The sequence below is a fragment of the Roseateles sp. P5_E4 genome, from assembly GCF_054049255.1.
Window position 1 is genome coordinate 1 of the sequence record NZ_JBFUMS010000011.1, and the last position, 230,686, is coordinate 230,686.

The 230,686-nt window shown below is 67.3% G+C and carries 180 protein-coding genes, 3 tRNA genes and 1 pseudogene (1 of these 184 cut by a window edge); 87 read left to right on the plus strand and 97 right to left on the minus strand.

Annotation, left to right across the window (positions count from 1 at the left end; genetic code table 11):
- The 3 genes from ACXJLH_RS20690 to ACXJLH_RS20700 all read right to left on the minus strand — a co-directional run.
- The coding region (locus ACXJLH_RS20690; RefSeq protein WP_457446182.1) for a helix-turn-helix domain-containing protein at positions 1-126 on the minus strand (126 nt) is incomplete at its 3' end.
- A 174-nt stretch (positions 127-300) separates the two neighbouring features.
- Positions 301-501: a YbdD/YjiX family protein gene (locus ACXJLH_RS20695; protein WP_056201602.1), complete on the minus strand. Its 201-nt coding sequence runs from the start codon at positions 499-501 to the stop codon at positions 301-303.
- Positions 494-2,557, minus strand: a complete 2,064-nt coding sequence (locus ACXJLH_RS20700; protein ID WP_457445950.1) for a carbon starvation CstA family protein — start codon at positions 2,555-2,557, stop codon at positions 494-496. The genes ACXJLH_RS20695 and ACXJLH_RS20700 overlap by 8 nt, the downstream gene beginning before the upstream one ends.
- 238 nt (positions 2,558-2,795) lie before the next feature.
- Between ACXJLH_RS20700 and ACXJLH_RS20705 the strand changes: the two genes are divergently transcribed.
- Positions 2,796-3,191, plus strand: coding sequence for a hypothetical protein (locus ACXJLH_RS20705; protein WP_056201597.1), 396 nt, complete (start codon positions 2,796-2,798; stop codon positions 3,189-3,191).
- Between the two features lie 11 nt (positions 3,192-3,202).
- Here ACXJLH_RS20705 and ACXJLH_RS20710 read toward each other — a convergent pair whose 3' ends face one another.
- The 6 genes from ACXJLH_RS20710 to ACXJLH_RS20735 form a co-directional block, all read right to left on the minus strand.
- The gene (locus tag ACXJLH_RS20710; RefSeq protein WP_457445951.1) at positions 3,203-5,647 is read right to left on the minus strand and encodes a response regulator; all 2,445 of its coding nucleotides are present in this window, start codon (positions 5,645-5,647) and stop codon (positions 3,203-3,205) included.
- Between the two features lie 5 nt (positions 5,648-5,652).
- Entirely contained in the window at positions 5,653-12,807 is a 7,155-nt protein-coding gene (locus tag ACXJLH_RS20715) for a HAMP domain-containing protein (protein WP_457445952.1), read from the minus strand.
- A gap of 152 nt (positions 12,808-12,959) precedes the next feature.
- On the minus strand, positions 12,960-13,595 hold the full coding sequence (locus tag ACXJLH_RS20720; protein ID WP_457445953.1) for a response regulator: 636 nt from the start codon (positions 13,593-13,595) through the stop codon (positions 12,960-12,962).
- Positions 13,592-15,013 carry a cache domain-containing protein gene (locus ACXJLH_RS20725; protein ID WP_457445954.1) on the minus strand — a complete coding sequence of 474 codons (1,422 nt, stop codon included), beginning with the start codon at positions 15,011-15,013 and terminating at the stop codon, positions 13,592-13,594. Before ACXJLH_RS20725 ends, ACXJLH_RS20720 begins: the two co-directional genes overlap by 4 nt.
- On the minus strand, positions 14,959-18,330 hold the full coding sequence (locus ACXJLH_RS20730) for a S41 family peptidase (RefSeq protein ID WP_457445955.1): 3,372 nt from the start codon (positions 18,328-18,330) through the stop codon (positions 14,959-14,961). The genes ACXJLH_RS20725 and ACXJLH_RS20730 overlap by 55 nt, the downstream gene beginning before the upstream one ends.
- Positions 18,331-18,421: 91 nt before the next feature.
- Entirely contained in the window at positions 18,422-19,069 is a 648-nt protein-coding gene (locus ACXJLH_RS20735) for a DedA family protein (RefSeq protein ID WP_457390484.1), read from the minus strand.
- Between the two features lie 57 nt (positions 19,070-19,126).
- Between ACXJLH_RS20735 and mutL the strand changes: the two genes are divergently transcribed.
- From mutL to ACXJLH_RS20780, 9 genes and pseudogenes are all read left to right on the plus strand, one after another.
- On the plus strand, positions 19,127-20,968 hold the full coding sequence (gene mutL / locus ACXJLH_RS20740; RefSeq protein WP_457390483.1) for a DNA mismatch repair endonuclease MutL: 1,842 nt from the start codon (positions 19,127-19,129) through the stop codon (positions 20,966-20,968).
- 9 nt (positions 20,969-20,977) lie between these two features.
- On the plus strand, positions 20,978-22,264 hold the full coding sequence (locus ACXJLH_RS20745) for a pseudouridine synthase (protein WP_457445956.1): 1,287 nt from the start codon (positions 20,978-20,980) through the stop codon (positions 22,262-22,264).
- Positions 22,265-22,375: 111 nt separating this feature from the next.
- Positions 22,376-23,302: a tRNA (adenosine(37)-N6)-dimethylallyltransferase MiaA gene (gene miaA / locus ACXJLH_RS20750; RefSeq protein WP_457445957.1), complete on the plus strand. Its 927-nt coding sequence runs from the start codon at positions 22,376-22,378 to the stop codon at positions 23,300-23,302.
- Positions 23,303-23,348: 46 nt separating this feature from the next.
- A complete protein-coding gene (locus tag ACXJLH_RS20755) occupies positions 23,349-24,002 on the plus strand; it encodes an ABC transporter ATP-binding protein (RefSeq protein WP_056201577.1) in 654 nt (217 codons plus the stop codon).
- Positions 23,999-26,539 (plus strand): FtsX-like permease family protein, encoded by a 2,541-nt coding sequence (locus tag ACXJLH_RS20760; protein WP_457445958.1) that lies wholly within the window; start codon positions 23,999-24,001, stop codon positions 26,537-26,539. The genes ACXJLH_RS20755 and ACXJLH_RS20760 overlap by 4 nt, the downstream gene beginning before the upstream one ends.
- Positions 26,536-27,570 (plus strand): lipocalin-like domain-containing protein, encoded by a 1,035-nt coding sequence (locus ACXJLH_RS20765; protein WP_457445959.1) that lies wholly within the window; start codon positions 26,536-26,538, stop codon positions 27,568-27,570. Before ACXJLH_RS20760 ends, ACXJLH_RS20765 begins: the two co-directional genes overlap by 4 nt.
- 160 nt (positions 27,571-27,730) lie before the next feature.
- Positions 27,731-29,536 carry an ABC transporter transmembrane domain-containing protein gene (locus ACXJLH_RS20770; RefSeq protein ID WP_457445960.1) on the plus strand — a complete coding sequence of 602 codons (1,806 nt, stop codon included), beginning with the start codon at positions 27,731-27,733 and terminating at the stop codon, positions 29,534-29,536.
- A 76-nt stretch (positions 29,537-29,612) separates the two neighbouring features.
- Positions 29,613-30,740, plus strand: a complete 1,128-nt coding sequence (locus tag ACXJLH_RS20775; protein ID WP_457445961.1) for a lactonase family protein — start codon at positions 29,613-29,615, stop codon at positions 30,738-30,740.
- Between the two features lie 21 nt (positions 30,741-30,761).
- Positions 30,762-30,869: pseudogene (locus ACXJLH_RS20780) on the plus strand (ATP-binding cassette domain-containing protein); the annotation flags it as partial.
- A gap of 98 nt (positions 30,870-30,967) precedes the next feature.
- Here ACXJLH_RS20780 and ACXJLH_RS20785 read toward each other — a convergent pair.
- Complete coding sequence (locus tag ACXJLH_RS20785) at positions 30,968-31,732, minus strand: helix-turn-helix domain-containing protein (protein ID WP_457445962.1); 765 nt, start codon at positions 31,730-31,732, stop codon at positions 30,968-30,970.
- A 117-nt stretch (positions 31,733-31,849) separates the two neighbouring features.
- Between ACXJLH_RS20785 and ACXJLH_RS20790 the strand changes: the two genes are divergently transcribed.
- Genes ACXJLH_RS20790 through ACXJLH_RS20810 form a run of 5 tightly spaced genes read left to right on the plus strand, consistent with a single transcriptional unit; the run spans position 31,850 to position 35,649 of the window.
- Positions 31,850-32,749: an NAD-dependent epimerase/dehydratase family protein gene (locus ACXJLH_RS20790; RefSeq protein ID WP_457445963.1), complete on the plus strand. Its 900-nt coding sequence runs from the start codon at positions 31,850-31,852 to the stop codon at positions 32,747-32,749.
- Positions 32,750-32,777: 28 nt separating this feature from the next.
- Entirely contained in the window at positions 32,778-33,593 is an 816-nt protein-coding gene (locus ACXJLH_RS20795; protein WP_457445964.1) for a thymidylate synthase, read from the plus strand.
- Positions 33,590-34,084: a dihydrofolate reductase gene (locus ACXJLH_RS20800; RefSeq protein WP_457445965.1), complete on the plus strand. Its 495-nt coding sequence runs from the start codon at positions 33,590-33,592 to the stop codon at positions 34,082-34,084. The genes ACXJLH_RS20795 and ACXJLH_RS20800 overlap by 4 nt, the downstream gene beginning before the upstream one ends.
- Positions 34,085-34,088: 4 nt before the next feature.
- Positions 34,089-34,667 carry a DUF4337 domain-containing protein gene (locus ACXJLH_RS20805; protein ID WP_457390471.1) on the plus strand — a complete coding sequence of 193 codons (579 nt, stop codon included), beginning with the start codon at positions 34,089-34,091 and terminating at the stop codon, positions 34,665-34,667.
- Between the two features lie 28 nt (positions 34,668-34,695).
- Positions 34,696-35,649: a LysR family transcriptional regulator gene (locus ACXJLH_RS20810; RefSeq protein WP_457445966.1), complete on the plus strand. Its 954-nt coding sequence runs from the start codon at positions 34,696-34,698 to the stop codon at positions 35,647-35,649.
- Between the two features lie 44 nt (positions 35,650-35,693).
- Here ACXJLH_RS20810 and ACXJLH_RS20815 read toward each other — a convergent pair whose 3' ends face one another.
- The gene (locus ACXJLH_RS20815) at positions 35,694-36,878 is read right to left on the minus strand and encodes a hypothetical protein (protein WP_457445967.1); all 1,185 of its coding nucleotides are present in this window, start codon (positions 36,876-36,878) and stop codon (positions 35,694-35,696) included.
- Positions 36,879-37,063: 185 nt separating this feature from the next.
- Here ACXJLH_RS20815 and ACXJLH_RS20820 point away from each other — a divergent pair, with 185 nt between their 5' ends.
- The 15 genes from ACXJLH_RS20820 to ACXJLH_RS20890 all read left to right on the plus strand — a co-directional run bounded on the left by ACXJLH_RS20820 (position 37,064) and on the right by ACXJLH_RS20890 (position 55,294).
- Positions 37,064-38,755 (plus strand): hypothetical protein, encoded by a 1,692-nt coding sequence (locus tag ACXJLH_RS20820; protein ID WP_457445968.1) that lies wholly within the window; start codon positions 37,064-37,066, stop codon positions 38,753-38,755.
- Between the two features lie 37 nt (positions 38,756-38,792).
- Entirely contained in the window at positions 38,793-40,496 is a 1,704-nt protein-coding gene (locus tag ACXJLH_RS20825; RefSeq protein WP_457445969.1) for a hypothetical protein, read from the plus strand.
- Positions 40,497-40,638: 142 nt separating this feature from the next.
- Positions 40,639-41,658, plus strand: a complete 1,020-nt coding sequence (gene dctP / locus ACXJLH_RS20830; protein WP_457445970.1) for a TRAP transporter substrate-binding protein DctP — start codon at positions 40,639-40,641, stop codon at positions 41,656-41,658.
- Positions 41,659-41,665: 7 nt separating this feature from the next.
- Positions 41,666-42,241, plus strand: a complete 576-nt coding sequence (locus tag ACXJLH_RS20835) for a TRAP transporter small permease (RefSeq protein WP_056201533.1) — start codon at positions 41,666-41,668, stop codon at positions 42,239-42,241.
- A complete protein-coding gene (locus tag ACXJLH_RS20840; RefSeq protein WP_056201531.1) occupies positions 42,238-43,599 on the plus strand; it encodes a TRAP transporter large permease in 1,362 nt (453 codons plus the stop codon). Before ACXJLH_RS20835 ends, ACXJLH_RS20840 begins: the two co-directional genes overlap by 4 nt.
- Positions 43,600-43,609: 10 nt before the next feature.
- Positions 43,610-45,274, plus strand: a complete 1,665-nt coding sequence (mdcA, locus tag ACXJLH_RS20845) for a malonate decarboxylase subunit alpha (protein ID WP_457445971.1) — start codon at positions 43,610-43,612, stop codon at positions 45,272-45,274.
- A gap of 7 nt (positions 45,275-45,281) precedes the next feature.
- Positions 45,282-45,599, plus strand: a complete 318-nt coding sequence (gene mdcC, locus ACXJLH_RS20850; protein ID WP_457445972.1) for a malonate decarboxylase acyl carrier protein — start codon at positions 45,282-45,284, stop codon at positions 45,597-45,599.
- Positions 45,599-46,459, plus strand: a complete 861-nt coding sequence (locus tag ACXJLH_RS20855) for a biotin-independent malonate decarboxylase subunit beta (RefSeq protein ID WP_457446184.1) — start codon at positions 45,599-45,601, stop codon at positions 46,457-46,459. The genes mdcC and ACXJLH_RS20855 overlap by 1 nt, the downstream gene beginning before the upstream one ends.
- Entirely contained in the window at positions 46,459-47,160 is a 702-nt protein-coding gene (locus tag ACXJLH_RS20860; RefSeq protein ID WP_457445973.1) for a biotin-independent malonate decarboxylase subunit gamma, read from the plus strand. The genes ACXJLH_RS20855 and ACXJLH_RS20860 overlap by 1 nt, the downstream gene beginning before the upstream one ends.
- A gap of 3 nt (positions 47,161-47,163) precedes the next feature.
- Entirely contained in the window at positions 47,164-47,796 is a 633-nt protein-coding gene (mdcG, locus tag ACXJLH_RS20865; RefSeq protein WP_457445974.1) for a malonate decarboxylase holo-[acyl-carrier-protein] synthase, read from the plus strand.
- Positions 47,793-48,623, plus strand: coding sequence for a triphosphoribosyl-dephospho-CoA synthase (locus ACXJLH_RS20870; protein WP_457445975.1), 831 nt, complete (start codon positions 47,793-47,795; stop codon positions 48,621-48,623). The genes mdcG and ACXJLH_RS20870 overlap by 4 nt, the downstream gene beginning before the upstream one ends.
- A complete protein-coding gene (locus ACXJLH_RS20875; protein ID WP_457445976.1) occupies positions 48,624-49,538 on the plus strand; it encodes an ACP S-malonyltransferase in 915 nt (304 codons plus the stop codon). It abuts the gene before it with no gap.
- A gap of 62 nt (positions 49,539-49,600) precedes the next feature.
- Positions 49,601-50,434: a PEP-CTERM sorting domain-containing protein gene (locus tag ACXJLH_RS20880; RefSeq protein WP_457445977.1), complete on the plus strand. Its 834-nt coding sequence runs from the start codon at positions 49,601-49,603 to the stop codon at positions 50,432-50,434.
- Between the two features lie 206 nt (positions 50,435-50,640).
- The gene (gene galA, locus ACXJLH_RS20885; RefSeq protein WP_457445978.1) at positions 50,641-53,436 is read left to right on the plus strand and encodes a beta-galactosidase GalA; all 2,796 of its coding nucleotides are present in this window, start codon (positions 50,641-50,643) and stop codon (positions 53,434-53,436) included.
- 91 nt (positions 53,437-53,527) lie between these two features.
- A complete protein-coding gene (locus tag ACXJLH_RS20890) occupies positions 53,528-55,294 on the plus strand; it encodes a glycoside hydrolase family 9 protein (protein WP_457445979.1) in 1,767 nt (588 codons plus the stop codon).
- Between the two features lie 63 nt (positions 55,295-55,357).
- Here ACXJLH_RS20890 and ACXJLH_RS20895 read toward each other — a convergent pair.
- The 6 genes from ACXJLH_RS20895 to ACXJLH_RS20920 form a co-directional block, all read right to left on the minus strand.
- A tRNA-Val gene (locus tag ACXJLH_RS20895) sits at positions 55,358-55,432 on the minus strand.
- A gap of 38 nt (positions 55,433-55,470) precedes the next feature.
- A tRNA-Val gene (locus ACXJLH_RS20900) sits at positions 55,471-55,545 on the minus strand.
- Between the two features lie 34 nt (positions 55,546-55,579).
- On the minus strand, positions 55,580-56,308 hold the full coding sequence (gene dnaQ, locus ACXJLH_RS20905) for a DNA polymerase III subunit epsilon (protein ID WP_457353146.1): 729 nt from the start codon (positions 56,306-56,308) through the stop codon (positions 55,580-55,582).
- Between the two features lies 1 nt (position 56,309).
- Positions 56,310-57,125: a prolipoprotein diacylglyceryl transferase gene (gene lgt / locus ACXJLH_RS20910; RefSeq protein ID WP_457390458.1), complete on the minus strand. Its 816-nt coding sequence runs from the start codon at positions 57,123-57,125 to the stop codon at positions 56,310-56,312.
- 56 nt (positions 57,126-57,181) lie between these two features.
- Positions 57,182-58,153, minus strand: coding sequence for a tetratricopeptide repeat protein (locus ACXJLH_RS20915; RefSeq protein ID WP_457445980.1), 972 nt, complete (start codon positions 58,151-58,153; stop codon positions 57,182-57,184).
- A gap of 74 nt (positions 58,154-58,227) precedes the next feature.
- Positions 58,228-59,094, minus strand: a complete 867-nt coding sequence (locus ACXJLH_RS20920) for a LysR family transcriptional regulator (protein WP_457445981.1) — start codon at positions 59,092-59,094, stop codon at positions 58,228-58,230.
- A 91-nt stretch (positions 59,095-59,185) separates the two neighbouring features.
- On the opposite strand from ACXJLH_RS20920, the gene ilvD reads away from it, so the two are divergent.
- Positions 59,186-60,865, plus strand: coding sequence for a dihydroxy-acid dehydratase (ilvD, locus tag ACXJLH_RS20925; protein ID WP_457445982.1), 1,680 nt, complete (start codon positions 59,186-59,188; stop codon positions 60,863-60,865).
- A 229-nt stretch (positions 60,866-61,094) separates the two neighbouring features.
- Here the strand turns inward: ilvD and ACXJLH_RS20930 are convergent, their stop codons facing one another.
- Positions 61,095-61,355 carry a TIGR04438 family Trp-rich protein gene (locus tag ACXJLH_RS20930; RefSeq protein WP_457445983.1) on the minus strand — a complete coding sequence of 87 codons (261 nt, stop codon included), beginning with the start codon at positions 61,353-61,355 and terminating at the stop codon, positions 61,095-61,097.
- A gap of 59 nt (positions 61,356-61,414) precedes the next feature.
- Between ACXJLH_RS20930 and ACXJLH_RS20935 the strand changes: the two genes are divergently transcribed.
- The 4 genes from ACXJLH_RS20935 to ACXJLH_RS20950 all read left to right on the plus strand — a co-directional run bounded on the left by ACXJLH_RS20935 (position 61,415) and on the right by ACXJLH_RS20950 (position 66,660).
- A complete protein-coding gene (locus tag ACXJLH_RS20935; protein ID WP_457445984.1) occupies positions 61,415-61,717 on the plus strand; it encodes a c-type cytochrome in 303 nt (100 codons plus the stop codon).
- A 144-nt stretch (positions 61,718-61,861) separates the two neighbouring features.
- Positions 61,862-63,232: an esterase-like activity of phytase family protein gene (locus tag ACXJLH_RS20940; RefSeq protein WP_457445985.1), complete on the plus strand. Its 1,371-nt coding sequence runs from the start codon at positions 61,862-61,864 to the stop codon at positions 63,230-63,232.
- A 69-nt stretch (positions 63,233-63,301) separates the two neighbouring features.
- A complete protein-coding gene (locus ACXJLH_RS20945) occupies positions 63,302-63,892 on the plus strand; it encodes an ECF-type sigma factor (RefSeq protein ID WP_457326558.1) in 591 nt (196 codons plus the stop codon).
- Positions 63,889-66,660: a protein kinase domain-containing protein gene (locus ACXJLH_RS20950; protein WP_457445986.1), complete on the plus strand. Its 2,772-nt coding sequence runs from the start codon at positions 63,889-63,891 to the stop codon at positions 66,658-66,660. The genes ACXJLH_RS20945 and ACXJLH_RS20950 overlap by 4 nt, the downstream gene beginning before the upstream one ends.
- Before the next feature lie 17 nt (positions 66,661-66,677).
- Here the strand turns inward: ACXJLH_RS20950 and ACXJLH_RS20955 are convergent, their stop codons facing one another.
- The 6 genes from ACXJLH_RS20955 to ACXJLH_RS20980 all read right to left on the minus strand — a co-directional run bounded on the left by ACXJLH_RS20955 (position 66,678) and on the right by ACXJLH_RS20980 (position 74,212).
- Positions 66,678-67,628 (minus strand): PEP-CTERM sorting domain-containing protein, encoded by a 951-nt coding sequence (locus ACXJLH_RS20955; RefSeq protein ID WP_162247838.1) that lies wholly within the window; start codon positions 67,626-67,628, stop codon positions 66,678-66,680.
- 291 nt (positions 67,629-67,919) lie between these two features.
- Positions 67,920-69,881: an acetate--CoA ligase gene (acs, locus tag ACXJLH_RS20960; protein ID WP_457445987.1), complete on the minus strand. Its 1,962-nt coding sequence runs from the start codon at positions 69,879-69,881 to the stop codon at positions 67,920-67,922.
- 93 nt (positions 69,882-69,974) lie between these two features.
- Positions 69,975-70,601: a PEP-CTERM sorting domain-containing protein gene (locus ACXJLH_RS20965; protein WP_162247837.1), complete on the minus strand. Its 627-nt coding sequence runs from the start codon at positions 70,599-70,601 to the stop codon at positions 69,975-69,977.
- A gap of 101 nt (positions 70,602-70,702) precedes the next feature.
- On the minus strand, positions 70,703-72,724 hold the full coding sequence (locus tag ACXJLH_RS20970) for an amidohydrolase family protein (RefSeq protein ID WP_457445988.1): 2,022 nt from the start codon (positions 72,722-72,724) through the stop codon (positions 70,703-70,705).
- Positions 72,721-73,530, minus strand: a complete 810-nt coding sequence (locus ACXJLH_RS20975) for a hypothetical protein (RefSeq protein WP_457445989.1) — start codon at positions 73,528-73,530, stop codon at positions 72,721-72,723. Before ACXJLH_RS20975 ends, ACXJLH_RS20970 begins: the two co-directional genes overlap by 4 nt.
- 91 nt (positions 73,531-73,621) lie before the next feature.
- The gene (locus ACXJLH_RS20980; RefSeq protein ID WP_162247835.1) at positions 73,622-74,212 is read right to left on the minus strand and encodes an ECF-type sigma factor; all 591 of its coding nucleotides are present in this window, start codon (positions 74,210-74,212) and stop codon (positions 73,622-73,624) included.
- A gap of 85 nt (positions 74,213-74,297) precedes the next feature.
- Between ACXJLH_RS20980 and ACXJLH_RS20985 the strand changes: the two genes are divergently transcribed.
- Both ACXJLH_RS20985 and ACXJLH_RS20990 read left to right on the plus strand, forming a co-directional pair.
- Complete coding sequence (locus ACXJLH_RS20985) at positions 74,298-77,183, plus strand: protein kinase domain-containing protein (protein ID WP_457445990.1); 2,886 nt, start codon at positions 74,298-74,300, stop codon at positions 77,181-77,183.
- A gap of 49 nt (positions 77,184-77,232) precedes the next feature.
- Positions 77,233-77,817 carry a TIGR00645 family protein gene (locus tag ACXJLH_RS20990; RefSeq protein WP_457325536.1) on the plus strand — a complete coding sequence of 195 codons (585 nt, stop codon included), beginning with the start codon at positions 77,233-77,235 and terminating at the stop codon, positions 77,815-77,817.
- A 164-nt stretch (positions 77,818-77,981) separates the two neighbouring features.
- Here the strand turns inward: ACXJLH_RS20990 and fumC are convergent, their stop codons facing one another.
- From fumC to ACXJLH_RS21010, 4 genes are all read right to left on the minus strand, one after another.
- Positions 77,982-79,370 (minus strand): class II fumarate hydratase, encoded by a 1,389-nt coding sequence (gene fumC / locus ACXJLH_RS20995; RefSeq protein ID WP_457445992.1) that lies wholly within the window; start codon positions 79,368-79,370, stop codon positions 77,982-77,984.
- Positions 79,371-79,770: 400 nt separating this feature from the next.
- Complete coding sequence (locus tag ACXJLH_RS21000; RefSeq protein WP_457445993.1) at positions 79,771-80,187, minus strand: hypothetical protein; 417 nt, start codon at positions 80,185-80,187, stop codon at positions 79,771-79,773.
- A gap of 381 nt (positions 80,188-80,568) precedes the next feature.
- Positions 80,569-81,246 carry a DUF4145 domain-containing protein gene (locus tag ACXJLH_RS21005; RefSeq protein ID WP_457445995.1) on the minus strand — a complete coding sequence of 226 codons (678 nt, stop codon included), beginning with the start codon at positions 81,244-81,246 and terminating at the stop codon, positions 80,569-80,571.
- Positions 81,247-81,268: 22 nt separating this feature from the next.
- Positions 81,269-82,663 (minus strand): FRG domain-containing protein, encoded by a 1,395-nt coding sequence (locus ACXJLH_RS21010; protein ID WP_457445997.1) that lies wholly within the window; start codon positions 82,661-82,663, stop codon positions 81,269-81,271.
- A 526-nt stretch (positions 82,664-83,189) separates the two neighbouring features.
- Here ACXJLH_RS21010 and ACXJLH_RS21015 point away from each other — a divergent pair.
- The 4 genes from ACXJLH_RS21015 to ahr are packed head-to-tail and all read left to right on the plus strand — an operon-like array spanning position 83,190 to position 87,124.
- The gene (locus tag ACXJLH_RS21015; RefSeq protein ID WP_457445999.1) at positions 83,190-84,728 is read left to right on the plus strand and encodes a fumarate hydratase; all 1,539 of its coding nucleotides are present in this window, start codon (positions 83,190-83,192) and stop codon (positions 84,726-84,728) included.
- Between the two features lie 38 nt (positions 84,729-84,766).
- Entirely contained in the window at positions 84,767-85,225 is a 459-nt protein-coding gene (locus ACXJLH_RS21020; protein ID WP_457446001.1) for an N-acetyltransferase family protein, read from the plus strand.
- A gap of 16 nt (positions 85,226-85,241) precedes the next feature.
- Positions 85,242-86,087, plus strand: coding sequence for an alpha/beta hydrolase family esterase (locus ACXJLH_RS21025; protein WP_056201393.1), 846 nt, complete (start codon positions 85,242-85,244; stop codon positions 86,085-86,087).
- 23 nt (positions 86,088-86,110) lie between these two features.
- On the plus strand, positions 86,111-87,124 hold the full coding sequence (gene ahr, locus ACXJLH_RS21030) for an NADPH-dependent aldehyde reductase Ahr (RefSeq protein ID WP_457390445.1): 1,014 nt from the start codon (positions 86,111-86,113) through the stop codon (positions 87,122-87,124).
- Here the strand turns inward: ahr and ACXJLH_RS21035 are convergent.
- Both ACXJLH_RS21035 and ACXJLH_RS21040 read right to left on the minus strand, forming a co-directional pair.
- Positions 87,121-88,431 carry a mechanosensitive ion channel family protein gene (locus ACXJLH_RS21035; RefSeq protein WP_056201386.1) on the minus strand — a complete coding sequence of 437 codons (1,311 nt, stop codon included), beginning with the start codon at positions 88,429-88,431 and terminating at the stop codon, positions 87,121-87,123. The genes ahr and ACXJLH_RS21035 overlap by 4 nt on opposite strands.
- 121 nt (positions 88,432-88,552) lie before the next feature.
- The gene (locus tag ACXJLH_RS21040) at positions 88,553-89,488 is read right to left on the minus strand and encodes a histone deacetylase family protein (RefSeq protein ID WP_457324667.1); all 936 of its coding nucleotides are present in this window, start codon (positions 89,486-89,488) and stop codon (positions 88,553-88,555) included.
- A gap of 23 nt (positions 89,489-89,511) precedes the next feature.
- Between ACXJLH_RS21040 and ACXJLH_RS21045 the strand changes: the two genes are divergently transcribed.
- The 4 genes from ACXJLH_RS21045 (at position 89,512) to rsgA (ending at position 94,365) form a co-directional block, all read left to right on the plus strand.
- Positions 89,512-90,450, plus strand: a complete 939-nt coding sequence (locus ACXJLH_RS21045; protein WP_457390442.1) for an AAA family ATPase — start codon at positions 89,512-89,514, stop codon at positions 90,448-90,450.
- Positions 90,451-90,555: 105 nt separating this feature from the next.
- A complete protein-coding gene (locus ACXJLH_RS21050) occupies positions 90,556-92,220 on the plus strand; it encodes an ExeA family protein (protein WP_457446003.1) in 1,665 nt (554 codons plus the stop codon).
- 26 nt (positions 92,221-92,246) lie between these two features.
- Complete coding sequence (locus tag ACXJLH_RS21055; protein WP_457446005.1) at positions 92,247-92,972, plus strand: general secretion pathway protein GspB; 726 nt, start codon at positions 92,247-92,249, stop codon at positions 92,970-92,972.
- A gap of 322 nt (positions 92,973-93,294) precedes the next feature.
- Complete coding sequence (rsgA, locus tag ACXJLH_RS21060) at positions 93,295-94,365, plus strand: ribosome small subunit-dependent GTPase A (protein WP_457446007.1); 1,071 nt, start codon at positions 93,295-93,297, stop codon at positions 94,363-94,365.
- Positions 94,366-94,595: 230 nt separating this feature from the next.
- Here the strand turns inward: rsgA and ACXJLH_RS21065 are convergent, their stop codons facing one another.
- The 5 genes from ACXJLH_RS21065 to ACXJLH_RS21085 all read right to left on the minus strand — a co-directional run bounded on the left by ACXJLH_RS21065 (position 94,596) and on the right by ACXJLH_RS21085 (position 98,009).
- Complete coding sequence (locus tag ACXJLH_RS21065) at positions 94,596-95,927, minus strand: MBL fold metallo-hydrolase (RefSeq protein WP_457446009.1); 1,332 nt, start codon at positions 95,925-95,927, stop codon at positions 94,596-94,598.
- A 189-nt stretch (positions 95,928-96,116) separates the two neighbouring features.
- Positions 96,117-96,272 (minus strand): DUF3096 domain-containing protein, encoded by a 156-nt coding sequence (locus tag ACXJLH_RS21070; RefSeq protein WP_082532451.1) that lies wholly within the window; start codon positions 96,270-96,272, stop codon positions 96,117-96,119.
- Between the two features lie 155 nt (positions 96,273-96,427).
- Positions 96,428-96,736, minus strand: a complete 309-nt coding sequence (locus ACXJLH_RS21075) for a luciferase domain-containing protein (RefSeq protein WP_235531859.1) — start codon at positions 96,734-96,736, stop codon at positions 96,428-96,430.
- Between the two features lie 290 nt (positions 96,737-97,026).
- Positions 97,027-97,476: a DUF5990 family protein gene (locus tag ACXJLH_RS21080; protein WP_235531855.1), complete on the minus strand. Its 450-nt coding sequence runs from the start codon at positions 97,474-97,476 to the stop codon at positions 97,027-97,029.
- The gene (locus tag ACXJLH_RS21085) at positions 97,473-98,009 is read right to left on the minus strand and encodes a CbrC family protein (RefSeq protein WP_457446011.1); all 537 of its coding nucleotides are present in this window, start codon (positions 98,007-98,009) and stop codon (positions 97,473-97,475) included. Before ACXJLH_RS21085 ends, ACXJLH_RS21080 begins: the two co-directional genes overlap by 4 nt.
- Before the next feature lie 99 nt (positions 98,010-98,108).
- Between ACXJLH_RS21085 and ACXJLH_RS21090 the strand changes: the two genes are divergently transcribed.
- From ACXJLH_RS21090 to mltB, 4 genes are read left to right on the plus strand one after another with little or no spacing between them, the layout of a single operon-like run.
- On the plus strand, positions 98,109-98,936 hold the full coding sequence (locus tag ACXJLH_RS21090) for a ParB N-terminal domain-containing protein (RefSeq protein WP_056193458.1): 828 nt from the start codon (positions 98,109-98,111) through the stop codon (positions 98,934-98,936).
- Positions 98,937-98,986: 50 nt separating this feature from the next.
- Complete coding sequence (locus ACXJLH_RS21095) at positions 98,987-99,970, plus strand: DUF58 domain-containing protein (protein ID WP_457324349.1); 984 nt, start codon at positions 98,987-98,989, stop codon at positions 99,968-99,970.
- Complete coding sequence (locus tag ACXJLH_RS21100; RefSeq protein WP_457446014.1) at positions 99,967-101,988, plus strand: transglutaminase family protein; 2,022 nt, start codon at positions 99,967-99,969, stop codon at positions 101,986-101,988. The genes ACXJLH_RS21095 and ACXJLH_RS21100 overlap by 4 nt, the downstream gene beginning before the upstream one ends.
- Positions 101,985-103,049: a lytic murein transglycosylase B gene (gene mltB / locus ACXJLH_RS21105; protein WP_235531851.1), complete on the plus strand. Its 1,065-nt coding sequence runs from the start codon at positions 101,985-101,987 to the stop codon at positions 103,047-103,049. The genes ACXJLH_RS21100 and mltB overlap by 4 nt, the downstream gene beginning before the upstream one ends.
- On the opposite strand, the gene ACXJLH_RS21110 is transcribed toward mltB, so the two are convergent.
- Together ACXJLH_RS21110 and ACXJLH_RS21115 are read right to left on the minus strand one after the other, a co-directional pair.
- Positions 103,043-104,110 carry a cyanophycinase gene (locus ACXJLH_RS21110; protein WP_457446016.1) on the minus strand — a complete coding sequence of 356 codons (1,068 nt, stop codon included), beginning with the start codon at positions 104,108-104,110 and terminating at the stop codon, positions 103,043-103,045. The genes mltB and ACXJLH_RS21110 overlap by 7 nt on opposite strands.
- Positions 104,111-104,155: 45 nt before the next feature.
- Positions 104,156-106,639 carry a DNA internalization-related competence protein ComEC/Rec2 gene (locus ACXJLH_RS21115; protein ID WP_457446018.1) on the minus strand — a complete coding sequence of 828 codons (2,484 nt, stop codon included), beginning with the start codon at positions 106,637-106,639 and terminating at the stop codon, positions 104,156-104,158.
- Positions 106,640-106,720: 81 nt separating this feature from the next.
- Between ACXJLH_RS21115 and ACXJLH_RS21120 the strand changes: the two genes are divergently transcribed.
- Both ACXJLH_RS21120 and ACXJLH_RS21125 read left to right on the plus strand, forming a co-directional pair.
- Entirely contained in the window at positions 106,721-107,188 is a 468-nt protein-coding gene (locus tag ACXJLH_RS21120; protein WP_457446020.1) for a RidA family protein, read from the plus strand.
- On the plus strand, positions 107,188-107,682 hold the full coding sequence (locus ACXJLH_RS21125) for a disulfide bond formation protein B (protein ID WP_457446022.1): 495 nt from the start codon (positions 107,188-107,190) through the stop codon (positions 107,680-107,682). The genes ACXJLH_RS21120 and ACXJLH_RS21125 overlap by 1 nt, the downstream gene beginning before the upstream one ends.
- Here ACXJLH_RS21125 and paoC read toward each other — a convergent pair.
- From paoC to ACXJLH_RS21165, 8 genes are all read right to left on the minus strand, one after another.
- Positions 107,679-109,871: an aldehyde oxidoreductase molybdenum-binding subunit PaoC gene (gene paoC, locus ACXJLH_RS21130; protein ID WP_457446024.1), complete on the minus strand. Its 2,193-nt coding sequence runs from the start codon at positions 109,869-109,871 to the stop codon at positions 107,679-107,681. The two genes, ACXJLH_RS21125 and paoC, sit on opposite strands and share 4 nt — an antisense overlap.
- Positions 109,871-110,824: an FAD binding domain-containing protein gene (locus tag ACXJLH_RS21135; protein ID WP_457446026.1), complete on the minus strand. Its 954-nt coding sequence runs from the start codon at positions 110,822-110,824 to the stop codon at positions 109,871-109,873. The genes paoC and ACXJLH_RS21135 overlap by 1 nt, the downstream gene beginning before the upstream one ends.
- A complete protein-coding gene (gene paoA / locus ACXJLH_RS21140) occupies positions 110,821-111,450 on the minus strand; it encodes an aldehyde dehydrogenase iron-sulfur subunit PaoA (RefSeq protein WP_056193435.1) in 630 nt (209 codons plus the stop codon). The genes ACXJLH_RS21135 and paoA overlap by 4 nt, the downstream gene beginning before the upstream one ends.
- Positions 111,451-111,540: 90 nt before the next feature.
- The gene (locus ACXJLH_RS21145; protein WP_457446029.1) at positions 111,541-113,301 is read right to left on the minus strand and encodes a gamma-glutamyltransferase family protein; all 1,761 of its coding nucleotides are present in this window, start codon (positions 113,299-113,301) and stop codon (positions 111,541-111,543) included.
- Positions 113,302-113,328: 27 nt separating this feature from the next.
- Complete coding sequence (locus ACXJLH_RS21150; protein WP_457446031.1) at positions 113,329-114,705, minus strand: DUF1501 domain-containing protein; 1,377 nt, start codon at positions 114,703-114,705, stop codon at positions 113,329-113,331.
- Positions 114,706-114,715: 10 nt separating this feature from the next.
- On the minus strand, positions 114,716-116,440 hold the full coding sequence (locus ACXJLH_RS21155; RefSeq protein ID WP_457446033.1) for a DUF1800 domain-containing protein: 1,725 nt from the start codon (positions 116,438-116,440) through the stop codon (positions 114,716-114,718).
- Between the two features lie 104 nt (positions 116,441-116,544).
- The gene (locus tag ACXJLH_RS21160; RefSeq protein WP_457446035.1) at positions 116,545-117,183 is read right to left on the minus strand and encodes a 3-oxoacid CoA-transferase subunit B; all 639 of its coding nucleotides are present in this window, start codon (positions 117,181-117,183) and stop codon (positions 116,545-116,547) included.
- A 1-nt stretch (position 117,184) separates the two neighbouring features.
- The gene (locus ACXJLH_RS21165) at positions 117,185-117,892 is read right to left on the minus strand and encodes a CoA transferase subunit A (RefSeq protein WP_457446037.1); all 708 of its coding nucleotides are present in this window, start codon (positions 117,890-117,892) and stop codon (positions 117,185-117,187) included.
- A 78-nt stretch (positions 117,893-117,970) separates the two neighbouring features.
- Here ACXJLH_RS21165 and ACXJLH_RS21170 point away from each other — a divergent pair, with 78 nt between their 5' ends.
- Together ACXJLH_RS21170 and ACXJLH_RS21175 are read left to right on the plus strand one after the other, a co-directional pair.
- The gene (locus ACXJLH_RS21170; RefSeq protein ID WP_457446039.1) at positions 117,971-118,525 is read left to right on the plus strand and encodes a LuxR C-terminal-related transcriptional regulator; all 555 of its coding nucleotides are present in this window, start codon (positions 117,971-117,973) and stop codon (positions 118,523-118,525) included.
- On the plus strand, positions 118,522-119,511 hold the full coding sequence (locus ACXJLH_RS21175) for a DUF3667 domain-containing protein (protein WP_457446041.1): 990 nt from the start codon (positions 118,522-118,524) through the stop codon (positions 119,509-119,511). The genes ACXJLH_RS21170 and ACXJLH_RS21175 overlap by 4 nt, the downstream gene beginning before the upstream one ends.
- Here ACXJLH_RS21175 and ACXJLH_RS21180 read toward each other — a convergent pair.
- From ACXJLH_RS21180 to ACXJLH_RS21200, 5 genes are read right to left on the minus strand one after another with little or no spacing between them, the layout of a single operon-like run.
- Positions 119,493-120,335 carry a 2OG-Fe(II) oxygenase gene (locus ACXJLH_RS21180; protein ID WP_457446043.1) on the minus strand — a complete coding sequence of 281 codons (843 nt, stop codon included), beginning with the start codon at positions 120,333-120,335 and terminating at the stop codon, positions 119,493-119,495. The genes ACXJLH_RS21175 and ACXJLH_RS21180 overlap by 19 nt on opposite strands.
- Positions 120,332-121,111, minus strand: coding sequence for a peroxide stress protein YaaA (gene yaaA / locus ACXJLH_RS21185; RefSeq protein WP_457446045.1), 780 nt, complete (start codon positions 121,109-121,111; stop codon positions 120,332-120,334). Before yaaA ends, ACXJLH_RS21180 begins: the two co-directional genes overlap by 4 nt.
- A 16-nt stretch (positions 121,112-121,127) precedes the next feature.
- On the minus strand, positions 121,128-121,526 hold the full coding sequence (locus tag ACXJLH_RS21190) for a DUF6691 family protein (RefSeq protein ID WP_327082870.1): 399 nt from the start codon (positions 121,524-121,526) through the stop codon (positions 121,128-121,130).
- Complete coding sequence (locus ACXJLH_RS21195; RefSeq protein WP_457325350.1) at positions 121,523-121,951, minus strand: YeeE/YedE family protein; 429 nt, start codon at positions 121,949-121,951, stop codon at positions 121,523-121,525. Before ACXJLH_RS21195 ends, ACXJLH_RS21190 begins: the two co-directional genes overlap by 4 nt.
- Positions 121,948-122,271, minus strand: coding sequence for a metalloregulator ArsR/SmtB family transcription factor (locus ACXJLH_RS21200; protein ID WP_457446047.1), 324 nt, complete (start codon positions 122,269-122,271; stop codon positions 121,948-121,950). Before ACXJLH_RS21200 ends, ACXJLH_RS21195 begins: the two co-directional genes overlap by 4 nt.
- Before the next feature lie 56 nt (positions 122,272-122,327).
- On the opposite strand from ACXJLH_RS21200, the gene ACXJLH_RS21205 reads away from it, so the two are divergent.
- Positions 122,328-123,116, plus strand: coding sequence for an MBL fold metallo-hydrolase (locus ACXJLH_RS21205; RefSeq protein WP_457446049.1), 789 nt, complete (start codon positions 122,328-122,330; stop codon positions 123,114-123,116).
- Here ACXJLH_RS21205 and yedA read toward each other — a convergent pair.
- Positions 123,113-124,012: a drug/metabolite exporter YedA gene (gene yedA, locus ACXJLH_RS21210; RefSeq protein WP_056193491.1), complete on the minus strand. Its 900-nt coding sequence runs from the start codon at positions 124,010-124,012 to the stop codon at positions 123,113-123,115. The two genes, ACXJLH_RS21205 and yedA, sit on opposite strands and share 4 nt — an antisense overlap.
- 108 nt (positions 124,013-124,120) lie before the next feature.
- Between yedA and ACXJLH_RS21215 the strand changes: the two genes are divergently transcribed.
- Entirely contained in the window at positions 124,121-124,630 is a 510-nt protein-coding gene (locus tag ACXJLH_RS21215) for an Lrp/AsnC family transcriptional regulator (RefSeq protein ID WP_056193403.1), read from the plus strand.
- Between the two features lie 19 nt (positions 124,631-124,649).
- On the opposite strand, the gene ACXJLH_RS21220 is transcribed toward ACXJLH_RS21215, so the two are convergent.
- From ACXJLH_RS21220 to ACXJLH_RS21230, 3 genes are all read right to left on the minus strand, one after another.
- A complete protein-coding gene (locus tag ACXJLH_RS21220; RefSeq protein ID WP_056193398.1) occupies positions 124,650-125,996 on the minus strand; it encodes a TolC family outer membrane protein in 1,347 nt (448 codons plus the stop codon).
- A 142-nt stretch (positions 125,997-126,138) separates the two neighbouring features.
- Positions 126,139-126,792 carry a protein-L-isoaspartate O-methyltransferase family protein gene (locus tag ACXJLH_RS21225; protein WP_457446051.1) on the minus strand — a complete coding sequence of 218 codons (654 nt, stop codon included), beginning with the start codon at positions 126,790-126,792 and terminating at the stop codon, positions 126,139-126,141.
- A 47-nt stretch (positions 126,793-126,839) separates the two neighbouring features.
- The gene (locus tag ACXJLH_RS21230) at positions 126,840-127,475 is read right to left on the minus strand and encodes a TetR/AcrR family transcriptional regulator (RefSeq protein WP_235531847.1); all 636 of its coding nucleotides are present in this window, start codon (positions 127,473-127,475) and stop codon (positions 126,840-126,842) included.
- A gap of 128 nt (positions 127,476-127,603) precedes the next feature.
- On the opposite strand from ACXJLH_RS21230, the gene ACXJLH_RS21235 reads away from it, so the two are divergent.
- The 6 genes from ACXJLH_RS21235 to ACXJLH_RS21260 are packed head-to-tail and all read left to right on the plus strand — an operon-like array spanning position 127,604 to position 133,157.
- Positions 127,604-128,428, plus strand: coding sequence for an undecaprenyl-diphosphate phosphatase (locus tag ACXJLH_RS21235; protein ID WP_056193396.1), 825 nt, complete (start codon positions 127,604-127,606; stop codon positions 128,426-128,428).
- A 12-nt stretch (positions 128,429-128,440) separates the two neighbouring features.
- The gene (gene map / locus ACXJLH_RS21240) at positions 128,441-129,262 is read left to right on the plus strand and encodes a type I methionyl aminopeptidase (protein ID WP_056193392.1); all 822 of its coding nucleotides are present in this window, start codon (positions 128,441-128,443) and stop codon (positions 129,260-129,262) included.
- A gap of 3 nt (positions 129,263-129,265) precedes the next feature.
- Positions 129,266-131,854 (plus strand): [protein-PII] uridylyltransferase, encoded by a 2,589-nt coding sequence (locus tag ACXJLH_RS21245; protein WP_457446053.1) that lies wholly within the window; start codon positions 129,266-129,268, stop codon positions 131,852-131,854.
- A 50-nt stretch (positions 131,855-131,904) separates the two neighbouring features.
- Positions 131,905-132,747 (plus strand): DUF2189 domain-containing protein, encoded by an 843-nt coding sequence (locus ACXJLH_RS21250; protein ID WP_457446055.1) that lies wholly within the window; start codon positions 131,905-131,907, stop codon positions 132,745-132,747.
- 3 nt (positions 132,748-132,750) lie between these two features.
- Positions 132,751-132,969, plus strand: a complete 219-nt coding sequence (locus ACXJLH_RS21255; protein WP_056193383.1) for a DUF2788 domain-containing protein — start codon at positions 132,751-132,753, stop codon at positions 132,967-132,969.
- Entirely contained in the window at positions 132,966-133,157 is a 192-nt protein-coding gene (locus ACXJLH_RS21260; RefSeq protein ID WP_457446057.1) for a hypothetical protein, read from the plus strand. Before ACXJLH_RS21255 ends, ACXJLH_RS21260 begins: the two co-directional genes overlap by 4 nt.
- A 3-nt stretch (positions 133,158-133,160) precedes the next feature.
- Here ACXJLH_RS21260 and ACXJLH_RS21265 read toward each other — a convergent pair whose 3' ends face one another.
- The 4 genes from ACXJLH_RS21265 to ACXJLH_RS21280 all read right to left on the minus strand — a co-directional run bounded on the left by ACXJLH_RS21265 (position 133,161) and on the right by ACXJLH_RS21280 (position 136,530).
- Complete coding sequence (locus tag ACXJLH_RS21265) at positions 133,161-133,736, minus strand: DUF3501 family protein (protein ID WP_457446059.1); 576 nt, start codon at positions 133,734-133,736, stop codon at positions 133,161-133,163.
- Positions 133,733-135,082 carry a (Fe-S)-binding protein gene (locus tag ACXJLH_RS21270; RefSeq protein WP_457446061.1) on the minus strand — a complete coding sequence of 450 codons (1,350 nt, stop codon included), beginning with the start codon at positions 135,080-135,082 and terminating at the stop codon, positions 133,733-133,735. The genes ACXJLH_RS21265 and ACXJLH_RS21270 overlap by 4 nt, the downstream gene beginning before the upstream one ends.
- A 59-nt stretch (positions 135,083-135,141) precedes the next feature.
- Positions 135,142-135,561, minus strand: a complete 420-nt coding sequence (locus ACXJLH_RS21275; protein WP_457446063.1) for a rubrerythrin family protein — start codon at positions 135,559-135,561, stop codon at positions 135,142-135,144.
- A gap of 78 nt (positions 135,562-135,639) precedes the next feature.
- Entirely contained in the window at positions 135,640-136,530 is an 891-nt protein-coding gene (locus ACXJLH_RS21280; protein WP_457446065.1) for an alpha/beta hydrolase, read from the minus strand.
- Positions 136,531-136,592: 62 nt separating this feature from the next.
- Between ACXJLH_RS21280 and ACXJLH_RS21285 the strand changes: the two genes are divergently transcribed.
- A tRNA-Ala gene (locus ACXJLH_RS21285) sits at positions 136,593-136,668 on the plus strand.
- 177 nt (positions 136,669-136,845) lie between these two features.
- Here ACXJLH_RS21285 and ACXJLH_RS21290 read toward each other — a convergent pair.
- The 3 genes from ACXJLH_RS21290 to ACXJLH_RS21300 form a co-directional block, all read right to left on the minus strand.
- Complete coding sequence (locus tag ACXJLH_RS21290) at positions 136,846-138,036, minus strand: aminotransferase-like domain-containing protein (RefSeq protein WP_457446067.1); 1,191 nt, start codon at positions 138,034-138,036, stop codon at positions 136,846-136,848.
- Positions 138,037-138,231: 195 nt separating this feature from the next.
- Positions 138,232-139,218 (minus strand): agmatinase, encoded by a 987-nt coding sequence (gene speB, locus ACXJLH_RS21295; RefSeq protein WP_457446069.1) that lies wholly within the window; start codon positions 139,216-139,218, stop codon positions 138,232-138,234.
- A gap of 393 nt (positions 139,219-139,611) precedes the next feature.
- Positions 139,612-140,490: a LysR family transcriptional regulator gene (locus tag ACXJLH_RS21300; RefSeq protein ID WP_457446071.1), complete on the minus strand. Its 879-nt coding sequence runs from the start codon at positions 140,488-140,490 to the stop codon at positions 139,612-139,614.
- Positions 140,491-140,612: 122 nt separating this feature from the next.
- On the opposite strand from ACXJLH_RS21300, the gene hglS reads away from it, so the two are divergent.
- Both hglS and ACXJLH_RS21310 read left to right on the plus strand, forming a co-directional pair.
- Positions 140,613-141,947 (plus strand): 2-oxoadipate dioxygenase/decarboxylase HglS, encoded by a 1,335-nt coding sequence (gene hglS / locus ACXJLH_RS21305; RefSeq protein ID WP_457446073.1) that lies wholly within the window; start codon positions 140,613-140,615, stop codon positions 141,945-141,947.
- Complete coding sequence (locus ACXJLH_RS21310) at positions 141,944-143,440, plus strand: FAD-binding oxidoreductase (RefSeq protein WP_457446075.1); 1,497 nt, start codon at positions 141,944-141,946, stop codon at positions 143,438-143,440. The genes hglS and ACXJLH_RS21310 overlap by 4 nt, the downstream gene beginning before the upstream one ends.
- Here the strand turns inward: ACXJLH_RS21310 and ACXJLH_RS21315 are convergent.
- Both ACXJLH_RS21315 and ilvB read right to left on the minus strand, forming a co-directional pair.
- Positions 143,401-144,066, minus strand: a complete 666-nt coding sequence (locus tag ACXJLH_RS21315; protein WP_457324749.1) for a glutathione S-transferase family protein — start codon at positions 144,064-144,066, stop codon at positions 143,401-143,403. The two genes, ACXJLH_RS21310 and ACXJLH_RS21315, sit on opposite strands and share 40 nt — an antisense overlap.
- Before the next feature lie 155 nt (positions 144,067-144,221).
- Positions 144,222-146,006, minus strand: a complete 1,785-nt coding sequence (gene ilvB / locus ACXJLH_RS21320; RefSeq protein ID WP_457446077.1) for a biosynthetic-type acetolactate synthase large subunit — start codon at positions 146,004-146,006, stop codon at positions 144,222-144,224.
- 167 nt (positions 146,007-146,173) lie between these two features.
- Between ilvB and ACXJLH_RS21325 the strand changes: the two genes are divergently transcribed.
- The gene (locus tag ACXJLH_RS21325; protein WP_457324747.1) at positions 146,174-146,656 is read left to right on the plus strand and encodes an Lrp/AsnC family transcriptional regulator; all 483 of its coding nucleotides are present in this window, start codon (positions 146,174-146,176) and stop codon (positions 146,654-146,656) included.
- A 14-nt stretch (positions 146,657-146,670) separates the two neighbouring features.
- Here the strand turns inward: ACXJLH_RS21325 and ACXJLH_RS21330 are convergent, their stop codons facing one another.
- From ACXJLH_RS21330 to ACXJLH_RS21350, 5 genes are all read right to left on the minus strand, one after another.
- Positions 146,671-150,183 (minus strand): indolepyruvate ferredoxin oxidoreductase family protein, encoded by a 3,513-nt coding sequence (locus tag ACXJLH_RS21330; RefSeq protein ID WP_457446079.1) that lies wholly within the window; start codon positions 150,181-150,183, stop codon positions 146,671-146,673.
- A 106-nt stretch (positions 150,184-150,289) separates the two neighbouring features.
- On the minus strand, positions 150,290-151,339 hold the full coding sequence (locus ACXJLH_RS21335) for an alpha/beta fold hydrolase (protein ID WP_457446081.1): 1,050 nt from the start codon (positions 151,337-151,339) through the stop codon (positions 150,290-150,292).
- Positions 151,336-152,667 carry an MFS transporter gene (locus ACXJLH_RS21340; RefSeq protein ID WP_457446083.1) on the minus strand — a complete coding sequence of 444 codons (1,332 nt, stop codon included), beginning with the start codon at positions 152,665-152,667 and terminating at the stop codon, positions 151,336-151,338. The genes ACXJLH_RS21335 and ACXJLH_RS21340 overlap by 4 nt, the downstream gene beginning before the upstream one ends.
- A 12-nt stretch (positions 152,668-152,679) precedes the next feature.
- The gene (locus ACXJLH_RS21345; protein ID WP_457446085.1) at positions 152,680-154,977 is read right to left on the minus strand and encodes a TonB-dependent receptor; all 2,298 of its coding nucleotides are present in this window, start codon (positions 154,975-154,977) and stop codon (positions 152,680-152,682) included.
- Between the two features lie 91 nt (positions 154,978-155,068).
- Complete coding sequence (locus tag ACXJLH_RS21350) at positions 155,069-156,781, minus strand: M14 family metallopeptidase (protein WP_457446087.1); 1,713 nt, start codon at positions 156,779-156,781, stop codon at positions 155,069-155,071.
- Between the two features lie 270 nt (positions 156,782-157,051).
- Between ACXJLH_RS21350 and ACXJLH_RS21355 the strand changes: the two genes are divergently transcribed.
- From ACXJLH_RS21355 to ACXJLH_RS21370, 4 genes are all read left to right on the plus strand, one after another.
- On the plus strand, positions 157,052-158,035 hold the full coding sequence (locus ACXJLH_RS21355; RefSeq protein ID WP_457446089.1) for a LysR family transcriptional regulator: 984 nt from the start codon (positions 157,052-157,054) through the stop codon (positions 158,033-158,035).
- A 720-nt stretch (positions 158,036-158,755) separates the two neighbouring features.
- Positions 158,756-159,391 carry a sigma-70 family RNA polymerase sigma factor gene (locus tag ACXJLH_RS21360; protein ID WP_457326022.1) on the plus strand — a complete coding sequence of 212 codons (636 nt, stop codon included), beginning with the start codon at positions 158,756-158,758 and terminating at the stop codon, positions 159,389-159,391.
- A gap of 43 nt (positions 159,392-159,434) precedes the next feature.
- Entirely contained in the window at positions 159,435-161,942 is a 2,508-nt protein-coding gene (locus tag ACXJLH_RS21365; RefSeq protein ID WP_056193362.1) for a serine/threonine protein kinase, read from the plus strand.
- A 103-nt stretch (positions 161,943-162,045) separates the two neighbouring features.
- A complete protein-coding gene (locus tag ACXJLH_RS21370) occupies positions 162,046-162,921 on the plus strand; it encodes a helix-turn-helix transcriptional regulator (protein WP_162247741.1) in 876 nt (291 codons plus the stop codon).
- Between the two features lie 85 nt (positions 162,922-163,006).
- Here ACXJLH_RS21370 and ACXJLH_RS21375 read toward each other — a convergent pair whose 3' ends face one another.
- The 14 genes from ACXJLH_RS21375 to sctV all read right to left on the minus strand — a co-directional run bounded on the left by ACXJLH_RS21375 (position 163,007) and on the right by sctV (position 180,067).
- Positions 163,007-167,968 (minus strand): cell envelope integrity protein TolA, encoded by a 4,962-nt coding sequence (locus ACXJLH_RS21375; RefSeq protein WP_457446092.1) that lies wholly within the window; start codon positions 167,966-167,968, stop codon positions 163,007-163,009.
- A gap of 271 nt (positions 167,969-168,239) precedes the next feature.
- Positions 168,240-169,271: an EscU/YscU/HrcU family type III secretion system export apparatus switch protein gene (locus ACXJLH_RS21380; protein ID WP_457446093.1), complete on the minus strand. Its 1,032-nt coding sequence runs from the start codon at positions 169,269-169,271 to the stop codon at positions 168,240-168,242.
- The gene (sctT, locus tag ACXJLH_RS21385; protein ID WP_457446095.1) at positions 169,264-170,058 is read right to left on the minus strand and encodes a type III secretion system export apparatus subunit SctT; all 795 of its coding nucleotides are present in this window, start codon (positions 170,056-170,058) and stop codon (positions 169,264-169,266) included. Before sctT ends, ACXJLH_RS21380 begins: the two co-directional genes overlap by 8 nt.
- Positions 170,058-170,543 carry a serine kinase gene (locus ACXJLH_RS21390; RefSeq protein WP_457446097.1) on the minus strand — a complete coding sequence of 162 codons (486 nt, stop codon included), beginning with the start codon at positions 170,541-170,543 and terminating at the stop codon, positions 170,058-170,060. Before ACXJLH_RS21390 ends, sctT begins: the two co-directional genes overlap by 1 nt.
- Position 170,544: 1 nt before the next feature.
- Complete coding sequence (gene sctN / locus ACXJLH_RS21395; RefSeq protein ID WP_457446098.1) at positions 170,545-171,873, minus strand: type III secretion system ATPase SctN; 1,329 nt, start codon at positions 171,871-171,873, stop codon at positions 170,545-170,547.
- Complete coding sequence (gene sctL, locus ACXJLH_RS21400; protein ID WP_457446100.1) at positions 171,873-172,508, minus strand: type III secretion system stator protein SctL; 636 nt, start codon at positions 172,506-172,508, stop codon at positions 171,873-171,875. Before sctL ends, sctN begins: the two co-directional genes overlap by 1 nt.
- Positions 172,490-173,194, minus strand: a complete 705-nt coding sequence (locus tag ACXJLH_RS21405; RefSeq protein WP_457446102.1) for a SctK family type III secretion system sorting platform protein — start codon at positions 173,192-173,194, stop codon at positions 172,490-172,492. The genes sctL and ACXJLH_RS21405 overlap by 19 nt, the downstream gene beginning before the upstream one ends.
- The gene (gene sctJ, locus ACXJLH_RS21410) at positions 173,194-173,967 is read right to left on the minus strand and encodes a type III secretion system inner membrane ring lipoprotein SctJ (RefSeq protein WP_457446104.1); all 774 of its coding nucleotides are present in this window, start codon (positions 173,965-173,967) and stop codon (positions 173,194-173,196) included. The genes ACXJLH_RS21405 and sctJ overlap by 1 nt, the downstream gene beginning before the upstream one ends.
- Entirely contained in the window at positions 173,960-174,349 is a 390-nt protein-coding gene (locus ACXJLH_RS21415) for a hypothetical protein (protein ID WP_457321805.1), read from the minus strand. The genes sctJ and ACXJLH_RS21415 overlap by 8 nt, the downstream gene beginning before the upstream one ends.
- Positions 174,350-174,452: 103 nt before the next feature.
- Positions 174,453-174,647, minus strand: a complete 195-nt coding sequence (locus tag ACXJLH_RS21420) for a hypothetical protein (protein WP_056193332.1) — start codon at positions 174,645-174,647, stop codon at positions 174,453-174,455.
- Positions 174,648-174,758: 111 nt separating this feature from the next.
- A complete protein-coding gene (locus tag ACXJLH_RS21425) occupies positions 174,759-175,892 on the minus strand; it encodes an FHA domain-containing protein (RefSeq protein WP_457446106.1) in 1,134 nt (377 codons plus the stop codon).
- Positions 175,889-177,613, minus strand: a complete 1,725-nt coding sequence (gene sctC / locus ACXJLH_RS21430; protein ID WP_457446108.1) for a type III secretion system outer membrane ring subunit SctC — start codon at positions 177,611-177,613, stop codon at positions 175,889-175,891. Before sctC ends, ACXJLH_RS21425 begins: the two co-directional genes overlap by 4 nt.
- Positions 177,613-177,879, minus strand: coding sequence for a type III secretion system export apparatus subunit SctS (gene sctS, locus ACXJLH_RS21435; RefSeq protein ID WP_457355492.1), 267 nt, complete (start codon positions 177,877-177,879; stop codon positions 177,613-177,615). Before sctS ends, sctC begins: the two co-directional genes overlap by 1 nt.
- A gap of 73 nt (positions 177,880-177,952) precedes the next feature.
- Entirely contained in the window at positions 177,953-180,067 is a 2,115-nt protein-coding gene (sctV, locus tag ACXJLH_RS21440; protein WP_457446110.1) for a type III secretion system export apparatus subunit SctV, read from the minus strand.
- 131 nt (positions 180,068-180,198) lie between these two features.
- Here sctV and sctQ point away from each other — a divergent pair, with 131 nt between their 5' ends.
- The gene (gene sctQ, locus ACXJLH_RS21445; protein ID WP_457446186.1) at positions 180,199-181,278 is read left to right on the plus strand and encodes a type III secretion system cytoplasmic ring protein SctQ; all 1,080 of its coding nucleotides are present in this window, start codon (positions 180,199-180,201) and stop codon (positions 181,276-181,278) included.
- 2 nt (positions 181,279-181,280) lie between these two features.
- Positions 181,281-181,943, plus strand: a complete 663-nt coding sequence (gene sctR / locus ACXJLH_RS21450; protein ID WP_457446112.1) for a type III secretion system export apparatus subunit SctR — start codon at positions 181,281-181,283, stop codon at positions 181,941-181,943.
- Here the strand turns inward: sctR and ACXJLH_RS21455 are convergent.
- The 13 genes from ACXJLH_RS21455 to ACXJLH_RS21515 form a co-directional block, all read right to left on the minus strand.
- Positions 181,934-182,899: an ABC transporter permease gene (locus ACXJLH_RS21455; RefSeq protein ID WP_457446113.1), complete on the minus strand. Its 966-nt coding sequence runs from the start codon at positions 182,897-182,899 to the stop codon at positions 181,934-181,936. The two genes, sctR and ACXJLH_RS21455, sit on opposite strands and share 10 nt — an antisense overlap.
- Positions 182,896-183,858, minus strand: coding sequence for an ABC transporter permease (locus ACXJLH_RS21460; protein ID WP_457446115.1), 963 nt, complete (start codon positions 183,856-183,858; stop codon positions 182,896-182,898). Before ACXJLH_RS21460 ends, ACXJLH_RS21455 begins: the two co-directional genes overlap by 4 nt.
- Positions 183,855-185,321: a sugar ABC transporter ATP-binding protein gene (locus tag ACXJLH_RS21465; RefSeq protein WP_457446117.1), complete on the minus strand. Its 1,467-nt coding sequence runs from the start codon at positions 185,319-185,321 to the stop codon at positions 183,855-183,857. The genes ACXJLH_RS21460 and ACXJLH_RS21465 overlap by 4 nt, the downstream gene beginning before the upstream one ends.
- A 67-nt stretch (positions 185,322-185,388) precedes the next feature.
- Complete coding sequence (gene rhaS, locus ACXJLH_RS21470) at positions 185,389-186,390, minus strand: rhamnose ABC transporter substrate-binding protein (protein WP_457446119.1); 1,002 nt, start codon at positions 186,388-186,390, stop codon at positions 185,389-185,391.
- A 121-nt stretch (positions 186,391-186,511) separates the two neighbouring features.
- Positions 186,512-189,739: a glycoside hydrolase family 2 TIM barrel-domain containing protein gene (locus ACXJLH_RS21475; protein ID WP_457446121.1), complete on the minus strand. Its 3,228-nt coding sequence runs from the start codon at positions 189,737-189,739 to the stop codon at positions 186,512-186,514.
- A 14-nt stretch (positions 189,740-189,753) separates the two neighbouring features.
- Positions 189,754-191,097 (minus strand): MFS transporter, encoded by a 1,344-nt coding sequence (locus ACXJLH_RS21480; RefSeq protein ID WP_457355507.1) that lies wholly within the window; start codon positions 191,095-191,097, stop codon positions 189,754-189,756.
- 14 nt (positions 191,098-191,111) lie between these two features.
- Positions 191,112-193,472, minus strand: a complete 2,361-nt coding sequence (locus ACXJLH_RS21485; RefSeq protein WP_457446123.1) for a beta-galactosidase — start codon at positions 193,470-193,472, stop codon at positions 191,112-191,114.
- Positions 193,473-193,581: 109 nt separating this feature from the next.
- On the minus strand, positions 193,582-196,263 hold the full coding sequence (locus tag ACXJLH_RS21490) for a TonB-dependent receptor (RefSeq protein WP_457446125.1): 2,682 nt from the start codon (positions 196,261-196,263) through the stop codon (positions 193,582-193,584).
- A 313-nt stretch (positions 196,264-196,576) separates the two neighbouring features.
- Positions 196,577-197,887: a BNR repeat-containing protein gene (locus tag ACXJLH_RS21495; protein WP_457446127.1), complete on the minus strand. Its 1,311-nt coding sequence runs from the start codon at positions 197,885-197,887 to the stop codon at positions 196,577-196,579.
- Positions 197,888-198,051: 164 nt separating this feature from the next.
- A complete protein-coding gene (locus tag ACXJLH_RS21500; protein WP_457446129.1) occupies positions 198,052-200,928 on the minus strand; it encodes a TonB-dependent receptor in 2,877 nt (958 codons plus the stop codon).
- 462 nt (positions 200,929-201,390) lie between these two features.
- The gene (locus ACXJLH_RS21505) at positions 201,391-202,593 is read right to left on the minus strand and encodes a DUF4861 family protein (RefSeq protein WP_457446131.1); all 1,203 of its coding nucleotides are present in this window, start codon (positions 202,591-202,593) and stop codon (positions 201,391-201,393) included.
- Positions 202,593-203,864, minus strand: coding sequence for a DUF2264 domain-containing protein (locus tag ACXJLH_RS21510; protein ID WP_457446133.1), 1,272 nt, complete (start codon positions 203,862-203,864; stop codon positions 202,593-202,595). Before ACXJLH_RS21510 ends, ACXJLH_RS21505 begins: the two co-directional genes overlap by 1 nt.
- A 20-nt stretch (positions 203,865-203,884) precedes the next feature.
- On the minus strand, positions 203,885-205,024 hold the full coding sequence (locus ACXJLH_RS21515) for a glycoside hydrolase family 88/105 protein (RefSeq protein ID WP_457446135.1): 1,140 nt from the start codon (positions 205,022-205,024) through the stop codon (positions 203,885-203,887).
- 213 nt (positions 205,025-205,237) lie between these two features.
- Between ACXJLH_RS21515 and ACXJLH_RS21520 the strand changes: the two genes are divergently transcribed.
- The 5 genes from ACXJLH_RS21520 to gstA all read left to right on the plus strand — a co-directional run bounded on the left by ACXJLH_RS21520 (position 205,238) and on the right by gstA (position 213,295).
- Entirely contained in the window at positions 205,238-206,257 is a 1,020-nt protein-coding gene (locus tag ACXJLH_RS21520; RefSeq protein ID WP_457355523.1) for a LacI family DNA-binding transcriptional regulator, read from the plus strand.
- A gap of 124 nt (positions 206,258-206,381) precedes the next feature.
- Positions 206,382-207,587 (plus strand): MFS transporter, encoded by a 1,206-nt coding sequence (locus tag ACXJLH_RS21525; RefSeq protein ID WP_457446136.1) that lies wholly within the window; start codon positions 206,382-206,384, stop codon positions 207,585-207,587.
- A 237-nt stretch (positions 207,588-207,824) separates the two neighbouring features.
- Positions 207,825-210,758 (plus strand): sensor histidine kinase, encoded by a 2,934-nt coding sequence (locus ACXJLH_RS21530; RefSeq protein WP_457446138.1) that lies wholly within the window; start codon positions 207,825-207,827, stop codon positions 210,756-210,758.
- Positions 210,755-212,563, plus strand: a complete 1,809-nt coding sequence (locus ACXJLH_RS21535) for a response regulator (RefSeq protein ID WP_457446140.1) — start codon at positions 210,755-210,757, stop codon at positions 212,561-212,563. Before ACXJLH_RS21530 ends, ACXJLH_RS21535 begins: the two co-directional genes overlap by 4 nt.
- Positions 212,564-212,689: 126 nt before the next feature.
- On the plus strand, positions 212,690-213,295 hold the full coding sequence (gene gstA / locus ACXJLH_RS21540; protein WP_457446142.1) for a glutathione transferase GstA: 606 nt from the start codon (positions 212,690-212,692) through the stop codon (positions 213,293-213,295).
- A gap of 116 nt (positions 213,296-213,411) precedes the next feature.
- Here gstA and ACXJLH_RS21545 read toward each other — a convergent pair whose 3' ends face one another.
- Both ACXJLH_RS21545 and ACXJLH_RS21550 read right to left on the minus strand, forming a co-directional pair.
- Complete coding sequence (locus tag ACXJLH_RS21545; protein ID WP_457446144.1) at positions 213,412-214,173, minus strand: MauE/DoxX family redox-associated membrane protein; 762 nt, start codon at positions 214,171-214,173, stop codon at positions 213,412-213,414.
- A 14-nt stretch (positions 214,174-214,187) separates the two neighbouring features.
- The gene (locus ACXJLH_RS21550; RefSeq protein ID WP_457446146.1) at positions 214,188-214,943 is read right to left on the minus strand and encodes an alpha/beta fold hydrolase; all 756 of its coding nucleotides are present in this window, start codon (positions 214,941-214,943) and stop codon (positions 214,188-214,190) included.
- A gap of 281 nt (positions 214,944-215,224) precedes the next feature.
- On the opposite strand from ACXJLH_RS21550, the gene ACXJLH_RS21555 reads away from it, so the two are divergent.
- The 11 genes from ACXJLH_RS21555 to ACXJLH_RS21605 form a co-directional block, all read left to right on the plus strand.
- Positions 215,225-217,243, plus strand: coding sequence for a PAS domain-containing hybrid sensor histidine kinase/response regulator (locus ACXJLH_RS21555; protein ID WP_457446148.1), 2,019 nt, complete (start codon positions 215,225-215,227; stop codon positions 217,241-217,243).
- A gap of 311 nt (positions 217,244-217,554) precedes the next feature.
- Positions 217,555-219,396 (plus strand): TonB-dependent receptor plug domain-containing protein, encoded by a 1,842-nt coding sequence (locus ACXJLH_RS21560; RefSeq protein WP_457446150.1) that lies wholly within the window; start codon positions 217,555-217,557, stop codon positions 219,394-219,396.
- A complete protein-coding gene (locus ACXJLH_RS21565) occupies positions 219,396-220,004 on the plus strand; it encodes a YfiR family protein (RefSeq protein WP_457446152.1) in 609 nt (202 codons plus the stop codon). Before ACXJLH_RS21560 ends, ACXJLH_RS21565 begins: the two co-directional genes overlap by 1 nt.
- Positions 220,001-223,006, plus strand: coding sequence for a response regulator (locus ACXJLH_RS21570; RefSeq protein WP_457446154.1), 3,006 nt, complete (start codon positions 220,001-220,003; stop codon positions 223,004-223,006). The genes ACXJLH_RS21565 and ACXJLH_RS21570 overlap by 4 nt, the downstream gene beginning before the upstream one ends.
- Positions 223,007-223,008: 2 nt before the next feature.
- Positions 223,009-225,336 carry a GGDEF/EAL domain-containing response regulator gene (locus tag ACXJLH_RS21575; protein WP_457355559.1) on the plus strand — a complete coding sequence of 776 codons (2,328 nt, stop codon included), beginning with the start codon at positions 223,009-223,011 and terminating at the stop codon, positions 225,334-225,336.
- A 324-nt stretch (positions 225,337-225,660) separates the two neighbouring features.
- A complete protein-coding gene (locus ACXJLH_RS21580) occupies positions 225,661-226,449 on the plus strand; it encodes a GntR family transcriptional regulator (protein WP_457446156.1) in 789 nt (262 codons plus the stop codon).
- A gap of 13 nt (positions 226,450-226,462) precedes the next feature.
- A complete protein-coding gene (locus ACXJLH_RS21585; protein ID WP_457446158.1) occupies positions 226,463-228,190 on the plus strand; it encodes a fumarate reductase/succinate dehydrogenase flavoprotein subunit in 1,728 nt (575 codons plus the stop codon).
- Between the two features lie 277 nt (positions 228,191-228,467).
- Positions 228,468-228,701 (plus strand): 4Fe-4S dicluster domain-containing protein, encoded by a 234-nt coding sequence (locus tag ACXJLH_RS21590; protein WP_056193195.1) that lies wholly within the window; start codon positions 228,468-228,470, stop codon positions 228,699-228,701.
- A gap of 2 nt (positions 228,702-228,703) precedes the next feature.
- Positions 228,704-229,657, plus strand: a complete 954-nt coding sequence (locus tag ACXJLH_RS21595) for a HEAT repeat domain-containing protein (protein ID WP_457446160.1) — start codon at positions 228,704-228,706, stop codon at positions 229,655-229,657.
- A gap of 79 nt (positions 229,658-229,736) precedes the next feature.
- Positions 229,737-230,075 (plus strand): ferredoxin FdxA, encoded by a 339-nt coding sequence (gene fdxA / locus ACXJLH_RS21600; protein ID WP_457446162.1) that lies wholly within the window; start codon positions 229,737-229,739, stop codon positions 230,073-230,075.
- Positions 230,076-230,146: 71 nt separating this feature from the next.
- A protein-coding gene (locus ACXJLH_RS21605) for an ABC transporter substrate-binding protein (protein WP_457446164.1) crosses the window boundary here: on the plus strand, positions 230,147-230,686 show its 5' end (the start). It continues 924 nt past the right edge of the window; the window shows 540 of its 1,464 coding nt (coding positions 1-540); the start codon lies at positions 230,147-230,149; its stop codon lies beyond the right edge, outside the window.

A 230,686-nucleotide genomic window follows, 5' to 3' on the forward strand; every position in this document is an offset into this window, starting at 1 on the left:
CTTGTAGCCGGTCTTGGGGCTGATGCCGAACTGGCGACACAACGCGCGCACGTTGGCGCCGTCCTGGCGGGCCAGGTGCACGAACTCTTGACGCAGGGACACGGTGCTCTTCTCCATCCAGACCATGGGCTTCTTCCGGGGCTTCGAAACCCCGAAAGCGTTACCCATGTCCTGGCACACCCGTTACCCATGTCTCCGGTCCAAACAACGCATCAGAGAAAAGCTACCCGCCATCGCGGGGCGGATTCCCGCGGCACTGCACGCGAGCCATGAGGACCTTCGCAAAACCAACCGATGCCTTCAGCAGCACTTGCCTACACGCGCCGAGTACCTCGCCGCCTGCCTCTCCCTGAAGAACTCCTCATAGCTCATCGCAGCCCGATCCGGATGCGTGGCCTGGTGGTGGGCGAGATAGCTGCCGTAGTCCGGCACGCCCACCATCAGGCGCAGGCTCTGCGTCAGATACCGGCCCGCCTGGGCCAGTTCACGAAGCTCAAGCACGTTGCCCCGCCGGCAGCAGCACGAAAGCCGTCTCCTGCGCCGTCGCCCGACCACTGCGGCGCGCAGCCAGCACAGCCTTGACGCTGTAGACCAGCACGCTAATCACGACGCCCATGAACAGCGCACACAGCGCCGCATCCAGACGATCGTTGAAAACCACCCGCGACATCGCGTCCAGTGTCTTGGCCGGCGCCAACACCTTGCCCTCGGCAATCGCCGCTGCGTATTTGTCGGCGTGGGCCAGGAAGCCGAGCTTGGGGTCGGCCGCGAAGATCTTCAGCCAGCCGGCCGTCATCGTGCACACCAGCAGCCAGGCGGCCGGGACCGCCGTGACCCAGGCGTAGCGGTCCTTCTTCATCTTGAAGATGACGACCGTGCCCAGCAGCAGCGCGACGGCGGCCAGCATCTGGTTGGCGATGCCGAACAGCGGCCACAGCGTGTTGATGCCGCCCAGCGGATCGACGACACCCTGGTAGAGGAAGTAGCCCCAGGCCGCCACGCACAGGCCGGTGGCGACGAAATTGGCCACCCAGCTCTCGGTGCGCTTGAGCGACGGCACAAAGCTGCCCAGCAGATCCTGCAGCATGAAACGCCCGGCGCGGGTGCCGGCGTCCACGGCGGTCAGGATGAAGAGAGCCTCGAACAGGATGGCGAAGTGATACCAGAAGGCCATCAGCGCCTTGCCGCCCACCACCTGGTGCAGGATCTCGGCCATGCCCACGGCCAGCGTCGGCGCGCCGCCGGCACGGGCCAGGATGGTCTTCTCGCCGACATCGGCCGCGGCCTGGGTCAGCATCTCGGGCGTGACGACGAAGCCCCAGGTCGACAACGTCTGCGCGACCGTGGCGGCGTCCTTGCCGACGACCGCGGCCGGGCTGTTCATCGCGAAGTAGACGCCCGGCTCGATGCAGGAGGCCGCGACCAGCGCCATCACGGCGACGAAGCTCTCAGCCAGCATGCCGCCGTAGCCGATGTAGCGGGCGTGGGTCTCGTTCTCCAGCAGCTTTGGGCTGGTGCCCGACGAGATCAGCGCATGGAAGCCCGACACGGCGCCGCAGGCGATGGTGATGAACAGGAAGGGGAACAGGCTGCCAGCCCAGACCGGCCCGCCACCCGACGCGAACTGCGTCAGCGCCGGCATCTTCAGCGGCGGCGCGACGATGACGATGCCGATGGCCAGCGCGATGATGGTGCCGATCTTCAGGAAGGTGCTGAGGTAGTCGCGCGGCGCGAGCAGCAGCCACACCGGGATGCAGGCGGCGACAAAGCCATAGCCGATCAGCAGGCCGACGAGTGTGGTCGGGGCCAGCGTGAAGATGGGCGCCAGCGTGGCGCTCTCGCTGACCGCCTGGCCGCCGAAGATGGCGCCCATCAGCAGCACGAAGCCGATGACCGACACCTCGCCGATGCGGCCCGGGCGGATGAAGCGCAGGTAGACGCCCATGAACAGCGCCACCGGAATCGTCGCCGCCACCGTGAACAGGCCCCAGGGCGAATCCGCCAGGGCCTTGACGACGATCAGCGCCAGCACCGCCAGGATGATGATCATGATCATGAAGGCGCCGAACAACGCGATCAAGCCCGGCACCGTGCCCATCTCCTGCTTGACGAGGTCGCCGAGCGACCGGCCATCACGGCGCGTGGAAATGAAAAGAACGATGAAGTCCTGCACTGCGCCGGCGAAGACGACGCCGGCCAGGATCCACAAGAGGCCCGGCAGATAGCCCATCTGCGCCGCCAGCACGGGGCCGACCAGCGGGCCGGCGCCGGCAATCGCCGCGAAGTGGTGGCCGTAGAGCACGTGCTTGTTGGTGGGCACGTAGTCCAGCCCATCGTTGTACTTCCAGGCCGGCGTCTGCCGCTTGGGGTCCAGCTCCAGCACCTTGTTCGCGATGAACAGGCTGTAGTAGCGGTAGGCGATGAGGTAGGTGCACAGGGCGGCAGCCACGACCCACAGTGCGCTGATCGTCTCGCCGCGGCTCAGGGCCACGGTGGCGAGGGATGCGGCACCCAGGATCGCAACGCCCGCCCACGCAAGGTGGCGGCGCAGATTCATGAGGTTTGTCTCCGTTGCGGTGCTGACCTCGAAGCGGGGCGCGACCGTGATGGAAGTCTCGGCAAACAGGCGCTCCGCGGCATCGGTCAAGCCACGCAGGCCTGGCGCGCGGCAATACCTAAGGGTCAACCCCGAAACACCCTCTTACGCACCGGCGCAGGACGGCGTCAACGTCGGGCGGGGCCTGGCGTTGTTCGAGCACGGCCAGCATCTTGTTCGGCCCTGTAGGAGTTCCGCCATGCTTCGTCCCCTCATCGCCGTTTTTGCCGCCACCGCCGCCCTGCTGGGCGCCGCTTCTGCCCAGGCGGGCACACACTGGTCCATCGGCGTCAGCCTGCCGGCCGCGGGTGTCGTCGTGTCGAACGGCGGCTACTACGCACCTGCACCCGCTCCGGTCTATTACGAGCCTGCACCGGTCTACTACGAGCCGGCACCCGTCGTGCGCTATGCGCCGGCGCGCCGCTATGTCGAGCGCGATGTCTACTACGCGCCGGCGCCGCGGGTGGTTTATGCGCCGTCCTACCGCGAGCGTCGCTGGGAAGGTCGCGACGACCGTTGGGACCATGGTCGCCACGAGCGCAACGACCGCTGGAGCCACGACCGGGACGACTCCGGCCCGCGCCGCGGGCACTGAGCCCGCGCCCGTCAGCGCCGCGCCATCTCGCCGCGGATCTCGGTCTGCAGCAGTTGCAGGTCGGGCAGGTCGAAGGGCTTGAGCAGCGCCCGCACATGGGGGCCGAAGTCCGACAGGTCCGAGCCCATCTCATAGCCCGACGAGAACACCACCCACGTGTCCGGCGCGTGGCGCAGGATGGCCCGGGCGAGGTCGATGCCTGACATCCCCGGCAGGCTGACGTCGGTCATGACGAGGTCGAACTTGTCGGGCGCATAGGCCGCCAGCGCTTCCTCTGCTGTCGCGCAGCTTTCGGGCTGCATCCCCACCTCCTCCAGCAAATAGGCGATCTGTTCACGCAGATCGGCGTTGTCCTCCACGAACAGCACCCGCAAGGCCGGCGCCTGCGTGGGCCGGGCAGCACTGAGCTCGGCCACGGCGCGGGCCAGCAGATGCGGGGACACTGCCTTGGGCACGCAGCGCTGGAAGCCTGCCTCGAGCGCGGCCTCGCGGTCGGTCGCGCGCACATAGGCCGTGACGGCCGCTGCGGGCAGCACGTCCGGGCCCAGTTCCATGGCCTGGCGCACGTGTCGGATCAGGTCATAGCCCCCCATGCCGGGCATGCCGAGATCGCTCAGCAGCACATCGAAGCGCTGCTGCTGCAGCAAGGCGATGGCGGCCTCGGCCGACTCGGCCGTGACGACATCGGCGCCGCGTTCGGACAGCAGGCGGGCATGGGCCTCGAGCACGTCGGGGTGGTCATCGACGAGCAGCACCCGCACGCCAGAGATCAAGGGCTCGACACCGCCCGCCTCGGTTTCAACACCCGCCACGTTCGACTGGCCGGCGCGCGGCAGGCGCAGGCTGAACACCGAGCCCTGGCCGCGGCCCGCACTGTGGGCTGCCACCTCGCCGCCGTGCAGCTCGACGAGGTTCTTGACGATGGACAAGCCCAACCCCAGGCCGCCATGCACGCTGGAGGCGGTGCCGTCGGCCTGGGTGAAGCGGTCGAAGAGCTGCGGCAGGAATTCAGGGTCGATGCCCTGGCCGGTGTCGCTGACCGCGACCTCGACGATGGGGCCGTTCAGCTTCGTCGACAGCGTGATGCTGCCGCCCGTGGGGGTGAACTTCATCGCGTTGGTGATCAGGTTCATGACGATCTGCGTGAGCCGGCGCGCGTCGCCAAAGACCTCGGCGGCCTCGGGCGCCAGCTGCAGCACGATCTCGAGCTGGCGGGACTGGGCTGTCGGGCGGGCCGTGTCGGCCGCGCCCGCAACGATGCCGTTCAGGTCCACCCGCTCGACATTCATCAGCTGCTTGCCGGCGACGATGCGGCTCATCTCCAGCAGGTCGTCGACCAGGACGGCCTGGGCCTGGGCATTGCGCGCGATGGCCTGGATGCCCCGTTGCAGCATGCCGGGCTGCACGCCGGGGTGGGTGAGCACGTTGACCCAGCCGAGGATGGCCGCCAGCGGCGTGCGCAGCTCGTGGCTGATCGCGGCGACGAATTCTTCCTTGGCGCGCGCGGCCTGGTCGGCGGCGCCGCGCGCGGCCTGCTCGGCGGACAGCAACTGATCGCGGCGCAGCTGCAGCTCGCGGCGGTCGGTGATGTCGTGGAAGTAGACGGACAGACCGTCGTGCGAGGGATAGCAATGGCATTCCAGCCAGCGCTCCGGGGCACCTGGCGCCATGGCCTCGAAAGACACGGCCTGACCGCCCTTGGACCGGGCCTTGTCGAAGCCGGCCTCGAACTCGCCGGCGCCAAAGACCTCGCCACTGCGCCGCCCGGTCAGCTCGTCGGCCCCACGGCCGAGCAGCCGGGCGCCCTGCTCGTTGACGTAGCCGATGCGCCCGTCATGCTCGATGAGCAGCAGGCCATCGGTGATGCTGCTCATCATGGCCCGCAAGCGGCGGTCGGCCACATGGAAGGCCTCGGTCCGCTCGGTGACGCGCCGCTCCAGCGTCTCGTTGAGATCGCGCAAGCGCTCCTCGGCGCGGCGCCTCTCCTCCACCTCGGCCTGCAGGGCCAGGTTGGCGCGCTGCAGCTGGCGGGTCTTGCGGTCCAGTTCGGCAAAGACGGCCACCTTGGAACGCAGCACCGCCGGGTTCACGGGCTTGTGCAGATAGTCGACGGCGCCTGAGCCATAGCCCTGCAGGCGGTACTGGTCCTGATCGAAATAGGCGGTCAGGAAGATGATGGGCAGGTGGGCATTGCGCTTGCGCTCCTTGATCATCTGCGCCAGCTCGATGCCGTTCATGTCCGGCAGCTGGATGTCCAGCACCATGACGGCGAACTCCTGGCCCATCAGCGCGAGCAGGGCCTGGTCGGCCGACAGCGCCCGCACGATGCGGTAGCCCGGGTCCGCCAGCACGCTCTCCAGCACCAGCAGGTTGGCCGGTTCGTCATCGACGATCAGGATGTTGGTCAGCTCTTCAGCGCCCGCCACCTGCTCCACGACGTCGATCGTTGTCGGCATCGTCATCACCGGTACAGCCACACGCGCATCAGCGACAGCAGCTGGGCCGTGTTGACGGGTTTGGAGATGTAGTCGCTGGCGCCCGCCTCCAGGCATTTCTCGCGGTCACCCTTCATGGCCTTGGCGGTCAGGGCCAGGATGGGCAGGTTGCGGAACTCGGCGTGGGAGCGGATCTCGCGCATGGTCTCGTAGCCATCCATGTCCGGCATCATGATGTCCATCAGCACCAGGTCGAGATCGGGCGTGTGCTGGATGATCTCGACGGCGGCCCGGCCGCTGGTGGCGGTCAGTACCTGCATCTCCTGATTCTCCAGCAGCGTCGTCAGCGCAAAGATGTTGCGGGCGTCGTCGTCCACCACCAGCACGCGTCGGCCGTGCAGCATCTCGGCGGCGCCGTGCAGCTTGTGCAGAATCTCCTGCTTGCCCTGCGGCAGCTCGGTGACGACGCGGTGCAGGAAGAGGGCCGTCTCGTCGAGCAGGCGTTCGGGGCTCTGCACATCCTTGAGCACCACGCTCTTGGCCAGCGCACGCAGCTGCTTCTGCTCGGCGCTCGTCAGATCCTTGCCGGTGAAGACGACGACCGGCACGGCCGCCAGGGAAGGGTCGGCATGCAGTTGCTCCAGCAGGCCGAAACCGCTGACGTCGGGCAAGCGCAGATCCAGCACGATGCAGTCGAAGGTCTGCTCACGCAGCATCTGCAACGCCGCCGCGCCGGTACCGACGGCCTGCAGCTCGATGTCGTCATGGCCGAGCAGCTCGATGATGGCCTGGCGCTCGATGTCGTTGTCCTCGATGACGAGCAGCCGCTTGGTGCGCGGCACCGTGAAGTCGCGAATGCGGTCCAGCGCCGCCTCCATCTCCTCGCTGGTGGATGACTTCACCACATAGGAGAAGGCGCCGTGCGCCAGGCCGTGGTTGCGGTCCTCCTCGGCGACGCTGAAGATCTGCACCGGGATGTGGCGGGTCAGCGGGTCGAGCTTGAGCTGGTTGAGCACCGTCCAGCCCAGCATGTCGGGCAGGAAGATGTCCAGCGACACGGCGGTCGGCTTGAAGCGCCGCGCCAGCTCCAGGCCCAGGCTGCCCTTGAGCGCCACCAGGCCCTTGAAGCCGCGGTCCCGCGCCAGGCCCAGCACGATGCGGGCGAAGTGGGGGTCGTCCTCGATGATGAGCAGGACCGAGTCGCCCTCCTCGATGTTCTCGCGGTCATCAGGTACCTGGGTTTCTCGCACCAGCGGCAGGTTGTTGCGCGCCGGGGCCATCGGGCGGCTGTGCGCGGGCAGGGGCACCATGCTGGCACTGTCCGCGCCGGCGAAGTGCAAGGGCAGGAAGAGCGTGAACGTGCTGCCATGGCCATGCACGCTGGTCAGGCGGATTTCGCCGCCGAGCAGGGCCGCCAGCTCACGGCTGATGGCCAGGCCCAGGCCGGTGCCGCCGTATTTGCGCGACGTGCCGGCGTCGGCCTGCTGGAAGGCCTCGAAGATCAGGCGCTGCTTCTCGGGCGCCACGCCAATGCCGGTGTCCTCGACGGCAAAGGCCAGCACATGCTGGGCCTTGCTCAGCACGGGATGCTCCGTGCTCCAGCCCTCGTTGGCCAGGCTGACGCGCAGCTCCACATGGCCGTGCGCCGTGAACTTCACCGCGTTGGACAGCAGGTTCTTCAGGATCTGCTGCAGCCGCTTGGCATCGCTTTCCATGCTGCGCGGCAGGTCGTCGGCGAACGTCAGGCGCAGCGGCAGGCTCTTGGCTTCGGCCACATGGCGAAAGTTGCGGTCGATGCTGTCGCGCAGCGACACAAACGAGATGTCCTCGATCTCCACCGTGACGGTGCCCGACTCGATCTTGGACAGGTCCAGGATGTCGTTGATGAGGTGCAGCAGGTCGGAGCCGGACGAGTTGATGTTGCGCGAGAACTCGACCTGCTTGCCTGAAAGGTTGCCGTCGTTGTTGCTGGCCAGCTGCTGGCTCAGGATCAGGATGGAGTTCAGCGGCGTACGCAGCTCGTGCGACATATTGGCCAGGAACTCGGACTTGTACTTGGACGTCAGCGCCAGCTCGGCCGCCTTGTCTTCCAGCGCGTGGCGGGCCTGCTCGACCTCGGCGTTCTTGCGCTCCACTTCCTCGTTCTGCTCGGCCAGCAGGCGGGCCTTGGTACCGAGCTGCTCGTTGGTCTCCTGCAGCTCGCTCTGGCGCGACTGCAGTTCCACCGTCAGCTGCTGCGACTGCGACAGCAGCGACTCGGTGCGCATCGTCGCCTCGATGGTGTTGAACACCGCGCCGATGCTCTGCGTCAGCAGCTCCAGGAAGGCCAGCGAAGCGCTGCTGAAGGGCTGCAACGTGGCCAGCTCGATGACGGCCTTGGTCTGGCCCTCGAACAGCACCGGCAGCACGATGACGCTGACACGCGGCGCGTAGCCGAGGCTGGACGAGATGGCGACGAAGTCAGAAGCGATGTCGGCCAGCAGGGTGCTGCGCTTCTCCAGCGCGCACTGGCCGACCAGGCCTTCGCCCATCTCGATGGTGGGCGCCAGCCGCACGGCGCCGGATTGGGCGTAGCTCGCCAGCAGGCGCAGCTGCTGGCGGTTGTCGGCCTCGGCGCCGGCCACGTGATAGATGGTGCCCTGGTGTGCCTGCACCAGCGGTGCCAGCTCGGTCAGCAGCATCTGGCTGACGGTCTGCAGCTCGCGCTGGCCCTGCAGCATGCCGGTGAACTTGGCCAGGTTGGTCTTCAGCCAGTCCTGCTCGCGGTTGCGCTCGGTGGTCTCGCGCAGGTTGGAAATCATCGTGTTGATGTTGTCCTTGAGCTCGGACACCTCGCCCTTGGCCTCGACCTGGATGGCGCGCGTCAAGTCGCCCTTGGTGACGGCCGTCGCCACCTCGGCAATCGCGCGCACCTGCGTCGTCAGGTTGGCGGCCAGCAGGTTGACGTTGCCGGTCAGGTCCTTCCAGGTGCCCGAGGCGCCCGGCACATGGGCCTGGCCGCCCAGCCGCCCGTCCACGCCCACCTCGCGGGCGACGTTGGTCACCTGCTCGGCAAAAGTGGCCAGCGTGTCGGTCATGTTGTTGATGGTGTCGGCCAGCGCCGCCACCTCGCCCTTGGCCTGCACGGTCAGGCGCTGGGTCAGGTTGCCGTTGGCCACGGCCGTCACGACCTTGACGATGCCGCGCACCTGCTCGGTCAGGTTGGAGGCCATGAAGTTGACGTTGTCGGTCAGGTCCTTCCAGGTGCCGCCCACGCCGGCCACCTTGGCCTGGCCGCCGAGCTTGCCTTCGGTGCCCACCTCGCGCGCCACCCGGGTCACTTCACCGGCGAAGGCGTTGAGCTGGTCGACCATGGTGTTGATGGTGTTCTTCAACTCCAGGATTTCGCCGCTGACGTCCACCGTGATCTTGCGGTTCAGGTCGCCGCGCGCCACGGCCGTCGTCACCTCGGCGATGTTGCGCACCTGAGCCGTCAGGTTGGCGCCCATGGTGTTGACCGAGTCGGTCAGGTCCTTCCAGGTGCCGGCCACGCCGGGCACGACGGCCTGCACGCCCAGCCGCCCTTCGGTGCCCACTTCGCGGGCCACCCGCGTCACTTCCGACGCGAAGGAGCGCAGCTGTTCCACCATCGTGTTGATGGTTTCCTTCAGCTGCAGGATCTCGCCGCGCACGTCCACGGTGATCTTCTTGGACAGGTCGCCGTTGGCCACCGCAATTGTCACGTCGGCGATGTTGCGCACCTGGCCGGTCAGGTTGGACGCCATCGAGTTGACGTTGTCCGTCAAGTCCTTCCACGTGCCGGCCACGCCGGGCACCTGCGCCTGGCCGCCGAGCTTGCCTTCGGTGCCCACCTCGCGCGCCACGCGGCTCACTTCCGACGCGAAGGCGCCGAGCTGTTCGACCATGGTGTTCATGGTCTCCTTGAGCTGCAGGATCTCGCCCTTCACGTCCACCGTGATCTTGCGGTTCAGGTCGCCGCGCGCGATGGCGGTGGCCACGTCGGCGATGTTGCGCACCTGGCCCGTCAGGTTGGACGCCATCGAGTTGACGTTGTCGGTCAGGTCCTTCCAGACCCCCGCCACGCCAGGCACCGCAGCCTGGCCACCGAGCTTGCCCTCGGTACCCACTTCGCGCGCCACACGCGTCACTTCGGACGCAAAGGCGCGCAGCTGGTCCACCATGGTGTTGATGGTTTCCTTCAGCTGCAGGATCTCGCCGCGCACGTCGACGGTGATCTTCTTGGACAGGTCACCATTGGCCACCGCGATGGTCACGTCGGCGATGTTGCGCACCTGGCCCGTCAGGTTGGAGGCCATCGAGTTGACGTTGTCGGTCAGGTCCTTCCAGGTGCCGGCCACGCCGGGCACCTGGGCCTGGCCACCAAGCTTGCCCTCGGTACCCACCTCGCGCGCCACGCGGGTCACTTCACCGGCGAAGGCGTTGAGCTGGTCGACCATGGTGTTGATGGTGTCCTTGAGCTCAAGAATTTCGCCGCGCACGTCCACCGTGATCTTCTTGGACAGGTCGCCGTTGGCCACGGCGGTGGTCACCTCGGCGATGTTGCGCACCTGGCCCGTCAGGTTGGAAGCCATGAAGTTGACGTTGTCGGTCAGGTCCTTCCACGTGCCGGCAACACCCGGCACCTGCGCCTGGCCGCCGAGCTTGCCGTCGGTGCCCACCTCGCGGGCCACGCGGCTCACTTCCGAAGCGAAACCATTGAGCTGGTCCACCATGGTGTTCAGCGTGTTCTTCAGCGCCAGGATCTCGCCCTTGACCTCCACGGTGATCTTCTTGGAGAGGTCACCGCTGGCCACGGCCGTCGCCACGTCGGCGATGTTGCGCACCTGGCCCGTCAGGTTGGAGGCCATGAAGTTGACGTTGTCGGTCAGGTCCTTCCAGGTACCTGCCACGCCGGGCACCTGGGCCTGGCCGCCGAGCTTGCCGTCCGTGCCCACCTCGCGCGCCACACGGCTCACTTCCGAGGCGAAGCCGTTGAGCTGGTCCACCATCGTGTTGAGCGTGTTCTTCAGCTCCAGGATCTCGCCCTTCACGTCGACCGTGATCTTCTTGGACAGGTCGCCGCCGGCCACAGCCGTCGCCACGTCGGCGATGTTGCGCACCTGGCCCGTCAGGTTGGACGCCATCGAGTTGACGTTGTCGGTCAAGTCCTTCCACGTACCCGCCACGCCGGGTACCTGGGCCTGGCCACCGAGCTTGCCGTCCGTGCCCACCTCGCGCGCCACGCGGCTGACCTCGCCAGCAAAGCCGTTGAGCTGATCGACCATGGTGTTGATGGTGTTCTTCAGCTCCAGGATTTCGCCGCGCACGTCCACGGTGATCTTCTTGGACAGGTCGCCGTTGGCCACGGCCGTCGTCACGTCGGCGATGTTACGCACCTGGGCTGTCAGGTTGGTCGCCATCGCGTTGACGGAGTCGGTCAGGTCCTTCCAGATACCGGCCACGCCGCGGCCTTGCGCCTGGCCGCCGAGCTTGCCGTCGGTACCCACCTCACGCGCCACGCGAGTCACTTCGGAGGCAAAGCCGCCGAGCTGGTCGACCATGGTGTTGATGGTGTTCTTCAACTCCAGGATCTCGCCGCGCACGTCGACCGTGATCTTCTTGGACAGGTCGCCATTGGCGACGGCCGTCGTCACCTCGGCGATGTTGCGCACCTGGCCGGTCAGGTTGGAGGCCATGAAGTTGACGTTGTCGGTCAGGTCCTTCCAGGTGCCGGCCACGCCGGGCACCTGGGCCTGGCCGCCGAGCTTGCCGTCCGTGCCCACCTCGCGCGCCACGCGGCTGACCTCACCGGCAAAACCGTTGAGCTGGTCGACCATGGTGTTCATGGTGTTCTTCAGGGCAAGAATCTCTCCCTTCACCTCCACGGTGATCTTTTTCGACAAGTCGCCGCTGGCCACGGCGGTGGCCACGTCCGCGATATTGCGCACCTGGTTGGTCAGGTTGGACGCCATCGAGTTGACGTTGTCGGTCAGGTCCTTCCAGGTCCCGGCCACGCCGGGCACCGCGGCCTGGCCGCCGAGCTTGCCCTCGGTGCCCACCTCGCGGGCCACGCGGGTCACTTCGGAGGAGAAGCCGTTGAGCTGGTCGACCATCGTGTTGATGGTTTCCTTCAGCTCCAGGATCTCGCCCTTCACGTCCACCGTGATCTTGCGGCTCAGGTCGCCGCGCGCCACGGCCGTCGTCACGTTGGCGATATTGCGCACCTGCGCCGTCAGGTTGGTCGCCATCGCGTTGACCGAGTCGGTCAGGTCCTTCCAGGTGCCCGCCACGCCGGGCACGACGGCCTGGCCGCCCAGGCGCCCGTCGGTGCCCACCTCGCGGGCCACCCGGGTCACTTCGGACGCAAACGAACGCAGCTGATCCACCATGGTGTTGGTGGCTTCCTTCAACTGCAGGATCTCGCCGCGCACGTCGACGGTGATCTTCTTGGACAGGTCGCCGTTGGCCACGCCGATGGTCACCTCGGCGATGTTGCGCACCTGGGCTGTCAGGTTGCCGGCCATCTGGTTGACGGAATCGGTCAGGTCCTTCCAGACGCCCGACACACCCTTCACCTGCGCCTGGCCGCCGAGCTTGCCCTCGGTGCCCACCTCGCGCGCCACGCGAGTCACTTCACTCGTGAACACCGACAGCTGGTCGATCATGGTGTTGACCAGGCGCGCGGAGCGCAGGAACTCGCCCTTGAGCTCGCGGCCGTCCACCTCCAGCTCCATGGACTGGCTCAGGTCGCCCTTGGCCACCGCGCCGATGGTGCGCGCGATCTCGGCGGTCGGTCGCACCAGATCGTCCATCAGCGTGTTGATCGAGTCCACCTTGGTGGCCCAGCCGCCCAGCGATCCCGGCATCGACATGCGGTGCTTGAGCCGGCCTTCCTTGCCGACCGTGGCGGAGAGCCGCGACACCTCGGAGGCGATGCGCGCCTCCTGGGCGGTGATCTGGTTGAAGGCGGCGGCGATCTGGCCGTCGATGCCGTCCCAGCTGTTGGGCAGGCGGATCGTGAAGTCGCCGTCGCGCAGTGCGGACAACGCCGCCAGGATCTGGCGCGAGCGTGGAGCGCTCAGCTCGGCGCCGCCATTCAACACATCGGCCGTAGCGGCCGGAATGGTCGCCTTGGGGTTGGCGCGCTTTCTGCGAGGTTGCTGCGCGATGTCGACACTCATGGTCCCGCCCGATTCAGAAATTAGGAGTGAGTTTCGCCCGGCGCCGGGTCATTTCAAACCGCTGTGCCAGGTACGAAAAGTGCCCGCTTCTAGCATGGCAATCTAGGGGGATCAAGTCCCTTTTCCGGGCCGCTCTTGCGCGAACACGCGAGTCATTTCAATCCAGCTTCTCTCGCATGTTCGACCGCATACCGGATCAGCTCCGCCTGCCCGTCCAGCTCCAGCTTGCGCTTGATGCTCTGGCGGTGGGCTTCGACGGTGCGCACCGACAGATCCAGGTCGCGGGCGATCTGCTTGCTCGACGCGCCCTGCCCCAGCAGGCTGAGGATCTCGCTTTCGCGCGGCGTCAGCACCGGCTTGGGGGCCTGGCCGCGGAATAGCCGGCCTGAGACTGCAGCGCTCAGGAAGGTGCCGCCCGCGGCCACCGCATCGATCGCCGACACGATCTCGGTCGCCGGCGCATCCTTGAGCACGTAGCCGCGGGCACCGGCGATCAGCGCACGTTGCACGTATTCGGGGTTGTCATACATGCTGAACATCAGCAGCCTGATGGACGGCTGGGCGGCCAGCATCTCGGCGCCCAGCGTGATGCCGTTGCCGTCCTTCAAGCCCACATCCATCAGCACGACGTCGGGCGCCGTGCGCGCCAATTGCTCCAGGGCCTCGGCCCGCCCGCCGGCCTCACCAACGATCTCGAAGCGCGGCACGGCCGCCAGGCGCGCAACCAGGCCCTCCCGCACCATCGGGTGGTCATCGACGAGCAGGATGCGGATGGGTGTCGGGGTCATGCAGCAGCGCGAGCCAGGTCGGAAGCCGCTAGTTTGACCGTGAGGCGACTGCCCATGCCGGGCGAAGCGAAGAGACTCAGGCGGGCACCGAGGGCGGCCGCCCGTTCGCGCATGCTGCGCAGGCCCAGTCCCCGGTCGGCTGCGGCCTGGGCGGCGTCGGCGTCGAAGCCCTGGCCGTCATCGTTGATTTCCAGCGCCAGGCCACCGTCGCGCTCGAAACGCAGCAGCACGCTCACCGTCGTCGCGTGGGCATGCCGGGCCGCGTTGTTCAGCGCTTCCTGGGCAATGCGGAACAGGGCCGTGTTCACGGCCTCGGGCAAGCCCACCTCCTCACCCTCAACCGCCGCCGAGAAATGCGTGCCACCGGCAGCGTCGAACTCGCCCGCCAGATGCTGCAGTGCCGCAGGCAGGCCGAGGGTGTCCAGCAGCGCCGGCCGCAGCGCGTGGGACAGGTGGCGCACCTCGGCCAGCGTGCTGTTCAGGCGCTTCAAGGCCAGCTCCTGTAGCCGCGCAGCACCCTCGGGTTCGTGCTGGGCCGACTCGATCAGCAGCTTGGTGGCCACCAGCGCCTGGCTGACGCCGTCATGCAGCTCGCGCGCCAGCCGTGCGCGCTCATCCTCCTGGCTCTGCACGACCTGGCGGGCCAGGGCACGCAGCTTGGCCTCGGCGCTGCGGTGCTCGCTCAGGTTCAGGGCCAGCGCACCGGCGCTGATCAGCGCGACGCCGAAGACGGCGACAGCGCCCACCCACAGCATGGTGGCCGTGATGTTCTGGCGCGCGCCGCGCTCCAGTTCGGCCATCGTGGCCTCAATGCCGTCCAGATACAGGCCCGTGCCCAGCATCCAGTTCCACTGCGGCACGGTGACGACATAGCCCAGCTTGGGCGCCAGCAGGCTGCTGGACGGCTTGCGCCACAGGTATTCGACATAGCCGCCGCCGGCCTTGGCCTGATTGATGAGCTGCTGGATGGTGGGCCGGCCCTTGGGGTCGCGCATCTCCCAGAGGTTTTGCCCGATCAGCTCGGGCTGGCGCGAATGCATCAGCACGTGGCCGTCCAGCGAATAGACGAAGAAATAGCCGTCGCGGCCGTAGTCCAGCGAGGACAGGATGGCCAGCGCCCTCTCGGGCCCGCCCGGCTGGCCGAGCAAGGGCTGGATGGTGCTGACCGCCAGGTCGACGTAATGCTTGAGCTCGGTGCGCCGCGCGTCCATATAGCTGGCGCGCACCAGCGCATGCTCGCGCGCCGCCAGCTCGCTTTCCTGCTGGCGCACGGCCAGCGCGATCAGCGCGAGGGAGGCCAGCAGCGGCAGCAGCGCCAGCAGGAACAGGCGGCCCCGCAGGGACAGGGCCGCCCAGGCTTTCATCAGCGGCCCAAGGTTGCGGCGCTCGGCGCTGCCTTGCGCTGGATCGGCTTCCACCCCTCCAGGCGCTTCAGCACATCGGCAATCGCCGCATTCAGCTGCGTGTCATCGCCGCCGTTGACGGCCGCCGGGTCGAGCTCGACGTCGATGTCTGGCGACACGCCCTCGTTCTCGATGCGCCATTCGCCATCCGGTGTGTAGAAACGAAAGAAGGGCACGGTCAGGAAGCCGCCATCGGCCAGCGGCGGGTTGGCCGAGATGCCAATCAGGCCGCCCCAGGTGCGCTTGCCGATCAGCGGCCCCAGGCCCACGCGCTTGAAGGCATAGGGCATGAAGTCGCCACCCGAACCGGCGTCCTGGTCGATCAGCATGGCCTTGGGGCCGTAGATGGCACCGCCCGGCGTGTCGAAGACGAGGCCGTCACGGTCCTTCCAGCTGCCCAGATACGGCCGCGACAGCAGCTCCGTCACGTAGTTCGCCGCTTGCCCACCGCCATTGCGGCGGTCGTCGACGATGAGCGCCTGCTTGTCGATCTGCGCGAAGAACATGCGGTTGAAGTGCTCGAAGCCCTGGCCCGCGGTGTCGGGCATGTAGACGTAGGCAATCTTGCCGCCACTCTTTTGCTCCACCTTCCTGCGGTTGCCGTCGATCCAGGCCCAGCGGCGCAGCAGGCTCTCGTTGGCAATGGGCTCGACGGTGATCTCGCGGCGACCCTTGCCGGCGGCGTCCCGAGCGATGGCAATGACGACCTGCTTGCCGACGGTGTTTTCCAGCAGCGAATAGATGTTGGTCGGCTCCATCAGCTCATGGCCGTTGATGGCGAGGATGAAGTCCCCTTCCTTCACACCCAGGCCGGCCACCGTCAGCGGCGAGCGCAGATTGGGGCTGAGGCGGTCGCCGGCGTAGAGCCTGGCGACCTTGTAGCGACCCTGCTCGACGACGAAGTCCGCGCCCAGCAAGCCGACGGCGACGGGCGCCTCCTGATGCACGTCACCACCGCCGGCACGGTTGTGGCCGACCTGCAACTCGCCGATCATCTGCACGAGCAGGTCGTTCAGGTCCTCGCGGCGCTGCACATGGGCCAGTTGCGGCAGATAGCGGTCATAGACGGCCTGCCAGTTCAAGCCATGCATGGCCGGGTCGTAGAAGAACTCCTTCTCCATCCACCAGGCCTCGTCGAAGATCTGCTTCCACTCGGCCTTGGGGTCGACACGGGCTCGCAGGCCCGACAGGTCCAGCGGCTTGCTGTCGCCCTTGTCATTGGCATCGCCCACCTCCAGCTTGCCGCCGGCCACGGTCAGCAGCAGCTTCTTGTGGTCTTCGCTCAGCGAGAACTCGGCAATGCCGGTGCGCAGCAGTTTGGGCTTGCGCTCCTCGAAGTCGAAGCGCCACAGCTCGGCCGTCGCGCGACGCTCGGCCTGCGGCGGCTCGTTGCTGGCGCCGGGTTGCGGGCGCTGCAGATAGAAGAGCGCGCCGTCCGAGGCGACTGCCAGGTTGTCGTAGTTGCGCTCGGCCACCGGCAGGGCCACGACGCGATCGGCCAGGCCATCGAGGTCGACCTTGATCGGCTTGACCGGCTCGGCCTTGGGCTTCTCGTCCTTCTTGGCGTCAGCCTTCTTGGCGTCAGCCTTCTTGTCGTCCCTTTTGTCGTCCTTCTTTTCTTCCTTTTTGTCGTCCTTGCTCTCGTCCTTCTTGTCGTCCTTCTTGCCATCCTCGTCACCCGCCTTGGGCGCCAGCGGCGACTTGCCGTCGGCCGCGAGCACCACGGCGTAGAGGCCGGCACGGCGCGGGCGCTCCTGTGTGGACAGATCCAGCCCGACCTGGCTCGGGCCAGAGTTGATGGACGCCGTGAAATACAGGTAGTCGCCCTTGGCCGAGAAGGTCGGGTTGCCGGCATGGGCCAGGCCGTCGGTGACGGCATGGTTGCGGCCGGTCGCCAGCTCGTGCAGCACGATGCGGCTGAAATAGTTCTCGCCCGAGGTCGTGTAGGCCAGCCAGCGGCTGTCCGGCGAGAAGGACACGGCATAGCCGTCGGCGCCGAAGCGGCGCACGTCGGTGGCGACCCTGACGAGCTGGCCGCGCTGCGGGCCGAGCACCAGGCTCAGCCGATAGAGGTTGAGGTGGTTGTCCTGCAGCACGAACTGATTGCCGTCAGGGGACCAGTCCATCAGCGCGAAATAACCCTCCTTGGGCAGCAGGAAGCGTTCCTTCGCCCCCAGGCCGGTCTGGTTCTGCAGCACCAGCTCATGGCGCATGCCCGGGGCGTCGGACAGGTAGGCCACGCGCTGGCCGTCGGCGCTCCACAGCGCGTCCTTCTCGCGCACGCCGGGGGTCTCGGTCAGGTTGCGCACGCTGCCGTCCTTGACCGGCACCGTGAATACCTCGCCGCGGGCGCTGACGACAACGCGCTTGCCGGTGCTGGACAGCTGAGCATGGGTCAGCGTCTTGCCAGCATCCTTCCACTGCGGCCGCGCCTGAGGCGCAATGCTGGTGAGCTGGATGTCGAGCACACGCGGCGTGCCGCCTGCCAGTTCAATCTGCTTGATGCGGCCACCGGACTCGTAGACCAGGGTCGTGCCGACGGCGTCGACGCTGCGCACGTCCCATTGCGTCTCGCGGGTCAGTTGGCGCAGCGATTGGGTCGCCGGGTTGAAAGCGAAGAGATTAGCCGCGCCGTCGGCACGGTCGGAGATGAAAACGACCTCGCTGCCGGCCCAGACCGGTGCGGAGTCGGTCGCATTGACGTGGGGAATCTGCTGCCACTTCTGGCTGGCGACATCCATGACCCACACCGGTGGCGTCGAGCCACCGCGGCTCTGGCGCCAGCCGCTCATGCCGGCATAGGCGGCGTTGTAGGGGCGGTAGGCCAGCTGCTTGCCGTCGGCCGACCAGGCGCCCTCGAAGGCCACGGCCTTCATGACCTGCTTCTCGTAGCCGCCTTCCACGCTGACCTCGTAGAGCTGGTTGCTGCGGTTGTTCAGCACCTCGCGCGGCGAGGCGAACAGCACGCGCTTGCCATCAGGGCTCCAGCCGCTGACGACGTCAGCCGTCGGGTGCCAGGTCAGGCGTTTGGGCGCGCTGCCGTCCAGGCCGATGACGTAGACGTCGGTATTGCCGTCATAGCTGGCCGAGAAGGCGATGCTCCTGCCGTCCGGCGAGAAGCGCGGCGCGAACTCGGCAGCCGCATGGCTGGTCAGGCGCCGGGCATTGCCGCCACTGCGGTCAGCCAGCCAGAGATCGCCGGCATAGACGAAGGCCAGGTGGTCCTTGGAGACGGCGGGCTGACGCAGCATGAGCGTCGGTTCGGCCGCCATGGCCGCGCCGGAGGTCATCCAGGCACAGGCCAAAGCCATGGCGATACGGGTCAGGGTCATCGGGATCTCCGATCAGACGAAAACCCGCGACTCTAGTGCGCCTTGGGCGCGGCTCCGAAAGTCAGCGCCGGGCTGAGTTGGCCGTGCCGAGTCAGCCCGGCTGGCGCTTGAACCTGGCCTTCAGGCCGCCGGCGATGATGACCAGGCCTGGTATGAGAATCATGGCCCAGATGATCTTGTCCAGGTTGGTTTTGACCCAGGGCACGTTGCCAAAGACATAGCCGATCAGCGTGACGCCGCAAACCCACAGCACGCCGCCACCCACGTCATACAGCGTGAACTTGCGCCGCGTCATCTGCGCCACGCCGGCCACGAAGGGCGCGAAAGTGCGCAAAAAGGGCATGAAGCGGGCCGCAACGAGGGTGATGCCGCCGTACTTCTCGTAGAAGGCATGGGCCTTCTCGAAGGCGGCCTTGTTGAAGAAGCGCGAGTCCTCCCACTGGAAGACGCGCGGGCCGAAATGCCGGCCGATGCTGTAGTTGCTCTGGTTGCCGAGGATGGCCGCCGCCGTCAGCAGCGCCATGGACAGGCCCAGGTCCATCAGCCCGACGCCACACATGGCGCCGACGACAAAGAGCAGGGAATCCCCCGGCAGGAAGGGCATGACGACCACGCCGGTCTCGATGAAGATGATCAGGAAGAGCAGCGCATACACCCAGGCGCCGTAACTCGCGACGAAGTTGGCCAGGTGCTGGTCGACGTGCAGGACGAAGTCGATGAGGAAGGGAAGGAAATCCATGGGCGGCGATTATCCCGGCCCGGACGTGACAGCCGGACGGCGCCGATAATCCGGTCGATGGATTTGCCCCTGCCCGACCTCCCTGCCCCACGCGCCATCCGCGAACTGCCCGATGAGCTGATCAGCCAGATCGCCGCCGGCGAGGTCGTCGAGCGCCCGGCCTCGGTGGTGCGCGAGCTGGTGGACAACGCGCTGGACGCCGGCGCGAAGAACATCCAGGTCAAGCTGATGGCCGGCGGCGTGCGGGCCATCGTCGTCGAGGACGACGGCTGCGGCATCCCTGTCAACCAGTTGCCCCTGGCACTCAAGCGCCATGCAACGAGCAAGATCGCCAGCCTGAGTGACCTGGAATCCGTCGCGACGATGGGATTCCGCGGCGAGGCCCTGGCCGCCATCTCGTCGGTCTCCGACATGGCCATTGCCAGCCGCACCGCCGCCGACGCTCACGCCCACCGGCTGGACGCCCGCAGCGGCGAGCTGCAGCCGGCCGCCCGTGCGCGCGGCACCAGCGTCGAGGTGCGCGAGCTGTTTTTCGCCACCCCCGCCCGCCGCAAGTTCCTCAAGACCGATGCCACCGAGCTGGCCCATTGCGTTGAAGCCGTGCGCCGCCATGCGCTGGCGCGTCCCGACGTCGGCTTTGCGATCTGGCACGAAGGCAAGCTCGTCGACCAATGGCGCGCCGCGTCCAGCGAGCAGCGCATTGCCGATGCGCTGGGCGCAGACTTTGTCACCGAGAGCCGCCCCTTCGAGCACAGCTTCGGCCCCTTGGCCCTGACCGGACGCGCCGGCCTGCCCGAGGCGGCGCGCTCGCGGGCCGACCAGCAATACGTCTGGGTCAATGGCCGCCATGTGCGCGACAAGCTCATCAGCCACGCCGTGCGCTCGGCCTACGAGGACGTGCTGCACGGCCAGCGCCAGCCCAGCTATGTGCTCTTCATCGAGATCGCGCCCGAGCTGGTGGACGTGAACGTGCACCCGACCAAGATCGAGGTGCGCTTTCGCGACGGCCGCGCCATCCACCAATCGGTGCGCCGCGCCTTCATCGACGCGCTGGCCCAGTCGCGTGCGGACGCCGCCGGCGTCGAATCGGCCATGGCGCCGCTTGGCTTCGAGCCGACGATGCCGGCCACGCTCTTCGTCTCGGAGCCGCGCCCGGCCTACCAGTCCTATGTGCCGCCCGTGCCGCCGACGGCCGAGCAGGTCAGGCTGTCCCTGGTCCAGCACGAGGCCTTGTGGGCCCCTGGTGAAGCTCCTGAGCCCGCACCTGCGACAGCCGCGCCGACGATCAGCTTGAAGATGAAGTTGCCGGACGAGGACTGGCCGCTGGGCCGCGCCATCGCGCAGATCCAGGGCGTCTACGTCCTGGCCGAGAACAAGCAAGGCCTGGTCATCGTCGACATGCACGCGGCCCATGAGCGCGTCGTCTATGAGCGGCTCAAGGCCAGGCTCGGCGCGACCCAGATCGAAAGCCAGCCGCTGCTGATCCCGGTCAGCTTCGCCGCTACGGCCGAGGAGGTCGCCGCCGCCGAGCAGCATGCCGACACGCTGTCAAAGCTCGGCCTGGATGTCGCCCCGCTGTCCGCCCGCACCTTGGCCGTGCGCTCCCGCCCCGCCCTGCTTGCGGCCTCCGACCTCGTCGCGCTGACCCGCGAGCTGCTCGCCGAGATGGCCCAGTTCGACGCCAGCTCGGTGCTCGAACGCGCTCAGCATGAAATCCTCGCCACCATGGCCTGCCACGGCGCCGTGCGCGCCAACCGGCAATTGACGCTGGACGAAATGAACGCGCTGCTGCGCGACATGGAAGCCACCGAACGCGCCGACCAATGCAACCACGGCCGCCCCACCTGGCGCCAGCTCGACATGCGCGAGCTGGACGCCCTTTTCCTGCGCGGACGCTGAAAGAAAACGATGGCCACCATCACCCTCAAGGGCAAGCCCAAGCCTGCTGCCAAGACTCGTAACGCCGAGGGCGAGAAGCGCGCGCCGGTGCGCGGCAAGGGCGTCTCCAAGCCCCGCACGACGCTTGCCAAGGCGCAGGCCGACCGGGCCGAGCGCGAGGAACAGTTCCAGAAGTCGCAAGCGCAGCGCGCCGAGCGGCCCGCACCGGCTCGCGACGAACGGCCGGCTCGCCCGAAGCCGACGGGTTTCAAGTCTGACTGGCAGCAGCAGCCGCGTGGCGATGCGCCGCAGCGCCCCGAGCGTGGCCCGCGTGCACGACCCGACGAGCGCCCGCCGCAGTACCGCGGCGACGCACCGCAGCGCCCAGAACGCGCCCCTCGCGCCCGCCCTGACGAACGCCCTCCTGCTGACCGCCCACCGCGCGTCGACCAACGCCGTGTGGCCAACCGCGGCCCCAACTTCGAGCCGCCACAACGCCCTCAGCAGCGCCGCAACCCGGCCCGCGAGGTCGCCCCTGAGGACGGCGAGCGCCTGTCCAAGCGCATGGGCGAGCTCAAGCTTGCGTCGCGCCGCGAGGCCGATGACTGGATTGCCGCCGGCTGGGTGCGCGTCAACGGCAAGGTCGCCGTGCTGGGCCAGCGCGTCGGCCCCGACGTGCAGATCGACATCGACCCCGCCGCCCGCAACCAGCAGGCCCAGCTCGTCACCGTGCTGCTGCACAAGCCCATCGGCTATGTGTCCGGCCAGGCCGAAGACGGCTATGAACCGGCCGTCGTGCTGTTCCAGCCCGAGAACCGCTGGGCGGAAGACGCCTCCGGCATCAAGCCCAACGCCGGCCACCACCGCAACCTGGCTCCCGCCGGGCGGCTGGACATCGACTCCACCGGCCTGCTCGTGCTGACGCAGGACGGCCGCATCGCCCGGGTGCTGATCGGCGACGACTCCGACGTCGAGAAGGAGTACCTCGTGCGTGTCGAGTTCGTCGGCCTGCCCGGTGCTGAAGCCGTGCCAGAGGGCACGCTGCCCAACGCGGCGCTGTCGAACAACAAACTCGCCCTGCTCAACCATGGCCTGGAGCTGGATGGCGAAGAACTCAAGCCCGCCAAGGTCAGCTGGCAGAACGAGCACCAGCTGCGCTTTGTGCTGCGCGAGGGCAAGAAGCGCCAGATCCGCCGCATGTGCGAACTGGTCGGCCTCAAGGTCGTCGGCCTGAAGCGCGTGCGCATCGGCCGCATTCCGCTGGGCCATCTGCCGGTTGGGCAGTGGCGCTATCTCGCGCCATGGGAGAAGTTCTGAACCTCGCCGCAGGAAACACAGCCACAGAGGCACAGAGCCACAGAGGAACAGCCTCTTGCTACTGAATTTCTCTGTGCCTCTGTGGCTCTTTGGCTGTGTTGGGCTGTATTGATGAGCGCGCCCTTGTCACCCATTTGCATCGCCGGCCCCACCGGTTGCGGCAAGACGGCAGCGGCTCTCGCCATCGCCGAGGTGCTGCCGGTCGAAATCATCAGCGTCGACTCGGCGCTGGTCTACCGCGGCATGGATATCGGCACCGCCAAGCCCACGGCCGCTGAGCAGGCCGCGGTGCCGCACCATCTCATCGACATCCTTGACCCGACCGAGAGCTATTCGGCCGCCGAGTTCGTGCGCGATGCCAAACGGCTTGCTGCGGAGATCAGCGCGCGTGGCAAGCTGCCGCTGCTGGTGGGCGGCACGATGCTGTACTTCAAGGCGCTGTTCGATGGCCTGTCGACGCTGCCCCAGGCCGACGCCGACCTGCGTGCCGCCATCGACGCCGAGGCGGCCGAGCGCGGCTGGCCAGCGATGCATGCGGAGCTGGCCAAGCTCGACCCTGAAACGGGCGCCCGCTTGGCGCCCAACGACAGCCAGCGCATCCAGCGCGCGCTGGAAGTCATCCGCCTGACCGGCCAGCCGCTGAGCGCCCTGCACGCCGCCTCGCGCGACGAAGGTGTGGACTGGCCGCTGTTCTCGCTGGAGCCCAGCGACCGCGCCTGGCTGCACGAGCGTCTCGCCCAGCGTTTCGACACCATGCTTGAACAGGGCCTCGTCGATGAAGTGAAGGCGCTGCAGGCCCGTGGCGACCTGAGCCTGGCCCTGCCCTCCATGCGCTGTGTCGGCTACCGCCAGGCCTGGGAAGCGCTGGACGCCAACAACTTCTCCGACCTGCGCGAGCGCGGCATCGCCGCCACGCGCCAGTTGGCCAAGCGCCAGATCACCTGGTTGCGCAGCATGCCGCAGCGCCGCGTCATCGCTTGCGACGGCGCCCAACCCATCCCCGAGCTGCTGGTCGGCTTGCAGAGGTTGCTCGCTTGATTCCCCCGCGGGCCGGCGCCGCGCGCAAGGACCCAGAATCCGGTCCATGAGTCTTCTGAGTGCGCGCCGCCTGGCGAAGTCCTACGGCGAGGTGGCCGTGTTTTCCGATGTGGATCTGGACCTGGACGCCGGCGAGATCGTCGCCCTGCTCGGCGAGTCCGGCAGCGGCAAGTCCACGTTGCTGAACTGCCTGGCCGGGCTGGACGAGGCCGACGCCGGCACCATCACGCTGGTGGGCCAGGACCTGCGGGCGCTGGACGATGAGGCCCGCTCGGCGCTGCGGCGCCGCGAGCTGGGATTCATCTTCCAGGCCTTCCATCTGCTGCCGCATCTGAACGTGGCCGACAACGTGGCCCTGCCGCTGCGCCTGCTGGGCCAGCGCGATGACGAACGGGTGCGGCAGATGCTGACGGCGGTGGAACTGGCGCCTCTGGCCGCGCGCATGCCCAGGCAGTTGTCGGGCGGGCAGTTGCAGCGCGTGGCGATCGCGCGGGCCCTGGTGCACCGCCCTCGCCTCGTGCTGGCCGATGAACCCACTGGCAACCTCGACCCGCGCCATGCCGGCGAAGTGCTGGCCCTGCTGCGCCGCTGCACGCAGGAAGCCGGTGCGGCCTGCCTGCTGGTGACGCATTCCGAGCGTGCGGCCGAGGCGGCACACCGCAGGCTTCGGCTGGATGCCAGCGGGCTGCATAGCGCATGACCCTTTGGCGCCATTTCACCTGGCCCGCCTGGCGGGACCAGCCCGGCCGCGTCGTGCTGGCCGTCATCGCCGTCATGCTGGGCGTGGCCCTGGCCTTCGGCGTACATCTGCTCAATGGCGCCGCCCTGGCCGAATTCGCGCGTGCGGCGCGCGGCGTCAACGGCCAGCCCGATCTGGTGCTGACAGCCCGCGCCGGCCCACTGACCGATGCCGACCTCGTCGATCTGCTGAACCGCCCCGAAGTCGCCGCCGCCAACCCCGTCGTCGAGGCCATGGCGCTGTGGCCGGGCCAGGTCGGCCCAGGCGGGCGGGGCCTGTCCATCCGCCTCATCGGCCTGGACCCACTGGCGCTGCTGGCCTCGGCCGCTGCCGGCCGTCCGCTGGCGGCTGAACTGACGCCCCAGGTCGAAGGTGGGCCGGCGGCGCTGCTGAGCCCCCATGTCGTCCACCTGAACGCCGCCGCCCGCAGATTGCTGCCTGGCGGCGCCACCCAGCTGGCGCTGCGCCTGCCAGGTGAAGGCACGCCGCGCGACATCGAGTTGGCGATCGGCGGGCGCGTCGCCGCCGACAACACGCCGCTGGGCGTGCTGGACATCGCCGATGCGCAAGCCCTGTTCGGCCGCGTGGGCAGCCTGGACCGCATCGACGTGCAACTCGCGCCCGGCGTGGACGCCACGGCCTGGACCGCCCGCCTGCCCGCGCGCTGGCTGGCCACGCCTCCGGCCGATACCGGCGCCCGGCTGTCCGACATGACGCGCTCCTACCGCGTCAACCTCGGCCTGCTGGCCCTGATGGCCCTGTTCACCGGCAGCTTCCTCGTCTATGCCGTGCTGTCCCTGGCCACGGCCCAGCGCCTGGCGCAATGGGCGCTGGTGGGCGTGCTCGGCGTATCGGCGCGCATGCGCTGGCGGTTGATCCTGGCCGAAGGCCTGGTCATCGGCCTCGCGGGCACGGCGCTGGGGCTGGCCCTGGGCGTCGGCCTGGCCGCGGGGGCGCTGAAGCTGATGGGCAGCGACCTGGGCTTGCACGGCGCCACCGATTCATCGGCCGAACTGCTGTTCAACCAGCCACTGCTGCTGCCGGCCCTGGTCTACGCGGCACTGGGGCTGGCGGCCACCCTGGTCGCGGCGCTGGCACCCGCACTGACGGTGCGCCGCATCGCGCCCGCGCTCGTGCTCAAGGGCCTGGGCCTGCCGGCGGCGCGCACCTTGCCCGCCTGGGCCGGCCTGGCGCTGCTGGCTGTGGGGGCGTCGCTGGCCTGGCTGCCGCCCGTCTGGGGTGACACACCGGTCGCTGCCTATGCAGCCATGTTCTTTCTGCTGATGGGCGGCCTGGCCCTGGTGCCGGCCCTGGTGCAGCTGATGACGGCGCTGCTTGCGCGCCTGCCGGCGGGCGCCCTGCTGCTGCTGGCCCGCGAACGCAGCCGCGACCAGGCGACCGAAGCGCGCCGGTCGCTGGCCGGCGTCCTGGTTGCCCTGGCCCTGGCCGTGGCCATGACGGTCATGATCGGCAGCTTCCGTGAATCCCTGATGCGCTGGCTGGACCAGGCCCTGCCGGCCGACCTCTACGTGCGCAGTGCGCTGCGGGGCGCCAACGGCATTCCCACACCGCTGCCGCCACCCCTGCTGACGGCGTTGTCGCGCCTGCCCGAAGTCGCCCGCACCTCGCCCCAGCTCACGGCCCGGCTGCGGCTGGCGTCCAGCGGCGAAACCGTGGCCCTGACTGCGCGCGACATCCGGGCCGGCGGCCTGCCCCTCGTCGAACGCTGGACGGGCGCAGCCGCGGCGGGCACCCTGGCGGTCTGGGTCAATGAGGCCGCGCGGGACCGCGACGGGCTGAAGCCGGGGCATGTCTTCCAGGGCGAGCTGGTCGACGGCGGCCGCGCGCTGAAGCTGCAGGTGCGCGGCGTCTGGCGTGACTATTCACGCCAGAACACCGCGCTGTGGATGGCGCTGGACGACTACCGCCGCGCCAGTGGCGACACCAGCACGGCCGAGCTGGCACTCTGGCTGGCACCGGGCCGGTCGCTGGAGTCGGCGCGCACCGCGGTTCGCCAGCTCGGCGGCGACAACGTCGAAATGGCCGCGGCGGGCGAGTTGCGCGCGCTGTCGCTGAGGATCTTCGACCGCAGCTTTGCCATCACCGTGTGGCTGCAGGCCGTGGCCCTGGCCGTGGGGCTGTTCGGCGTCATCGCCAGCCAGTCGGCTCAGGCACTGGCGCGCAAACGCGAGTTCGGCCTGCTGCGCCATCTCGGCCTGTCCAGGCGCCAGCTGCTGCGGCTGCTGCTCATCGAGGCCAGCCTGTCGGGCGGCGCGGGCGCGCTGGCCGGGCTGGCGCTGGGCCTGGGCCTGAGCGTGGTGCTGGTCTACGTCGTCAACCCGCAGAGCTTTCACTGGAGCATGGAGATGCATTTGCCGGTTGCGCGCCTGGCGGCCCTGGTCGGCCTGGCCTTCGCGGCGGCGGTCGGCGCGTCGCTGCTCGCCGGCCGGCGTGCCCTCGGCGCTGACGCCGTGCGCGCCGTGAGGGAGGACGCATGAAGCGGCGTGCCCTGTTGCTCGCTGCGCTGCCGCTGCAGGCCCGAGCGGCCCTGCAATTCCCATCTGACTTCGGCGCCCACCCGACCCAGGGCATCGAGTGGTGGTATTTGACGGGCCTGCTCGGCGACAGCAAGAGCGCACCGCCGCGCTTCGGCTACCAGTTGACCTTCTTCCGCCTGCCCGGCCCGGCAGCGGCCGACCATCCCAGCGGACTCGCGGCCAGGCAGTTGCTGCTCGGCCATGTCGCCTTGTCCGACCTGGGTGCGAAGAAGCAACGCCACAGCCAACGGTTGCTGCGCGGCCTACCAGGCGCGGTGCAGGCCATGGAGGGTGACAGCGACGTCAAGCTGCGCGACTGGACGCTCAAGCGCAGCGGCGACGGCTATCGCGCCGCCTTCAACGGCCCGGGCTTCGCGCTGGCGCTGAACCTGTCCACGCCCGACGCGCCACTGCTGCAGGGCGAGGCCGGCCTGTCCCGCAAGGGGCCCGATCCCGCGCAGTTCAGCCGCTACTACTCGCGCCCCCAGCTCGCCACCGAGGCCATGCTGACCCTGGACGGCCAACGCCAGCGCCTCACCGGCCGCGCCTGGCTGGACCATGAATGGAGCGACAGCCTGCTGGGCCAGGCGCAGGGTTGGGACTGGCTGGGCATCAACCTCGATGATGGACGCGCGCTGACCCTCTTCCAGCTGCGCCGCAAGGACGGCAGCCGGGACTGGGCCGGCGGCAGCCTGCGCAGCCCCGGCCAGCCCGACCGCAGCTTCACGCCCCAGGAGGTCGAGATGACGCCGCTGCGGCACTGGACCAGCCCCGCCACGGGCGCACGCTACCCGGTCGAGTGGCGGCTGAAGAGCCCAGCTGGCGACATGCTGCTGAGCACCTACTTCGACGCCCAGGAGATCGACGCGCGAAACAGCAGCGGCCTCGTCTATTGGGAAGGTGTCGCCCAGTTGTTCGACCGCGAAAAACGGCCACTCGGCGCCGGCTACCTGGAGTTGACCGGCTACGCAGGGCGACTGCCGTTGCCGTGACCCACAATGCGCGCCGAATGCAGCCACGGCAACCCACTCGCCCGACCTTTGGCTGGGACAACCCGGCGCAGCCATGCGCTGCAACTGCTCTGCCACCAGGACCTTGACGACGCGATGCTGGCCCGCGCCTGCGCCGTGCTGACTGAAAAGCTGTAACCCCATGAGTTCCACGACCGAACGCCCCGCGTCCAAGCAGGCCCGCTCCTTGAGCGGCCTGGTGCCCTTCCTGCGCCCCTACCGCGGCCGCATCGCGCTGGCCTTTGCAGCCCTGTTGCTGTCTGCCATGGCCACGCTGGCCTTCCCGCTGGCGCTGCGCGGCCTCATCGACGCCGGCTTCGAGGCCGCCAACCCCGGCGAGAAGCTGATGGCGTTGCGCGAGCATTTCCTCGCGATGTTCGCCGTCGGCGCCGCACTGGGGCTGTTCTCGGCGTCGCGCTTCTACATGGTCACCTGGCTGGGCGAGCGCGTGACGGCCGACATGCGCAACGCCGTCTACACCCATGTGCTGCGACAGAGCCCTGAGTTCTTCGAGACGACGCAGACCGGCGAGGTGCTCTCCCGCATCACGACGGACACCACCGTCGTGCAGACCGTCGTCGGCTCCAGCCTGTCCATGGGACTGCGCAACATGGTCATGGGCATCGGCGCGCTGGTCATGCTCATCGTCACCAATCCCTATGTGATGGGTCAGGTGCTGGGCATCCTGGTGCTGGTCGTGGCGCCGGCGCTCTACTTCGGCCGCCGCGTGCGCAAGCTCTCGCGCGCCAGCCAGGACCGTGTGGCTGACACCTCGGCCATCGCCGCCGAGGTGCTGAATGCCGTCACCGTCGTGCAGAGCTACACCCAGGAGGCCGCCGAAGCCAAGCGCTTCTCCGCTGCCAGCGAGGCCGCCTTCGACACGGCGCGCAAGCGCACACGCATCCGCAGCTTCATGGTCGCCTTCATCATCACGGCCGTCTTCGGCGCCATGCTGTGGGGCCTCTACCAGGGCACGCAGGCCGTCATCGCCGGCAAGATCTCGGCCGGCCACCTGGGCCAGACCGTCGTCTACGTGACCCTGCTGGTCAGCAGCGTGGCCGTGCTGGCCGAAGTCTGGGGCGACGTGCTGCGCGCGGCGGGTGCAACGGAGCGCCTCATCGAACTGATGGAGGCGCGGTCACCAGTGGCCGAGCCCGCTGCGCCGAAGGCCTTGACGGCCGCGCAGGGCGGCAGTCGTGTCGAGTTCGACGCCATCACCTTCAACTACCCCTCACGGCCCGCCACGGCGGCGCTGGACCGGCTCAGCCTGAACATCGCGCCCGGCGAGACCGTCGCCCTGGTCGGCCCCAGCGGCGCCGGCAAGAGCACGGTGCTGCAACTGCTGCTGCGCTTTTACGACCCGCAGTCCGGCTCGATCCGGCTCAACGGCGTCGAGACCCGCGAACTGAGCCTCAAGGATCTGCGCGCCAACATCGGCCTGGTGCCGCAGGACAGCGTCATCTTCTCGACCTCGGCGATGGAGAACATCCGCTACGGCCGCCCAAGCGCGACGGACGACGAAGTCATCGCCGCAGCCAAGGCTGCCTTTGCCGACGACTTCATCCGCGCCTTGCCCGAGGGCTATGCCAGCTTCCTCGGCGAGCGCGGCGTGCGCCTGTCCGGCGGCCAGCGCCAGCGCATCAGCATCGCCCGTGCCATGCTGAAGAACCCACCGCTGCTGCTGCTTGACGAAGCGACGAGCGCGCTGGACGCCGAAAGCGAACGCGTCGTGCAGGCCGCGCTGGAAGCGGCCATGCAGCACCGCACGACGCTGGTCATCGCCCACCGCCTGGCCACCATCCAGAAGGCTGATCGCATCGTCGTGCTGGACGCCGGGCGCATCGTCGACATCGGCCGGCATGACGAGCTGGTGGCCCGCGGCGGGCTGTATGCGAAGTTGGCGGCGATGCAGTTTGGGCTGAAGGCCGACGCGCAAGCCGCTGCTTGAACGGCAGGTCCTGGGAGCGGGACGCCCCCCGTCCTGCGCCATGCGCATGGCCGGGCCTTAGAACGAACCTTCCCGCATGAAAAAACTCGCCCTTGCATTGATCCCCTCACTGCTGCCCATCGCCATCGCGGCCCAGACGCTGGTCTATGTCGGCACCGACACCGGCGGCGAGAGCAAAGGCATCTACGTCTCCACCCTTGACGAGATCACCGGCGCGCTGTCCCCGCCGCTGCTGGCCGCCGCCATCGGCAACCCGGGCTTCCTCGCCACGCACCCGAGCAAGCCCTTGGTCTACTCGGTCGCCGCCGGCCGCGCCGCGGATGGGTCCTGGAAAGAGGAAGTTGCCGCGTTCACCGTGCAGGACGACGGCCGCCTGGTGCTGCTCAACACCCGGCCCTCGGGCGGCAACGGCCCTTGCCACATCTCCGTCGATGCCGGTGGGCGCGTGCTGCTGCTGGCCAACTACAACGGGGGCAACGTCGTGTCCTACCCCATCCAGGGCGACGGCAGCCTGGGGCCGGCGGCTTCCACGGTTCAGCATGAGGGCGCCAGCGTCAACCCACAGCGCCAGCAGCAACCCCACCCGCACGGCATCTACCCCGGCCCGACCCAGACCCGCGCCTATGTGCCCGACCTGGGGCTGGACAAGGTCATGATCTACCGGTTGGACGTGGCCAGCGGCCGGCTCTCGCCCAACGCCCCTGCCCATGCCGCCACCGAGGCCGGAGGCGGCCCGCGCCACCTCGCCTTCCATCCGAATGGCCGCTACGCCTACGTGAACCTGGAGCTGACCTCCCGCGTGGCCGCCTACCGCGTGGATGCGGTGACCGGCGCGATGGAGGGCTTTCAAGTGCTGTCCAGCCTGCCGCCCGGCACCAAGGCCGAAGGCAACAGCACCGCCGAGATTCTGGTCCACCCAGGCGGCCGGTTCCTCTACGTGTCCAACCGCGGACACGACAGCATCGCGATGTTCGAGATCGACCCGCAGGACGGTTCGCTGCGCTTCATCGAGGCGACGAGCACCGGCGGGCACATGCCGCGCAGTTTTGGCATCGTGCCGGGCGGGCGCTTTCTGGTGGCGGCCAATCATGACAGCGGCAACGTCACCGTTTTTCGCATGAATCCCGAGCACGGCACGCTGTCACGCGTTGGCGGCGAGGTAGCGATTGACCAGCCTGCGTACGTTCGCTTCTTGCGGCGCTAGACGATAGGCATCGCGGCGGCCAAGGCCCCCCAGGGCTATGCCAACCTCCTTGGCGAGGGCAGCGAGCGCCTGTCTGGCGGCCAGCGCCAGCGCTTCAGCATCGCTCGTGCGATGCTGAAGAACCCGCCGCATTGGGCGCCACGAAGAGCTGGTGGCTCGCGGCGGGCTGTATGCGAAGCTGGCGGCGATGAAGTTGGGTTTGGTCACGAACGCAGGAGCGGCCCGAGCTACTCCGGCAGCCGCCGCATCCAGCGCGACATGTGGCTCTGGTGGGCGAAGCCGGCCATCAACGCGATCTCACTGAGCGCCCCCGCCCGCTGCTGCACCAGTTGCCGGGCACGCTCGACACGCCGCGACACCACGTAGCGATGCACCGGCATGCCGACGCCGCTGCGAAACAGCCGCTGCAGGCTCCACGGACTGACGCCCGCCACCCGCGCCAGGCTGGGCAGCGACAGCGGTCGTTCGAGATTCGCCTCGATGTAGTCCTGCACGCGCTGCAGGGCCGGGGCTGCGGGCGCCTCCGGCGATGACGGCGCGCGCAGCAGCACCGCCGTGGCAACCGACTGCACAAGGCCGTTGCGGAAGTGCTCGCCAAAGGGAGCGTCGGATTGCAGGTCCTGGGCCAGCGCATAGAGCAGCCCCTGCAGGCGCGGCTCGCGCGCCATGTGGACCATGCCGACTTCGACATGCCGGCTGCCCAGGCCCAGCTCGTCCGCCATCCGCTCCAGCCGGGACGGGGCGATCAACACCTCCAGGCTGTTGAAGTCGGACTGGGCCTCAAACCCGTCGGCGGCCCCAGCCGGCACGATGTCCACGTCGCCGCGCGTGCGCAGGAAGGGCAGCCCCGTGCGCAGACAGGCCGTCTTGGTGCTGGCACTGAGATGGAGGACGACGCGGTGGTGGTCCAGCGGCGTGGCGAGCGCCCGACCCGCACGTTCGTGCCGCGACCGCAACGCCATCCCGCTCCGGCTGATCAACTCTGAATGCATGGCGGCAATCTAGCGGGCCGGCCAAATCCCCAGCCGCCGAGGGGCCGTGCCCGAATGTGCCGTTCGCTGCTCTTTTCGTGCGCGACAGGGCATGCCCACAGCCCCTACAAACTCGGCATGAACAACATCCTTGTCATCGGCGCGGGCCCCACGGGCTCGAACACTGCGGCCCTCCTTGCGTCGAAGGGCCATCACGTCACGCTGGTCAGCCGGCGCGGAACGCCTGCCTCCCATCCGGGCGTGAGGCACGCCGCGGCGGACGTCAACGACCCGCAGGCCATGCGCGAACTCGCCGCGGGCGTCGACACCCTCATCAACTGCGCGATGCCGGCCTACGACCGCTGGCCCGAGGAATTCCCGCCGATCGGGAGCGCCGCGCTGTCGGTGGCGGCGGCCGTGGGCGCCCGGCTCGTGACCCTGAGCAACGTCTACGGCTACGGCCCTGTCGAAGGACCGCTGCGCGAGAACCATGCGCTGGCGCCCCATACCGTCAAGGGGCGGGTGCGCGCCGGCATGTGGGACCTGGCCCGGCGCAGCGGCGTGCCGGTGGCCGAGGTCCGCGCGAGCGACTTCCTGGGCCACGCGTCGGTGGGCTACTTCAACCTCTTCGTGCTACCGGCGCTGCTGAAGGGTGAGGAGAGTGTCTTTCCTGGCGACCTCGACGCCGCGCACAGCTGGAGCTTCACGCTGGACGTCGCGGCCACGCTGGCCGCGGCGGCGACATCGCAGCAGTCCTGGGGCCGGGCCTGGCATGTACCGTCCTGCACGGCCTCGGTGCGCGAGCTGGCCAACGCCACCGCCCGCCTGGCGAAGCTGGGCGCACCCAGGCTGCGGCGCATGACGGCCGAGGAGCTGCGGCAGGCGGCCGAGGCTGACACCATGATGGCGGAGGTGGCCGAGATGGTCTACCTGTTCGAGCGCCCGTTCCTGCTGGATGCCAGCGAGACGCAACGCCTGCTGGGCGTGTCAGCCACGCCGCTGGAGCAGGTGCTGGCTGACAACCTGGGGCCCTGCTAGACCAGGCGCCTGCGGAGACAATAGGGGCATGAGCACCCCGCCCCGTCCTCCGCAGCAATACGAAGATTTCATGCGCCATGTGTTCGAGCATGGCGTGCAGAAAAGCGATCGCACCGGCACCGGCACGCGCAGCGTGTTCGGCCACCAGATGCGCTTCGACCTGGCCCTGGGCTTCCCGCTGGTGACGACCAAGAAGGTGCACCTGAAGTCCATCGTGCTGGAGCTGCTGTGGTTCCTGCGCGGCGACAGCAACGCCCGCTGGCTGCAGGAACGCGGCGTGACGATCTGGAACGAGTGGGCGCGCGAGGATGGCGACCTCGGGCCGGTCTACGGCGTGCAGTGGCGCTCCTGGCCGACGCCGGACGGTGGCCACATCGACCAGATCGCCGAGGTCGTGAAGCAGCTGAAAACCAACCCGGACTCACGCCGCATCATCGTCAGTGCCTGGAACGTGGCCGAGCTTTCGAAGATGGCACTGATGCCCTGCCACGCCTTCTTCCAGTTCTACGTGGCGGACGGGAAACTGAGCTGCCAGCTCTACCAGCGCAGCGCCGACATCTTCCTGGGCGTGCCCTTCAATATTGCGTCCTACGCACTGCTGACGATGATGCTGGCCCAGCAGTGCGACCTGCAGCTCGGCGACTTCATCTGGACCGGCGGCGACTGCCACATCTACGACAACCACGTCGAGCAGGTGCAGACCCAGCTCGCCCGCGAGCCGCGGCCCTACCCGACCATGACGATCAAGCGCCGGCCGGCGAGCATCTTCGACTACGAGTACGAGGACTTCGAGCTGAGCGGCTACGACCCGCATCCGGCGATCAAGGCGCCGGTGGCGGTATGAGCAAGATCACGTTGGTGGCAGCCGTTGCGAAAGACGGCGCGATCGGGCGCAACAACGCGCTGCTCTGGCACCTCCCCGAAGACATGGTGCATTTCAAGGCGCTGACCCTGGGCAAGCCCGTCGTCATGGGCCGCAAAACCTGGGACTCGATACCCGCGAAGTTCCGCCCGCTCCCGGGCCGCCGCAATCTCGTCATCAGCCGTTCGGGGGCCGAACTGCCCGGTGCCGAGGTGTTTGCGAGCCTGAATGCCGCGCTGGCCGCCTGCCAGGACGCGCCCGAGGCCTGCGTCATCGGCGGCGGCGAGATCTACGCGCTGGCCTTGCCGCTGGCTGACAAGCTGGCGCTGACCGAGGTGGATGCCGTCTTCCCGGATGCGGACCGGCATTTCCCGGCCTGGCCGCGAGACCAATTCATCGAAGACCGACGCGAGCCGCACGCCGGCGCCAACGGTCTTCGTTTCGATTTTGTTGACTACGTTCTCAAGGAGTAACCCCATGTCCGGACACGGCTTCCACGTCCACGGCCCGCACGAGCACGAGCTGGAGCATGCGGCCCAGCACGATGCCAAGGGCTTTGCCGGCCAATTGGCCGTCATCACCGCCATCCTGGCCACCCTCGGGGCCGGCTTCTCCTACATGGGCGGTGCGACGCAGGCCAATGCCGGCATCCTGAAGAACGACGCGGCCATCAAGAAGACCGAGGCCAGCAACCAGTGGAACTACTACCAGGCCAAGAGCAGCAAGCAGAGCCTGTCTGAACTGGCGCTGGAGCTGACGACCAGCGAGGAGCAGAAGGCCAAGTACAAGGACAAGGTCGCCCGCTACGAGAAGGAAAAGGCCGACATCAAGCTGGCGGCCGAGGCGCTGGAAGCCGAGTCCAAGCACTTCGACGAGAAAAGCGAGGCGCAGCTGCACATGCATCACCGCTGGGCCCAGGCGACGACGGCGCTGCAGGTATCCATCGCGCTGGCCGCCATCGCGCTGCTGACCAAGCGCCGCTGGATGGAATGGGCCACCATCGCCGCGGGCGGCATCGGCATCGTGCTGGGCGGGCTGGCTGCCGCGCACATCTGACGCCTGCCCGGGCCTAGGATGCCGGCCCATGCTCCACCGCATCGACGAAGAGATCACCTTCCGCAAGCTCGAGATCCTGCTGGCCTTCATGGAGAGCGGCAACCTCGCGCGGGCGGCGGAGCGGCTGGGCATCAGCGCGGTCAGCGTGCACCGGGCACTGCATTCGCTGGAGACGGGCACGCGCTGCAGCTTGTTCCGGCTGGAGGGCCGCAACCTGCAGCCCAATGACGCGGCCCACGCGCTGGCCGACGTGGCCCGCGAGGTGCTGCAGGCGATGGCTCACGGCATCCGCGCCACGCGCGAGATCGCCGGCTACGCGGCCGACCGCATCCGCATCGGTTCGCTGTACTCGCTGACCAGCGGCACCGTGCCGGCCCTCATCATGGCGCTGCGCCTGCGCAAGCCCGACATCCAGACCGAGCTGGTGCTGGGCTCCAACAGCGACCTGCTGCGCAAGCTGCGTGACGGCGCCGTGGACGCGACGGTGATGGGCTTTCCCGAGGGCGCGGCCGACGTCGAATCGCAGCTGCTGTTCGAGGACGAGATCTTCTTCGCCGCACCCGCCGACTCGGCCTACGCCCGCCAGACCGAGGTGGACCTGGGTGCCTGCGCGGACGAGCGTTTCGTGTCGCTGAACGAAGGCTATGTGACGCGCGACCGCTTCGTCGAAGCCTTCCAGGTGGCGGGCTTCGAGCCCAACGTCGTCATGACCACCAGCGACATCTTCTCGCTGATGAACCTGGTGGGCGGCGGCATCGGCTGCACGCTGCTGCCCGGGCGCGTGCGCGGCGTGCTGCCGCGCAGCGTCTGCCTCGTGCCGCTGGCGGCGCGCTATCAGATGCGGCAGAAGATCAGCGTCGTCTTCCTGCGCACGCGGGAGCGTGACCCCAACCTGCTGTCGCTGCTGGCCGCCTGCCGCAGCCACACGGCGGAACTGGAAGCCAACCTCCCGCCGCCGTTGACGCCGGGGCACGGTGGGTAGGGACTACCGCCCACCGAGACGGCACGCTTCTCAAGAACCTTCGGTCAATCGACCAGCGCCTGCAGCGCCTTCAGGTCGAGCTGCTGCAGCACGCGCTGCATCGGTTCGGTGAAGATGTCGCCGCCATTCACGGCCACCTTCAGCATCTGCGGCCGGCCGGGATGGTTGCGGTCCCAGGGGAAATCCGGGTCGGGCTTGACCAGGCGCGGGTAGCGGTCCAGCGGCACGGCGGCGTCGTGCAGCCCGTTCAAGCCCAGCAGCGCAGGCGCGGCCAGTTGCTGCGGCGACAGGCCGGCGCGCCAGGCCTCGACGCGGCGAAGCATGGTCTGCAGCGGGTTGGCGTCGACACCGGCGGCTGCCTTGCGGCGGGCCGCGCGAGCGTCGGCTTCGCGGGTGGCGCGCAGTTGGTCGCGCAACTCGACAGTCATCTTCTCGGCCGCGGCCGGGTCCACCTTGCGCAGGCCGGCGGTCACCTTCTGCACCTGGGATTCGTCAAAGGCCTCGCGCGCGGCAGTGTCGCCCTCGGCCGGCAGGCCCGCGCGGGCGCTGCTGTCCTCCTGCATGCGGCGCTTCAGGTCGCGCAGCGTGAAGTCCACGTACTCGGCGGTGGTCACCGCCACCCAAGGCAGGCGGCCACCGCGCGTGAACACCAGCTGATGGCCGCCGTACAGCGTGTAGCTGTTGAGTTGCCCGGTGGCGGGCAGCTCTCGCCAGGCCTGCAGCTGTTCGTCGCGCAACTCGGCATGGGGCGACTCGAAGAAGCTGGTGGGCGCGTTGATGGCCACCACCACCGCGGCCATCGGCCCGAGACGGTTGGCCTTGGGGTTGACGTCGCAGCGGCCGGGCAGCCACATGCTTTCGCGGTGGTCGCGCAGCAGCAGGCTGCCGCTGCGCGCGGGTGCGTCCCATTGGCCACCCACCTGCCAGCTGCTGCGCAGCCGCGTGCGCGGCAGCTCGTGCAGTTCCCGCTGGGCATGGAGGATCGCGTTGACCCGTTGCAGCGCCTGCCGCATTGGGGCGACGGCGGGGTCGGCGACGCGGCGCTGGTCCGCCGTGGTGGGGTGCTCCGCATCCACCCAGCAGTCGATGGCAGCGGCGGCGGGCTGCGGCACGGCCAGCAGCGCCAACGTGCTCATCGCGGCAGCAGCGCGCGGCAAGGTGTCGTTCAGGAACAGGCGCAGGGCCTTGGTGACTGGCATCTGAAGGTCGAAGCGGAATGAGGGATTCATGGTCGACGGATGGCGATAGCGAGGCGCCAGTGTTGCGACCCGCCAGGGCGCTGTCATCGCTCTGAAGAGCCATCGCGGCCGTGGCATGCATGGCTCTCCGATGACTGCCGCCATGGCCTGTCGGGCGGATGGCAGCCGCGCACCCGGTCGGCACAGTGCCGCCACCCCAATCGACCGGAGTCCACATGACCACCACTGCTTCCCGTTTCCCCCTCTCCCTGCTGATCGCCGCTGCGTTGACCGCCTGTGGCGGTGGCGGCACCGATGCCGCCACCGGCAGCCCGGCCCCCACGCCGCAAACGCCACAAACGCCGACGCCCACCACGCCGCCGCCCACCGCAGCAGGGTTCAGTTTCACGCTGGACACGGGCAAGGCCATCGTCTGGCAGGGCCAGCAGGCCAGCGTCGCCGTCGCCGTGCAGCGCGATGCCGGCTTCACGGACGCCATCCAGTTCAGCGCCGAAGGCATGCCCGCCGGTGCAACGACCGCAGCGCTCAGCGTGCCCGCCGGCAGCAACGCCGGCACGCTGACGCTGCAGGCCGCCACCACGGCACCGCACTCGCTGCCGACCAGCGTCACGATCAAGGGCGCTGGCGGCACGGCCAACGCCAGCAAGCCCCTGACGGTGACGGTGCGCGGCCAGGCGGGTGACATCGACACCAGCTTCGGTGGCGGCACGCTGGTGACGCCGGGCGGCATCACCGACGACTACGTGCGCGGCGTGACGGTGCAGGCCGACGGCAAGGCCGTCGTGGCCGGCTTCGGCGTCTTCGGCTCCACCACCGGCACCGACTTCATGGTGGTGCGCCACCTGCGCGACGGCGGCCTGGACCCGAGCTTCGGCAACGGCGGCAAGGTCAGCACCGCGTTCAACAACGGTGGCCGCAGCGATGAGGCCCAGGCCGTGGCCGTGCAGGCCGACGGCAAGATCCTCGTCGCCGGCAGCAGCGACCAGGGCGCCAGCGGCTATGACTTCGCGCTGGCCCGCTACAACGCCGACGGCACGCTGGACACGACCTTCGGCAGCGGCGGCCGCGTGACGACCTCCTTCGGCAACGGCGCCGACAAGGCCTACGCCCTGCTGCTGCAGCCCGACGGCAAGATCGTGCTTGGCGGCGACAGCAGCCAGGGCGCCAACGGCAGCGACTTCGCCCTGGCCCGCTACAACGCCGACGGCAGCCTCGATGCCAGCTTCGGCAACGGTGGCAAGGTGCTGACCGCCATCGGCAGCGACGGCGCGCGCGAAACCATCTACGCGCTGGCGCTGCAGACGGCCGCAGGCGTGTCCCGCATCGTCGCCGCCGGCGGCGAGGGCGACTTCATCGCCGCCGCCTACCGCGCCGACGGCGCGCTGGACGCCGGCTTCGGCACCGCGGGCATCGTGCGCAGCCTGTTTGGCAGCGTGACCGGCGCGGCGCGCGGCGTCGTCGTCACGGCCGACAGCAAGCTCGTGCTGGCCGGCCACCGCGACCATGATTTCGCCGCCGTGCGCCTGCTGCCCAACGGCGGCATGGATGCCAGCTTCGGCACAGGGGGCCGTGCCGTCGTCGCGGTCAGCGCCGACAACTGGGACGAAGCCACCGCCCTCGTGCAGCAGGCCGATGGCCGGCTGCTGCTCGGCGGCTGGATGTACACCGGCAACAGCTCCAGCGCCGACACCGTGCTGCTGCGGCTGAACAGCGACGGCAGCCGCGACACCGGTTTCTCCCCCAACGGCGTCCGCGTCACCGCGGTGGCCAGCGGCGTGCGCACCGACTCAGGCCGCGCCCTGGCCCTGCAGCCCGACGAACGCGTGCCCACGGTGCGCGTGCTTCAAGCCGGCGAGGCCGGCGGCAACAGCGACCTTGACATCGTGCTGATGCGCCACTGGCTCTGAGCCCCCGACGCGCCGCCGCAAACTTCCTGGAGCCCTCATGTTCTCGTCTCGACGCCTGGCACCCCTGTGTGCCGCCCTGTTCATCCTCGCCGGCTGCGGCGGTGGTTCCGACCCGGCCACGCCCGGAAATCCGGGCACGCCCACCATCCCGCCCACGCCGTCCACACCGACCCCCAGCGTGCAGATGTCGGCGCTGTCCGGCTCGGCGCAGCACACCACCCTCGCCTGGAGCGGCGGCAATGCAGGCACAGCCTGGCGCCTGGAACGCCGCCGCGAGGATGGTGGCGAGTACGCCCTCGTTGCCGAGGTGGACAGCGGCGCGGGGCTCTGGCTGGACAGCGGGCTCGGTGCCGACACCGGCTACACCTACCGCCTCAGCCGCACTGACGGCAGCGTGCTGGCCACGGCCACGGCCCGCACCGGCAGCGAGGCCGTGCTGACGACCGCGGCCCCCGCGGCCGTGGGCGCGGGCATCCCGCTGCCCTTCACGCCCACCACGAGCAGCCTGCGCCTGGCGGACGGCAGCCTGCAGCTCGACCTCCCCGCCGGCAGCCTGAGCCAAGTCGGCACCGCGACGCTGCAGCCCGTCACCAATCCGCTGGCCGACGGCGCCGGCCCGGGGCTGAGCCTCAGCCTGCCCGAGCGCCCGGCCCGCACGCTGACGCTGTCGATGCGTTACGGCGCCGATGAGGATGTCGACGAGGTGCTGCAGGACCGCATCGCGCTGCGCCAGGCCGACGGCAGCTGGTGGCTGCTGCCGTTGGCTGCCCATGACGAGGGCCAGCGCCTGTTGCAGGTCAGCCTGCCGCCCAGCCTGTGGGTGGAGGAGCAACCGGCCGCGTCTGCGCAAATGGCCCGTGCGGCGGCCACCACGGTGCGCGGCGTGAAAGGCCAGTTCGTGCGCGTCAAGGCGCACAAGCTGCTGCCCGCCTCGGCCAGCGTGCGCGTCCTGGGCAGCCAGCGCTTCGTGCCCGTCAGCATCTATGTGGTACGCCAGGGTCAGGGTTGCGAAGCGCAGGCGGCCGAGGAGTTCTGCCTGCCCACACCGGTGCTGCGCGACGTGCAGGTTCCGGTGCTGAACACCAAGGCCGGCTTCCAGCGCCAGTGGACGCTGGAAGGCAGCACCACGCCCGCCGCCACCCTGGGCACGCTGGCCCTTGAGCCCCAGGCCGGCATCGTCTACACCGCGCCCGCCCAGGCGCCCGCCACCAATCCGCTCACGCTGCGTTTCCAGAGCGTCAACAACAGCAACGGGCGCCGCCTGGCGCTGAGCGCGAAGATCCGCGTCACCGAAGATGCCTGGGTCGGCAAACTGGAGGCCTTCGTCGGCGATCTCGGGGCGGGCCACAAGTACAACCTCGACACGCGTTGGACCCTTGATGCCGCGCTGAGCACCGCGACCCGCCGCGTCTACCACCCCACCGGCAATGCCGAGCACCTCTACACGGTGGTGGATCCAGTCTGCCAGCACACGGTCACGCCCACGCACATCCCGCTGGCGCAGGCCCAGGCCACCGGCCAGCTCATCGTCGATGAATCCACCAGCCCGGCGCGCTACAAGCTGGACCTGGCCACGCTGTGGAATTCGACGATGACCGTCAGCTGCCCGACCGGCAGCACCAGCGCGCCGACCAAAGCCGGGCATGTGTGGACCGCCGAGGGCGTCGTCACGCAAGGCCGCATCGCGGGCTCCGACAACGGTCTGGGCGAGCGCAGTTGGGCACTGGGGCGCCCGCAGTGAAATCGTTCGTCGCGTTCAGGGTTTACCCAGAATCGTTGCGGTCGGCGTAAACGTCGGCCGGCGAGGTTGATTGATCGTCCCGAGGGCCGCTCCCACACTGCGGCCGCATACCGCCACTGAATGGCGGACCTGGAGACATCAAGTGACCCTCAATCGACGTCAATGGCTCGGCAGCACCGCCGGCACCGCCGCCTCCCTCTGGCTGCCCAGCGCCCACGCCCAGGCGGGCGCGCTGAAGATCTCGCACCAGTTCCCCAGCGGCACGCTCACCGAGGGCGACTTCCGCGACCGCTTGTGCCGCAAGTTCGCCGCCGAGGTGGAGAAGCGCAGCAGCGGCGCATTGAAGGCCTCGGTCTACCCAGGCTCGTCGCTGATGAAGACCAATGCCCAGTTCTCGGCCCTGCGCAAGGGCGCGCTGGACATGAGCCTGGTGCCGCTGTCCTATGCCGGCGGCGAGGTGGCCGAGACCAATGCCGGGCTGATGCCGGCCCTGGTGCCCAGCTACGAGCAGGGCGCGGCGTGGAAGACGGCGGAGGTGGGCAAGCTGTTGTCCAAGGTGCTGGACGACAAGGGCGTGCTCATCGTCAGCTGGGTCTGGCAGGCCGGCGGTGTGGCCAGCCGCGCGCGGCCGCTGGTGACGCCGGACGATGCCAAGGGCCTGAAGGTGCGCGGTGGCAGCCGCGAGATGGACATGATGCTGAAGCAGGCCGGCGCCTCGGTCATCACCTTGCCGTCCAACGAGATCTACGCCGCCATGCAGACCGGCGCCATGGACGCGGCCATGACCTCGTCCACCAGCTTCATCTCCTTCAAGCTCGAGGAGATCGCCAAGCACCTGACCTCGGGCCGCCAGCGCACTTACTGGTTCATGTTCGAGCCGCTGATGATCTCCAAGGAGGTCTTCAACAAGCTGCCCAAGGCCCAGCAGGACATCGTCATGGCCGTCGGCGCCGAGATGGAAGTCTTTGCGCGCGACGCCGCCAAGGCCGATGACCAGGCTGCGGCTGCGATCTACGCCAAGGCCGGCGCCAAGGTCTACGACATGGACGAGCCGACGTTGAAGAAGTGGCAGGCCATCGCACGCGACACCGCGTGGAAGGACTTCGGCGAGAAGAACGAATCCTGCGCCGCCATCCTCAAGGCCGCGCAGAAGCTGCTCTGAGGCCGCCATGAGCCACGGTTTTGAATTGCAGCCGGCGGCGGTGGCCGGCATCGACCCCGACACGCCCGCCCTGCTGCGCCCCATCGCGCGCGGCCTGAACTTCATCAACCACGCCATGGTCGTGCTCGGCATGCTGGCCCTGCTGGTGGCCTCCTGCGTGCTGACCTACAGCGTCGTGTCGCGCTATGTGATGAAGGCTTCGACCGACTGGCAGGACGAGGCAGCCGTGTTCTGCCTGGTCGGCGCCACCTTCCTGTGCGGCGCCTTCGTGCAGTCGCTGCGCGGCCACGTCGGCATCGAGGCCATCGCCGGCCTGCTGCCCCGCGCCGTGAACCGCCTGCGCCTGATGCTCGTGGACCTGATGGGCACCGCCTTCTGCGCCTTCTTCGCCTGGAAGTCGTGGACGCTGTTCCACGAGGCCTGGGTCGACGGCCAGACCACCTCGTCTTCCTGGGCCCCGCCGCTGTCGATTCCCTACGGCCTGATGTCCGTGGGCATGACGCTGCTGAGCCTGCAGCTGCTGGTGCAGCTCACGGCGCGCGTGAACGGCCTCTTCAAATCCAATTCAGGAGTCGCAGCATGAGCATGCTCGTCCTCGGCTCGCTGTTCGGCGTCGTCACGCTGCTGTTCATGTTCTCGGGCGCGCCGATCGCGTTCGCGCTCGGCAGCGTCGCGGTGCTGTTCATGGCCATCTTTATGCCGGCCTCGGCGCTGGACACGGTCACGCAGAACGTCTACGAGGAGATGGCCAGCATCACGCTGCTGTCCATTCCCCTCTTCATCTTGAAAGGCGCGGCCATCGGCAAATCGCGCGCGGGCCAGGACCTGTACGCCGCCATGCACGTGTGGATGGGCCGCATCCCCGGCGGCCTGGGTATTGCCAATGTGTTCGCCTGCGCGCTGTTCGCGGCCATGGCCGGCTCCAGCCCGGCCACCTGCTCGGCCATCGGCAGCGCCGGCATCCCGGAGATGCGCAAGCGCGGCTACTCGCCCGGCTTTGCGGCCGGCATCATCGCTGCCGGCGGCACCCTGGGCATCCTGCTGCCGCCGTCCATCACGATGATCCTGTACGCAGTGGCGGCCGAGCAGTCGCTGGGCCGGCTGTTCCTGGCCGGCATCATGCCGGGCGTGCTGCTGGTGGCGCTGTTCGCCGGCTACGCGGCGCTGCGCTACCGCAAGGAGTACGCGCTGGCCGAGGCCGAATACAAGCGCACCGGTGCCGCCTCGGCGCTGCTGGCCAACGAGACCTTCACCAACCGCCAGAAGTTCGAGATGCTGCCGCGCGTCGTGCCCTTCGTGCTGCTGCTGATCGGCGTCATGGTGGCGCTGTATGGCGGCTTCGCGACGCCGTCGGAAACCGCCGGCCTGGGTGCCCTGCTGGCGCTGGCGCTGATCGCCGTCATCTACGGCGTGTGGCGGCCCAAGGACGTGGCGCCCATCCTCCAGTCGACGCTGAAGGAGTCGACCATGCTGATGCTCATCATCGGCATGTCGCTGCTGTTCTCCTACGTGATGAGCTATCTGCACATCAGCCAGTCGGCCGCCGAGTGGATCGTCGGCATGCAGCTGTCCAAGTGGGTGCTGCTGGCCGCGGTGCTGCTGATGGTCATCCTGCTGGGCTTCTTCCTACCGCCGGTCAGCATCATCCTGATGACGGCACCCATCATCCTGCCGCCGCTGAAGGCCGCCGGCTTCGACCTGATCTGGTTCGGCATCCTGATGACCATCGTCATGGAGACCGGCCTCATCCACCCGCCGGTGGGGCTGAACATCTTCGTTATCAAGAACATCGCACCCGACATCGACCTGCGCGACATCATCTGGGGCGTGTTGCCCTTCGTCGTGCTGATGCTGCTGGCGGTGCTGCTGATCTGCATCTTCCCGGGCATCGCGACGGCCCTGCCCGACGCGGTCATGGGCGTCGCCGCCAAGGCGCATTGAGGAGCCGGCCATGAATGCTCCCGCCTGGAACCTGCGCGACCGCCAGCGCCGCGAGCGCCTCTCCCGGGCGGCCGAAATCACCGGCGTACAGGGCCGGCGCGTGGCGACCGACGCCATCGTGCCGCTGCTGGAGGCCGTGCTGCAGCCCGGCGACCGCGTCTGCCTGGAAGGCAATAACCAGAAGCAGGCCGACTTCCTCGCCCAGTCGCTCACGCAGGTGGACCCGCAGCGCGTGCGCGACCTGCACATGGTGCAGTCGGTGCTGGCCCTGCCCGAGCACCTGGACGTGTTCGAGAGCGGCATCGCCAAGCGGCTCGACTTCAGCTTCTCCGGCCCGCAGGGCGCGCGCCTGGCCAAGCTGGTCAGCAGCGGTGGCATCGAGATCGGCGCCATCCACACCTACCTGGAGCTGTTCGCGCGCTACTTTGTCGACCTGACGCCCAAGGTTGCCCTCGTGGCCGCGCATGCCGCGGACGCGCAAGGCAACCTCTACACCGGCCCCAATACTGAAGACACGCCGGCCATCGTCGAAGCCACCGCCTTCTCGGGCGGCATCGTCATCGCCCAGGTCAACGAGATCGTCGACACGTTGCCCCGCATCGACATCCCGGCCGACTGGGTGGACTTCGTCGTGCAGGCGCCGCGGCCCAACCTCGTCGAGCCGCTGTTCACCCGCGACCCGGCGCAGATCAGCGAGATCCAGGTGCTGATGGCCATGATGGCCATCAAGGGCATCTATGCCGAGTACGGCGTGCAGCGCCTGAACCACGGCATCGGCTTCGACACCGCGGCCATCGAGCTGCTGCTGCCCACCTACGGCGAGTCGCTCGGGCTCAAGGGCAAGATCTGCAAGCACTGGGCGCTGAACCCGCACCCGGCGCTGATCCCCGCCATCGAGGCCGGCTGGGTGGAGTCCATCCACTCCTTCGGCTCCGAGCTCGGCATGGAGGACTACATCCGCGCCCGGTCAGACGTGTTCTTCACCGGTGCCGACGGCAGCCTGCGCAGCAACCGCGCCTTCTGCCAGGCGGCGGGTCACTACGCCTGCGACCTCTTCATCGGCTCGACGCTGCAGATCGACCTGCAGGGCAACAGCTCCACCGCGACGCTGGGCCGCATCACCGGCTTTGGTGGCGCGCCCAATATGGGCGCCGACGCGCGCGGCCGCCGCCACGCCAGCCCCGCGTGGCTGAAGGCCGGTGCCGAGGCCCGTGCGGGAAGGCAAGGCGCCGCCGGCACGCCTCGTGGCCAGAAGCTGGTTGTGCAGATGGTGGAGACCTTCCGCGAACACATGCAGCCCGCCTTCGTCGAACGCCTCGACGCGTGGACACTGCAGGAGCAGGCCGGCATGGCCCTGCCGCCCATCATGATCTACGGCGACGACGTCAGCCACATCCTGACCGAGGAAGGCATCGCCAACCTGCTGCTGTGCCGCAGCGACGAGGAGCGCGAGCAGGCCATCCGCGGCGTGGCCGGCTACACGGCCGTGGGCCTGGCACGGGACAAGCGCATGGTGGAGAACCTGCGCGACCGTGGCGTCATCAAGCGGCCTGCCGACCTCGGCATCGATCCGCGCGACGCCACGCGCAACCTGCTGGCCGCGCGCAGCATGCGCGACCTCATGCGCGCCTCGGGTGGCCTGTACAGCCCGCCCAAGCGTTTCCGCAACTGGTGAGGACAAGATGACCACCCCTGGCCTCGAAACCCTGGACTACGCCTTCACCGGCACACGGCCCGCCGGCAGCTTCACGCCGGTGCTAGTCGGCGTCGTCGGCTCCGGCAACCTCGAAGTGCTGCTGGAGCCCGCGGCCGGCAGCGACTGCCGCATCCACATCGAAACCTCGGCGCGCGGCTTCGGCACCATCTGGTCGGCCGTCGTCAGCGACTTCCACCAGCGCCACCAGCTCGCAGGCGTGCTGCTGTCCATCCACGACATGGGCGCCACGCCCGCCGTCGTCAGCCTGCGGCTGGACCAGGCCGCGCAGGAGCTCAAGCCATGATGTCCTCCTATGCCGAATGTTCGGCGCGTGAGCGCCTGGCCGGGGTCGTCGATGCCGGCAGCTTCCACGAATGGCTGCCGCCCGCCATGCGGCTGACCAGCCCTCACCTCGCCCAGCTCGGCGTGCCCTCTTCCTTCGACGACGGCGTGGCCATCGGGCGCGCGACGTTGGCAGGCAGCGAGGTCTTCGTCGCCGCGCAGGAAGGCCAGTTCATGGGCGGCGGCGTCGGCGAGGTGCATGGCGCCAAGCTGGTCGGCCTGCTCAAGCGCGCCCTGCGTGACAAGCCGCGTGCCGTGCTGCTGCTGGCCGAATCCGGCGGCGTGCGACTGCACGAGGCCAACGCCGGCCTCATCGGCGTCTCCGAGGTCATGCGCGCGCTGCTCGATGTTCGCGCCGCCGGCATTCCGGTCATCGTGCTGATCGGCGGGGCCAATGGCTGCTTCGGCGGCATGGGCATCGTCGCGCGCTGCGCCGACCACATCGTCATGAGCGACCTGGGGCGCCTGGCCATGTCCGGCCCCGAGGTCATAGAGGCCTCGCATGGCGTCGAGGAGTTCGACTCGCGCGACCGCGCCCTGGTCTGGCGCACCACCGGCGGCAAGCACCGCTGGCTCAGCGGCGACTGCGACGCGCTGGTCGAGGACGACGTGGCCGCCTTCCGCGCCGCGGCCATTGCGGCCCTCGGCGCGGCCCGGCCGGTCACGCCGGCCGCACTCGAGCAGGAGCACGCCAAGCTCGCCGCACGGCTGCGCTTCGACGGCGCCGAGGCCATCGCGCTGTGGACGACGCTGGGCATCGCCGATGCCGCGCACGTGCCCGACCTCGACGTGGCCGCCCTGCAAACACTGGGAGCCCACTGATGGACTGGCAGACCTTGGCAACGCAACTCTTCGGCGCCGACCACGGCATCGCCCGCGACGGCGACTTCCTGCGCGGCGAGGTCGAGTTCGACGGCACGCCGCTGGCCGTCATCGGCACCACCGACCACGCGCCCATCGGCGTGCAGCTGGCGCTGACCCAGGCCCGCGCGGTGCTGGACACCATGGCCCAGCATCCCGGCCGCGCCATCCTGCTGCTGATCGACACCCAGGGCCAGCAGCTGCGCCGTCGCGACGAGCTGCTCGGCATCAACCGCGCCATGGCCCATCTCGGCATGTGCCTGGACCTGGCGCGCCGCCGCGGCCACCGCGTGCTCGGCCTCGTCTACGACCAGGCCCTGTCCGGCGGCTTCATCACCTCGGGCCTGATCGCCGACGCCTGCGACGCCCTGCCCGAGGCCGAGATCCGCGTCATGCGCCTGCCGGCCATGGCCCGCGTGACCAAGCTGCCCGAGGCGCTGCTGGCCCAGCTGTCCGAATCCAACCCGGTGTTTGCACCAGGCGTGGGCAACTACGTGGCGATGGGCGGCGTGCGCCGGCTCTGGCAGGGCGACTTGACCCAGGCGCTGCGCGAGGCCCTGGCGGATGCACCGACCGAGGATCGGCGCGCCAAGGACGGGGCCGCGCGCGGCGGGCGGCAGATGGCCGCAGCGGTCGCGCAGCGGGTGCTCGACGCCGTCTGAACCATGGCCGCGCTACATCGCCACCAGATCGCCTGGCTGTCGGCCGTGGGCTGGCAGGGCCTGCTCGGCGGCAGTTGGGACGCCGAAGCCCTCGACTGCCTGGGTCACTGGGCTGCGCGAGGCCTGCCCCTCGTCGTCACGCGCCAACGCGACGACGACGGCATTGCGTTGGGCCTGTGCGCGCCGCGCCGCTGGGGCCATCGACGCATTGCGCTGCGCGTCGAGCGCACCGAGGTGCTGTACTTCGACGAGTTCCCGCGCCTGGACCAGGTCCTCACCCAACTGCCTCAGAGCACCCGCGCACCCGCCCGCCAGCTGGCCCTGGCCCTGCAGGCCTGCGGCGCAACGGCCCGCGTCTACGGCAGCCATGGCTGGCAACACATCACCGGACTACAGCACGTGCGCGAGGGCTCGGATCTCGACGTGTGGGTAGGAGTCGGCAGCAAGGAACAGGCCGATGCCGCGGCCGCCGCATTGAACGCCTTCGCCTCGCCCTCCCGGCGGCTCGATGGCGAACTCGTCTTCGACGGCAACGCCGCCGTTGCCTGGCGTGAGTGGCTCGCCTTGCGCAGCGGTGGCCCGCAGGCTCTGTTGGTGAAACGGCTCAACGGCGCTTCGATGGAGGCGCTGGCATGAGGCCACATCGCGCGCTGGCGCCCAGCGCCCCCACGCCCCAGCAGATCGGCCGCTCCGCCACGCTGGCGCTCTATGACGAGCTCGCGCTGTCACCCAAGCCCGGCCTCGTCACGCTGACCGACCGCGGCAGCCATGCCGACATGGACGCCCACAGCTTCATGCGCAGCCTGTTCGCGCTGCGCAGCTACTTTGTTCGCATCGCCGAACTGGGGGCCGCTGGCGCGCCCTTCGAGGCGCTGGAGCGCTGCGGCATCGCGGCCGAAGCCCGCATGCTGGCCGCCACGGGCGGCATCAACACGCACCGCGGCGCGATCTTCATGCTGGGCTTGCTGTGCGCTGCAGCGGGCGCGCTGGGCCAACAACCCACTCCCGCCCTGATCAGGCAGACGCTGCTGACGCGCTGGGGCGAGACGCTGGCCGCTCGCGCGCAGCGCCCTCCCACGCTGCCCGGCGGGCTGGCTGCGCAGCGCTTTCAACTGCGCAGCGCTTCGACCGAAGCCGCTCTGGGCTTTCCGACGCTGTTCGAGACGGCCGAGCCAGCCTTGCGTTCGGCCCGGGCGCGCGGCCTTTCGGCGGCCGCGGCCCGGCTCGACACCTTGTTCGCCGTCATGGCCGTGCTGGACGACAGCAACCTCGCCCACCGCGGCGGCCTCGAGGGGTTGCGCTTCGCGCAGGCCACCGCGCGAGACTTCCTCGCCACGGGTGGTGCATCCCAGGGCCTCGAAACGGTCCAAACGATCAGCGCCGAGTTCGTGCGCCAGCGCCTGTCCCCCGGCGGCGCGGCCGACACCCTCGCCGCCGCCTGCTGGCTGGAACGCCTGAGCTGAATGAGCCTGGCGCTGCTCTTCCCCGGGCAGGGCGCACAGCACCCGCAGATGCTGCCCTGGCTGGACGCACAGCCCGCTGCCAGGCCGGCGCTGGATGCCCTGGCCCGGCACCTGGGTCCAGGCTGGCGTGATCGCCTGGGCGACTCGGCCTGGCTGCATGCCAATCCGGTCGCGCAGCTGCTGCTGACGGGTGTCGGCATCGCCGCCTGGCAGGCGCTGGCGGCGCGCTTGCCGCCACCGGCGGTGGTAGCCGGCTACAGCGTCGGCGAGCTGGCCGCATTCGCGGCGGCGGGTGTGTTTGACGCCTCAACCGCCCTCGAGCTCGCGGCCGTTCGCGCGCAGGCCATGAGTGACGGCGTGGCTGGCCAGGACACGGGGCTGCTTGCTGTTCAGGGCCCGAACGCGCTGCGCCTGGCCCAAGCCTCCCCAGCCTCGTTGGCGATTGCGATCCGCATCAGCGCGGAGCGCGTCATCGTCGGCGGCGTTGCGGCCGAACTCGACGCCAACGCAGCCCGCTGGTCCGCCGCTGGCCTGCGCTGCACGCGCCTGCCCATTGGCATCGCCTCGCACACGCCGGCCATGGCGGCTGCGGCGACGGTATTCGCACGGCACCTGGCGACGGTCAGTCTCCAGGCGCCACGCACCGCCGTGGTCTGCAACTTCACCGGTGCTGCCAGCAGAGTCCCCGCCGCGCTGGCGGCCGCACTTGCCGGCCAGATTGCCAGCACTGTGCGATGGGACGACTGCATGGACAGCATTGCCGAACGCGGCGTTCGCTGCGTGCTGGAAATCGGCCCCGGTGCCGCATTGGCCTCCATGTGGCGCGAGCGGCACCCCGACATCCCGGCGCGGTCGATCGACGAGTTCCAGGCGCCGGACGGCGTGCTGGGCTGGCTGGGCCGGCAACTCAGCTGAGCTGTAGGTGTTTTCTCTGGTATGACCACATTGGTTGAAAATGAGAAACTGGTAATACCGCAATGAGCTCGGGCTCAGACGTCACCAGGCAACTCAATTCCCACGGGCGTCTCGCCCGGTCCGCCAACAACACGCAGGAGAACATCGTGCATCGATTCAAGTACGTCATCAGCGCAGCACTGCTCGCTGCTTCGCAACTGGCCACCGCGGCTACCGCCGAAGCGAGCATCAGCAACATCAACGTCACCTCTTCGGGGGGCGAGGGTTGGGCTCAGTTGTTCAAGGGCGTGACCTGGCTGCCGCTGCCATCGGGCGCATCGGTTGGGCTGGTGGATCCGAGTTTCAGCGATACGGCCAGCGGCTGGCAGGGCGACGTGATCGGTGCATCGGTTGCCGCGGCTGGCTCCATGGCGCAAGCCAAGTTGACGGCGACAAGCTCCACCGAGAACTACAACAGCCTGAACGGCGTGTCCGCCTCCGCGAAGGTCAACGTCACCGGGGGACAGTCCGGTTGGGCCAACGCGAAGGTTTTTGATGGGCTGATGCAGGTCAGCGGACATACCACCATCACGGTGACCGCCGCCTTGAGCAGCCTGCAGGTCAGCGGCGCCAACGGGCAGGCGAATGTCTACATCGACTTTTGCAGTTGGGCGGAAACCTGCGCTCCCGGCAACTACACGGAAGCCTTCATCGACTCGTCCTTCCCCAACTACAGCGGCCCGATGCTTCTGACCGCAAGCTGGACGAATCCGGGAGAGACGACCTTTGCCAGGATGGTCATCGGTCTGACCGCCTCCGCCGACTCCGTGACCGCCGTTCCGGAACCGGCGACCATGGCCCTCTGGCTGGCCGGCCTGGCAGGTGTAGGCGCACGTCTTCGCCGCCGCAAAGATTAGTTGGCTCGTCTCCGAGTCGGCCAGGCACACGTTGACCTGGTTTGGTCGCGCGATCTCCAACGGGATCGCGCGACGCATTTTTTCCTTTGACAAATCAAGCGCCTGGCTCGGACAGCCGCAGCAGCGCTTGCCTTGAATCAGCAGTTCGATCGACGGGAAACCAAGTTATGTCACGCGCGCCGCGCATTCTTCATTGGCTCAGCCTCATGCTCTTCGCGGCGCTCGCGCTCGCGGCTACTGCTGTCCAGGCCGCCGGCCGCGAACGCCTGTCACTCGACAGCGGCTGGCTTTTCCATCGCGGCGACGTCTCAATGCCCGTGGTCAAGGGTCACGGCATGAGCTATCACAACGGCAAGGCCAACGGCGCCTGGGGTGCGGCTGCCGCAGACTTCGATGATTCCGGCTGGCGGCGCCTGGACCTGCCGCATGACTGGGCCGTCGAGAACCCGTTCGACCGCAACGAGAACGCGTCTCAGGGCTATCGCCAGCGCGGCATCGGCTGGTACCGGCGCTATCTGCCGCTGCCCGAATCCGACCGCGGCCGCCACATCGAGCTGCAGTTCGACGCGGTCGCCACGCACAGCACGGTCTGGGTCAACGGCATCGTCGTCGACCGCAACTGGTCGGGCTACAACGGCCGCAGCATCGACATCACGCCCTATGTCCGTTACGGCGCCGACGCCAACACCATCGCCGTGCGCGTGGACGCCGACGCACAGGAAGGCTGGTGGTACGAAGGCGCCGGCATCTACCGCCACACCTGGCTGGTCAAGCGCGACGCGCTGCACATCGCCACCGACGGCCTGCATGCCAACCCGGTCCAGCGCAACGGTCGCTGGAGCCTTCCGGTCGAAGTGACGTTGCAAAGCAGCGCCAAGGCCGAGCGCAGCGGCACCATCGACGTGGTCGTGATCGATCCGTCGGGCCGCGAAGTGGCCAAGGGCAGCGCCCGAGCGCGGGTTGCCGCGCTCGAATCGGCCGTCGCCCACATCAAGCTCGACGTGCGCGAACCCAAGCTGTGGTCGCTTGCGCAGCCCCACGTCTACCGTGTGCGCGCGACGCTGCGCGACGGCGCGAACGAACTCGACCGCACCGAAACGCAGACCGGCTTCCGGTCCATCCGCTTCGACGCGGACCGCGGCTTCTTCCTCAACGACCAATCGGTCAAGCTGCAGGGCGTCTGCGTCCACCAGGATCACGCCGGCGTCGGTGTCGCCGTGCCCGAAGCCATCTGGGAGTTCCGGCTGCGTCGCCTCAAGGAGATGGGTACCAACGCGATCCGCTTCTCGCACAACGCGCCGGCGGCCGAGGTGCTGGACATCGCCGACCGCCTGGGCCTGCTCGTCATGGACGAGAACCGCCACTTCAACCCCTCGCCCGACTACCTGAAGCAGCTGACGTGGATGGTGCGGCGCGACCGCAATCATCCGAGCGTGATCCTGTGGTCCATCTTCAACGAGGAGCCTCTGCAGAGCACCGAGCCCGGCTATGAGATGGCGCGCCGCATGGTTTCCGAGATCAAGAAGCTTGACCCGACGCGGCCAGTGACGGGCGCCATGCACGGCGGCCTGTTCACCGACCTGAACGCCGCGGATGCGCTCGACGTCGTCGGCGTGAACTACCAGATCAGCGCCTACGACCCTTATCACAAGAAGCACCCGAAGCGCCCGATGACGAGCACCGAGGACACCGCGGCCTACATGACGCGTGGCGAGTTCGCCAGCGACCGCGCCGGCCAGGTGTTCGGCAGCTACGACGACGAGCCCTCGTCCTGGGGCAACACTCACCGCCAGGCCTGGCGCGCCATCGGCGAGCGGCCCTTCATCGCCGGCAGCTTCATCTGGACGGGCATCGACTACCGCGGCGAACCCACGCCGTATGAGTGGCCCAGCGTCGGCTCCTTCTTCGGCGCGATGGACCTGGCCGGGTTCGCCAAGACGGCGTTCTGGATCCACCAGGCCCAGTGGGTCAAGGATCGCCCGGTCGTCAAGTTGGTGCCCCACTGGAACTGGACCGGGCGCGAAGGCCAGGCCGTGCACGTGATGGTCGCCAGCAACGCGCCGCGCGTGCGCCTGCTGCTCAACGGCACGGCCGTCGGCGAGCAGGATGTCGACCCCTATGAAATGGCGCACTTCAAGGTGGCCTATGCGCCGGGACGCATCGAGGCCGTGGCCCTGCAAGACGGCAAGGAGATCGCACGCGATGCGGTTGAGACCAGCGGAGCGCCCACCCGCCTCGTGCTGACGCCGGACCGCAAGGCGCTGATCGGCGACGGGCTGGATGCCATGCCGGTGACGGTCAGCGTCGTCGACGCCCAAGGGCGACCAGTGCCGACGGCGAACGCCCACGTGCGCTTCGAGATCGATGGCCAGGCCAGCATCATTGGCGTCGGCAACGGCGACCCGAACTCCCACGAGCCCGACAAGGCCAGCGAGCGCAGCTTGTTCAACGGCCTGGCGCAACTCATCGTGCAGGGCCGGCGCGACAGCCGCGGTGAGCTGAAGTTGCGTGCCTTCGCCGAGGGCCTGCAGGCCGCCGAAGTCGTGCTGGCACTGCAGCCCGCCGCAGCGCCGCCGAGCGTGCCGACCGCCGAGCCGACGACGCCGCTGCTGGGCTGGCGCGTCTCGCCGGCCTACGCCACCCGGCCCGACCCCAACGTCGTGCTGGCCGAGACCGACATGAACTCCTGGGGTTGGGACGAGCCGCCGATGCGCCGCGGCGCGGAGCCACAGGCCTTCCGTCTCTACCGCAGCAGTGTGCCGGTGCGTGCGGATCGCAACGACGGCCGCGCACAACTCGTCTTCGGCAGCATCGCTGGCAAGGCCGAGGTCTGGGTGGACGGCGTCAAGCTGGGCGAGAAGAACACCGTCGAGCCCGCACAATTTGCCGTGACCCTGCCCCAGGGGGGGCCGCGTCGCCAGGTGACCGTTCTGGTCGAAGCCGCGCCGGGCCAGCCCTCGGGCCTGTGGGGTCGCGTGGTGCTTGAGCCAGGCGTACGCTGAACCCGCGCCACCCGCTCACCCACGGCATTTCCGATGGCCGCGTTCGAGACGAGCGTGGCGTCACCGACAGCATCGAACGGGAATTCCTGCCTTGAACGTCAACCTTCGCGCGCCGCTGGCGCTCTGCCTGGCCTGCGTCCTGAGTCTTGCCGCCTGTAGCACGCCGTCGCACAGCCCCATCGCGCAGCCGCAACAGTCCGCTGAGATCGACACCCAGGCCATACAGCTGAACCAGGTGGGCTATCTGCCCGAGAGCGCGAAATGGGCAGTGCTGCGCGATGTGCCCGCCAGCAGCTTTGCGCTGGTCGACGCGGTGACTGGACAAGAAGTCTGGCGCGGCCCGCTGCGCAGCGGGCAACGCTGGGAGCCGGCGCAGGAGGTGCCGCACCTGGCCGACTTCTCTGCCTGGCGTCAGCCCGGCCGATACCGGCTGAAGGTTGCAGGGCTTGCGCCTTCTGCTCCTTTCGTCATCGCGGCAGACGCCTATGTGGCGCTGAATGCCGCCGCGCTCAAGTTCTTCTACTACAACCGCGCCAGCATCGCGCTCGACCCCGTCCATGCGGGTGTCTGGGCGAGGCCCGCAGGTCATCCGGACGACCGCGTGCTCGTGCATGCGTCAGCCGCTGGCCCTGGCCGGCCTGAGGGCTCCGTCTTCTCAGCGCCAAAGGGTTGGTATGACGCCGGCGACTACAACAAGTACATCGTCAACTCCGGCATCACCGTCTACACGTTGCTGACGGCCTATGAACATTTCCCGGCCTTCTTCGATGCGCAGCGCCTGAACGTCCCCGAGAGCGGCAACGGTCTGCCTGACGTCCTCGATGAAGCACTGTGGAACCTGGAGTGGATGCTGTCCATGCAGGACCCGGTCGATGGCGGCGTCTATCACAAGCTCACCGACAAAGGCTTTGACGGCATCGTGATGCCCCATGAATCCCGGCACGACCGCTATGTCGTGATGAAGGCGACGGCGGCCACACTCGACTTCGCCGCCGTCATGGCACAGGCCAGCCGCGTATTCGCTGCGTTCGAGGCGCAGCGCCCGGGGTTGTCGGCACGCATGATGACCGCCTCCAAGCGTGCCTGGGACTGGGCCAAAGCGCATCCCGACGTCATCTACCGCCAGCCGGCCGACATCCACACCGGCGGTTATGACGACAACCAGCTGGCTGACGAACTTGCCTGGGCCGCCGCAGAGCTCTACATCAGCACACGCGAGGACGGCTACTGGCACGCGTTCAAGCAAGCCGTGCCGCGCATCGAGATTCCGGGCTGGAGCAGCGTCGGGGCGCTGGCATGGGTAAGCCTCGCCCAGCATCGCGACCGATTGACCCCGGTAGCGGACCGCAGGCTCATCGAGGGCCAGATCCGGTCCTTGGCCACCGCGCTCGCCGAGCGTTGGGATCGATCGCCCTATCGCCTGGCCATGCAGACCGAGGACTTCATCTGGGGCAGCAATGCCGTGGCCCTGAACCAGGCCTTGATGCTCATTCAGGGATACCGCCTCGACAGTGACCGCCGCATGCTCGATGCCGCACAGTCGGCACTTGACTTTGTTCTCGGGCGGCACCCCAGCGGATATGCCATGGTGACCGGCTTCGGAACGCGCTCGCCGCTGCATCCGCACCACCGTCCGTCTGGCGCGATGCCGCAACAGCCGCCGGTACCCGGCATGATCGTCGGCGGCCCGAACCCCGGCTCGGGCGACGATTGCCCCGGCGCCTATCCTTCCAAGGTGCCGGCCAAGGCCTACCTCGACGCCTTGTGCAGCTACACCACCAACGAGATCGCGATCAACTGGAACGCACCGCTGGTGTACGTATCAGCGGCCGTTCAGACGCTGACTCCCAAGCCATGAGTCACAAGCCGCGCATCGCACAAACGACAAACCCGGCTCAAGGCCGGGTCTGACGATTCGGATTGGTGGGCGGTGCAGGTTTCGAACCTGCGACCCCCACAGTGTGAATGTGGTGCTCTACCCCTGAGCTAACCGCCCAATCCTGAAAACTGAATCCACCGCAACTCCAAGAGTCTTGGTGGGCGGTGCAGGTTTCGAACCTGCGACCCCCACAGTGTGAATGTGGTGCTCTACCCCTGAGCTAACCGCCCCGAAAGCGAATCTCGACTTCCGCGAAGCCCGCGATTATGCCATGGGTTGAGCGGGCTCCAGCACTCGCCACTTGCAGGCGCCACCGGCGGCCTTGTCGAGGTCGGCAAGCAATTTCTCATGCGCCGCGGCCTCGGCTTCGCTGGCGTGCAGCACCGGCAGCACGAAGCGGCACAGGTCCACGGCCTCGATGGCGGCGTGGCTGTCGCCGCTGGCGTTGTCGCCATGCTCGTCCATCAACAGCGCGTCCTGGCCACGCGTCAGGCGGATGTAGACGTCGGCCAGCAGTTCGGCGTCCAGCAGCGCGCCGTGCAGCACGCGCTTGGTGTTGTCGACCTCGAGACGGCGGCACAACGCGTCCAGCGAATTGGCCTTGCCGGGAAAGAGGTCGCGCGCCATCAGCAGCGTGTCGCGCACGCCGCCCACATGGTCGGTCAGCACGCCGCGCTTCAGGCGCTTGAGCTCGGCATTGATGAAGCCGATGTCAAACGGCGCGTTGTGAATGACCAGCTCGGCGCCGGCCAGGAAGGCCAGCAGTTGGTCGACGATCTCGGCGAACTTGGGCTTGTCCGACAGGAAGGCCTCGGTCAGCCCGTGCACCCGCAGCGCGTCCTCGTGGCTGGCGCGCTCGGGGTTGATGTAGAGGTGCAGGTGGTTGCCGGTGAGCTGGCGGTTGACCATTTCGACGCAGCCGACCTCGATGACGCGGTCGCCCTTGTCGGCCTCCAGGCCGGTGGTTTCGGTGTCGAAGAAGATCTGTCTCATGTCAACCTTGGACCGGCCTTTGATTGCGCTTGGTGGCCCAGGCAAAGATGGCGGCACCAACGATGACCATTGGCAGGCTCAGCCACTGCCCCTGGCTCCAGCTCAGCGCGCGCAGGCCGAGGAAGTCATCGGGCTCACGGAAGTATTCGGCCACGAAGCGCAGCGCGCCATAGCCCATCATGAAGACGCCGGAGATCTGCCCGGTCGCGCGTGGCTTGCGGGCATAGAGCCACAGGATGATGAAAAGCAGCAGGCCTTCGCCCGCTGCCTGGTAGAGCTGGGAAGGATGGCGGGCAATGCCGCCGTCATTGGCCTGGGGAAAGATCATGGCCCAGGGCAGGTCGGCCGGCGCCGGCCGACCCCACAGCTCGCCATTGACGAAGTTGCCCAGGCGCACGGCCATGATGCCGGTCGGCACGCAGGGCGCGATCAGGTCTGACACCTCGAAGAAGCTGCGGCCGCGACGGCGCCCGAACAGGTACAGGCCCAGCAGCACGCCGAGCAGGCCGCCGTGGAAAGACATGCCGCCATCCCAGACCCGGATGATCTCGGTCAGGTGATGGACGTAGTAACCGGGCTTGTAAAAGAAGCAGTACCCCAGCCGTCCGCCCAGCACGACGCCCAGCACGCCGTAGAACAGCACGTCGTCCACGTCCCGCTTGGTCCAGCCCACGGCTGCGTGCTGGGGCATGCGCGAGCGCAGCGTGGCCAGCCACAGGAAGAGGCCGAAGGCGATCAGGTAGGTGATGCCATACCAATGGATGCCGCCGGAACCGATGTGGACGGCGATGGGGTCGAACTGAGGATGAACCAGCATGGCCCGATGGGAAGAAGAGCGGCCGGCATCATAGCCAGCGCCCTCTTCCCGCCCCGTCAGGCCAGGTCGGCCAGCAGCTTTTTCGCCTCGTCGACGTTGCGCGGATTGGCGCGCTTGTTCTGCACGAAGCGCTCGAGCGCCGCCCTGGCACCGGCCTTGTCGCCCTTGGCGATCAGGGCCTGGCCCAGGCGATGGTCGATGGGCATGCGCTCCGCACCTTCCAGGGCGCGCGCGCGCTCGAAGGCCTTGACGGCTTCATCGGGCTGGCCCTGCTCCGTCAGCACGCGGCCCAGGCCATAGGGGCCGGCGGCGTGGCCGGGATAGTCGCGCTGCAGGGCCTCGAAGATGCCGCGGGCCTTGGGCAGGTTCTTCTGCTCCATGAACTCGAAACCCAGGCGCGTCCACTGGCCGCGCAGCTCGCGCGCCACCGTGCGATCGTCACCAGCCTTGACGCTGGCCAGCTCGCGCTCGGCAGCGGTCCAGTCCTTGTCGTTCATGGCCAGCAGGGCCCGCAACACCTTGGCCTGCTCGGGCTGGCGCGGCTGCACCTCCGCGGCCAGCTCCTTGGCCTTGGGCACGCTGCCGCCGGCAAAGCCCGGGGCCATCAGATAAAACTGCGTCAGGCCGCTGCGTGCCTCGAACAGCGCCGGATCGAGCTCGACGGCCTTGGCGAACTGCTCCTTGGTCTTGCTCGCCAGGCCAGGCATCTTGAAGACGCTGGCCGCCATGGCCTGCTGGCCGTAGACACGCCCAAGGGCATAGCTGCAGACGGCCTGCGGGCGCTTCTCTGAGCAGTTTTGCAAGGCAGGGATGGCTGCCTCCAACCGGGCACCGTCGTTGTCGTCGACGGCGGCCATGGCGAGAGCGACAGCGGCCTGGTCGTCATCACTCTTGGCTTTGGCGGCGCGCACGAGGTCGGCGGTCTTGCCGGCATCCAGCCACGCCTGCCATTGCGGGTCCTTGAGCAGGTCGGCCTGGGCGGCGCCGGCCAGCAGGGCCAGGGCGAGGGGGAGCAGGCGAAGGGTCATGCAGGGGTCTCCAGAGTGTGAATTCGTTAACGTTGCAGCAGCATCCACGGCGACACGGGTTTTTACGCATGACTTCAGGCATGGGCGCGCACGTGATCGACAAAGCGCGCAACAACGGGGAGCGCATCGGCACGCCAGATCAGGCTGGTCTCCACCTGCGGCGCACCGGGCAGCGCACGATAGGTCACGCCAGCCCGTTGCAGGCCCTGCAGGCTGGCCGGCACCCAGGCCACGCCGATGGCGGCCGACACGAGGTTGACGATGGTCTGCATCTGGATGGCCTCCTGACTGATCGTGGCGTTCTGGCCCGCCGCGCCGTGGTGGGCCAGGATGGCGTCGTACAGCGACGGCGCCACCTCGCGCGGAAAGATCACCAGCGGCGCCGAGCGGCATTGCTCGTCGGTCGGCGTTTCGTCGCTGCTGGGCAGGGCCAGCACCAGCGGTTCGATACCGATCGACAGGCGTTGGAAGCCCACCGGCGCAGCGCCGGGCGTGTGGATGACGAAGCCGGCGTCGATGCTGCCGGCTTCGAACTCGCGCAGCTGCACGTCCAGCGTCGCCTCGCGCAGCGCCAGGGCCACCTGCGGACAGGCCTCGCGGAAGGAGCGCAGCCATAGCGGCAGGCCGCCGAAGCCGACAGTCGACACAAAGGCCAGGCGCAGTCGCCCGGCCAGGCCGTCAGCCACCGCCCTCACCTCGGCCGGCAGCGCGGCGGCCTCAAGCAGCAGCTTCTGCGCCGACGCCTGCAATGCCGCGCCGGCCGGCGTCAGACGCACGCTGCGGCTGCTGCGCTCGAACAGCTGCACACCGAGCTGGGCCTCCAGCTTGCGAACGGCCTGAGTCAGCGGCGGCTGGCTCATGTGCAGGCGCTCGGCGGCACGGCCGAAGTGCAGCAGCTCGGCCACGGCGAGGAATTGCTGGAGGGGGCGCAGTTCGATCATTGATTCACCATGCATATCAATGCAGAGTGAACAATATATTTGAAAAGCAAACTCAGGCGCGCCAAACTGCCGGCTTCTCCAGGAGACCGTCATGAGCTTCAACCGCCGCAGCAAGAACATCACCGAGGGCGTGGCCCGTGCCCCCAACCGTTCCATGTACTACGGCATGGGCTACCAGGAGAGCGACTTCGGCAAGCCCATGATCGGCATCGCCAACGGCCACTCCACGATCACGCCCTGCAACTCCGGCCTGCAAAAGCTTGCCGACGCCGCTGTGATCGGCCTGAAGGCCGCCGGCGCCAACGCCCAGTTGTTCGGCACGCCGACCATTTCCGATGGCATGGCCATGGGCACCGAGGGCATGAAGTACTCGCTGGTGTCGCGCGAGGTCATCTCTGACTGCGTGGAGACCTGCGTGGGCGGCCAGTGGCTGGACGGCGTCATGGTCATCGGCGGCTGCGACAAGAACATGCCCGGCGGCATGATGGGCATGCTGCGCGCCAATGTGCCGGCCATCTACATCTACGGCGGCACCATCAAGCCGGGCCACTACAAGGGCCAGGACCTCAACATCGTCAGCGTCTTCGAGGCCGTGGGCCAGTTCAGCGCCGGCAAGATGAGCGAGGAAGATTTCTGCCAGATCGAGAAGCGCGCCATCCCCGGCAGCGGCTCCTGCGGCGGCATGTACACGGCCAACACGATGAGCTCGGCCTTCGAGGCCCTGGGCATGAGCCTGCCCTACTCCTCCAGCATGTCCAACGTCGAGGACGAGGTGGTCGAGAACGTCAAGCTGGCGGCCGACTGCCTGGTGGAGGCCGTCAAGGCCGACCTGAAGCCGCGCGACATCGTCACCAAAAAGGCCATCGAGAACGCCGTCGCCGTCATCATGGCCACGGGCGGTTCAACCAACGCGGTGCTGCACTTCCTGGCCATCGCCCACGCGGCCGAGGTGGACTGGACCATCGACGACTTCGAGCGCATGCGCAAGAAGATCCCGGTGCTGTGCAACCTCAAGCCCAGCGGCAAATACCTGGCCGTGGACCTGCACAAGGCCGGCGGCGTGCCAGCGGTCATGAAGGAATTGCTGGCTGCCGGGCTGCTGCACGGCGACTGCATCACCATCACCGGCAAGACCGTGGCCGAGAACCTGGCCGACGTTCCCGCCTTGAGCGCCGACCAGGACGTCATCCAGCCCGTCGCCAAGCCCATCTACGCCGAAGGCCACCTGGCCATCCTGCGAGGCAATCTCTCGCCCGAAGGCTGCGTGGCCAAGATCACCGGCCTCAAGACGCCCGTGATGACGGGCCCGGCGCGGGTCTTCGATGACGAACAGAGCGCGCTGGCCGCCATCATGGCCAACAAGATCGTGGCCGGCGACGTCATGGTGCTGCGCTACCTCGGCCCCAAGGGCGGCCCCGGCATGCCGGAGATGCTGGCCCCGACTGGCGCGCTGATCGGCCAGGGCCTGGGCGAGAGCGTCGGCCTCATCACCGACGGCCGCTTCTCGGGGGGCACCTGGGGCATGGTGGTCGGCCATGTGGCGCCGGAGGCCTATGAAGGCGGCGTCATCGCGCTGGTGCAGGAGGGTGACTCCATCACCATCGACGCCCATCAACTGGTGCTGAACCTCAATGTCGGCGACGACGAGCTGGCCAAGCGCCGTGCGGCCTGGCTGCAGCCCAAGCCGCGCTACACGCGGGGCGTGTTGGCCAAATTTGCGAAGAACGCTTCGAGCGCGAGTTCGGGTGCGGTTTTGGACAAGTTTGAGTGAGGGGTTCCGGGCCGAGCGCCGGGCCGCTCCCTAGCCGGCCCGTCATGGCGATTTGCTTGCCGGTCAATCCGGCAAGCATCGCCGTCCCCCCGGGGGGCTGAGGCCGGACACGGCAAGTCCTGTGGACTTGTCGTGCCTGCCGAAGAGCAGCCGCTCCGTCGGCTGCGCGGTCTGCAAGACCGACCAGGCTCGCCCGCGTTCAGCGGCGCGAGGCTGGGCGAGGGGCACGTCAGCGCTTCTTCTTCGCCCCGGGCTTGCCTTGCCCCAGCCCTTCCATCAGTTCCTCGCGCCGGGCCGCCTTCTTGGCGTCCAGGGCATTCATCGCCTTCTTCTGCGTCAGGCCGCTGGAGTCCGCCCAGGCCCACCAGACCGCGGCCAGCACAAAGGGCGACAGCACGATGACCCAGGCCCAGAAGTCGTCCTTGTGGAACTGCACCCAGCCGCCGAGCCGCAGCACGATCAAGAGCACGCCGATCAATACGAAACCCATGCGGGCTCTCCTTCAGGTATCTTTGCAACCACTGTAGTCCAACGCCCCGAAAGGTTCGCATGAAGAATGCTTTGATCCTCAGCCTCGCCCTCGTCGTCGCTCCCGCCGCCTTCGCCACCCAGGAGCTGGCGCAGAAAAAGAACTGCATGGCCTGCCATGCGCTGGACAAGAAGCTCGTCGGCCCGGCCTACAAGGACGTGGCGGCCAGGTACGCCAAGGACAAGGACGCCTACAAGAAGCTGGCCGAGAAGATCCAGAAGGGCGGCTCCGGCGTCTGGGGCCCCGTGCCCATGCCAGCCAACACCCAGGTCAGCCCGGCCGAGGCCGAGACGCTGGCCAAGTGGGTGCTGACGGTCAAGTAAGGCCATCACCCCTTCTGTGAACAGGCCCTGCGGGGCCTGCTCTGCTTTTGGGGGACGGTGGTGCAACGCGTCACTGGCGCGTCACGGCGGCTGCCAAGAATCCGCGCCGCGCAGGCTGTTCTGCGCGCAGCCACGGCATCGCCCATGAACTCCATTTGCCCACTGAAGCCCGCCGCGCTCGCGACGGCCGTCCTTGCCCTGTTCGCCGCCAGCACTGCCCAGGCCGCCTCGGCCACGCTGGAAGGCTGGGCCCTGATGCCGGCCAACACCTTCGCCGAAGGTCCGACCACCGGCCAGTTCGCCAGCGGCGCCGGAGGTAACTCGCTGCCGCTGCTGAACAAGCAATCCGTGCAAGGTTTCTCCGCCGTACTGGCCGGCCCTGCCGCTGGCACCTACCTCTTCATGCCCGACAACGGCTTCGGCGCCAAGGAAAACTCGGCCGACGCACTGCTGCGCATGTACGCCGTCACACCCAACTTCAAGACGGCCACGGGCGGCACCGGTACGGTCTCGGCCGCCAACTTCAACAGCGGCGCCAGCATGGGCGGTTTCACGTCTGGCAGCTACGTCACGCTGTCCGATCCAAACCAGTTGCTGTCGCTGAAGATCCAGGCCGACTACACGCGCTACTACAACACGGCAGCCAACCCGCTGGTCGACCCCAGCATCCGCAGCGGCCGCCAGCTGACCGGCGCCGACCTGGACATCGAGTCGGTGCGCAAGGACAAGAACGGCAACCTGTGGTTCGGCGATGAGTTCGGTCCCTACCTGATCAAGACCAACGCCAAGGGCGAAGTGCTGCGCCGCGAGATTGGCATGCTGGGCGTGGCGTCGCCGCAGAACGAGGCGGTCGTGAACGGCACCATCGGCGCGACGCTGGGCCGCTCCAACGGCTTCGAAGGCATGGCCATCAACCCGAACGGCGACCGCCTCTACACGCTGCTGGAAGGCACGGTCACGGGCGACCCGGCGAAGACGCTGCGCATCAACGCCTTCGATGTAGGCACCGAGAGCTACACCGGCCAGCAGTGGAACTACAAGCTCGACGGCGCCGGCACCAACATCGGTGACATGACGGCCATCAACGACCACGAGTTCCTCATCATCGAGCGCAACGGCGCTACGGCCACCGGCGGCGGCACGCCGTTCAAGAAGATCTTCAAGGTCGACCTGAACCAGTTGGACGGCAGCGGCAACCTCGTCAAGAGCGAGGTCATCGACCTGATGAACATCGCCGACCCGCATGATCTGAACGGCGACGGCAGCAGCGCCTTCACCTTTCCGTTCACGACCATCGAGAGTGTGCTCATCCTGGACGCCCACACCCTGCTGGTCGCCAATGACAACAACTACCCCGGCACGGGCGGCCGCAACCTCGGCTCGGACAACACCGAGTTTCTGAAGATCCACCTCGACCAGGCGCTCAATGTGTCGGCGGTGCCGGAGCCGGGCAGCGTAGCCCTGTCGTTGGGTGGTCTGGGTCTGCTGGCTCTGAAGCTGCGGCGTCGCCGCTGAGCCGGGCAAAGGCCCTCGCGGCCACAGCCCGCCGATGCGAAACTTGCGCGATGCAAGTCGCATTGGCACATGGCTGAGGTCACTGAACTGCTGCGCGGTGTGGCGGCGGGCGAGCCCGGCGCCGCCGACCAGCTCTACAGCCTGCTCTACCCTGAGCTGAGCCGGCTTGCCCGGCGCCATTTGCACGCAGTGGGCCCCGTCACCCTGGACCCGCCCGCGCTCATCCACGAGCTGTGGCTGCGCACACGCGGCATGGTGGTGCCGGCCTATCGCGCGCAGTTTTTCGCCCTAGCCAGCCGCGTCATGCGAAGCGTGGTGGTGGATCAGTTGCGCCGCCGCCATGCCGACAAGCGCGGTGGCGGGGTGGCCGAGGTGACGCTGAACACGTCGGCCCTGCTGGAGTTCGCCGCGACACCCGAGGGCGAGCCGGTGACCTCGCCATCGTCGCAGGCTGCGCAAGGCATGGACCCGATTCGCCTCGACGAGGCCTTGAACGCACTCGCGGCCATCGACGAGCGCGCCCACCGGGTGGTCGAGATGCGCTTCTACGGCGGCATGACCCAGGACGAGATTGCCGATTTGCTGGGCGTCTCAGTCCCGACCGTCAAGCGCGACTGGCGCCGGGCGCGCGCCTTCCTGTTCGAGCAACTCAGGGGATGAACACCGAACGCGCCAGCATCGGGCCCTGGCGCGACGCCATGGCCTTGTTCGACGCCTGGCTCGACGCCGATGCCAGCGAACGGGCCGAGCTGTTGGCGCAGGCCCAGGCCGACACGGTGCAGCACCAAAAACTGCTCGCGCTGATTGCTGCCGACGCGTCTGCCGAGATGCAGCAGTTCATGCCCGAGGTCAAGCCGCCGGCGGTGCAGGCCCATGCCGGGCAGCGCCTCGGTCCCTGGAAGCTGCTGGAGCCGATTGGCAGCGGCGGCATGGGCGAGGTCTGGCTGGCCGAACGCAGTGACGGGCTCTACGACGCCCATGCAGCGATCAAGCTGTTGCATGCCCGCGCCACCACGCCCGCGCAACGCGCCCGCTTCGCCCGGGAGGGCGAGCTGCTCGCGAGGCTTGGGCATCCGCACATCGCGCGCCTGTTGGATGCCGGTGTGCAGCCGGACGGCGCACGCTATCTGGTGCTGGAATACGTGGCCGGCGCTCAGATTGATGACTGGTGTGACGTCCGTCGCGTCGGTCTGGCACAGCGGCTCGCGCTCTTCCTGCAGGTCTGCGAGGCCGTGGCGTACGCGCATGCCCACCTGGTGGTGCACCGCGACCTCAAGCCCGCCAACCTGCTGGTGAGCGAGGACGGCCAGGTCAAGCTGCTCGACTTCGGCGTCGCCAAGCTGCTGGCCGACGACACGGGTCCCGACAGCGACCTCACCCGGGCCGCCGCCGCGGGCCTGACACCCGCCTACGCCGCACCCGAGCAACTCACCGGCGGCGCCATCAGCACGGCCACCGACGTCTATGCCCTGGGTGTGCTGCTGTTCCAGTTGCTCAGCGGCCAGCGCCCCTATGCCGGCACCGACAGCACGCCGGCGCAGTGGGTGCGCGACATCGTCGAGGCCGAGCCCCTGTCGCTTTCCCGGGCTCAGCCCAGCGTGCAGGCCGCTGCGGCGCGGGGCACTTCAGCAGCCCAGCTGGCCCGGGCCCTGCGCAGCGATCTGGCCTTCATCACGGCGCGCGCCCTGCGCAAGCAACCCGGCGCGCGCTACCCCTCGGTGCAGGCCCTGGCCGAGGATGTGCAACGCTACCTGCGCCACGAACCGGTCAGCGCCCGGGCCGGGGATTGGCGCTACCGGGCCGCACGCTTCGTGCGCCGCAACCGACTCGCCGTGGCCGGCAGCGTGCTGCTGGCGTCGGCGCTGGCGGCCGGCGTCGGCGCCACACTCTGGCAGGCCGACAGGGCCCGGCGTCAGGCCGTGCTGGCGCAAACCGAGGCCGCCAAGGCCACGGCCATCAAGGACTTCCTCCTCAAGTCCTTCAACACGGCGCAGATCGGCCAGCGAACCCAGGCCAACGGTGCCGCGACCACCGTGCTGCAGCTGATCGAAAGCGGTGGCGCCGAACTGCTCAAGGACGACCTCAAGATCGACCCGGAGGCACGCCTGGAACTGCTGACCGCGCTCGGGGAACTGCAGCGCATCAACGGCCTGCATGCGCAGGCCGAGCCCCTGCAGCTCAAAGCGCTCGAACTGGCCAAGCAGCATTTCGGCGCGACCAGTGAGAAGTACGTCTACGCCCTGGTCGAGCGCGCCACCAACCTGCCCAAGCTGGGGCGGCGCGCTGAATCCAACCAGCTCTACGACGACGCCATTGCCCTGATGGAGAGGGTCGGCCAGCAACACACCGAGAGCTACCCCTTTGCGCTGTGGATGCGCGGCGTGAACGCCTATCGCACCGACCAGTACGAACTTGCATTGAGCCTGTTTGAGCGCGCCGAACTCGCCTGCCGTCAACACCGGCCCCACGACGCCACCCACGCCTTCGCCCTGCAGTGGCAGGCCAACGTGCACTCGATGCGCGACCAGTTCGATGCGGCGCAGGCCGCCCTGACAAAGGCGCTTGCGCTCACGCCCAGTGCCGAGCACCCGGAGCAGGCCGAGGCGCTGCTGCAGCTCTACCTGGGCGACCTGCAAACCCGCCGGGGCGAGATGGAACAAGCGCTGGCAGCCTACGACCGGGCGCTCTCCCTCATGCAGCGCACCGACAGCGGCCGCAACCCGGACCGCGTGGTCGTGCTCGTCAATGCCGCGCGGGCGCGCCATGAGCTGGGCCAGCCCGAAGCGGCCAGGGCGGAGCTGCGCGAGGCGCTGGCGCTGGCGCAGCACCACCCGACGGGTGAGCCCGGCCGAACCCTGAGCGATCGCGTCCTGTCGGCCCAGGTGGCACTCGATCTGGCCGATGGCAACGCGGCTGCCGCCCTGGTCGCCGCACGCCAATTGGCCGCACGCTGGCCGGCCGACGCCACGGGTTCGAGCTACGCCGCCAACCGGATGCTCCTGGCCGAGGCCGAGCGGCAAGCCGGGCAGCCCGCGCTGGCGCGCCAGGCGGCCGAGCGCGCCGCAGCGATCTACGAGGCTGCGGGCAGCGACACCCTGCTGGCGAGGCAGGCCCGGTTGGTGCTGGCCGAAGTCCTGGCACGGCAAGGCGATGCCGCAGCATCGGAACAGTTCCGCAGGGTGCTTGAAACCGCCCGTGCAGACTCCGCGACAGCGCCGCGTTCCAGGCAGTTGCAGAAGGCCCGCGCCCTGGCCGGCCTGGCCCGCCTGAGCCTGTCGACCCGCCCGCAGGAAGCCGCACGCCTGGCTCGCGAGGGCAGCGCTCTGCTGCCCGCTCCAGTCACCCTGCGAGAACGCCAGGTCCTGTCACAGTTGCAGGAGACCGAAGCCAAGGGCGTCAAGCAGGGGTCCGCAGTGCCCGGGGCCTGACCGCACGGTTTGCGGCGCTATCGGCAGTCCCTGCGCAGACGGCGCAAGCAGAGCAACCCGAGTCCAGCCGCGAGAAGCAGGGCGCTCCCCGGCTCGGGCACGGGCAGCGCCGTTGTCCAGTCCAGCCCGCTGGCCGCGCTGAGCGTGTAGCCATCGGTGACCAAACTGCCGCCCACCAGCAGGCCGGTCACGCCCTGCACCAGCACGCTGCTGGAGAAATCAAGCTGGCTGTTCGAGTTGCCCGACACCGCGCTGAAGCTGCGCTGACCCGACTCGGCGCGGGCGTAGATGCCCAGGTCGAAGGCCGTGCCCACCACCACCGGCACGCTGAAGGTCCAGTGCCCGTCGACCACGCGCGAGGTGGCGGGCGAACTGGCCACACCCCAGGCCACGCGCTGGCGGTCGGTGGCGAAGAGATCGGAGTTGCCCCGGCTGTAGCCCGGGTTGGACGAGGACAACTCAAAGGTGTTCATGTAACCGGTCACCTGGATCTGGCTGCGCCCGGCAAAGCCCGCGGCGGCCAGGGTGCCGTCGATGGACATGTCGACCAGCATGTAGACCGTCTGCCCCGTATGCCCGGCCCATTGCAGGGTCAGCTTATCCTCGAAGCCGCCGTTGGACCCCGCCACGGCAAAGAAGGCGTTGTTGGGCGAGTTGTTGTCTGAACGCATGTGGATGTGGCCGATGCCCACCGAACCCCAGGTCGAGTTGCTGATGTTGCCGCTGCTGTAGCTGTCGCTCGTGGTGGCGCTGCTGTTGCCGGTGAAGTAGGCCACCGTGCAGTGGCCGGACGCGAAGCCGCCGGTGAAGTCGGTACCTGCCGTTCTCGGCGCGCCGGGACTCGACGGCGCAGCGCAGGAACTCATGAAGCCACCGGGGCCGGTGACGTCTTGGTGCCTCGGGGCGGCTTGCACACTGCTGGCCAGGCCGGCCAGTGCCAAGCACAGGAAATAGCGGGGTGAAGACATGGCTTGAAGCTCCGGGTCGGGGTTGATGGGCGTCTGCACACGTTCAACCGCACTAAGCCCGCAGAAGGGATCACCACCCCCTAGAACTTGGGGCCTGAGGCGAGTCCTTAGTGAGGCGTCGGGCAAGACGCAGGTCATGCCCTCGGCACACCTCGGTCAGCCTGACCCAAGTGCTCAAGGATTGCGGGATTTTGGTGCTCGCTCACATCGCAAGCGATATGGGCAAGCCCCAAACCCAGCCCATCGGCTGCGCCGACCGCGCTTCGCGCGGCCTAGAGCAACCGGTCCAGTCTAGTAAGCCTGGCCCAGTTGCTCCAGGATGGCTGGGTTTTCCAATGTCGACGTGTCCTGCGTTACCGACTCCCCCTTGGCCACCGACCTCAACAAGCGCCGCATGATCTTGCCCGAGCGCGTCTTGGGCAGGTTGTCGCCGAAGCGGATGTCCTTGGGCTTGGCGATGGGGCCGATCTCCTTGGCCACGTGGTCGCGCAGCTGCTTGGCAATCGCCTTGGCCTCGTCGCCGCTCGGGCGCGGGCGCTTCAGCACGACGAAGGCGCAGATGGCCTCGCCGGTCGTGTCGTCCGGGCGGCCCACCACCGCCGCCTCGGCCACCAGTTCGGTGCAGCTGACAAGCGCCGACTCGATCTCCATCGTGCCCATGCGGTGGCCGGACACGTTGAGCACGTCGTCGATGCGGCCGGTGATGGTGAAGTAGCCCGTTTCGGCGTCGCGGATGGCGCCGTCACCGGCCAGGTAGTAGCCCTTGAGCTCGGCCGGGTAGTAGCTCTTCTTGAAGCGCTCCGGGTCACCCCAGATCGTGCGGATCATGCTCGGCCAGGGCTTCTTGACGACCAGGATGCCACCCTGGCCATTGGGCACGTCGTTGCCGGTCTCGTCGACGATGGCCGCCGTGATGCCCGGGAAGGGCAGCGTGCAGGAGCCCGGCACCAGCGTCGTGACGCCAGGCAGCGGCGTGATCATGTGGCCGCCGGTCTCGGTCTGCCAGAAGGTGTCGACGATGGGGCAGCGCTTGCCGCCCACATGCTCGTAGTACCACTCCCAGGCCGCCGGGTTGATGGGCTCACCCACCGAGCCCAGCAGGCGCAGGCTGCTCAGGTCGGAGCGCGCCGGGTGAACGGCGGGGTTGCTCTCGGCCGCCTTGATCAGCGAGCGGATGGCCGTGGGCGCCGTGTAGAAGATCGTGACCTTGTGCTTCTCGATCATCTGCCAGAAGCGACCGGCGTCCGGGTAGGTAGGCACGCCCTCGAAGACGATCTCGGTGCCGCCCAGGGCCAGCGGGCCGTAGGTGATGTAGGTGTGGCCGGTGACCCAGCCGATGTCGGCCGTGCACCAGAAGACGTCGTCATCCTTCAGGTCGAAGGTCCACTTCGTCGTCAGCGCGGCATGCAGCAGATAGCCGCCCGTGCTGTGCTGCACGCCCTTGGGCTTGCCGGTGGAGCCCGACGTGTACAGCAGGAAGAGCGGATGCTCGGCCTCGACCCACTCCGGCGCGCAGCTGGTCGACTCGGCCGACATCAGGTCGTGCAGCCACACATCGCGGCCGTCGACCCAGGCGATCTTGCCGCCGGTGCGCTTGTAGACGATGACGTCCTTCAGCGTCGGGCAGACGCCGCCATCCAGCGCTTCGTCGACGATGGCCTTGAGCGGCAGCGCCTTGCCGCCGCGCGCCTGCTCGTCGGCGCAGATGATGGCCACGGCGCCGGCGTCCTGCACGCGGTCGCGCAGGGATTGGGCCGAGAAGCCGCCGAACACGACCGAATGCGTCGCGCCGATGCGCGCGCAGGCCTGCATGGCCACCACGCCCTCGACGGACATCGGCATGTAGATGACGACACGGTCGCCCTTCTGGATGCCGCGCCCCTTGAGCGCGTTGGCGAGCTGGCTGACCTTGGCCAGCAGCTCGGCGTAGGTGACGCGAGTGACCGTGCCGTCATCGGCCTCGAATATCAATGCCGTCTTCTCCCCCTTGCCGGCCTCGACATGGCGGTCCAGACAGTTGTAGGAGACGTTGAGCTTGCCGTCCTCGAACCATTTGAAGAAGGGCGCGTCGCTGTCATTGAGCGTCTTGGTGAACGGCGTCTGCCAGCTCAGCAGCTCGCGGGCCTGGCGGGCCCAGAAGCCGGCGTAATCGGCCTCGGCTTCGGCCACCAGCGCGGCATAGCCCGCTTCGCCCTTCACATGGGCGTTGGCGACCCATTCCGGGCTGGGGGCGTAGGTGTTGAGCGTACTCATCGTGTGTCTCCTCGTTCTGGCTGCTTGGCGCGCACTGTGCGAGGAGTCACTGACGATGCCCTTACTCTCGGCTCTGCGCCCCGCGGCGCAAGCTTAGCGCGGCTCGGCGCGGGGCCGGCGTTTCAGCCCCATCAGCAGGCCCAGGCCGGCCAGCAGCAGGCCCGCGCTCGCCGGCTCGGGTACCGGGGCGTTGATGAATTGCAGGTTGTCGATCAGCAGCGCGTGATCCGTGGTGTTGGTGTGAATCCTCAACTCGTCAAAGACGATGTCGCGAAAGCCATAGATATTGGTCGAGCCCGTCAGCGATGAGGGCGCGGCGGCAGATTCGACCCAGCCACCATGGAAGTAGGCGTCAAAAGTCGAGACGCCGTTGTCCGCCGTCACCATCGCGAAGGCTGCGGCTGAAACGGGCTTGACGAAATGGATCGCGAAGCCGGTCGAGGCACCCACATTCGACCGGAAGTTGCTCACACGGTTGCCGCTGAAATGCACAAACGCCGGATTCATGTCGGCGTTGGCGAAAGCGGAATCGAACTTCAGGCCGAGGTTGACGAACTGATCGGACACGACCTCGCTCGCCCGCAGCGCAACCGATTCGAAGTCGACGGTGAGGTCTGGCGTGGTCAGCCCGGTGTCTGCATTGAAGAATTCGGCCCGGGCGGGGCCGCTCAGCAGGGCCAGCGCGGCGAGCAGGGCAGGCGGCACAAGTCGCAATTTCATTTGGATCATCAGGAGCTCCCAGCAGGTTGAGGTGGCGGCGCGAGTGCTCCGCCTTCTTCAGGACGGGCCGCGCCGGCAGATCCGGACACGCCCCCCCTAGTTCAAGGCCGCGGCCGCACCAACATGCCCGGTGCGGCCACGAAAGGCTTGAAGCCCATGGCTTCATAAAGCTCGGCCGGCGCATAGGCCACGCGGCCCTGAATGACGAGGCTGGCACGGCGCAGCGCCTCGATGTCCTGGGACGGGTCGCCCTCGACGAGCAGCAGGTCGGCTGCATAGCCACGCGCGATGCGGCCACGCTCGGCGCTGGCGCCCGCCACCCGCGCACCGTTCCAGGTCGCGATGCGCAGCACCTCGGGCGCCGGAATGCCCGCCTTCACGTACAGCGCCAGCTCGCGGTGCAGACCCAGGCCGGCCGTGCCGTCGGTGCCCGCCACCAGCGGCACGCCGGCGCGGTGCATGTCGCGCGTCAACGCCAGCAGCTTGGCGTAGGAACGGCGGTAGGTGTCGAGCTTGTCGCCCGCCAGGTCCATCGGCGCCACGCGCAGCTGGCGCTGCCACAGCACGGGCAGATGCCCAGCCACGTCGCCCAGCACCGGGTCGAGCTCGCCCTGGGCCTGGGTGAACATGGCCTCGAAGGTCATCAGCGTCGGGTCGACGACGACCTGGCGCTCACGCAGCAGCGCGATGAAACGCCGCACCTTCGGGCTGGCGAGGTCCACGGCCTGGGCGTCGCTGCCCACGCGCTGAAAGCGCAGCAAGGTGCGGCTGTCGTCCCCCGGGCGGCTGACGAAGTTCAGCATGACCTGGTTGATGTGGGTCAGTTCCTCGTAGCCGGCGCGCACCGCCTGCTCGGCGAGCATGAAGGCCGGCACATGGCCGTTGACGTGCAGGCCCAGGCTGCGGGCCTTGGTCGTCAACGGCTTGACCCATTCGGGCTTGATCGAGTTGTAGAGCTTGATGCCGACAAAGCCATGGCAGGCATACCAGCTCACCGCATCCAGTGCCTCGTCCAGCGTCTCGGCGACGATGCCATTGCGCGCCGAGAAAGGGCTCTTGCCCTCGATGAAGCCGGCGGCGTAGACGTTCGGGCCGATGACCTCGCCGCGCTCGATGCGGTCGCGCAGGCGCAGCAACTCCTGGTTGTCGTTGCCGGGGTCGCGGATGCTGGTCACACCGCCGGCCAGATGCGCCAGGCCGTCCTCGCTCCACAGATGGGCGTGCATGTCCCACAGGCCCGGCAGCAGCGTCTGGCCGCGGCCGTCGATGGCGCGCTCGGGCAGCACGCGCAGCGCGCCGGGCTCGGTCACGGCGTCGATGCGGCCCTGTGAGATCCACACATCGCTGGGGCCCCGCATGCGCGCCGCCGGGGCGTCGAACCAGCGCACATTGCGGATCAGCGTGACGCCTTCGAACGGTTTGGCCAGGCGCTGGCGCAGCGCGCCGAGGCGCTCGTTGGCGGCCTGCTGCTGGCGGGCCAGCAAAGCGGGCACCAGCGCCTCGGCGCCCTTCTCTGCCACCGCGAAGCCTGGCCAGGTGATCGCGAACAGCGCGTGGCTGGCGTCGTCGCGCACCCAGTAGTACCAGGGCTGGGCATCCGCGCCGGTGACGGCCACCAGGGCCAGAGGCCCCGTCGCGGCATCGGGCGTCAGGCGGGCCAGGATCTCGGCGCGGATCTTCAGCCCGCCCAGCGTGGCGGCACGGCCGTCGGGCTGGGCCAGCAGCATGCGCACCAGGGCGCCGTAGTAGCCCGGCGAGGCCTCCAGCGGGATGAAGACGAAGTCATCACCCGCCGGCACATCGCCACTGTCGGCCCGCGAACGCCAGCGCGCGTGGGCCTCGACGACATCGAAATCCTCGGCAATCTCGGCGCCCATGGTGCTGCGCCCCCGGCCGCGATAGTCGCGCGGCGCGCCGTTGGTGGCGAGGCGAAAGCTCTCCTTGATGTCCGGGCCGCGGCCGTTGTCGCGGTAGCTGTAGTCGGTCTCGATGCGGCCATCGGGCTGGGTTTCGACACGCAGATGGCCGGCCACATGCTCCTGCGACAGCACCGTGTACTCGGCGCCCCGCGCACTGCCGAGCGCGAGCCAAAGCAGCAGCCCGATCACACGCGGCGCGTTCATGACCGCGCTCCCGACCTGCCGCGCCGCAACGCCAGCAGGCCCAGGCCTGCCGCCAACAGCACCGGCACCTGGGGTTCGGGCACGCTAGACACAATGGCCCGCAGCTCGACGCTCTGCGGCAGGTAAAACTCCAAAGATTGCAGGCTGGCCGCAGCCCGTTGCCCGGGCATGCAGGCCAGGCTCAGACAGTCGGGGTCCGAAGACGCCACGAGGTGGTAGCTGCCGATCAGCGTCTGCGTCACCGAAAGATCCCAGTGCCCCGCAGCCTGTGGTGCCGTGGCCCAGACGGGCGGCGTCAGGCCAACCGAACTGTCCAGGCTCCCCAGCGCCACCGGGCTCACCTCGGCGCTGTAGTGTTCGGTGCCAGAGGCCGTCACGTCCCACCGGTTGAGGCCCCGGGCGGTGGCCAGTTGCGCGTCGGGCGGCGCGACGAAGCGGCTGACAGTGCGCACGCTCATCTGGTCGGGTTGGGGAGTGAGAACCAGCTCCCATTTCGCATCCAGCGTCAGATGCCAGGGCTGGAAGTCGAAATGCAGGTCCAGGGTCCCGAGCCCGGCGTTGGGCTGGGACGGATTCCAGCCCAGCAGGATCGCCCCGACGCCCTGGAAGAACCACTGCCCGTTTTCAAAACTCACCACGGGCGCTCCGCCCATCAGCCCCGTCAAGGTACCTCCCGGGTCCTGGCTCTGCCAACTCGCCCGCACGCCTGGCAGGGCCTGGGCCTGGGCCATGCAGGCCAAGGCGGCGCCTTGCAGCGCGCAGGCGGCAAGCACGGTTCGAGCAACTCGAAGGGGATGGCGGGACATGGCGCGTTCCAAGAGCGTGAGCGGCTTGCTCACCTGCTTTCAGACGCAGCCTTGCAGCGAATCCGGACAAGACCGCCGCCGCCCGGCCCGCTCACTGGCCCAGCAGCACTCCCAGCAGCAGCCGCGCCTTGTCCCAGTCACGGCGCACCGTGCGGTCGGTGAGCTGCAGCGCCTCGGCGATCTCGAGGTCGTTGTAGCCGCCGAAATAGCGCATCTCCACCACCTTGGCCAGGCGCGGCTCGGCCGCGGCCAGGGCCTCCAGGGCCTCGTGCACCTTCAGCACCTCGTCTTCGCCGGCCGGCGTGCTGTCGGCGATGTGGGTGTCCAGCGTCAGGTGAGCCAGACCACTGCCACGGCGCTGGGCCTGGCGCTCGCGCACCGCGTCGATGATGACGGAGCGCATCACCTGTGAGGCATAGGCGAAGAAGGCGCGCCGGCTGTCCGGCCGCAGCCGGCCGCTGCCCAGAAAGCGCAGATAGCTCTCATGCACCAGCACTGTGGTGTCGAGCACGGTGTTGCGCCCGCCGTCGCGCAGGCGGGAGCGGGCCAACTTGCGCAGTTCGTCGTAAGCGGCAGCGAAGAGCCGGTCCTGGGCGCCGGCGCTACCGGCATTGACCTGTTCGATCAGGGTTTCGATGGCATCGTCTGGCACGGGCGCATGGTGCCAGCGCACTGCCGCCACGGACATCATCCTTACTGGGGATGTCCGCCCTGGCGATGCGCTTGCGTCTGACCTAGTGTGCGAACCCAATGAAAAGAGCCCAACGATGCTGACCCCGGCGGACATGAGCCGGCTGAGCCGACTGCTCGACCAGGCCCAGGCGCTGGCGCCCGAAAGCCATGAAGCCTGGCTGGCAGCCCTGCCGCCGGACGCCGCACACCTCGTGGCGGCGCTGCGCGACATGCTGGCGAACCCGCCCGGCGAGCTGACACTGCCGCGCCTGGGCGCCTGGGAGGGCGAGGACCCCGCCGCCGTACACGCCGGCGACCGCATCGGCCCCTACCGGCTGCTGGAAGAGATCGGCCGCGGCGGCATGGGCAGTGTGTGGCGGGCCGAGCGGGCGGACGGCAGCTACCGGCGCGAGGTGGCGCTCAAGCTGCCACGGCTGACCTGGGGCGAGGGGCTGGCACGACTGATGGCCCAGGAGCGGGACATCGGCGCGATGCTGGAGCACCCCAACATCGCCCGCCTCTACGACGCCGGCATCGACATGCGCGGCTGGCCGTATCTCGCGCTGGAACTGGTGGCCGGCCAACCCATCGACGCCTGGTGTCGCGAGCAGGCCTTGAGCGTGAACGCGCGCCTGACGCTGCTGTTGCAGGTCATGCGCGCCGTCGGCTATGCCCACGGGCGGTTGGTCGTGCACCGCGACATCAAGCCTTCCAACGTGCTGGTGACGCCCGACGGCCAGGCCCATTTGCTGGACTTCGGCATCGCCAAGTTGCTGTCCGAGGCTGCCGTTGGCGCCGGCCTCACGCTGGCGTCGGAGCGCCATCTGACGCCCCACTACGCCTCGCCGGAGCAGTTGCGCGACGCGCCGGTCACCGTGTCCACCGACGTCTACAGCCTGGGCGTGCTGGCCTTCGAACTGTTGACCGGCCACACGCCGTATCGCCTTGCTCGCGACAGCCGCGCTGCCTGGGAAGCAGCGGTACTTGTCGATGAGCCCGAGCGCGCCAGCATCCGCTGCACTGACACCGCGACGGCCCGCGCGCTGCGCGGTGACATCGACGCCATCCTGGCCAAGGCGCTGCGGCGCGACCCGGCCGAGCGCTATGCCAGCGTCGACGCCTTCGCCCAGGACGTGGAGCGCCACCTGCGCGGCGAGGCGGTGCTGGCCCAGCCCGACAGCACTTGGCACCGCCTCGGCCGCACGCTGCGCCGCCACAGGCTTGCCTTCGGCACGTCGGCGGTCGTCATCGCCGCGCTGGCGCTGGGCGGCGGCATTGCGCTGCGCCAGGCCCAGCGCGCCGAGCTGGCGGCACAGCGCCAGCGCGTCATGACCAGTTTCACCGCGGCCTTGCTGCGAGCCGACCAGGCTGCCTTCTTTGCCCGCACGGATTCGCGCCGCCCCACGCCCGAGCTGACGCTGGCCGACAGCGCCGCGCTGGTCCAGCAGCGCTTCCCGGAAGAGCCCGAACTGCAGGCCGACTTGCTGGGCGCGATCGCACGCCTCTTCCTGGAGATGGACCGTCCCGACCTGGCCGCCGATCATGCGCAGCGCCAGGTCGAAGCCCTGCAACGCGCGGACGCCGGCCGGCAGGCGCTGGCGGCGGCACGGCTGCTGGCCGCGGAGGCCTGGCTGGCGGCCAGCCGCTGGGCCGAGGCCGATGCTGCCGCGCAAGAGGCGCTGAAGCTGGCAGGCGGTGATCCCTTGCTGCGCGCCGAGGCGCTGGCCTCGATGGCGCAGGCTGCCTGGTCCGCCGGCCGTGCAAAGGCGGCGCAGGCCGCGCTGCAGGAGGTTGAGCCCATGCTGCCGGCACAGCCCGCCAGCTCGACGGCGCCGGCTCGCACGCAGGTGCTGCGCGCCGAGATGGCGGAGCGGGCAGACCAGCCCACCGAGGCCGACGCCCATCTGGAGCGCAGCGTCGCGCTGGCGCTCAGCGCGCACGGGGACGCATCGCCGCTCGTGCATCGGCTGCGATCTCTCGCCGCGCAGAGTCTGATCGAACATGGGCGCGCACAGGCCGCGGCGCCGTTCATCGACGCCGTCGTGCGCAACCTGAATGCACGCGGCGGCCAGGCGGTCATCGAGGCCCGCGTCATCCAGACCGAATTTGCGCTGGCCCGCTACCAGGCGGGCCTGGCCCGCCATGCGGATGCCCAGCAGGCCGCCGACTCGGCCACGGCCCTGATCGAAGTCCAGCCGGAGCCACCGCAAGCCCTGCAACTGCGCCTGAACCTGGCGCGCAGCCGCCTGGCCTACATCCACGGCGATATCCAGTCGGCGTGGACCTTTCTGCATTCCAGCTTTCCGGCATCCTCGGAAGGCCGGCCGCCCCGGTACTGGCAGCGCCTGCAATGGACCGCATCCGACATCTTTGCCGCCGCCGTGGGCGCCATATTCACCCAAGGCCACGAGGTGGGCGACTACTGGCAGAAGCTCATCCGCGATGGGCAGATGCGGCCGCTGGACCAGCCCGGTGACCTGGCGCGCTTCGCGCTGTGGCTGACGGCAGCGGGGGATGCTCAGGAAGGCCTGCTCAAGCTGGAGGCCGCGTCGCCTACACCGGCCTCGCGCGCCATGTTGGCCTGGGTCAAAGCCCAGATCCTGCTCGACCTGGGTCGACCGGCCGAAGCCGCGGCCGCCGTGCAGGGCCTGTCGCCCGGGTCCACGCCTGACCTGCCACCCGAGCGCTTCGCCAGCGAGGCCGTCGCTGCCCAGCTGGACTGCATCCAGGGCCGCGCCGGGGCCGGGCGCGACAAGCTCGTCGCCCAGGCTGAGGCCCTCCTGCGTGACCGCAACCCGAACTCACCCCGGCCCGCCTGGTTGCGCGCCCAGGCGGGCCTGTGCGCCCTGGCCGCAGGCGACCGCCCTGGTGCGCTCGCTCTGGCAGCCCAGGCGCGCCAGGCCTTCAAGGCTCAGCCCGATGTGGCGGCGTATTCCAAACTGCCGCTGCAAAAGCTCGACATCGCACTGCAGCGCCGCTGACACGGCCTGTCCCTAGAATCCGCGCGTTCTTCGCCGACCCCGGACTTCCATGACAGCCCCGCTGCGCCCCCTGCCCCGCCTGATCTTCGCCAGCCGCTGGCTGCAACTGCCCCTCTACCTGGGCCTGATCCTGGCGCAGGCCGTCTACGTCTTCCAGTTCTGGACCGAGCTGGTGCACCTGATCGAGGCGGCGTTCGGCGACCAGCATGCGCTTGAAATCCTGGTCAAGAGCATTGGCTACAAGGGCGAGGCGATTCCCGGCAAGCTCAACGAGACGATCCTGATGCTGGTCGTGCTGGGGCTGATCGACGTGGTGATGATCTCCAACCTGCTGATCATGGTCATCGTCGGCGGCTACGAGACCTTCGTGTCGCGCATGGACCTCGACGGCCACCCCGACCAGCCCGAGTGGCTGAGCCACGTGAATGCCTCGGTGCTGAAGGTCAAGCTGGCCACGGCCATCATCGGCATCAGCTCCATCCACCTGCTGAAGACCTTCATCAACGCCGACAACTACGCCGAGAAGACGCTGATGTACCAGACCATCATCCACGTCGCCTTCCTGCTGTCGGCCATGGCCATCGCCTTCACGGACCGGCTGTTGCCGCAGCCGCCCCACGGCGAGAAGCACTGATCGTTCGCAGCGGCTAGAAATTCGGGCCGAGCGCCGGGCCGCTCCCAAGCCGGCACGTCTGGCGATGTGCTCGCGGCTTGATGCCGCGAGCATCGCCGTCCCCTCGGGGGACCGGCTGGGTCGCCCGCGTTCAGCGAGGCGCAACCGGACGAGGGGCAGCGTTTCTAGCGCCCCACCATCTGCCCCGGCACCACCCAGGCGTCGAACTGCTCGGCCGTCACATGGCCCAGCGCCAGCGCCGCCTCGCGCAGGCTGCTGCCTTCCTTGTGCGCCTTCTTGGCGATCTGGGCGGCCTTGTCGTAGCCGATATGCGTGTTGAGCGCCGTCACCAGCATCAGTGAGCGCGCCACCAGCTCGGCGATGCGCCCCTCATTGGGCTCGATGCCGACGGCACAGTGCCTGTTGAAGCTGGCCATGCCATCGGCCAGCAGCCGCACGCTCTGCAGGAAGTTGTGGATGACCATGGGCCGGAACACGTTGAGCTCGAAGTTGCCCGACGCGCCGCCGATGTTGATGGCCACGTCGTTGCCCATGACCTGGGCGGCCAGCATGGTCACCGCCTCGCTCTGCGTCGGGTTGACCTTGCCCGGCATGATGGACGAGCCCGGCTCGTTCTCCGGGATGCTGATCTCGCCAATGCCGCTGCGCGGGCCGCTGGCCAGCCAGCGCACGTCGTTGGCGATCTTGGTCAGGCTGGCCGCCAGCGTCTTCAGCGCGCCGTGGGCGTGGACGAGGGCGTCGCAGGAGGCCATGGCCTCGAACTTGTTCGGCGCCGTGACGAAGTCATGGCCCGTCAGTCGCGCCAGCTCCGCGGCGACCTGCTCGGCATAGCCCTTGGGCGCGTTCAGCCCGGTGCCCACCGCCGTGCCGCCCAAAGCCAGCTCGTACAGATGCGGCAACGCCGCCAGCACATGCCGCTCGCCGTGGTTCAGCTGCGCCACCCAGCCCGAGATCTCCTGCCCCAGCGTCAGCGGCGTCGCGTCCTGCAGATGGGTGCGGCCGATCTTGACGATGTCGTCAAAGGCCTCGGCCTTCTGCTGCAGCGTCGTGCGCAGCGCGCGCAGCGGCGGCAGCAGGCGCTCCTGCAAGGCCTGCACGGCGGCAACATGCATGGCGGTCGGGAAGACGTCGTTGCTGCTCTGGCTGCGGTTCACGTCGTCATTGGGATGCACCAGCCGCCCCTCGCCCCGCTCGCCGCCCAGCAGCTCGCTGGCGCGGTTGGCCAGCACCTCGTTGACGTTCATGTTCGTCTGCGTGCCCGAGCCCGTCTGCCAGACCACCAACGGGAACTCGTCAGCATGCAGGCCACCAATGACCTCGTCGGCCGCGGCCACGATGGCCTCGGTCTTGGCCTGGTCCTGCAGCCCCAGCCCACGGTTCACGACGGCCGACGCTCGCTTCACCTTGGCCAGCGCTCGAATCAGCTCGGGCGCCTGGCGTTCGCCGGAGATGTCGAAGTTCTGCAGCGAGCGCTGCGTCTGCGCGCCCCACAGCTTGTCGGCCGGCACCTCGATGGGGCCGAAGGTGTCGTGCTCGATGCGGGTTCTGCTCATGACGATTCTCACGAAGGCGGGGTTGGCTTTCAGCATAGCCAGGATGAGAACCCTTCTCATCTTTGCGGCCACCGATAATTCCGGCCGCCCCCAAGCTTGTCCGCCCTCCAAATGACCACGATCCGCCAGCAAGACCTCATCGACAGCGTTGCTGCCGCCCTGCAGTACATCAGCTATTTCGCAAACTGATTCTTCTCTTCAAAATCAGTTGGTTAGCAAAAACGCCCCGACGCCAACCTCCGCGATTCGCCAAAAAAGCGTGAATCTGCGCTAAGTGCTTTACAGCACACGCATTTGAGCCCCCTGCCCCGCTTAAGTTGCTCAAATTTTGCGTGCAAATATTTGCACAAAATTCGTACAGGCCTTTGGGAAAAGGTACTGCTACGCAGCGGCAATCAATCTAGCTTGTCTCTTTGGGCTTGAAGCCTTTCACGACCCACGCCGCAAGCCAACCGATGAAGTAGGCACCAAACACAAGGCCAAACCATAAGCCAATGCCTACAAGCAACAACCTCAGCTGATCAGTCTTAACTTGATTGAATTCAACTGGTGCATACTCTGCGGTTTTCTTTTGGATAGCTGCTACCGGGTCTGACGTCTTCTCGACCTGCGCCCTGCATTCTTTATCGGCGGCTCTGCGGTCTTCAGCGTTCATCCTAATGACGCAAGCGGCAATCGCCTGCTCCATTGAACGCGAATACCACTCCTCGGCGTCTCTTCGTGCAAGGGAATCAGCAATCGACTCGTTTGGCCAGGCTCGGTAGAGACTAGCGGCAATGACCGTTGCCGTGAACAGTGCATACACAATCTTTGCCAACCATTCAACTTGTTCATGCTTCTCTCCCTGACGTGATGCAGTGATCCTAAGTCGCCGCATTGCTGGTGCCACTGGAAAAACCCGATCTATTACCTGACCGAAATTTCAGGATATGCGATGCTGCGGTCGCTTTTGTCAAAAATCTCGCACACTTTACGCACAGTTTTCCCAAACACGGAACTGGCAAAAAGGAGATTAATCTTGGCACTATACAAACGAGAGGGAAGCGACATATAGCATGTGCGCAAGATGGTTGGTGGCATAAGCGATCAAGGGCTTGCAATGCAGCGTTTGGTTGGATAACCTGTTGAGATTGCGACTTCTAGCCAATGACTCGACGACTTACAAGCAGCCGACAGACGGTGCTGCATTATCGCCGCTTTATGGTTTGCCAGCTTTCTTTGGCTTTGCCTGCCTAGGAGGCACTTTGAGCTTCTTTGCTCTTGCGGCCGTGACATAGATAGACTCAAGTACATTCTCCAGAATGTCCATCACCACGTTTACATCCGACGACGTGGGCTGATAGCCGCGATGCGTCGTAGCGTGTCCAGCTTCAATGAGCGGACCTAGCGCATCAAGTTGAATCTTGCTAATGAAGCCACCTTCTAGAAACTTTTCTAGATTCTTAACAAAGCTGCCGTTGTCGCCGACTTTTTCGACCATCACGAATTCAAGTAACGAGCGCACTCCCAGCATAGTCAGCCACCAGTTCTGCACGCCAATGGCGGTGTAAAGCTCTTGCAACAGGTCATATTTGCTCTGTTCATTGAGGAAGTCGGCCTTGAACAGCTCATGTATCCATGCAGGCCGGCGGCGAGTCAAAGCGGGCGGATATTGGTCAACCATTTCCCCTTCACCGTTGATCGACCAATCCGTCTTCATCGAGATGTACTCGCATCCATCACACTCTGCAAGCGTGTAGATCGTTTCCTCCACATCGAAGTCTTCATCATGTGTTTCGACGGCGTCTTGCTTGGTGATCGCAAAGAGCACAGTGTGTCGTGTGTTTCGAAGGCATAGGTTGCAGTGCCACTTCACCTTCTTGCCGGCTTCAGTCATTCTTATCGCTCCTCCGTCATCGTCACTCAGCTTGCTTTTCTTCGGGTTCGCTCTTGGTCTGATAGCGCGTTTTTATGTGGTTGCAAGTAGCGACTAGGTTCGGGAAGACTGAGCTCTCGTGGATGCCGAGTCTTTCGAGCTCATCGAGAATGGCTTGCTTGTTTTGCACCCGAATGCGATGAATGGTAATTGCTTCAGTGCTTTCTTCCTCTAGAACGGCTTCATGCCCAAACAACAGGAATGCGCCGGACTGCGATGAAATACGATCGTTCGTAAGCTTGCTCTTAACGGAGATGACGCTCTTCAATGTCGACGGCTGAATGTGTCGCAAGAAATACGGTTTCTCAGCCGAGATGAAATGATGTAGACGCTTGATAGGCTCTTGCGAGTTAAATGTGCCGATTGCTATCGTCTCGCCTTCCGCTGCACGCTGAGACATACTGAAGTCAATACTGTCTTTCTCTTTGGCACTAAGCAAAGACAGGTTGGCAATGCAGCTCGCGCTATCTGAATCAAAGTATTTAATCTTGTCGCGATCCATCTGGAAGATGATCACCTCACCATCTGTGGCAAGCTTCTTTGTACTTTGCTGCGCGCTGAATGCGGCGAAGAACAACGCGATAAGCGGGTTAGAGGTAATGTCAAGAAGTCTTGTTGGCAACTCGTAGTGTTGCATCCGAACAAGGCGGTCCAGTGTGGAAGTGTCATCCTTGAAGTCAAAGGAATTGGAGACTAAGACTTCTCGGAACATTTGATGTTCGCTGTCCTTGTACAGCGGAACGCCATCTTTGTTGGTTCGAAAGACAGAGGGCTTCAGCTGATAGGTTGCGTCTGTATGACCTCGGTAAAACGCTTCTTTGTTCGAGTTGTGCAGCTGATTGATCTCGGCTATGAATTCTGACACACTACCAATTGATCTAACGCGTGCGGCCATTGCCTCTACTATCGCGGCGGCCGTCTGTTCAACATCGAGTTGTGTCAGTCGAGGTCGAGAAGCCGTGACCTCATTGAGCAAGCCTGACGCTCTAAGTTTTTCATGTAGGTCTCCGCTTTTGACTGCCCAATGCGTTCTTGAGAACTCCCATTCGTGAACCCCAAAGCGCTTACGATGTGGAAAGAAGTCGCCAAAAGGTATCGGCGGAATATTTGGATCGAAATCGACAGTGACGCGAATAATGCCGCGCTGAAGCTCAATGTCTTCGATGGTGCCGAGCCTGATGTCCTCCTCGCCTTCATATGCACAAAGGCAAGGCATTGCCCTGAGGCGAGCAATATTTGTCTTCGTCAGATTTTCGAACTTCTTGACGATGTCGTCGGGGCTGTACTCGAGAAACCTGCTCCGTTCGAATTCCTCAACCCCTCCAACCCAAACCTCTCGTGAGGCAGTGACCATAAAGTGGAACATTGGCTCAGGCATAGTGGCTCTCTAGCTTCTGATGTTATTGATAGGCTGGCAGCAGGTTGCGGCACGCAGCTTAGCCGCACTGCGCTCCGCCTTCTACGGGAATACTTGCATTAGTCGGCCGTCTCGCTATCGGAATTTGTCCTGACTCGGCTCAACTGTTGAGCAAAGTCATCGTTGATCAGCTCTTGGTCAAGCAGCTTAGCGATGGGCGGGTGCTACCTTTCCAAGCGCAGCATCGTGCTCTACGGTGACCAGCGCATTCAGCACGAACGCCATGAGCAGATCTGGTGGTGCAGGCTCGTACTGAACTGAGGAATTGCTACGCGGGCAACCTTCTCAGCATCGATTCCGTAGGAAATGCGACGCGGCGGATTCGTACGGTGCAGTCGAAGCTAAGGTGTTGACAGCAAAGAACTTTTTTTCGTACAGCGCGCTGCGCGGGGTGTGACAAAATTTGTACAGGCGCTTTTGGACTAGAGGCGTCCGTACAAATTTTCTACTGCGACGCTATAAGTTGTTGCTTTAAAAGGCTTTTTTCATGGTTTCCATCAAGTGCCAAGATTTGGTTGACTCGGTAGCAGCGGCTCTGCAGTACATCTCGTACTACCACCCGGCCGACTACATCGCCCACCTGGCCCGCGCCTACGAGAGCGAGGCCTCGCCCGCCGCCAAGGACGCGATCGCCCAGATCCTGACCAACAGCCGCATGTGTGCGGAAGGCCGCCGCCCGATCTGCCAGGACACCGGCATCGTCAACGTCTTCCTGAAGATCGGCATGGACGTGCGCTGGGAAGGCTTTGCCGGCAGCATCGAGGACGCCATCAACGAAGGCGTGCGCCAGGGTTACCTCAACCCGGACAACAAGCTGCGCGCGAGCGTGCTGGACGACCCCATCTTTGCGCGCAAAAACACGAAGGACAACACGCCTGCCGTCGTGCAGATGGAGCTGGTGCCCGGCAACACCGTGGACGTCATCGTCGCGGCCAAGGGCGGCGGTTCGGAGAACAAGAGCAAGGTCTACATGCTCAACCCCAGCGATGACATCGTCGACTGGGTGCTGAAGACCGTACCCACCATGGGCGCGGGCTGGTGCCCGCCCGGCATGCTGGGCATCGGCGTGGGCGGCACGGCCGAGAAGGCCGCCCTGCTGGCCAAGCAGGCGTTGATGGAAGACATCGATATGTACGAGCTGCTGCAACGCGGCCCGCAGAACAAGCTCGAAGAGATGCGCATCGAGCTGTACGAGAAGGTCAACGCCTTGGGCATTGGCGCTCAGGGCCTGGGCGGCCTGACGACGGTGCTGGACGTGAAGATCAAGACCTTCCCGACGCATGCGGCCAGCAAGCCCATCGCGATGATCCCGAACTGCGCGGCCACGCGCCACGCCCACTTCGTGCTGGACGGCAGCGGCCCGACCTACCTCGAGCCGCCCAGCCTGGACCTGTGGCCCGACGTGAAGTGGGCGCCAGACTACAACAAGAGCCGGCGCGTCGACCTGAACACGCTGACGCCGGACATCGTCGCCACCTGGAAGGCCGGCGAGACGCTGCTGCTGAACGGCAAGATGCTGACCGGCCGCGATGCCGCCCACAAGCGCATCCAGGACATGCTGGCCAAGGGTGAGCCGCTGCCGGTGGACTTCACCAACCGCGCCATCTACTACGTCGGCCCCGTGGACCCGGTGCGCGACGAAGTCGTCGGCCCGGCCGGCCCGACGACGGCCACGCGCATGGACAAGTTCACCGACATGATGCTGGCCAAGACTGGCCTCATCGCCATGGTCGGCAAGGCCGAGCGCGGGCCGGTCGCTATCGAGTCGATCAAGAACCACAAGAGCGCCTACCTGATGGCGGTGGGCGGCTCGGCCTACCTGGTCAGCAAGGCGATCAAGGGCGCCAAGGTCGTCGGCTTTGAAGACCTCGGCATGGAAGCCATCTACGAGTTCGACGTGGTGGACATGCCCGTCACCGTGGCGGTCGACGCCACCGGCACCAGCGCCCACATCACCGGCCCGGCGGAGTGGAAGCAGCGTATCGCCTCGGGCAAGGCCGTCGGCATCCCGGTCGCCTCGGCCTGACGCCTACACAATCGGGTGGTCAACCTTGACCACCCGATATGACCCAAGTCCGCCCCCTCCAGCCCACCGACCGCGCCGCCTGGCAGCCCCTCTGGGACGGCTACAACGCCTTTTACGGCCGTGCCGGCGAGACCGCGCTGCCCGCTGAAGTCACCGAGACCACCTGGGCGCGCTTCTTCGACGCCACCGAACCGGTTCATGCACTGGTCGCCGAAGATGAAAGCGGCCAGCTGCTCGGCCTCGTGCACTACCTCTATCACCGCAGCACGACGCGCGTCGAGCTGACCTGCTATCTGCAGGACCTGTTCACGACACCTGAGGCGCGTGGCCGCGGCGTGGGCCGCGCCCTGATGGAGGCCGTGTATGCGGCGGCCCGCGAGGCGGGCATCAAGCGCGTCTACTGGCAGACGCACACCACCAACGCCACGGGCCGCGCGCTGTACGACAAGGTTGCGCATCACATGGGCTTCATCGTCTACGCCCAAGACGTCGCCTGACCTCGGAGGACTTCAAGTGCGCCTGTTTTTCGTCGCCGCCGTCCTGCTGGCGCTGTACACCCTCTCGCCGCCCGCCAGGGCACAGACCTGCGCCCTGACGCCGGTCGCCGGCGAGATGCGTGAGCTGACCTCGGGTGGCCGCACGCGGACTTATCGACTCTTCGTGCCGCCTGCCGTCGCGGGCCGCAGCCAGCTCCCGCTGGTCTTCGACCTGCACGGCACGGGCGGCAAGACCGCGGGGCGCGCCAGGGAAAGCGGCTTCGAGACACTGGCGGCGCGAGAGGGCTTCGCTGTCGCCACACTGCAGGCGGAAGACTCGCGCTGGAATGTGCCGGTGGCCAGCACCCGCGCCGACGATGTGCAGTACGTGTCCGATGTCATCGACCACATTGCCGCCCAGGTCTGCATCGACCCGAAGCGGGTCTATTCGACCGGCTTCTCAGGCGGCGGGCGCATGTCCTCTCTGCTCGGCTGCCGCCTGAACCACCGCATCGCAGCGATCGCGCCGGTTGGCGGGCTGCGCTGGTTCGGCCCCTGCGCGGGCCGCGCCGTGCCGGTGCTCACCGTGCACGGCCTGGCGGACTCGACCAACTCCTACGAAGGTCATGCCGACCGCGGCCCCGAGTGGGTGGAAAGCGTGCCGGAGGCCCTGGCCGGATGGGCCGCCCACAACCGTTGCCAGCCCAAACTCGTCCAGGACGCCCAGCCCGGAGCGCTCCAGACCATCCGCTACGCGGGCTGCACGGGCAACTCAGAGGTCAGGCTGCTGCGCATCGACGGCATGGGCCACATCTGGCCCCATACCGAGGTCGATGCAACCGACACGATCTGGCAGTTCTTCAAGGCTCACCCGCTCCAGTAGGTCGAACACAACAGGAGACTCGCATGTCCAACATCCGCGCCTACGCCGCCCTCGCCCCCGGCGGCGCCCTGCAACCCTTCGACTACGACCCCGGCCCGCTAGGCGACGAGGACGTCGAAGTCACCGTCGAGCACTGCGGCATCTGCCACTCCGACCTGGCCATGATCGACAGCGAGTGGTTCCCGGCCGCCTACCCCGTGGTGCCCGGCCACGAGGTCATTGGCCGCGTCACGGCGCTGGGCGCTCATGCCAAGGGCCGGCAGATCGGCCAACGCGTCGGTGTGGGCTGGCATGCCAGCAGCTGCACGCATTGCAATTTCTGCCTTGGCGGCGAGCAGCATCTGTGCGGCAAGCGCCAGCCGACGCTGATCGGCCGCCATGGCGGCTTCGCGGACCGGCTGCGCGCCCACTGGAGTTGGGCCGTGCCCCTGCCCGATGCGCTGGACCCGGTCGCGGCGGGCCCGCTGATGTGCGGCGGTGGCACGGTCTTCCTGCCCTTTGTACTGCATGCCATCAAGCCGACCGACCGCGTCGGCGTCGTCGGCATCGGCGGCCTGGGTCACCTGGCCGTCAAGTTCGCACGTGCCTGGGGCTGCGAGGTCACGGCCTTCACGTCGTCGCCCTCCAAGCGCGACGAAGCCCTCGCACTGGGCGCGCACAAGACGCTGTCCAGCGTCGACAAGGCCGAGCTGAAAGCCGCCGCCGGCAGCCTGGACTTCCTGCTCATCACCGTGGGCGCCGCATTGAACTGGGACGCACTGCTGGCCACGCTGGCACCCAAGGGCCGCATGCATCTGGTCGGCGTCGTCACCGACGCGATGGCATTGAAGAGTGGCGGCCTGCTGAGCTGGCAGAAGAGCCTGTCGGCCTCACCCACACCACCGCCCTCCGTCCTGAAGACCATGCTGGACTTCTCGGCACGGCATCAGATCCTGCCGCAGGTGGAACGTTTCCCGATGAGCCGCGTCAACGACGCACTGGATCACCTGCGCTCAGGCAAGGCGCGCTACCGCGTGGTGTTGGACGCCGATTTCTAGTCGCCAGTCGGTGCAGGTGCCTCCGGCGACGTGGCCGTGGTCGCCGACTTCGGCTGGCGCTGCACCTGCTGCGGGTAGGGAATGTCCACGCCCAGGCGCTGCAGCGTGTGCAGCACGGCCAGGTTGACGTCCGAGCGCACGCCGCCGCTGCCGTTCTCGGGGTCCATGATCCAGAAGAACACGCTCAGCTCCAGGCCGCTGTCGGCAAAGCGGCTCAGCTGCACCGATGGCCCCGGGTCGCTCAACACGCGCGGGACTTCGGTGACGGCTTTGGTGATGGCCTGCATGACGTTGTCGACGTCGCAGTCGTAGTCCACCTGCACCACCGTCGACAGCAGCACGCGCGGGTCGGCCAGCGAGGAGTTCTCGACCCGCTGAGTGATCAGGATCTCGTTGGGCACGATGGCTTCCTTGCCGCCGAGCGACCGGATCACCGTGTAACGCGTCTTGATGTCGGTCACGCGGCCCTCGAAGCCGTCGACCTTGACCATGTCGCCGATGCGCAAGCTCCGCTCGGCCAGGATGACAAAGCCGCTCACGTAATTCGCCGCCAGCTTCTGCAGGCCAAAGCCCAGGCCGACGCCGAGCGCCCCACCCAGCACGCCCAGGGCCGTCAGGTCGATGCCCGCGGCCGACAGCGCGAACAGCAGGCCGATGAAGAGCAGCAGCGAGCGGATCGCGTTGGACGCGATCTTGCGCATGGACAGGTCCAGTGACTCGCGGCGCAGCAGCTGGGCCTCGATGGCCGACGAGATCCACAGCGCAACGACCAGCACCAGCGTGGCCGTCAACCCGCCCTCGATGAGGTTGCGCAGCGTCAGCTTGACGGTGCCGAATTTCCAGCCGATGTCGTCCAGCTCGTCCATCAGCACGGGCCACAGCCCGGTGATCCACAGCACCGCGCCGATCCACACCAGCCAGGAGCCCAGCTTCTCCAAGGCCTTGAAGGCGGTCGAATTGGGCCAGGCGGCGCGCAGCACGCGGGCGATGAGGCGGATGGCGGCCAGCGACACCAGCACCGGCAGCGCCAGCTTGAACAAGGCCGGTGCCAGCCCGTACAGCGGCAGCAGGCGGCGCGCGCCAAAGGCCAGGGCCAGGGCGAACAGCGGGAAAAGCGTGCCGTCGATGACGCGATCGCCGAACAGCACGCTGTTCTCGCGCCGGGTGACGGCGCGCGACAGCGCCCAACTCAGCAACCCTGCCAGAGCCAGGCAGCCGAATAGCAGGCCCCATTCGGCCAGCGCGTCGGCGCTGAAGACGCGGGTCAGCAAGGCCTGGAGTTCGGCCAGGCTCAAAGGTTGGTGCATACGGTTTTAGTCAGTTGGGGACAGAGCTACTCGCTGCGCTCGGGCGGTCTGTCCCGCAAAATTCTCAGCTTAGTTGGGGACAGAGCTACTCGCTTCGCTCGGGCGGTCTGTCCCGCAAAGTTCACAAATCAGCCAATACGCGCAAATGGATGCCCACGCTGCGCGCGAGGGCGTGCAGGTTATAGCCGCCCTCCAGGACCGACACGATACGGCCTTGCGCATGACGGTCGGCCACGGCCTTGATCTTCTGCGTGATCCATTCGTAGTCGGCCTCGATGAGGCCCAACTGGCCGAGATCGTCGTCGCGGTGGGCGTCGAAGCCGGCGGAGATGAAGATCATCTGCGGCTTGAAGCGCTCCAGGGCCGGCAGCCACATGGCCTCGATGATCTCGCGCACCTCGCCGCCACGCGTGTAGGCCGGCAGCGGCACGTTGACCATGTTGGTGCCCTTGGGGACGGCGCCGCTGTAGGGGTAGAGCGGATGCTGGAACAGGCTGACCATCAGCACGCGGTCGTCGCCGGCAATGATGTCCTCGGTGCCGTTGCCATGGTGGACGTCGAAGTCGACGATGGCCACGCGCTTGAGGCCGCGCCGGTCCAGCGCGTGCCGCGCAGCGATGGCCACGTTGTTGAAGAAGCAAAAACCCATGCTCTGGTCGCGCGTGGCATGGTGGCCCGGCGGGCGCACCGAGCAGAAGGCGTTGTCGGCACGGCCGTCGATGACGAGGTCGGTCGCCTGCACGGCAGCACCCGCCGCATGCAGGGCGGCGGTCCAGGTATGGGCGTTGGCCGAGGTGTCGGGGTCGACGGCGCAACGTTCGCCCGTCTCGGCGCAGTCCCGCAGCAGGGCGCCGATCTCGGCGACATAGCCGTGGGTGTGAGCCAGCTCCACGTCCTTGAGGTCCACCGGCCGGGCGTCGAAGTACTCGAGCGCCTGGCCCAGGCCCGAGGCGATCAGCCAGTCGTCGATGGCAGCCAGCCGCTCCGGGCATTCGGGATGGCCTTCGCCCATGTCGTGGCGGCGGCATTCGGGAGGGTTGAAGTAGGCGGTGGGCATGTCTCTTGATATGGTCCAGCCTCATGACGCAAGCTCCATCACGAACGCTGGCAGCGCAACTGCTGGCACTGCAAAACCAGATTAGCACGGTCATCAAGGGCAAGCCGGCCCAGATCGCCGATTCCCTGGCCTGCCTGATCGCCGGCGGCCACCTGCTGATCGAGGACCTTCCCGGCGTCGGCAAGACCACGCTGGCCCATGCGCTGGCCATTTCCCTGGGGCTGAAGTTCTCGCGCCTGCAGTTCACGGCCGACCTGCTGCCCAGCGACCTGCTGGGCGTCAGCGTCTACGAGCGCGAGAAGAACGGCTTTGCCTTCCACCCCGGCCCGGTGTTCGCACAGGTGCTGCTGGCCGACGAGATCAATCGCGCCGGCCCCAAGACGCAGAGCGCGCTGCTGGAGGCCATGGAGGAGCACCAGGTCAGCATCGAGGGCATCAGCCACCCGCTGCCCGAGCCCTTCTTCGTCATCGCCACGCAGAACCCCAGCGAGCAGCTCGGCACTTTCCCGCTGCCAGAGTCGCAGCTGGACCGCTTCCTGATGTGTATTTCCCTTGGCTACCCCGACGCCGCCGCCGAGCGCGAGCTGCTGACCGGGAAGGACAGCCGTGAGCAGCTGCGGTCGCTGGGCGCCCTCATGACGCCGGCGGAGCTGATGCAGGCGCAAGCCGCCGTCAAGGCCATCCACGCCGCGCCGCCGCTGCTGGACTACCTGCAGGCACTGATTGCGGCCACACGCTCGGGCCAATGGTTCGTGGAAGGCCTGTCGCCGCGCGCCGGCCTGGCCGTGCTGCGAGCCTCCCGCGCCCGGGCCCTGCTGCAGGGGCGCGACTATGTGTCGCCCGACGACGTGCAGGCCATCCTGCCGCAAACCATCGCCCACCGCCTGCAGCCCCGCGCCGGCGCGGGCCGCGGCGCTCGCGAGCAGGTGCGGGCGATGATCGAAGCCATCGCCCTCCCCTAGCTTGGCGCTGATTGCCGGCCTGGCGCTCCTGCGCAGCCAGCACGTCGCGGTTGGCCGGACGGGTTCGGACCGGGCAGATCGGCGGGATGGTTATCCTGCCGCCCCATGTACGTGCCCTTCTTCGGCTTGAAACAAGCGCCGTTCTCGATCGCGCCGGACCCGCATTACCTGTTCATGAGCGAGCGCCACCGCGAGGCGCTGGCCCACCTGCTGTACGGGCTGGACGGGGGCGGCGGCTTCGTGCTGCTCACCGGCGAGATCGGCGCCGGCAAGACCACCGTTTGCCGCTGTTTCCTGGAGCAGATCCCGGCGAACTGCAACGTCGCCTACATCTTCAATCCCAAGCTCACCGTCACAGAGCTGCTGCAGGCGATCTGCGACGAATTCCATGTCGTGGTGCCGGCGGGCGCGCGGACGGTGAAGGACTACGTCGACCCGCTGAACGCCTTCCTGCTGGCGCAGCACGCGGCCGGGCGCAACAACGTGCTGATCATCGATGAGGCGCAGAACCTCTCGGCCGACGTGCTGGAGCAATTGCGCCTGCTGACCAATCTGGAAACCAGTGAGCGCAAGCTGCTCCAGGTGGTGCTGATCGGCCAACCCGAGCTCCGCGGCATGCTGGCCCGGCCGGAGCTGGAGCAGCTGGCGCAGCGCGTGATCGCGCGCTTTCACCTGGGCGCGCTGTCCGAGGCCGAGACGGCGCAGTACATCCGCCACCGCCTGAACGTGGCCGGCCTCACCGGCGCGCTGCCCTTCGACCGCAAGGGGCTGCGCCTCATCCACCAGCTCACCCGCGGCGTGCCGCGCCGCATCAACCTGCTCTGCGACCGCGCACTGCTGGGTGGCTATGCCAGCGGCCAGGCGCAGGTCACGCGAACAATAGTGCGCCAGGCTGCGCGCGAGATGTTCGACGAGCAGGCCGCGCCGCCCGTGCCCAGGCGCAGGCCCGTCGCGGCGGGCATTGGCGTGGCCCTGCTGGCCGCGGCCATCGTGGGCGGCTGGCTGGCCTGGCGGGCGCAGCAGGCCACCATGGACGGGCGCCTGCAGAAGGCCAGAGCGGAGGGCATGGCTGCGGCTGCCAGCGCGGCATCTGCTGCGGCAGCGGCTGCGAGTGCGGCTTCGCAACCCGCCTCCGCGGCCAGCCGCGCCGAGCCAGCCCCCGAACTGCTGACGCTCGCCGACTGGAAGCCGCAGGACGCCGACGCCTGGGCGGCCCTCGCCCAGCGCTGGGGCCTGCCGCTGCCGGACAAGGCCGACCCCTGCACCGTGGCCGCGCAGCGCGGCCTGCAGTGCTACCGCAGCGGCAGCGGCAGCCTCTCGCTCATCCGCCTCATCGACCGCCCCGTGCTGCTGACCCTGCAGCGCCCCGGCCACCCGGCGGCCCTGGCCGCGCTGGTGGCGCTGGGCGCGCAGCACGCCACGCTGGTCGTGGACGGCACGCCCCGCCGCGTCACGCTGCCCGAGCTGGCCGGCGCCTGGCGCGGCGAGTTCACGACCTTCTGGCGCGTGCCACCGGGCTATGCAGAGCGGGCCGAGAACATCGTTCCCCTGCGCAACTGGCTGGCCACACAGCTCGCCAGCGTGCCGGGTAGCGCGCCGTCCGCGCCGGCCTCCGCACCCGCGCCCGGCTGGCCCGAGCTGAGCCGCCAGGTGCAGGCCTTCCAGGCCAGCCAGGGTTTGCAACCCGATGGCCGCGTCGGCCCCATCACCCTGATGCAAGTCAACCGGGCTGCCGGTATAGCCGAGCCGCGCCTGGACGTGGCGCGCTGAACGCGAGAATCGCAAGACCTAACGCCATGTCCTACATCCTCGACGCCCTGCGCCGTGCCGAAGCCGATCGCGAACGCGAGCGCGGCCAGGTGCCGGGCCTGAACACCCAAGCGGTATCCGCCAGCGACGCCGCCCGCGCCGCCGGCCCACGCCGCTGGCTGCCCTGGGCCGGCGGCGGCCTGCTGCTGCTGGCCGGCATCGGCGCCGGCAGTTGGTGGGCAAGCGGCCCGCAGGACGCGACCCCGCCGGTTTCGCCGCCCACGCCCACCCCGGTGGCCACCGCGGCGCCAGTGGCTGTGCCCGCGCCACCCGCCGCGCCAACGCCGGTCAGCGTGCCGGCGCCGCTGCCCGCCTCGTCCGCCTCGCCCTACCTGCCACTCGTGCCGCCGCCGGTCGCGGTGACCACAGCACCAGCGCCCCGTCCCGTCAGCGAGGCCACGACGCCGGCACCCGTGGCTGTCGCCGTGCCTGCCCCCGTTCCTCCAGCACCGCCCGCCCCAGCTCCCACCCCAGCCGCCGAAGCTCCCATCCCCCGCCTGGCCGAGCTGCCCGAAGCCATCCGCCGCGACGTGCCCCGCATCGTCGTCAGCGGCTCCGTCTACTCCGACGACCCGCGCGGCCGCTTCGCGATGATCAATGGCGAGGTGCTGCGCGAAGGCGCCCAACTGGGCCCCGACCACGTGCTGGAGCTGATCCGCCCGCGCGAGCTGGTGTTCAGGTTCAGGGGCCACCGCTACCGACAACCGGTGTAGGGGCACCGACGCCGCCACGTCGCTGGCAAAGCAACAGCATGCCTGCAGCACCATGCATCGCCATTGACGCGTGCCGCACGCCACAGGCAGACTGGCGGCCTTCATCAATCAGCCCGCAAAGGAGAAGACCATGGAACAAGCAGATCGTGTCGCCCTCCTCCTGCCGGCTGCCTGAGCGCCCAGCACCACTGAGTTCGAACTCGCGTTCGGACTGACCTCGCGTCCACCGCGGGTCCATTGATCGCCGCAACAGCGCGGCCGGCTTCCCACCTGTTGCTCCGCGCCACCGTGCGCGGACGAAGCCCACTTTCAATGGACTCCCATGATCGAATTCGATTTCGAGACGCTGCACGCCCTCGGGCTCACCCCCGCCATCGCGAGCCGTGCGGTACAACTTCCTCAACCCCATGACGAACCCGGCCTGCGCCTGGCCCGCGTGGTGGAGGCGCAGCGCGACTGCTTCACGCTGCATGACGGCCACACCGAGCTGTTTGCTCGCGCGCTGCCCCGGCTGGTGCAGCAGCTGCAGGCCCAGGTTCAACAGCTGACCATCGGCGACTGGGTCGGCGTTCACATCGACGCGCACGGCCAGGCCTGGATCGCCGACCGGGTCGAGCCCGTCACGCAGATCGCACGCCGCGCCAACGACGGGCGCCGCCAGCCGCTCGCGAGCAACGTCGACGCGGCGCTGCTCGTGATGGGGCTGGACGCCGACTTCAACGCGCGCCGCATGGAGCGCTACATTGCGATGGTGCGCGCCTGCGGCGTGGTGCCGGTCGTCGTGCTCACCAAGCTCGATATCGCGCCGCAAGCGCAGGCACGCATCGCCGAGATGTATGCCCGCCTGCCCGCGATCGTGCCGGTGCTACCGGTCAACGCGCTGACGCGCCAGGCCAGCACCGAGATCGGCCCTTGGCTGCATGCAGGCCAGACGCTGGTGCTGCTCGGCTCCTCGGGCGCCGGCAAGTCCACGCTCATCAACACGCTTGCCAACGCCGGCCAGGCCACGGGCGGCGTGCGCCAGGGCGACGGCCGCGGCCGCCACACGACGACGGCGCGCTCGCTGCACCGCTGCGTGCAAGGCGGCTGCATCATCGACACGCCGGGCCTGCGCACCTTCCGGCCCGATGCTGACGCCAGCACGCTCGCCGCCACCTTCGAGGACGTGCAGGCGCTCGCGCAGCAATGCCGGTTTCGCGATTGCTGCCACGAGAACGAACCCGGCTGCGCCGTGCGCGCCCGCGTCGACGCGGACCGGCTCGACAACTACAAGAAGCTGATGCGCGACGCCCAGCGCGGCGAGCAGACGGCGCTGGAGCGCATCGCGCAGCGCAGCAAGTGGAAGAAGATCGGCAAGGCGGGTAGCCAGCGTGCAAAGGAGAAGAGGGCTTGAGGGGCTCGAGCAGGACAGTGGCTTGGCAATGCCAGCATCTCATGCAGATGAACGAGGCGGGGCAATCGGCCAGATGCCAAGTTCAGGGTGGATGCTGCCTTCGCGTTGGACAGCCGGCCGGCAACTCTCGACCCATCGGCGACCTCCGATCGCTAGAAGGCGTTCCGACCCGAGAAGAACGCAATCATTTGCGCAGACTGCTCTGGTCTGCATCGACGGTGGCACGCGTGCTAGTGGGACATAGCCGTCGAATCGCGAGTCATTCGCCATGTCGGATCGAAGGGATGGTCTCGCCTGGCACCTCGCGTGAGGCCAACGGCGTCAGCGTGCTGGCCCGGTCCGAACTGACGCAATGCGGCAAAGGTCTTCGCCCAGTCGCTCGGTGGCTGAAATCCTTCACCACAATCGTCACCGACGCTGGTGGAGGAAACGTGCGTGACGGCATCCAGCAGTAGCTGACTAAATCGCTTTGTATCCGCAAATCCCAGTTTGTTCTTGACGTCGTGATTTGTAGCCGTGACGACGCCGTTCGACGACAGGATGTACTTGTCGAAATACTGCGCTTGCGCCACGAGCGAAACCTTCTGGCCATCCAGATACCCTTTGAGTGCGTCATCCTTGAATGGATACGGCATGCCCGACCAAAAAGCGTTGAACAGTCCATCCCAGTGGCTCGGCAGGTAAGTCTTCGGATGAATGACCGGGACAACCATTTCCGCCACCGGCTTTCCGCCTGTGCCGATCCATGCGTCGACCTTAGTGAGTCCGGCATCCGTCATTGCAGCGGCCAAGTTGCCAAGAGGTGGCCCGAAGTTCACACCGTCGACCACGATGTCCTTGTCCAGATCGAACGCGCTTGCCGAATTGCTGACGAAGAATGAGAGCTGGCCCTCGGGACTGTCCACCGTGAACAGGTAGGCCCTGTTACCGCCCCCGTTGGGGTAGTCCTCTCCAACGCCGGCGCGAAGGCCTCCGGACTTCGGGTCGGGAATCGGCGGTCGATACAGCTCTCGCGCAAAGTGCTGTATCGGATTGCTTGAGTCGCCGCTGTGGTTCCAGCGAACGACACGCATGGTGATGCCGTCGCCCAGTGAGATCTTTTCGCCGCCGCTGACGCTGCGGCATTGGGACCCGGCTACGCCTTGTGCTGCGGCTTGCATGCAAGTGGATGAGCCGCCAATCATCGGGGCGCCGGTCAGTTTCGCCCACGTGGGGGTGTCCCAACTGTGGTCCCAATGACTGTGGCCGACAACAAGCAGATCGAGCTTGTCAGTCCCCAGCATTGCATCGCGCACCTTGGTGATGGAGGCGACGTCGACGCCTGCCGGCTCCTTCGTGTAGGCATACACGTCATTTGCGTAGACCGGAGACGCCGTGAACAAGTTTTCGGGCAGACGGGAGATGTAGCCGTCCATGACGATGCGCTTGTCGCCGACCTTGAAATACCAATTGGCGATCGACATCCAGGTCATTTCCACCGACGGCGGCGCTGCGTTGGCGACCGACGAGAAGATCGCCGCAACAGCCGCAGAGGGCACCCAGCTCACCAGCTTGTGCTTCATCAAACTTCTCCGGTGGGGCGGATAACCATCTCCAGACGTCGCAGATACGTCATTCGGGCATTTCGTGGGTGTTCATAGGCAGCGTGTATTCCTCGGCAATGCGCACTTCGACGCGGCTAGATACCCCGAAAGCAGACCACTTCAACCGTCGGCTCCTGGCCGATCCGCGAAATTGGCAGTGAACCCCGCCTAACCCAGGTGCATCTGACCGGCGCCCACTAAGCCGATCAGCCCGATCACGATCAAGTAGATTGCGACGATGTAGTTGAGCAACCTGGGAACCACGAGGATCAGGATGCCGGCGAGCAGGGAGATGATCGGGGCAAGGCCAAGATGGAGATTCATAGAAATTTCCTTGGTTATCGCACGGCCTCGACGACAAGAGCATCGCCAAGCATGCACTTCAGCCTACCCGAAAGCTGCCGATCGTCAGCGGCGTCTCCTGGCCGATGCCGAGCATCCGCTCAGATCCCTGCAAGCTGAAACCGCCGTTGGACTGCTCATAGCTGCTCGATGGCGACCTTGACCAGTTCGGCGACACGCTCTGCCTCAGCATCGGTATGGAAGCGCACCTCGATCCAAGGCGAGGACGAAGAACGGGTCGGATGGTGAACGGAGCCGGCTGGATGGGAGAGACCCAACGCGCGGATGACCTTCTTTGTGAGTCTCAGGTCGAGTTCATGGTCGTCGTGGAAGTGCGCAAACTCCCTTCCCCTAAAGAATAGAGCTGTACCACCCGAGACAGGAGACGGTTCGGCAGCTAGTCCTTCGATAGAGACAAGCGACTGAAGCAGTTTCAGCTTGAGCATGTTCACGTGGTGCCGACATCGAAGTTGCGTGGAGAGCCTACCTGAAAGCCGTCGTTCGCAACTGACTGCTCATGGCCGGGAGCGGGTCACCGACCCGGCATTCCCGGATGACAGCTACCGCGCTGCCCAACCACTTGCCGCACCCGAATCCGGCCTGCGCATGCCCATGCGACCGAAGTGCGCGTGACTGCTTCACATTGCATGACGGCCATACCAAGTTGTTTGCCCGAGGCCCGCGCGCTGGTTGGCTATCCGGTGACCGCTTGCCAGCCGACCTCTCTGGCGCCAGGTCAGGCCACCTGGCTCCACACCACCGCGTGCGGCTTCACCGAAGCGCAGATGGGGCCGCCATCGGCCATGGTGCCAAGGACACGGGCCTCGATGGCGCCCGCACTGGAAGCCAACACGGCCTCCACGACCTCGCGGGGAATGGAAGCCAGCTTCAACTTGGCGCGGCGCGTCCAGTTGGAGCCCGGCTGTCCCGCGAGAGCGCCCGAGTTGAGGTAGACGAAACGATCCGCGGGCGTGCCCTGAGCGAACTCGCCCAGGAAGTTGACTGACCCATCCGGCAAGGGCAACCCCAGGCGAAGCGACAACTCGAACTGGATCGTCTCGCCCCGCTCAGCCAACGGCGCCAGCAGTTCGGACTTGCCGCGCTGCACGGCGAAGCTGACGCCAGGCGGCGGATCGACGACGACGATCCGCATGCGAAGGCTGGGTGCAGCCAAGCGTTCGCTCACGAGCAATCCCACCCCAGCCGCACCACGCCGCAGTGCCGGCACATGAACTTGTAGAACGCGTTGTCGCCCGCGGGCTCGTAGTCCTCGGTCGCGCGGGCCCAGTCCTTCTCGGTCAGCCCGTAATGTTGGCGCCAGTCCGCCTTGGTGGCCTCGCTCGCACGCTCCACGTCCTGCACCGACGCATCACCGCGGAACTCGCAGGCGTCGTTGCAATGAGCCAGCCACTCTTCCTGCTGCCAGGACGAGAAGCCCGGCGTTCTCTGGCTCACCTCGTCGACGATCTCCTGCGCCAGCCCCGCCTGCTGGAGCGGATGCGCGTCCGAAAAACTCGCGCCCAGCTTGCTCGCCGCCGAGCCATCCGCAATGCACCAGGGGCACAGCTTCTCGTCCAGATCGCTGGTCGCATAGACCGGCTGCACGTAGACGAAGCCGCGCGCCTGGCCGCAGCAGGCGCACTGGACCCGTCGCGGCTCGATGGCCCCGGTAGCCATCGGGTCGGGGTGGTAGCGGAAATGGGGAAGGTCGCTGTCCATCGGTACTCCGTGTGAGACTGGATTCTGGCTCGCCGCCCAGGCCCATGCTGAGGCTCTCTAGAATCCGCACCCTTTTGCCAGCTCCCTGCACCCGGCTCCATGGACATCGTCGTCAACGAAGAACTCAAGGCTTACATCGACCCATTGACGGCGGAGGAACACGAGGCCCTGGAGCGCAGCATCCTGGCCGAGGGCTGCCGCGATGCGCTGGTGCTGTGGGGCGACGTGCTGGTGGACGGGCACAACCGCTACGGCATCTGCAGCAAGCACGGGCTGCCCTTCCAGACGGTGCAGAACCCTCGCTTCAAGTCCATGGAGGACGTGCATCTGTGGATGATCGACCAGCACCTGGGCCGGCGCAGCATCTCGGACTTCCAGCGCGGCGTGCTGGCGCTGCGCAAGCGCGAGATCGTGGCCGAGCGGCGTGCGCGCAGCGCGGCTGTGGAAGCGGCTGAGCCCGTCGCCCAGGCAGCGGCACCGGCACCCGCCCAGGACGCCCTGCAAACGCGCGAGGCCCTGGCCAAGGCCGCGCGGCTGAGCAGCAACCAGGTGGTGATGATCGAGAAGATCCAGAAGCAGGCCACGCCCGAGGTGGTGGCCGCGGTGAAGGCCGGCGCGATCTCGATCAACGCCGCCGCGGCCGTCGCCACCTTGCCGGCCGAGGAGCAGGCAGCCGCTGCGGCGGCCGGTGCGCAAGAGCTCAAGCAGGCAGCCAAGCGCGTGCGCGAGACCAAGCGCAAGCCGCCCGCGGCCGACCCGATGCTGGATACGGCAGAAGCCTCCGCGCCGGAACCCACGATGGAAGCGCTGCGCCAGCGGGTCTCGGCGCTTGAAGCCGAGAACGCGGCGTTGCGGCAGGAACTGGCAGCGCTTCGCCCACAGCCGTCCTCGCCCCACCCTGTCGAGGAAGCGCAAGCACCCTTCTGAACACCCCCAGGTCACGCTGAGGCTTGCGAACCCCACGTATCCTCTGACCCATGGCTCCCGTCCAAGCCCTGCGCCAACGCTGGCAAGCCTGGTGGCAGGCCCGCCAGTCGCCCGCCGACACCCACCAGACGACGCAGCGCAATGTCTACATCGTGCCGACCTGGGCCGGCGTGGCCTTCTGCGGCACGCTGGGCGTGCTGCTGCTGGCCAGCATCAACGAGCAGCTGAGTCTGGGTTACGCGCTGACCTTTGCGCTGACCGGCGCGGGCCTGGCGTCCATGCACACCACCCACGCCAATCTGCGCGGCCTGCAGATGGATCTGAAGGCGCCTGAGGGCGTGCACGCCGGTGACGAGTACGCGCTGGAGCTGCGCCTGCACAACCCGGGCAGCGCGCGCTTCGGCATCGCCGTCAGCGCGCAGCTCGACAGCGGCGCCACCGAGCCGGCCTGGATCGACGTGCCGGCCCTGGGCCATGCAGTGCTGAAACTGCGCCTGCCGGCTGACAAGCGTGGCCTGCGCGAGCTGCCCCGCCTCATCGTCACGACACGCTTTCCGCTCGGCTTCTTCCGCGCCTGGAGCTATTGGCGGCCTGCAGCCAAGGTCTGGGTCTACCCGCGGGCCGAGGAGGTGCTGGCGCCCTTCCCCACCCAGGCCGAGGCCGGCGCTGGCGAAGCCGCGTCGACACGCCAGTCCTCCAGCGGCACCGACTTCTCCGGCGTGCGCAGCTACCGCCGCGGCGACTCGATGAAGCAGATCCTGTGGCGCAAGTCCGCGCTGGCGCTGGACCAGGGCCTGCCGCTGTGGGTGCGCGAGACCGAGGCGCCGCTGGCCCAGGACCTGTGGCTGGACTGGCGTGACACCCAGGGTCGCGATGTCGAGGCACGCCTGTCGCGCCTGGCCGCCTGGGTTCTGGCGGCTGAACGCCTGGGCCAGCCCTATGGCTTGCGCATGGCGGGGCGTGACCTCACGCCTTCCCTCGGGGCGACCCACCGCCAAGCTTGCCTCGAAGCCCTCGCGGGGTTTGACGCATGAATGGTTTAGCTGCCTGGTGGGCCCGCCTGCCGCGTGACGCGCGCGACAGCTTCTTCCTGCTCGGCGTCATCACGGCCGTCATCGCGCCGCATGCCGACCACCTGCCCTGGTGGAGCAGCGCATTGACCACCGTCGTGCTGGCCTGGCGCGCCTCGCTGGCCTGGCGCCAGCGGCCGCTGCCTGGGCGCTGGTGGCTGGCCGCCGTCATCGCGGTCTACACGGGCCTGACCTGGCTGACCTTTCGCACGCTGATCGGCCGCGAGGCCGGCATCACGCTGCTGGTCATGCTGATGGCGCTCAAGACCATGGAGCTGCGCGCGCGCCGCGATGCCTTCGTCGTCTTCTTCCTCGGCTTCTTCCTGGTGCTGACGCAGTTCCTGTACTCGCAATCGCTGCTGATGGCGGTCTGGTCACTGGCGTCGCTGTGGGGGCTGCTGGCCGCCGTCGTGCTGGCGCAGATGCCCACGGGCATCCCCAGCATCGGCATCGCGGCAAGGCACGCTGCCGGCACCACGGCGCTGGGCCTGCCCGTCATGGTGCTGCTCTTCGTGCTGTTCCCGCGCATCGCGCCGCTGTGGGGCGTGCCGACCGAGGCCATCGGCCGCACGGGCCTGTCCAACCAGCTCGAGTTCGGCGCGATGAACGAGATCGCCAACGACGAGAGCATCGCGATGCGGCTGAAGTTCGAGGGGGCCTTGCCGCCGCCCGACCAGCGCTATTTCCGCGGCCCGGTGCTGACCCGCTTCGACGGCAAGACCTGGCGCGCCTATGACTCCCGCTCCAGCCAGAGCTGGCTGCGCGGCCGCGACGACCTGGCCACGGCCGGCCCGGCGCTACGCTATGAAATGACGCTGGAGCCGCTGCGCATCTCGGTGCTGCCCCTGCTGGAGATGAGCCCAGGCGGCGTCGGCAGCGAACTGAACCTGACCGACCTGACCGTCGTGCGCGGGCCCGAGCTGCAATGGCTGTCGCCACGCCCCATCACCGAGAGGCTGAGGGTGGCAACCAGCGCCCACACGGCCTGGCGGGCCGGGGAGCGCCGCAACCGCCTGCAACTGACCACCGACCTCGACCTGCCCGCCGGTCTCAATCCGCGCACCCGTGCCTGGGCCGAGCTGCTGGCCGGCGAGGCGCGCTTTGCCACGCTGGGGCCGGGCCCGCGTTCCGAGGCTCTGGCCGCAGCCCTTCTTGAGCACATCCGCAGCCAGGACTTCACTTACACCCTCACCCCCGGCCGCTATGGCGAGACTTCGCCCCACGTCATCGACGAATTCTGGCTGGACCGGCGCCTGGGCTTTTGCGAGCACTTCGCCTCCGCCTTCGTCGTCGTCATGCGCGCCATGGGCGTGCCGGCGCGCATCGTCACCGGCTTCCAGGGTTGGGACGCCGAACCCCAGGACGGCTATCAGGTCGTGCGCAACGCCAATGCCCATGCGTGGGCCGAGTTCTGGGTCGAAGGCCGCGGCTGGGTGCGCAGCGACCCGACCGCCGCCGTGGCGCCCAACCGCGTCACCCAGGGCCTGGCGCTGCGGCCGCAGCCCGGCGTGCTGGGCCAGTTCAACCCGACGCTGTGGCGGGCCATGCGCAATGGCTGGGAGACCGTCAACAACCGCTGGCAGCAACTGGTGCTGAACTATTCGCGCGACAACCAGTTCGACCTGCTCAAGCGCCTGGGCTTCAGCCAGCCCGACTGGACGGCGCTGGGCCAGGCCCTGGCCGGCGTCATCCTCGTGCTGGCCGTGGCAGGCGCCGCCTGGATACGCTGGAGCAGCCGGCCGCACGACGCCTGGAGCCGCCAGCGGGCGCGCATAGCCGCCCTGCTGACCCGTGCGGGCGTGAGCATCCCCGCCCACGAGAGTCCGGCCGCCTGGGCGCGCGCGCTGCGCCGCCAGCATGGCCAGAAGGCCGAGCCGGCCGCGCAGTGGCTGGAGAAGCTGGAGCGCTCGCGCTACGCCCCTGACGCATCGGCGCCCGCCTGGGGCGAGTTCCGCGCCGCGGCCCGTATGCTGCAGCCGTGAATTTCCGATACCTCCCCCTGCTGGCCGGCCTGCTGCTGGCTTGTGCCGTCCACGCCAAACCCCGCCACGCCAAGCCGGCGCCGCCTCCTGAACCGCTGGGCAACCGCCCCGCCCTCGTCGCCTTTGCCGACGAGCTTGCGGCATCGCAAAGCTGGGACGCCACCGCGCTGCGCGAGCAGCTCAGCCAGGCCCTGGACCTGCCGCGCGTGCGGCAGCTCATCCTGCCGGCGGCCGTCGGCACAGCCAAGAACTGGACGGCCTACCGCGACCGCTTCATCGAGCCCAGGCGCCTGGACGCCGGCGTGGCCTTCTGGGCCGAGCACGAGGCCGCGCTGGCGCGTGCCGAGAGCACCTACGGCGTGCCGGCCGAGGTCGTCGTCGGCATCATTGGCGTCGAGACCTTCTATGGCCGCATCACCGGGGGCTTCAAGGTGCTGGACGCGCTGGCGACGCTGGCCTTCGACTTTCCCACCGAGCACCCGCGCGCCGCCGAACGCCAGGCCTTCTTCCGCAGTGAACTGGCCGAGTTCCTCAAGCTCTGTCGCGAGAACGGCCTGGACGCCGGCGAGGTGCGCGGCAGCTATGCCGGGGCCCTGGGCTGGCCGCAATTCATGCCCGGCAGCTGGCGCCAGCATGCGGTGGACTTCGACGGCGATGGCCGCATCGACTTGATCGCCAGCCCGGTGGACGCCATCGGCAGCGTTGCCCACTACCTGTCCGAGTACGGCTGGAAGCCCGGCGAGGCGACGCACTACAGCGTCAAACTGCCCGCTGACCGCCGCGAGCGGGCGCGCCTGCTGGCGCCGGACATCAAGCCCAGCTTCACCGCCACCGACCTCAGCGCCGCCGGCGCCTTGCCCTCCAAGGCCGCACTCGACCACGATGGCCCCATGGCCGTCATCGAGCTGCAGAACGGGCCGAAGAAGCCGACCACCGTGCTGCTGGGCACGCAGAATTTCTGGACGGTCACGCGCTACAACTGGTCGGCCTATTACGCGCTGGCCGTCATCGAGCTCGGCCAGGCCGTGGCCCGGGCGCGCCAAGCCTCCAAAGCTCAGTAGGGGTTGGGCATCAACACGCCCGTCTCCACCGAGATGAAATACGGCGACACGGTCGGCCAAGTGGCCAGGTTGTATTGCCCGCCGGCCGTGCGTTTCTCGACCTGCAGGCTGCGGAAGGTCAGCGGCTTCCTGGCCTGCACCGTCGTCGGCGCCAGCGTCGGCTTGAGAAAGTAGGCGCGACCGGTGCGGCCGCCCAGGCCGTCGTCATTGCCCATGACGGTGGCGATATCGCCGTCGACAACGACGGCCGTCTGCTCATCCACGCCGATGCCGCGCAGCGTCTGCCAGCCGGCCCAGCCGTCAGCCGACAGGCGGGCCAGGAAGGTGACAAGGCGGCCCATGCGGTCGCGAGCGACGAGGTGGGCGTCGGTGATGACGTTCGCCATCAGCGGCAGCGCATTCAGGAAGCTGCGGTCCAGCGTGACGCCGCGGTCATAGGGGTTGGCCATGGCGGTGGCCGACGACACCGACTGGTTGGCGCCCGAGTAGTCGAACTGCCCGAGCACGGCCAAGCCGGCGCTGGTGCCGCCAAAGGGCACCTTGCGCGCGACGGCGGCCTTCATCGCCGCTTCCAGCGGCGTGCCGGCCCATTGGGCGATGTAGGTGGACTGGTCGCCACCGGCAATGAACAGCACGTCGGCGCGAGCGACCAGGTCCAGCACCTCGGGCGCGCTGGCGCCGGCACGCGTCTTCAGCACAATGGACTCGACCGAGTCGACGCCGTCCATGGCCATCAGGTAGGCGTTGTAGCCGTCGGCACCCGAGGTGCGCAGGATGACGACATCCACCTTGGCCGCAGTGCCGCCACGCGCCTTGGCGATCATGGCGCGGAAGGCGTCGTCGACGTCGATGCCACCGCCCATCAGCACGAGCTGGTTGCTCGCTGGCTGGGGTGGCAGTGCATCGGCGGCGCTGCCGCTGCGGTAGACGTCGTAATCCTTGTTGCCGGCCGTGGCCTTGGCGCCGCTGCCGGCACTGCCACCGCCCGCTGCGGCGGCCAGGCTCACGCAGAGCAGGCCCAACGAGACGATGCGACGGGCCCAGATATCCAAGCGCTTCATGTGATTTTCCCAGGTGATGGCTGGGCGAGTGTGGCAGCCCCGGCGTCAGAAGGCCAGCTCGGCCTCGGCCGTTGGCGCCTCTTCAACCAGAGGGCCGTCCAGGCCCGAAATGACCGGACTGCGGTCCAACCAATAGCGCTGGCGAAGCTCGCGCTCGCAGCTCGACTCGAGCGTCGCGCTCTGCCAGCGCCAGGCGCCGCAGGCCGGGCTGGCAACGACGGCGATGCCCGCGGCCTGGTAGCGCGCCAGCACCGGCGGCGCGGGATGGCCAAAGCGGCTGCGGTAGCCGGCCTGCACGACACCGACGCTCGGCGCAACGGCGGCCAACAGCTCGGCGCTGGATGAGGTCTTGCTGCCGTGGTGCGGTACGAGCAGCACCTCGGCATGCAGATCAGCCTCGCGCTTCACGAGCTGCCGCTCCTGCTCGGCCTCCAGGTCGCCCGCCAGCAGCGCGCGTCGGCCCGAAGCCGCCGTGATGCGCAATACGCAAGACAGGTCGTTAGACCGGAAGCCGCCCCCGTAATGGGCCAGCGTGGGGTGCAGTACGTCAAAGCGCACGCCGTCCCAGGTCCAGGTCTGGCCGGCTTCGCAGCGCTGTACGGGCAGCCCGACGCCGAGCAGCGGATGGCCCGGCTCCAGCGAGCTGCGCAGCTCTCCCACCGAGAGCGCCTGCATCAAAGTCGCCGCGCCGCCGACGTGGTCACCATCGCGGTGGCTGAGCATCAGCATGTCCAACCGGTGCACGCCCAGGCGACGCAGCAGTGGCAGCAGCACCCGCTCGCCAGCGTCCGAGCCCGGCGCATAAACCGGGCCGGTGTCGAAAAGCAGCGCATGGCCACGGGTACGGACCAGCACCGCGTTGCCCTGGCCGATGTCCGGCGCCAGCAGTTCGAACTCGCCGTCAGGTGGGCGCGGCACGGCCGGCCACAGCAGCGGCAGCGTCATCAGCAGGCCTGCAGCGCGCAACCGCCAGGGCAATCTCAGCGCGATCAGCGCGGAGCCCAGCAATGCCAGTGCCTGCGACCACAGTGGCGCCGCCGGCAGCCACCACACCGCCGCTGGCCAGGCGATCAGCAGCTTGAGCCAGGCCATCAAGGCCTGCATCAGCACGGCGGCCAGTGCCCACAGCGGCGTGAACAGGCCGCCCAGCAAAGCCAGCGGCGTGATGACGAAGCTGATCAGCGGGATGGCGATGAGGTTGGCCAGCAGGCCGACGACGGAGAGCTGTGCAAAGCAGATCAGGCTCAGCGGCGCGAGGCCGACGGTCGCGATGGCTTGGGTGCGCAGCGCCGCCTTGCATCTGGCGCGCCAGCCGTCTGCGTGCTCCCCGCCAGCCGCCATCAACAGGCCCACGGCGCCGAAGGACAGCCAGAAGCCCGGCTGCATCAGCGCCCAGGGGTCGGCTGCCGTGACGATGACGGCGGCCGCCAGCAGCATCAGCGGCCAGGGCCAGCGCAGGCCAAGGCTGCGCAGAGCGGCGACGGCGGCCAGCATGATGACGGTGCGCTGCGCCGGCACGCCCCAGCCCGAGAACAGCGCATAGACGAAGGCCACCGCCACGCCCAGCCAACGTGCCGCCGTGGGCGCGGGCATGCGCAGGCAGAGCCAGCGGCTGCGGCGCCACAGCGGCGCGATGAGCGCGGAGGCCAGCCAGCCGAGCAGGACGACGTGACTTCCGGAGACCGACAAGAGATGACTCACCCCGGTATCGCGAAACAGATTCCAGTCGCTGTGGGCAATGGCGTTCTGGTCGCCCAGGCTCAGCGCCGCCAGCACGCCGGCCATGCCGGGATCGGCCACGCGTTCGCGGATGGCGGTGCGCAGGCGCTGGCGCGCGGCGTCCAGCGACCACCAGGGCGCCGCCTGCAATCGCTCGGCCGTGCGCACGACGCCGCTGGCGCGCAGGCCCTGCTCGAACAACCACAGTTCGACATCGAAGCCGCCCGGATTGGCCAGGCCGTGCGCTCGCTTGAGCCGGGCCGTGAAGCGCCAGCGCTCGCCCGCCGTGATGGGCGCTGAGTCCCAAGCAGACGCCGGGCCGCCCCCAGCCTGCTTGACCCCCACGGGGGGCGGGCTGGGCGCAGCCCGGACCTGGGGGCCTTCATACGCCAGGAGCATCAGCCGCCGCGGCACCTCGGGCGGCAAGGCCGTGCCGGTTGAACCCACCGATTCGACGGCAAACTCGAAGCGCCAGCCGGGCACGCCGCCCTGGCCGGTGATGGCGATGGGCAGGGAGTCGACCCGGCCGCTCAGCACCAGGTCGCGGCCTTCCCACGCCGGATGCAGTTCGGGCTTCATGCGCAGCTCGGCGCGCAACCCCGCCTGCGCGAAGGCGAACACGGCGACCGCACCCGCCAACGCCAGCCAGTGGCGGCGACGCAGCAGCAGGAGCACCACGAAAGCCAAGGCCAGCAGCGCGTATTCGGCCGCCGTCGGCAGCCGCTCGCAGCATTGCAGCAGGGCCAGGCCGGCCAGCCAGGCCACGCCCGTTGCCACCAGTTCGCGCACGCCCCACGGCCGCTGAGCCAATGCCCCTCCCCTGTCCCGCCTTATTGGGACGCGGGGTGTAGCATGCCGCGGTTTTTCGCTTGCGCCACCGCGCTACTACGCATGAGCTCTTCTGCCATCCAAGCCAAGCTCGCCGAACTCGGCATCACCCTGCCGCCGCTGGCCATTCCTGCTGCCGCCTACCTGCCGTTCACGCGCACCGGCAACCTGTTGTTCCTGTCGGGCCATATCGCCAAGAAGGACGGCAAGCCCTGGGTCGGCCAGCTCGGCAAGGATGTCGACACCGCCACCGGCCAGGCTGCCGCACGCGCCGTGGCCATCGACTTGCTCGGCACGCTGCAGGCCGCCACCGGTGACTTGGGCAAGATCGTGCGCATCGTCAAGGTCATGAGCCTCGTGAACAGCACGCCCGACTTCACCGAGCAGCACCTCGTCACCAACGGCTGCTCCGAGCTGTTCGCCGCGGTGCTGGGCGAAGCTGGCAAGCATGCCCGCAGCGCCTTCGGCGTGGCCCAGATCCCGCTTGGCGCCTGCGTCGAGATCGAGCTGATCGCGGAAGTTCAGGACTGATGTTCAGCGCCCCTTCCAAGCTGCCGGCCCGTGCGCTGGCCGGCATGGCCGTGGCGAGCTTCGGCGCCGTCGGCATCGCCTTGATCGCCCAGCACCAGTTCGGCGTCAAGCCCTGCCCGTGGTGCGTGCTGCAGCGGGCCATCTTCCTGGTGATCGGCGCCGTCTCGCTGCTGGGCTGGCTGGTGAGCGCCAAGCGCGCGCTGCGTCAGACGGCCCTCGTGGTCGTGCTGATGCTGTGCGCCGCGGGCCTCACGGCGGCCGTCTTCCAGCATGAGGTGGCCTCGCAGAGCGCCACCTGCGCGATGGGCCTGGCGGACAAGATCGTCACGGCGCTCGGGCTCGAGGAGCTGTGGCCCTCGGTCTTCATGATCACGGCCAACTGCGCGGAGGCGGCGGCCTATCGCCTCGTCGGCCTGCCCTACGAGGTTTGGAGCGGCCTGCTGTTCGCCGCGCTGGCCGCCCTGGGCCTGGTCGTCCTGAACCAGCGCCGCTAAGTCAGCGCGGGCAGGCCGGCGAGCAGCTTGTCCAGCGTCAGCGGGTAGTCGCGCACCCGCACGCCGGTGGCGTTGTAGACGGCGTTGGCCACCGCAGCGGCAGCGCCGCAGATGCCCAGCTCGCCCACGCCCTTGGCCTTCATCGGCGACGAGATCGGGTCGGTCTCGTCCAGGAAGATGACCTCCTGGTGCGGGATGTCGGCATGCACCGGCACCTCGTAGCCGGCCAGGTCGTGGTTGACGAAGAAGCCGCGGCGGTGGTCCACCTTCAGGTCTTCCATCAGCGCCGCGCCCACGCCCATGGTCATGGCGCCGATGACCTGGCTGCGCGCCGAGGTCGGGTTCAGGATGCGCCCCGCCGCGCACACGGCCAGCATGCGCCGCACACGCACCTCGCCGCTCACGACATCCACGCCCACCTCGGCGAAATGCGCGCCAAAAGTGGACTGCTGGTAGCGCTTGTCGAGGTCGCCATACTCAATGCCGTCCTCAGCCACCAGGCCGGCGAATGATTTCAACGGCGCGGCCTTGCCGCCACCACGCACCTCGCCGCCAACGAACTCCGCGTCGGCCGTGCCCGCCTTCTGGGCCACCATGCCGCGCAGCTTCATGCAAGCCGCATACACGCCGGCCGTCGAGTTGTTGCCGCCCCATTGGCCGCCCGAGCCGCAGGACACCGGGAAGCTCGAATCCCCCAAGCGCACGACGACCTTGTCGAGAGTCACACCCATGGTCTCGGCCGCCGTCTGCGCAATGATGGTGTAGCTGCCGGTGCCGATGTCAGTCATGTCGGTTTCGACGATGACGCGCTCACCCTCCAGCCGCACGCGGGCCTTGGACTTCATCAAGAGGTTGTTGCGAAAGGCCGCCGCCATGCCCATGCCAATCAGCCAACCGCCCTCGCGCACCTGCGCCGGTTTGGCATTGCGCCGGTTCCAGCCGAAGCGCTCGGCGCCTTGCTTCATGCAGTCCACCAGGCGGCGCTGCGAGAAGGGGCGCTGCGGCTTCTCGGGGTCGACCTGGGTGTCGTTGCGCACGCGGAACTCGATGGGGTCCAGGCCGAGCTTTTCGGCCATCTCGTCCATCGCGATCTCCAGCGCCATCAGGCCTGGCGCTTCACCCGGCGCGCGCATGGCATTGCCCTCGGGCAGGTCCAGCACGGCCAGGTGCATGGCGGTGTGGCGGTGTTCACCGGCATAGAGCAGCCGCGTCTGGGCCGTGGCCGTCTCGGGGCCGCCGCCGGGCAGGTTACCGGACCAGCTCTCGTGCGAGATGGCCTGGATGCGCCCGTCCTTGTTGGCGCCGATGCGGATGCGCTGGATGGTTGCGGGCCGGTGCGTGGTGTTGTTGAACATCAGCGGCCGCGTCAGCGCAATCTTGACGGGCCGGCTGGCGGCCTTGGCACCCAGGGCCGCCAGCACGACGTCGGCGCGCAGGAAGAGCTTGCCGCCAAAGCCGCCGCCGACGAAGGGCGAACGCACGCGCACGTCCTGCTTGGGAATGCCCAGCGTCTTGGCGAGGTCGCCGACGGCCCAGTCGATCATCTGGTTGGACGTCCACACCGACAGCTTCTTGCCCTCCCACCAGGCGATGGTGGCATGCGGCTCCATCATGGCGTGTGCCTGGTCGGGCGTCGTGTAGCTGGCGTCCAGCTGCACCGGCGCCTTGGCGAAGCCGGCCTCGAAGTCGCCATGCTTGGTCTCGGCCTCGCCACCGAAGCCATCGCTCTTGGCCACCGGCGCATGAGGCTTCTCGGCGGCCAGGTCGAAGCGGCCCTTGGCGGCCTCGTAGCGGATGTCGATCAACGCCGCCGCGGCGCGCGCCTGCTCGAAGCTTTCGGCCACGACGACGGCCAGGGCCTGGTGGTAGTGGTCGATCTGCGGGCCGCCGAGCAGCTTGGCGGTGTTCATGTTGCCCTTGCCGAGCTTGCCGGCGTTCTGGGCCGTGACGATGGCGAGCACACCGGGTGCCGCGCGGGCGGCGCGCAGGTCCATGGCGGCCACGCGGCCCTTGGCGATGCCGGCACCCACGACATAGCCGACGGCCGGCGCTTGCTTCAGGTCGTGGTGTTCGTAGGCATAGGGCGCCATGCCGGTGGTCTTCAGCGGGCCATCGATGCGCGGCGTGGGGCGGCCGACGATGCGGCCCTGGTCGATGGGGTTGGTGGTGGCGGGCTGGTCGAATCTCATCATGTGCTCCGTGCAGGATGCAGGGAGTCGACCAGCAGGCGCTCGGCCAGCTTGAGCTTGAAGGCGCTGTCCTGCTGCGGGGCCGCGCCGGCGAAGGCCTGCCCAAAATAGGTATGCACACCGCGCGAAAGCTGGCCTTCGGCCGCCTCCACACGCCAGGGTCTGGGCGCCACGCCGCCGAAGGCCAGGCGCGCGCTGCCATCACGCTGCACGATGGCGGCCAGCGACACGAGGGCGAAGGCATAGGACGCCCGGTCGCGCACCTTGCGGTAGACCTGGGTGCCGCCCGCGGGTGGCGGCAGCAGCACCGAAGTGATCAGCTCGCCGTGAGCCAGCGTGTGCTCGACGTGGGGCGTATCGCCGGGCAGCTTGTGGAAGTCGGCGATGGGGATGCGGCGCACCTGGCCATCGGGTTTGATGGTCTCGACCTGCGCATCCAGCACGCGCATGGCGACGGCCATGTCGCTCGGGTGGCTGGCGATACAGGCTTGGCTCGTGCCGATGATGGCCAGCGAGCGCGCCACGCCGCCGATGGCGCTGCAGCCGCTGCCGGGCTGGCGCTTGTTGCAGGGCTGGGCGGTGTCGTAGAAATAGGGGCAGCGCGTGCGCTGCAACAGGTTGCCGGCCGTCGTTGCCCGATTGCGCAGCTGGCCCGAAGCGCCGGCCAATAGCGCACGCGACAGCACCGGGTAGTCCTTGCGCACGCGGACGTCGCTGGCCAGGTCGGCATTGCGCACCAGGGCGCCCACGCGCAGGCCGCCGCCGTCGACGGGCTCGATGCGGTCCAGGCCCAGCGCATTGACGTCCACGATATGGCCCGGCGCCTCGATCTTCAGCTTCATCAGGTCCAGCAGATTGGTGCCGCCGGCGATGAACTTGGCGTCGGGCCGGCCCGCCACCGCCGCGGCGGCTTCGGCCGGCGTGCGCGCACGCTCGAAAGTGAAGGCTTTCATGCGGCCTCCTTGGCAACGCTGGTGATCGCCTCGGCGATGTTGGAGTAGGCGCCACAGCGGCAGAGGTTGCCGCTCATGCGCTCGCGCAACTCGTCGGCGCTCAGCAACGGCTTGGCGGTCAGGTCGGTCGTCACGTGGCTGGGCACGCCGCGCTTGAGCTCGTCCAGCATGCCGGCGGCCGAACAGATCTGGCCCGGCGTGCAGTAGCCGCACTGGTAGCCATCATGCGCGACGAAGGCGGCCTGCAGCGGATGCAGCTGCTGCGGCGTGCCCAGGCCCTCGATGGTGGTGACCTTGGCGCCCGGCGCCATGACGGCCAGCATCAGGCAGCTGTTGATGCGCCGGCCGTCCAGCAGCACCGTGCAGGCGCCGCACTGGCCGTGGTCGCAGCCCTTTTTGGTGCCAGTCAGGTGGAGGTGCTCGCGCAGCAGGTCGAGCAGCGTTGTGCGCGTGTCGACATCGACGCTGTGGGACTGGCCGTTGACCTCCAGGGTCACGCGTCCCGTCGTTCCATTGGACATGGCCGGCTCCCGTTCAGCGGCCTCAACGGCTGAGGCGGCTGCCGTGCCGGCGCCCGCAATCAAGACGTCCCGGCGTGAAAGACAACATCCTTGCACTTCGTCCATCGCTGACCCCGCGGCTCACAACCTAACCAGCCTAGTGGGCGGCTAGCGGGCAGCGGTGTCAGACAAGATGCCGCGCGTCGGCAGGACGACTTACTCGCCACGGACGACGCCCTCGCGGCGCGGGTCGGCGCCGCCGACCCAACCTTCCTTGACCCGCACCAGCACCTGCAGGCCGCTGGTCAGGTCGGTCTCGACTACTTGCTGGCCACGACCGCGCAGGTCGGCCAGTTGCTCGGCCGTCAGCGCGCCGCGCTCGACGATGAGCTGGCCCGAGTTGAAATGGCCGAAGTTGGGCAGGTCTACCGCCTGCTGGGGCGGTAGGCCCCAGGCCAGGGCGCCGGTGATGGCCTTGGCGACGTAATGAATGATGACCGGCCCACCGGGTGAGCCGGCCACCATGACGAGCTTGCCGTCGCGGTCGAAGACCAATGTCGGCGCCATGCTGGAACGCGGTCGCTTGCCGGCCTCGACACGGTTGGCCACCGGCTTGCCGTCGGCACCGACCGGGTTCAGCGAGAAGTCCGTCAGCGTGTTGTTCAACATGAAGCCGCCGGCCAGGCCCGTGCCACCGTCGCTCATGACGCGGCTGCCGAAGGCGGATTCGACGCTGGTCGTCATCGCCACCGCATGGCCTTCGGCATCGACGACGCTGACTTGGCTGGTGCCGGCCTCGAGTTGCTCGGCCTGGGGCGCCAGGGCCTGCTTGATGGCCGCGGGTTGGCCCGCCGTGGCCACGCCCATGGCCTTGGGGCCGATCAGCGCACCGCGCTGCTTCAGATATACCGGCGCAAGCAGGTTCTGCCAGTCACCGCCCGGCGCGGCGACATAGGCCGGATCGCCGATGAACTGGGCACGGTCGGCAAAGGCCAGCTTGGCGGATTCGGCGTAGGCATGCATCCAGTCCGCCGTGATGCCTTGGGCCGCCACTGCCGCATGTTGGGTGTCAAGGAGGCCGAGGATTTGCATCAGCGTCAGATGGCCCGAGGTGGGCGGGCCGAAGCCGCAGATGCGGTAGACGCGCCAGTCATTGCACAGCGGCGGGCGGGCCAAGGCCTTGTAGCCCGCCAGGTCCGACGCGGCCAGCAGGCCCGGGCGGGCATGGCCTTTCACGCGGCGCACGATGTCCTCGGCGACGGCGCCCTCGTAGAAGGCCTTGGGGCCTTTGATGGCGATGCCGCGCAGCACCGCGGCATAGGCGGGGTTCCTCAGCACGGTGCCGACCGGCTTGGGAGCGCCGGTCGCATCGAAAAAGTACGACCCGGCCTGCGGATCGTTTCGCAACTGCGCCTCGGCCGAGGCCAGCTCGAACAACCGCGGACTGATCGCAAAGCCCCGCTCGGCCAGGCGGATGGCCGGCTCGAACAGCCTGGCCCAGGGCAGCTGGCCGTGCTGGCGGTGCGCCTCGGCCAGCATGGCCAGCACGCCCGGCACGCCGGTAGACAGGCCGCTCATGATGGCCTCGCGCATCGGCAGGGGCTTGCCGTCGGCCTTCAAGAAGAGCTCGGGCGTGGCTGCGGCCGGCGCTGCCTCGCGGCCGTCCAGGGTCTGCACCTGGCGGCCGTCCCAATGCATCAGGAAGGCGCCGCCCGCAATGCCGCTGGACTGCGGCTCGACAAGGCCGAGCACGGCCTGCACGGCAACGGTCGCGTCGACGGCCGAGCCCCCGGCCTTCAGCATCTCGATGCCCGCATCCACGGCCAGCGGGTTGGCCGCCGTCACCGCAAAGCGCTTGGCCGGCGCTGTCAGGCCGCCTTGCTTGGCGGTGCGGCTGGTGGCGGCCTCGGGTTGGTCGAGGGCATGGGCCGGGGCCAGCAGGCTGGCCAGGAGAAGAGGCGTCAGGAGGCGGAGCATGGGGCCATCTTAGGCATGCCCCCGAACTCAGAAATAAGCCATATCCCGCTGGCTGTAGTTGACGATCTGCGGCAGCACGCGCGGCAGGTCGCCAGCGCCGACGCCCATCCAGGTGGCCAGCGTCGCGCCGAGCTGATCCACACCCGTGGTCGGCAGCAACCGGCCCTGGCCGACGTCGTCGGGGCCGTTGATGCTGACCGAGGGCAGCGTGCCCCAGAACTTGCCGCCCTGCACCGCCCCGCCGAGCACGAAATGGTGACTGCCCCAGCCGTGGTCGGAGCCGTCGCCATTGCTGGTCAGCGAGCGGCCGAAGTCGCTGGCCGTGAAGGCGGTGACCTGGTTGGCCACGCCCAGTTCGACCGTGGCCGCGTAGAAGCTGGCCAGCGCGTCGTTGACAGCGGTCAGCAGCCCCGGGTGCTCGTCGAGCAGGAAATCGTGGGTGTCGAAGCCGCCCAGTGACACGAAGAAGACCTGGCGCGTCGCACCCAGGGCCTGGCGAGCGCCGATGAGCTTGGCCACCATCAGCAGCTGGGCGGACAGGCCGCTGGCCGTGTCGAAAGGCGTCTGCAGCGCTGGCACGCCGGCCAGGCCGGCGGTGACGACGCCCTGGGCGCTGACGGAACGCGCGACGACCTTGTTCAGCTCGGCCTCCATCCAGTGCGTGCGATCGGCGGTGATGAGACCGCGCAGCGCATCCGCGCAGGCCTGGGAGCCATAAAGCGGCTTGAGGATGCCGTTGATGGGCACGGCGCCGCTGGTGGACACCTGGTATTGCACGGCCTGCTTGCCGGCCATGAAGACGGCATTGCCCGCGGCATTGATGCAGGTGAAGGTGGCCGTGCCGTTGCCGCCCAGGAAGAGGTCGCCCATGCGGCCACCCCAGCCCGAGGTGGCGCCCTCGGGCGAGCTGCTCTGCCAGACGGACTGCTGGTCGTTGTGCGAAAACAGCTTGGGCGGCAGCGGCACGTTCTTGGCGTTGTACTGGGCCAGCGTGGTCGGCTGGATCAGGGTGCCGACATTGAGCTGGATGCCGAGACGCCCGCTGTCCCACAGGCCCTTGAGCTTGCCGAGCTGGGGCGCCAGGGCCATCTGACGGCCGCCGACGTTCAGTGCAAGGGCCGTCGCGGCCAGTTGCTCGCGCGGCGTGGCCAGAGTCTGGCGGATGCCGGCATAGGCGTTGTAGCTGGCCTGGTCGTACGGGACCAGGGTGTTGCCGTGGTCGTTGCCGCCGTACAGGAAAACGCAGACCAGGGCCTTGTAGTCGCCAGGCGCCGTGGCCGCGGCGGCTTCGCCCAGTGCGGCGAGGTTCAGCGCCCAGGGCGCGGCGCTGCCCGCGATGCCAAGAGCGCCAGCACGGCGAAGGAACTCGCGGCGCTGCAGTTCGGGGAGTCGGTTGAGCTTCATGGTCGTCCCCTTACTTCTGCACTTGGTATTCGGGGCAGGCCATCAGCATCAGGATGGCGGCCTGCACGCGGTTGGCCTTGCCGGTGTCGCTGGCGGCGGAGATGGTGGCAATCGCCGTGCTGACCGTGGCTTGCGTGGTGGCTGAGATGCCACCCCCGCCCAGGCGGGTTGCCAGGCTCGCGACCAGACCCGGCGCATCGTCCGCCAATGCGAGCTCGGCCGTGTAGCTGGGCTTCACATCGTTGATGCCGTCGGCAATGGCCTTCTGCATGTAGTTGATGTAGCCGGCCACCGTGCTCTCGTTGCAGAGCTGGAACTCAGGCGCCGTGACGTCGTTCGTACCCAGCTGCGAGTTGGGCGGCACATAGCCGGGGCGGAAGAAATTGAAGACCGAGGGGCTGCGCAGCGGGCTCTGGCCCAGGCGGGTGCCGGAGTCGCTCGTGTTGCCGATGTTCCAGAGGCCATTGGGTGAGGTGACACCGAAGCTGCGCCCCCACTGGATGAAGCGCTGCAGCGGTTCGCGCAGCTTGCCGGCACCCGGAGCGGCGGATGCGGTGCGCGCTTCGGTGTCCAGCAGGATGGCCTTGATAGCGGCTTTGAGGTCGCCACGCACGCCGGCGCCGTTATCGGCCCAGACGGCGGCGACGCGGCCGACATAGGCGGGGCTGGGGTCGGAGGCCACCAGGCGCTGGATCAGTTGCCGGCCGATGAAGGGGCCGACGTTGGCATGGGCAGCCAGTGTGTCCAGCGCGATCTTCAATGCGGCCGGGCCGTCGGCCGAGGCCGGGATGTCGACGTCCAGCACCTTCTTGGCCCCGGTCGAGAAGCGCGAGGCGATGTTGACCATGGGCTTTTTCATGAAAGCCGGGTCGCTGCCGCTGTAGCTGTCGAAGTCCCAGCCGGTGAAGACACGCGCCAGGTCGGTGATATTGGTCTGGCTGTAGGTTTCGATGGGCTTGCCGCTGCCGTCGAGATTGAGCGTGCCGTCGGCATTGAGCTGGTAGAGGCCGATGCTGAACAGTTGCATGACCTCGCGGGCGTAGTTTTCGTCGGGGACGCGGCCAGTGTTGGTGTCTTCCTTGAGGTTGCCGCGCGTGGCGAGATACACGCCCATGCCATTGGACAGCGTCACCGCGTTCAGCAGATCGCGGTAGCTGCCAAAGCAGCGCTGCTCCAGCATGTCCACATAGCAGGCGATGGCGAAGCCCCGCCAGGGCATGGGCAGGCCGCTCATCGAGATGACGAAGATCTCGCTCAGGGCCAGCACAACGCGCTGGCGCAGCGAATCGGGCGCGGACAGCAACTTGCGCCACAGCGTGTTGTCGGCGCCGCCAAAGTCGTTGCGGTGGTCAACGATGGCATAGCCATTGGCCACCATCCAGTCGAAATGTCCATCGCTGACCGGCAGCACGAACTGCGCGTCCAGCCACGCGGCGTAGCCATTGGCCTTGACGGTGGCGATGTCGGCTGCGCTCGCAGCAAAGCCGGCCTGGGCCAGGAAACGCGCGGCTTCGGCGTCGGTGATGCCGGGTGGCGGCGGGGGTGGGGGTGGAGGTGACGGCGGAGGCGGTGGTGACGGCGATGGGGTCGGCGCATCGCCTCCCCCTCCTCCACCGCAGGCAGCCAGCAAAGCCGCTGCCGTAGCGGCGGCCGCGATGCCGCCGGGGTTCAGGTCTGCACTTGTCTCGAGTGCGGGGGCGATGGTCTCGACTTCAGGCGTCGGTGGTGCGCGCATGGTGGCCTCGCTGTTGTTCGAAGAATGCTCCGCCCAACGCAAACGGGCCAGCTTGCGCTGACCCGTCCTGGCCCATGAACTGGGGATGCGAGACCGGATTTACCTCAGAGCAACGGAACTCCCGTCTTGCTTTGCGCTTGTTCACGCGTGACGCCCTCGGCCAGCTCGACCAACTTGATGCCGCCGGGCACGACGTCGAAGACGCCGAGGTCCGTGATGATGCGGTCGACGACGCCCACGCCTGTCAGCGGCAGCGTGCAGTTGGGGATGATCTTCATGTCCTCGCTGCCGTCCTTCTTCTTGGCCACATGCTCCATCAGCACGATGACGCGCTTGACGCCGGCGACAAGGTCCATCGCGCCGCCCATGCCCTTGACCATCTTGCCGGGGATCATCCAGTTGGCCAGGTCACCGCTGCCGCTGACCTGCATGGCGCCCAGGATGGACAAGTTGATCTTGCCGGCGCGGATCATCGCGAAGCTGTCGTGGCTGCCAAAGATGCTGCTGCCGGGCAGCGTGGTCACCGTTTGCTTGCCGGCGTTGATAAGGTCGGCGTCGACCTCGTCCTCGGTCGGGAAGGGGCCGATGCCCAGCATGCCGTTCTCGCTCTGCAGCCAGACTTCCTTGCTCGCGGGCACATGGTTGGCCACCAGCGTCGGGATGCCGATGCCGAGGTTGACGTAGAAGCCGTCTTCCAGCTCCTGGGCCGCGCGCGCGGCCATCTGATCTTGGGTCCAGGGCATGTCAAGCCTCCTTCTTCGGGCTGAGAGTCATCTTCTCGATGCGCTTCTCGGGGTTGGCATTGACAACGATGCGGTGCACATAGATGCCCGGCAGATGCACGTCGTCCGGGTCGATCTCGCCCGTCTCAACGAGGTGCTCGACCTCGACAACCGTCAGCTTGCCGGCCATGGCCGCAGCCGGGTTGAAGTTGCGCGCGGTGCGGCGGAACACCAGATTGCCGCTCTTGTCGGCCTTGTAGGCCTTGACCAGCGCGACGTCGGGCACCAGGGCCTTCTCCAGGATGTAGGTCTCGCCGTCGAACTCGCGCGACTCCTTGCCCTCGGCGATCAGCGTGCCGACGCCGGTGCGCACGAAGAAGGCCGGGATGCCGGCGCCGCCGGCGCGCATCTTCTCGGCCAAGGTGCCTTGTGGCGTGAATTCCAGCTCCAGCTCACCGGCCAGGTACTGACGCTCGAACTCCTTGTTCTCGCCCACATAGCTGGAGATCATCTTCTTGATCTGGCGCGTGACGAGCAGCGCGCCGAGGCCAAAGCCGTCGACGCCGGCGTTGTTGGAGATGACCGTCAGGTCCTTGACGCCGCTGTCGCGCAGGGCCGTGATCAACGCCTCGGGGATGCCACACAGGCCGAAGCCGCCGACCGCGAGCATCTGCCCGTCCTTCACGACGCCGCGCAGCGCTTCCTCAGCGCTCGGGTACACCTTGTTCATGCCGTCTCCTGCCTTTCGGGTGAAGCGCGAAGGGTACTATCGCGCGCCTTCCGAAGTCGATTAAGCGAATTCGCCTAAGTGGAACCCGCCGTCCTCGATTACCGCAGCGCCTTCCAGCTCGCCCCGATCGGCCTGGTGCTGTCCGCCCAGCGCCAGATCGTCGACTGCAATCAGCGCGTGCTGCAGATGTTCGCGGCCACGCGCGAGCAGCTCCTGGGCAAAAGCTTTGCCGTCCTGTACCCCAGCGCCGTCGAGTTCGAGCGCACCGGCGCGCGCATCGTCGCCAGCCTGGATGCCCAGGGCCACTATGCCGACGACCGCGTCATGCGTCGCCTGGGTAGCGGCGAGCTGTTCTGGTGCCACGTGACCGGCCGCGCGCTGGACCCGGCCGACCCGCATGCCCGCGGCATCTGGAGCTTTGAGGACCTGTCGGCGCGCCGCCAGATCTCGGCCGACCTGACGCCGCGCGAACGCGAGATCGCCGCCCTGCTCGTCGAGGGCCAGACCAGCAAGCTCATCGGCCGGCGCCTGGGCGTCAGCCCGCGCACGGTGGACATCTATCGCGGCCGGCTGATGAAGAAATACCAGGCGGGCAGCACGCCCGAGCTGATCAACAAACTCCTGTCTGCATGAGCAACCACGCGCCTGAGCTGCCCTATTGCCGCAACTGCCACTTCACGCTGGCCACGCCACGGCCCGTTTACTGCGGCCATTGCGGCCAGGAGACCGACCTGCACCCGCCCTCGGTGCGCGAGATGTTCACCGAGTACCTGGGGCACTACGTCGCCTTCGACGGCCCGCTGTGGCGCACGCTGTGGGCGCTGGTCTGCCTGCCGGGTCATCTGACCAACGCTTACTTCCGCGGCCAGCGGCGGCGCTATGTGCTACCGCTGCGGGTCTATCTGAGCGCGAGCTTCGTGTTCTTCGTCGGCTCACACCTGTTGCCGCACACCGCCGCTGCCGACAGCGACAACGAGGCGGCCGAGGCGGCGCGTGTCGTCGAGCCCGGCAAGCCGGTGCGGTTGCGTGTCAAGCCGGGTGCGACGCCGAACGAGACCGCCGCCGAGGCCGAGGCGCTGGCCAAGGCGCAGGCGGCATCCGCCGCCGCATCGGTGCCGCCGCGCGGCAAGCAGACGGTCATCACCAAGCTCGGCGACTGCGATGAAGCACAACCGCAGAACTGCACGCTGCTGGAGCGCTGGGGAACGCGGTTGATCAAGAACGCCGGGTCGATGAACAACGAGCAGTGGACGGCCCGCCTCGTCGCCCTGGCGCCCTACGGCATGCTGGCCATGCAGCCCGTGTTTGCGGCGCTGCTGCTGGTCATGTTCGCCGGCACGGGGCGGCGCTATGCCGAGCACTTCGTGTTCTCGCTGCACAGCCACAGCCTGTGGTTCCTGGCCCTGCTGATGGCGTTCGCCACGGACATGACGCCGCTGCTGATCCTTGCCGTCTTCGGCCATGGCGTGATGGCGTTGCGGCGCGTCTATGGCGTCAGCCGGGCCGGTGCGCTGTGGCGCGGACTGCTGCTCAGCCTGGGCTACTTCCTGTTGCTGATGCTGGGCCTGATCGTGCTGGTGGCCGCCATCGCTGCGACCATTCAGGTGAAGACGCCCTGACGCAACCATTTGGTGGCCACCCATTTCGCGCCCTCCAGCACCGGCGAGCCGCCATGCAGGGTCTGCGTGGCGGGGTGGGGCCGGTCGTAGCTGAAGAAGACGGCGTTGCCCTTGACGGGTGCGACGTCCAGGCCGATGTCCGGGAAGATGGTCGAGCCGCCGGCGGCGGGTGTGTTCAGGTACATGACCAGCGTCGCAACGCGTTGGCCGCCGCGCTTCAGGATGGCCGGCGTGCTGACGTGAGCCGGGTCGAAGTAGTCGTAATGCGGCTGGTATTCAGCGCCCGGCCGGTAGTGCAGCACCTGCAGGCCCTCGCCGTGGTCCAACGGCCAGCGCAACAGCGTCGCAATGCGTGCCTCGATCTTGCGGATCAGCTCGGTCTCACAGCGCTCGAAGAACATGCCGTCGCTGGTGCGTGCGGCGTTCACCTCGCTGCCCTCGCCGCCGGTGGCCACGGTCTCGGAGCGCGCCAGGCGCTTGGTCGCCAGCGCGACGATGCCGTCGCACTCCTCTTCCGACAGCAGGTCACCAAAGACGATGACGCGCGGCTGCCGCAAGGCCATCAAGACCTTGACCTGGCGGTCGCCGGCATCGATGACGGGCGAGAAGCGGCTCAGCTCGGGTTCGGGCAGCCCGACGGTTGCGCCGGGCGGCGGCGTCAGCGTGGCCACCTCGCCCAGGGTGCGCGCCAGCGCCTGGCGGGCGATGCTCTCATCCCAGCCGCTGCCCAGCATCGCGGCCAGGATGCTTTCTGACGCGTGGCCGGCACGGCTCTGCTCGGTGATCCATTCACACAGCTCGGGGGTGATGACTTGTTGGCTCATGACTTGCGGCGGAAGACGAGTCGGTCGGGAGAAGACACCTCAGGGGCCAGACGATAACCGTCCAGGTTGAAGCCTTTCAACGCCTCGGGCGTCTCCAGGCGATGCTGGATGGCATAGCGCGCCATCAGGCCACGGGCACGCTTGGCGAAGAAGCTGATGATCTTGTACTCGTCGTTCTTCCAGTCCTCGAACTGACAATCGACGACCCTGGGCTTGAGCGCCTTGCAATCAGCGGCACGGAAGTATTCCTGCGACGCCAGGTTGACGATGACGGGCACCTTCTCGCCCCGCGCCAGCTTGTTCAGATGCAGGGCGAGGCGATCGCCCCAGTAGTCGTAGAGGCTGGCGCCATGGTCACCRGCCAGTCGCGTGCCCATCTCCAGGCGGTAGGGCTGCATGCGGTCCAGCGGCCGCAGGATGCCGTACAGGCCCGACAGCATGCGCACGTGCTGCTGCGCCCAGGCCAGGTCATCGGCGCGCAGCGTCCTGGCATCCAGGCCGTCGTAGACGTCGCCGTTGAAGGCCAGCACGGCCGGCTTGCTGTTGTGCTCGGTGAAGCGCGGCCGCCAGGCAGCGTAGCGGTCGACATTGAGCTGGGCCAGCGGCTCGGAGAGATCCATCAGCCCGCGCACATCGGCCACGGTCTTGGTACGCAGCACATCGATGAGAGCCGCGGTGTCGTCAAGGAACTGCGGGCGGGTCAGCGCCGGCGCCAGTTCGGGCGGCGTCGGCGTGTCGTAGTCGAGGGACTTGGCGGGCGAGAGCAGAAACAGCATGGGCGCGGATTTTGTCTCATGCTTTTCGGCGCTCCAGCACCTCGAAGATCGCCATGCCAGCCAGCATCGCCGCGACGAAGCCGAGCGCCTTGGCATCGCCCAGGCCCAGCACGACCAAGGCCGGGCCGGGACACAGGCCAACCAGGCCCCAGCCGATGCCGAACAACAGGCTGCCACCGACGAGGCGGCGGTCGATGCGCGTTGCCTCTGGCAACTGCACGTTGGCCCGGCGTGCCCACGCAAAGGCCGGCAGACCGACCGCGATGGCGCCCGCCATGACAAAGGCCAGCGAGGGGTCCCAAGCGCCTGCCAGGTCCAGAAAGCCCAGCACCTTGGTCGGGGATGCCATGCCAGACACGATCAGCCCCAGCCCGAACAACAGGCCCGCGAACGCGGCGATCAGCACTTTCTTCACAGCAAATGCCTCAGCACGAAGACGGTCGCGAAACCAGCCGCCATGAACGCGACTGTCGCAACCGCAGAGCGCGGCGACAGCCGCGAAAGGCCGCAGACGCCATGACCGCTGGTGCAGCCAGCGCCATATCGCGTGCCGATGCCGACCAGCAGGCCGGCTACCAGCAGCGTGCTCCAAGCGGCGTCGATGCGCGGCCGTGGCAGGCCCGCGAACAGCGCAAAGATCCACGGCGACACCAGCAGCCCGGCCAGGAAGGCCACGCGCCAGGCGCGGTTACCGGCTAACGGCCGCAGCAGTCCGCCGACGATGCCGCTGATGCCGGCAATGCGACCCGCTCCCAGCACCAGCACTGCGACGGCCAGGCCGACAAGCAGGCCACCAGCCAGGGCGGGCCACGGTGTGAAGGCAGGCCAGTCCACGGTCATGTGTTCTCCTTGGGGCAGTACTGCGTGTAGAGGGTGCGCAGCAGCGCCAGCAAGCGCGGATCGCCCACGCTGTAGAAAACATTCCGGCCCTCGCGCCGCGTGGCCACCATGCCCTCGCGGCGCAGCACGCCCAGCTGCTGCGACAGCGTCGGTTGGTGGATGTCGAGCAGGGCCTCCAGATCGGCAACGCTGATCTCGCCCTGGGACATCTGGCACAGCAACAACAGGCGCTCGGGATTGCCCAGGGCCTTCAGGGCAGCGACGGCCTCGCCTGCTGCCTGGCGCAGGGTCTGGACATCAAGGGTGGGGGGTCTCGGCATGGCAAACATTATATCAATCGATATAATCATGCCTTCTCCATCGCCGGCCATTCCCCATGACTGTCGCCATCCAGGGCTTCCACGACGCCGTCACCGGAACGGTCAGCTATGTCGTGAGCGATCCGACCACCCGCCAGGCGGCCGTCATCGACCCGGTACTGGACTACGACCTTGCCGCCGGCAGCACCAGCACGCTCAGCGCAGACATGCTGCTCGTGCATCTGCGCGAGCAAGGTCTCACCTTGCAGTGGATCCTCGAGACCCATGTCCACGCCGACCATGTCTCTGCCGCTCGGTACCTGCGCACCCAAGCCGGCGGGCTGATCGCCATCGGCGAGCACACCCGCGAAGTGCAAGCCACGCTGGGCCGCCTGCGCGGCTGGCCCTCTGAAGAAGACGGCTTCGACCGCCTGCTGCGCGACGGCGAGTCATTCCGCATCGGCAGCATCGAGGCCACCGCCCTGCTCGTGCCCGGGCACACGCCAGCCGACCTCGCCTACCGCATCGAGGACGCCGTGTTCATCGGCGACACCCTCTTCATGCCCGACGGCGGCAGCGCCCGTGCCGACTTTCCCGGCGGTGACGCCGCCGCGCTCTACCGCTCGATCCGCCGGCTTCTGACCCTGCCGCCCGAGACCCGCCTCTTCGTCTGCCACGACTACCCGGTCGGCCGCCAGGCGCGCTGGGAAACGACAGTGGCCGAGCAGCGCGCCGCCAACATTCACGCGCATGACGGCGTCAGTGAAGCCGAGTTCGTCGCGATGCGCCAGGCGCGCGATGCGACGCTGGCCGCGCCCCGGCTGATGCAGCCGGCCCTGCAGGCCAATATCCGCGCGGGTGGCTAGGCCCTCGCCCGCCCCATCAGCAGCAGCACGACACCCACGAGGACGATGCCCGCGGCCAGCCACTCGTGGCCGCTGATCTGCTCGCCGGCCAGCGTGACGCCAAGCAGCATGGCAATGACGGGGTTGACGAAGGAATAGCTCGACGCCAGGCCCGCCGAGGCCTGCGCCAGCAGCACCATGTAGGCATTGAAGGCGACCAGCGAGCCGAACACGACCAGATAGGCCCAGGCCCACAGCGCTTGCGGCTCGATATGGCCGGGCAAGGTCTCGCCGCTCACCAGGCTCAAGCCCATCAGCAGAAGGCCACCGGCCAGCATCTCGCTGGCAAAGCCCATGGCGCCCGGCGCCAGTGGCAGGCTGCGCTGTGACAGCACGCTGCCCACCGCCCAGCTCGCGCAGGCCACGCTGATGGCTACCAGGCCGGCGGGCGATGCGCCAAAGCCCTGGCCCTGCGTCAGCAGCAGCACGCCCACCAGGCCGAGGGCGATGCCCGCCGATTCCAGCCGGGTCGGTTTCTCGCCCCACAGCAGGTTGAGGCCGGCAATCATCAGCGGCATCACGGCAATGAAGGCGACGACGAGGCCCGAGCCCACGGTCTGCTCGGCCGTGGCCGTGCCACCCATGCCGCCGCCCAGCATCAGCCCGCCGATGACGAGGGCATGCAGCCACTGGCGCCGGCTCGGCCATGGCGCGCCGCGCCAGCGCATCCAGCCCGCCAGCAGCACGCCGGCGACGAGAAAACGGCTGCCCATCTGGAAGAAGGGCGGCAGGCTGATCAGCGCGATCTTGATGGCCAGATAGGTCGAGCCCCAGACCAGCCAGGTGGCGGCCAGGCAGAGCAGCAGCAAAGGGCTCAAACCGGGGGCATTCTTGAGGGGCAGCGTCGTCGTGTTCATGGCCGGCATCGTAGAAATTTCGGCTCTTTCATGACATGGGTACTTGAAGGTTGCGCCAGCACTTCGCCTTAATATTCAAGAACATTCCGTCGACTTCTAGAGAATTTCATGGCCATCGAGCTCGATCAGCATGACCATCGCATCCTGGCGGAATTGCAGGCCGACGCCCGCCTGACCATGGCCGAGCTGGGCCGGCGCGTGCACCTGAGCCAGCCGGCCGTGACCGAGCGAGTGCGCAAGCTGGAGGAAGGCGGCGTCATCCGCGGCTACCGGGCGGTCGTGGACGCCGGCAAGCTCGGCTACGCGATCCGTGCCGTCATCCGCATCGAGAGCATGGACGAGCCGCTGCTGCTGCGCGCGCTGGAATCCAGCCCGGAAGTGCTGACCGCCTATGACGTCACCGGGGAGGACAGCTGGATTTTCGAGATCGCCGTGCGTGACGTCGCCCACTTGAAGGCGGTGCTGTCGCGCTTCTGCCAGCAGGCTCCGACCTCAACGGCCATCATCCTGCGCGCGCTGCGTGAGCATGCGCCGCTCAAGCCGCTGCCGGCGGCCGAGCCTGAGCCCCCGCCGCCACTGGCCGCGGCCAACAAAAAGCCCCGCCGTAGCGGGGCTTGATGAAAGAAGAACCAGGCTCTCAGCGCGCGAGCAAGCCGTTGGCAGCGGCCACATCTTCGGGGCGCAGTTGCCCCGAGGCCTGGCGCAGCCTGAGGCTGTTGACGACGACGTCATAGCGTGCCTTGGCCAGGTCACGCTGGGTCGTGTAGAGCTGGGTCTGGGCGTTCAGCACGTCCAGGTTCACGCGCACACCGACCTTGTAACCCAGTTGGGTGGCTTCCAGAGCCAGCTTGGTGGACGACTCGGCAGCCTCGTAGGCGCCAACCTGGGCCTTCAGCGACTGCACGCCGAAGAAGGCGCGGCGCGTGTCCTCGGCGACCTTGCGACGGGCAAAGTCAAAGTCATTGCGGGCCCTGTCCTCCAGCACCAGGGTTTCCTTGATGCGGTTCTGCGTCGCGCCGCCGGTGTAGAGCGGATAGCTCAAGGTCAGGCCGATGCTGGCGTTCTTGGAGGTGCCGGCTCCGGCCTGCGCAGCTGCAATGCCACCCAGGCTGTTGTGCTGGTTCTGGCCACCCAGGGTGGCGCTGGCGTCCAGCGTCGGCTTTTCGCCGGCCCGGGCGATCTGCGTATCGAGCTGTGCCATTTCCAGGCCCAACCGCGCCTTGCGCACGCCTGGATGCTGGTCATCGGCTGTCGCGACCCAGGTGTCGACGTTGTCGCTGGGCAGGGCCGGCAGGGCGACCGGCACCGCCAGGCTCTTGGGCTCGACGCCGACGCGGCCGACGAACTGGTCCAGCGTGACGCGCGCGACGCGCAGATCGTTGTCGGCTTTCAGCTCCTGAGCCACTGCCAGGTCATAGCGGGCCTGGGCTTCGCGCGTGTCGGTGATCGTGGCGGTGCCAACCTCGAAGTTGCGCTTGGCCGAGGCCAGTTGCTCGGAGATGCCTGCCTTGTTGGCGCGCGACGTCGTCAGCGTGTCCTTGGCGGCCAGCACATCGAAATAGGCCGTGGCCAGCCGGACGATGAGGTCCTGCTCGGCCAGGTCCAGATCGGCCTGAGCGACCGCATAGGCTCGGCGGGCCTTGTCAATGGTCGGAATATTGCTCGCGTTGTAGACGGAGTATTTTCCCTGCAGGCCAGCCGTCAATGTCCTCGTATTGAAGCTCGCAGACGAAGGCGGGTCGGTTTGCGCCACGGTGCCCGAACCGGACAAATAGAGCGACGGCCGGATCAGCGCCTCGGCCTGGGCAGCGCGCGCCGCAGCCGCGTCGGCGCTGTTGCGGGTCGCCAGATAAGTCGCGTCATAGCCCCTCGCAGCGTCATAGAGCTCCTGCAGGCTCTGGGCCTGGGCCACGCCGGCGAGCAGGAGGCTGGCGGCGATGGCCAGCGGTTGCAGGATCAGGCGGGGGGCTGTGACGAAGGGCATGGAATTCCTTGACTTGGGCAATGTAGTGAGCGCGGCCGGGTTTATAGAGGCAAAGCCCGCCGGTGACTGAAGCCATGTGACGACCTGCGCCCAAACGGGGAGCAACGGTCGTTTTACGGCGACGGGCTGCATCCGGCCTGGCTTAGAAGCTGAACGCCGGCGCTTCGGCGAAACCGGGCAGGCGGCCGGCCACCGTGTCAAACATCTCGACGGTGCGGAAGTCGCTCGCGCCGGTGCGCGTGACGAGCACGGCGCGCATGACAGGCGCCTCGCCGACGATGGCCGCCAGGCGCCCGCCGACCTTGAGCTGGTTCAGCAAGGCCTGCGGCACCGACGCGACCGAGCCGGACAGCAGGATCACGTCGAAGGGTTCCTCAGCCGGCAGCCCCGCGGCGCCGTCCTGGTTCAGCACCGTGGCGTTCAGCACGCCGGCGCGCTTCAGGTTGGCCGCGGCGGCGGCGGCCAGGCCGGCGTCGGCCTCCAGCGCAATGACGCGCTGCGCCTTGTGGCCCAGCAGCGCGGCCAGGTGGCCCGTGGCAGCGCCGATCTCCAGCACCTTCTCGTGGCGCTGCACCTTGAGTTCCTGCAGCAGCCGGGCCTCCACCTTGGGTGCCAGCATGCGACGCGTGGCCGTCAGCGGCAGCTCGGTGTCGACGAAGGCCTGGAGCCTGTGCGCCTCGGGCACGAAGTCCTCGCGGTGCACCACGCGCAACAGCTCCAGCACGCTGGGGTCGAGCACATCCCAGGGGCGGATCTGCTGCTCGATCATGTTGAAGCGGACTTGTTCGAGGTTCATCTTGTTCTCCGAGGCGCGGTCGACGGCAAAAAGCAAAATTCTAGAGGTCAGCCCGGCGTGGCAAGCAAGCCATGCAGCAGCAGCGACATCTGGGCGTCCAGCAACTCCTCGGCGCCCATGGTCTGGTGGCAGATGTCGTGCTCACCGAAGGAGTGCTCGTGCAGCAGCATGTGCAGCATGGGCGCGATCAGCATGTGCACCGTGGCCTCGACGGGCACGGCGCGGAACTCGCCGGTGCGGATGCCACGCTCGATGAGGCCGCCGATCAGCGCCTGGGACGGCCGGATGACCTCCTCCACATAGAAACGCGCCAGCTCGGGGAAGTTGCGCGCCTCGACCATCATGATCTTGCAGACGACGCCGGCATTGCCATGGCCGACCTTGGCCCACCAGGCCTGCATCATCTGGCTCAGCAGCTCGGCGATGGAGCCCTGGTACAGCGCCGCCTGGGCAGCCGATTCGGCGATGTGCACGGACAGGTTGTCGCGCACCATGGCCTTGAAGAGCTCGTCCTTGCTGGGGTAGTAGCGGTAGAGCGTGCCCTTGGCGACGCCGGCACGCGCCGCGATTTCCTCGCTGCGCGTGGCGGCGAAGCCCTTCTCGACGAAGAGCGCCAGGGCGGCGTCCAGCAGCTCCTGCGGGCGGGCGTCCTTGCGGCGTTGGCGGGGGGTGGCGGTGGCCAAGATGGCGAAGTTAATGACCGGAGGGTCAGTAATGTAGCCCCCGGGGGCAGCCGGCTGCAAGGACATGCCACGCCTGCTCGCTACACTGCGCCGCCTTTTTCCTATTGCACGCCGTTCGGAGCCTTTACGTGGATGTCATCCTGCTGATCAAAGCCGCCGTCATGGGCATCGTCGAGGGACTGACCGAGTTCCTGCCCGTCTCGTCCACGGGCCATCTGATCCTGACCGGCAGCCTGCTGGGCATGACGGATGCCAAGTCCAAGGTCTTCGATATCGCCATCCAGAGCGGCGCCATCCTGGCCGTGCTGATCGTCTACTGGGCGCGCATCCGCGAGGCCCTGGGCGGCATCACCAACAGCGCCAAACAGCAGCGCTTCGTCGCCAACATCGCCATCGGCTTCCTGCCCGCCGGCCTGGTCGGTCTGACGGTCTACAAGGCCATCAAGGCGCATCTGTTCAACGCGCCCGTCGTCGCCGGCGCTTTCATCGTCGGCGCGCTGATCATCCTGTGGGTGGAGAAGCGCGCCCAGCCGGTGGCCCGCGTGCAGAGCGTGGATGACATGACGGCGCTGGACGCCCTCAAGGTCGGTCTCGTGCAATGCCTGGGCATGATCCCCGGCACCAGCCGCTCGGGCGCCACCATCATTGGCGGCATGCTGCTGGGCCTGTCGCGCAAGGCGGCGACCGACTTCTCCTTCTTCCTGGCCATCCCGACGCTGATCTCGGCCGGCGGCTACAGCCTGTGGAAGGAGCGCCACGCGCTGTCCATGGCCGACGCGCCGATGTTCGCCGTCGGTTTCATCGTCAGCTTCCTGGCCGCCTGGGCCTGCGTGCGCTGGCTGCTGCGCTACGTGGCCACCCACAACTTCGTGCCGTTTGCCTGGTATCGCATCGCCTTCGGCGTCGTCGTGCTGGCAACCTGGCTGACCGGTACGGTTATCTGGGCGGACTGAGATAATTAGGTCATGGCCATCACGATCAAGACCGCAGCCGATGTCGAAGGCATGCGCATCGCCGGGCGCCTGGCGTCCGAAGTGCTCGACATGCTCACGGCGCACGTCAAGCCGGGCGTCACCACCAACGAGCTGGACAAGCTCGCGCACGACCACATCGTCAACGTGCAGCAGGGCATCCCGGCGCCACTGAACTACTGCCCGCCCGGCTACATCCCCTACCCCAAGTCGATCTGCACCTCGGTCAACAGCCAGGTCTGCCACGGCATCCCGAATGACAAGCCGTTGAAGAACGGCGACATCGTCAATATCGACGTCACCGTCATCAAGGACGGCTGGCATGGCGACACCAGCCGCATGTTCGTCGTCGGCGAGGGCTCCATCGCGGCCAAGCGGCTGTGCGCCTTCACCTACGAGGCCATGTGGAAGGGCATCGCCAAGGTCAAGCCCGGCGCGCGCCTGGGCGACATCGGCCACGCCATCCAGACCTTTGCCGAGAACGCCGGCTTCTCCATCGTGCGCGAGTTCTGCGGCCACGGCATCGGCCAGGTCTTCCATGAGGAGCCGCAGGTGCTGCACTACGGCCGCCCCGGCACGCTGGACGAACTCGTACCCGGCATGATGTTCACCATCGAGCCCATGATCAACGCCGGCCGCCGCGAGATCCGCGAGATGGGCGATGGCTGGACCATCGTCACCAAGGACCGCTCGCTTTCCGCCCAGTGGGAGCACACCATCCTCGTCACCGACACCGGCTACGAGGTCATGACGCTGTCGGCCGGCAGCCCACCGCCGCCCGCCTTCATCACGCAGGCCGCTGCGGCGACCGCGTAAGCCGTGGCCACGCTCGCCGAGCTCCGCCAGCAGTTCAAGGCGGGCAAGCAGACGCTGATCGACGACTTCCTGGCCGCGCGGCCCACGCAGGCCGGCGCCCAGACGCTGCTGCGCCGCCTGGCCCGCCATGTCGACGACGCGCTGCGCGCGCTCTGGGACGGTGCCGGCATGCCCGCGGGCTCCTGTCTTGCGGCCGTCGGCGGCTACGGCCGTGGCGAGCTCTTCCCGCATTCCGACGTCGACGTGCTGGTGCTGCTGCCCGATGGCGTCGAGGCCCATGTGCCCGGCCCGGTCAAGTCGGCCATCGAAGGTTTCATCACGGCCTGCTGGGACCTGGGCCTGGAGATCGGCTCCTCGGTGCGCACGCTGGGGGAATGCCTCAGCGAGTCCGAGGGCGACGTGACCATCCAGACGGCCCTGCTCGAGGCCCGGCCACTGGCCGGAGACGCCAAGCTGTTCAAGCTGATGGCCAAGCGCTTCATGGCGGCCATGGACCCCAAGGCGTTCTTTCGCGCCAAGACCCTGGAGAGCCTGCAGCGCCACACCAAGTTCGACGACACGCCCTACGCGCTGGAGCCCAATTGCAAGGAAAGCCCCGGCGGCCTGCGTGACCTGCAAATGCTGATCTGGATCGCTCGTGCGGCCGGCCTGGGAAAAACCTGGAAGGCCCTCAGCGCACGCGGCCTCATCACGCCCTTCGAGAGCCGCCAACTGCAGCGCAACGAGGGTCAATTGACGCTGATCCGCGCGCGCCTGCACGCCGTCGCCGGCCGGCGCGAGGACCGCCTCGTGTTCGACTTGCAGACCGCCGTCGCGCAGAGCTTCGGCTTCGAGAGCACGGCCTCGCAGCGAGCCTCCGAAGTGCTGATGCGGCGCTACTACTGGGCGGCCAAGGCTGTCACGCAGCTGCACCAGATCTTGCTGCTGAACCTGGAGGAGCAGATCAACGGCTCCCAGCAGGGCCTGCTGCGGCCCATCGACGGCCACCCGGACTTCCTCGACCGCGGCCGCATGCTGGAGGTCGCCAGCGACGACCTGTACCAGCGCGACCCGCACGCCATCCTGCGCACCTTCCTGATCTACCAGCAGACGCCGGGCATCAAGGGCCTGTCGGCGCGCACGCTGCGGGCGCTGTACAACGCCCGCGGTCTGATGGACGCCGCCTGGCGCCGTGACCCGGTCAACCGTGCGACCTTCATGACCATGCTGCGCGAGCCCGAGGGCCAGACGCATGCCTTCCGGCTCATGAACCAGACCTCGGTGCTGGGGCGCTACCTGTGGGTGTTCCGCGCCATCGTCGGGCAGATGCAGCACGACCTCTTCCACGTCTACACCGTGGACCAGCACATCCTGATGGTGCTGCGCAATGTGCGGCGCTTCTTCGTGCCGGAGCATGCCCACGAGTACCCGTTCTGCTCGCAACTTGCCGCGCAGTTCGACACGCCCGAGCTGCTCTATATCGCCGCCCTCTTCCACGATGTGGCCAAGGGCCGCGGCGGCGACCACTCGGAGCTCGGCGCCACCGAGGTGAAGCGCTTCTGCCGCCAGCATGGGTTGAACGCGGAGGACACGGCCATGTGCGTCTTCCTCGTCGAGCACCACCTGACGATGTCGCGCGTGGCGCAGAAGGAAGACCTGTCCGACCCCGACGTTATCGCCGCCTTCGCCGCCAAGGTCGGTGACGTGCGTCGCCTGACGGCGCTGTACCTGCTGACCGTCGCGGACATCCGCGGCACCAGCCCCAAGGTCTGGAATGCCTGGAAGGGCAAGCTGCTCGAGGACCTCTACCGCATCACGCTGCGTGCCTTGGGTGGAGCCAAGATCAATCTCGACGCCGAGATCGAGGCACGCAAGGCCGAGGCCCGCCAGGACCTGGCCCTGCACTCCCAGCTTCCCGGTACCGAGGAGCCGCTGTGGAAGACGCTGGCCATCAGCTATTTCGCCCGCCATGACGGCGCCGAGCTGGCTTGGCACGCGCGTTCGCTGTGGCGCCATGTCGAGACTCAGGTGCCCGTCGTGCGCGCGCGTCCCTCGCCCATCGGCGAGGGCCTGCAGGTCCTGGTCTACGCACCCGACCAGCAGGACCTGTTCGCCCGCATCTGCGGTTATTTCGACGGTGCCGGCTTCAGCATCCTCGATGCCAAGGTGCACACGACACGCAAGGGCTATGCGCTGGACACCTTCCAGGTCATCCGCCCCGAAGCCGACGTGCACCACCGCGACCTCGTGCCGCTGGTGGAGCAGAAACTTAGCGCGGCGCTGCAGACCGGCGGCCCGCTGCCCGAGCCGCGGCGCGGGCGCCTCTCGCGCCGCGTCAAGAGCTTCCCCTACACGCCGCGCATCTCACTGCGCCCGGACGAGCGCGCAACGGCCTGGTTGCTGACGATCTCCACCAGCGACCGCGCCGGCCTGCTCTACGCCATCGCGCGCGTGCTGGCGCGACACGGCATCAATCTGCAGCTGGCCAAGATCTCGACGCTGGGCGAGCGCGTTGAAGACACCTTCTTGCTCGACGGCCCGGCACTCCAGCAGAACAAGGCCCAATTGCAGATCGAGAGCGAGCTGCTGGACGCGGTGTCGCTGCCGGCCTGACCAGCCCACCCTGCCAGCTTCGCTGCAGTGGCTGCCCAACGCAGCACGGCTTGAGCCGCATCAAGGCAGCCGGGGCCGAGCACGCCACACTTGGCACCGCCATGCCCAACCGCTACAGCGAACAGGCCCTGAGGGAGTCCCAGGCCTTCGGCGTCCGTCCCATTCCCGTGCTGCGCCCGCTGGGCTGGCTCGCGCGCGGCTGGCAGGACCTGTGGCAGGCACCGCTGGCCTCCCTCGCCCACGGCCTGGTCATGGCCGCGTTCGGCGCCCTGCTCTTCGCGCTGGCGCGTGATCGCTTCTGGTTGCTGGCGGGCGCCTTCACCGGCTTCCTCATCGTCGCGCCCATCCTGGCCACCGGCCTGTACGCCCTCAGCCGCGAGCTGGGCCAGGGCGGGCGGCCCGGCTGGCGCACGGTGCGCGACGCCTGGCGCCCGCGCGACGGCCGGCTCATCGTCTTCGGCGCGCTGCTGGCCTTCGCCGGCGCGGGCTGGGTGCTGTGCTCCGCGGCCTTCGTGACCGGCTTTGCCGCCGACCCCATCCACAGCCCGCGCGACTTCCTGCTCAAGGTCGTGCTGAACGACGAGTCCCACCTGTTCGAGACCTGGCTCATGCTCGGTGCGGTGCTCGCCGCGCCGGTGTTCGCGTCCACCGTCGTGGCCATCCCGGCGCTGGTGGACCTGCCCCCGCACAAGCTGGGCGTGCTCGGCGCGGTGTTCACGAGCTGGAAGGTCGTGCTGGCGCACCCCGCCCCGATCGCGCTCTGGGCCGCCCTCATCCTCGCATTGACGCTGCTGGGCATGGCCACCGCGCTGCTGGGCCTGATCCTCGTCGTGCCTTGGCTCGGCCATGCGAGCTGGCACGCCTACCGCGACCTCGTCACCCGCCGGGACTGAACCATGTGGGGCTACACCGAAGCCGAGATCGCGCAGTTCGGCCTGACCTTCGGGGTTGGCGCCTTCATGCTCTACATGGTGTTCATCATCCTGCAGCTGGCGCGCGAGTCCAAGGCGGGGCGCTTCGGCACCTTCGTGCTGCTGCTGGGCCTGGGCTTCGGCCTCGTCGGCTTCGCGGCCAAGGGCGTCATCAAGTACTTCCTGTCCGGAGCCATCGGATGAAGCCGCCGTCGCCGGCAAGCCGCACCCCGAAGCACAGCCATTTCGAGGACGCCCACGCCCTGCTCACCGGCACGCTGTTCGCCGCGCTGGTGCCGCTGGATCGCATCGGTCTGTCGCTGCTGGGCATGGCTGCCATCAACGCGGCTCTGACCATCAACCACCGGCCCGGCCGCTACGTGGCGACCTGAGCGTCACGCCAGATCACCGGCAAGGCTGGCCAGTGTCTCGGGCGTGATCTGCACGTGTGCGGGGTAGTGGGTGTGATCGCAGCCGAGCTTCACGCTCGCGCCCGCCTTGAGCGCCTGCCGCATGGCCGGTGTCAGCTCGAAGCGCACGAAGTGCACGGCCGAGGTCTTCTCGTCGTTCTCGCGGTCCAGGTCCTCGTCGGCGATGGCATAGACGCGCGGCTGGCCCTCCACCTCGATGAACATCCGGTCCTCCACGCCGATCAGCCGCGCCAGCTCGCGCTTGCGTTCGTTGGGGTCGGGATATTCGATGAGGAGCGTCCCCTTCCAGTTCGTGCCGTCGGGCACCAGCGGCGCATAGGCATCGATCTCGCCCTGGATGCCCTCTTCCTCGAAGATCTTCTCGATGCGCAGCATCTCCTGGATCTGGTAGCGAATGGTGCGCTCGTCCTCGAACTGCAGGTTCAGGTGCTCGCCCAGCTGCACGCTGCGCAGCCGGCGGTGGGCGACGATTGAACCCTTCTCGGCCTTGCGGAACTTCGCATAGGCCTCCAGCGTCATCAGGCTGTCTTTGGTGATCATGGCAAGCCGTAAGCAGTACGCATCAAGGTCAGCGGGTGGGCCAGGGCCTTGGCCGGCGTGCCGGCCTGCGCCATGCCCTGGGCGATGTGGTGGCCGGCCAGCGCACAGTCGCTGGCGATGAAGTCGGGCTCGTCCTTGGCCATGGCCTTGAACACCGGCTTGCCGATCTTCATCGCGACCGGGTGGGTGGGCGTCTTCACGCCATAGGTGCCCGCATGGCCCGAACAGCGCTCGACGGTGTTGAGCTTGACCTCCACGCTCAGGCCGATCAGCCTGAACATTTCCTCGGTCTTGCGGCCGATCTTCTGCACCCGGCCGTGGCAGGGCACGTGGTATGACACCCTGCCCAGGGCTTGCTTGAAATCGGTCCGCAGCAAGCCGTCCTTGTGGCGGGCGACGAGGTATTCGAACGGGTCCCACATCGCGTCCTGCACGAGCCTCACCGCCTCCTCGTCAGGAAACATCAGCGGCAGCTCCTGCTTGAACATCAACGTGCAGCTCGGGATGGCCGACAGGATGGCAAAGCCGTCCTTGGCATAGGGCGCCAGCGTGGCGATGTTGGCCGTCTTGTGCTTCTCCACCGTGGCCAGGTCGCCGAGCTCCAGCTTGGGCATGCCGCAGCAGGCTTCCTTTTCGACGAGGACATAGGGAATGGCGTTGTGCTCCAGCACCTTGAGCAGGTCAAAGCCGATGCCGGGCTCGTTGTAATTGACGTAGCAGGTCGAGAAGATGGCCACCTTGCCCGGCGTGCGCTCGCCGTTGGTGACGACTTGCGTCTGCGCCTTGGGCGCGCTCCAGCGAAAGCGTTGCGTCGCCAGCGCGGGCAGCCAGGCGTCGGGATGCACGCCCAACTGACTGTCCATCAGCTTGCGTGCGAACTTCGTGCGGTTCACGGCGTTGACGGCTTGCACGACGATGGGAATGCCGGCGAACTGGCCGTGCACGTCGGTGGAGGCCAGGAACTTCTCGCCGCCGCCGACCTCGCCCTTGCTGAACTTGATCGCCTTGGCACGCAGCATGGTGTGCGGGAAGTCGACATTCCACGGGTGCGGCGGCACATAAGGACACTTGGTCAAGTAGCAGAGGTCGCACAGATAACACTGGTCGACCACCTTCCAGAAATCCCGCTTGTCCACGCCATCCAACTCGCCGGTCTTGCCCTCGTCGATGAGATCGAACAGCGTCGGGAAGCTCTGGCACAGGCTGACGCAGCGCCGGCAGCCATGGCAGATGTCGAAGATGCGCTCCATCTCGTGGAGGCATGCCGCCTCGTCGTTGAACTCGGCGCTCTTCCAGTCGAGGGCGTGGCGAGTCGGCGCCTCGAGATTGCCTTCCCTGATGCTCATCGCGGCTCCTGGCCAAGAGGACGGCGGCCGCTGGATTCAGCGGCCGCTCGGTGGACCGCTCAGTCGACCAGCGCGTCCAACGCCTTCTGATACCGGTTGGCATGGGACCGCTCGGCCTTGGCGAGCGTCTCGAACCAGTCGGCAATCTCGTCGAAGCCCTCGTCACGCGCCGTCCTGGCCATGCCCGGGTACATGTCCGTGTACTCGTGCGTCTCGCCGGCCACGGCGGCCTTGAGGTTGTCGCGCGTCGGGCCGATGGGCAGGCCGGTGGCGGGGTCGCCCACGGCCTCCAGGAACTCGAGATGGCCATGGGCATGGCCCGTCTCGCCTTCGGCCGTGGAGCGGAACAAAGCCGCCACGTCGTTCTGCCCTTCGATGTCCGCCTTGTTGGCGAAGTAGAGGTAGCGGCGGTTGGCCTGGGATTCGCCCGCAAAGGCGTCCTTCAGGTGCTGCTCGGTCTTGGAACCTTTCAAGCTCATCGCAGTCTCCGTGGGGTGGGAGACAGCGACGCTACTCCCGCGCGGCCACGCCCAGCCAATGGATAGCTTCAATGCACCTCATAGCAGGCCGCTATACCAGCGCAAACCGAGCAGCTGGCGCGCGAGTTGATGGGAGCGCCCCTGCGGGTCGGCCAGGTCGTGCAGCACGGTGAAATGGTTGCAGCCTGGCAACTCTTCGCAGACCGGTACTGCGCGTGCGCCCCAGGCTCGGCGGATCAGCTGGTTCTGGCGCCGGTACTCCTCACTCTCCAGGGCACCGACGACGGCGAACAGCGTCTGCGGCGAGCGCGGCGGCGGAAAGTGGATGGGGCTCAGCCGGCGCACGCTGGCCGCATCCAGCTGAAGATCGGTCTGCAGAAAGGGCACGCGGCGCAGCGACGCCAGGTCGTGCAGGCCCGACACCGACATTGCGCCCTGCACAAGGCGCCGCGGCAGGTCCTTGCCGACACGCTTCCAGTCGCAGCAGCTCAGCATCGCCGCCAGATGACCACCGGCCGAGTGGCCGACGAGGACGATGCGGCTGGGGTCGCCGCCATGCTCTGCCGCATGCCGCCAGGCCCAGGCCACGGCTGAAGTGAGCTGCATCGCGATGCGCTCGATGCTGACGCCCGGGCAGAGGTCGTAGTTCGGCACGACGACGAGGGCTCCTTCGTCCGTGAAGCCTGCGGCCAGGAAGGAATAGTCCGACTTGTCCAGGGACCGCCAGTAGCCGCCATGGATGACGACGAGAACCGGCGCGAAACCGCCGGCAAACGCCGGGTCAGGCGTGAAGACGTCCAGCGTCTGCTTGGGATCAGGCCCGTAGCGCAGGTCCAGATGGCAGCTGGAGCGCTCGCGCACCAGCGCAGACGCCTGGGCCCAGCGCCCGAGGATGTCGGCACTGTCGGCCACACGCTGGCGGTTGTTGTACTGGGCCTCGAACCAGGCCGTCGGCTTGCGGGGCGTCATGGGCGAAGACGATAGCAGCCGGCCAAGATCCTCCAGCCAGGGCTATACTTTTTCGGTCGCGTGGGGGGGTAGCTCAGCTGGGAGAGCGCCGCGTTCGCAATGCGGAGGTCGGGAGTTCGATCCTCCTCCTCTCCACCACCTGACCCTCCCTGGCGATCCCGCATGCGACTTTAAGCATTGGCTTGCAGCCGCTGCAGGGCTTATGTTTACGGTGCAGTCTGCAGTGACCCTGTCCCAGGTTCCAATGCCTCCAGTCACATCGCCCCCGTCCGGGGGGTACGTTGCCTCGCCGCATGACCTCGGATTCGCCTTCACTTAGGCGTTCTGGGCCTGCGCGGCCTGCCGAATTGAGTCCGCCAACGAGGCCACTCCCTGCATGATTCTCCCGGCAGATTCTGTGACGAATGACAGCCTCATTGCGTTGCACAAAGGATCAGCCGCGTAGAACGCGGCGCCTGGCACGAAGCTCACACCGCGTTCGACTGCAAGCGGCAGCAACTTCGCGGTGTCCAAACCACTTGCCAAGGTCAACCAGCAAAACATTCCTCCGGTTGGAGTACTCCACGAAGCAAGGCCACGCATATGGGCCTGAAGAGCATCCACCATGGCATCACGCCCTTGCCGGTATTTCGCGCGAACCTCCGTCAGATGCTTTTCGAGAATGCCCCTTCCCAACAAGTCAGCCACCACATGTTGCGCGAATGTCCCGCTGTGCAAGTCTGCGGCTTGCTTGGCTTGAACCAGCTTGCCGTAGACGGCGGTTGGAGCAACTGCGTAGCCGAGCCGCAGTCCAGGCGCGAGAATTTTTGAGAATGACCCTAAATAGACAGTTCCCTCTGGCCAATGAGCAGCGATGGGCTCCGCCGGAGGCTGTTCGAACCAAAGATCACCGTAGGGATCATCTTCAACCAGTGGCAATCCAAGGGATTGGGCCTGATCGGCAATCTGTGCGCGCCGTGCCTTGGAAATGCAGCGCCCTGTAGGGTTCTGAAAATTGGGCAGGAGATAAAGCGCCCGGGCATCACCCACGTCTCGCAGACTCCCTGGCATAGGCCCGAATTCGTCACACCGAACCTCCACGGTGTCCGCCTCATAGGGTGCAAACGCCTGCAGTGCTCCCAGGTAGGTTGGCGACTCAACCGCTACCTTGGTGCCCCTTTCGAGAAGAACTTTGCCAACGAGATCCAGCCCTTGCTGCGACCCGCTGGTGATCAGCACCTGATCAGCACTAACCGTCAGACCTTGTTGCCTCATTCGCTCAGCGACCCATTCGCGCAGCAGGAGCAGGCCCTCTGTGGTGGTGTACTGCAGGGCCATGTGAGAAGACTGAGAGAGCACCCTTCGGCACGACTCCCGAATTTCCTCAGTCGGAAAGCTGTCGGGCGAGGGCAAGCCGCCGCCCAGCGAGACAAGGCCAGGGCGCCCCATCAACTTCATGAGCTCTCGAATCATCGAGGGGGACAACTGGCCCGTACGCCGGGCGTACTTGAAAGGATTGGTGATCATGGCAGGCGCTGCGCGACTCTTTTCATCGCAGTGTTCATCGGTCTTGTCGGCCAGCTGGAGCCGGCCGCGTGAAATATCCGGGCCAGGCCGTCGTCGCTGGAAGATGAGCCCCTGCGGAGTTTCGAGCTCTGCACCGGAAGAACTGCTACTCGACCAGGCGAGATCATCGAGAGACGTTCAATGGTGACTGCGTCCTCAACTGCATGCCTCGCGCGCATGGCTCTTGCGGTCGTGGAAGATGAATCCAATGCTATTGAGCAGGAGCTGTGCTGCCAGGATCGACGTGGTTCCAGCGGGGTCGTAAGCGGGCGCGACTTCCACCAAATCCATGCCAACGATGTTCCCGTTGCTGCGTCGTGAAAGCGCCTGGATGATCTCCAGCACTTCGTAGTAGAGAAAGCCGCCGTGGCTGGGCGTGCCAGTACCTGGTGCGATAGACGGATCGAAGCCGTCGATATCGACGGTGATGTAGTACGAAACTCCCTCAGGAATCTTTGCCAGCACGCCCTCGGATCCCAATCGGCGCGCATCCCGAACCGAGAGAATCTGCGAGCCCGCCCTGCGTGCATCGTCGTAGTCGGAACGATTTGATGACGACACGTTGCGGATGCCGATCTGCGTCATCCCGACAACGTGATCCATTTCCGAGGCACGCCGCAGCGGGCTTCCGTGTCCAAATCGCACACCGTGACGTTCGTCTACGAAGTCCAAGTGCGCATCGACGTGCAGGATGTGTATCGGCCCCCGGCCGGCAAAGGCCTTGATTGCCGGCGCATGTACAGAGTGATCGCCCCCCAGCACCACTGGCATCGCCCCCTGCTCAAGCATCTTGCGTACAGCCAACTCAATGTTGGCGTTGCTCTTCGCCATGTCGGTGTGAATGATGTCGGCGTCGCCGACATCGACCATGCGCACCTGCTCCTTGGTCAGATACAGGACGTCGTCCTCGAAGTCGTAGGCGCCAGCATGTCCGAAGGAGAACAAAGTCGAGGCCTCACGGATGCCGCGTGGCCCGAATCGCGCGCCTGGGCGCCATTGAGTGCCCATGTCATTGGGAGCCCCAAGTATGGCGACGTCGGCATCGATGTGATTCCAATCGACGCACGCAGGAGACTTGGCAAAGGTGCAGTGCCCAACAAACGGAAGGTTTAGGCGACCGGATTCGTACTCATTTTTGGCCATGAACGTCCTACTGTGTTTGACTCGGCTCGCACGCGTGTCGCGCCGTGGACGGAAATTTGGCCATCGCGCCTGCCTCATGAAAATGAGGAACCAGCGATGCATACATCGGCCGCGGCCGTTGTATTGGCAGGAAGTGGTCAGCAGCGCCACCGTCGCCAGGTGGAAGAGTCAAGATGGCCTGCGGCCGGAAAAACGAGCGGAGCGCCGCTTCGCGCACCAGGGCAACAGCGCAACCCGGGAGATTGCGTCGGTGAGGGACGCACTGGCTACGCTCGATTGCCGTACGGCGCCACGCAAGATCCATTGCCCGGCGTTCGCGTCAACCGCATGAAATTCAATTGACTACCGAGCTGGCGAGCGAAGCCATAAGACCATCGGCGCCGCGCCTCTTGATCACCCCCCCTGTCTGTGCTTCGCCTGACCTAGCAGCCAAGTGCTGAACTCTCGCACCAGGGTGTCGCCCTGGCGCGAGTGCGGCACCACGAGGTGGTAAGCCTGGCCGGAGAGCACGTGGGCTTCGTCCAGCGCCAGCAGCCGCCCGTCGGCCAACTCAGCCTCAACGAGGACGCGCGGCACCAGCGCCACGCCCAGGCCGGCGGCGGCGGCTTCTGCCACCATGGCGAACTGCTCGAAGTGCGGTCCCTGATGAGCGCGTGGCGCTTCGACCTCGGCGTGCTCGAACCACTCGGCCCACTGCGTGGGCCGCGTCACCTGTTGCAGCAGGCGGCATTGGGCAATGTCGGCGGGGCGCTTGAGCGTGTGGCTGCGCTTGAAGGCCGGGCTGCACACGGGGATCAAGGATTCGACCATGAGCTCCGTGCACGTGGCCTGCGGCCAGACCGGCTCGCCGAAGTGGATGGCGAGGTCAAAGGGCTCGGCAGCGAAGTCGAACGGGTGGCTGCGCGCCGCGAAGTTGATGGTCACCTCGGGGTGGGCTTGGGTGAAGCCCGGCAGCCGAGGAATGAGCCAGCGCGTGCCGAATGTCGGCAGCACGGCGATGTTGAGCACGGCCTGCTCCCCCGAGAGGCTCATGATCTTGTGTGTGGCCGCCGACATCGCCTCCAGCGCCTGGCGCAGCTCGGCGGCGTAGAGCCGGCCGGCGTCGGTCAACACGACGCGCTGGCGCACGCGATGAAAGAGCGCCACCCCCAGGCTCTCCTCCAGGCTGGTAATTTGCCGGGACAACGCGCTTTGCGTGAGGTGCCGCTCCTCGGCCGCGCGCGAAATGCTGGCGTACCGAGCGGCGGCCTCAAAGGCCAGCAGGTGATTCATTGGCGGCAAGAGTTGGCGCTTAAACGTCACGCACGGATTGTGAGTTCATTCGATATTGGAATGAACTACTTCGAATTCATCGATGGCGCCGCCGCTGGTTTTTCAGCACAGTCTCGGCCACCATGCCGATGAGCTTCACCCCCGATCAGACCCGCGCCCGCTTCGCCGAAGCGATGTCTCAGACATACCGCCAGGAAGTGCCGCTGTACGGCCACCTCGTCGATTTGGTGAACGCCGTCAATGCTGAACAAGGCACAGAGGACTCACGCCTGGCCGTCGAGCGCCACGGCGCTATCCGCGTGGGCACGGCAGCGGAGCTGTCCATGATGCGCCGCCTGCTGGCCGTGCTCGGCATGCAGCCAGTGGGCTACTACGACCTGTCGGTGGCCGGCATCCCGGTGCACTCCACGGCCTTCCGTCCGGTGGGCGAGGCATCGCTGGCGCGCAACCCCTTCCGCCTCTTTTGCTCGCTGCTGCGCACCGAGCTGATCGCCAGCCCGCAGGTGCGCCAGCTTGCCGAGAACGCCCTGGCCGGCCGCCAGATCTTCACGCCCGGCTGCGTGCGCCTGATCGAGCGCTTCGAGGCCCGGGGCGCGCTCTCGGCCGACGAGGCCGAGGAATTCGTCCAAGAGACGCTGCACACCTTCCGCTGGCGCGGTCATGCGACGGTGAGCCAGGCGGTCTACAGCGCCATCAAGGCTCAGCATCCGCTGGCGGCCGACGTGGCCTGCTTCCCCAACCCCCACATCAACCACCTCACCCCGCGCGTGCTGGACATCGACGCCGCGCAAGCCGCCATGCGGGAGCGTGGCCTGCCGGCCAAGGCCGTGATCGAAGGCCCGCCGCGCCGCGCCGTACCCATCCTGCTGCGCCAGACCGCCTTCAGCGCCTTGTGTGAGGACGTGACCTTTGCCGACGGCACGCGAGGCGACCACACCGCCCGCTTTGGCGAAATCGAGCAGCGCGGCTGCGCCCTCACGCCCAAGGGCCGCCAGCTCTACGACAAGCTGTTAGAGCGTGCCCGGCGTTCCGCGCAGCAGCATGGGGCGGTCGAGCCCAGGGCCCTGGCCGAGAACCTCCACCGTGAGTTCGAAGCCTTCCCCGACGACCTGGAGGCCTTGCGCCGAGAGGGCCTGGCCTACTTCCGCTACTCGCTCAGCCCCGAGGCGGGCAAGGTCCGTCTACCCGCCAGCCTGGTGGACATCAATGCACTGGTGAGAGAGGGCTTGCTGCACGTGGAGCCTCTAACCTACGAAGACTTCCTGCCCGTCAGCGCAGCCGGCATCTTCCGCTCCAACTTGGGCGAGCAAGACGGTGGCGTGTTCGCGTCGCATTCCAACCGAGCAGCCTTCGAAGCCGCGCTGGGTGCCAACGTGCTCAACGAGTTTGAGCTCTACCGCGAAGCCGAGGGCGCGTCGCTGGCCGACTGCTTGCGCCAGTTGGCGCGCGCCGCATGACCGGACTGGCTGAGCGCCTGCGCGCCGAACTTGGCGAGCGGGCCGTCCTGCTGGATGGGCAAGACCTGGCTCCCTACCTGCAGTCTGCCCGCCACGGCGCGGGCCTGACGCGCGGCGTGATCCGGCCCAGCAGCCTGGCGGCGATCTCATGGACGGTCGCCGAGCTGGTGCGCTCGGGCGAGCCCTTCGTGGTGCAGGGCGCCGCCACCGGCCTCGTGGCCGGCGCCACGCCCAGCCGCGATGGCCGCCAGTGGGTGCTCTCCACTCAGTCCCTGCGTGACCGACTGGAAATCGACCCCTTGAGCCGCAGCGCCGTCGTGTCGGCCGGCCACCGGCTCTCGGACCTGAACCGTGCCGCCGCCAAGCAGGGCCTGTGCTTTCCCATCGACCTTGGCGCTGACCCGAGCTTGGGCGGCATGATCGCCACCAACACTGGCGGCGCGCGCCTGATCCGCTATGGCGGCGTGCGCGAGAACTTGCTGGGCCTGCAAGGCGTGCTGCTGCACCCGCCGGGCCAAGTGGTGGGCCAGCTCCACGGCCTGCGCAAGAACAACACAGGCCTGGACTGGAGCCAACTGCTGTGCGGCAGCTTCGGGGCCTTCGGCCTCGTCACCCATGCCGTGGTCAAGCTGCACGCCCTGCCCCGGCAAACCGCCACCGCGCTGCTGGCCTTGCCGTCCGCTGCCGTGGGCGTGCAGTTGCTGGCCGACTTGGAGGCCGAACTGGGCGACTTCGTCACGGCCTTCGAGGGCATCTCCGGCCCGGCATTGGCGGCCGTGGTGCGGCACCTGCCGGGCGCGACCGCGCCGTTTGCCGAACTGCCGGTCTATGCCGTGCTCGTGGAGCTGACCTCGACGCTGGGCGTCGACCAGGGCCTCGATCTCAATGCCCTGCTGCTGTCCTGGCTGGAGCGCCAGATGGAGTCGGGTGCCGAACTGCTCGACGCCGTGGTGGACAAGCCCGAAAAGCTCTGGCGACTGCGTCACGGCCTGAGCGAAGCCGTGCAGCACCTCGGACGCATGCTGGCCTTTGACCTCTCGGTCACGCGCTCACGCTTTGCGCCCCTGCGCGAGCAGGCCCTGGCCGTGATCGCCGAGCACCTGCCCGACGCGCAGGTCTGCGACTTCGGCCACCTGGGCGATGGCGGCATGCACCTGAACTTCGTGGTGCCTTGGGACACGGCCGAGGGCCGCATCGCAGCGCTGCGCGAGGCCATTTACGACCTCACCGTGCGCGAGTTCGGCGGCAGCTACAGCGCCGAGCACGGCGTGGGCCCCAGCAACTCGGCCTTCTACCACCGCTACACCGACGCAGCCACGCTGGACTGGGCGGCCGCGCTGCACCGGCACTTCGACCCGGCCAGACTGCTGGGCAACGTTCGACTGGATCAAGCCACGGGTTCCGGGGCGACTCCACCGGGGAGCTCAAGCAGCCTGCATCACGCAGGCTCACTTCAAAGAGTGTCAGGCGCGGGCACGAGCGACACCCCTTGAGCCTGAGCCGCCGCCGCCTGCGCCCGCATCGCGCGCACGTAGGCGTCTCGCTGCTGCAGGCGCAGCCAATACGCCGCCACAGCCGGCGTGAAGCGTTCGGCAATCCCGAGATACTGCGCCAACATCAAGGCATAGCCGACGGAGACGTCCGCGGCAGTGAACCGGCCGGCACACAGATACGGCTGCTCAGCCAGCAGCGGCTCCAGCGTACGCAACCGGGCAAGGAACCACTTCGTGTAGTCCTCGGCCACTGCGGGCTGTCGCCTTGGCTCCGGCTCGAACCGCGAGTAGCGCAGCACCAAGGTCTGCGGGAAGGTCAGTGTCGCCTCGCCGAAGTGAAGGAAATTCAGGAAGGCGCCAAAGCCTGTTTCGCCCGGTTCGACTTGCAGCGTCGTCGGGGCACTCAGCGCGCACAGGTACTCGCAGATCGCGGCGGACTCGGTCATGCGGACATCGCCGTCAACCATCAAGGGCACGGTTCCCAGGGGGTTCTCGTCGAGATACCAGCGCGCCGACACGCGCGGCGGAAACGGCAGCAACAGGAGCTTGTAGGGCAGCTCAAGCTCCTCCAGCATCCACAAGGGCCGGAAGGAGCGTGCGCTCATGCAGTGATAGAGGGTAACCATGAAGTTGCTCCATCGGCGGCCGCAAGCGGCACGCCGGTCAAATCAATGTGCGGGCATGGCGCGCAGCTTCTCGCGCGCCCACGCATCGGCAACACGGTTGGGCGCAGCGCCAGCGGCACGGTCAAGCAGTTCCGCGACCCGTGAACCGCTGCTCATCATTGCGCGTACACCCGGTCTTTGCCCAACATCACCTGCTGATGCCCGCATCCGGCAGGGATCATCGGGAAGCAGTTCTCCTGGGCCACGACTGCCACATCCAGAAAATACGGTTGGTCGGACGCCAGGCATTCGGCCAGCGCTGCGTCCAGTTCGCTGCGCTGGGTGACACGGCGGGCCCGCCAGCCAAAGCCACGGGCCACGGCCACAAAGTCGGGCAGTGCCGCGGTGTAGCTGTGGCTGTAGCGCCCCCCGTGGATCAGTTCCTGCCACTGGCGCACCATGCCCATGTAGCCGTTGTTGGACAACACCACCTTCACCGGCGTGCGATGCTGCACGGCGGTGGACAGCTCCTGGATGTTCATGAGGATCGATGCATCGCCGCTGACGCAGACCACAGTCTTGTCCGGGTGGGCGACCTGCGCGCCGATGGCCGCCGGCAGGCCGTAGCCCATCGTGCCGGCGCCGCCTGAGGTCAGCCAGCGCATGGGCTTCTCGAAGCTCAGGTGCTGGGCGGCCCACATCTGGTGCTGACCGACGTCGGTGGAGACGATGGCGTCCAACTTGCTGAGTGCTGCCTGCAAGCGCGTCATCAGCGCCTGCGGTGCAATCGCACCTGTCCCATCGTCGTAGGCCAAGGATCGCTCGGCCCGCCAGCACTTGATGCGAGTCCACCATGGCGCCAGCCGATCCCGCGGAACAGGCAGGTCTGCAAAATGTGTCAACAACTGGGTGAGAGCAGACTCGCAGTCCCCGACGATGGGGATGTGGGCCTTGACCGTCTTGTTGATCGAGGTCGGGTCGATGTCGATGTGAACAACACGCGCTTGCGGACAGAACTGGTCGAGCCGGCCGGTGACGCGGTCATCGAAACGTGCGCCGACGCAGACGATCAGATCGGCATGGTGCATCGCCAGATTGGCTTCGAGCGTGCCGTGCATGCCCAGCATGCCCAACCACTGCGGGTCGGACGCCGGGTAGGCGCCGAGCCCCATCAATGTGAGCGTGCAGGGCGCGCCGGCAGCGCGCACCAGCTGGCGAAAGGCTTGACAGGCCTCGACGCCCGAGTTGATCAAGCCCCCGCCACCGTAGAACACGGGTCTTTGGGCTTGGCGGATCGCGTGTGCCGCAGCCTCAATCTGGGCAAGAGTGGAGCGCTTGAACGGCATCGGCACCGTCGGCGTTGGCGTTGGCGGCGCCAGCCGTTTCGTGACCTTTCGCTGCTGGAGGTCTTTGGGGAAATCCACCAGCACCGGACCGGGCCGTCCGCTCCGCGCGACGGCCACGGCCTTATGCACCACGGCTTCGATGTCGTCAGCACGGCGAAGTTGCACGTTCCACTTGGTCACCGAGCGCGAGATGCCGAGTGCGTCGCACTCCTGGAACGCGTCAGTCCCGATGGACGACGTGGCCACCTGGCCGCTGATGCACAGCACCGGCACCGAGTCGCACAGCGCGTCGAGCAGCCCGGTGGTGGTGTTGCTCATGCCAGGACCCGAGGTCACAAACACCACGCCCAATCTGCCGGTCGAGCGCGCATAGCCCTGGGCCGCATGCACTGCGGCCTGCTCGTGGCGCACCAGCACATGGCGCAGGCGAGGCTCGCTGTGCAGAGCGTCGTAGAGCGGCAGCACCGCTCCACCCGGATAGCCGAACACCGTGTCGATGCCAAGCGCAAGCAGGGTGTCGATCAGCAGCGCGGCGCCGGTGACCTCGAGCACCTCGTCGGCCGCGCTTGCAGGCGGCCCAAAGGCCCGGGTGGCGGGAACTTCGACGTCGATCATGGGGAGGCTGTTCATGCTGCTACTGTTCCCGAACTTTCGCAAAAAGTGCTTCTGTTTTTTCCGAAAAAAATACCAACCAAAGCAAATCTTGCTGACAAATCACAACGAGCGGAAAATATTTCTGAAGCACTAGAAACACGACGGACCATCAGTCCAAGATCATCGCCATGCCCAAACCCAAAGCACCTGAACTCGACCGCGTGGACTTCGCCATCCTGCGGGCACTGCAACGCGACGCGCGCCTGAGCCTGGCCGAAATCAGTGCCGAAGTGGGCCTGACCACATCGCCCTGCTGGACACGCATCAAGCGACTGGAAGACGCTGGTGTCATCGAGGGGTACTCGCTGCGGCTGAACGCCGAGAAGATTGGCCTGAAAGACATGGTGATCGTTCAGCTCACGCTCGACAGCCACTCTGACGAGGCGCTCGAACGCTTCGGCCGCGAGCTTGAGCGAATTCCAGAAATCCTGGAGGTCTTTCTCGTGTCCGGCGACTACGACTACCACTTGCGCATCGCCGTGGCCGACACGCGCGACTACGAACGTCTGCTGCGCGAGAAGCTCTACAAGATTCCAGGCATCCGGCACAGCAAGTCCAGCTTCGTGCTCAAGCAGCTGAAGAGGGGCGAGCTGCCATTGAACAGCCCGTAACCCTCGTGCAGTGTTCATGCGCGACGCGACAAGGCCGGGGCTAAGTTCCCTGTCTCGACGCCCTCGATTTGGCCCAGCAATCGAGCGCGCTCGGCCCGCATCCGCGCCAGATGTGCGGCCTTCACATGCCCGTATCCGCGAATGTGCTCAGGCAATTGGGCCAGTTGGACCACGGCCTGGAGTTGATCGCCTCGCAATTGCTTCAAAAGGCGGCCGAGTGTGCCCTCGTACTCATCCACAAGTTCCCGCTCCTCGCGCCGCTCGCGCGTGTAGCCGAAGACATCGAAGGGCGAGCCGCGCAGTCTCTTGAGTTTGGCAAGCACGCGCATCGCCTTGAGGACCCAGCCGCCGTACTCACGCTTGACGAGATGCCCGGTGGTCGGGTCTGTGCGGGCGAACAGGGGCGGCGCCAGGTAGACGGACAGCCTCAAATCGCCCTCGAACTCCGCGCGCAGCTCGGCCAGAAATTCCGGCGCGCTGTACAGCCGCGCCACCTCGTATTCATCCTTGTAGGCGAGCAGCTTGCTGAAGCCGACAGCCACCGCCTTTGCCAGGCGATCACTGCCCGGCGCCAAGCCTTGCTCGGCCTCTACCGCACGCTCGACCAGGGCACGATAGCGCTGCGCATAGCGCGAGTCTTGATAGTCAGTCAGCAGCTTGCTTCGATGCTCGACGATGGCAGCCAGGCTCTCGGGAGCGGGTTCCAACGAGGCAACAGCGCGATCGCCGCAACGGTGAATCGCCTCCTCGACCGCCGAGGCATCATGCACACACAGGCGCCCGAGCCTGAAGGCGCGCAGGTTGAGCGGCACCTGCACGCCATTGAGTTCAATCGCGCGTTCGATGGCCTCGACTCCCATGGGCAGCCAGCCACGCTGCGCAGCCATGCCCACCATCATCAGGTTGGCCCCAACCGGATCACCGCACAGCAACGTGGCCCATCTTGTCGCGTCGGCATAGTGGACGCGATGCGGCGGCAGCTTGGCGCTGACCTTGCTCTTGAGCAGCCCGGCATCGACACGGGCGTCCGCCTGGGTCACGAAGGCTGCCGTCGGCGCCACGCGGTCGTTGCCGAGGAAGCAGGTCTTCTCGCCATCCAGCGTGCGATAGCTCTCGTCCCCCAGTGCCGCGATCAGATCGAAAGCCAGCACGAGCGATGCGTCACCCAAACCCAGGCGTGGGCTGGCCACGACGCCGCCGGCCGGTGCCACACGCAGGTGGCTATAGACGGCACCGTTTTTTTGCGACAGTCCCGTCATGTCGTAGACGGAAGGCACCATGCCCTCGAGATGCGCCGCCATGGCCAGGATGGCACCCACCGTGATCACCCCGGTGCCGCCGATGCCGGCGATCATCAGGCCGAAGCCAGCCTCAGGCACGGGCAGACGCTCCGGCACCGGAACGCAAGCCAGGCGCTCGTCTCCAACCGCCGTGACGGATGGCCGACGCAGCCGCCCGCCTCGCACGCCGACGAAGGATGGGCAGAAGCCATTGGCACAGCTGTAGTCCTTGTTGCACGAGGCCTGGTTGATCGTCCGCTTCCTGCCCAAGGCTGTTTCCTTGGGATCGAGGCTGACGCAGCCGGAGCGCACGCCGCAATCACCACAGCCCTCACACACCGCGCTGTTGATGAAAAGGCGCTTGTCAGGGTCGATCAACTCGCCCTTCTTGCGGCGTCGGCGCTTTTCGGCGGCGCAAGTCTGCTCAAAGATCAGCACGGTGCAGCCGGCCGTGTCTCGAAGCTCGCGCTGCACCTCGTCGAGGTGGTCGCGATGTCGCACCTTAACGCCGGCGGGCAAACCCGAATCAGGGCCATACAGGGCGGGCTGGTCGCTGACCACGACCACGCGCTTGACCCCTTCGTGCAGCACCTGCTGAGCCATGGCGCCCACGGAAAGCGGGCCGTCCACCGGCTGCCCCCCGGTCATCGCGACGGCATCGTTGTAGAGAATCTTGTAGGTGATGTTGGCGCCGCTCGCCACGGCGGCCCGGATGGCCAGCAAGCCCGAGTGGTAGTAGGTGCCGTCGCCCAGATTCTGGAATACATGCCCAGCTTTCGAGAAGTGGTGCATCCCAACCCAATTGAGGCCCTCGCCGCCCATCTGCGTGCTGACCAGGGTGCGCGGTTTGGCCCACATCGCCATGCCATGACAGCCAATGCCCGCCATCGCCACACTGCCATCGGGAATCGCTGTCGAGGTGTTGTGCGGGCACCCCGAGCAGAAATAGGGCAGGCGCCTGCCGGTATCCGCCACGATGGCGGTCAGGGCGCCGCGATAGGCGCGAAGCGATTGCACGCGTTCGTCGAGAGCGGCATCGGCCAGGCCGTTGGCACGCAGGCGCGAGGCGATGGCCAGCGCCACGTCGATGGGTTCAAGCTGCTGGTCTGAGGCCAGCAGCGTCTGCTGATGCTCATCATTCTTGCCAACGATACGCGGCCGTGCCGCATCGTTGTAAAGGCAGGCGGCGGCCTGCGGCTCGACGAAGGCCTGCTTTTCCTCGACGAAGAACAGTTCTAGGCGCCCCTGCGCGAATGCCCTCAGACCAGTGGGCTCCAGCGGCCAGATCAATCCCACCTTGTAGACGGCCAAGCCGAGCTGCCCCGCGCGCTGATCGTCGATGCCCAGATAGCCCAGGGCCTGAATCACGTCCTGATACGCCTTGCCTGCGGTGACGATGCCAAAACGGCCCGACGCACCCAGTGTGATGCGATCCACTCCGTTGACCCGCGCGAAGCGATGCACCAGTGGCAACCGATGCCGGAGCAGGATGGCCTCATCCCGGCCGGGGCTGTAGACGCCCCGATAGTGGACTCCTTCGGAGGGCAGCAGGTCATCGGGCAGGGGTCGCTCGATGTGCAGCGCATCAAGATCCAGCGAGACGACGGTGGTCTGCTCAACCGTTTCGTTGACCACCTTCATCCCCACCCAGCAGCCGCTGTAGCGTGACAGCGCATAGCCCAGGAGCCCAAAGCGGACGATCTCGCCCACATCGGCCGGGTAGAGCATCGGCACGTTGTTGGCGGCCAGGGCCTGTTCGCTGTGATGGGCGATGGTCGAGGACTTGCCGGGATGGTCGTCACCGAACACCACCAGCACGCCGCCCAGTGGGTGGGTTCCGGCGTAGTGGCCGTGCTTGATGGCGTCGCCGGAGCGGTCCACACCCGGCCCCTTGCCGTACCAGAGCGCGAACACCCCGTCCACGCGGGCTGGGCCCAGCTGTTGCAGCTGTTGTGTGCCCCAGATGGCCGTCGCGGCAAGATCCTCGTTGACCCCCGGCTGAAAGACGACGTCGGCAGTCTTCAGCGCCTTGGCGGACTTCCAGAGCGCCGTATCGAAGCCGCCCAACGGCGATCCGCGGTAGCCGCTGACGTAGCCCGCCGTATGCAGCCCCGCGCGCCGGTCGAACTCGCGTTGCAGCAGCAGCAACCTGACGAGTGCCTGGGATCCGCTCAACATCACTTCACGGTGCCGCAGGTCATGGCGGTCGTCCAGCGATGCTGCCCTCAACAAACGGGCCTCTTCCAATTCGATCTCCTAGGCGGAAATTGCGACCCCGCGCCGCAAGTGACTTCGACGGTGGATCTTTCAAGCTCCCGGGCGCAACAGTGGCCCGGGCGGCCGATGGCAGCGGTCAGTCGGCGTCAGGCTGAGTCAGGGGCCACACCGTGTTGACCAGATAGTCAAGGAACCTTCCCGGTTCTTCGAGATGCGGCATGTGCGCCGAGCGCTCGAACCACTGCCAATGCTTGCTCGGCGCCCGAAGCGTTTCGTACCACTTGCGTGCCACACCGGAAGGCGTGGCGAAGTCATGGCGGCCTGCTGCGATCACGATCGGGCAGCCCAGTTCGCCAAGCTCCTTGAAGTCGGAACGCATCAATTCGGGCAAGAGGCGCTCCACGGCATCCTCGACTTGTCCGGTGCTGTCCAGATCCGCTGCCGTGTATTCCGGGCACAGCGTCTTGGCGTGGTCGAGGACATCGAGATCCTTGCGTCCATGGATCATTCCGCCCAGGTGAACCACCCACTTGCGCTCGGTCAGAAGCCGCATCAGCGTGGAGGCGGTCGGTGCCATGTCGGGATAGGGCGCCAAGGATTCGAGTTCCGTGGTGGCATCGACCAAGCCCAGCGCCCTCGCCTGCCGGACGACGAAGTCGTAGCTGGCGCGTTCGTTTTCGACCCAGTCGATGACCTGGCCGACGCCGACGTACGCGTGCAAGCGCTCGGGACAGCGCTGCGCCAACAATGTCCCGACCACGGTTCCCCAGGAATGGCCCAGCACCACGATTTTCTGGCGCTTGAACCGACCACGCAGGAAGTCCACCACCTCGCAGGCGTCTGCCACCATGTGATCGATGAGGGAGGCTCCGTCGGCCAGATCCGGCCACGCTGCAGCGCCAGACTTTCCACAACGCCGCTGATCCCATTGCACGACGACGAAGTAGTCTTCCCAGCCGCTTTGGTAGAGCCAGCTGGTGGGCATCTCCGGGCTGCCGGGGCCGCCATGAATGAACAGCAGCACAGGATTGCGTGCATCCCTGCCGCGAATCGAAAGCCATTGCTCAGTCCCGCCAATCGAAACGGCCAGGAGATCCTCGATCCCCTCCTGCGCGACGATCCGGCGTGCATTCCTCAAAATCTCGACAAAGGAGCTTCGCTCCGGGCTAGAAGCGGTCTCGCTCATGTTCCCTCCCGTGCTCCGGCCACAGCGGCCAAGTAGGCACGCTCACCAATGGCCAATAGAACTGCTGCCATGGCCAGAGCGCCAGCCCCCACCGAAGACGCCGCATACAGCACGCTTCCTGGATCCGTACCCAGCACGTCAGACAGGATGCCGACCCCCGTTGTTCCCAATGCGGTCAGTGAAATGGATACGAGGGTTCCCAGCGCGACGATGCGCGACACGAAACGAGCATCGGACATGTCCTGCATCATGGTGGGCGCCAAGACAACGCCCGCAATCAACGCCGCAACCATCACCGCCAGCAGCAGATAGACGTGCATCGCCGAACTGGCCGCTGACAACATCACGCACGCAAGTGCGGCCGCCGAGCAGCCGCCAACCATGATGCGCAGCGGTGCCGCGTCCCGAATTCGGCGCTGCAGGAATCTCAACCCCAATGTGCCAACCACGGCTCCCGACACGATCCCGACGAGGAAGCAAGTGGCCATCGAAGCCGCGACGTCGTCAGCCGTAGCACCGAACCGCCGCTCCGCGATCACGGGCACCCATGTGGTGAAGGCCTGCAAGCCCATGCTTCCCAAGCCAAAGGCGCAGAACACGCAGAACAGTGCAAGCCGGTGCTGCCGCAAATACGGCCAGATGGGTGGCGACGCGACCGTCTCGTGAGCCTTCCGTGGTCTGTCGGCCTTCAAGAAGACAAGGAAGAACGAACAGGAGACACCCACTGCGGCCGTCAGCAGCAGCGCGGCACGCCACTCCTCCAGCCCAACCCAAGGGTACAAGCCCCAACTGCCCAGCGTTGAAGCCGCACCGGCGACGCCGCCTGCCAGGCCGATCCCTGCGCCGATCAGCAGGAGATTCAAAGTGGCGTAGACACTGTTTGCCAGCGCCCGCGTTCGTTCGGGAAATGCTCGCGGTATGTAGGCATACACGATCGGCGCCATGGCGGTCTCAAGGAGACCCATGCCAGCAGAACTGAGGAAGAGCGCGCCGTAGCTGTGACTGTTCGCGCCGGCGACGGTTGCCGTGCCCCACAAGGCCAGGATGCCGAAAAGCACCTTGCGCACGTCGTACCTATCGGCAGCCCAACCCACGGCAAGGGCGGTCATCCCCGCGATCAAAGAGATGCCGACGCCCTGGAGAACACCAAGTTGAGTGTCGCTGAGCCCCAACGAGAGTCGCAAAGGCTCTCCCAGCAGCGTGAGTACCTGCCGATCCAGCGAGGCCACCAAAGTCAGGAGAACGAGGATCGACAAGGTGAACCAAGCACGTCCATTCGCCCAAGACTTACCAACGGCCTCAAGGCCAATGCTGTCCACGACCTTCATGGCAGCCTCAACCTAGTACGCCGCAGTGACGGAAAGCGTGACCGTGCGCGGTCGCGCCTCGACCACATATGCCGGTGACCCCAATGGCACGAAGTTGGTCTGTGCGCTCATCTGGGTTCTGCGGTCAAAGAGATTCCGAATCGACAGGCCGAGATCGAATCTGCCCATCTTCATGCCGGCCTGGGCATCCGCCAGCGCGTAGCCCGGCAGTCGGTAGGACGGCAATGAAGCGCTGCCCGCAAAGCCCGCGTCACGACGACCGACGCCGCGCACTGCCGCGCCCACATAGCCTTGATGCTCACCTACGGAAAACTCGTATCGAGAGCTGAGGCCGAAAGACCACTTCGCCTGATTTGGCAGTTGCGCCCCCTCGACGCCGATTCCGGGCCCGGATTCAGTCAGCCGACCATCGGTGTAAGCGAGGCTCGTGGCTACGGTCCAGTCTGGCGACACCCGCAAGGTCAGACTCGCCTCAGCGCCATCGATCCTGGCCTTGCCGGCGTTGGTCAGGAGGTTCAGTCCCTGAACCGCGTAGTACTGTTGAATATTGCGCCAGCGAATCTGGTAAACGGTGGCCTGCACCGACAGGGTCTGATCCAGCAGATCGGCCTTGTAGCCGCCTTCATAGCTCCACAGCGAATCACTCTTGAAGCTGGCAGGCGCCGCAGGCAATCCAGTGGCGGGATCCAGCAAGACGACATTGGGACCGCCGGGTCGATAACCACTGGCTGCCCGCACGTAGACGTTGCTCGTTGGCGAAAGGGCGTACTTGCCTGTCAGCAGGTAGGTAGCAGTGGTCTCGCTGGACTCAGAACTCAAGTCTGTGGGCGCCGCGATGAGCCCTCCACCGACCTGGCGGTAAGTCTGGCGATTGCGCGAAACCCGCGCGCCACCCGTGATGCTCCACTGGCTTGTCGGATTCCAGGTGACGTCAGCGAAGGCGGCGAATTCCTCAAACTTGCTCGGCAGCGACGCCCGGATGATGTCAGGGCCTTGGGAGCCGTCAGGCATCACCGTGCTTATCGATTGGTCATTGGTGCCCGTTTCGCGGTCGTAGTACAAGCCACCGAGCCAGGACACCTCTTTCTTGGCATCCGAAGACAAGCGGAACTCCTGGGTGGTCTTCCTCAGCACAGTCGCGACGTTCTGCGGCACCGACGCCACGTTGAGGCCGGCCAGCTCCGACAACAGCGGCCCGTACACCGGCGTGGTGTCAAAGGCCGAGGTCAAATCGATCCGCTGCGCTGACGTCGTCGAGTTCAGACGCGCGAAGCCCAAATCTGCCTCCAACTCCGCCGAATAGACACGGATCTTCGATGTGTACGGCTCGCGCATGGCCAGGCTGCGCGTCGAAGGGCTGGTTTTCGGAGTGCGCGTCACCGGGTCGTAGTCGACATAGTCCAGCCCATCGCGATGCAAGTCTTGCGCAACCGCCGACAAGCGCAACTTGAAGTCCTTGCTGGGCTCCAAGAGGCCCACCACCCGGATCCCTTGTGAGTCGCCCTTGTTGACGCCAGCCCCCCCTGCCGGGCCAACGGCCGTGACATAGCCGGGATCCTTGTCCGAAAAGGCAGCGACACGGACTGCCGAGACGCCAGACTGCACAGGCACATTGATGAGTCCACTGACCGTGTGCCCCAGGGAGCCACCATCGGTGGACTGCACCGCCACTCTCGCCCAAGATTCAAAGGACTTGGTATTGGGCTCGTTGGTCACGTACTTCAATACGCCGCCCATGGCTCCTGCCCCATACAGCGTGCCCTGAGGGCCGCGCAGGAGTTCGATATGGCTGAGGTCCAGAAGAGCCATATCCAAGGCGTTGATGGGGCCGCTCACAAAGGGGCTGTAGGAACCGACCGCGATGTCATCAATGTAGGTGCCGACTGTCGCGATGGTCTGGTCACCTGTCGAAACGCCCCGAACGCTGATCGCCCCCAGGCCTGCCCCGCCCTGCGTCTTCACGTCGACGGCGGGCAAGCCAGCCAGGTAGTCCACAAGGCCCTTGGCACCCGATTGCTCGAGCTCGTCCGCCGACAGCCTGTTGATTTGCAGCGGGACATCTCGAGCCATCTCTTTACGGCGGTTGGCCGTGACGACAACCGCCTGCAGTTGGTTTCTTTCTTTTGCACCGTCACCCGGCTTGTCCTTTTCCAGCACGCCGGCGCTCTGCTCCGCCGGTTCGGCCTGGGCCTGGGCTTGCGCCAATGCCATCACCGGCAGGCAAGTGCCAAGGCAAACCACCGCCGCCGCACGAGCGACCAAGGTGCGCGAGTTGGCGAGGTGTCGTGACGGATCCAGTGGCTTGCTCATGTTGACGTCTCAAAAAGGGGTGGAATTGCCTGCCAAGGTATGGCGTGTGATCCGCAAGATTCCGTGCGGGAGCCAGCGACGGGCGCTGGCGTCATGGCACGCGAACCTCAAGCTTGAAGGTGCCGACACGACAGCTCTGGACCTCGATGAACAGCCTGCCGCTGCCGGCGGTAATCACCGAGACGACCCGCTCGCCGTCGTTGCCGCGAGTCCAAGGCTCGAAGCCGCTGGCGCGGCCGTAGAGGCCACCGCCCCAGCCCTCCAAATGACCGATGTCGATCTGCGGCGCGGTGGGCGACAGGACCTGCGCTCCCTCAGCCTTGACCGTTAGCCGCAGCCGCTCCGCATGAGGGAGTGCCTTCGCCGACGACGGCCCATAGGTCGCGAAGTACCCGTCGTTGCGAATGCGTACCTCAGTGCAAACATGCGTGTCGAACTGGGTCTGGCGGAGCACCTCCAGTGTCAGCTGGGGCAGCAAGGAAGCCACTCTGAGGAAGGCAGCGCTTTGCGCGTCGCAGGTCTGCGCAATTCGTTCGAGGGGCGGATTGATGATCCCGACACTGGGGTCAAAGCCTGCCAACTCCACTTCACCGAACTGCGGATGGTTGAACTTGCGCCAGGGCTTGAAGATGCGCCCGGCGTTGTGTTCGCGGTCGAACTTCACCAAGGCGCGCATGTCCTTGCGCGTCAGCTTGATGTAGTTGTCCATGAACGGCTTCTTCGGGGCGATGCCCACCTGCTTGAAGACGTCCCAGAGCTCCACCACATAGGCCAGTGCACCCCGCTGGTGGTAGGCGTAGTCCATCAAGTCGCCATGGATGGTTTTGTCGGGCGAATACAGGAACTCATGGAACCCGCTAACCGTCGGATAGCCGGTGTACTCGGCCATCCACGCCTCGACCTGCTCGAATACCGAGAGGTCTAGGGGATCCATCTTCGAGTCGGGCTGATCGCCAAGGGGGCGGATCAGCACGCCGCCGAAGGTGTGAAGACTTAGCCACACCATGATGTTTGCGTGGCGCGTCGCAAACTCCAGCACGGCACGCGTCTCGGGCGCACTCCCGGGATAGGGGCCTGCGCCCGCCTCTTGAGGCTCAGGCACCCAGTGGTGTGGGAAGTTGCGGTTGAAATCTTGGGAGTTGTCTGACAAATAGTGCGGATCCGGAATGTGATGGCCATCGAAGTTCTCGATCTGCCCCTCCGGATACAGCTTGAAGAACGGCCCTTCGTCTTCGGGTAGCCGTGGCACCAGCACAGGAGGCTCGATCCGCACGCCCTCCTCGTCTCGCAGCTCGGATAGCTCACCTCCAGGGCTGATCTGCCGCATGCAACCGATACTCCCATCGCCGTCGATGTCGGCCGTCACCCACCGCGGAGTCTTCCGGGGGATCTGCTCATCGACCGGGCTGGAGCGAAGTGGTCTTCCGGTGGACAAGAATTGCTCGGCGCCATCCGGAGACAGTCGAGGCACGACATAGAACAGGGCCTCGCGCAGTGCGGCCGCCATTGGCTTTGCCAGTGGTTTCCCGCCGACTTGTTCAGCGCCTGACATCAATGCGATCAGGTCGGAAACGATGGCCAGAGCCACATTGGTGCCGCACACCTCGCTGGCGTGCATGTTCGCGTCGATCCAGACCGCCGGACGCAGACGGTCTGGATCCCTGCCCACAATGAGCATGGGAATGCTTCTACCTTCGGCGGACTGGCCGAGCGAGCACAGGCGAACGAGGTCTGCGTGCGTAGCCGCCCAGCCCTCCAACTGCCCCATGAGTTGTGCGTAGTTCAGGTAGCGATCTCGGAACATCGTGGTCTATTTCTGCAACGCCCTATGGATGGGCTCGCGGTCAATGTACCGACGTCCTTACACGCGAAAAATGCGCTGTATCTGATGCTTGCATTGACCCAGACCGATGTTTGCCGACTGCATGGAGCTACTCGACGACACACGGCACTGCAGCGGAATACAACAAATCGATGGGATTTACACTGCGATTACATTGATGAAAATCGATGCAGTGAAGGTTCTATCGCAACGTGCGAGCAGCACTGCGGAACCTCCACCAGGATTCTTCTCATGCGACAAGTACACGATGTAGATCTCAAGTTGCTTCGAGTCTTTGACGCGGTCGTCCGTTGCGGCGGCTTCTCGGCTGCGCAGGCAATGCTCAACGTTGGGCAATCCACCATCAGTGCGCAGATCGGCAGTTTGGAGGTTCGGCTGGGTGTGCGGCTCTGTGAGCGTGGGCGTGGAGGGTTTCGACTCACTGAGCAAGGCGCGGCTGCGCACGCCGCCACTCAGCGCCTGCTTGGCGCGATTGACGACTTCCGGAATGAATCGGCGCTGCTGACCAGCCTGGTGTCGGGAACCTTGAACCTCGGCATCATCGACAACACCGTTGCCGACGAGCGTTCACCGCTGCGCAACGCGTTGAAGCGGTTCTCCGCTCGAGGACCGGATCTGCGTATCAACGTCTACATGGGCATGCCGGCAGAACTTGAGCAGCGCGTGTTAGATGGCCGGCTACATCTCGCTGTCGGCCACTTCCCGTTTCATGCCCCTGGCAGCACGGCTATTGCACTCTATGAAGAAGTCCATGGCCTGTACTGCGAGGCGACGCACCCATTGGCCAAGTCAGGCCGTGAAACCTCTGATGTCATGGAGGGCCTCAAGCAGGCACGAATCGTCTCGCGCGGCTATCTGAGACGACGTGACCTGGACCTGCTTGGCGCCGAATCCGCAGCCTCGACAGCGGACAACATCGAAGCTCAAGCCATACTGATCCTGGGCAACAACTGTGTAGGGTTCCTCCCCAATCACTATGCGGCCCAGTGGGTCGCGGCTGGGGACATGAAGCAATTGATCCCCAGCAAGATGACACTGCGTTCGAAATTCAGTGCCATCTATCGCAAGGCCACGCCACCTGTCATCGTGCAATCGTTTCTCGCTGATCTAGAGCGATCGCGCCGAGAACTCGCTGCGGATCGTGCTGAAGTGGCAAAGCCAAGCTCTGATTTCGCTGTCGCCAGCCCAGCCGCTGCGCGGCGCCTTGATGACTGATCCAATGCTCGGTCGTAAGAGCGACATCGCTGCCATTCCAGATAGTGAACAGGTGCGGCTCTGACCACGGCACCTGCACCTGGTCCCGGCGTTCTCGGTCACAGCGACTGCAACCGTAGTAACTGACGCAGCAACCACGCGGCATTTTGGGGACACCACGCTCCAGCCAGGCGTCGCAGTGCTCTCTGCGCATCAGCAATGTCATCAGATGTAAACCCAAATGACATCGATAACATTTGCTAGCACAGTGTGGACGACTGACAGTCCGGCTGCGGCCACGCCGGCTCTCGGAAACGCCCACAACGACCAGGGGAGACAACCCATGCACCGCGACCGACCCGCATCACTCAATGGTGATCGTCCCGCCTACGACCTCTTCCGCCCGGGCACCCAGACGCCAGCGGTGAACATGAGACGAAGGACCGCTTCGGCCGGACGCCGGTTGCAGAAGCGATGGTTGAGCTAGCAAAAGCGCTTCATCGCTGATCACCGGCATGCCAGCGCCGGGTCTTCAGTCCAGCGGCGTGGCATGTCCAGGGACGAGAGAGGCAGAGCGCTGCCCATTGCACACCACCGGCGTGTAAGCGATTTCAATGTCCCTGAAATGAGGCTGCTGCCAAAAAACGGTGCATCAATCGCCGTTTGCAGACGTAGGCTGCGCACCCCGAGCAGTTTGAGCAAGGAGCAAGTTGCATCATGACGAGCGGACCCGTTGACGAGATGGCCCACGGCCCGGTAACGCAGTTGCTTCGACAGTGGTCCGACGGCGACGGCCAGGCGTTCGAGCGCCTGATTCCGCTTGTGTATGACGATCTGCGTCATCTCGCGCGCCGCCATCTGCGGGGCGAGCGCTCAGGCCACACCCTCCAGGGCACTGGCCTGGTCCACGAAGCCTTCCTGCGTCTGGCCAAGGAAAGCGAAGTGCAGTGGAAGTCGCGCTCGCAGCTGTTTGCGCTGGTCTCCAAGCTGATGCGCCACATCCTGGTCGACCATGCCCGCGCACGCCAGACAGGCAAGCGAGGCGGCGGCCAGATCGCCGTGAGCCTGGAGGAACTTCATGAGTTGCCCACGGATTGGGACCAATCGATCCAGGCGGGCGAGCTGGCACTCAACATCCTCACGCTTGACCAGTGCCTGCAACGGCTGGAACGCCTCGACCCGCAGCAGAACCAGGTCGTTGAGCTGCGCTACTTCGGCGGGCTCAGCATCGACGAGACCGCCGAGACGCTGGGCATTTCTCCGGCCACGGTGAAGCGGGAATGGGTGACGGCGCGGGCCTGGCTGCTGCGCGAAATGGCGCGGCCTGCTGCTGTCGCCTCGCGCCGGGAAGTTCTTTCCGCTGTCGCGCCGGCATGAGCTTGCACTGCCGTCCCGGGAGGCAACGGCATTGAGCGCATCGATGGAAGCCGAGCTGTGGCAACGGGCCAAGGCAGTCGTGGCCGACGCCATGGAGCGTCCGGCGAGCGAGCGCAAGGCTTTCGTGCGGCATGCCAGCGCCGGCGACTCGACGTTGATGCGCGAAGTCGAAGACCTGCTTGAAGCCGCCGGCGCTGTGGCAAGTCCCCTGGATGCGCCGCCCGCTGAATTCATGCTCGAGGCGCTGGGGCAGCGCGCGACCGGGACATGGGTTGGGCGAACACTGGGTGCCTATCGGCTCGTGTCGCTGATTGCCCGCGGCGGCATGGGCGAGGTGTACCTCGGTGAGCGCGCTGACGGCCAGTACGAGCAGCAGGTGGCGGTCAAGGTGATGAGGGCGGATGCCGACCAGGCCGTTGCCCTGGAACCGTTCTGGGCCGAGCGGCGCATCCTGGCCTCGCTCGACCATCCCAACCTCGCCAAACTGATCGACGCCGGCGTCACGGGCGACGGCGCGCCGTGGTTTGTCATGGAACTCGTTCAAGGCGACGCCATCGACACCTACTGCGACGGTCGCGGGCTTGGCGTGGAAGATCGGCTGCGGCTCTTTGTCACCGTCTGCCAGGTGGTGGGTTATCTGCACGGACGCGGCGTGGTGCACCGCGATCTGAAGCCGAGCAACATCCATGTGCGCGGCGATGGCACGGTCAAGTTGCTGGACTTCGGCATCGCCGAGCAGCTGCATCCGGTGCAGGCCGACAACCAGCACACGGATGGAATCCACCGCATCCTGACGCCCGAATACGCCAGCCCCGAGCAGATCCGCGGCGAGCCGGTCACGCCGGCGAGCGACGTCTTCTCGCTGGGCGTGGTGCTGTATCGGTTGCTCGCCCGGACGAGTCCCTATGCTCGCGGCGTCGGCGACGTCTCGCCGGGCCAGGCCATCCTCGAAGACGGCCCGCCTTGGCCAAGCCGGGCCGTCGATGCCAGCCTGACCGGTGCCGGCACACTCAGGCGGCAGCTGCGCGGTGGCCTAGATGCGGTGGTGATGAAAGCCCTGCACAAGTCGCCGGCGCAGCGCTATGCCAACGCGGCGGAACTGGCTGACGATCTCTCCCGGCACCTGCAAGGCCTCGCGGTGCAGGCTCGGCCCCATGCGCGGCGCTACCGCATCGGCCTCTTCCTGCGGCGCCACCGTGTGGCGCTCTCTGCGTCCCTGCTGGTTCTCGTGGCCGCCTCCACCGTGGCGGCCTATGAGGCCTACGAAGCGCGCCGGCAGAAGGCCCGTGCGGAGCAGCACTTCGCCGACGTCCGCAAGCTGGCCACCCTCATGCTGCGCGACCTTCAGAAGGCCATCGCGCCGCTGCCAGGGGGCACGGCGGCGCGGCGGATGGTCGTGCAGAACGCGCTCGACTCGCTGCGGCATTTGAGCGCCGAAGCCGCCGGGGACGCTGAGCTGCAGATCGAGCTGGCCGGCGGCTACCGCAACATCGGCGACATCCAGGGCCGCCCGTACTCGGCCAACCTCGGTGACCCGAAGAGCGCGCGCGACAGCTACGACCGCGGCATCGCGCTGGTGAAGAACCTCGTCGGCAACCCGCGGGTCGCCGAGCCGAGCCAGGCCCATGCCGCGGCCACGCTCGCCCAGCTGTATCAGCGCAAGGGCACGCTGCTGGCCTCCCAGGATGACGACGCCGCGGCGGAGTCACTGGTGGCCCAGGGGGTCGAGCTGATGGACACGTTGGCCGCACATGGCCAGCTGGATCCCGATCTGCAGACCACCCATGCCGCGATGCATTCCCAGCTCGCGCAGGTCCAGCGTTTCGTTGACAAGGTGGAGCCCTTCTTCAAGAGCCTGGCAACCGCCCGGCGCCTGTATCTGGCCATCCTCGCTAGCCGGCCTGGCGATGAGACGGCCACATCCGGCCTGGCCACCACCTACCTGGAAGAAGGCACCTACTACTTCGAACGCGATGAGGAGGCTGCGACGGTGCAGCTGGCCATCGCGGCGTTCCGGCGCGCCCTCGAGCTGCAGGGGCCGGTCGTGCAAAGGCATGGCGATGATGCGCGCCTGCAGCGCAATTTCGCGGCCCACCACGCCAATCTGGCCGCGGCCCTGATGCGCGCCAAGCAGCCACGTGACGCGGCCAACGCCTACCGGCAGGCGGTCCAGATCCTGTCCGAACTGAGCGGCCGGGACCCCAGCAACGCACAACTGCGCGCCGAGGTGGCCATCGTCACCGGTTCGATGAGCAAGGCGCTGCTGGCCAACGGCGATGCGGCGGCCGCCGTAGCAGCGGCGCAGCGGGCGGTGGAGGGCTACAACAGCCTGCCAGAAGGCTCATTGCGCGACCTGAACACACGCTACAAGCAGGGCGTGGCCCACTACCTGCTGGGCCAGGCGCTTGCCGCCGGCCACCAGAACGCCCGAGCATGCGCCGCGTGGCGACGCAGCCTGGTCATCCTGCGCGACGTGCAGAGCCGCAACGGCATTGGCCGGACCGACACCACGCCGGCCGTCGTGTCGCAGTCACTGCAGCGCTGCGACTAAAGCGTATCCAGCTGAAACGCCATGAGCCGGTCGCTCCGCGTTTCTCGCCTTATGCGGTATCTGGAACTGATGCGCAGCCGAGGTGTTTGGCATGGGAATGTTGATGTCTTTGGGAGCGGCGTTCGGCCGTGGCGACCATCCGCTTCCGCCCGGAGCGAACGGCACCACGCCGGTATTGCTGCACGACGAGCCGCCAGGGTTGCAACGAGACCTGACCCAGCCGCGGCTGCAGCCGGCGCTGCTCGTCGCGCTGATGGCGGCAGAGACACCCGAGCTGCGCCAACGCTCGGTGAAGGCGCTGCTGCAGTCGCTCGGCTTTGAATGGCTGGGCTACGGCTGTTTCAGCCAGGCGGGAGACCGCCCCGTGCCGCGGTCGTTCTGCACGACCTACGCGGATCCCGCCTGGACGGAACGCTACTTCGCCGAGACCTATCACCTGGTCGACCCGCGGTTGCAGCGCGTGCCCGAATCCGGCCTGCCGGTCATGTGGACGCTGGACGAGCTGCAAGCCGAGGCCGAGACGCCTTCCTACCTGCAGGGCCTGCGCCAGCGCTTCTTCGACGACCTGCGCGCCACCGGTGCCGGCAGCGGCGTGATGATGGGCCTGCCGAGCTTGCCGGGCCGTGATCGGCACATCATCAGCCTGATCTCGAAACGACCGGGCCGCGACTGGATGACCGATGCGGTGCTGGGCCAGGTCCTGACCCTGGCCCTGTGCCTGCACGAGTTCTACAGCCGCTATACGCTGGCACCGCAAGCGGACGGCCTGCGCAGCGCCGCCGGCGCGCTGACGCCGCTGCAGAACGAGATCCTGGCGCGGCTGGCGCGCGGCCTGCCCGACAAGCTCATCGCCGCGCAACTCGACCTCTCGTTGCACAACGTCGATTACCACATGCGCCAGCTGCGCAAGCGCTTCGGCGTGCGCAACCGCCTGCAGCTGATGCAGGCCGCGCTGGGGCCGGCGCCTCACGCCGCCTGAGCCCTGACGGCGGCCCGCACGGGGCCGTTGCGCCGACGGCTGAACGCGGTGGCGCAACGCCGTGCCGAAGCGGCACGGGTGCACATCACGCCTTCGGTGCGTGATACCCATCGGGAAGCACCAGCACATCGCCCACTTCGATGTAGTTGGGGTTCTGGCCGCCGCGCGCGTTGATGGGGCGCTTGTCGCTTTCCATGCGGTCGTTGAGCCACAGGTTGTGGCCATAGATCCACTCCACGACCTTGGGATCATTGCCGGCGATGCTCCAGACGCTCTCGTCCGCCTTCACGGTGTAGGTGTTGCCGCGTGCGGTCTTCGACGTGTCCACCGGTGCGGGCGGCGTGTCATCGGGCTTGGGCAGGGGCGGCGGCGCCATGCCATGCGCCTGCAGCCAGTTCTTCAAGCCCTCACCCCCACGGGCAGACAGCCGGATGTTGACGTCGGCCATGCAATGGATCTCGCGCGACTTCGGGTTGTAGTCGATGAAGTAGTGCGCCTTGTTGGGGTCGTTGACCTTGGCGGCGCCGGGTGCGGCCGCGATGTCCTTGTCGTAGACCCAGCTGCCACCGCGGTAGTAGGTCTGCGTCATCGGATCCTCGAAGCGCTTCTTGCTGCCGTTGTAGGCCACACTCGAATAGGACAGGTCCACCTTGGTCGGGTCCTCGGGCAGGGCCAGGAAGGCCTCGTAGTGCTCCGGCGCCTGCTTGTCGGTGTCGTATTCGGACGCCTGGCGTACCTGCTCCAGCCGACCCGTGCGCTGCAGCTCGTTGACCCAGTCCACGAACTTGTCGGGGTCGCCCTTGGCATCGCTGTAGGCATCCAGCAGCCCCTCGGCCAGCGACTCGCCGCTGAGCCAACGGTTGAAGTTGGCCTTCAGCAGGTCGCGGTCGGCAAGATTGTCAGCAGCGCCGGGCGACATGCCGGCGGCGGAGAGGAAGTCTCGATCCACCGATTCCAGCTGCTTGTGGATCTTCTGCTCATTGCCGTACCAGTTGACCAGGTCGGTCGCCGTCCAGGCCATGGTGGCCAGCCAACCTGCAGGGCCGGCCTCCATGAAGGGGAGCTTCTTGGCCATGAACTTGCCGACAGCCTCGTAGATGTTCGCCGGCGTCATCACCGCCTTCAAGCCGAAACGGCCGAGCGCGTACTTGTTGACGGCGCCCTCGATAGCCAGCTGCGCCGCCTTGATCGGCCCATCGCGCGTCACAGCCGCGCCACCCTGTGCGGCGATCCGCTTGGCCTCCTCGGTGGTGACCAGCGGGTCCTTCAGCAGGTTCCAGGCCCCCTTGAACTCGAGCGTCGAGATCGCAACGTCGTTGGACAGGTTGACGGTGGCGGTCCAGAAGTTGCGCTGGTCCACCGGCTTGCCGTCGACGAAGTTGTTGATCTCGCTGTTCACCCGGCTCGCGTCCCACACCGCAGCGTCGGCATGCAGCAGGCCGAAGAAGCCGATGGACTTCCATTCGGCGGTGCGGGTGAACTCGCTGCCGCGCTCGATCGTGCTGAGGCTCGGCAGGCCCCTGGTGTCGTTGAGAACCCTCTGCATGCTCGGCGGCAATGCCTGCGCGCCCTTGTGCGCCAGCGCGGCGCCGGCCTCGAGCACCTTGATGCCCGCGAAGCCCCCCACCAGCCCCAGCAGCACCGGCTTGCGCCAGGACTCGCTCGAGTCGAACTTGAGGTTGTGATAGAGGTAGTCCGTGAACCACAGCTGCGTGACGCCCACCGCGCCCCAGCTCGCTGCCGCCGCCGGGCCATGGTTGCCCAGCCGCCCATAGCCAGCACCGTAGACCCCCTTGAGCTTGTTGTTCTCGATGGCGTTCTCGGCAAAGTCGCCGGTCCACTGCAGGTACAGGTTCACCGGCACCACCCCTGCAGCCGCAGGCGGTGTGATGCCGGCGTCGCGCATCCAGTTCAGCGACGAATGCACCGCCTGCTCCTTGATGCGGGTCGAGGCGGCATCGCTGCCCATCAGCATGGTCTTGGTGTAGTCGTCGTCCAGCAGCGCCTTGCGCTTGTCGTCCACCTGGCTGTAGCCGTCCTGCTTGCCCAGCCTGTCGTCCTGGCCATAGAAGGTGACCATCTCGGTGTCGCGCAGCAGCTGGTAGCCGCGCGCGTCCAGGGTGCGCTTGCCGTCCTCGAAGGCCTTGGCGAAGTCGGGGTGCTGCTTGATCACGGCCTGCAGCGCTTTCTGCTGCTGCTCCTCGGTCATCAGCTTGCCGAAGCGCAGCTGCGGCACTTCAAGCGCGGCCATGTCCTTGTGCTTGTCTTCGAACAGCTGGCGCGAGTTTTTCTTCAGGTCGTCCAAGCCCTTGGCGGTGCTTTGCAGGGTTTCCTTCGCGAGGTCGACCTCATGCCCGCCGGCCGGGCCCCAATCCATCTTGAACTGGAAGTCTTTTTCCTGCCTGGCCGTCTCCAGAGCCAGCGTCGCCCCTGAACCGTTGGCGATGGCGCGCTGGAAGCCGCCATTGAGACGCCCCTGCTGCGGCCCCCAGTTCTCGACGATGTTCATCGTGAAGGACTGCCCGGCAGACTCGACAGCCTTCTGCACTTCGTCGGATTCCCAGGCCATCACCGGCTTGCCGTCCGCGCTGTTGCCAGTCGGATGCGAGCCGGCCGCGGCGCGGTCGATGACCGTGCTGACACCGCCGATGATCTCGTCGAAGTCCTTCAGGCCGTAGCCCATCAGCATGTCGTTGTCCATGCCGCGGAAGGACTTGAAATCCTCAGGCGTGCCGTCGATCGTCATCAGCTCCGCGGAGTGGTCGCCATGCAGCGAGACGTCGTCGATCACCTTGTCCAGGGTGCCGTTCCCGTCCGGACCGAAGAGCTTGTTGACGATGCGCGCCGTGATCTCGGGCGTGAGTTCGGGATGCTTGGCCGGGTCGGTCAGCTCCATCAACTTGCGCGTGGCCGCCGTGGCGGGCGCCGCATAGTTCTTGTCCCGCCGGTAGGTGTCCCCGTACTCGTCCTTGTAGTCCTTGACGCCCTTGTCGTAGGCGTCGGTGACGGCCTGGGCCGATTCGTTCACATAGCTGTCGACGAGCTTCTTCACGCCCGGGTCCGACATCACCAGCTCGCGGATCTGCAGGCTGGTGTCGGCCGGCATCGCCTTGCCGAGGGCGAGCATCTGGTTGGTCGTGCCGCTGGCGCTCTCGGTGTGGCTGATGATGCGCGCCGCTGCGGCCATGCGGGTCAGGTCTTCGTCACCCAGGTAGCGGTCGACCAGGCCCATCGCGGCATCGTCGATCGCCTTGTCGCGCGCGGCGCCGTCCGGCTCCCCGGCGGTGGCCAACGAGATCTCGTGCCCCAGGGTCTCCATCACGGCATTGCGCTTGGTCTCGTAGTCAGCCAGGGCCGTCTTGTAGGCGCCCTCGTCGGTGTGGCCGGTCGCGTTGAGCTGCGCCTGCAGCGTCGTGACCTGGTCGGTCGCGCGGTGGAACTCGTAGAGCTTGTTGCCGGTGTCGCGCTGCTGGGCGTTCTCGGTCTTGACCGTCTTCAATGCAGCGTCGACCACCATCTGCGCCTCGGGGTCGTCGCGGAAGCGCTTGGCGATCTCGTGCGCCGCATCCTCGGTGGCCACCGCGTTCTTCGCGTCGGCCTTGTAGGTCTGGCGCAGCTCCGCCGCGATGGCCTGCTCGCTCTTGGCGCGTTCCCGGATCGTCAGGTTGGCGGCGCTGCGGTAGGCCTGGGCCGCCTTCTCGTAGTCCTCGCTGCCGGGCTTGTACTTGGCGAGCTCCGCTTCCTTCTTGCGCGCGTCCAGCAGCAGCTCGTGGGACAGGTCGATCTCGTCGTCCGTGTAGGTCTTCATCGCCGCCAGGTCGGTGGGCGACGCACCTGCCACGCCCGCCGGCTCCGGCACGCCAGCGATCAGCCGCACCGTGGAGGCCAGCGCGTCGGGCGGCGCCGCCAGCACCGAGCCCGCCGGCGCGTTCTGCGGCGATTGCAAGGCAAACAGCACCGCGTCGTGCAGCGCTCCCTTGCCGACGTTGTGCGCGCGCAGGGCATCGCCGAACAGGTCGAGCCCGTCGGCACCACCGCCTGGCTTGGCTGGTGCGGCGAGGTGATCCAGCAACGTGCGCGCGAGTTGCCGCGCCTGCGCCGGGTCGCCGGCGGCATCGGCCGCCGTGGCCAGGTCGTCGACCAACGCGTGGTACTCCGCCTTGTCGTCGATGCCCGTGGTCTTGCCGGCCTGGCCGTCGGCCTGCAGGTCGGTGTGGCGCGCCTCCTGGCCCGCCGTCTCGGCAAGCTTGCTGACCACCGGCTGGGCCTTGGCCATCAGCTGCTTGCGCTGCTCGGGGCTCAGGCTCGTGTCCCCCATCGCCTGCGCGAGCTGTTGGGCAGCGGTGGCGGCGCCCGACTGGGCGTAGACGTCCCGGATCTGCTGGGCATAACCGTCGACGTCATGCTTGGCGACCGGCACGCCCTGCATGGGCTGCAGGAACGGTGGCGGGTTGCTGCCCAGGGGTGGCTTTGACTGCAAGGGCTCCAGCCCGGGCGACAGCGGGTTGTTGCCACCGAGCGGAGGCGTGGCGCGCAGCGGCCCCAGTCCGTTGATGAAGGGCGAACCGCTGTTGAAGAGGGGCGCGGCTGCCAATGGATCGTAGAAGGCGTAGGTCGCCCTGGCCTTGTCGACCTGCTTCTGCGCTTCCTGGGTGGCGGCCGACGGCGCGGCCGGCGCGCGGTTGTCCTGCGCGTCCTTCAGCCTGGCCTTGGCGAGGCCGTGCTCCTTCTCCTTGAACACGGCCTGGGCTTCGGCCTTGAGCGCATCGGCTTGCTTGGCCTTGTGTTCGTCCTTCAGCTTCGCGGCCTTCTCCTGGTCCTGTTGGGCCCGGGTCTGCTCCGCCTTGGCTTGCGCTTCCTCGGCAGCCTTGCGTGCGGCTTCGGCCTGGCGCTTGGCTTCTTCGGCGCGGCGACGGGCTTCCTCGGCGCGGCGACGCGCTTCTTCGGCAGCGCGGCGTGCAGCCTCCTCGGCGCGGCGACGCGCTTCTTCGGCCTGTGCGGCGTCGTCCCGGCCGACGAAAGAACTGGACCCTACGGCGTCAAGCATTCACTCTCTCCTTGTCTATGGCGGATGGGCCTGATGTGCATTCCTGCCCGGCGATCAACAGTAGTTGCAGGGGTGTCGCCCTCGCAACTACGAGTCCACGTAGCGCGGGCCTGCTAACGCTATGGCAATGGGCCTTCCCGAAGGGTTGTCGCCAAAAAGGCCGCGTGCGGCGTTGCCAATGCTCGCCGGGTGCCCAACCCGGCTCCGCTTTGCGCCTTGCTCGCGGCCTTTTTGGCGACAACGCGACCCATTGCCATAGCGTTAACAGGCCCTAGTTATCCCCCTGGGCCCACTGCAGCAGCCGGGCCACCGGCGCATACAGCGAGCGCGGGATGGGGCGGTCCTGCGGCACCTCGTCGTACAGCAGCTCGGCCAGTTGCGGGTCGAAGGCCATCGGAATCAGCGCCTCGCTGGCCACGCGGCGAATCTGTGCGGCCAGCTCGGCCTCGCCGCGCACCAGCACGCGCGGCAGGTCGTGCTCGCCGAGGTACTGCAGGGCCACCGCCACGCGCTGCGAATGGATGACGGCCGAGGCCATGCGCACGCGGTCCGCCAGACTCGCGTACACGGCCTCGAAGTGGGCGCTGCGCCGGCGCGAACGGTTCAGCGGGTCGCCCTCGGCGTCCTTGTGCTCGCGCCTCACCTCGTCGATGGACATGCGCAGGCCCTTGATGAACTCGTAGCGCGTGTGCGCGTAGTCCACGCCCGCCATCAGTGCATAGACGAGCCCCGCCCAGGCGAAGCTCTGCAGCACGAGGCTGGCGCCGACGCTCATCGCGGCCGACGGCGTCGCATAGCCGAGCTTCAGCGCGGTATCGAGGCAACCGCGGATCACCAGCCACATCACCGATGCGAGCAGCGCCGTCTTGACCATCATCTTCAGCAGGTTGATGAGGTTGCGCGTCGAGAAGATCTTCTGGAAACCCTGTGCCGGGTTGAGCCGGTTCACGTCAGGCTTGATGCGCTCCCAGGCCAGCAGCCCCCCCACCTGCGCGAACGAACCGACGAAGCCGCCCGCCGCCGCCATCGCGCCCAGGCCCAGCATCGTGGCCACCAGCACGCGCCCGGCGTGCAGCAGCAGCGCCGGCACGCCGTCGTCCGGTGCGATGAACAGGCGCTCGCTGGTGGCGTGCAGCCACAACTCGCGCCACAGGCCGAAGATCGTGGCGCCGGCCAGCCACAAGGCCAGCACGGCGAACAGGAAGACGGCGCTGGACGCCACGTCGTGGCTGAACACCACCTCGCCCCGCTTGCGTGCGTCGCGCAGCTTCTTGGACGTCGGAGCCTGATCCTTCTCAGCCACTGCGGGGCCTCATGGAAGAGCGCAGGAACTCGAGCACGCCGTTGTCGGGCCGCAGGAACTGCTGCAGGGAATCCCACAGCACATACATGAACATCATCATCATCAGCGCGGCCAGCAGGCCCTTGAGCGACTGCGTGCTCTGGAACACATTGAGCTGCGGCGCCACGCGCTGCAGCAGGCCGGCGCCCAGCTCCACCAGCATCAGCACCAGGATGACCGGCGCGGCCAGCTTGACGATCCAGGTGAAGAGGGTGTCGCCCTGGCGGATGGCGAAGGCCTCGATCACGCGGCTCAGGTCCGGAAAGAAATCGGCCACCGGCCACAGCCGGTAGGAGTCCACCACCGCGCCCACCAGCGCCAGCATGCCGCCCGCCGACACGAAGAGGTTGATGACGACCCAGCCGAGGAATTCGCCTGTGGGGCCGTTGTCATGCCCCGCGACGGGGTCGAAGAAGGCGGCGTTGCCGCTGCCGGTCTGGAAGTCGATCAGGTCACCCACGCTCTGGATGGCCCAGAAGAAGATGCCGAAGCCCAGGCCCAGCATCACGCCGATCAGCGCCTCCTTGGCGGCGATGGCGACCCACATCGTCGCCGACAGCGCCGGCATCACGCCCGCCAGCGGCGACATGAACAGCGCCAGCATCAGCATCAGCGAATTGCGCGACATGCCGGTGATGACGTTGGGCGACAGGAAAGGCGTGACAGCGAACACGGCGAACAGCCGCGGCATGGTCAGCGCGATGGAAGCGAGCAGCTGCTCGGGATGGAGGAAGGCGGACTCGTCCATCAGGCCCGCCGCGCCGCCGACCACATCTGCACCGACGCTTCCTCGGTCGCCTCGTCCTGCCGGCGCTCCTGCTGCGCACGTTGCTCGGCCTGGGCGCGCTGCTGCATCTGCCTGGCCTTCTCCAGCTCGGCGCTGGCGCGGCGCAGCTGCGCGCGGCTCGCGTCGAGCAGCCCTGCAGCCTGCGCCACCACGACCTGCGCCTGTACGGCGGCCGCACCGGCCGTCACGATGCGCCTGTCGAGCGCGCGGCTCCAGGCTCCCGCCTGGCGCATCTGCGCCACGCTGCAGCCGCCCTCGCCCACGGCCACCACAGTGGACTGCCAGTGCTGCGCCTTGGCCTGGTGCTGCTGCAGCCATTGCTGCTCGGCCTCTTGCGCCCTCGCCTCGCAGGCCTGCAGCGCCCGCTGGTCACGCCCCACCACCTGCAGCGCGCTGCGCTGGTGGCGCTCGCGCACGTCGGCCAGCAGCTTCCAGGCGATGGCCATGTCACACGCCCTCGGCGAGCCGCCGCAGCGCCGCCAGTGTCTGCTCGAAGGCTTGGCGGTCGCCGGGCTTCTGCGCGAGGAACTGCTGCGTCGCCGCCCGGCGCTGCACCGCCAGGTCGGCCAGCGCTTCGGCGCCCTGGCGGTACTCGCCGATCTGGATCAGCAGCTCCAGCTCCTGGTACTTGGCCATCAGGGAGCGCAGGCGCCCGGCCGCCTGCGCATGCTCGGGCGACGCCACGGCCGACATCACGCGGCTCACGCTGGCCAGCACATCGATGGCGGGGTAGTGGTTGGCCGCGGCGAGCTTGCGCGACAGCACGATGTGGCCGTCCAGGATGGAGCGAACCTCCTCGGCGATGGGGTCACTGTCGTCCTCGCCCTCGGTCAGTACCGAATACACGGCGGTGATGGAGCCGCGCTCGCCCTGCCCCGCGCGCTCCAGCAGTTGCGGCAGCATCGAGAAGATCGACGGCGGGTAGCTGCGCCGCGTGGGCGGCTCGCCGCTGGCCAGGCCGATCTCGCGCTGGGCGCGCGCAAAGCGCGTCAGCGAGTCCACCAGCAGCAGCACCTTCTGCCCCTGGTCGCGGAAATGCTCGGCGATGGTGGTGGCCACATAGGCCGACTTGATGCGCTCCATCGGCGGCCGGTCGGAGGTGGACACCACCATCACCGTGCGGGCCATGCCTTCGGCGCCAAGGCTGTTCTCGATGAACTCCTTCACCTCGCGGCCACGCTCGCCGATCAGCGCCACCACGTTGACGTCGGCCGTGGAGCCGCGCGCCAGCATGCCCAGCAGCGTGCTCTTGCCCACGCCGGGCGGCGAAAACACGCCCACGCGCTGGCCCTCACCCAGCGTCAGCAGGCCGTCGATGGCACGGATGCCGGTGACCAGCGGCTCAGCCACCATGCGGCGTGCCAGCGGGTTCACCGGTGCGCGCTGGACCGGCATGCGCGCCATTGCCTTCAGCGGGCCCTTGCCGTCCATGGGCTCGCCCATCGCGTCGAGCACCCGGCCGAGCAAGCCCGGCCCGACGGGGCAGACATGGCCACGGCCTGAAGGCACCACCTCGGTCAGCGCGGAGATGCCGGTGGTCGGCCCCAGCGGCGTCAGGATGGCCACCTGCTTCTGGAAGCCCACCACCTCCGCCAGCAGCGGCGGCTCGCCCGGCGTGCGCAGCTCGCAGAGTTCGCCCACATGAGCCTGGATGCCGGTAGCGTCGATCAGCATGCCCACCGCCTTGCTGACGCGGCCGCGCACGCCCACGGTGGGCAGGTGGCCGAAGGCGCGCGACAGGTCGTCGACGATGCTTTGCGTGGCCAGCTCGTCCATCAGCCCTGCTCCGTGGGCTGCAGCAACCCGCTGCGCTCCACCGCGGCGCGAAACGCGTCGAGCTGCGCATCAACACCGATCTGCAGCGTGCCCGAGGGCGTCTGCAGCACGCAGGCCTGGGCCGGCAGGGCCGGGTCGGCCACCACGGCCAGCGCCTGGGCCCAGGGCAGCTCGCCACCGAGCTGCCGCAGCGCCGTGCGCACGTGCTCCTCCTGCGCAGGCGCCACGCGCAGCATGACGAAGGGCTCGTGGCGTACCAAGGTGTCGACGCGGCGCAGCGCAGTCTCCAGCAGCGCCGCCGGATCGGCCTCGCCCAGGAACTGCCGCACGGCCTGGGCGACGATCTGCGCCATCGCCGCGCGCAGTGCCTGCAGCTGGCGCTGTGCGGCCAGGGCCTCGCCCACCAGCTGCTGGGCGTACTCGGCGCGCGCCGCCTCCAGCCCCTGCTCATGGCCCTGGCGGCGGCTGTCCTCGGCCTGCTGCCGGGCCTGCTGCTCGATGCGACGTGCCTCCTGCCGCGCGGCCTCCACCACGGCCGAGGCGTCCAGCAGCGCGGCGTACTCGGCCTCCTTCAGCACCTTGCGCTCGCTGAGCAGTTGGAGGTTGTCGGTCGTGATCAGAAAAGCCAGTCCCATTGCGGCAGTCTTTCCGGGACGATGCACAGCAGCATCAGCTCCCTGAGTTGTTCGAGCTGGCGCGGCTGCAGCGGTGGCACGCGCAAGCGGCTCACGCGCTGCGGCAACTTGAGCCGGATGCGCTGCAGCACCGCAGCCCCCTCGGGCAGCAGCGCGCCCGTCAGCAGCCGGTAGCCGCGCTGCACCATCACATGGCCGGCCGCATGAGGGTGCTCTTGCAGCCGCTGCATGTCGACGCGGATGTGGGTGAGTTGCGGTACGCGGTCGAGCACGAAGTCGACCGCGTCGTCGGCCACGCGCAGCGCCTGGCGCCGCACCTGCTGACCCAGGCCACCCCGCAGGCCGAACAGCGGCTTGTGCGCCGCGAAGCCACAGTAGATGGCCAGCAGCCGCAGCGAGGTGGCGTCCATCAGGTCCACGCGCTTGAGCTGGGAATCGAACTGCAGGTCCACGGTCTCGTCGGCCAGGCCGCGGGCGCGCAGCAGTTGGCCAAGCACGGCGCGGCCGGCAGGCCCGAAGCGCGAGGTGCTGCGGTGGCGCACCGGCCAATCGGGCGGCAGCCAGCTGGGGTGCAGCCCCTCCTCGGGGTGCAAGCCCTGGCGCAGCGCCAGGCGCAGCATGTCGAGCGGGCCATGCTCGGCTGCCGGCGGTGGAACCGCTTCGACGGAGGGCTGCAAGGTTCGCATCAGCGCTTCAACAGCTGGCGCCGCGCCCAGGTGCGCCAGTCAAGACCCTGGCGGCGCAGCAGGCCAGGCAGCGCGATCAGGCAGGCCACTGCGGCCAGCAGCAGCACAGCGAGCGTGATCATGGTGCGGTCAAACGACAGGCCGGCCACCTCATAGCGCGGTGGCGTGTCGACGGCGGCCAGCGCCGCACCGCCGGGCCGCTTGGCCTCCACCAGCGACAGCGAGACCTGGTCGTGCGACAGGCCCTCGATGCTGTGCGCCACCATGTCCTTGACGGTGGGCGCCAGCAGCCGCAGGTCCACGTCCGCACGGTATTTGATGAAGACCGCGGCCGACGAGGGCTTGAGCTTGTCGCTCAGCGGGTCGTTGGCCGGGATCACCACATGCACGCGGGCAGCCACCACGCCGTCGATGGTGCGCAGCGTCTGCGACAGCTCCTGCGACACCGCATAGATGTAGCGCATGCGTTCTTCCGACGGCGTGGACACCAGGCCCTGCTTCTGGAAGACGTCGCCGATGCTGGCGTAGCGGTCGTGCGGCAGGCCCTGCGATCGCAGCACATCCAGGGCCGCGGGCAGGCGGCTTTCCTCGACCTTGAGCTGCCAGAGGCCGCCCTCGGCAGCCTCCTTCTCGGCGGGGATGCTCTCCGAGGTCAGGGCGGCCAGCATCTCGTTGGCCTCACGCTCGTTGAGGTTGGAATACAGGTCGACCTTGCAGGCGGCCAGTGCGAGGCACACGACCAGGGCCGCGGCGGTGCAAAGTTGCCTAGCCATTGTTCTTCAGCAACGAGTTGAACTGGTTGCTGCAGGCGCTGGCCAGGGCCGTGCACATATGCATCTTGCTGAAGTAGGTCATGGAGTCGTTGCTGAACCTGACGATCTCCATCTGCGCGCGGCCGAATTCGACGGCAGCGGTCTGCGGGTCGCCCAGGTCGGCCGCCGGCACCATGCGGTGGGCCATCAGCTCGCTGGCCCCGGGGCGCTGGCCGAAGAACTGGTCGGCAGCGCTGGACAGCGATTGCAGCGAGCCGGTGCCGCCGCTTGAGGGGCGAACCATGTAGCCGGCGAATTGCTTCGCCTCTGCCGGATCGATCGCGGCCGGCGCCGTGGCGCTGGCCTGGACCGCAACGGCCATGGCATCAACGGGTTGGACCATGATGACCTCGCTGGGGTGAAAGGTATGAATGAGAAATGCCGCCCCGGCGCCGGGGCAGAGATGAAATGCCGCCCCGGGCCCGGGGCGGCGAGACGCGGGAAGGTCAGACCTTCTGCGACTGCTGGCGAACGTCGCTGGCCGCCTGCAGGACCGTGTTGGTCTGCTGGGCGTTGGCCGACGTGATGGCCGCGGTGCGCTGGGCGCTCTGCGACGTCACGGTGCTGAAGATGGTCAGCTGCTTGTTCTGTTCCAGGATTGCCTTGCTGTCCAGTCCGGACTCGGGTGCGGCTACGGCCATGGTTTGACTCCTAACGTCAAAGGTTGATGACATGACAAAAATCGCCCCCGTCCTCGTGGACGGAGGCATTCCGCACGAAGGCCAGGCCTCCGGTGCGAAATCCTGTGGTGCTCATCGCGCGCCCTCCCTGCCTGGTGACACCACCAGGCCATCGGCCTCGATGCGCTTGAGTTCGGCGCCCGACTTGAGCACCGCCCCCTCGTAGTAGCGGTTGCCATTGGCGAGCTGGATGTAGCTCATGCCACTGGCGTCCTGCGTGATGCTGACCATGCGCGACGGCAGCACGCTCTGCCACGCGTCCCACTGCGCGCGCTGCTGCTCGCCCGCGCGGTCGACCTGCGGCCTGGGCCGCAGCTTCACCTGGTCGGACACCAGCACCGCGGGATGCAGGTCGTCGGCCAGGCGACGGATCTTCTGGCGCACCGATTCGTCCTCGGTCGCGCCGGCCACCACCAGCCGGCCCTGGCCCGCGTAGCTCATCGAGATGCCGGGGTCGCTCACGTAGCGGCGCGCCTGCTCGACGATGTCCTCGGCCGCGTGCACGCTGGTGCTGACCTGCCGGCCAAAAGGCGCCATGGTCTCGGCCAGTGCCTGCTTGCGCTGGCGCGATTCGACGTAGCCGCGCACGTTGAAGCGGCCACCAGCCACCGCGACCACTTCGACCTCGGGGAAGGGCTTCAGCGCCTTCTCCACCTCGGCCAGGTCGACCGTGGCGGCGCGGGTCGAGCTGCCCGCACTGCCGGCCCAGGCCAGCACGCCGGCCGCCCCGCCGACCGCCAGCACCACCACCGCCACGCTCAGCCAGGGCGAGCCACGGCGCGCGGGCGCCTGCAGCAGGGCGGCGGGCGGCGCGTCGCCGGGCATGATGCTTTCGGCCCACTCGGACGCCGGGTCGTCGTGCTCGGGCGCGGGATAGCTGCGGTCGACCTGGAAGTCGATGCTGCCGACCGACACCACGTCGCCCGCCACCACGCCCTTGCGCTGGGCCTGCACGTCCTGGCCGTTAAGCCTCACGGCGGCCGCGCCGACCTTCTGCAGCGACATCGCCAGTTCGCCCACCGTGAACACCAGGTGGCGCGGCAGCACGTCGCTGCCGGGCAGCATGACCTCGCACTCGCCCGAAGCGCCCAGCGTGTTGACGCCAGGCTTGAGCGCAATGGTGCGGCCCTTGACCGCGCCACTGAGGAAGCGCAGGCACCAGCCCGGCACGGCGGCCGTGGTGGTGGTGTGGGCCCGCGCGTTCATTGCGTAGGCTCCAGTTGCACCGGCAGCGAAGGTTTGCTGCCGGGCGTGACGAGGCGCGGCGTCAGCAGATAGAAGCGCTCCATGTTGTTCTGCTTCTTCTCGCTGTACTGGAACAGCTTGCCCAGCACCGGGATGCTGGACAGCAGCGGCACGCCCGAGGTCGCGTTGGCCTTCTCCTCCGAGGTGTAGCCGGCGATCAGCAGGCTCGTGCCTTCGTCCACCAGCGCCTGGGTGTTGACGGTGCGCCGCCGCACGACCGGGATGCGGTCGACGGTAGTGCTGCTGACGTCGCCGTCCTCGATGTCGATGGACATCAGCACGCCGCGGCCTTCCTTGTCGTCGACGATCAGCGGCGTCACGCGCACCGCGGTGCCGGCCGTGACGCTGTACAGGCTCGAATCCTGGAAACCGTCGACCCGCACATAGAACTCGCTGAGGTTCTCCAGCACCGCCTCGTTGTTGTCCAGCGTCAGCACCTTGGGCCGCGCGATGAAGTTGGCATTGCCCTTCTGGGCCAGCGCGCTGACGCGGGTCAGCAGGTAGTTGCGCAGGTCGTTGCCGATGGAGGCGGTGAACAGCGCGCCCAACGGCGTGCTGGGGTTGCCCTGCGGGTTGACGGTGACGACCTGGCCGGCCTCGGAGCTGGCGTTGCCGAAGGTCAGCGGCGGCAGGTTGCCGCGGCCGATCTGCAGGTCGCCGTGGCGGGCGTGCAGCCGCCAGTCCACGCCCAGGCTGTCCAGCGTGTTGGTGCTGATGTCCATGATCGTGACCTCGATCTCGATCAGGCGCGGCCTCACGTCCATGGTCTGGATCAGCTTCTCGTAGCGCGCCATGCGCTCGGGCGTGTCGCGCACCAGCACCGCATTGAGCCGCGTGTCGGGCTGGAACTGCGGCAGTTCGCCGCTGGAGAACTCGGGGCCACCGCCGTCACCATCATCCTCGGTCGCGCTGCTGCCCTCGCTGGACAGCTTGGCCACGCCGGCGTCGGCGCTGACGCCGAGCTTGGTGCGCCGCACCGGCCCGGTCACGGCCGAGGGTGCCGCTGCGCGCGCCGCCCCGGTGCGGCCATACAGATTGCGCAGCACGGTCGCCACGCCAGGAATGGACACCTGCTTGCCGGCGCGGTTGATCTTGAAGTCGGCGGCCCAGGCATAGCGCAGCGGGAACACCTGCACCTCGGCACGGTCGTCGCGTGCCGCACGCTGGTCGATCAGCCGCACGGTCTGGCGCACCAGCTCCACATAGCGCTTGGGACCCGAGACGTAGACGTTGCCATCCGCCTCGCTGATCTGCAGCGGATAGCGGGCGTCGGCGATCTTGAGCCGGGCCAGCGTGTCGGCGATGCGCTGCGCGTTCTTGCCGGCGATGGTGAACACCTCGCTGCGCGTGTCGGCGGCCGGATCGACGAACAGGAAAGCGCCGTCGTAATACCAGGTCAACCCGTTGGCCGCGCAGATATTGCTCAGCACCATCTGCACCGCACCGGGCTGGCTGCCGGTGATGACGAAGCGGCCGCTGATGGTGCCGCCGACCTTGCCGTCGATGACCGCCGTGACGCCCTGCGACGCCGCCAGCTCGCGCAGGAAGTCGCCTACCGGCTTCTCGTTGGCTTCCATGCGGAAGGGCCGGCCGTTGCGCGGCAGGTCGGCCGCCCTGGCGGGGCTGGCCAGCAATGCCGCGACCAGGCCGGCGCAAAACAGGAGGTAGACGAAGCGCAGCATCAGCTCAGCGAAGTCAGGGTTTGGAAAGCGCGCTCGGCGAAGCGCAGCACATCGCGGCCGAGCCAGCCGGCCGTCACCACGAGGGCGATCAGCACTGCAATCAGGCGCACCGATTGGCCGATGCTCTGGTCCTGGATCTGCGTGACCGCCTGCAGCACGGCCACGACCAGCGAGGTCAGCGTGGACACCAGCACCATGGGCAGCGAGACCATCAGCACGATCAGCAGTCCTTCGCGCGTGATGTCGAGGATGCTCTGAGGGGTCATTGGTGCACCCTTCGGCCTGCGGCCTGTCCCGCCGAGCGGGAGCGAACTTGCTTGGGGCGGCCCGGCGCGGCGTTCATGCCGCCTCCGCGATCGGGGTGAGGGCCTGGGGCTGCGGGTTGCTGACCCAGCCCACCGGCTGCAGTGCGACGTCCTCGTCGACCTCCTGGTAGGACAGCACTGCCAGCTGGGGTGCCACCGGCTCGATCAGCGTCTTGATGTAGCGCCGCGTGTCGGATGACACGATGGCCACCACGCGCTGCTGGGCGCCACCGAGGATGCGGCGCACCTGTTCGCGCACGTCCTGCGCCACCGCGGGATCGAGCAGCAGCAGGTTGCCGCGCGGCGAGCGCTCGATGGCGGCCTGCACGCGGTCGATCAGGCTGGACTCGAACAGGATGGCGTGCAACTCGCGCCGCGCGCCGACGTGGCGGCTGGTGATGAAGCGGCCGAGATCGATGCGCACCAGCTCCGTCAACGCGACGACGTCGGGCTCGGTGGGCGCCCAGATCGCCAGGCTCTCGAAGATGGCATGCAGGTTGCGGATGGGCACGTTCTCCTGCAGCAGCCGGCGCAGCACCTCGGCCAGGCGTTGCAACGGAACGGCGCGTGCCACTTCCGCCGCCAGCTCGGGCACCTCGCGCTGTGCCGCGTGCAGCAAGCGCTGCACCTCCTGCAGGCCGATCAGCTGGGCGATGTGGCGGCGCACCGCATGGTCCACATGCAGGCCCAGCACGTCTTCGCAGGTCCAGGCGCGGACCGCTGTCGGAGCGGCATCGACCCACACGACCCGCGGGAACGGACCGAAGGGCTCCGCCACCTCGGCACCCGCCGGCGGCGTGGCGGCCTCGGCCGCGTCGAGCAGCCAGCTGCCCGGCCGCAGCGTGCCTTGCGAGACCACCACGTCCTGCACCAGCACCTGGTACTGGTTCTCGCCCAGGCCGCTGCCCCAGCCGACCTGCACGCGCGGGAACACCGGCCCCAGGTCGCTCTCGACGCGGGCCTTGGCCGCGGCCATGCGCAAGTCCAGCGCGGGACGGTCCAGGCGCCCGCGCAGGCCGGTGGACAGGCGCAGCTCCAGCGGTGCGGCGATGGCGCCCTGCACCACCTCGCCACCATCGTCGTCCGCGTCGCTATAGGACATCCAGGCCGGCGTGCGGCGGCTGTCGAGCAGCCGGCGCGTCAGCAGGCCGGCCCCCAGCACCACCAACGCCAGCGTGCCGAAGACCCACTTGGGAAAACCGGGCACCAGCAGGAAGCTGGCGGTGGCCAGGCCCGCGATCACCAGCGCGCGGGGATGGGCCATCAACTGGCGAGCGATCTGGCTGGCCAATTGATCGCTGTGCGGCTCGCCGTCGGCCGACACGCGGGTGATGACCACGCCCGAGGCGATGGACACCAGCAGCGACGGGATCTGCGACACCATGCCGTCGCCCACGGTGAGGATGGCGTAGCGCTGCAGCGCGCCGCCGATGCTCATGTCGTGCATCAGCGTGCCGATGGCCAGGCCGGCGAGGATGTTGACCAGGGCGATGACGATGCCGGCGATGGCGTCGCCCTTGACGAACTTCATCGCGCCGTCCATCGCGCCGTGCAGCGAGCACTCCTGCTCCAGCTGCTGGCGGCGCTTTTGCGCCTGCACCGACGACAGCACGCCGGCGCGCACGTCGGCGTCGATGCTCATCTGCTTACCGGGCATGGCGTCCAGCGCGAAACGCGCCGCCACCTCGGCCACCCGCTCCGAGCCCTTGGCGACGACGATGAACTGCACGATGGCGATGATCAGGAAGACCACGCCACCGACCACGACGTTGTTGCCGACGATCAGCTTGCCAAAGGTGTCGATGATGTGACCCGCATTGGCGTGCAGCAGGATGAGCTTGGTCGATGCGATGTTCAGCGCCAGCCGGAACAGCGTCGTGAACAGCAGCAGCGACGGGAAGGTGGACAGCGACAGCGCCGACGGCACATACATCGCCACGATGAGCAGGGTCAGGCTCATCGAAAGGTTGGCGGCGATCAGAAAATCCAGCAGCGGCGTCGGCAACGGCAGCACGAACAGCGCGACGATGGCCACCAGCATGCCGGCCAGCAGCAGGTCGTTGTGGCGGCCCGCGCTGGCGATCAGGTCCTTCATGCCGCTGCGTCGCGGCAGGTGTCTTTGCAGTGCGTTCGGTGCGGGGTCGGCCATGCGAAGCACTCTATGGCGTGACTTTTTTACGCACCACTACGAGTCCCCGTAGCGCCCCGCCGCAGCGCGCGGTGCTACGAATTCACGTAGTTCCTCCCAGCCCCGTGGATGGCTACGCTCGCCGCGTGCTGATGCCTACCGCCGTGATCGATCTGAGCGAAGTGAGCGCGTTGATGCGCTTGCCGGCGCCCGCCTGCCTGGCTCTCAACCGTCTCTACGACCGCCGCGCGCCGCCCATCGAGCTGATGCTGCGGGGCGCAAGGCATCGCCTGCGGTGGCGCTTCGGCAGCGTCCAGGATTTCACTGAATTTGGCCGTTATCGATTCCGCCTCGGCCCACACACCGGCTGGCTGATGCTGGATCTCGCCGCGCAGGCCGCGCTGCTGCAGGAGCGCAGCCATGCCCTGCTGCCAGCCGAATTGCGCTACGTGCTGCTAGCCGATGCGCTGCAGCCGTTGGCCACCGCACTGGAAGCGGCCCTGCGTCTGCATTTCGAATGGTCGCCGGGTGAGCCTGATGAGGAGTCCGACTCACCGGCGCCACTGGAGGCCGCCGCCTGCTTCACCGTGGCGACCGATGGCCAGGCCTGGCCCTGGCAGGGCTTCGTGYTGTTCCAGGACCCCTCGGCGCTCGACAAGCTGGTCCCCGCCCCGCCGGCTGCCTCAGCTGGCCCCATGAGCAAAAGCTTCGACGGACTGCGTGTGCCATTGGCATTCCGCATCGGCGACAGCGTGCTGAGCCTGGCCGAGGTGCGCGGCATCCGGCCGGGCGACATCGTCAGCGTCGAACACTGGACCGCCGCCGGCGCGGGCCTGGTCGTGCAGGCCGAACTGGGTGGTCCTGCAGGCCGGCAACTCATCGCGCAGGCCGAGGGCTCGCGCATCACCGTCACGCAATGGAGAGACCTTTCGATGAAACGAGATGAGCTTGCCCCCGCCACTGAGGGCGACGACGCGACGGGCCTGCCGCTGGATCGGCTCGATGCGCTGGAAGTGGCGCTGCGCTTCGAGGTGGGTCATCTGAGCCTGTCACTCGGCGAGCTGAGGAATATCGGCCCCGGCCATGTGTTCGACCTCACGCAGCCGCTGAACCGCAGCCCGGTGCGCATCCTGGCCCATGGCAACGTGCTGGGCAAAGGCTTCCTGGTGGCGGTGGGCGAGCGCCTGGGCGTGCGCGTCTCGGAGTTCGCGCCCACCGAGCTGAAGAACTGACGATGAACACCACCGGCATGCCCGAGCCCATGACGCTCGTGGCGCTGATCCTCGCCTTCGGGGTGGCGCCCTTCGTCGCGATGATGGTGACCAGCTATACCAAGCTGGTCATCGTCTTTGGCCTGCTGCGCACCGCGCTCGGCCTGCAGCAGACGCCGCCGAACATGGTGCTCAACGGCATCGCCATCATCCTGTCGGTCTACATCATGGCGCCGGTGGGCATGGAAGTGGCCGACGCGCTGCGTCACCGCCAGGCCGGTGCCCGGAGCGAGGGCTGGAGCGACGTGGTGACGGTGCTGGACGCCGGCAAGGCGCCGCTCAAGGCCTTCTTGCAAAAGCACACGCATGAGCGCGAACGCCAGTTCTTCCTGAAGTCGGCCGCCGCCATCTGGCCCAAGGAACAGGCTGACAGACTGCAGGCCGACGACTTTCTGGTGATGGTGCCGAGCTTCACGCTCAGCGAATTGACGCGGGCCTTCCAGATCGGTTTTGTCCTCTACCTGGTGTTTGTCGTGGTCGACCTGATCGTGGCGACGGTGCTGCTGGCGCTGGGCATGTCGATGATCTCGCCGACCACCATTTCGCTGCCGTTCAAACTGCTGTTGTTCGTCATGCTCGACGGGTGGGCCCGGTTGATTCATGGGCTGGTGCTTTCCTACCGATAGCCCTCCGCCGCTTTTCGTCTCGCGCGCGGCAGCACCATGACGCAGATGAGCAATCCGCCAACGACCGTCGTCATCACCATGCCGGAGACGTTCAACATGCCAAGTGCGAAGGTGAAGCCGCCCAGCAGCACCGCCGCCAACAGCACGCCCACGATGCTGCCGCGGCCGCCTTCGATGGCCACGCCGCCAAGGATCACGATGGTGATGGCGTCCAGCTCCCAGCCCAGCGCGAGGTTGGGCCGCGTGCTGCCGATGCGGCCGGTCAGCTGCACGGCTGCCAGCGCCGCCATCAGGCCGGCAGCCGTGAACAGCAGCAGCCGGTAGCGCTGCACCGCAATGCCCGAGAAGCGCGCAGCCACGGGGTTGGCGCCAATGGCGTAGATGCGGCGGCCATGGACCGTGCGGTGTTGCAGCAGCATGAACACCACCGCCACGGCCAGCATGACGCCGAACTCGATCGGCACGATCAGCCACGGCCAACCCGCAAGATCCCCCAGCGTACCGTTGCCCCACTGGCTCAACCATTCCGGGTAGCCCGTGATGGCCTGGTCGCCCAGCAACACCAGAGCCAGGCCGCGGTAGAGCGACAGCGTGCCGATGGTGACGACGATGGAGGGCAGCTGCCAGCGCGTGACCAGCCAGCCGTTGAATGCGCCGCACGCGATGCCGCAACCCAGAGCGGCGGCGATCATGCCGGCCGGGCCTGCGCCGGCCTGCATCGCGTAGCCCATGGCCAGGGAGCACAGCGCCATCGTCGCGGCGATGGAGAGGTCGATCTCGCCCGCGATGATCAGCAGCGCCATGGCCATGGCGATCAGGGCCTTTTCCGACATATTGGTCGTGCTGTCGGCGATTGCGTACGGAGAGGCAAAGCCGTCGATGCCGAGCCCGAAGCCGACGTAGACGGCGATGATCAGCGCCGTCAGCACCCGCTCCCAGGAACCCCAGGCTTTCATGCGGCTCGCCTTTCGAGGATCTGCTGCCCCGACTGGCGCTGTGCTCGCGAGTTCAGCATCACCGAAACCAGGATGACAGCGCCGGCAATCGCCTGCTGCCAGAACGGCGAGACGTGGATGACCGGCAGGGCCGCATTGATGACGCCGATGAACAGCACGCCCAGCAGCGCACCGCCGACCGTGCCGACACCCCCACCGATGCTGATGCCACCAATGACGCAGGCCGCGATCACCGTGAGCTCGAAGCCAGCGGCGAGTTCGGTGAAAGCAATGGCATAGCGGCCGACCCAGAGCAAGCCGGCGAGCCCGGCCAGCGCGCCAGACAGCGTGTAGGCCATGCGGATGCGCTGCGGCACCGGGATGCCCACGACCAGCGCCGCAGCTGAGTTGCCGCCGCAGGCGTAGAGGTCACGGCCTTCCCGTCGCCAGCGCAGCAGCCACCATCCCAGCGCTGCGACAGCGGCAGCAATCCACACCAGCAGCGGCAGGCCCAGCAGCTCCGAACGAGGCAGGGCCTTGATGGACGCATGGATGTCCTGGTCGTTGACCCAGGCGCCGCCGCTGACCAGGAAGATGGCGCCGCGATAGACCGACATGGTGCCCAGCGTGACGACGATGGGCGGCAGCTCGAAGCGCGTGATCAGCCAGCCGTTGAGGGCGCCCTGCGCCGCGCCCAGCGCCAGCGCCAGCAGGATCAACACCGGCGCGCCGGCACCCGGAAAGAGCTTGCCAAACAGCGCCACCAGCATGCCCGTCAGGGCCAGGTTGGACGCCACGGACAAGTCGATGCCGCGCGTGAGCAGAACCGGCATTTGCCCGATGACGAGGATGGCCAGCAGGGCCGAATCGTTTGCGATGTCCAGCACATTGCGCGGCGTGAGAAACACGGGAGATCGCAGGCCCACCGCCAGGGTGATGGCCACGATGACGGCCGCCAGCGCCCATTCGCGACGCGTCATGCGGCGGCCCTGCTCAGGCCTGAAGCCGCAGCCACGATGGTTTCTGCATCCACCTCGCCGCGCCGGAATTCGGCCACCTGCCGGCCACGCTTCATGACGACCACGCGGTGGGCCAGGTGCATCACCTCGGGCAGTTCGGACGACACCAGGATCACGGCCAGCCCTTGCTCCACCATCTCCGCCACCAGTTGATAGACCGCCTGCTTGGCGCCGACGTCGATGCCCTTGGTGGGTTCGTCCAGGATCACCACCCGCGGGTCCAGCCCCAGCCACTTGCCGATGACGACCTTCTGCTGGTTGCCACCGGAGAGGCCGGACAGCGGCGTGTCCTGGCTGGCGGTCTTGATGTTCAGCCGTTCGATCAGCCGCTGCGCCCAGGCGCTTTCGCGCAAGGCGGACAGCCAGGGCCCGCGCGAGACCTGGCCCTTCACGGCATGGCTGGACCCCGCCAGCGCGGCCAGGCTGAGGTTGTGCCGCACCGAGAAATCGAGAATGCCGCCCTGGCGCTGACGCTCCTCGGGCACATAGGCCAACCCCAGTGCGATGGCATCGGCCGGATCACGGATGAGCCGCTCCTGCCCGTCGATGGCGATGCGGCCGCGAGCCAGCGGCTTCAGGCCCATCAAGGCCATCATGACTTCGCTGCGGCCCGCGCCGACCAGGCCGTAGAAGCCCAGGATCTCGCCACGCCGCAGCGCAAAGCTGATGCCATCGAACTCAGTCGGGTGACTGAGGTCGCGCGCCTCCAGCACGATCGCGCCGGGTTGCGTGTCCACGCGCGGGTAGACCTGCTCGATGCTGCGGCCGGCCATCAGGCGCAGCAGCTCCGGCTCCGTGGCCTCTTTCATGCAGCCCGTGCCCACCGAGGCACCATCGCGTAGCACCACGTAGTTGTCGCAGACCGCGAACAGTTCGTCGAACTTGTGCGAGATGAACAGCACCGCCACGCCGCGATCCAGCAGCCCGCGCACGAGGCCGTAGAAGTCACGGATCTCGGCCTGCGACAGCGCGGCGGTGGGTTCGTCCAGGATGACGACGCGGGCCTGGTGCGACAGGGCCCGCGCGACCTCGATCAGGTGCCGCTGCGCCAGGCTCAGTTGCCGGACCGGTGTCGTGGCGTCAAAGCCCGCGCCCACCTCGTCCAGCACCTGCTGGGCCAGGCGGTTCATCGTCGCCCAGTCCACGACGCGCAAGGCCGCTGGCCCGCGCGTGGGCTGACGGCCGATGAAGATGTTCTCCGCCGCAGTGAGTTCGTCGAACATCACCGTCTCCTGGTGCACGGCGACGATGCCGGCGGCCTGGGCTGCGTGCGTGTCCGGCAGTTGGAGCGGGCGGGCGTCCAGCCACAGTTCGCCCTCGTCGGGCTGGTGGACGCCGGTGAGGATCTTGACCAGCGTCGACTTGCCCGCGCCGTTCTCGCCGATCACGGCCAACGCCTGGCCCGGCCTCAGTTCGAGGTCCACGCCGCGCAATGCATGCGTCGGCCCGAAGCGCTTGTGGATGCCCCGCAGGCAGAGCACCCCGGCCGGGTCAGAAGAACTTGGCGAACTTGTCGACATTGCCGGCGTCGTAGGTGAAGGGCTCGGCCATCACCGCCTCGTTGTTCGTATCGAGCGTGACCGTGCCGACACGGCCGACGCCGATCTTCGCGCCCACGCTCACCGTTGCCTTGCCGCTGACCAGGCCATGGGCGATGTAGACGGCGCAGTAGCCCAGGTCGATGGGGTTCCAGATGGCAAAGCTTTTCACCACGCCGCTGTGCACGTGGCCGGCCATTTCCGACGGCAGGCCCAGGCCGGTGACGAAGACCTGGCCCACCTTCTTCTCGTCCTGCACGGCCTTGGCGGCGGCCGCGACGCCGACGGTCGTCGGCGCGACGATGGCCTTCAAGTTGGGGTAGCTCTTCAGCAGGCCCTGCGCCTCGCGATAGCTCTTGTCGGTCTGGTCGTCCCCATAGACCACGCTGACCAGCTTCAGGCCCTTGGCCGTGGGCTGGGCCAGCGCCTTCTTCATCTCTGCGATCCAGAGGTTCTGGTTGGTGGCCTGAGCGGTGGCCGACAGCACCGCGATCTCGCCGCTGCTGCCGATGGCGTCGGTCGTCAGGGCCACGAGCTTCTGGCCGATCAGCGCATTGGAGGATGGCGCGAGATGCACGAGCCGCCCATCCTTGCGCACCGCCGAATCGAAGGACACGACCTTGATGCCACGTGCCATGGCCTTCTTGAGCACCGGCACCAGCGCGTCGGGGTCGTTGGCAGACACCACGATGGCCTTGACGTTCTGCGCAATCAGCGTGTTGATGACCTCGATCTGCCCCTCGGCCGTGGCCTTGGCGGGGCTGGCCAGCACGATCTCCACGCCGCCGAGCGCCTTGGCGGCTTCCTGCGCACCCTGATGGGCGGCAATGAAGAAGCCGTTGCCCGAGCTTTTCGCGACGAGGGCAATCTTGTCGGCAGCCAGCGCGCCCTGTGCGGCAAGGCAGAAGGCGGCTGCGGAAACGGCAAGCGTCAGCGTGCGGCGGCTTAGGGTCATGGCGCATTCCTGGAAAGAGGGCTCGAAGGCTGCCGCAGGCTATCCGTTCTTGCCCAGAGAATGTCGGCCCTGGCGCACAACGAGCAAGCTGTTGAGCGAAGTCCCTTGCGCGCGAGCCGCCCTATTGCGGCATCGTCGCCTGCGCGGGCATGGCCTTCCCAGGCGTGCCGCCCTCCCCTTCGAATGGCCGAAGGCGAAACGCCACGCGAACCGGTTCCAGCCGGGTGCGGTACTGCGCATGAGGCTGGCCGACGAAGCTCCAGGAGTTGTCGCCGCCCACGCCCCACTGCGCGCCGTCGATCAGCAGCGTGCCGTGGTCGTGGGGAACGATGTCGCTGCTCTTCCAGGTGCCGGGGGCGCGGCGGTAGAGGTCGGTGTAGGGAAACGCGAGCGCGTTGGCCATCAGCAACTGCTGGCCCTCCACCCGCAGGCCGCGGCCCCCGCCGGAGATTTCGAGCCAGCGCACGTCGACCTTGTTGCCGGTGTCCTGCGGCCGCATGTAGTCGTGGTTCTGCTCGGCGATGGCGCCGCGCCACAGGCCGACCGCAGCGCCCGTCTTGCGGTCGACGTAGCTTTCGTGCGGACCGCGGCCGTACCAGGCGACCGTGATCAGGTCCTGCGGCGTGTCGAACCACAGGCCGACCCGCACGGGCGGCGGCAGGTCGCTCTTGAGCGGCGTCAGCACGCCGGCCACGTCGACGGAGCCGTCGCCGCGCATGGTGTAGGTGGTGACGAAGCGCGCCGCGCCGGCGCCCAGGCGATGGTCGACCACAATCTCCGCTCCACCACCCGGCAGGCGGCGGCTGGCGATGGAGCGGACCTGGCGCTCACGGGTCATCACCTTCCACGGCGCCTGCTGCGCGACCGTGCCGGTCAGCGTGTCGTTGTCGGTCTCGGCGCGGACGAAGTTGGGCCGGCCGCCAGTCAACAGCGGCGTTCCTGCCTTGCCATAGCCGGTCAGCAGGCCGGTCTTGCGGTCGAGTGACAGGGTCGCGCCCGCGGCCGACAGGACCACGGCGTCGGCGCTCTCCTTCAGCTCGACCGTGCCCTTGGCCGGCGGGGCCGATGCGATCACGGGAGGCGTCAGCGCGAACTGCTCCCAGCCGACGACGGAACCGTCCGGCGTCAGCGGCACGGCACCCGCCCTGGCCCTCGCGCGCACCGTGACGAGGTATTCCGCGCCCGGCTTGCGCCGGACGTTGGACAGCGGCAACTGCAACTTCTGCGTGGCCCGCGCCGCGGTCGACAGCCCGGGCAGCGGCCCCGAGGCGACGGCCACGCCGTTCTCCAGCAGCGCCCATTCGAAGGCAAAGCCCGACAGATCGCGGAAGTCGTGGCGGTTGCGCACGACGACCGTGCCTGCCTTGGCATCGAAGGCCTCGAACTGGATGGGCGAGTAGACCTTCTGCACTTCGTAGACATGCGGGTTGGGCGTGCGGTCGGGCTGGATCAGGCCGTCGCCGAACTCGATGTCGCCGCCCGGGTTGGGCCCGTACTCGCCGCCATCGCCCCAGTAGCGCCGGCCGTCCTGGGTCGTGCGGTACATCGACTGGTCCACCCAGTCCCAGATGAAGCCGCCCTGCAGCTTCTCGTACTTGTAGATCGTGTCCCAGTAGTCCTTGAAGTTGCCGCCCGAGTTGCCCTGCATGTGGGCGTACTCGCACTGGATCATGGGCTGGGTGCGGGTCGGGTCGGTGGCCCAGTCAACCATCTTCTCGATGTCGTCGTACATGGGCGCGTAGATGTCGACATAGGCGTTGGGCTCATGGCGCCAGTCCACCGTGCCCCAACCCAGGTAGGAGATCAGCCGCGAGGGGTCACGCTGGCGCGCCTGCGCCGCCGCCTTCTCGAAGTTGGGGCCGAGGCCTGCCTCGTTGCCGAGGGACCAGAAGATCACCGACGGGTGGTTCTTGTCGCGTTCCACCATGTTCAGCACACGGCTGACGTGCGCGCCTTCCCAGGCCGGGTCGAAGCCGAGCTGGATCTTGGCCCTCAGTTCCGGATGCTGGTGCCCGTAGCCCATGTAGGCATGGCTCTCGATGTTGGCCTCGTCCATGACGTAGAGGCCGTATTCGTCGGCCAGCGCGTACCAGAGCTCGGCATTCGGGTAATGAGACGTCCGCACCGCGTTGATGTTGTTGCGCTTCATCAGCTCGATGTCGCGGCGCATCGACGCTTCCGACATCACGTGGAAGGTCTCGGGATCGTGCTCGTGGCGATTGACGCCGCGGATGACGATGGGCCGGCCGTTGACCATGACCAGGCCCTTCCTGATCTCGACCGTGCGAAAGCCGATGCGCTGCGGCGTCGCCTGGATCAGCCGGCCGTAGGCGTCGAGCACCTCGACCAGCAGCGTGTAGAGGTTGGGCGTCTCGGCCGTCCAGGGGCGAACGCCCGGCACGGGGGCGGACAGCGTCTCGGTGCGGGCCGCACCGGCCGCGACGGCAGCGGTCCGCGTCAGCACGAGCTTGTCGCCTTCCAGCAAACTCATGCGCAGCGTCAGCGGCTGGGTGCGCGCGGTCAGCGCCACGTCGACCGACAGCGCGCCGTCGCGGTAGTCCTTGTCCAGGCCCGCATGGACAAACAGGTCGGTCAGCCGGGCCTTGGGCACGGCCTTCAGGTAGACCGAGCGCTCGATGCCCGAGACGCGCCAGAAGTCCTGGTCTTCCAGGTAGGACCCGTCGGACCAGCGATGGATCTGCATGGCGACGACGTTCTTCTGCCCCGGCTTCAGCAGCGCCGTGACGTCGAACTCGCTGGGCAGCTTGGAGTCTTCGGAGTAGCCCGCCTCGACGCCGTTCACCCAGACCCGGTAGGCCGAGCCGGCCGCACCGATGTGCAGGATGACATCCTGCGCCGACCAGTTCGCCGGCACCTCGAAGCTGCGCCGGTACGAGCCCACCGGGTTGGTGGCGTGCGGGATCAGCGGCCGGTTGGCCGGGAAGGGATAGGTGATGTTGTTGTAGCGGGCCTGGTCGTAGCCCTCGGCCTGCCACATGGCCGGCACCTTGATGGTCTTCCAGCCCGAGATGTCGTAGTCGGGCTTCTCGAAGCCGCTGGGCACGTCGTCGGACGACGGCGAGAAGCTGAACGACCAGAGGCCGTCCAGCGTCTGGTAGCGGGTCGACCGCGCCGGGTTGCCGGCCAGCGCGGCTTCGCGGCTCTCGAACGGGAAGTGCGTCGCCGCGGCCGGCAGCTTGCCGCGCGCGTAGACCGCCGGATTCTCCCAGTCCGGCCGCGACGCGTCGACCTGCACCGCCTGCACCTGCGGTGCCTGGGCGCGCGCCGCACCGCCCAACGTGACACCCAGCAACACCACGCTCACGCCGGCGATCAATCTCAGCTGCATGTGTATTTCCATCATCAAAGCTCGTTGATTTCCTTGTGGCGCGGCACCAGCGCCTTCATGGCGGCCCAGGCGGCCAGGTAGGCCAGCGCGCAGATGGAGAACATGATCATGTAGCCGGTGGACAGGTCGCCGCGCGCGCCGTAGGCGTCGAAGATCCAGCCGCCGAGCTTGGACACGGCCACGCCGCCCAGCCCGCCGGCCATGCCGCCGATGCCGACGACCGAGCCTATGGCCCGCTTGGGGAACATGTCCGAGACGGTGGTGAAGAGGTTGGCCGACCAGGCCTGGTGGGCCGACGCGCCGATGCCGATCAGCAGCACGGGCAGCCAGTAGCTGATGGAGCCCAGCGGCTGGGCCAGCAGCACCACCAGCGGGAAGAAGGCGATCACCAGCATCGCCCGCATGCGGCCGTCATAGGGCTTGTAGCCACGCTCCATGAAGTAGGTCGGGAACCAGCCGCCGCCGATGCTGCCGATCATGGTCATGCTGTAGAGGACGGTGAGCGGCAGCGCGATGTCCGTCGTGCTCATGCCGTACTGGCCGGTGAGGTATTTGGGCAGCCAGAACAGGTAGAACCACCAGACGCCGTCGGTCAGGAATTTACCGACGACAAAGGCCCAGGTCTGGCGATGCGCGAGCAGCCGGAACCACGGCACCTTGGCGCCCTCTACGGCAGGCGCGGTGGCCTCGCGGTCGCTGTTGATATAGGCCAGCTCCGCCGCACCCAGTCGGCGCTGCCGGGACGGTGCATCGTAGAAGGTGAGCCACAGCGCGACCCACAGGAAGCCGATGGCGCCGATGGCGATGAAGGCCATCTGCCAGCCCCAGGTGACGGCGATCCACGGCACGGTCAGCGGCGCCAGGATGGCGCCGACGTTGGCTCCCGAATTGAAGATGCCGGTGGCGAATGACCGCTCCTTCTTCGGGAAGTATTCGGCGGTCGCCTTGATGGCCGCAGGGAAGTTCCCGGCCTCACCAAGGGCCAGCACGGCGCGCGACACCATGAAGCCCGCCACCGACACCGGCAGCCCGACACCAAGGGCCACCAGCATGCCGCCAATGGGCACGGAGAGGGCATGCATCATGGCGCCGAGCGACCAGACGACCACGGCGATGGCGAAGGCGCGCTGGGTGCCGATCGCGTCGATGAACCGGCCCGCGAAAAGCATCGAGATCGCGTAGCCGAACTGGAACACCGCGGTGATGTTGGCGTAGTCCGTGTTGGACCAGCCGAACTCCTTGGACAGGGCCGGCGCCAGCAGGCTCAGGACCTGGCGGTCCAGGTAGTTGACGGTGGTGGCGAAGAACAGCAGCGCACAGATGGTCCATCTGTACTTGCCGATGACTTGCGGGTTCATGTTCAGTCCTCTGTTCACTCAGCAACCAGTTTGTCACCGACGAACACGCGGTAGCGGCGGATTCGGCCGGTGACGCCGTCCGGCCCCTGGCGAGGTGTGTAGCGCAGGCCGGCGATGTCGGCCGGCGCGCCGAGGTCGATGATGAGGCGCGGCGGACCCGAGGGGCGAACGGTACCGCTGTAGGCCGTGTGCCAATAGTCAGTCGCCTGACCGTTGATGGCGTTCAGCGCGCCGCCGTCTTCCTTGCGCGCCTCCTCGCTGCTGGCGTAGGCGATGGTCCAGGCTGTCTGGTTCAGCAGCTTGCCCTGCGCGTCGAGCAGCGCCAGCTCGGCGATTGCCGCATGGGGCTTGCCGTCGAAGCTGTCGAGCACCTCGATGCAGAGCTGGCGGCCGCGTGCGGGCTCGGCAAAGCGCACGTCCTGCGTGGCCGGGCCGCTGGCGAACTGCCCGGCATGCACCGGCGTCAACCCCGCCAGACGTGGGCGCGCCTTGCTGGGCGGCCGCGCCAGGTCGAGCTCCGGCCGCAATTTGTCGAGCACGGGCGCGGTCTTGCCTTCGATGCGGTTGACACGCGGCCCGGTCAGGTCCAGCACCACGACCTCGTTGCGGCCGGCCTTGATCCACGGGCCCGGTAGGTACATGGTCTGCGTCGGACCGATGCTCCAGTAGCGCCCCAGGCAGCGGCCGTTGATCCAGACGATGCCCTGGCCCCAGCTCGACACGTCGAGGAAGGTGTCGGCCGGCGCCGCCGCGTCGAAGCTGCCGCGCCAGAAGGCCGGTCCGGCAGTTTTCTTGGACTGCCAACGCAGCGGCGGCAGGTCGCCGTCGGCGCCAAAGTCGATGGCGCGGATCTCCCAGCCCTTGAGTTCCTGCGTCTCGGTCTTCGACGTGCGAAACATGACCGGGCCCTGCATGCCCTTGCGGTCGTGGACTTCCATGCCGAAGTTCACGCGGGCAATCGTGTACAGCAGGATCTCGACCACGGTGTCGCGGCTGCGCGCGGGGATGTCGACGCTGAAGCGGCGGTAGCGCGTGTCCATCGTGCCGGCCAGGCGGCCGCCAACGAAGACCCAGGCCAGGTCGCGCGCGTTCGCGGCCTCCAGCTTGCCGGCGGGGCCGGCCGGCAGCGTGACGCGATAGGCGACCAGCCCGCGGCTGATGTCGTAGTGCTCGATGTTCCTGGGCGACTCGGCAGCAATGGCCTGGGCAGGCAGGTTGGCGAACACCGGCGCCGTCTCGGTGAGGGTGAACGAAGGGATCGCCATCACCGGCAGCCGGGCCGGCGGGTCGGGCAGCACCTCGCCCGGCTTCAGGTGCTTGGCAAGGCAGTCGCGGTAAGTGCGGAACTTGTCGCCCACCCAGCCTGCCTCGCCGATGGGCGCGTCGTAGTCATAGCTCGTCGTGTCGGGGCGGAAGGGCCGGTCACAGCCACCCCAGAGGCCAAACGTCGTGCCGCCATGGGCCATGTAGAGGCTGAACGAGCCGTTGGCCTTCAGCATGGTGTCGATGTCCTGGATGGCGCGGGCGTTGTCGCCGCGCTTGTGCGGCGAGCCCCAGGTGTCGAACCAGCCGGAGTAGTACTCGCCGCACATCAGCGGCCCCTTCTGCAGCGCCGCCAGCGCCTTGAAGCCGGTCGCTGGGTCGCTGCCGAAGTTGGCCACGTTGAACAGCTCCGGGATGTGCGTCTTGCCGAGCGCGTTGGTCGGGTTGCACTGGAACAGCGGCACGTCAAAGCCGCCGTCCAGCACGGCCTGCCGCATCACGCGCATGTAGTCCTTGTCGTCGCTCAGGAAGCCGTACTCGTTCTCCACCTGCACCATCAGGATGGGGCCGCCCTGGCTGACCTGCATCGGTGCCAGCACGCGGCCGACCTCCCTGAACCAGCGCCGCACGGGTTGCACGAAGGCGTCGTCGCGGCTGCGCAGGAAGGCGTCGCCAGGGTGCTTCAGCAGCCACCACGGCAGGCCGCCCATCTCCCATTCGGCGCAGGCGTAGGGGCCGGGGCGCAGGATGACCCACAGGCCCTCGGCCTGTGCCTGCCTGCAGAACTCCGCCGCGTCGCGCTGGCCTTCCCATTGGTATTGGCCTTCGCGCCATTCGTGGAAGTTCCAGAACAGGTAGGCGCACACCGTGTTCATGCCCATGGCCTTGATGGCCTGCAGGCGGTGCTTCCAGTACTCGCGCGGCACACGGGCGAAGTGCATCTCGCCGCAGCGGATCTGCAGCGGCTTGCCGTCGAGCAGGAAGTCGCTCTCGCCGATGGCAAAGCGCGGTGCTTCTGCCTTGGCCGCGCTGGCAGGCGAAGCGTTCAGCAGCAGCGTCGCGCCGGAGGCGGCAGCGCCGAGCAGTCGACGACGGGGAAGAAGAACAGTCATGAGGGGTCCTGATTTCTTGTACGGCCGGCCTGAACAAAAAAACCCTGCCTCACGGAGACAGGGTGAAAGGCGTGCGCACGGGCGCCGCCTGGAGAACTCTGCTGGCTTGCTAGAACGCCACCCGCACGCCCACGTTGAAGCGGCGGCCGACGTCCTCCAAGGTCAGGAACTGCGACTCGTTGTTCGCGTATTCGTGCATGCGTTCGTTGTTCAGGTTGATCGCGTCGGCATACAGCGAAATCGTCGGCGTGACGTTGTAGCGCACGCTGGCATCGGCCTGCCCGTAGGCCGCGCGGGTGCGCGGCAGGGTGCTGCCGCCGCCACAGTCGACGGAGAAGTGGTTGCGCCAGTTGTAGCTCAGGCGCGCCTGGAAGCGGCTGTCCTCGTAGAACACGGAGCCGTTGTAGGACTGCTTGGACAGGCCCGGATAGCCACAGCTGGCGACGCCGCCTTCCCGCGTGGCGTTCGCGTCCACATAGGTGAAGTTGGCCGCCACGCCGAAGCCCTGCAGCAGCCCGTTGTTGGCGTCGAAGGCATATTGCCCGGCCAACTCCAGGCCCTTGATCTTGCCTTGCTGCCCGTTGCGGATGCGGGTGTCGTGCGCGATCTCGGGGAACTGCGGCAATTGGATGTCGACCAGCCGGGATTCGAGAAAGTCGGTGACCTTCTTCTGGAAGACCGCCGCGCTGACGTAGTTGGTCTTGGACAGATACCACTCCAGCGACGCGTCCAGGTTGGTCGAGCGCATCGGCTTGAGATAGGGGTTGCCGCCGCCGGTCTGCACGTCCCCAAAACGGCCACCGTACCAGTTGCTCACGCCCATCTGGTTCAGCGTCGGGCGCGTCAGTGTCTTGGAGGCCGCCAGGCGCAGCACGAGGTCGCGAGTCAGGTCGAGTTTGAGGTTGGCAGAGGGCAGCAGGTTGTTGTAGCTGTTCTCGACCGAGTTCACGCTGTCGGGGCCGTAGTTCAGGATGTAGGTCGTGTCGTTGGGGCTCTTGACGGCCGACAGCAGCACCCGGCTGATGCCGATCGACGTGGAGTTCACGTGCACATACCGCGCGCCCACGTTGCCCGACCAGCCGTCGCCCTCCCACTTGCTGTCCACGAACAGGCTGGACACCTTCTCCTTGACGGCCCACATCGACGGCCTGGTGTAGTCGATGGCCATCGGGCCGTTGGGGTACTTGGTCTTGTCGCCGTAGAGCGCCGGATCGTTGGACTGCGCGATCAGCGACGGCTGGTTCAGGTAGGCCATGTAGGCGTAGGGGTCGAACCTGAGGAAGGTCGACGGCATCGCGCCTTCCGCGCCCAGGATGTTGTCGAGCTTGCTCACCGTGAACAGCGAGGCCGGCAGCGACACGTGATAGCCGCTGAATGCGTTCCACGAATCGCTGTTCCATTGGGTACGGTCCACCTTGCGGCGCGAGGCCGCGAGGCCGAACTGCAGCCCCTTGAAGTAGCCGATCTCATGATCCCAGCCCAGGTTGACGCGGCCTTCCTTCAGGTCGTCGCCGTTGCGGATCTGGCCGTAGGCGACGGCGTGGGCACGCACGGCGGCGGGGTCGGAGAGGCTGTCGCCGAAGTGGATGGTGGGCGTGCCGTCAAAGGTCAGCGTGTCGCCGTTCTTGGGCACCATGCCGGCGACGATCCACATGTCGGGCGTCCCCGAGGTCGTGCGCGACGTGGACAGGTCGGCTTCCAGGTTCCACTCCGGCGCCAGCGCCCACTTGGCATTGCCGCCGAAGGCCTTGGTGGTCGACAAGCGGTCGCCGGCCTTGACGATCATGTCGTTGGAGTTCGCTTCGCCGAGCAGCTTGCCGGGGCCGGCAATCTCCGGGTTGTTGGCAAAGAACGTGGAGCCCGGCCGCAGGAAGCTGGTGATCTGGTTGTCGGCGTTGAACTTGACGCCGAGCTGGGTCGGGTTGTTCCAGTCGCTGACCGCGATCACGTCGTTCTTCTGGTCCAGGCGCGAGTACAACGCATCGGCCGTGAGCTTGAGCGCCGAGCTCGGGTTGAACTGGACGGTGCCCGCGGCCACCAGGCGCTTGCGGCGCTCGTTCTCCTCCTGGAACCCGAAGCTCTGCGGGATGTAGAGCTTCTTGACCGTCACGTCGGCCATCGTCAGGTTCTTGGAATTCAGGTCGCCGTTGATCAGCGTCACGTCCTTGTAGTTCCACGCGTCGTTGACGGCCTTGGTCTGCTTCGAGGCACGGTCGGTGTACGACAGGGAACCGCTGACGCCGAAGCTGCGGTCGTCGTTTGCGAACGAGTACATCGCGCTCGCGTTGGGCGTCTTCTTCTTGGAGTTCGAATCGTAGGACCCGGACAGATTCACCACCGCGCTGTGGCCCTTGCGGCCCAACAGCGGCCGCGCCGTTTGAATATCGACCGTGGAGCCGATGCCGCCCTCGGGAAGGAAGGGCTGGGCGGTCTTGTAAACCAGCGCCTTCGAGATGAGATCGGGCGACAGCAGGTCGAACGAGAACTCACGGCCGCCGGTATCGCTGGTCATGGTTCGGCCGTTGACGAGCACATTGTTGAATTCCGGCCCCAGCCCGCGCACGGAAATATACCGGCCCTCGCCGTTGTTGCGCTGGATCTGCACGCCGGTGACGCGCTGCAGCGATTCGGCGATATTCGTGTCGGGGAATTTACCGGCGTCTTCCGCGGACACCGCGTCGACGACGCCGTCCTGCATGCGCTTGGTCGCGACTGACGATTCCAGCGAGGCCCGGATACCAGTGACGACGACCCGTTCCAGGTCTGGCTTTGCCGTATCTTGCGCATGCACCGGGGATGCTAGCCAAAACTGGCTGATCAAACCGGCAATGACGGTTTTTGCGAAATTCTTTGACCGCATGGTTGTCTCCGTGAGGTGGGTATGTTTGGCAGGCGAAATAAAATGCGTTCGTCTGCCGATTTATTGATACCAATCATTACACCGCTCGCAGTGGATTACACCTGAACAGGTAATGTCGAAAGGCTAGCACCGTTGAATATTAAATTCTTATGCCGTTTCGCCTTCGCCCCATCCAAAGTTCATATAGCTGGCAATAAACATACAGTTACGGAGCGGTGCTGTAGGGCACGGGCTTTCTCGTCGCTCAGGGTTTCGGGCGCCACTGCAGCACTCGCACCTTGCTGGTCGACACGTTGGCGGTGCCCTCGCCGTCCATCTGCTGCACGGCCTGCAGGAACAGGTTCAATTCGCCTCGCTCGCGCCACAACTCCGTGTCGAAGCTGGGCTCCCAGGCGCCGGCGGAATCCGCCGTCAGGTTGTGCACGGTCCAACGCCGGGCACTGAAGTCGGCTATGCGGGTGACCGACACCCGACTGCCCCGCTCCTCGTCGCGAAACACCAGCAGCGCCGTGGGCTCACCACCTCCCAGGCTCACCATGATTTGTGGGCGTGACACGGGGATCGCCTTGGTCCCCACGCCGCTGAGCGAGAACGGCGTGCGCCGAAAGTCCAGCTCCAGTTCCCGCCAGGCACCACCGCGGCGGTAGACCACCTGGTACTGCGGCACCGTGCGGCCCGCGCGCCGCCAGTAGCTGGCGATGTAGGGGTTGCCGTCCTGGTCGGCCGACATCGAGGTCTGGTTAATCAGTTCGCTGTTCTGCGGGATGTGCGCGGCGACCTCGGCGCTGGACAGCGTGATGGGCAGCGCGCACGGCCGGCCGTCGGAGGTCTCCCAGCTGCGGCCACCGTCGCGCGAGCGGGCGTAGGCCAGGTCGTGGTTGCTGGCGACGTCCGGCGATTCGCGCCAGACCCAGGACAGATGCAGGGTGCCGCGGTGGTCGAGGAAGGCTTGCCAGTAGGCGTTGCGCTTGCCTTCCCCACTGATCAGGTTGCCGTGCAGCCGTGTCCACTTTTGCGTGGCGACGTCGTAGCGGTTGAGCACCAGGTTGCCCCGGCCGGAACCGCCGTCCCGGTAGAAGAACAGCAGATTGCCGTCCGGCTGGCGATGGAACTCGGGATAGGACACGGAGGCCTCGCCCTGCCCCGTCATCGGCATCTCGGCCGTCATTTCCAGCGCACCGGGCCGCAGGCTGCGCGCATAGCGCAGCGCACTGTTGTGGTGGTCCCAGGCGAGATGCAGAAAGCCCGCGCCATCGACCATGATGCTGATGCTGTTGTGGGCATCCAGCGCGTTGCCCTGGTACGGCGTGGTCCTCAGCTCCCAGGCGCCGCTGCCGAGCCGGCGCTTGCCCAGCACCACCCGGGCCTGCGGGTCGTAGAAGGCGATGTACTGCATGTCGCCGTGGGTGACGAGGGAGTTCTTGCGGAACACCACGGCGTTGACGGAGTTGCGCGCCCAACCCTCACCGACGTCGACCACACGCACATCGCCGGCGTGGATATCAGCGGCGCGCGGTGGTGGCGCGGCGCAGCTTACGGCACACGCCGCGGCCATGAGAACGGACAGCGCGTCGAACTTGCGGGCCGAGCGCCGGGCCGCTCCCAAGCCGGCCCGCCTGGGGCGATGTGCTTGCGGCTCAACGCCGCAAGCATCGCCGTCCCCACGGGGGACCGGTTGGGCACGCCCGCGTTCAGCGGCGCGAGACCGGACGAGGGGCATCAGAACCTGCCGCGCAGGCCGATCTTGAAGGTGCGACCGTCGTACTTCGCATAGTCCATGCGGGTCTTGTTGCCCAGGCCGTATTGGCCGGTGGCATCTTCGAAGTAGTCGTAGGCCAGCGTGTTGGACAGGTTCAACCCCTCCACGCGGATCTCCAGCGAGTCGTTGATCTTGTAGCTGACGTTGGCGTCCAGGTAGCCGCGGCCGGCGCGCCAGCGGATCAGGTCGTCGCCGTTGTTCTTCGGGTTGTCGCTGTGCAGCGAGCGGCCCTTGTAGTTGTAGGACGTGCGGAATGCGAACGGGCCGTTCTCGTAGTACAGCGTGGTGCTGTATGCGTACTTGGGCACGGAGTTCACGTCGATGACGCTGCCCCCATTGGTCGTCCACACCGCGCTGTTGAACGGGTTGATGTGCGTGTAGCTGGCCAGCGCGCCCAGGCCCTTGAAGGGGTCGGGCAGGAAGGTGAAGGCCTGCTGGTAGGCCAGCTCGAAGCCCTTGAGCGTCTGCTTGCCGGCGTTGCTGTAGGTCTTCAGCGTCATCGGCAGCTTGGGATCCACCTTGCCGTTGGCGTCCTGGAAGATGGCGCCCAGCGCCGTGTCAGGCAGGCCCAGCGCGCCGAAGGTGGTTTGCACGCTGTTGCTCGTGGTGGCGTCGGTCAGTTCCTTGCGGAACAGGGCCGCCGACAGCATGCTGCCCTTCTGGAAATACCACTCCAGGCTGGTGTCGAAGTTCTTGGATTTCTGCGGACGCAGGCTGGGATTGCCGGCCGTTGCGGTGTTGTCGAACGGGTTGGGAATGACCGTCTGCGCCGCGATGATGGACAGCGCCTGGCGGCTCAGCGTCTTGCCCCAGGAGGCACGCCAGGTCAGGTTGTCGGTCAGGTCCAGGGCCGAGCTGAAGGCCGGCAGCACGCTGGTGTAGGAGCCCTTCTCCTGGTTCGGTGCATACGTGAGGCTGGCACCCTGCTGCTTGAAGTTGTCGATCAGCGTCTCGGTGCGCGCGAAGCGCACGCCGGCGTTCAGGCGCAGTTCCCGGTCGAACACCTGGCCCCGGAAGTCGGACTGCACGAAAGCCGTGGACACGTTCTCCTGCGCTTTGAAGCTCTGCGCCGGCGTGAAGGTCGCCTCCGAATTGAGGGCCAGCGGGTCGAAGGTGGAGTAGGTGTAGGCGCGGGTGAAGGTACCCCAGGCGTGCGGCCAGCCGGCACCCATGTCGAGGTTGCCGATCGGCAGCACGGAGGTCATGCCCGATCGCAGGCCTGCCGTGCCCAGCGTGTTGAGCTTGGCGGTCGCGGCGGATGTGCCGTTGCGCTTGTTGATCTCCTTGGAGGTCTCGGAATAGGCCAGGCCGGCCTTCAGGTGGCCGGTCCAGTCGCCAGCGAGGGCGTAGTCCCAGTCAGCGACGACGCGGCCCTGGTTGCTCTTGTCTGTCTCACGGGTCCAGCCGGTACCGATGCCGAAACCCTGGAAGTTGGCGGGGTCGGTGTAGCTGGTCGGCGAGGACAGCGACGGGTAGACGTGGTCGCTGCCGTAGTCGATGGTGGAGTCGACGCCGAAGATCTGGCCGGACAGGGTGTCCTGGTAGCTCAGCGCCTTGCTGTTGTTGGTGCTCAGCTGGCCGGTCAGCACCAGTTTGTCGCTGACGCTCCAGCGGGCATTGGCGGCCACGTAGCCGAACTTGGTTTCGTCTTCGCTGTAGGTCRCTCCGCTGCTGTAGGACGTATTGCCGAAGGTGCCGGTCAGCAGGTTGGACGCGGGGTCGATCTTGACGTTCAGCGGAATGAAGCCGTTGTTGCCGCTCTGGCCCGCCGGCTTGGTGCGGTCGGTGGTACGGCTGTTGCGGATCAGCAGGCCGAAGTAGATCTCGTCGCGGGTGTTCTTCAGCTTGGAATAGAGCGTGTCCAGGCTGAAGTTCAGCGTCGGGGTCTTGAACTGCAGCGAGCCCACCAGGCCGTCGCGGGTCCGGTCATTGGCCGAACCGTAGAAGCGGTAGATGCGGGGCAGCAGTGCGTTGTCGACTTGGGCGCGGGTGTAGCTGCCGAGGTTGGCGCGCGGGCTGTCGTAGTCCAGCGCGAAGGCGAAGTTGCCCTTCACGGGACTCTGGCTGGCGCGGGCCGAGCTGTTGTAGCCACCGGTCGCCTCGAAGCCTGAGCGGTTGTTCACGGCGGCGGCGTGCGACACGCCAATCAGCGCGCCCCAGTCGCCCCAGGTGTTGGAGTACAGCGCGAAGCCCATCGGGTCCGTCTTGCCGGACGTGGTGTTGTACGACGCCGTCACGCCATAGCGGATGGTGCGCTTGGGGTTGTCGAAGGGGCGTGGCGTCTGCAGGTCCACCACGCCGCCCATGCCGCCTTCGTTCAGCTCCGCCAGCGGCGACTTGTAGAAGTCCACACGGCCGAACAGTTCGGACGCGAACACGTCATAGTTGAAACCCCGCACCGCCGAGCCGATGGTGGCCGTGGACACGGTGTTGACGAGCGCGCCATTCAGCGTGGTGACGGTGTACTCGGTCGGCAGGCCGCGGATGGAGATGCGCTGCCCCTCACCCGAACTCTCGTCACGGTTCAGGATGATGCCCGGCACGCGCTGCAGCGATTCGGCCACGTTGGCCTCGGGGAACTTGCCGATGTCCTCGGCGACGATGGAATCGCGCACGCCGATGGCCTGCTGCTTCAACGCCATCGACTTCTCAAGACTGGCGCGGAAACCGGTCACGACCACGGTCTCGAGTTTCTGGCCGTCGGGCTTGGCGGCGGCGTCTGCGGCGTCGGGCGCTTTTTCGGCCGCTTGGGCGGGCGCCGCAGCCTGAGCCGCGGCGTGGCCGTAGGCGGCGGCAAGCGCCATCGACACGGCCGAGCAAATCAGGGTTTGTTTCATGTCTCTCTCCATGCCTCAAGGGCTTTTGTCATCAATGTGACTACAAGTTGTTTTTATATCGGCGATGGCTGGATCAGCTTGCTCATCGCAGATTAATTTCGATAACAGCAATATGTGACAACGTTACCATGCGAGCCCCAAAAAAATAGGCTCATGAAACCCTCCAAGGCGCTTACAGCGCAGCATGTGATCACGCTTCCTCGACCCTCGGTTACGGTATGGTAACGTTGCCTCATCGATCTTGAAAGTTGCTTTGGTGCGACATTGCAGGATCATCACCAATGTTCTCGAAGACAGTCAGGGATGCTTGGCAATCTTGGTGACTATCAAACTAGGGGTGTCACGGCCTCGCTCCGTTCAGCTTAGTCTCCACGGCGCGAAAGGAGCTATGAATAAGGCGCCGCGAGATATACAAAATTTCAGAGTCAAAGCACATCGCAGGATGCCACCGGGAAAACATGGCTACTCCGCGCCGAATTCGACCCGGATCGGCGATGCGACGCGCTTGCGGTAGGCCTCCACATAGCCCTGCCAGGCTTGCGCCGTGGGGATCTCACCCGACCAGTCGACCGCGGCGCCAAGGTAGTAGCGCAGCGGCTGGCCGGTCTTGGCCTTGACGAGGATCAGTTCGTTGTCGGAATCGGCCGCGTAGCCGTCTGCACCCGGCAGCAGGATGGCGACACCAAAGTCACCCGCACTGCGCTGGCGCACCCATTGCATCAGCGTGTCCGGGGCACGGTAAGCAGCGACCGTCGGCGCCTGCTCGGGATAGGCCGGCTTCTTGTTGAGGCCCAGCGCGACCGTGAGCGTCTGCGGCGTGGCAGTGCTGAAAGTGCTTTCGACCGTGTCGAAAAGATGGCCCGCGTCGACGGTGAATCGCTTCACTTCGCTGACCGCCACACCGCCCGCGTCCCACTTGTCGTAGGTCAACTCGAAAACGGCACGGACGGGCCCGTTCGTGACGACGCGCCACGCCGAATAGTTGCGGCTGACGAACAGCCGGCTGCCATTCCAGATGCCCGTGCCGCCCGCGCCGCGGGTGCGGCCGACGGCGTACATGTCGAGCCCTTCGCCCTCGTCCTTGTGATAGTGGTCGTGGCCCTTGTTGTACCAACGGTCGACGATGAGATAGGACGGCCGCTTGAACCAGATGTCGACGCCGCTCGTGACGAGGACTTCCTTGTCGCTCCCGGGCGGCGCCGGCGCGGCCAGCGCCTGGCCGTAGGTGCGGTGGCCGATCCTGTCGTTCTCCCAGGCGAAGTCGTCGAGGCGCTCGGGGACATAGCGGGCGAATGCCCTGGCGGGAAACGGGGGCGCGACCGTCGTCGTCTTCTCGACGGTGAAGCGTGCGCTCTGCTCGTCAACGGCGAAGTCATGCTGGAAGATCAGCTCCCCGTAGGCGATGCCTTCGTTCTTCGGGTCTTTCGCCAACGGCGCCACGTTGGTGACCTGGTAGGGCAGCAGGTTGCCACCGGCATCGCGCACAGCGAGCTGATGCAGCAGCGCCCCGGGCAGGCGCCGTGCCACTTCGGACCAGGGGACCGCGATCGTCTCGGCCGGCCGCGCGGCCTTCAGATCGTGCCGGACAGTGACGACCAGGCGCTCCGCCGCGCTGGCGCCGAGCGCGTTCAAGGCCAGCCAAACGGCAAGGAACGCCCGCTTCATCAGTAGCCCACGGCGTAGTCTTTGGGAAAGCGGTTGCTGCTGAACGCCTTCTTCTGCGTCCAGTCCTGCGCCGGCGCCGTCCAGTAGGAGTCGGTCGCGGGCAGGCCCAGCGCGAGCAGGCCCGCCGCGGCGATGTACATGCTGCCGTTGTTGGAGTACCAGTCCCCCAGTTCGGGCTGATGGCCGCGAAAGCCGATGGTCAGGAAACCGTCCTTCGTGAAGTTTCCGGGGCCGTCCCAGATCGCCACGTGCGCGGCGTGCAAGGCCGAGCGCACCTGCCCCTCGGGCAACGATGCCGGCAGCTGCTTGCGCCAGGCCAGCAAGGCCAGCGGCTGGAACACCGCGGTGCGGTAGGTCAGCGAGCGGCCGATCGGCGGGTAGCTGCCCTGCGGGCCGACGAAGCGCTCCAGGTGCTCGCAATAGCGCTGCGCGCGCTTCGTGGCCTGCGCCAGCAGGTCCTCGGGCTTGGCGTTCCAGAACGGCCCCTTCCTGGCCACCAGCACCTCGAGGATCTCGAGCAGCATGGGGTACATGACGTAGGAGCAGTAGTAGTCGAAATGGAAGTCCTGGCCGTCCTTGATCCAGCCGTCGCCGACATACCACTCGTTGATCTTGCGGATGGCCCCGTTCATGCGCATCGGGTCGGATTCCTCGCCGATGGACAGCAGCCAGGCCTCGTTCATCGCCGCGAACAGCAGCCAGTTGATGTAGGGCACCTCGATGCGGCGCAGGTCCTTGATCTCGGCCACGATGCGGCCTTTCGTGGCCGTGTCCAGCGGCTCCCACAACACCTTGGGTGCGCGCATCAGCGCGTTGGTGAAATAGGCGGAATCCACCAGCGCCTGGCCATGTCCCTTCCAGGTCAGGTAGTCCGGGCTCTTGGGGTCGACCGCGTTGACGTAGCTCTGCAGCGCCTGTTGTTGCAGGCGCTGGCGCAGCTTGCCCTCGGCAGCGTCATCCGCCGGCAGCGCGAGCCACGGAGAGATGCCCGAAATCAAGCGACCGAAACATTCGAGGTAGGCGACGGAAGGGTCGCGGCCATCCCAGGTGGGGCTCAGTTCGAGCGCGAACTTCTTTTTCAGCTCGCCTTTGGACATCAGGCCCAGCACCGGCTCCGCCATCTGGCGCAGCAGGTTGAGCATGTAGGCACGCTCCTGCCCAGGCGCAGCGGCAGTTGAGGCAGTCGCCGCAGCTGCCGCCTCGCTGGTGGCCAACAGGGCCGGCACGGTCGGCCCCAAGGCCGCAGCGCGCATGAAATTTCGACGTTGCACTTTGTCTCCTGGCTGCGCCGTTATTTGTCGAGCAGACGGACCATTTCAGCCCCCGCCAGCAGGAAGGCGCCGACGCCGAAGTGCGACGTGGAATTCTGGTCTACCACCTGCCCCGGAATCGCGCGGTCGCCGATCGGCTGCACATACCCCAGCTTGCCGTCGGGCTGCAGGGCCACGGTCGTCAGGTAATGCCAGCCGCGCTGCGCCGCAGGCAGGTACCGGTCACGCGGCAGCAGGCCATTGTTGATGCCCCACAGCAGCCCGTAGGTGAAGAAGGCCGTCCCGCTGGTCTCGGGGCCCGGCGCATGGGCCGGGTCCATGAGGCTGCGCGTCCAGTAACCCTCGGGCTGCTGCAGCGGCAGCAGCGCCGCAGCCATGTCCTGAAGGCGCTGCACGTACTCACCGCGGTGCGGATCGTCCTGCGGCAATTCCGACAGGACCCTGGCAAGCGCCGCAAATGCCCACCCATCGCCGCGGGACCAGAAGTCCTTCTTGCCGTTGACGCTCTTGTGCTGCGGGAACACGTATCTCGCGTCCCGGTAATAGAGCTTCTCCTGCGCGTCGTACATGATGCTGTTGGCGTGGCTGTAATACTCGTACATCTTGTCGAGATACTGGCGATTGCCGGTAGCCTTGTACATCTTTGTCATGACCGGCATGGCCATATACAACCCATCCACCCACCACCAATAGTCCTTGTTGGGGGTGCTCATCTGATATTCCATCACCTCGCGGGCGCGAGCGATCTTGCGCGGGTCCTTGTCAAGCTGATAAAGGTCTGCGTAAACCTGAAAGCAGATCTGCCAATCACCGAACAGCACGTGATCCGGTGTTTCGCCGTAGGTGTATTTCCAGGTTGATTTATCGTTGGACCGCGCGCCCATCCATTGGTTGTACTCGGCCCAGGTTTCGGTATAGCGCCGATAACTTTCATTGCCGGTCACCCGGTAGGCTTCGATATTACCGGTGTGATAGGCAGCCACATTCCAGAATGGGCTGTCCTGAGCGGGTGCGCGCGCCTGCCAGTAGGAATTGGCCTTGTCGATCGCCGCAAGCACTTCGGTGCGGTTGCTGCCGTTTTGGGTGGGCGCACTCGCACACCCGCCCAGAGCAATGCCCAGCGTCAATAACAAGCCGCTCACGCAATTCTTCAGTTTCATCAGCATGGATCCGTTAAACGCACCGGAGCAATTCCGATGCGTCGGCTGGGTCGGCGCAGCCCGCCGGTTGGCTGCTGCGGCCATTGAATATGGTTACGTTAGCATATCAAGTCGAAATCACAAAGAAATTTGGATGCCCGGCACGCTTTGCCGGTCGCTGCAATGAATGTGGTATCGTCACCACATTGCGGTATTCCATCTCAGCGTTGACCTATGCCAAAACCCAGCAGGCTCAGTGAAGTAGCGAAGTTGGCCGGCGTCGCCCCCATCACCGCATCGCGTGCCATCCGCGGCACGGGCTACGTCTCTGAAGATGCACGCGCCCGCGTCATGGAAGCTGCGGCCAAGCTGAACTACTCGCCCGACATGGTGGCGCGACGCATGCGCGGCGAGAAAAGCCGGCTCATCGGCATCTTCGTGAACAACTTCGGCTCACTGGTGCTGCACGAGATCACCAAGGAGATCAGCAACGAAGCGCGTGCCCGCGGCTACGACATCCTGCTGTTCAACGCCGACCGTTTCGACGCCCCAGGCCGCGCAGACACGCGCGACATGCTGGCCAACCTGTGCGCCGGCCTGATCCTGCCCATGCCGAACGTCGAGGATGCCTATCTCGGCGACCTTGAACACCGCCAGTTACCCTGTGTGTTCGTCAACTTCGATGCGCGCGCCATGGGGCTGCCCGTCGTCGTGGTCGAAAACCGCAAGGGCGCCCGCACGGCAGTCGAGCATCTGCTGTCGCTGGGGCACCGTCGCATCGCGTTCATTGCCGGCTCCCACTACACGGGCCAAAGCACCGAGCGGCAGGCCGCCTATGTCGAAGCCCTGAACGAAGCCGGCATCGCCGCAGACCCGGCGCTGATCGTTCCGGGTCGTTTCGTCCAGACCGGCGGCTACGCGGCCACCGTGCAGCTGCTGGACCTGCCGGAGCCGCCCACCGCCATCTTCGCGGCCAACGACGAAATGGCGTTCGGCGCCATCGACGCCATCCACAGCAAAGGCCTGCGCGTCCCCGAAGACATCTCGGTCGTGGGTTTCGACGACATCGCCATCTCCAGCCACATCCACCCACCCCTGACGACGATGCGCCAGCCGCTGGTCGAACTCAGCGCCTGCGCGGTACGGGAACTCGTGGCGCTGATCGAGGGCCAGGGCATCGCAGCGAAGAAGATCGCCCTCCCGCTGGAACTGGTCGTCCGCAAATCGACCGGCCCCGTGGCGCAACGCGGCTGACATGAATCGCGCACTGGCTGCGAGAGCTGGGGCGGCTGTGCCGCTCAGCCTTGTCGGGCTGGGCGCCCTGCTGCTCTGGCTGCTGTGCGGCGATTTCGGCGTCTCGATGCGCGACCGCGCTGCCGTGCCCAGCGCGCTGGAGCTGCTGCGCCGGCACGCGGCGTCTGACACGACGATCTCGCTGCTGCTGTCCACGGTGCCCGCCGCCTTGAGCTTGCTGTTGGTACCCCTGGCCGGCTATCACTCGGACCGCTGCCGCAGCCGCCTTGGCAGGCGCAAGCCCTTTCTGATGGTTGCAGCGCCCACCGGCCTCGTGGCCATGGCGGGCCTGGCAGCCTCACCCACGCTGGCGGGCTGGCTTGATGCTGCACTGGGCGGCTGGTCACCCGGCCTGCACAACTGCCGACTCGCGCTGTTCAGCCTGTTCTGGGCCGCATTCGACTGCGCCGCCATCAGCGCTTTCTCGCTGTTCAACGGCCTCGTCAATGACCTTGTACCCGCGGGCCTGCTCGGTCGCTTCTTTGCGGTGTTCCGAATCGTCAGCCTGACGATCGGCATCGCGTATCACAACTGGATCTTCGCGCTCACGGACCACCATCTGCGCGAGGTTCTGATGGGCGTCGGCCTCTTCTTCTGCCTGCCTATCCTCGCGATGGCGTTGATGCTGAAGGAGACACCCTTGCCGCCCGACACCGCGCCCGCTGACAAGACGGAGCGCCGGCTGAGATTTCCCCTCGACCACGTGCTGGCCTGCTTTCGCCATCGCTCCTATGGGTGGGCCGTCGCCGCCTTCGTGCTGGCGAGCGTCACCTTCAGTCCCTTCAACACCTTCTATCTGCACTACGCGCACGCGGCCGGTATCCAGAAGGCCACGCTGGGCGCATTGACGGCAGCCGGCTATGCGGTGTCCATCGTGTCGGCCTTTGCCATTGGATCGATGGCTGATCGCTTGGGTGCGGTGCGGGTCTCGGTAGCCATCATGACGGTGTATTGCGCCATCTCGGCGGGCGGCTTCGCCTTGGTGTCGGACGCCGCCAGCTTCCGCGTCTTCTACTTTGCCCACGTGGTGATTTCCGGCGCATGGTTCACGGCTGCTGCATCAATGCCGATGGCGCTTTTCCCGCGCGACAGATTCGTGCAGTTCAACTCGACCAAAGATCTGATGGTGATCTTCGGCACGATCCTGGTCAGCAGCGTCCAAGGGCCGATGCTCGACCTGTCCGAACACGACTATCGCTACACGCTGCTTGCAGGAACGGTTTTCTCTCTGCTGTGCGTTGTGTGCCTCTTGCGGCTGCGGCCGTCTTCGGTGCTTTCCGATCGGCAATGACGTTCTGAACCGCCCTGCAGCGACCCTTTCGCGATACGCTGCTCACTTGCTGCCAGCGGCAAGCGAAGGCAAAGGAATTCAGTGGGGCAACTGGAAGGCCAGAGTCAGAGACACCTCCTGCCGGGTCTGCTCCTGGCTTCGGCTCTGCTCACCTCGCCATCCCCTGCCCTCGCGCTCGATCCTCCCCTGCAGGTATCCCAGTACGCGCACACCTCGTGGACTGCTCGGGACGGCGCCTTGCTGGGCCTCGTCTTTGCGATGGCACAAACCCCCGACGGCTATCTCTGGGTCGGTGGGTCATTTGGCATGTTTCGCTTCGACGGCCTTCGGTTCGTTCCCTGGCAACCACCGAGAGGCCAGTCGCTGCCAAGCAATCCCTACGCCCTGCTGGTTTCCCGCGATGGCACGCTCTGGATTGGCACCTTCAATGGCCTGGTCAGCTGGAATGGCATCGAGCTGACCCGTTATCCGCAGATCCCCAACGGGTTCGTGACGTCGTTGTTCGAGGACCGCGACGGAACGGTCTGGGCCGGCCTGCTGGGCGAACAGGGACGGCTGTGCGCCATCCGCGCAGGTCAGGCCCAATGTTCCATGCCCGAAGGCGGGTTTGGCCAGTTCGTCTGGAGCCTGGCCGAAGACAAATCCGGGGCGCTGTGGGTGGGTGCGGACTCGGGCCTCTGGCGATGGAAGCCCGGGACGCCGCAACGATTCGAGACGCCAGGCGCGCGAGTGGGCGACCTGAGCACGACCGCCGATGGACAGCTCCTGATTGGCATCCGTGGCGCAGGAATCCAGCGCATCGACGGCGACAGGTTGGTGCCTGCTCCGATGCGAAGCGCTGCCAAGCCCGATGAGTGGCTCTCTGACCGCGACGTCAAGGCCAACAAGTTGTTGCGGGACCGCGATGGCGGACTCTGGATCGGAACCGAAGGCCACGGGATCCTCCATTTGCAGGAGGGCCAGGCCGACGCGTTCACCCGGGCAGACGGCCTCTCCGGGAACATCGCCTGCAGTCTCTTCCAAGACCGCGAGGGCAACATCTGGTTCGGCAGCGAGAAGGGAATAGACCGCTTCCGAAAGCTGCCTGTCACCACCCTCTCCTTGCAACAAGGGCTGCCCAATGACGGCACGAAGTCTGTGCTGGCCACGACGGACGGCAGCGTCTGGGTGGCAACCGGCGATGGACTGGCCCGATGGAAGGGCGCGAGACCGACCGTCTACAGGGAACGCGACGGCCTGCCCGACGCCAGGGTGCAGTCCCTGCACCAGGACGCCGAGGGGCGACTCTGGGTGAGCACGGGCCGTGGCCTCGCCTACTTTGCGAACGACCGCTTCGTCGCCGTCAGCGGTGTGCCCAGCAAAGAGATCTATTCCATCACGGGGGACGGGGCGGGCGACCTCTGGCTTTCAGGCAACGATGGCCTTGCACGGCTGCACAAGGGCCGATTCGCCGAGAACATCCCGTGGGCCGCGCTCGGTCGCCGGCAACAGGCCAAGGTCGTCGTCGCCGACCGAGGTGGCTTGTGGCTGTCCTTCTGGCAGGACGGTGGGGTGTTGTATTTCAAGGACGGCAAGGTCCAGGCCGCCTACACGCCCGCCGAAGGGCTGGGCGCGGGCCACGTCGCCGGTCTCCGGCTCGATGCCGACGGGGCGGTCTGGGCCGCCACCGAAGAGGGAGGCCTCAGCCGGATCAAGGATGGCCGCGTCACCACGCTCGCGGTCGGCAACGGCCTGCCCTGCAACACAGTGCACTGGTCGACGCTGGACGACGATGGGTCGCTGTGGATGTATGCGTCCTGCGGACTCGTGCGGGTTCTGCGTGATGACCTGGCTGCCTGGATCGCCGACCCGAGCCGCCGGGTCACCACGAAGGTCTGGGGGGCCGCGGATGGCGTGCCGCTGCTGGCGCTCACGCCGGCCTACTTCAACCCTCCCGTGGCGAAAGGGCCGGACGGCAAGCTCTGGTTCGTGTCGGGCGCAGACGTCCAGGTGATCGCCCCCGACCACCTGCCCTTCAACCCGCTGCCGCCGCCGGTTCACATCGAAGCTCTGCTCGCCGACCACAGGCCCTATGCGGTCGAGAACGGCCTTCGTCTGCCCCCGCTGGTCCGCGACATGACGATCGAGTTCACCGCGCTGAGCCTGGTCGACCCGAAGAGCACGCGCTTTCGCTACAGGCTGGAGGGGCACGACAACGATTGGCAGGAGGCCATCGACAGGCGCCAGGCCACCTATACCAATCTGCCGCCCGGCAACTATCGCTTCCGCGTGAAGGCGTCCAACAACAGCGGCGTGTGGAACGAGGAAGGCGCGCAGCTCGAGTTCGCCATTCCGCCGGCCTTCTACCAAACCACCTGGTTCCGCCTGGCCGGCGCCGTCCTGCTCATCGGCCTGGCATGGAGCGCTTTCCAACTCCGGCTGCACATGCGCATCCGGCGGCTGCATCGGCAGTTGGAGGCGACGCTGGAGGCGCGTATTGCCGAACGCACGCGCATCGCTCGCGACCTGCACGACACCCTGTTGCAGCGTTTTCACGGGCTGCTGCTGCAGTTCCAGGCCGCGCTCAACCTGCTGCCTGATCGCCCGCGCGAGTCGAGGCAGATCCTTGCGGGCGCCATCGACCATGCAGCCGAGGCGATCACGGAGGGCCGCGACACCGTGCAGGGCTTGCGGACCTCGGCGCTGGAGACCAACAACCTGGCGGACGCCTTGCGGGCGCTCGCCGAGGATCTGGCGAACGAGAGCGGTCACGCGGCATCGGCGCATGTCGAAGTGCAGGGAACGCCGCAAGCTCTGCATCCGCTGGTGCGCGACGAGACCTTCCGCATCGCCGGCGAGGCGCTGCGCAACGCCTTCCACCACGCTGATGCAAAGCAGATCCAGGTCGAGATTGGCTACGACGAGCGGCAGCTGTGCGTACGGGTTCGCGACGACGGCAAGGGGATCGACCCGGAAGTGCTGCACGCGGGCGAAAAACAAGGGCACTTCGGGTTGAGCGGCATGCGGGAGCGCGCCGAGCTCGTCGGCGGCAAGCTGGCGGTTCGCAGCGGCCCGGGGACCGGAACGGAAGTGGTATTCAGTGCGCCCAGCTCGCAGGCGTACAGTCGGCCGGTACCGGCTCGATCGTGGTTCCTCCACAAGAAGTTCGCACCCAGCGAGGTCGGCGAATGACCGAAGATCTGACCCGCATCCAGGTTCTCTGCGTCGACGATCACCCGATCGTGCGGCAGGGCATCGCGATGCTGCTTTCCGTGGAGCCGGACATGGCCCTCGTGGCGGAAGCAGCGAACGGACGCGAAGCGATTCAGCAATTCCGCGCGCACCGCCCCGACGTCACGCTGATGGACTTGCAGATGCCCGGCATGAGCGGGCTTGACGCGATCGGCGCGATCCGGGCCGAGTTTCCCGAAGCCCGGATCATCGTGCTCACCACCTATGCCGGCGACGCTCAGGCGCAGCGCGCCTTGCAAGCCGGCGCGCGCGGCTACCTTCTGAAGAACGCCTTGCACAAGGAGCTGCTCGACGCCATCCGCGCCGTGCACGCCGGCCGCCACGCGCTTCCGTCGGAAGGGTCATTTGAACTGGCCGAGCAGATCATCGACGACAACCTCACGCCGGCGGAGATCAGCGTCCTGCGATTCATCGCTCAGGGGAACGCCTACACCGAGATCGCCAGGGTGCTCGCGCTCAGCGAGGAGGCGGTCGAAAGCCAGGTGCGAAGCACCCTGTCGAAGCTGGATGCCCGGGATCGCGCGCATGCCGCGACGCTCGAACTCGAGCGCGGGATGCTCCAGACCGAGCGCGCCGCCCGGCACGCAGCCGAAGCGGCCAACCGAGCGAAGAGCGAGTTCCTCGCCGGCATGAGCCACGAGCTGCGCACACCGCTGAATGCCGTCCTCGGCTACGCGCAACTGCTGACCATGGAGGGCGGCCTGAGCGCGCGCCAGGCGCGCGGCCTGGACACCATCCACCAGAGCGGGCAGCACCTGCTGGCGCTGATCAACGACATCCTCGACCTGGCGCGCATCGAGGCCGGTCGCACGGACCTGAACCCGGAGCCGGTGCACCTGACCGGCCTGCTGCAGACGGTCGTGAGCCTCATGCGGGTGAAGGCAGACGAGAAGCGTCTGGCCTTCGTGTTCGAGGCCGGTGAGGGCTTGCCCGAGGCCGTGCTGGCCGACGAGCGCCGGTTGCGCCAGGTGCTGCTGAACCTGCTGGGCAACGCGATCAAGTTCACCGACCACGGGACGGTCGCGCTGCGCGCCCGTGCCGAGCCGACTGGCCCCGGGCAGGTGTTGCTGCGGCTGGATATCGAGGACACCGGTGTCGGCATGCGCCCCGATGACATGGAACGCATCTTCAAGCCCTTTGAGCAGGTGGGCGACGTGCAGCACCGCAGTGCTGGTACGGGGCTGGGGCTCGCGATCACCCGCGCATTGGTGAACGACATGGGCGGACAAGTGCAGGTGAGCAGTGAGTTCGGGCGCGGCTCCCGGTTTCGCGTGGAGCTGCCGTTGCCAATAGCGCAGCGGGCGGAGGCCGCGCCTCGCAGGGTGCCCGGCGTGGCGCGCTACGCGGGGCCGCCACGACGCGTGCTGGTGGTCGACGATGTGGCGGCGAACCGCACGCTGATGTGCGATTTCCTCACCAACGCCGGCTTCGAAGTGGCGCAGGCCAGCGATGGCAGCGAACTGCTGGCGGCGGCAAGGAGCTTCCGGCCGGACCTGATCGTGATGGACAGCATGATGCCGTCTGTCGGCGGCGTGGAAGCCACGCGCCGGCTGCGGCGGGACGCCGAGCTGGCCACCGTGCCCGTGATCGCGGTCTCGGCCTCGGCCACCGCCGAGCACCGTGCCACCTGCCTGCAGGCCGGCGTCAACGTGTTCCTGACCAAGCCTGTGTCGCTGGAGGCGCTGCAGGCCCATATCGGAGAGCAGCTCGGTTTGCAATGGCCGCCCACCGCAGGCGCTGACTGAGCGGTGGAGCGGTCTGGGCGGGCGCGTTGCGCGCCCTGCCCTCACCCGGCAATCCTCGAGGTTTGAACGTCCGAAGCGATTGGATTAGCCTGCACGGCTCACGCTCACTCGCAAGGAGACCTTTCCATGAAGCTCTACTTCGCCCCTGGTGCCTGTTCGCTGTGCCCACACATCGTGGTGCTGGAGGCGGGCCTGGCCGCTGAAACCGTGCAGGTCAATTTGAAGGCCCACCAACTGCTCGATGGCAGTGACTACTACGCCATCAACCCGCGCGGCTACGTGCCGCTGCTGGAGCTGGACGACGGCCAGCGCATCACTGAGAACGCAGCCATCGTGCAGTACCTGGCCGAACGCGCGCCCGACCGAGGCCTGCTGCCACCGGCCGGCACCCTGGCACGCACGCGCGTGCAGGAATGGCTGGCCTTCGTCGGCAGCGAACTGCACAAAGGCTTCTCGCCGCTGTTCAATCCGGCCCTGCCCGAAGAGGCCAGGCCGATCTTCAAGAAGAAACTGCTCGATCGCTTTGGCTGGGTAAACCAGCAACTGGCCGGCAAGTCCTACCTGATGGGCGAGACCTTCACCGTGGCCGACGCCTACCTGTTCGTGATCACCGGCTGGGCCGGCCGCGTCGGCGTGGACATCGCGGGCCTGGAGAACCTGGCGGCCCACCAGGCGCGAACGCGCCAGCGCCCTGCGGTCCAGGCGGCCCTGCAGGCCGAAAGTCAGGCTTGATCGCTGCTGCTGGATAGCGGGCCGCTGCCTCGCCATGGGAAGAAGCGCCCGTGCCTGCGCGGCGCTGGCCTCAGCACCACAGCGGCGGGCGAGGAACACTGCACGTGTGAGCCATGTCAGGGGACTCCAAGGCCGGCGGGCTTCACCGCCATCCAGCAAGCCATGGCGACCATCATCAGATTCTCGGTCAGCGAGACAAAGCCCAGCGGCACGCGGCTGTCACCACCCACGCAGGCACACTTCAGCTCGCGCTTGTCGACATACACCGCCTTGAAGACAGACACCGCACCCACCACCCCTATGAAAAGCGCCACGGCTATCGCCAGCCACCTGAGCGCATCTGCCAGCATCAGGATGCCGGCCAGTCCTTCTGCGAACGGATAGATGTAGGCGTAGCGAACCCACCTCCTGGCCAGAAGGTCGTAGTTGAGGAACATGGTGGAAAAGGCCTCGACATCACGCAGCTTCTGAAGGGCCAGCAGGCACATCGAGAGGGCCACGAAACGTTCCATGGCCTGGACGATGCGCAGGCCGCCGTAGTCGTCCCAGCCGATGGCCAACGACATCGCCGCGGCCATTGCGAACAGCATGACGACCGGCAGGTAGGTGGCAGCGCCCTCGTCCTTCACCGGGTGGCCGAAGAACGCGCGCAGGTCATCGTGCCCACCTATGCGCCTGCCATCGATGAAGGTCTGAGGCGTGGTCTGCACGCCTTGCGCCTTCTTGAAGGCCTCGGTCTCGGCGTGGCTGGTGAGCGGGTGGTCCTCGACCTCGTAGCCGTGGCGCTTCAGCAGATCCAAGGACTTCAGCCCGAACGGGCAGACATGCTCCGGCATGACCATCCGGTACAACACTGCCCGCTTGACCGGTTTCACCATCACTGCATTTCGGCTCAGGCGCCAGAGCCCAAGGTTGAACGCGTTGATGACGAGGCATCCACCTTCGCCAGCCAACGCAGGACGGCCCCGCCGACCGCCTCCGGCTGCTCCAGCGTCGTCAGGTGGCCCGCCTGCGGCACCAGCAACAACTCGACGTCACCCTTGAGCAAGTGGGCCATCTGCTCACTGCGCTCGGGCGGCGTGACCTGGTCCTCGCGGCCACAGACCACCAGCGCCGGACACTCCAGCGTCTGCAGCACGTCGCGGCGGTCGGCGCGATTCATCGCCGCCGTCTGCTGACGGACGAAGCCGCCGACCCCGACGGCACGCGCCATGTCGCGCAGCAGGTCGAGCAGTTTTTCATCGGCGGCATGCGCCGGATGCAGCAGGCGAGCGGAAAGCTCTGCAACAACCTGCTCGAACGTCGCGCTGCCCGCCTTGAGGCGATCGAGGATGCGCTGGCGGTTCAACCTGGCCTCGGCCGTGTCGGCGCGCGCGCTGGTGTCGATCAGTGCGATGCCCGCGATCCGGTCCCGCGCCTGGCGGCAGAGCTCCAGCGCGACATAGCCGCCCAGCGAGAACCCGGCGACAGCAAAGCGCCCCGCAGGCATGCGCGCCAGCGACGCAGCGGCGAGCGCGCCGACGTTGTCGGCGATGTGGGTCTGCCCCTTTTCCACGATGCGCTCCTGGGAGATCGCTTGAAGAATGGGCCCCCACACCCGGGCATCGTTCAGAAGCCCAGGCAACAGCAGCAACGGCATCGACGCCATGGTCGCTCCAGCCAATGGTTCTGGCGACGACGGTAGACCGGTCGGGACGGTTCGCGTGTCGGACAACTGCCTGAGCTTTCAAGCCCATGCAGGCAAGCAAAGTGTTACTTACGGCGCGCCATGGCAGATTGGACTTAGAGTCAGAACGGCGCGCCGTTGCGCTGCGGAACCATGGCCACGCTTGCAGGAGCGAACGAATGGTCGCCAGATCCGGAAAATCAGCTCACCGAGGCAGGAAGGTTTTGCGCAGCAAGCGCCGGTCAACGCTTGAGTCGAGGCAAATGAGCGGTTCGCACGCACGCCGGTATCAACAGCTCTTCGCGGCCAACCCCTTGCCCATGTGGGTCTATGACCTGCAGACGCTGCGCTTTCTCGACGTCAACGAGGTGGCCTGCCAGAAATACGGCTACACGCGCGAGGAATTCCTTTCGATGTCCATCCGCGACATCCGCCCACCGGAAGACGTGGGCGCCGTGGAGACGTCAGTACGCCTCACGCCCGCCGAGGTGTTCAACAGCGGCGTCTGGCGGCATCGGCTCAAGGACGGGCGGCTGATCTACGTCGAAATCACCTCTCATGAGTTGCTCTATGAAGGCCGGCCTGCCCGCTTCGTCGCACCGCTTGACGTGACCCTGCGCATGCAGGCGGAAGCGGCATTGCGCGAGCGCGAGGCTGGCCTTCGGCGCGCCCAGGGGGTGGCCAAACTCAGCCATGTGGTGACCCGCCCGGACGGCTCCTTCGAGCGCTGGTCCGACACCCTGCCCCAGCTCGTCGGCTGCGCGCCGCAGGACATGCCGCGCACGACACGCGACTGGATGAATCAACGGGTGCATGCCGACGATCGGGCCAGCTACCGCAGTGCGAGCCTCGAAGCGGCGCGCACGCGGGCCAAAGTCGAAGTGGAGTACCGCCTGGTRCGCGCCGATGGCGAAGTCGTGCAGGTGGCCCAGGTGATCGAGCCCCTCGAGGAGGTGGCCGAGGTCGGCGGCCTGCGATGGTTCAGCACCCTGCAGGATGTGACGGTCCAGAAGGCGGTGGAAGCCACCATGCGCGACCTCAACGAGCAGCTCGAGCACCGGGTGGCCCTGCGGACAGAACAGCTGGAAGCATCCAACCGCGAGCTCGTCGCTGCCACCCGCGCCGCCGAGCATGCCAACCAGGCCAAGAGCGAGTTCCTGAGCCGCATGAGCCATGAGCTGCGGACGCCGCTGAACGCCATCATCGGCTTCTCGCAGATGCTTGCCTCCCCGGGCCACGGCTTGCCCGCGGAAAGGCAAGCGGCCTTCAACGCCCATATCCAGAAGGCCGGCGAGCACCTGCTGACGCTGATCGGTGAACTGCTCAACTTGTCGCAGATCGAAGCCGGCAAGCTGAAGCTCGACATGCAGGTACTGCCGCTGCGCCAGTTGCTGGCCGAGTGCGAAGCCATGGTCATGCCGCAAGCCCAGGCCCGCGGTCTGCAAACGAATTTCGAGGCGCCGCCAGACGCGCTGGCCGTGGTGGCGGACCGAACGCGACTCAAGCAGGTGCTGCTGAACCTGCTGTCCAACGCCATCAAGTACAACCGGCCGGGCGGTGCGCTTGAACTGCGGGTGCGACCCTCCGGCGCCGAGCGTGTGCGCATCGAAGTACAAGACGGCGGCTCCGGACTGCGCCCGCAGGAGCTGGCCCAGCTCTTCGAGGCCTTCAATCGGCTGGGGCATTCCGGCGAAGGCCCGGGCGCCGTGGAAGGCACGGGCCTCGGCTTGGTCGTGACCCGGCACCTGGTCGAATTGATGGGCGGCCGAATCGGCGTGGACAGCACGCCCGGAACGGGCAGCTGCTTCTGGTTCGAGCTGGCTGGCGGTGAAGCCGTGTCGCGAAAGCCGGAGATCGGCGTCGGCCCGCAGGAGCGCCCCGGCGGCGTGAGCGACATCCAGCCGCAGCTCACCGTGCTGCTGGTCGAGGACGACCTGCCCAGCCACGACCTCGTGCGCGCGCAGCTGGTGCATCGGCCGGACCTGCGCCTCATCACGGCAAACAACGGCCGCGAGGGTGTGGCGCTGGCCCTTGCCCATGCGCCCGCCGTCATCCTGATGGACAACCGGATGCCGGAACTCACCGGGCGCCAGGCCTTTCAACTGCTGTCGCAGGATCCGCGCACCGCCAGCATTCCGGTGATCGCCATCAGCGCGGGGGCCGACGCCATGCCCGAGGGTGACGGCGAGCCGATCCTCTGGTTCCGCCGGGTTGCCAAGCCTTTTGACCAGGGTGATCTGCTGTCTGCGATCGATGACGCCATCCGCCACAGAGCGGCCTGAAGTCGTCCGGCTGATCCTAAAGCTAACTTATCAAATAAACTGACACACTTGCGGCGCAACCGGCATCGGGGCCCAACTTCAGACTCCCCCACCAACGGCCGAAAAACCATAACGACGGCGCGGCCATTGTGTTTGCGTTGCCTCTGTAGCACATGACTCACAGAATGAGCTGACCTACAAATCAAATGAACGAGGCGGCCATGTCTGAGACGCTGCGCAGCCGGCCGAGACAGGAGACAGGTGGGAGAGTTGAACGGTGGCCGCGCGCGCCGCGCTGCGCTCATGGCCTGGGCCTGCTCTTTTCGCTTCTGATGGTGACCCAGGGCGTGGCCTGGGCAGCTGGCACCACGAACCTGGCAGACCTGTCACTGGAGCAGCTGGGCGACATCGAGATCACCTCGGTGTCGAAACGGGAGCAGCGCCTGGCCGACGCGCCGGCCTCGATCTACGTCATCACCAAGGAAGCCATCCAGCGCGCCGGCGTCAATACGCTGGCCGAGGCTCTGCGCCTGGCACCCAACCTGCAGGTTGCACGCATCAATGCCAGCCAGTACGCCATCAGCGCGCGCGGCTTCAATTCGGCCACGGCGAACAAGCTGCTGGTGCTGATCGATGGCCGCAGCGTCTACACGCCGCTGTATTCCGGCGTGTTCTGGGAATCCCAGGACGTGCCTTTGGGTGACGTGGAGCGCATCGAGGTCGTCAGCGGCCCGGGAGGCACGCTGTGGGGCGCCAATGCCGTCAACGGCGTCATCAATGTCATCACGACGCCCGCCGAGGGCAGCCTGGGAACGCTCGCGTCGGCAGCGGCTGGCAATCTCAGCCAGGGCCTGTCGCTGCGCCATGGCTGGCGCTTCGATGGCGGCGGCGCCGTGCGCGCCTACGCCAAGTACAACCGCCGCCAGGACAGCGAGCGAGCCAGCGGCATTGATGCCGACGATGGCTTCGAGAAGCTCCAGCTGGGTTTTCGGGCGGGTATCGACGCCGGCGGCGGCGCGCTGACGCTGCAGGGCGATGCCTACAAGGAGTCGATCAGCCAGCCCAATGCCGCCGACCAGCGCCACCATGGTGGCAACCTGCTGGCGCGTTGGGTACGACCGATGGACGACGGCGCAACGCTGAATCTGCAGACCTACGTCGACCGCTCCTGGCGCGATGTCCCTGGCTCCTACAACGAGAACCTGCAGGTCGTCGATGTCGACCTGCAGTACCTGCTGGCTGCCAGCGAGGGCAGCCAGTGGATCTTCGGCGGCGGCCACCGCATGGCCGAGGACGAAGTCGGCAACTACGGCAGCCTGGCCTTTCTGCCCGCATCCCGGCGCCTGCACTGGACGAATGCCTTCGTTCAGCATGAGCGCCAGCTTTCGCCAACCGCGACGCTGACACTGGGCACCAAGGCCGAGCACAACAGTTACACGGGCACGGAATGGATGCCAAGCGCCCGGCTGGGCTGGAAGCTGTCGCCCCAACTGCTGCTGTGGAGCGCAGCGTCCCGTGCGGTGCGCACGCCCTCCCGCATCGACGTCGAGTTCTTCGTGCCAGCGCAGCCTCCCTACCAGTTGGCGGGCGGCCCCAACTTCCGCTCGGAGATCGCCAACACGCTGGAGGTTGGCGCGCGAGCTCAACCCAGCGAGAACCTGTCCTACTCGGTCACGGTATTCGGCAGCCGCTACTCGAGCCTGCGCAATTACCGGCGCCTGAGCGACCGCACTTTCGTACTGATCAATGCATCCAAAGCGGAGGTCTATGGCGTCGAGGCCTGGGGCCGCTACCAGGTCAGCAGGAGCTGGGCTATCCATGCGGGACTGACCTCGATGCACGAGCGCTTCAGCGGCGCCAACGTGGCCGCCATTGCGCCGGGAAACGATCCCCGCTACCAGGTTCGGCTGCAGTCCTCTTGGTCGCTGGCGGCGGGCGTGGATATCGATGTCACGCTGCGGCGGGTCGCGAAGCTGCGCTTCACCACCGTGCCCGGCTACAACGAGGCCGATGCGCGTGTCGGCTGGCGGTACTCCGACAGGCTGGCCTTCGCCGTCTCAGCGCGCAATCTCCTGCATGCAAATCACCGCGAGTTCGCGCAGGGCGGCGCAACCGGGGCCGACCCGATCATGGTCGGGCGCACCGCCCAGATCACCGCCACGGCGAGATTCTGATGCCGCGCCTGAGCCTATTTCTCGGGTGCCTCCTGCAATGGCGCGGCAATGTGCCAGTGCTGCGGCGCATGGCGATCACAGGTCTTCTCTTCTTCGCCGCCGCGCAAAGCGGCGCCGCCGACAACGACAGCCGTGCGCTGGAAGCCCAGATCAAGGCCGCCTATCTGTACAAGTTCGCCGGCTATGTGGAGTGGCCGCCGAATGCCTTCATGGACGCCACGATGCCTTTCACCATCGGCATCGTCGGCGCCGGGGACATCGCCACAGAACTCAACAAGCTCACGTCGGGCCGTTCACTGAGCGACCACCCCGTCGAGGTGCGCCTTCTCAAGGCCGGCGACCTGCCCCGCAGTGTCCAGCTCATCTTTGTGAGCGGTGCCGACACCCCGCAACTCCGGCGCACGTTGGAGCCCTACAAGGCCCTGCCGACACTGACGGTCTCGGACATCCCAGGTGGCATCGACGCGGGCTGCGTCATCAACTTCATGCTGGTGGACAACCGGGTGCGCTTCGAGATCTCGGTCCGCAACGCGGAGCGGCATGGGCTCAAGATCAGCTCGCGCCTGTTGGCTGTCGCACAGCGCGGGAACCCGGGAGCCTCTGAATGAGGATCCGCTTGCGCTCGATAAGCAACAAGCTGCTGCTGATGGTGCTGGCCGTCAACGCTTGCACGCTGCTCGGGGCCAGCGCCGCCTTCTTCTATCACGACATGGTGGAGAACCGCGACCGCTCGGCGCGCGAACTGACAACGCTTGCCGACATCCTCGGCCAGGGCAGCGCGACAGCCCTGGAGTTCGACGATTCCAAGGTTGCCACCGACACCCTCGGCCAGTTGCGCGGTGACCCCAATATCAATGCCGCGGCAATCTATACGGCAGGCGGCAAGCTGTTTGCGCGCTATGTGAACGCAGCCACTCCCGGCGCGGCCCTGCCTGCCGAGCCGCCATCCGCGGGGGTGCAGGTCCTGCGCAGCAATCTGATCGTGATGCTGCCGGTCAATGGCGCCAATGGCCGACTGGGAGCGGTCTACATCGATGGCCGCTACGACGTCGCCCAATGGCTGCGGGACTATCTCCTGATCTTCGGCGTCGTGCTCGGCGGCAGTCTCGCCCTGGGCCTGCTGGTGTCCTTTCGGCTGCAGCGCCGCATCACCCGGCCCATGCTGGCTGTCAGCGAAGTGGCGCAGCAGGTCATGCAGCAGCGCGACTTCAGCCTGCGTGCCCGCAAGACGACCGAGGACGAGATCGGAGAGCTGGCCGAATCCTTCAACGGCATGCTGCAGACGCTCGAGCATGAGATCGCCGAGCGCAGCACAGCCGAGGTGGCCGTACGCACGCTGAACGCGGAGCTGGAGCAGCGCGTCGAGCGGCGCACCGCGGAGCTGGTCGTTCGCACCCAGGAGGCCGAGGCCGCGAGCCGCGCCAAGGCCGACTTCCTCGCCAACATGAGCCACGAGATCCGCACGCCGATGAACGCCGTGCTCGGGCTGGCCTACCTGCTCGCGAACAAGCCGCTGGAGCCCGATGCGCTGGACCTGGTCAAGAAGATCCGCAATGCCGGCCGGTCGCTGCAGACCATCATCAACGACATCCTGGACTTCTCCAAGATCGAGGCCGGCCAGCTGGAGATCGAAGAGGCCCCCCTGCACCTGGACGGCGTGCTGGACAACCTGGCCAACATCATGAGCGCCAATGCGGGCGACAAGGATCTGGAGCTTGTCATCTCGCCGGCGCCCGATGTTGGTGGCGAACTGCACGGCGATGCGCTGCGGCTCGAACAGATCCTGATCAACCTGACCAGCAACGCCATCAAGTTCACCTCCAGCGGTGTCGTCAAGGTCGGCATCGCGCTGCTGGAGCGCACCGACGGCTCGGCTCGCCTTCGTTTTTCGGTCAGCGACACGGGCATCGGCATTCCGCTGGAGAAGCAGAGCCACATCTTCTCGGCCTTTGCCCAGGCGGACATGTCAACGACTCGCCGCTTCGGAGGTACCGGGCTGGGATTGGCGATCTGCCGCCAGCTCGTCACCAAGATGGGCGGAGAGATCGGCGTCATCAGCACGCCTGGCAAAGGCAGCGAATTCTGGTTCAGCCTGCCTTTCAAATGGGTCCCGATCCAGAACTACCAGCCCGCGGCGCTGTCAAAACTGGAAGTCCTGGTCGCGGACGACAGCGACGTGGCGCGCGAAAACCTTGCGCTGACCGCTCGGGCCATGGGCTGGGCACCCACGCTGACCGATTCCGGCGAAGCCGCCCTCGGCAAGGTGCGCAATCGACTTCAGGGCACCGAGGCCTATGACGTGCTCCTGCTGGACTGGAAGATGCCCGGCCTGGACGGGCTGGCGACCGCGCGCGCCATCCGCCGCACGATGGAGGGACAGCAAGCGCCCATCGTGCTGATGGTGACGGCCTACTCCCGAGACGAGCTCCTCAAGAGCGAGGGCAGCGAGCTGATCGACGGCGTGCTCAACAAGCCCGTGACCAGCTCTTCGCTGTACAACAGCGTGGCCCAGGCCATGCGACGCCGGGGGGTTGCGGCCATGTCCGACAGCCCGCAAACCGAGGCGACGCAGCGCCTTGTTGGCCTGCGCGCCCTCGTCGTTGACGACAGCGACATCAACCGCGAGGTTGCGCTGCGCATCCTCGAGTCCGAAGGCGCCACCGTGCAGCTGGCCGAGAACGGCCTGCAGGCCCTGGATTGGCTGACGGCCCATGTCGGCGAGGTCGACATCGTGCTGATGGACGTCCAGATGCCGGTGATGGACGGCTACCAGGCAACGCGCGTGCTGCGCGGCACGCCAGGCCTGGCAGACCTCCCGGTCATCGCGCTGACGGCCGGCGCGTTCAAGGTCCAGCAGGAAGAGGCTCGGGAAGCCGGCATGAATGCCTTCGTGGCCAAGCCCTTTGCCGTCGATGAGCTGATCGCGGCCATTCAGCGCCTGACCGCGCAGCGCGAGCCGGCCGACATCGCATCCGTCGAGGCCGTGGCGCCGGCCGGCCCGCAGGCCGAGGACGGCGTGCCCTTTGAAGGCATCTCGGTGGCCGACGCGCGCAAGGTCTGGCAGGACCTCGCCGTCTACCGGAAGTTCCTGGCCAAATTTGCCCGCGACAACGCCGACAGCGCGGCGCAGCTGCGCAAGCTGCTCAACCAAGGGCAAGAAAAGGAAGCCACCGCCCTGCTGCACAAGCTCAAGGGCTCTGCGGGCAACCTGGCTCTTCCCCAGCTGGCACGCGCTGCCGGCCGCCTGGAGCATCGGCTGATCGAAGGCAGGGACCCCTTCGACGAATGGGCGCCGTTCGAGGCCGCCTTCGCCCAGGCCCTCCGATCGATTGCGGCGTTCACGGCTGACGCCGCCGCGAATGAACCGCAGCCGGCGCCGGTCAGCCCGTCCGTCGACAGGGCACGGGTGGCGGCCCTGCTTCATGAGCTGCTGGACGCGCTGGACAGCGACAACCCGGACCTGGCCGCACCCGTGTTCCAGCGCCTGGACGGGCTGCTGCCGCAGGCCACGCTGGCCGCCTTGCTTGCCAGCGTCGAGGAGTTCGATTTCCGGCGTGCGGAACAGATGGCGCGGGACCTCGTCGCCGAACTGGAAGAGCAAAGGAAGTAGGCATGCCGAACGGACCCATCCTCATCGTCGACGACGAGCCGATCAACCTCGCAACCTTGAAGCAGATCCTCGCGCCGCACTATCCGCTGGCGTTCGCGCGCAGTGGCGGTGAATGCCTCGCCGCCGCGCAGAAGCACCAGCCTTCGTTGATCCTGCTGGACGTCCAGATGCCCGACCTGGACGGCTATGAGGTCTGCCGCCGGCTCAAGGCCGCCCCCCAGACCCAGCACATCGCCGTCATCTTCGTGACGGCGCTGGCCGACGTCGGCGACGAGGCCGCGGGATTCGACTGCGGCGCGGTCGACTACATCGTCAAGCCCGTGTCGCCGGCCCTGGTGCTGGCACGGGTGCGCACCCACCTGTCGCTGGTGCATACCTCCATGCTGGAGCGCTACGTCAAGGAGCTCGAGGCCCAGCAGCTGAAGATCAGCCGGCTCAGCCGCATCAAGAGCGTCCTGAGCGGCATCAACTCGGCCATCGTCAGGCTGCGCGACCGGCAGGCGCTGTTTGATGAAACCTGCCGCATCGCCGCCGAGGATGGCGGCTTCGCGAGTGCCTGGATCGGCCTCGCCCACGGCCCTTTGAAGAGGCTCGACCCCATTGCCGCGCGAGGCCTGGATGCCGGGCAGCTCGACGAGTTGCGCGGCGCTCTGGGCGCCACCGGTGGGCCAGGTCGACGCTCACTTCCCTACCGGGCGCTCGATGGCGGCGGCGTCGTGTACTGCAACGACCTCTCGCAGGAGGACATGGGTGCGGCTGTCCACGCCGTTGCGCCGGCGAAGGGGGTCGGCTCCGCGATTGCGCTGCCGTTGACTTCCGGTGACCGGCTCGTCGGCGTCATCGCGCTGTACGCCACGGAGGCCCATCTCTTCGACGAGGACGAGCTCAAGCTGCTCGGCGAGCTGGCTGGCGATATCTCGTTTGCGCTCAGGCACATCGAGCAGGAGGAAAAAGTCCATTACCTGTCCCGCTATGACGCACTGACCGGCCTGCCCAACAACCTTGTCTTCCTGGACCGCCTTGACCTCGCAATCCAGTCCGCGGCTGCGGCCGGCACCGGCGTGGTGGCCGTCATTGCCAACCTCCACCGGTTCAAACGGCTGAACGACACCCTGGGCCGGCACGTGGGGGACCAGTTGCTGAGACAACTGGGGCAGCGCCTGGCCACCGAATTCGCGCGCAGCCACAACGTGGCCCGGCTGGCGGGCGACAACTTCGCCGTCGCCGGCAGCTACAAGGGCGACGAGGACGTCGCGACGCTGCTGCGCGTGCTGGACGAAGTCATCGGCCGACCCACGTCAGTCGATGGCAGCGACGTCAGCCTGTCCGCCCACCTGGGCGTGTCCGTGTATCCGGAGGACGGCGCCAGTGCCGAATCGCTGTTCCGCAATGCCGAGTCCGCCCTCAAGCAGGCCCGTTTGGCTGGCGAGAAGCATGCCACCTATTCGCCCGAGATGAATGCCCGCATGGCCGAGAAGCTGGAGATGGAGGGGCAACTGCGCGAAGCATTGGCCCAGCAGCAGTTCGTGTTGCATTTCCAGCCCAAGGTCAATCTGGCCGATGGCCAGATCACCGCGGCCGAAGCCCTGATCCGCTGGCAGCATCCCAAGCGCGGCCTGGTGCCCCCGGGCGATTTCATTCCAATCGCCGAAGAGACTGGCCTCATCGTGCCCATCGGCGAATGGGTCATCCAGGCCGTCTGCGCCCAGCAGGCGGTCTGGCGGTCGCGAGGCATCGCGACGCGGCCGGTCGCGGTGAACCTGTCGACCCTGCAGTTCCGCGAGGGTCGGGTACGCCAGTGTGTCGAGCAAGCCCTGCGCGACAACGGACTGGGCGCCGACGCCATCGAACTCGAGCTGACCGAAACCCTGGTCATGCAGGATCCCATCGCGGCCGAGCGCACCATGCATGACCTCCGCCAGTTCGGCCTGCACCTGTCTCTGGACGACTTTGGCACCGGCTACTCCTCGCTCGCTTACCTGAAGCTCTTTCCTTTCAACTCGGTGAAGATCGACCGGTCCTTCATCACCGATATCACACGCAGCCCAGAAGACGCCGCCATCTCGCTGGCCATCATCGCCATGGCTCACAGCATGCGCATGCACGTCATTGCGGAAGGCGTCGAAACCCCCGCGCAGCTGGAGTTCCTGAGGGCCAGCGGCTGCGACCAGATCCAGGGCTACCACTTCAGCCGCCCGGTGCCGGCCGAGGAATACGCCCGCATGCTGCTGGAGGGCCGGCAGTTGGCAATGACCGCAGCCGCCCCTGGCACGGGGGCGGCCGGCGAAAGGATCGCGCTGCCCATGCGACGCCAGCCTCTGGAGCATTGACGGCGGATCGATGTCCGGTTTTCAGGGCTCCGCCAGCGGCGGGTCATTCACACATTTGGCGCATTCAAATTGGGGCATGGACCCGCTTCGGTGCATTGCCAGAACACATGGCGTGAGGGGCAGCGAGCGGTCTCGATGAGACCTTCCTGACGCCGCCGTCCCGGGCGTCAGACACTGGAAACAGCCCCTGCAGCACCAGCCGCCCTGCGGCACCAGCCGCGTGCAAACCCAGCCTGGAAAAGCTGGCACGGCTCCTGCTCGTGATGACTTGTCATAACGAGTTGGATGGCCATGAGCAAAGGCGCTCTTGCAGCTAGGAAATCCTTGACGCTGGTCCCCGCCCCCGAGGCGGACGGCGCTCATCGCATCAAGCTGTCGTCACCGCTGCCGCTGTACACGCAGATCAAGGAGATCCTGCGCGCACGCATCCTCGACGGCAGCTACCAGCCGCATCAGCAGATGCCATCGGAGAGCGAGATGATGGCCGCGTTCGACGTCAGCCGCATCACCGTGCGCCAGGCGCTCAATGACCTGCAGAACGAAGGTCTGATCTTCCGCATCCACGGCAAGGGCAGCTTTGTCTCCAAGCCCAAGGCCTTCCAGGATCTGGGGCGCCTGCAGGGCTTCGGCGAGGCGATGCGGCAGATGGGCTACGAGACCTTTGCCCGCGTGCTGTCGATCAAGACGGTGCTGCCGTCGCCGCAGGTGGCCGAGAAGCTGCAACTGGCCAAACGCGCCAAGGTCACGGAGCTGCATCGCCTGCGCTTCCTGAACCGCGAGCCGATCTCGCTGGACGTGACCTACGTGCCCGCAGCCATCGGCCAGCGCCTGGCCAAGGAAGACCTGGCCGCGCGCGACATCTTCGCCATCCTGGAGAACGACTACGGCCTGGCCCTCGGCCACGCCGAGCTGCAGATCGGCTCGACGCTGGCGGACGAGACGCTGGCCGGGCAGCTCAAGGTCGAGGAGGGCTCGCCCGTGCTCTTCATCGAGCGCACGACGCACACCGCCGACGGCGCGCCCATCGACTACGAACACCTCTATTACCGCGGCGACGCCTTCCAGTACAAGGTGCGCGTCGATCGCGTGCCTGTTTCCGAACGAGCCTCTTGAGGAGAGCCTGCACATGGACACGATCGAACACGAATACGACCTCGTCATCGTTGGCGGTGGAACCGGCGGCCCGATGGCCGCGGTGAAGGCCAAGGAGAAGAATCCCAAGCTGCGGGTGCTGCTGCTGGACAAGGCCAACGTCAAGCGCAGCGGCGCCATCAGCATGGGCATGGACGGGCTGAACAACGCCGTCATCCCCGGCCACGCGACACCCGAGCAATACACCAAGGAGATCACCGTCGCCAACGACGGCATCGTCGACCAGAAGGGTGTCTACGCCTACGCGGCCAACAGCTTCCCGATGATCGAGGAGCTGGACCGCTGGGGTATCAAATTCGAGAAGGATGAGACCGGCGACTACTCGGTGCGCAAGGTCCACCACCTGGGCAGCTACGTGCTGCCCATGCCCGAGGGCCACCACATGAAGCGGGTGCTCTACCGCCAGCTCAAGCGGGCCCGCGTGGAGATCACCAATCGCGTCGTGGCCACGCGGCTGCTGACCGGGCCTGACGGCGAGATTGCCGGCGTGATGGGTTTCGACTGCCGCACGGCGGACTTCCACGTCATCAAGGCCAAGGCCGTCATCATCTGCACGGGCGCGGCCGGGCGTCTGGGCCTGCCCGCCAGTGGCTATTTGTTTGGCACCTACGAGAACCCGACCAACTGCGGTGAAGGGCACGTGATGGCCTATCACGCAGGCGCCGAGCTGACCAACCTCGAGTGCTTCCAGATCAACCCGCTGATCAAGGACTACAACGGCCCGGCTTGCGCCTACGTGACCGGCCCCTTCGGCGGCTACACCTCCAACAACGCCGGCCAGCGCTTCATCGAGTGCGACTACTGGAGCGGCCAGATGATGATGGAGTTCTTCAACGAACTCGAAGGCGGCAAGGGCCCGGTGTTCCTGAAGCTCGACCACCTCGCCGAGGAAACGATCAGCGAGATCGAGCACATCCTGCACACCAACGAGCGCCCCAGCCGCGGCCGCTTCCACGAGGGCCGCGGCACCGACTACCGCAAGCAGATGATCGAGATGCACATCTCGGAGATCGGTTTCTGCAGCGGCCACAGCGCCTCGGGCATCTGGACGAATGAGCGCGGCGAGTGTTCCATCCCCGGGCTGTATGCGGCGGGCGATTGCGCCAGCATCCCGCACAACTACATGCTGGGCGCCTTCGTCTACGGCAAGTTCTGCGGCGAGAACGCGGCCGACTATGTCAGCGGCATCGCGGCGCCGGCCTTCGATGCCGGCCAGGTCGAGAAGGAGAAGGCCCGCGTCTATGCGCCGCTGGGCAGGACCGAGGGCCTGACGCCCTTCCAGGTCGAATACAAGACGCGCCGCATCGTCAACGACTACCTGCAGCCGCCCAAGGTCACCCGCAAGATGGAGATCGGCCTTCAGCGCTTCGACGAGATCCGCGAGGACCTGCAGCACATGGGCGCGGCCGACCCGCACGAGCTGATGCGGGCGATGGAGGCCCACACCATCCGCGACTGCGCCGAGCTGGCGGCGCGCGCCTCGCTGTTCCGCACCGAGAGCCGCTGGGGCCTGTACCACCTGCGCGTGGACCACCCCGAGAAGAACGACGCCGACTGGTTCTGCCACACCAACGTGACGAGTGACGCGAGCGGCAACGCGGTGTTCCGCAAGCGCGCGGTGGAGCCCTACGTCGTGGAGCTGAACGAGGAAGAGAAGTCCGCCTACCAGCGCCTGCGCGTCGCCACGCCTGCGGCCGCCTAGGGCCTGTTGACGCTATGGCAACGGGTCGCGTTGTGGCCAAAACGGCCGCGAGCAAGGCGCAAAGCGGAGCCGGGTTGCACACCCGGCGAGCATTTGCAACGCCGCGCGCGGTCGTTTTGGCCACAACCCTTCGGGAAGGCCCGCCGCCACGGGCCACTCCGCGTTGCGCCACTTGCCCGCACATCAGTGCGGGCGGCGTGTCACGCCTTGATTGGCCCGTGGCGGCGGGCCTTCGCGACCCATTGCCATAGCGTCAACAGGCCCTCAGGAGACCGCAATGACCATCACCATCACCCGCACCCAGGCCCCCGTCGTCATCGACGAAGACAAGTGCATCGCCGACAAGGGCTGCACCGTCTGCGTCGACGTCTGCCCACTCGACGTGCTGGCCATCGACTTGACCAAGAACAAGGCGTTCATGAAGTTCGATGAATGCTGGTACTGCATGCCCTGCGAGAAGGACTGCCCCACCGGCGCAGTGCGCGTCGACATCCCCTACCTGGTGAGGTGATCATGCTTGCCACCATCCATGACCGGCTGCGCAATAGCGACGCGGGCGTGCGACGCATCGCCGTCATCGACCTGCCCTACACCGACGAGGAAGACGACATCGCGCCGCTGCTGATTGCGGCGCTTGGCGACAGCGATGCCACCGTGCGGCTCGAAGCCGCCAAGGCCCTCGAAGGCTTCGAGGAGCCCGAGGTGCTGGCGGCACTGGCGCCGCGGCTCAAGGACGAGGACGCTGCCGTGCGCGAGGCCGTTGCCTACACGCTCGCAGAGCTGAAAGACTCAGCCTCCGCCACAGCGCTGCTGCCCTACCTGGGCGACGCGGACCCCGAAGTGCAGGCCGCCGCGCTGCAGGCCGTAAAAGCCCTGCGCGTGGACGCCGCCTTCGACCCCGCCATGGCCGCGCTCGCCCACACCGACGCCAAGGTGCGCCGCGCGGCCGTCAGCGTGCTGGGCTATCTGAAGAAGCCGCAGGCCATCTCGGCGCTGACCGAAGTCGCCGCGCATGACGATGACGCCGAGGTGCGCCGCGTCGCCGTCGGTGCGCTGAGCTTTGCCAACGATGCCGAGATCAGCGTGCATCCCGCGCTGAGCCGGGCTCTCAACGACCCGGTCTGGCAGGTGCGCGAGGAAGCTGCCACGACCTTCGCCAAGACCGGCTCGGCGCTGGGCGTGCCCAACCTCGTGCGCGCCATGGACGACGAGTACTGGCAGGTGCGCGTGAAGGCCGCTCGCTCCCTGGGCAAGCTGAAGGCGCGCGACGGCGTGATGGCGCTGGTGGAGGCGCTGATCCATCCGGTCAGCAACCTGCGCAAGGAGGCTGTCATTGCGCTCGGCGAGATCGGCGACCCGCGCGCCATCACGCCGCTGGAGCGCACGCTGCGCGACCCCGACCCGGACGTGCGCAAACTGTCCAAGCTGGCGTTGACGACCATCCAAATGAACGGGAGTAATGCATGAAGCCCCCACGCTCACTTGCGTTCGCTGCCCCCCGAGGGGGCGCACACCTGCCTTGGGACGGCCCGGCGGGAGGTGCAGCATGACTTTCGTTGTGACGGAAGCTTGCATCCGCTGCAAGTACACCGACTGCGTTGCCGCCTGCCCGGTGGAGTGCTTCCACGAAGGCCCCGACTTCCTCGTCATCGACCCCAGTGCCTGCATCGACTGCGGCGTCTGCGTGCCCGAGTGCCCGGTCGAGGCCATCTTCGACGAGAAGGACTTGCCAGCCGAACAGCGTGAGTACGTCGAACTGAACCGCCGCCTGGCCGCGCAATGGCCGCTCATCACTGCCGCACAGGAACCGCTGCCCGACGCCGAGCACTGGGCCAACCAGACGCACAAGCGCGCCCTGCTGACGGAGAGCGCCGCGCCCGCCTGAGAACCCGGCGCGGCGCAGGCACCGATCTTGCGCCGCCGCTTCTGAACCTACCCGACTGCCAGGAGATTGAGATGAAGTTGCCCCAGCTCTCGCATGTTTCCGCCACCCTCGCGAAGTGCCTCGCGCTCTGCGCGGCCTTCCTGGCCCCGCAGGCCCACGCCGCCAAGGAGGTGGTGACCCTCGGCATCGGCACGCAGAACACCACCACCAACACCGTCACCGGTGGCGTGGTGCTCAAGGAGCTGAAGCTGCTGGAGAAGCACCTGCCCAAGACGGGCAAGTACGCCAACATCGAGTGGAAGCTCGACTGGCAGAACTTCACTTCCGGCCCGCCCATCACCAACGGCATGGTCGCCGGCAAGCTGCAGATCGGCATGATGGGCGACTACCCGCTGCTGGTGAACGGCGCCACCGGGCAGCTCAACAAGGGCAACGAGACCCAGCTCGTCGCCGTCATCGCCTACAACGCCTTCGGCTCGGGCAACGGCGTCGTCGTGCACAAGGACAGCCCCTACTACGAGCTGGCCGACCTCAAGGGCAAGACGGTGTCGGTACCCTTCGGATCGGCAGCCCACGGGATGATGCTGCAGGCCATGCAGGAGCGCGGCTGG

Bases quoted from the DNA above. Each gene is read 5' to 3' on its own strand.
- ACXJLH_RS20770 (WP_457445960.1), top strand. From the start codon at position 27,731: ATGAGTTCCACGACCGAACGCCCCGCGTCCAAGCAGGCCCGCTCCTTG.
- ACXJLH_RS21150 (WP_457446031.1), bottom strand. From the start codon at position 114,705: ATGAAGCTCAACCGACTCCCCGAACTGCAGCGCCGCGAGTTCCTTCGC.
- ACXJLH_RS21310 (WP_457446075.1), top strand. From the start codon at position 141,944: ATGACCGGACTGGCTGAGCGCCTGCGCGCCGAACTTGGCGAGCGGGCC.
- ACXJLH_RS20955 (WP_162247838.1), bottom strand. From the start codon at position 67,628: ATGTCTTCACCCCGCTATTTCCTGTGCTTGGCACTGGCCGGCCTGGCC.
- ACXJLH_RS20965 (WP_162247837.1), bottom strand. From the start codon at position 70,601: ATGAAATTGCGACTTGTGCCGCCTGCCCTGCTCGCCGCGCTGGCCCTG.
- ACXJLH_RS20765 (WP_457445959.1), top strand. From the start codon at position 26,536: ATGAAGCGGCGTGCCCTGTTGCTCGCTGCGCTGCCGCTGCAGGCCCGA.
- ACXJLH_RS21270 (WP_457446061.1), bottom strand. From the start codon at position 135,082: ATGAGCATCAGGGAAGGCAATCTCGAGGCGCCGACTCGCCACGCCCTC.
- ACXJLH_RS21390 (WP_457446097.1), bottom strand. From the start codon at position 170,543: ATGGCCATCGCCTGGAAGCTGCTGGCCGACGTGCGCGAGCGCCACCAG.
- ACXJLH_RS20990 (WP_457325536.1), top strand. From the start codon at position 77,233: ATGACAGCCCCGCTGCGCCCCCTGCCCCGCCTGATCTTCGCCAGCCGC.
- ACXJLH_RS21585 (WP_457446158.1), top strand. From the start codon at position 226,463: ATGGACACGATCGAACACGAATACGACCTCGTCATCGTTGGCGGTGGA.
- ACXJLH_RS21375 (WP_457446092.1), bottom strand. From the start codon at position 167,968: ATGCTTGACGCCGTAGGGTCCAGTTCTTTCGTCGGCCGGGACGACGCC.
- ACXJLH_RS21085 (WP_457446011.1), bottom strand. From the start codon at position 98,009: ATGGACAGCGACCTTCCCCATTTCCGCTACCACCCCGACCCGATGGCT.
- ACXJLH_RS20735 (WP_457390484.1), bottom strand. From the start codon at position 19,069: ATGGATTTCCTTCCCTTCCTCATCGACTTCGTCCTGCACGTCGACCAG.
- ACXJLH_RS21125 (WP_457446022.1), top strand. From the start codon at position 107,188: ATGTTCAGCGCCCCTTCCAAGCTGCCGGCCCGTGCGCTGGCCGGCATG.
- ahr (WP_457390445.1), top strand. From the start codon at position 86,111: ATGTCCAACATCCGCGCCTACGCCGCCCTCGCCCCCGGCGGCGCCCTG.
- ACXJLH_RS21355 (WP_457446089.1), top strand. From the start codon at position 157,052: ATGCGACAAGTACACGATGTAGATCTCAAGTTGCTTCGAGTCTTTGAC.
- ACXJLH_RS21405 (WP_457446102.1), bottom strand. From the start codon at position 173,194: ATGCGAACCTTGCAGCCCTCCGTCGAAGCGGTTCCACCGCCGGCAGCC.
- ACXJLH_RS21160 (WP_457446035.1), bottom strand. From the start codon at position 117,183: ATGCCCTGGACCCAAGATCAGATGGCCGCGCGCGCGGCCCAGGAGCTG.
- ACXJLH_RS20855 (WP_457446184.1), top strand. From the start codon at position 45,599: ATGTCCTCCTATGCCGAATGTTCGGCGCGTGAGCGCCTGGCCGGGGTC.
- ACXJLH_RS20870 (WP_457445975.1), top strand. From the start codon at position 47,793: ATGAGGCCACATCGCGCGCTGGCGCCCAGCGCCCCCACGCCCCAGCAG.
- ACXJLH_RS20730 (WP_457445955.1), bottom strand. From the start codon at position 18,330: ATGACCCTGACCCGTATCGCCATGGCTTTGGCCTGTGCCTGGATGACC.
- ACXJLH_RS21165 (WP_457446037.1), bottom strand. From the start codon at position 117,892: ATGAACAAGGTGTACCCGAGCGCTGAGGAAGCGCTGCGCGGCGTCGTG.
- map (WP_056193392.1), top strand. From the start codon at position 128,441: ATGGCCATCACGATCAAGACCGCAGCCGATGTCGAAGGCATGCGCATC.
- ACXJLH_RS21005 (WP_457445995.1), bottom strand. From the start codon at position 81,246: ATGACTGAAGCCGGCAAGAAGGTGAAGTGGCACTGCAACCTATGCCTT.
- ACXJLH_RS20715 (WP_457445952.1), bottom strand. From the start codon at position 12,807: ATGAGTGTCGACATCGCGCAGCAACCTCGCAGAAAGCGCGCCAACCCC.
- mutL (WP_457390483.1), top strand. From the start codon at position 19,127: ATGGATTTGCCCCTGCCCGACCTCCCTGCCCCACGCGCCATCCGCGAA.
- ACXJLH_RS20775 (WP_457445961.1), top strand. From the start codon at position 29,613: ATGAAAAAACTCGCCCTTGCATTGATCCCCTCACTGCTGCCCATCGCC.
- ACXJLH_RS20945 (WP_457326558.1), top strand. From the start codon at position 63,302: ATGGCTGAGGTCACTGAACTGCTGCGCGGTGTGGCGGCGGGCGAGCCC.
- ACXJLH_RS21515 (WP_457446135.1), bottom strand. From the start codon at position 205,024: ATGAAACTGAAGAATTGCGTGAGCGGCTTGTTATTGACGCTGGGCATT.
- ACXJLH_RS21145 (WP_457446029.1), bottom strand. From the start codon at position 113,301: ATGCTCCGCCTCCTGACGCCTCTTCTCCTGGCCAGCCTGCTGGCCCCG.
- ACXJLH_RS21545 (WP_457446144.1), bottom strand. From the start codon at position 214,173: ATGGTGAAACCGGTCAAGCGGGCAGTGTTGTACCGGATGGTCATGCCG.
- ACXJLH_RS21535 (WP_457446140.1), top strand. From the start codon at position 210,755: ATGACCGAAGATCTGACCCGCATCCAGGTTCTCTGCGTCGACGATCAC.
- ACXJLH_RS21520 (WP_457355523.1), top strand. From the start codon at position 205,238: ATGCCAAAACCCAGCAGGCTCAGTGAAGTAGCGAAGTTGGCCGGCGTC.
- ACXJLH_RS20880 (WP_457445977.1), top strand. From the start codon at position 49,601: ATGAGCTCGGGCTCAGACGTCACCAGGCAACTCAATTCCCACGGGCGT.
- sctV (WP_457446110.1), bottom strand. From the start codon at position 180,067: ATGGCCGACCCCGCACCGAACGCACTGCAAAGACACCTGCCGCGACGC.
- ACXJLH_RS21100 (WP_457446014.1), top strand. From the start codon at position 99,967: ATGAATGGTTTAGCTGCCTGGTGGGCCCGCCTGCCGCGTGACGCGCGC.
- dnaQ (WP_457353146.1), bottom strand. From the start codon at position 56,308: ATGAGACAGATCTTCTTCGACACCGAAACCACCGGCCTGGAGGCCGAC.
- ACXJLH_RS21505 (WP_457446131.1), bottom strand. From the start codon at position 202,593: ATGAAGCGGGCGTTCCTTGCCGTTTGGCTGGCCTTGAACGCGCTCGGC.
- ACXJLH_RS21195 (WP_457325350.1), bottom strand. From the start codon at position 121,951: ATGACCGTGGACTGGCCTGCCTTCACACCGTGGCCCGCCCTGGCTGGT.
- gstA (WP_457446142.1), top strand. From the start codon at position 212,690: ATGAAGCTCTACTTCGCCCCTGGTGCCTGTTCGCTGTGCCCACACATC.
- ACXJLH_RS21300 (WP_457446071.1), bottom strand. From the start codon at position 140,490: ATGAATCACCTGCTGGCCTTTGAGGCCGCCGCTCGGTACGCCAGCATT.
- ACXJLH_RS21315 (WP_457324749.1), bottom strand. From the start codon at position 144,066: ATGGTTACCCTCTATCACTGCATGAGCGCACGCTCCTTCCGGCCCTTG.
- mdcA (WP_457445971.1), top strand. From the start codon at position 43,610: ATGAATGCTCCCGCCTGGAACCTGCGCGACCGCCAGCGCCGCGAGCGC.
- paoA (WP_056193435.1), bottom strand. From the start codon at position 111,450: ATGGACGAAGTGCAAGGATGTTGTCTTTCACGCCGGGACGTCTTGATT.
- ACXJLH_RS21590 (WP_056193195.1), top strand. From the start codon at position 228,468: ATGACCATCACCATCACCCGCACCCAGGCCCCCGTCGTCATCGACGAA.
- ACXJLH_RS21135 (WP_457446026.1), bottom strand. From the start codon at position 110,824: ATGAAAGCCTTCACTTTCGAGCGTGCGCGCACGCCGGCCGAAGCCGCC.
- ACXJLH_RS21255 (WP_056193383.1), top strand. From the start codon at position 132,751: ATGTGGGGCTACACCGAAGCCGAGATCGCGCAGTTCGGCCTGACCTTC.
- ACXJLH_RS21155 (WP_457446033.1), bottom strand. From the start codon at position 116,440: ATGCGCGCACCACCGACGCCTGAAGTCGAGACCATCGCCCCCGCACTC.
- ACXJLH_RS21090 (WP_056193458.1), top strand. From the start codon at position 98,109: ATGGACATCGTCGTCAACGAAGAACTCAAGGCTTACATCGACCCATTG.
- ACXJLH_RS20810 (WP_457445966.1), top strand. From the start codon at position 34,696: ATGCTCCACCGCATCGACGAAGAGATCACCTTCCGCAAGCTCGAGATC.
- ACXJLH_RS21015 (WP_457445999.1), top strand. From the start codon at position 83,190: ATGGTTTCCATCAAGTGCCAAGATTTGGTTGACTCGGTAGCAGCGGCT.
- ACXJLH_RS20805 (WP_457390471.1), top strand. From the start codon at position 34,089: ATGTCCGGACACGGCTTCCACGTCCACGGCCCGCACGAGCACGAGCTG.
- ACXJLH_RS21570 (WP_457446154.1), top strand. From the start codon at position 220,001: ATGAGGATCCGCTTGCGCTCGATAAGCAACAAGCTGCTGCTGATGGTG.
- ACXJLH_RS21345 (WP_457446085.1), bottom strand. From the start codon at position 154,977: ATGAGCAAGCCACTGGATCCGTCACGACACCTCGCCAACTCGCGCACC.
- ACXJLH_RS21045 (WP_457390442.1), top strand. From the start codon at position 89,512: ATGACGCAAGCTCCATCACGAACGCTGGCAGCGCAACTGCTGGCACTG.
- ACXJLH_RS21280 (WP_457446065.1), bottom strand. From the start codon at position 136,530: ATGACGCCCCGCAAGCCGACGGCCTGGTTCGAGGCCCAGTACAACAAC.
- ACXJLH_RS21275 (WP_457446063.1), bottom strand. From the start codon at position 135,561: ATGAGCTTGAAAGGTTCCAAGACCGAGCAGCACCTGAAGGACGCCTTT.
- ACXJLH_RS20760 (WP_457445958.1), top strand. From the start codon at position 23,999: ATGACCCTTTGGCGCCATTTCACCTGGCCCGCCTGGCGGGACCAGCCC.
- speB (WP_457446069.1), bottom strand. From the start codon at position 139,218: ATGGCCAAAAATGAGTACGAATCCGGTCGCCTAAACCTTCCGTTTGTT.
- ACXJLH_RS21265 (WP_457446059.1), bottom strand. From the start codon at position 133,736: ATGATCACCAAAGACAGCCTGATGACGCTGGAGGCCTATGCGAAGTTC.
- ACXJLH_RS21110 (WP_457446016.1), bottom strand. From the start codon at position 104,110: ATGAAGCGCTTGGATATCTGGGCCCGTCGCATCGTCTCGTTGGGCCTG.
- ACXJLH_RS20820 (WP_457445968.1), top strand. From the start codon at position 37,064: ATGACCACCACTGCTTCCCGTTTCCCCCTCTCCCTGCTGATCGCCGCT.
- sctJ (WP_457446104.1), bottom strand. From the start codon at position 173,967: ATGGCTAGGCAACTTTGCACCGCCGCGGCCCTGGTCGTGTGCCTCGCA.
- ACXJLH_RS20825 (WP_457445969.1), top strand. From the start codon at position 38,793: ATGTTCTCGTCTCGACGCCTGGCACCCCTGTGTGCCGCCCTGTTCATC.
- ACXJLH_RS21290 (WP_457446067.1), bottom strand. From the start codon at position 138,036: ATGATCACCAATCCTTTCAAGTACGCCCGGCGTACGGGCCAGTTGTCC.
- ACXJLH_RS21055 (WP_457446005.1), top strand. From the start codon at position 92,247: ATGTCCTACATCCTCGACGCCCTGCGCCGTGCCGAAGCCGATCGCGAA.
- ACXJLH_RS21075 (WP_235531859.1), bottom strand. From the start codon at position 96,736: ATGCTCAAGCTGAAACTGCTTCAGTCGCTTGTCTCTATCGAAGGACTA.
- ilvD (WP_457445982.1), top strand. From the start codon at position 59,186: ATGAGCTTCAACCGCCGCAGCAAGAACATCACCGAGGGCGTGGCCCGT.
- ilvB (WP_457446077.1), bottom strand. From the start codon at position 146,006: ATGATCGACGTCGAAGTTCCCGCCACCCGGGCCTTTGGGCCGCCTGCA.
- sctN (WP_457446098.1), bottom strand. From the start codon at position 171,873: ATGGACGAGCTGGCCACGCAAAGCATCGTCGACGACCTGTCGCGCGCC.
- ACXJLH_RS21350 (WP_457446087.1), bottom strand. From the start codon at position 156,781: ATGTTCCGAGATCGCTACCTGAACTACGCACAACTCATGGGGCAGTTG.
- ACXJLH_RS21485 (WP_457446123.1), bottom strand. From the start codon at position 193,472: ATGACTGTTCTTCTTCCCCGTCGTCGACTGCTCGGCGCTGCCGCCTCC.
- ACXJLH_RS20915 (WP_457445980.1), bottom strand. From the start codon at position 58,153: ATGACCCTTCGCCTGCTCCCCCTCGCCCTGGCCCTGCTGGCCGGCGCC.
- ACXJLH_RS20700 (WP_457445950.1), bottom strand. From the start codon at position 2,557: ATGAATCTGCGCCGCCACCTTGCGTGGGCGGGCGTTGCGATCCTGGGT.
- mdcC (WP_457445972.1), top strand. From the start codon at position 45,282: ATGACCACCCCTGGCCTCGAAACCCTGGACTACGCCTTCACCGGCACA.
- ACXJLH_RS20840 (WP_056201531.1), top strand. From the start codon at position 42,238: ATGAGCATGCTCGTCCTCGGCTCGCTGTTCGGCGTCGTCACGCTGCTG.
- ACXJLH_RS21010 (WP_457445997.1), bottom strand. From the start codon at position 82,663: ATGCCTGAGCCAATGTTCCACTTTATGGTCACTGCCTCACGAGAGGTT.
- mdcG (WP_457445974.1), top strand. From the start codon at position 47,164: ATGGCCGCGCTACATCGCCACCAGATCGCCTGGCTGTCGGCCGTGGGC.
- ACXJLH_RS21370 (WP_162247741.1), top strand. From the start codon at position 162,046: ATGTCTTTGGGAGCGGCGTTCGGCCGTGGCGACCATCCGCTTCCGCCC.
- ACXJLH_RS21175 (WP_457446041.1), top strand. From the start codon at position 118,522: ATGAGCAACCACGCGCCTGAGCTGCCCTATTGCCGCAACTGCCACTTC.
- ACXJLH_RS20950 (WP_457445986.1), top strand. From the start codon at position 63,889: ATGAACACCGAACGCGCCAGCATCGGGCCCTGGCGCGACGCCATGGCC.
- miaA (WP_457445957.1), top strand. From the start codon at position 22,376: ATGAGCGCGCCCTTGTCACCCATTTGCATCGCCGGCCCCACCGGTTGC.
- ACXJLH_RS20745 (WP_457445956.1), top strand. From the start codon at position 20,978: ATGGCCACCATCACCCTCAAGGGCAAGCCCAAGCCTGCTGCCAAGACT.
- ACXJLH_RS21335 (WP_457446081.1), bottom strand. From the start codon at position 151,339: ATGAGCGAGACCGCTTCTAGCCCGGAGCGAAGCTCCTTTGTCGAGATT.
- sctS (WP_457355492.1), bottom strand. From the start codon at position 177,879: ATGACCCCTCAGAGCATCCTCGACATCACGCGCGAAGGACTGCTGATC.
- ACXJLH_RS21365 (WP_056193362.1), top strand. From the start codon at position 159,435: ATGGAAGCCGAGCTGTGGCAACGGGCCAAGGCAGTCGTGGCCGACGCC.
- ACXJLH_RS21205 (WP_457446049.1), top strand. From the start codon at position 122,328: ATGACTGTCGCCATCCAGGGCTTCCACGACGCCGTCACCGGAACGGTC.
- ACXJLH_RS21225 (WP_457446051.1), bottom strand. From the start codon at position 126,792: ATGAACCTCGAACAAGTCCGCTTCAACATGATCGAGCAGCAGATCCGC.
- sctT (WP_457446095.1), bottom strand. From the start codon at position 170,058: ATGGACGAGTCCGCCTTCCTCCATCCCGAGCAGCTGCTCGCTTCCATC.
- ACXJLH_RS21550 (WP_457446146.1), bottom strand. From the start codon at position 214,943: ATGGCGTCGATGCCGTTGCTGCTGTTGCCTGGGCTTCTGAACGATGCC.
- rhaS (WP_457446119.1), bottom strand. From the start codon at position 186,390: ATGACCCTAAGCCGCCGCACGCTGACGCTTGCCGTTTCCGCAGCCGCC.
- ACXJLH_RS20800 (WP_457445965.1), top strand. From the start codon at position 33,590: ATGAGCAAGATCACGTTGGTGGCAGCCGTTGCGAAAGACGGCGCGATC.
- sctC (WP_457446108.1), bottom strand. From the start codon at position 177,613: ATGCTGCGCTTCGTCTACCTCCTGTTTTGCGCCGGCCTGGTCGCGGCA.
- ACXJLH_RS21220 (WP_056193398.1), bottom strand. From the start codon at position 125,996: ATGCCCTTCGTCACAGCCCCCCGCCTGATCCTGCAACCGCTGGCCATC.
- ACXJLH_RS21595 (WP_457446160.1), top strand. From the start codon at position 228,704: ATGCTTGCCACCATCCATGACCGGCTGCGCAATAGCGACGCGGGCGTG.
- ACXJLH_RS21565 (WP_457446152.1), top strand. From the start codon at position 219,396: ATGCCGCGCCTGAGCCTATTTCTCGGGTGCCTCCTGCAATGGCGCGGC.
- fdxA (WP_457446162.1), top strand. From the start codon at position 229,737: ATGACTTTCGTTGTGACGGAAGCTTGCATCCGCTGCAAGTACACCGAC.
- ACXJLH_RS20860 (WP_457445973.1), top strand. From the start codon at position 46,459: ATGGACTGGCAGACCTTGGCAACGCAACTCTTCGGCGCCGACCACGGC.
- ACXJLH_RS21480 (WP_457355507.1), bottom strand. From the start codon at position 191,097: ATGAACCCGCAAGTCATCGGCAAGTACAGATGGACCATCTGTGCGCTG.
- ACXJLH_RS21460 (WP_457446115.1), bottom strand. From the start codon at position 183,858: ATGACGCGTCGCGAATGGGCGCTGGCGGCCGTCATCGTGGCCATCACC.
- ACXJLH_RS21420 (WP_056193332.1), bottom strand. From the start codon at position 174,647: ATGGCCGTAGCCGCACCCGAGTCCGGACTGGACAGCAAGGCAATCCTG.
- ACXJLH_RS20710 (WP_457445951.1), bottom strand. From the start codon at position 5,647: ATGCCGACAACGATCGACGTCGTGGAGCAGGTGGCGGGCGCTGAAGAG.
- ACXJLH_RS21560 (WP_457446150.1), top strand. From the start codon at position 217,555: ATGGTGACCCAGGGCGTGGCCTGGGCAGCTGGCACCACGAACCTGGCA.
- yedA (WP_056193491.1), bottom strand. From the start codon at position 124,012: ATGAACACGACGACGCTGCCCCTCAAGAATGCCCCCGGTTTGAGCCCT.
- ACXJLH_RS21325 (WP_457324747.1), top strand. From the start codon at position 146,174: ATGCCCAAACCCAAAGCACCTGAACTCGACCGCGTGGACTTCGCCATC.
- ACXJLH_RS20975 (WP_457445989.1), bottom strand. From the start codon at position 73,530: ATGTCCCGCCATCCCCTTCGAGTTGCTCGAACCGTGCTTGCCGCCTGC.
- ACXJLH_RS21200 (WP_457446047.1), bottom strand. From the start codon at position 122,271: ATGCCGAGACCCCCCACCCTTGATGTCCAGACCCTGCGCCAGGCAGCA.
- ACXJLH_RS20835 (WP_056201533.1), top strand. From the start codon at position 41,666: ATGAGCCACGGTTTTGAATTGCAGCCGGCGGCGGTGGCCGGCATCGAC.
- sctR (WP_457446112.1), top strand. From the start codon at position 181,281: ATGAACACCACCGGCATGCCCGAGCCCATGACGCTCGTGGCGCTGATC.
- ACXJLH_RS20920 (WP_457445981.1), bottom strand. From the start codon at position 59,094: ATGATCGAACTGCGCCCCCTCCAGCAATTCCTCGCCGTGGCCGAGCTG.
- ACXJLH_RS20935 (WP_457445984.1), top strand. From the start codon at position 61,415: ATGAAGAATGCTTTGATCCTCAGCCTCGCCCTCGTCGTCGCTCCCGCC.
- ACXJLH_RS21065 (WP_457446009.1), bottom strand. From the start codon at position 95,927: ATGAAGCACAAGCTGGTGAGCTGGGTGCCCTCTGCGGCTGTTGCGGCG.
- ACXJLH_RS20720 (WP_457445953.1), bottom strand. From the start codon at position 13,595: ATGACCCCGACACCCATCCGCATCCTGCTCGTCGATGACCACCCGATG.
- paoC (WP_457446024.1), bottom strand. From the start codon at position 109,871: ATGAGATTCGACCAGCCCGCCACCACCAACCCCATCGACCAGGGCCGC.
- ACXJLH_RS20755 (WP_056201577.1), top strand. From the start codon at position 23,349: ATGAGTCTTCTGAGTGCGCGCCGCCTGGCGAAGTCCTACGGCGAGGTG.
- ACXJLH_RS21260 (WP_457446057.1), top strand. From the start codon at position 132,966: ATGAAGCCGCCGTCGCCGGCAAGCCGCACCCCGAAGCACAGCCATTTC.
- ACXJLH_RS21180 (WP_457446043.1), bottom strand. From the start codon at position 120,335: ATGAGCCAACAAGTCATCACCCCCGAGCTGTGTGAATGGATCACCGAG.
- ACXJLH_RS20930 (WP_457445983.1), bottom strand. From the start codon at position 61,355: ATGGGTTTCGTATTGATCGGCGTGCTCTTGATCGTGCTGCGGCTCGGC.
- ACXJLH_RS21360 (WP_457326022.1), top strand. From the start codon at position 158,756: ATGGCCCACGGCCCGGTAACGCAGTTGCTTCGACAGTGGTCCGACGGC.
- galA (WP_457445978.1), top strand. From the start codon at position 50,641: ATGCTCTTCGCGGCGCTCGCGCTCGCGGCTACTGCTGTCCAGGCCGCC.
- ACXJLH_RS20790 (WP_457445963.1), top strand. From the start codon at position 31,850: ATGAACAACATCCTTGTCATCGGCGCGGGCCCCACGGGCTCGAACACT.
- ACXJLH_RS21095 (WP_457324349.1), top strand. From the start codon at position 98,987: ATGGCTCCCGTCCAAGCCCTGCGCCAACGCTGGCAAGCCTGGTGGCAG.
- ACXJLH_RS20705 (WP_056201597.1), top strand. From the start codon at position 2,796: ATGCTTCGTCCCCTCATCGCCGTTTTTGCCGCCACCGCCGCCCTGCTG.
- rsgA (WP_457446007.1), top strand. From the start codon at position 93,295: ATGATCGAATTCGATTTCGAGACGCTGCACGCCCTCGGGCTCACCCCC.
- ACXJLH_RS21425 (WP_457446106.1), bottom strand. From the start codon at position 175,892: ATGAACGCGCGGGCCCACACCACCACCACGGCCGCCGTGCCGGGCTGG.
- ACXJLH_RS20815 (WP_457445967.1), bottom strand. From the start codon at position 36,878: ATGAATCCCTCATTCCGCTTCGACCTTCAGATGCCAGTCACCAAGGCC.
- ACXJLH_RS21415 (WP_457321805.1), bottom strand. From the start codon at position 174,349: ATGGTCCAACCCGTTGATGCCATGGCCGTTGCGGTCCAGGCCAGCGCC.
- ACXJLH_RS21215 (WP_056193403.1), top strand. From the start codon at position 124,121: ATGGCCATCGAGCTCGATCAGCATGACCATCGCATCCTGGCGGAATTG.
- ACXJLH_RS21050 (WP_457446003.1), top strand. From the start codon at position 90,556: ATGTACGTGCCCTTCTTCGGCTTGAAACAAGCGCCGTTCTCGATCGCG.
- ACXJLH_RS20970 (WP_457445988.1), bottom strand. From the start codon at position 72,724: ATGAACGCGCCGCGTGTGATCGGGCTGCTGCTTTGGCTCGCGCTCGGC.
- acs (WP_457445987.1), bottom strand. From the start codon at position 69,881: ATGAGTACGCTCAACACCTACGCCCCCAGCCCGGAATGGGTCGCCAAC.
- ACXJLH_RS21340 (WP_457446083.1), bottom strand. From the start codon at position 152,667: ATGAAGGTCGTGGACAGCATTGGCCTTGAGGCCGTTGGTAAGTCTTGG.
- ACXJLH_RS21120 (WP_457446020.1), top strand. From the start codon at position 106,721: ATGAGCTCTTCTGCCATCCAAGCCAAGCTCGCCGAACTCGGCATCACC.
- lgt (WP_457390458.1), bottom strand. From the start codon at position 57,125: ATGCTGGTTCATCCTCAGTTCGACCCCATCGCCGTCCACATCGGTTCC.
- ACXJLH_RS21575 (WP_457355559.1), top strand. From the start codon at position 223,009: ATGCCGAACGGACCCATCCTCATCGTCGACGACGAGCCGATCAACCTC.
- ACXJLH_RS20940 (WP_457445985.1), top strand. From the start codon at position 61,862: ATGAACTCCATTTGCCCACTGAAGCCCGCCGCGCTCGCGACGGCCGTC.
- ACXJLH_RS20875 (WP_457445976.1), top strand. From the start codon at position 48,624: ATGAGCCTGGCGCTGCTCTTCCCCGGGCAGGGCGCACAGCACCCGCAG.
- ACXJLH_RS20795 (WP_457445964.1), top strand. From the start codon at position 32,778: ATGAGCACCCCGCCCCGTCCTCCGCAGCAATACGAAGATTTCATGCGC.
- ACXJLH_RS20785 (WP_457445962.1), bottom strand. From the start codon at position 31,732: ATGCATTCAGAGTTGATCAGCCGGAGCGGGATGGCGTTGCGGTCGCGG.
- ACXJLH_RS21070 (WP_082532451.1), bottom strand. From the start codon at position 96,272: ATGAATCTCCATCTTGGCCTTGCCCCGATCATCTCCCTGCTCGCCGGC.
- ACXJLH_RS21475 (WP_457446121.1), bottom strand. From the start codon at position 189,739: ATGCAGCTGAGATTGATCGCCGGCGTGAGCGTGGTGTTGCTGGGTGTC.
- ACXJLH_RS21455 (WP_457446113.1), bottom strand. From the start codon at position 182,899: ATGAAAGCCTGGGGTTCCTGGGAGCGGGTGCTGACGGCGCTGATCATC.
- ACXJLH_RS21040 (WP_457324667.1), bottom strand. From the start codon at position 89,488: ATGCCCACCGCCTACTTCAACCCTCCCGAATGCCGCCGCCACGACATG.
- ACXJLH_RS21495 (WP_457446127.1), bottom strand. From the start codon at position 197,887: ATGGCCGCGGCGTGTGCCGTAAGCTGCGCCGCGCCACCACCGCGCGCC.
- hglS (WP_457446073.1), top strand. From the start codon at position 140,613: ATGCCGATGAGCTTCACCCCCGATCAGACCCGCGCCCGCTTCGCCGAA.
- ACXJLH_RS21020 (WP_457446001.1), top strand. From the start codon at position 84,767: ATGACCCAAGTCCGCCCCCTCCAGCCCACCGACCGCGCCGCCTGGCAG.
- ACXJLH_RS20985 (WP_457445990.1), top strand. From the start codon at position 74,298: ATGCTGACCCCGGCGGACATGAGCCGGCTGAGCCGACTGCTCGACCAG.
- sctL (WP_457446100.1), bottom strand. From the start codon at position 172,508: ATGGGACTGGCTTTTCTGATCACGACCGACAACCTCCAACTGCTCAGC.
- fumC (WP_457445992.1), bottom strand. From the start codon at position 79,370: ATGAGCAGAACCCGCATCGAGCACGACACCTTCGGCCCCATCGAGGTG.
- ACXJLH_RS21035 (WP_056201386.1), bottom strand. From the start codon at position 88,431: ATGCACCAACCTTTGAGCCTGGCCGAACTCCAGGCCTTGCTGACCCGC.